The organism is Aminobacter sp. DSM 101952 (assembly GCF_001424795.1).
Taxonomy (GTDB): Bacteria; Pseudomonadota; Alphaproteobacteria; order Rhizobiales; family Rhizobiaceae; genus Aminobacter; species Aminobacter aganoensis.
Window position 1 is genome coordinate 1 of sequence record NZ_LMCL01000035.1, and the last position, 205,000, is coordinate 205,000.

Consider the following 205,000-nt stretch of genomic DNA (forward strand, 5'->3'; position numbering starts at 1 on the left):
CGGCGATGGTCTCGCGCACCTTGTCGGCGGTGCCGACCGGCACCGTCGACTTGGTAACGACGATCTTGGCCTCGGCCATCTCGCGGCCGATGGCATCGGCCACCGACAGCACGTATTTGAGGTCGGCCGAGCCGTCCTCGCCCTGCGGCGTGCCGACCGCGATCATCTGGATCTCGCCATGCTTCACCGCCATCGAGGCGTCGGTGGTGAAGACGATGCGGCCCGCCGCATGGTTGTCGCGCACCAAGGCCTCCAGCCCCGGTTCGAAGATCGGGATGAACCCCTGGTTCAGCCGCTCGACCTTGGCCGCGTCGACATCGACGCAGACAACGTCATGCCCGACCTCCGCCAGCACCGCAGCCTGCACAAGACCGACATAGCCGATCCCAAATACCGTAAGCTTCATCAGGTCCGTTCCTGTTCGCCGTCCGCCTCGCACGGCGTGCATACAGGAAATTAGGGCAGGCTGTGCCTTACGGCAGCGAGATNCCTCCAGCCCCGGTTCGAAGATCGGGATGAACCCCTGGTTCAGCCGCTCGACCTTGGCCGCATCGACATCGACGCAGACAACGTCATGCCCGACCTCCGCCAGCACCGCAGCCTGCACAAGACCGACATAGCCGATCCCAAATACCGTAAGCTTCATCAGGTCCGTTCCTGTTCGCCGTCCGCCTCGCACGGCGTGCATACAGGAAATTGACGCGACGCACCAATACCCCTGCGATCAGACGGCGACCGAGTGGCGCGCCGTTCCCCGCCCGAGATAGGCGTCGAAATGAGCGACGATGGAGCGGACGAAGGGTTTGCCGCGCTCGGTGACGACAAAGCGGTTGCCGGCACGGGTGAAGATGTCGCGGTCGTTGGCGGCCAGCAACTCGGCCTCGGCGATGACCGCGCGGGCCATCTCGCCGAAGCGGGCCAGCAGCTCGCAGCGCGAGACGGAAAAGTCGCACATCAGCCGTTCGATGACCCAGGAGCGCATCCGGTCGGCATCGGAAAGCGCCACGCCGCGCACCGTGGCCAGCCCGCCGGCCAGCACGCGGCGCTCATATTCGCCTGTCGCCGGCATGTTCTGGACGTAGCCTTGCGGCAAAAGCCCGATCGACGAGGCGCCGAGCCCGATCAGGGCGTCGGCCTGGTCGGTGGTGTAGCCCTGGAAGTTGCGCCGCAGCGTGCCTGAACGCGCGGCAACAGCAAGGCTGTCGTCGGGCAGTGCGAAATGGTCCATGCCAACGGCCTCGTAGCCGGCGGCCAGGATCAGCCGGGTGGCCACCTCCGCCTGCTCAAGTCGCGCCGCCGCATCGGGCAAAAGCGCCTCGTCGATCATGGTCTGATGCTTCTTCATCCACGGCACATGCGCATAGCCGAACAGCGCGATGCGATCCGGGCGAAGCGACAGCACCAGCCCGGTCGTTGCCTCGATGCTGTCGAGCGTCTGGTGCGGCAGTCCATAGAGCATGTCGAGATTGACCGAACCCACGCCGCGCGCCCGCACGGCATCGACGACCCATTTCGTCTGGTCGAAGGTCTGCTCGCGGTTGATCGTCCGCTGCACGCGTTCGTCGAAATCCTGAACGCCGAGGCTGGCGCGCGTCATGCCGATAGCGGCCAGCGCATCGAAACGCGCCTCGTCCATGTCGTTGGGGTCCATCTCGACGCTGATCTCGGCATCGGACGCGAAGGCGAAGCTGTCACGCAGTCTGCCGCCCAAGGCGAGGATGTCGGCGGCCTGGAGCAATGTCGGCGAGCCGCCGCCGAAATGCAGCGCCGTGACGTTGAGCCTGTTGCCGGTCAGCGCGGAAATGCTGCCGATCTCGGCGTCGAGCGCCTTGAGGTAGCGCGCCACGGGCTCATATTGCCGCGTCTGCTTGGTGTGGCAGGCGCAGAACCAGCACAGCCGGTCGCAATAGGGGATGTGGACATAGAGCGACGCGGACGCCCCCTTCGGCAGCGCCCGCAGCCAGTCGCCATAGGTTGCCGACGATATGTCCGCGCTGAAGTGCGGCGCTGTCGGGTAGCTGGTGTAGCGCGGCACAGGTGCGGCGTATTTTTCGACGAGGGTTTTGTCCATGGTCGTCTCCGTCAATGGCCAAGGTTGCGACGGACGCAGCGGCAACACCTTGACCTGGATCAACAAAGCCGCGGCGGGAGACACAATGACACGGTTCCTTTTACGCCCCGCGGTCCCTAGATTGATCAAATCAGACGCCGGACGACGCGATGACCATCCGCCAGGACATTCACAATTCTGAGATACCCGCGCTGTGCCGCTCCTGTGAGGCACGGCATCGCGGCGTTTGCGGTGCGTTGACCACCGACCAGCTGGTCGAGCTCAGCCGTCACACCACCAAGCGCAAGGTCGATCCGGGCACGGTGCTGGTGTCGGATGCCGACACCATCGACAGCTACGCCAATGTGCTCGCCGGCGTGGTCAAGCTGACCAAGACCTTGCCCGACGGCCGCCAGCAGATCGTCGGACTGCAGTTCGCGCCGGATTTCATCGGCCGCCCGTTCAAGCACGAGAGCTCGATCACCGCCGAGGCAGCGACCCCGGTGCGCGTCTGCGCCTTCCCCAAGAAGTCGCTCGACCGCATGATCGAGCTGTCGCCCGAGCTCGGCCACAGGCTGCACGTGCAGGCGCTCAACGAGCTCGACGAAGCGCGCGACTGGATGCTGACGCTCGGCCGCAAGACGGCGGCGGAACGGGTTGCGTCGTTCCTCCATCTCATCGCCCGCCATTCCGACCCGGAAAAGGAGCTCGGTGGCGAGGTCAGCTTCGACCTGCCGCTGACCCGCGCCGACATCGCCGACTTCCTCGGCCTGACCATCGAGACGGTCAGCCGGCAACTGACCAAGCTGCGCAAGGACGGTCTGATCGCGGTCGAGAACAACCGCCACATCACCGTCTTCGACGTGGCCAGGCTGGAACGTCGCGCCAACGTCTGACCCCTCGGCTCACGAGCCGGACGACAGCACCGCCAGCACATGGTCGCGCTCGAAGGCGATGTGCCGCCGCAACGCCCCGAAGAACCCGCGCAGCATGAAGCCCAGGGTCTCGGGATTTTCCGCCTTGCCGCTGCGTGCCGTCGCGCGCAGCGCATCGCGCAACTCGGCGGCATAACCTTCATCCTCGAAATGCTCGTTCTTGAGCCGCGCGACCGTCTCGCGCGCTTCGCCGCTATGCGCCAGTCGCGCGGCAAACTGCGGATGCAGCCGCTGCTCCTCGAAACGATGGACCTTGACCATCGCCGGTCCGAGCGCCCTTGCCGCCAGCACGCAGCTGCGCCGGTCGATCTCGTTGGGCAGTGAGTCGGCGATTTCCTCCAGCCTGTCGCACAGCGAAAGCATTTCGGCATGTGCGCTATGTATGGCTGCCACAGCGTCAAGTAGAGCCGCGTCCTCCGGTCCGGCCTGCATTTCCCAGCGCGCATTCATCTTGTTTCGAAACTTCCTCTTTGCCCCAAGGCTGGTCCGGCGGGCCGCGCTTGACCTTGATCCAGATCAAGGCAGTGTGGGCAATTGTCATGGATGTGTGCCGTCTGGTGCCGACGCGAGCTTTCGGCGCCCAGCTACCGTCGGGGATCGCTCATGAAATACGCTATGGAAACCATCCTGCTGGCATTGGCGGCCTTTGCCGCCTTGCTCGGCGCAGCCTTCGCCAAGGACAGCCAGTTCGGCGCCCATATGTGGGTGCTGTTCTTCGTGCTGACCGCGAGCGTCATCGTCCTGATGCGCACCAGCAGCTACGCGCCCGCCGGCGTTTCCGCCGAGGACAACTCGCCCTACATGGACGGGCCGGTCCGATACGGCGTCATCGCCACCGTCTTCTGGGGCGTGACCGGCTTCCTCGTCGGCGTCATCGTTGCGGCGCAGCTTGCCTTCCCCGACCTCAATATCGAGCCATGGCTGAACTTCGGGCGCCTGCGCCCGCTGCACACCTCGGCCGTGATCTTCGCCTTCGGCGGCAATGCGCTGATCGCCACGTCCTTCTACGTGGTCCAGCGCACGTCGCGTGCCCGCCTGTTCGGCGGCAATCTCGCCTGGTACGTGTTCTGGGGCTATCAGCTGTTCATCATCATGGCAGCCACCGGCTACCTCCTGGGCATCACCCAGAGCCGCGAATACGCCGAGCCGGAGTGGTATGTCGACATCTTCCTGACAGTCGTCTGGGTCGCCTACCTCATCGTCTTCCTCGGCACGATCCTGAACCGCAAGGAGCCGCATATCTATGTGGCCAACTGGTTCTACCTCGCCTTCATCGTCACCATCGCCATGCTGCACATCGTCAACAACCTGGCGGTGCCGGCGTCGTTCCTCGGTTCGAAGAGCTACTCGCTGTTCTCGGGCGTGCAGGATGCGCTGACGCAATGGTGGTACGGCCACAATGCCGTCGGCTTCTTCCTCACCGCCGGCTTCCTCGGCATGATGTACTACTTCGTGCCCAAGCAGGCCGAACGCCCGGTCTATTCCTACCGGCTGTCAATCATCCACTTCTGGTCGCTGATCTTCCTCTACATCTGGGCCGGCCCGCACCACCTGCACTACACCGCCCTGCCCGACTGGGCGCAGACGCTCGGCATGGTGTTCTCGATCATGCTGTGGATGCCGTCCTGGGGCGGCATGATCAACGGCCTGATGACGCTGTCCGGGGCCTGGGACAAGATCCGCACCGATCCGATCATCCGCATGATGGTGGTGGCCATCGCCTTCTACGGCATGTCGACCTTCGAGGGCCCGATGATGTCGATCAAGGCTGTCAACTCGCTCAGCCACTACACTGAATGGACCATCGGCCACGTCCATTCCGGCGCGCTCGGCTGGAACGGCATGATCACCTTCGGCGCCATCTACTTCCTGGTGCCGCGCCTGTGGGGTCGTGAACGCCTCTACTCGATGCGCATGGTCACCTGGCACTTCTGGCTCGCCACCCTCGGCATCGTCGTCTACGCCGCCGTCATGTGGGTCGCCGGCATCAGCCAGGGCCTGATGTGGCGCGAATACGACGAGCAGGGCTTCCTGGTCTATTCCTTCGCCGAAAGCGTCGCGGCCATGGTCCCCTACTACATCGTCCGCACCATTGGCGGCCTGATGTTCCTCGCCGGTGCGCTGGTCATGGCCTTCAACGTCTACATGACCATCCGCGGCCACGTGCGCCAGGAAGAGCCGCTGCCCGGCGCGGCCCCTGCAATCCAGCCTGCCCAGTAAGGAGCCCGACATGGCACTGCTCGACAAACACAAGACCATCGAGAAGAACGCGACGCTCCTGCTGGTCGGCACGCTGCTGGTCGTCAGCATCGGCGGCCTCGTCCAGATCACGCCGCTCTTCTACCTCGAAAACACCATCGAGAAGGTCGAGGGCATGCGTCCCTACTCGCCGCTGGAGCTGGCGGGACGCAACATCTACATCCGCGAGGGTTGCTACACCTGCCACAGCCAGATGATCCGGCCGTTCCGCGACGAGGTGGAGCGCTACGGCCACTACAGCCTGGCTGCCGAGTCGATGTACGATCACCCCTTCCAGTGGGGATCGAAGCGCACCGGCCCGGACCTCGCCCGCGTCGGCAACCGCTACTCCAACGAATGGCACGTCCAGCACCTGATCGAACCGCGTTCGGTGGTGCCGGAATCGGTGATGCCGAGCTACGCCTTCCTCAAGGAGACGCCGCTGGCTGTCGACACCATCAGCTACGACCTGACGGCCAACCGGCGTGTCGGCGTTCCCTACAGCGACGAGATGATCGCCAGCGCCGAGGCCGACATCAGGGCGCAGGCCGACCCCAATGCCGACACCTCGGGCGTGCTCGCCCGCTATCCCAAGGCCAAGCTCGGCGACTTCGACGGCAACCCGGCGGCGCTGACCGAAATGGATGCGCTGGTCGCCTACCTGCAGATGCTGGGCACGCTGGTCGACTTCTCGACCTACGATGCGTCCGCCGACTACCGCTAGGAGATTTGTCATGGACTACACCACGTTGAGACAATTCGCCGACAGCTGGGCGCTGCTGGCAATGACCGTCTTCTTCATCGGCGCCGTGATCTTCGCGCTTCGGCCGGGCAGCCGCGAGGCGGCCGAACAGGCCGCACAAATTCCGCTCAAGGAGGATTGATCTGTGAGCGAAAAGCAAATCGACGAACTGTCCGGCGTCGAGACCACCGGGCACGAATGGGACGGCATCCAGGAGCTCAACAATCCGATGCCGCGCTGGTGGCTGTGGACCTTCTACGCCACCATCGTCTGGGCGCTGGTCTACAGCATCGCCTATCCGGCATGGCCGCTGATCAGCACCACGACGACCGGCTTTCTGGGCTATTCCAGCCGCGCCGACGTCAAGAATGAACTCGCCGCCGCAGAGCAGGCCAAGAGCGCCTATGTCGAGGCGGTGAAGGCGAAGAGCGTCGGCGAGATCCTGGCCGACCAGAACCTCAGGCAGTTCGCCACCGCCGCCGGTTCGGCAGCCTTCAAGGTCAACTGCATCCAGTGCCATGGTTCGGGCGCGCAGGGCTCGCCCGGCTTCCCCAACCTGAACGACGACGAATGGCTGTGGGGCGGCAACATCGACCAGATCTACCAGACCATCGCGCACGGCGTCCGCTTTGACGGCGACGAGGACACGCACGTCTCGGAGATGCCGGCCTTCGCCGATGTCCTCGAGCCGCAGCAGATCAACGAGGTTGCAGCCTATGTCGCCAGCCTCGAGGGCCGGGCCGACACGCCCGACCTGGTGCCGGCCGGCGCTCAGGTCTTCGCCGACAACTGTGCCGCCTGCCATGGCGAAAACGCCAAGGGCAACAAGGAAATGGGCGCGCCAGACCTGACCGACGCCATCGCTCTCTATGCCTCCGGGCAAGCCGCGATCGCCCGGCAGGTGCGCCAGCCCAAGCACGGCGCCATGCCCGCCTGGGGCGACCGCCTGGGCGACGTGAAGGTCAAGGAGCTTGCCATCTTCGTCCATTCGCTCGGTGGCGGCGAATAACCCTCCATCGCCAATGGGCGATGGTCGAAGGGCGGGGGCAAGAGGCTCGGCAGCAATGCCGGGCCTCGACGCGCAAGAGACCCGGGGATTGACCTGGGTCAAGGCCGGCAGACAGCCGGCCGGGCATAACAGGCCAACCCCGGTGATGGGTTGCAGGAGAGGTAAATGCTTGACGAGACCGAAGTCGAGAGGCTCGAGGTAGAGGCGGTCAACTCCGCCAAGACCCGCCAGCCGCTGTACAGCGCGCGCAAGAAGGTCTTTCCCAAGCGCGCCTCCGGTCGATTCCGCCAGTTCAAATGGCTGATCATGCTGATCACGCTGGGCATCTACTACCTGACGCCGTGGATCCGCTGGGACCGTGGCCCCTATGCACCCGACCAGGCGGTGCTGCTCGACATCGCCAACCGCCGCTTCTACTTCTTCGCCATCGAGATCTGGCCGCAGGAATTCTTCTACGTCGCCGGCCTCTTGGTGATGGCCGGCATCGGCCTGTTCCTCGTCACCTCGACCGTCGGCCGCGCCTGGTGCGGCTACACCTGCCCGCAGACCGTGTGGGTCGACCTGTTCCTGGTGGTCGAACGCGGCATCGAGGGCGACCGCAACGCCCGCATCAAGCTCGACGGCGCCCCCTGGTCGTTCGACAAGCTTTGGAAGCGCGTTGCCAAGCACGCAACCTGGCTCGTCATCGCAGTCGCCACCGGCGGCGCGTGGATTTTCTATTTCGCCGACGCCCCGACGCTGCTGGGCGACTTCGTGACCGGCCAGGCGGCCCCCGTCGCCTACATGACCGTCGCCATCCTCACCGCCACGACCTACATCTTTGGCGGCCTGATGCGCGAGCAGGTCTGCACCTACATGTGCCCGTGGCCGCGTATCCAGGCAGCCATGCTCGACGAGAACTCGCTGACCGTCACCTATAACGACTGGCGTGGCGAACCGCGTTCGCGCCACGCCAAGAAGGCGGTGGCCGAAGGGCTTAGCGTCGGCGATTGCGTCGACTGCAACGCTTGCGTGGCGGTCTGCCCGATGGGCATCGACATCCGCGACGGCCAGCAGCTCGAATGCATCACCTGCGCGCTCTGCATCGACGCCTGCGACAGCGTCATGGACAAGATCGGCAAGGAACGCGGCCTGATTTCTTACGCCACGCTGGCCGACTACCAGTCGAACATGGCGATCGCCACCGATCCGGTCACCGCCAGGATCGATCCCAAGCGCGTCCGCAACTCCGAGGGCAAGCTCAATGCCGCCATCGCCCACTTCCGCCTTGGCCGCATCTTCCGCCTGCGCACCCTGGTCTATGCCGGCGCCTGGAGCATGATCGGCGTCGCCCTGCTCGTTGCCCTGCTCAGCCGCGACCGGCTCGAAGTCAATGTGCTGCAGGACCGCAACCCGCAATTCGTGCGCCTCGCCGACGGCTCGATCCGCAATGGCTACACCGTCAAGCTGCTCAACATGGTGCCTGAGCCGCGCACCATCGTGCTCAGCATGGAAGGGTTGCCGGAGGCGATGATGAGCGTCGTCGGCATGGACCAGCCCGAGAGCCGCTCGGTCACCGTCGAGGCCGAGCCGGACAGGCTCAAGACCATCAAGGTCTATGTCCGCCTGCCACGTGATAACCTCGCCGAGGGACAAAGCTTCACATTCGTCGTCGAAGACAAGGCAAGCGCCGAGTCGGATACATATGTCGCCAAGTTCAACGTTCCGGAGGCAGCCAGATGAACCCTCGCTCCGGTCAGCCCAGACAGTTCACCGGCTGGCACATGCTGACGATCATGGTCGTCTTCTTCGGCGTCATCATCTCGGTCAACCTGCTCATGGCGACCTTCGCCAACACCAGCTGGACCGGCCTTGTCGTGCAGAACACCTACGTCGCCAGCCAGGAGTTCAACGATCGCGTGGCTGAATCCCGCGCCCAGGCGGCTCTCGGCTGGAAAACGACGCTGAAGATCGCCGACGGCGAGATCCGCTACAGCCTGGACGATGCGTCCGGAACGCCTGTTCGGGCCGAAAGCGTCGTCGCGGCTTTCCGTCGCCCGGCCTACGAGGCCGAGGACTGGCAGGTGACGCTCACAGCCAAGGACACTGGAAACTTCGCCGCCCTTGCCGCCGTGCGTGACGGCATCTGGATCGTCAACACCAAGGCAAGGATGGCGGACGGCACCTCCTACAGGGAGACACGCCGGATCGTCGTCGCCGACGGAGCGCTGAAATGAACTGCTGTGGTCCCGACGCCGATACCGCCCTCAGCCTGCCCTCGGCTGTCGCCAAGGGCCCCGCCCGTGAAGAGCTGGCGCTGTCCAGCCGTGCCCTGCCAGGCGGCCTGCGCCAGGCCGACCTCTCCGTGCCCGGGGTGCATTGCGGCGCCTGCATGACCAACATCGAGGCCGCGCTTGGCCACCTTGACGGCGTCGACCATGCCCGGGTCAACCTGTCGACAAAGCGGGTCTCGGTGCGCTGGCGCGAGGATGCGGCCACTCCCGACATCGCCGAGGCGCTGGGGCGGCTGGGCTATGAAAGCCACCTGTTCGAGCAAGGCGCCGACGAGAAGGACGAGACGCTTGCCGAACTCATCCGGGGATTGGGCATCGCCGGCTTCGCCGCAGGCAACATCATGCTGCTGTCGGTGTCGGTATGGTCCGGCGCGACCGATGCGACCCGCGACCTGTTCCATTGGATCTCCGCGCTGATCGCCTTGCCGGCCCTTGCCTATGCCGGACGCATCTTCTTCCGTTCCGCCTGGGGTGCCCTGCGCAACGGCCGCACCAACATGGACGTACCGATTTCCATCGGCATCCTGCTTGCCTACAGCATGAGCCTCTACGACACCGCCAACAGCGGCCCGCACGCCTATTTCGATGCCTCGGCCTCGCTGCTGTTCTTCCTGCTGATCGGCCGCACGCTCGACCACGTCATGCGCGAGCGCGCCCGCGTCGCCGTCAAGGGCCTCGCCCGGCTCGCCGCCCGCGGCGCTACCGTGCTCAACACCGACGGCAGCAGCGCCTACCTGCCGGTCAGCGACATCAGGCCAGGCGCGCACATACTGCTGGCGGCGGGCGAACGCGTGCCTGTCGACGCCCGTGTGCTCAAGGGCCGCTCGGAACTGGACTGCGCCATCGTCTCGGGCGAAAGCGCTCCCGTTGTCGTCGAGGCCGGCGCCTCGCTGCGCGCAGGCACCCTCAACCTGACCGGTCCGCTGACCATCGAGGCAACCGCGGCGGCGCAGGATTCGTTCCTCGCCGAAATGATGCGGCTGATGGAGGCCGCTGAGAGCGGCCGCGGTGGCTATCGCCGCATCGCCGACCGGGCCGCCGCACTCTACGCCCCGATCCTGCACCTCACCGCCTTCCTGACCTTCCTCGGCTGGATGGTCGCCGACGGCAACTGGCATCAGGCGATCACCATCGCCATTGCCGTGCTGATCATCACCTGCCCCTGCGCGCTCGGCCTTGCCGTGCCGATCGTCCAGGTCGCAGCCGCGCGGCGCCTGTTCGAGAACGGCATCATGGTCAAGGACGGCTCGGCCATGGAGCGTCTGGCGGAGATCGACACCGTCGTCTTCGACAAGACCGGCACGCTGACGCTCGGCAGGCCGCGGCTGGTCAATGCCAACGAAACTGCGCCCGACGTGCTGGCGCTGGCAGCCGCGATCGGCCTGCATTCGCGCCATCCGATTTCCCGCGCTCTCGCCGAAACCCGCGCTGTAAAGCCGGCAAAGGAATGGGCGTTCGACGCCATCGACGAGATTCCCGGGTTCGGACTTGAGGCCAGGATCGGGACCGATACCTACCGGCTGGGCCGCGCCGCCTGGGCGTTGGATAGGGCGAACACCGCCGCCGGCACGGTGCTGTCGAAGAACGGTGCCCGCCTCGGCGAATTCGTCTTTGAGGACCGGCTGCGCGCCGGCGCTGGCGCAGCCATCGAGGCGCTGCGCGGCAGGGGCCTAGCAGTCGAGATCGTCTCCGGCGACCGGCCGGATGCGGTCGCATCCGTCGCCGCGGCGCTTGGCATCGACCAGACCTCTTCGGGCGCGCTACCCAGCGGCAAGGTCGAGCGGCTGGAAACACTCAAGGCAGAAGGACGCAAGGTGCTGATGGTCGGCGACGGGCTCAACGACGCGCCGGCCCTGGCTGCGGCGCACGTATCGATGGCCCCAGCGAGCGCTGCCGACATCGGCCGCAGCGCCGCCGATTTCGTCTTCCTGCGCGAAAGCCTCTCGGCCATCCCTCTGGCGCTTGCGACATCCAGGGAGGCCAGCCGCCTGATCCGGCAGAACCTGGTGCTGGCGATCGTCTACAATGCCGTCGCCGTGCCGATTGCCCTGCTCGGCTACGTCACGCCCTTGGTTGCAGCTTTGGCCATGTCGGGATCTTCGGTTATTGTCATTGCCAACGGATTGCGGCTCGGCACCGGCAAGACGAAGCTGTCGCGGCCCGCGACCGAGCCGGGGCAGCCCTTTCCGATCAAGGAGGCAATGGCATCATGACCGGACTGTTGTTCCTGCTTCCCGTAGCACTTCTCCTCGGCGGGCTTGGCCTTGCGGCGTTTCTCTGGTCGCTCAACAGCGGCCAGTATGACGACATGGATGGCGCAGCCGAACGTATCCTGGTCGACGACGACTAGGTCGCGGACAAAATTGCTGCGGCAGCCCGAGGGCCTGTGCTAACAGGACGGCATGGCGCAGAAGAAAGCTCACGAGGTCGATTCCTGGCTCGCACGCCCCGCTGCCGAAGCGGTGATCGTGCTGATCTACGGGCCTGACCGCGGCCTCGTCTCCGAACGCGCCGCCGCCTTTGCCGCCAAGACCGGCCTGCCACTCGATGATCCGTTTTCGGTGGTGAAGCTCGACGCCGCCGATGTCGAACGCGACAGCGGCCGCCTCGTCGACGAAGCGCGCACCGTGCCGATGTTCGCGCCGCGCCGCCTGATCTGGGTACGCAACGCAGCCGCCCAGAAGAGCCTCGCCGACGACGTCAAGACCCTGGTGGCCGAGCCGCCGCGCGATGCCATTGTCCTGATCGAGGCCCAGGACCTCAAGAAAGGCGCCCCGTTGCGCACCGTGGTCGAGGGGGCCTTTGCCGGGATGGCCCTGCCCTGCTACGGCGACGAAGCCCGTGACATCGAGACCGTCATCGACGACGAGCTGCGCGCCGCCGGCCTGACCATGGCGATCGACGCACGCAACGCGCTGCGCCGCAGCCTCGGTGGCGACCGCCTGGCAACGCGCGGCGAGGTCCAGAAACTGACGCTCTACGCCATGGGACGTGGCGAAATCAGCCTCGACGACGTCAAGGCGATGACCGGCGACGTCTCGGCTCTTTCGCTCGACGACGCCATCGATGCGGCACTCGGCGGCAACATCGCCGAGTTCGACGCGGCTTTTTCCAAGCAGTGCCAGACCGGCAGCCAGGCAGCACAGCTGCTGGCCACGGCAACACGCCACCTGCAGAACATCCATCTGATGCGCGGCGAGATGGAAGCAGGCGGCCGCAACGCAGCCGCTGTGGTCGCCGGCGCGCGGCCACCGGTGTTCTTTGCCCGCCGTCGCGCCGTCGAGCGCGCGCTGGCAGGCTGGAGTTCGGCGGCGCTGAACCGCGCGCTGGTGCGCTTGCAGTCGACGACGTTGCAGACGCGGCGGCGGCCGGATCTGGCCGTAGCGCTGGCCCGGCAAGCGATGCTCGGCATCGCCGTCGAAGGCGCGCGCCTCTCCGGTGGCCGGCGCTGAAAAGCAAAACGCCGGCTAAGAAGCCGGCGTTCGCAGAATAAGAATCAATCGAATCAATTACATACGTTCGCTCTTCAGGCGTCGGCAAAGGTCATCGAGCTGTTCCAGCGAGCGATAGCTGATGCGCAGCTCGCCGCCCTTTTCCTTGTGCGCGATCGAAATCTTCATGCCGACGACGTCGGTCAGCAGCTTTTCCAGCGCGATGGTGTCCGGGTCCTTCTCGACCGGTCGCGCCGGCTGCTTTTCGACGACGGCGTCAGCCGGCAACTGCGCAAGTGCCTCGGCCTGGCGCACCGACAGGCCTTCTTCGACGATGCGCTTGGCAAGTCCGGCCGGGTCCTGGGCCGTGATCAGCGCACGCGCATGGCCGGCGGACAATTCGCCGTTGATCAGCATGTCGCGAACGACGTCGGGCAGCTTCAGCAGGCGCAGCGTATTGGCGACATGGCTGCGGCTCTTGCCTATGACCTGGCCGAGATCGGCCTGGGTGTAGTTGTGGTCGTCGATCAGCTGCTGGTAGCCGAGCGCCTCTTCGATGGCGTTGAGGTCGCTGCGCTGCACGTTCTCGATGATGGCGAGCTCGAGCGCCGTTCGATCGTTGACGTCGCGGACGATGACCGGAATCTCGTTGACGCCCGCGCGCTGCGCCGCGCGCCAGCGGCGCTCGCCGGCGATGATTTCGTAGCGCCCCGACTGCGCGGCGGGCCGGACGACGACCGGCTGCACCAGCCCGTGTTCGCGGATCGACTGCGCCAGGTCAGCCAGCTCGGCTTCGCCGAAATGGCGCCGCGGGTTGCGCGGATTCGGGCTGACAAATTCGATCGGAACCCGTCCGTCGGCCAGGGCTGCGGGCTTTTCCGGCACGACAGGCTTGTCCATTTCGCCGATCAGTGCGGCAAGTCCTCGCCCAAGGCGCTTTCTGGAAAGGTCTTCGTTCATGTCTAATCCAGCTTGTTTCGAGTCCGAATCGATTACGCGGCCCGGAGTTTACGTTCGCGCCTGATGACTTCCGAGGCGAGCTGCAGATAGGCCTGGCTGCCGGAGCATTTGAGGTCGTAGAGGATCGCCGGCTTGCCATAGGACGGCGCTTCCGAAATCCGCACGTTGCGCGGTATCACCGTGTCGTAGACCTTCTCGCCCATATGCGCGCGCACGTCTTCGACCACCTGGTTCGCCAGGTTGTTGCGGCCGTCGAACATCGTCAGCACGATACCCTGGATGGTCAGGTCGGGATTGATCGACCGGCGCACCTGATCCACCGTCTCAAGCAACTGGCTCAAGCCCTCGAGGGCAAAGAACTCGCATTGCAGCGGCACCAGCACCGAGTCGGCCGCCGCCATCGAATTCAGCGTCAGGAGATTGAGCGACGGCGGGCAGTCGATCAGCACGTAGCTGTAGCCTGCCGCCCGCTCCGACGATGCGCGCAGGGCATTGCGCAGCTTCAGCACGCGGTCCGGCGCCGAGGCGATTTCCATTTCTATGCCGAGCAGGTCCATCGTCGACGGAATGAGGGAAAGACCGGGAACGGCCGTCTCCATGGCAGCCTGCTCGATCTCCAGCTCACCGGTCAGCACGTCATAGGACGAGACGGCGCGATCCTTGCGATCGATGCCGAGACCCGTGCTGGCATTGCCTTGCGGATCGAGGTCGATGATGAGCACGCGCTCACCGATGGCGGCCAGTGCCGTCGCCAGGTTGATGGCCGTCGTGGTCTTGCCGACGCCGCCCTTCTGATTGGCAACTGTAATGATTCTAGGTGTGATCTTCATGGCTCGACTGCTGTTTTCCGTCGTCACATGGCGCCGCAATCAAATGCGGCGCAGGTTCCGAATCTCGAGGATGACCCCCTGCGTGTCGGTCAGGCTTGGGTGTTCTACCAGATCGAATCCCCACTGGTGAGCGCTATCTTCGATCTCCTGGCGGTAATCCCGGCCTTTGTGGAAAAGGGCCGTGGTGCCGGCTTCGAGCCAGGGCGCCGAGAGTTCGAGCAGCAGGGGCAACGGCGCCAGCGCTCGCGCGCTGAGCACCTCCGGAGCACGAATCACGCTGTGCACGTCCTCGATTCGCTTGGCATGAATCCGCGCCGGCAGGCCCAGTTCACCCACAACCGCCTGCAGGAAACCGGCCTTCTTGCGATTGCTTTCGACCAGGTCGATCGATGCTCCGGCCCGCTCTGCGATCATGGTGGCGATGATCAGGCCCGGAAAACCGCCTCCCGAGCCGATGTCGAGCCAGCGCATCGCGCCGCCGCCGAGCCGCACGACTTGGGCGCTGTCGAGAATGTGGCGCTCCCAAGCGTCCTGGAGCGTCGATGGCGCCACGAGATTGATGCGCTGCGCCCATTTGCGGAACACGGTTTCGAAGGCAACCAGCTTGTCGAATGTTTCACGTGAAACGGGACCTGCGACGTCTTGCAACCTGTCATATGCGTGTTGTTTCAAGCGGCACCCTTGCGCATCTGCACCTCGGCATTCCGGACGCGGGAAAGAATGATCGCCAGCGCGGCCGGAGTCATGCCTTCGATTCGCTGCGCCTCGGCCAGGGAGCGCGGCCGCCTTGTCCGCATCTTCTGGCGCAGCTCGTTCGAAAGCCCGGGAACCGACTCAAAATCAAGAGTTTCGGGGATTACCCTCTCCTCTTCCTTCAGCATCAGCGCCGCGTCGGCCTTCTGCCTGTCGAGGTAGACGGCATATTTGGCTTCTGTTTCAATGGCTTCGGCCGTCTTGGCGTCAACCGACGCCAACTCTGGCAAGATCTTAACAAGATGCATGAAGTTGACATCGGGATACGCCAGAAGCTCATAGAGCGACCGCTTGATGCCATCGAGATTGACCTCGATGCCGTGGCGTCGCGCCTCGTTCGGCGACAACGTATGTGTCTTGGACAGCGCGCGAGCGACGTCGACACGCGCGGCCGTCTCGCCATAACGCCTGGCGCGCTCGGCAGAAGCGATGCCCAAGTCCATCGCCAGAGGCGTCAGTCGCTCGTCGGCATTGTCGGCGCGCAGCGACAAACGAAACTCCGCACGCGACGTGAACATCCGATACGGCTCGCTGATCCCGCGGCTCGTCAGATCGTCGATCATGACGCCGATATAAGCCTGGGACCGGCTGAGAATCAGCTGCTCGCTGCCGCCGGCCAGCCGTGCCGCATTGACACCGGCCAACAGCCCTTGCGCGCCGGCTTCTTCATAACCGGTCGTTCCATTGATCTGGCCGGCGAGGAAAAGCCCTCGAACGCGCCTCGTTTCGAGCGTGGTTTCGAGTTCGCGCGGATCGATGTGGTCATACTCGATCGCATAGCCGGGCTGCAGCATGACCGCACGCTCCAGCCCTGGTATCGATTTCAAGATATCGAGTTGCACGTCCTCGGGAAGCGAGGTCGATATGCCGTTGGGATAGACCGTGTCGTCGTCGAGGCCTTCCGGCTCGAGAAAGATCTGATGTCCCTCGCGATCACCGAACTTGACGATCTTGTCTTCGATCGACGGGCAATAACGCGGCCCCACGCCCTCGATCGAGCCGGAATACATGGCCGACCGGCCGAGATTCTCCCGGACAATCCGGTGCGTCGCCTCCGTCGTGCGCGTGATGCCGCATTCGATCTGCGGATTGCCGATCTTGTCCGTCAACAGCGAAAACGGCACCGGATCTGCATCCGCAGCTTGCGTGTCCAACGACGCCCAGTCGATCGTCCGGCCATCGAGACGCGGCGGCGTGCCGGTCTTCAAGCGCCCAAGCTGCAATCCGGCACGCTTCAGTGTTTCCGAAAGTCCCATCGAGGCCTGCTCGTTCATGCGACCGGCCGGGAACTTGCGTTCACCTATGTGGATAAGGCCGCGCAGGAACGTACCCGTCGTCAGGACCACAGCGGCACAGGCCAGCTCGCGCCCGTCACCCAGGACGACCGCTGTGACGTGGCCATTATCTATAATGAAATCAGAGACTTCAGCTTCAACAACAGACAGATTTGGTTGTGTTGCAATCGCCTCTTGCATCGCCAAGCGATAAAGCTTGCGATCAGCCTGGGTGCGTGGACCGCGGACTGCCGGACCCTTGCGCCTGTTGAGCAGGCGGAACTGGATGCCCGCCGCATCGGCAACCCGGCCCATGAGCCCATCCATGGCGTCGATCTCGCGGACAAGATGGCCCTTGCCCAATCCGCCGATGGCGGGATTGCACGACATGGTGCCAATGGTGTCGCGGCGAATGGTCACGAGTGCGGTGTTGGCGCCGGCGCGCGCGGCCGCTGACGCAGCTTCGCAGCCGGCATGGCCTCCGCCCACCACGACGACGTCGTAGCTTTCACGCATCAGGGTCTCCAGGAAACATTTGCCGAGACAGATGTCCCCATCTCCGCCCTATGTCAAGAGAATCGCTGGAGTGGTGGTTTCACGTGAAACAACCTGACCGCGCGAACGAGAGTCAACGTCGATGTTTCACGTGAATCAGCGCTGTCCACCGCTGAAATGTTCCACGTGAATCACTTGCCGATGCAGAATTGCGAGAAAATCACGTCCAGCAGGTCTTCCACGTCGACTGCACCGGACAATTTGCCGATTCGATCACTGGCCAGCCGCAGATTCTCGGCCTTCAGTTCCAGTAGCGAATCTTGCGTGGACAACGCCAACTCCAGGTACCCCGACGCTTGTTGCAGCAACTCGACATGCCTCAGGCGCGAGGGCAGAACATCGCCGCGTTGCCCGATGGCCTCGCCAGCCATGGCGCTGATCATATCGAGAAGCCTGTCGAGTCCTTCGCCGGATTTGGTGGAGATAGATGCCGCATACCGACCGTCTTCCAGGGAGGCCGACAAGTCCAGCTTGTTCCCTATTCTCAGATTGCGTATGCCCGCAGGTATGTCGAGCACGGCAACAGGCGACGTCATGTCCTCCAGCAATACGACAAGATCGGCACCTTTCGCCCGCTCCCTGGCCCGCTCGATACCTATCGCTTCGACCTTGCCGGCCGGCTCGCGCAGACCGGCAGTGTCGATGATGCGCACCTTCATGCCATCGAGATCGAGCACCGCCTCGACGAGATCGCGCGTGGTTCCCGGCTCATCGGTCACGATAGCCGCGTCGCGCCGCACCAGCGCATTGAGCAAGCTCGATTTGCCGGCGTTCGGCGCACCCAGGATGACGACGTCGAACCCGTCTCGGATCATCTCGGCCTTGCCGTAACCATCGGCATGACGGTTCATCTCTTCGATCAGCAACTTTACGTCGCGCCAGATCTGCGTCGATACCGATCCCGGCACGTCTCCCTCGTCGGCGAAATCCATTTCAGCCTCGATCATCGCCCGCGCATGGATCAGGCGCTGGCGCCAGCCGAGATAAAGCTCGCTCTGCGCCCCTCCGGAATTCATCACGGCGAACTGGCGTTGCGCCTCCGTCTCCGCGTTGACCAGGTCCGCGAGCGCTTCCGCCTCGAGCAGATCGATCTTGCCATTGAGAAAGGCACGTTTTGTGAATTCGCCCGCCTCCGCCTGCCGAAATCCCGGCAATCCGGAGATCTCCGCCAGCAACGTCGCCACGACCGCCCGGCCACCATGCACCTGGAATTCACCGCAGTCCTCGCCGGTGAAGCTGTTCGGCCCAGGGAAAAACAAGGTCAGGGCCTTGTCGATCACCCTGCCATCCGACGCATGCAGGGCGCCGTAATGGGCCAAGCGCGGTTGCGGCAGGGAACCCCAGATCGTTTCGAGAGCGAATCGAACATGAGGCCCTGAAATGCGAATGATCGCCACGCCAGACGGCAGGTGGCCGCTGGAAAGTGCGGCAATGGAATCGGTGAATAGCATTTGCCGGTCTCTCGGAAGCGCCCTAGGTTGAACCCCATTATCATTTTTCGGACCGATCGCGCATGCTTCCGCAAGACAATTTGCTACGAGACGAAGGCAGCCCCTATCTGCGCCAGCATGGCGACAATCCGGTGCACTGGCGTCCGTGGTCGCCGGCGGCCCTGGCAGAAGCAGTAGCGCTGGACCGGCCGATCCTGCTGTCGGTCGGTTATGCCGCCTGCCACTGGTGCCACGTCATGGCCCATGAAAGCTTCGAAAACGCCGAAGTTGCCGCTGTGATGAACCGCCTCTTCGTCAACATCAAGGTCGATCGCGAGGAGCGGCCCGACATTGACCAGATCTACATGGCAGCGCTCGCCAGCATGGGCGAACAGGGCGGCTGGCCGCTGACGATGTTTCTCACCCCCGACGCCAAGCCGTTCTGGGGTGGAACCTATTTCCCGCGCGAACCGCGTTACGGGCGGCCGGGCGTCATCCAGGTGCTCAACGCCGTCGATGCGGCGTGGCGCGGCAAACGCGCCAGTATCCTGCAGAGTGCCTCCGAGTTGGCCCAGCATGTCAGCAAGCGGCTCGGCGGCAGCAGCGCGCCGGGACAATTGTCGACCGACACCGCCCGCACGCTGGCATCCGGCATCTACGACATGATCGACCGCCAGCTCGGCGGGCTTCGCGGTGCGCCGAAGTTTCCCAATGCGCCGTTCATGCAGGCCCTGTGGCTGTCGTGGTTGCGTTCGGACAACCAGGAGCATCGCGATGCAGTCACGGAAAGCCTGGCGCGCATGCTCGCCGGCGGCATCTACGACCATGTCGGCGGCGGCTTGGCGCGATACTCCACGGACGCGCAATGGCTGGTGCCGCATTTCGAGAAGATGCTGTACGACAACGCCCAGATGATCCGCCAGGCAAACTGGGCCTACGCTGCCACCGGCGACGAACTGTTTCGGATACGAATCGAAGACACCATCGCCTGGCTGATGCGCGAAATGCGCTTGCCAGATGGCACTTTCGCTTCCAGCCTCGACGCCGACAGCGAAGGCGAAGAGGGCCTATTCTACACCTGGACGAAGAGCGAGGTGGATACCGTCCTGGGCGACGATTCCGCGTTATTTTTCAAATACTTCACACTCACCAAGCCGGGTGCCTGGGAAGGTGACCCCATTATCCACCAGACAGAGGCTCAGGCCATGGAGGCGGCCGGCGCGCGCCAGGCCGTTTTGAGTCTCACTTCTCGTCTGCTCGAGATACGCGAGAAGCGCGTTCGGCCCGGCCGCGACGACAAGGCGCTGACCGACTGGAACGGGCTGGCGATCGTCGCCCTCGCGGAAGCGGGACGAAGCCTCGGCCGCGAAGACTGGGTGACGGCAGCGACGAAGGCATTCGATGCCATCCTGGCGTCGGCGAACCCGGAGGGACGCCTTCCCCATTCCAGCCTCGGCGACAAGCGGCTCTATCCGGCGCTGTCGAGCGACTATGCGGCGATGATCAACGCTGCGATTTCCCTGTTCGAAGCCACGGGCGACACGCGATACCTCGAGCATGGGGCACGTTTCCTGAACCTGCTCGAAACCTGGCACGCCGATGCCGGCAATACGGGCCACTATCTCACGGCGTCGGACAGTACAGACGTGCCGATGCGCATCCGCGGCGACATCGACGAGGCGATCCCGTCCGCAACCAGCCAGATCATCGAAGCGGTGGTGCGGCTCGCTAACATCACCGGCGGCATCGACCTGCAGCAACGCGCCTGGACGATTGCCGAACATGCCGCCGGCCGCATACAGAACCAGCAATACGGCCAGGCCGGCATCGTCAACGCCACCGTGTTGGCGCTTGAGCCCTCAAAGCTAATCGTCGTCGACGACCCATCGGCGCCGAGGCTTGTTTCGGTGGCGAATCGGAACCCCGATCCGCGCCGCGTCGACATCCTCCTCGACGTTGGCGACGACACGACCAACGCCAGATTACCCGGCGACATCCTGCCGGACACAAAAAAGGCCGGCGCATATCTCTGCACCGGCCTCATCTGTCTGCCCGTCATCGACGATCCCGAAAAGCTCGAAGAAGCCCTTCGCCGTCGCTGAACAGGTCAGGTGTTCATCGAATCGAAGAAATCGGCGTTGGTCTTGGTCTGCTTGAGCTTGTCGATGAGAAACTCGATAGCATCGGTCGTGCCCATCGGCGCGAGAATACGACGCAGCACGAAGATCTTCTGCAGATCCTGGCGCTGGACGAGCAGGTCTTCCTTGCGGGTACCGGACTTGAGGATGTCCATCGCCGGGTAGATACGCTTGTCGGCAACCTTGCGGTCGAGCACGATTTCCGAGTTGCCGGTGCCCTTGAACTCTTCGAAAATGACTTCGTCCATGCGGCTTCCGGTATCGATCAGCGCGGTAGCGATGATCGTCAGGGAGCCGCCCTCTTCGATATTACGGGCGGCACCGAAGAAGCGCTTCGGGCGCTGCAGCGCGTTTGCGTCGACACCGCCGGTCAGCACCTTGCCGGATGACGGCACGACGGTGTTGTAGGCACGGCCGAGACGGGTGATCGAATCGAGCAGGATGACGACGTCGCGGCCGTGTTCGACCAGGCGCTTGGCCTTCTCGATGACCATTTCAGCAACCTGGACGTGGCGAACGGCCGGTTCGTCGAAGGTCGACGACACGACCTCGCCCTTCACCGAGCGCTGCATATCGGTCACTTCTTCCGGACGCTCGTCGATCAGGAGCACGATCAGGTAGCATTCGGGGTGGTTGGTGGTGATCGAGTGCGCGATGTTCTGCAGCAGCACGGTCTTGCCGGTACGCGGCTGTGCCACGATCAACGCGCGCTGGCCCTTGCCGAGTGGCGCCACCAGGTCGATGACGCGGGGCGAAATGTCCTTGGTCGTCGGGTTTTCGACTTCCATCTTGAGACGCGACGTCGGGTACAGCGGCGTCAGATTGTCGAAGTGGATCTTGTGACGGATCTTTTCGGGATCGTCGAAATTGATCGTGTTGACCTTCAGCAGCGCGAAATAGCGCTCGCCTTCCTTGGGGCTGCGGATCGGGCCCTCGACGGTATCGCCGGTCTTCAGCGAAAACCTACGGATCTGCGAAGGTGAAATGTAAATGTCGTCCGGACCCGGCAGATAATTGGCGTTGGCCGAGCGCAGGAAGCCGAAGCCATCCTGCAGCACTTCGACGACGCCGTCACCGATGATCTCGATGTCCTGGCCGGCCAGCTTCTTGAGGATCGCAAACATCAGCTCCTGCTTGCGCATGACGCTGGCGTTTTCGACCTCGAGCGATTCGGCGTAAGCGATCAGCTCCGGCGGCTTCTTGTTCTTGAATTCGGCGAGTTTGGTTTCCTGCATGGACGGACTCTGAGCGTGGAGAGGATTGGCTATCGGCATTTTGCGATAAGCGCCGAGCGCGGCCAGGGAATGAATATGGGGCGGCGCATGGCGGGAAGGAAGAACAGCCTTTTAGCCCTCCCGAAACGAAAGAGCAAGGCGCACTCCAGCAAATTTAAGGTCTTCAGAAGGGCTTTACAACCACCAGGATGACGATGACGACCATCAGCACCGTCGGGATCTCGTTGACGATGCGCCAATGGCGCGACGGCTTTTCGTTGCGGTCCTCGGCAAATCGCCGGACAGACGCCGAAAGATAGCCGTGGACACCTGAAAGCAGCAGCACGGCCGTCAGCTTGGCGTGCAGCCAGCCACCGCTGAAATCAAATCCCTTCCAGGCCAGCCACAGGCCGAACACCCAGGTGACGATCATCGCCGGATTGATGATGGCGCGCAGCAACCGGCGCTCCATCACCTTGAACGTTTCGGACTGCACCGAGCCCTTCTCGGCCTCGGCGTGATAGACGAACAGCCGCGGCAGATAGAGCATGCCGGCCATCCAGGAGATCACGGCAATGATGTGGATGGCCTTCGCCCAGAGGTAGAAACCGTCTGGCGCGGCCAGGAACAGCAGCGCCGTCAGCGCGGCCAGGACCACTATCGAGATCACGGCGCGCTTGGCCGCTGTCGCACCGCTCGATGCCTGTTGTGCATTGCTGCTCATTGCTGGGTTGCCTTTCGCACCTGGCGGACCATGGCCTCAACATGCGCTACCGGCGTTTCCGGGGTGATGCCGTGGCCGAGATTGAAGATCAGCGGACCGTTTCCAAGCGTCTTCAGGATGGCATCCACGCCGTCTTCGAGGGCCTTGCCGCCGACGACGAGCCTGAGCGGGTCGAGATTGCCCTGTACGGCTCCATTGGCCTGCAGACGCTGCGCCTGGGACAGCGGCACCGTCCAGTCGAGGCCGAGGCCGGTAACGCCTGTGCGCTGCCTGTAGCTGTCGAGCTGGGTGCCCGCTCCCTTGGGAAACCCGATGATCGGAACGTCGGGATGGACGGCACGAACCTTGCGCACGATCTCGGCGACCGGCTTGACGCAACAGGCCTCAAACGTCGCCTCGTCGAGCACGCCCGACCAGGAATCGAAAATCTGCACCACATCGGCACCCGCCTCGATCTGGCGGATGAGATAAGCAGCCGAATTGTCGGCGAGAATCGACAGCAGCTTCGCCATGGCTTCCGGCTCGCGATAGGCGAACAGCCGCGCCGGTGCCTGGTCCGGAGTGCCATGGCCGGCGATCATATAGGTGGCAACCGTCCAGGGCGCTCCGCAGAAGCCGATCAGCGTCGTCTTCTCGGGCAATTCGCGGCGCAGGCGACGCACGGTTTCATAGACCGGTTCGAGATTCACGTGAAACTTTTCGCCGTCCAGCGCAGCAACTTCGCCCGCCGTGATCGGCGTCATCAGCGGCCCCCGCCCCTCTTCGAAGCGAAGATCGCGGCCGAGCGCATGTGGAACCACCAGGATGTCGGAGAACAGGATCGAAGCGTCGAAGTCGAAACGCCGGATCGGCTGCAGCGTCACCTCGACGGCGAAGTCAGGATTGTAGCAGAGATCGAGGAAGCTCCCGGCCTTCTTTCTGGCTTCGCGATACTCAGGGAGATAGCGGCCGGCCTGTCGCATCATCCAGAGCGGCGGAACCGCCTGGCTCTGACCTTTCAGCACTTCGAGAACTGTGCGCTTTACGGGCATCAGGTCTGCCTTTCCTTGAGCCTTCTATAAACAAAAATTTATATCGAAGGATTCTTCTAATTCTTAGAGTCTGTTGGAATCGAGAATTCCGACCTGTCCATAGGCGGCCCGAGATATCCACTTGTCATAGTGACGCGCGGCCGTTTTCGCCAGCGTGGAAAACTCCGGGCAGCAAGCGGATTCATCGATTTGAATCAGGAATCTAGCCAACCGGATGGAACGGACTGATTCTGTGGACGGCCAGGGACCGAAAAACTATCCCCGCAATACTCCCCGCCACGAAAGCGAAACAGACAGCGAGGCGAATTGTGGACAAGTCGGCATCTGATACAGTCGCGCCGGCCGCTTCGAGCCGAACCGCCCGTTTATCCACATTTGACCACAGACCCAGGCGACCACTGTGAACAAACCGCAAAGCTTCTTCCATCTGCACCTGATCTCAGACGCCACCGGCGAGACGCTTCTGGCGGCGGGGCGCGCGGCTTCGGCGCAATACAAGGACGCGCGCGCGATCGAGCACATCTACCCGCTGATCCGCACAGAGAAGCAGCTGATGAAGGTCTTCGACGACATCGACGAGGAGCCGGGGATCGTGCTCTACACCGTCGTCGACCAGCACCTTGCCGGCATCATCGACAGCCGTTGCGCGGCTATGGGCCTGCCATGTGTCTCCGTCCTCGAACCGGTGCTGTCGGTGTTCCAGTCCTATCTCGGTGCGCCGGCCGGCCGACGTGTCGGCGCCCAGCACGTTCTCGACGCTGAATATTTCCGCCGCATCGACGCGCTCAACTTCACCATGGAACATGACGACGGCCAGCTGCCGACGGACATGGAACAGGCCGACGTGGTGCTGATCGGCATTTCGAGGACATCGAAGACGCCGACCAGCATCTATCTCGCCAACCGCGGCATCAAGACTGCCAACATCCCGATCGTGCTCGGCGTCCCGGTGCCCGACAGCCTGGTCAAGGCCGAAAAACCCCTGGTCGTCGGGCTGATCGCCACCGCCGAGCGCATTTCGCATGTGCGCCAGAACCGCATTCTCGGCACGACCATGGCCTTCGACGCCCAGGAATACATCGACCGCGCCTCGATCACTGAGGAACTGGCCTATGCCCGTAAGATCTGCACCAGGCACAATTGGCCGATGATCGACGTCAGCCGCCGCTCGATCGAGGAAACGGCAGCCGCAATCGTTGCCCTGCGCAACAAGAGCCGCTAGGACCCGGGCACCCATCATCTCCGCGAGCGCGGTTCGATTTCAGGCAAAGTACAGTGACCGAAAAACTCATCCTTGCTTCCGGAAGCCCGTTTCGCAAAGCCATGCTGGAACAAGCCGGCGTGGCTGTCGATGCCATCCCGGCCGATCTCGACGAGCGTGCCCTCGAGGCGCCACTGGCCGAAAGCGGCGCGACACCCGGGGAAGTGGCCCTGGTGCTCGCCGAAGCCAAGGCGGTCGCCGTCAGCGAGGAACACCCCGGTCGGCTGGTGCTTGGCTGCGACCAGACTTTGTCGCTGGGTGACGAGGTGTTCCACAAGCCGGCCGACATGGAAGGCGCGCGCCGCCACCTGCTCAGGCTTTCCGGCCGGACGCATCAGCTCAACAGTGCCGTGGTTCTGGTGCGCGACGGCGAAACGATCTGGCGTCATGTAGCGATCGCGTCGCTGACCATGCGCCAGCTCGACCCGGCCTTCATCGGCCGCCACCTCGCCCGCGTCGGCAGGAAGGCGCTGTCGAGCGTCGGCGCCTACCAGATCGAAGGTGAAGGCATCCAGCTGTTCGACAAGGTCGAAGGCGACCATTTCACCATCGTCGGCCTTCCGCTCTTGCCTGTCCTCAAGCAACTGCGCGAGCTCGGGGCCATCGATGGCTGAGCTGAAGGCATTCGTCTGCGGCCACCCGATCGCGCATTCGCGCTCGCCGCTGATCCATGGCCATTGGCTGAAGAGCTACGGCATCGACGGCAGCTACACGGCAATCGACGTGGCTCCGGCCGATTTCGCCGCCTTTCTGGGTGGGCTTGCCGCCGCTGGCCTGCGCGGCGGCAATGTCACGATCCCGCATAAGGAGGCCGCCTTCGCAGCCGTCCAGCGCCGCGACGAGGCCGCCGAACAGATAGGCGCCGTCAACACGCTGTGGTTCGAGGATGGCGTGCTGTGGGGCGGTAATACCGACGCCTATGGTTTTGCCGCCAATCTCGATCACCTTGCCCCGGGCTGGGCCGAGGGAGATGTCGCCGTCGTTCTGGGCGCCGGCGGTGCGTCGCGGGCGATCATCCATGCGCTCCAGCAGCGCGGCTTCAAGGATATCCGCATCGTCAACCGCACGGTTGCCCGCGCCGAACAGCTTGCCGGCCAGTTCGGCACCGGTGTGACTGCGCATCCACCGGCGGCGACGCCGGAACTGCTCGGCGATGCATCCTTGCTGGTCAACACCACGGCGCTTGGCATGCATGGCAATGAGGGCCTGCCTGCCGATCCCGCAACCCTGCCCGGCCATGCGATTGTCACCGACATTGTCTACGTCCCCCTCGAAACGCCGCTGCTCGCCGCTGCAAGGGCCCTTGGCCTCAAGACGGTCGATGGCCTCGGAATGCTGCTGCACCAGGCCGTGCCTGGCTTCGAACGCTGGTTCGGCCGCCGCCCGGAGGTCACCGCGGACCTTCGAAACCTGATCGTTGCCGACATGGACCGGAAGAAATGATCGTCCTCGGTCTGACAGGGTCGATCGGCATGGGCAAGTCGACGACAGCCAGGATGTTCGCCGAAGCCGGTGTCCCGGTCCATGATTCCGACGAGGCGGTGCATCGGCTTTATGCCGGCGACGCAGCCCCCCTGATCGAGGCGGCCTTTCCCGGAACGGTCAAGGACGGCATCGTCGATCGTACCGAGCTCGCCCGTCATGTCCTGGGCGACGGCGCGGCATTGAAGAAGCTCGAGGCCATCATACATCCCCTCGTCCGCGCCGATGCGAATGCGTTCCTGGAGCGCAGCCGTGCCGCAGCTGCGCCGATTGCCCTGCTCGACATTCCCCTGCTGTTTGAAACCAATGGCCGTGGCCGGGTCGACAAGGTTGTGGTGGTCACCGCATCGCCGCAGGTCCAGCGCGAACGCGTGCTGGCTCGCCCCGGCATGACCGAGCAGAAATTCGAGGCGATCCTCGCCAAGCAGGTCCCCGACGCCGAAAAGCGCAAGCTTGCCGACTACATCGTCGACACCGGCCACGGTCTCGACGCCGCGCGACAGGCCGTGCATGCCATCATCGCCGATTTGACGGTGGGAAAGCCCTAACCCCCGAATCGCCGCACTTGTCCGCCGGCTGCCTGTGCGGGCATGCTCGCGCCAAGGAGAATCACCACGTGCGCGAGATCATTTTCGATACGGAAACGACCGGCCTCGACAACCGCGAGGACCGCGTGATCGAGATCGGCGGAATCGAGATGATCAACCGCTTTCCGACCGGCCGGACCTTCCACAAATACATCAACCCCCAGGGGCGGCAGGTCCATCCCGATGCCCAGGCGGTGCACGGCATCTCCAACGCCGACCTCGAGGGCAAGCCGACCTTTTCCGAGATCCTCGACGAATTCGTCGATTTCATCGACGGCGCCAAGCTCGTCGCGCACAACGGCACCTTCGATCTGGGTTTCATCAATGCCGAGTTCGCGCGGCTCGACCAGGCGGCGATCGAAGCCGAGCGCCTGATCGATACGCTGGCGCTTGCCCGACGCAAGCATCCGATGGGCCCGAATTCGCTCGATGCGCTGTGCCGGCGCTACGGCATCGACAACAGCCGCCGCACCAAGCACGGCGCGTTGCTCGATTCCGAGCTCCTGGCCGAGGTCTATATCGAGTTGATCGGCGGCAAGCAGTCCGCGCTGGTGCTGGACAGTTTTTCGTCATCCGGCGCCAATGGCGGGTCGACGCGGCAGATCGAGATCGTCATCGCCACCCGGCCCGAGCCGCTGCCGTCCCGGCTGAGCGAGGCAGAACTTGCCGCGCACGAGAAGCTGGTCGGAACCCTCGGCGAAAAGGCGATCTGGGCCACGCTGCTTTCTCCCGCCGAGCCGAACTGAGCGCCGGATGCAAAAAAGCCCGGCGCTGAGGCCGGGCTTTCGAGAGTTGCGCGGGCAGCTGGTTAGCTGACCTTGACCTGCGAAGCGGCCTTTTCCTCGGCGATCTTCTGCTGGAACATCTGCGCGAAGTCGATCGGATCGAGCATCAGCGGCGGGAAGCCGCCGTTGCGGGTCGCTTCGGCGATGATCTGGCGGGCGAAGGGGAACAGCAGGCGCGGGCACTCGATGAAGAGCAGCGGCAGCATGTGTTCCTGCGGGAACCCGTCGATGCGGAAGACGCCGCCATAGACCAGCTCGACGTTGAACAGGACGTCCTTGTCGAAGGCGGCCTTGGCGCTCAGCGTCAGGTTGACGTCGAACTGCTTGTCCGTCATCGGGTTGGCGTTGACGTTGACGTTGATGTTGATGCCGGGAGCCTTGTCGCGGCCGCGCAGCGAATTCGGTGCGCCGGGGCTCTCGAAGGACAGGTCCTTCACATACTGCGCCAGCACGTTGAGCGTGGGCTGCTGTGCGTTACCGTTGCCGTTGGCGCCTTCCGGCGCTTCATTCGTGGCCATAAGCCCATGTCCTCTTGGCTCGGCCGCGGCGCGGCCCGTATTGAAATCGCGCGTTGGCTACCACGCTCGGCATGCCAAGACAAGGTTTTGCCGGCGTTGCAGGCTTCAGGCCTACTCGTCGCGGATCGAACGCCAGGGCGAATTCGGGTCTGGCTGGCGCGAAAAGTCGTCCGCGTCGAGGTCGATGGTCTTGCCGCCGGCCGGGCCGCCGCGACGGGCAAAGCCGCTGAACCCGGTGGTGAAGCGCACCCGCTTGCCGAGGAAGCGCCAGGCCAGGGCGCGGACCGGCGGCAGGAACAGGAGGATGCCGACGATGTCGGTGAGGAAGCCGGGGATCAGCAGCAGGATGCCGGCCAGCACGATCATCGCGCCGTTGGCCAGTTCCTTGGAAGGATCGCGGCCTGCGTCCATCTCGGTACGGATCCTGGTCATCACGCCAAAACCCTGCACCCGCAGCAGGATCGAGCCGACGATACCGCTGAGCAGGATCAGGCCGATGGTCGCCAGCACGCCGATCTCGCTGCCGACAACCACGAAGCCGGCAATTTCGAGCAAGGGCAAGGCAAGGATCAGGAGAGGCAGCATGAAGGGCGTCGATCCGGTCCGGTTTGAGTTGACGTGACATCGATATGCGGTCACAGGCATACCGCATACATCTTTAGATAGGGCGCTGCGCCTTTGATTTGAATGATCGGCGCATGCGTTCTATATGCAAAGGCTAAGGGGCGCCCCAAAAGCGCCGGCAATTGGCAGATAGTCAGGCTTCGGCCGTGAACAAGGGACGGATCGGCGGGAAGATATGGAATTCTTCGATTTCGGCACGATTTTCTTTCTGATCGCAGCGGTGGTGATCTTCTTCCAGCTGCGCAACGTGCTCGGCCGCCGCACCGGCAACGAACGCCCGCCTTTCGATCCCTACACGGCGGCCCGCAGCAAGCCGCAGGACGCCAACGGCAAGTCCGAGAACGTCGTGTCGCTGCCGCGCAAGCGTGCGGCCGGCGAAGCCGCCGAGGACGCCTATGTCGCCATCGACGCCTTTGCCAAGCCGGGCACCGATCTCAACAAGGGACTGCGCGCCATCAAGGATGCTGATGCGTCCTTTGAACCCAAGGGTTTTGTCGAAGGCGCCAAGATGGCCTACGAGATGATCGTCATGGCTTATGCCGACGGCGACCGCAAGACGCTCAAGAACCTGCTTTCGCGCGAGGTATTCGATGGCTTCGTCGCGGCAATCGCCGAGCGCGAGGGCCGTTCGGAGAAGATCCAGTCGTCGTTCGTCGGCATCGACAAGGCCGACATCGTTTCGGCCGAGATGAAGGGCGGCGAGGCCCATGTCACGCTGCGCATCGTCTCGGAGCTGATCTCGGCGACGCGCGACAAGGCTGGCGACGTCATCGACGGCGATCCGGAGACGGTGGCCGAGGTCAAGGATGTCTGGACCTTCGCCCGCGACACCCGCTCGCGCGACCCGAACTGGAAGCTCGTCGCCACCGAGGAAGAAGACTGATCGTGCGCGGCGGGCGAAGCCCGTGTCGCTCTCGCCCGCGCTTCGCCAGGTCACGTTCGCAGACCTCCCCGGCTGGCTGGAAGATGACCAGCTGGCCGCTTTCGAAGCCTTCCGGCGCTCCGCCTTTCATGTCCTGACCAAACCCTATCGCAGCGGCGCCCTCGGCGTCGCTTTCGATGCTTTCGGCCCATCCTATGCCGAGGCCCGCGAACAACCGGCAACGACCGGCGCTGCGGCCCGCGAATTCTTCGAACGCCATTTCCAGCCGGCCTTTGTCGTGCCGGATGGCCGCGATCAAGGTCTGGTCACGGGTTTCTACGAGCCGGAAGTCGAGGCATCGCCCGTCCGCACCGACATTTTCCGGGTGCCGTTGCTGTCGCGCCCGGCCGATCTCGTCGATGTCGACGACGACAACCGCCCGGCCGGCATGGACCCTTACCTCGCCTTCGCCCGGCAGACGCCAGACGGGCTCGTCGAATATTGCGACCGGCCGGCGATCGAACAGGGCGCCTTGTCGGGCAAGGATCTGGAGATCGCCTGGCTGGCCGACCCGGTCGATGCGTTTTTCGTCCATGTGCAGGGCGCTGCGCGGCTGTTGATGACCGACGGGTCGCTGCGGCGCGTCACCTATACCGCAAAATCCGGCCAGCGCTTCACGGGTCCGGGCGGAATTCTCGCAAAAATCGGCGAAATCCCGCTCGAAAAAGTGACGATGCAGTCGATCCGGGCGTGGTTCAAGGCCAATCCCCATCGCGTCGACGAGATCCTGTGGCAGAACCGATCTTATATTTTCTTCCGGCATGCGGAGGTCGATGACCCAGCCCTCGGGCCGATCGCCGCGGCAAAGGTGCCGCTGGCACCGGGCCGGTCGGTCGCCGTCGACCGCCTGTTGCACACCTTCGGCACGCCGTTCTTCATCGCCGCGCCGTCGCTGACCGCATTTGGCGGTACTCCTTTCGCCCGGCTGATGATCGCCCAGGACACCGGTTCGGCCATAACCGGCCAGGCGCGCGGCGATCTGTTCGCCGGATCGGGCTTTGCAGCCGGCGAGATTGCCGGCGTCGTCCGCAACGATGCCGATTTCTTCGCGCTTGTGCCGAAGTCCCTGTTTGCAGGGTCCGATTCATGAGCACCCGTCGCGAACGCAAGCTGAGCGACGAAGAGCGCGTGCTGTGGAACGTCATCGCCCGCACCACCTCGCCGCTCAAGGGCAAGAGGGCGGTCGAGGTTCCCGAGGTTGCCAAGGTCGAGGCACCGAAGACCGAGGCCATGCCGGCGAAAATCACCGCCGAGCAGCTTGCGCCGGCGCCCGCCAAGCCACCAAAGCGGCAGTATGTCGCCCATTCACTCGATGTTCCGACACGCGACAAACTCTCCAAGGGTCGCCTGCCGATCGAGGGCCGGGTCGATCTTCATGGCATGACGCAGGACGAGGCCTATTCGCTCTTGTATGCCTTCCTGAGCCGGGCGCATGCAGGTGGCCTGCGCTACGTACTGGTCATCACTGGCAAGGGCAATTCGAAGGGTGGCGACGGTGTGCTGAAGCGCATGGTTCCGGCCTGGCTCGACACTGCGCCCTTCCGCATGCTGATTTCCAGTCAGGACCATGCCGAGCGCCATCATGGCGGCTCCGGCGCGCTCTACATCAGGATCCGGCGGAGGCCTGGCGCATGACCCCGCTCGGCGAACGCATCCGCGAACTTCGGCGCGAGCGCGGCGTCAGCCAGAAGGACATGGCCGCCACCATCGGCGTCAGCGCCGCCTACCTCTCGGCCCTGGAGCACGGCCATCGCGGCGTGCCGACCTGGGCGATGATCCAGAAGATCATCGGCTACTTCAACGTCATCTGGGACGATGCCGAGGAATTGCAGAAACTGGCGGAGGGCTCGCATCCGCGCGTCGTCGTCGACACGGCGGGGCTTTCGCCTGCCGCCACCGAGCTCGCCAATCTGCTGGCCCAGGCCATCGGCGAATTGAACGAGACCGAACTGGCCGCCCTCAACGTTCACGTCCGCAACGCGATTGCGCGGAAGAAGCGCGGCTAAAACAGCGCCTTGAGCTCGTCGAGGCGGTCGTTGACCAGCCAGCCGTAGTAATTTTCCTCGGGCACCTTGGGTTCTTCGCCGGCGCCCTGGCGCCGGTCGTTCTCGGCCTTGAGCGCATAGGCCCGCGCCTCGGGACTACCGACATTGTAGAGCGTGGCGGTCAGCCCCGGATTGCCCGAAATATCGAAGCCGGCGATGCTTTTGTAGGCGTCGATCGAGGTCTTCAGCGTCGCGGCGACATAAGGCAGCGTCAGGTCGGGGTCCATGATGGTCTTGTAGACGGCATTCGGGTCGCTCTCGTCGAGCTTGGGCAGGCGCGACACCTTGTTCACCATGTCGCTCATCTGCAGTGCGGTCAGCGGGTTGAGCTGGCCGATGCCGAAGGTCTGGCCGGCATAGAAGGGCTGGAAGAAGGTGGCGCTGAACCGGTCGTTGGGAAAGCTGGTGCCGCCGACGCTCTTGCCGCGGAAGTCCTGGTTCCACACGCGCTCGCGGCATTCCCACAGGTCGTAACTGCCCGATTTGCCGGCGCATTCGGCGAATTCGGGCCGCTTGATGAAATCGGAGATGTCCTCGCCCTCATAGGCGAAACGCAGCTTGCTGGAGAGATAGGACACCGCCTTGACGTAATAGGTCTGCAGCCGGTCATAGGCGTCGACATTGTAGGTGTGCTCGCCGACGATGGCCCCGACGATGTGCATCGGGTCGATGCCGTAAGCGCGCGCCACCGACTTGATCTTGCCGCGCAATTCGTCGTCGTTCTGCAGCAGCGCGTAGACCTTGCGGTACTTGGCGTCGAACGTGGTCTTGCCCGCTCTCGTGCGCTTGGACGAGGCGCCGGGCACGTCGGGCTGTTCGGCATGCACGTTGCCGGCGGCAACCACCGTCGTGGCAGCCGATGCCTGCGGCGTGCTGAAGGCTGCCGCGAGGAGAAATGCAGTGAGAAATGCACGTTTCATATGCTGATGTATGCCCAAGCTTTGTCAGGGCAAATTAGAAAATGCCCCACGCTTAGTCGAGGGCGTTGTCGCCCGATGCTGCGAAACCTGGCGGGATGGTTCCATTCGGCCACAGGTCGGGCAGGGCGGCGACCTGCGCAAGGCAGGCCGCCGCTGAAGCTTTTAGAGAATGAAGCGCGACAGGTCGGTGTTGCGCGAGAGATCGCCGACATGCTTTTCGACATAGGCGGCGTCGATCTTGACCGACGTGCCGTTGCGGTCCGGTGCGTCGTAGGAGATCTCGTCGAGCACGCGTTCCATCACCGTCTGCAGGCGCCGCGCGCCGATGTTCTCGACCGAGGCGTTGAGGTCGACCGCGATGCCGGCGAGTGCATCGATGGCGTCGTCGGTGAATTCGAGGTCGACGCCTTCGGTGTTCATCAGGGCGATGTACTGCTTGATCAGGCTGGCTTCCGTCTCCGTCAGGATGCGGCGGAAGTCGTCCTTTTCCAGCGCGCGTAACTCGACGCGGATCGGCAGGCGGCCCTGCAGTTCCGGCAGCAGGTCCGACGGCTTGGAGACGTGGAACGCGCCCGAAGCGATGAACAGGATGTGGTCGGTCTTGATCTGCCCGTATTTGGTCGCAACCGTCGTGCCTTCGACGAGCGGCAACAGGTCCCGCTGCACGCCTTCGCGCGAGGGGCCGCCATGGACATCGCCACGGGCGATCTTGTCGATCTCGTCGAGGAAGACGATGCCTTCGTTCTCGGTGACCTCGAGCGCACGGCGGACGACCTCGTCCTGGTCGAGCAGCTTGTCGGACTCGTCGCTGATCAGCAGCGCGTAGGATTCCTTGACGGTGGTCTTGCGCGCCTTGGTGCGCTGGCCGCCCATCGCCTTTTGCAGCATGTCGTTGATGTTGAGCACGCCGACATTGCCGCCGGGCATGCCCGGGATGTCGAAGCTCGGCATGCCGCCGGTGCCGGTGTCGGCGACCTGGATCTCGATTTCCTTGTCGTCGAGCTCGCCGTCGCGCAGCTTTTTCCGGAACGAGTCGCGGGTCGCCGGGCTCGCGGTCTTGCCGACCAACGCCTCGAGCACGCGCTCCTCTGCGTTGACATGGGCGCGGGCCTTGACGTCTTCGCGCATCTTCTCGCGCACAAGGCCGATGGCGACCTCGACCAGGTCGCGGATGATCTGCTCGACGTCGCGGCCGACATAGCCGACCTCGGTGAACTTGGTCGCCTCGACCTTGACGAAGGGCGCACCCGCCAGCTTGGCCAGCCGGCGCGATATCTCGGTCTTGCCGACGCCGGTCGGCCCGATCATCAGGATGTTCTTGGGCATGACCTCTTCGCGCATCTGGCCTTCCAGCTGCTGCCGGCGCCAGCGGTTGCGCAGGGCAATCGCCACGGCGCGCTTGGCGTCCTTCTGGCCGATGATGAAGCGGTCGAGTTCTGAAACGATCTCACGGGGAGAGAATGTGGACATGGCGTTACTCTCGAATACTCAGTTGGGGCTTATGTATGGGCTGGAAGCCGTACCGCAAGGGCGCCGGGCAGCAGCGGCAGAAGGGTCCGTCGCAGCGCATGCCAGCCGGCGCTGAGCAACAGCACCAGGGCGCCGAGAACCAGCATGGTCAGCGGCACGACGCCGTCCGACAGTCCGGCCTTGACGACCAGCGAGCCGAAGGCAAAGCCGGCATAGGACAGGCCGGAAACAAGGATCGCGCGCCTGTCGACGACAAGGGCGACGATCGCCAGTGCGATGAAGATTGCCAGGATGCTCCACGCTGAAACCGCCTCGGAGCCGCCCTCGCCAACCAGCCCGCCGACCATCGGGTGGACGATCAGCGGTGCTGCCAGCATGTGCAGCCAGAATGCGATGTCGGTGCGCCGGGTCTGGCGTTGCGGATCGCTCAGGTCGAACCGCATGGCGAGCGTGAACACGGCAAGGCCGCAGGCCAGCAGCAGGGGCTTGGCCGCCTCGACGGCGAAATCCGGCCAGAGCATGAAAAGGACGCCCACGACCGAGGCGACAAGGGCAGCCACGCCGGCAGCAATCGTCACCGGTACCCGGAAACGCCGGTAGTGCAATGCGGCCGCAACGGCGGTGGCAAGGCCTGCGACGACGATCGGCAAGCCGCCGTGGTTGCCGAGACCCACGCCGAATCTGAGACTGGGGTTGAAGGCTTCCGCAACGGTCGAAAAGACCGCTCCCGCATAGACCAGGAGCAACACGATGCTGGGCAACGCCATGCGTTGCTGGCGGGTAAAATACTCGGCCAGAAGCCAGCTCGCCGCCGCGATGACGGCGAACATGCCGGTGTTGCCGACCATGTCGCGGGAGAAATAGCCCAGGGCGCCCAGGAACAGGCCGAGGCCGATGGTGACGAAGATGTCGCTGAAGCCGCTGATGAACCGGAACTTCTCGTCGTCATGCGGTTCCCGGTCGAGGACGGGCGCGTTGGCGCTTTCGAGATCGCGCAGCCCTTGCGCCTGCTCGGCGGTCAGCAACCCGCTCGCCACGGCGGCGAGCAGCGTATCGGGCGATATGTCGGAAGGCTTGGTCATTACATCATCCCCGCTTGCCATTGCTTGATCGCGTCCAGCGGATAGACCAGCATGATGACGTTGAGCGTCAGGTTGTCCCGGATGACGTAGCCGACGCCGATCTCGAAGATGATGGCCAGGGCGACGGTGCTCCAGACCGGGAGCCGCGCCGCCATCGCAAAGCCCAGCACCATGGCCAAAGTGTCGAACACCGAATTCAGGACGCTGTCGCCGTAATAGTCGAGCGAAATGGTCCCCTCGCGATAGCGGTTGATGATGAAGTCGCTGTTTTCGACCAGTTCCCACGCCACTTCGATGCCGATGGCGACCGCCAGCCGGAAGCCGAGCGAACTCTTGGGCGCAATCCAGCTCATCAGCGCATAGAAAAGGAAGCCGTGGATGATGTGCGAGAAGGTGTACCAGTCGGAGATGTGCTGGGAATTCTCCGAGCTTTGCACCACCCCGTGCCAGAGCTTGACGTAACCGCACTTGCAGATCGCCGGATGGCCCATCCAGTACAGCGCGACCGCCTGCCCGGCGATCATCAGGGCGGCGACCAGCAGCCACCAGCCCAGTTTTTCACGTCGCGCGGCGGCTTCACTGTCCTGCGATAGGCTCATGCGTCGAATTCCCCCTCCTCCGCGTCTCGCGCCATCATCAGCGCGGGACCGTAAATCGACAAGCGTGTGTCGAAGGCCGCGAAACCGGCCTTTTCATAGGCGCGGATAGCCCGCTTGTTGGCAGGATCCGGATCGATGATCACGCGCGGTACCCCTTCCTCGAACAGTTCGTCGACGAACTGCCTGAGGATCGCCGAACCGTGGCCCTTCCCCACCAGGTCGGCCACGCCGATTGTAAGGTCGAGGCCGAGCGTGCCGAAAGGCTGGTCCTGATAGGGATGATCGTCTTCCAGGTGGGGATCGTAGCTCTGGAGATAGCCGATCGGCTTGCCATCGAGTTCGACGATCAGCGGCTCGACCGAGATGCTGTCGATATGTTCCGCGATCGAGGCCAGCTCTTCGGCCGCATCGCCCCACCATTCCGCGACATGCGGCGCTGCCAGCCATCTGGCGAGCAGCGGCATGTCTTTTCGTTCGACAGGACGGAAGTCGTAGCGCGCGGCTGCCTCAGTCGGCATCGAGCGTCTCAACCACGAAGCTGTGGTTGGTGTAGACGCAGATGTCGGCGGCGATCTGCATCGCCTTGCGAGCGATCTCCTCGGCGTCCTTGTCCGTGTCCATCAGTGCGCGGGCCGCGGCCAGTGCATAGTTGCCGCCCGAACCGATGGCCATCACGCCGAATTCGGGCTCCAGCACGTCGCCTGTACCGGTCAGCGCCAGCGACACGTTCTTGTCGGCGACAAGCATCATCGCTTCGAGGCGGCGCAGGTAGCGGTCGGTGCGCCAGTCCTTAGCGAGTTCGACGCAGGCGCGCGTCAACTGGTCGGGATACTGCTCGAGCTTGGCTTCGAGCCTTTCGAGAAGGGTGAAGGCGTCGGCGGTGGCGCCGGCAAACCCGGCAATCACATTGCCCTTGCCGAGGCGGCGGACCTTGCGGGCATTGCCCTTCATGATGGTCTGGCCGAGGCTGACCTGGCCGTCGCCGGCGATGACCACCTTGTTGCCCTTGCGCACCGTCACGATGGTCGTGGCGTGCATGCTCTGTTCGTTGGACATATGTAGCTCCGATGGCGCACGGCCCCTTCGAGGCGGCTCGTGCGTTACGAGTGGAAGTTCGATCTTATGTATGACGCGGCGCAAGGAATGCAAATCCGCATGCCGCGTCACGAAATGCCCTTTCGCGGCGATTGGCAAGCGGTCGAACATGCTGTTATTAGCATCTCGTTTTTGAGGACAAGGATCCGCCAATGGCCCCCCGTTCCGCCGAAGTCAGCCGCAAGACCAAGGAAACCGAGATTTCGGTCTCGGTCCACGTCGATGGCACCGGCCGTTCGGAGATGGCGACCGGCGTCGGCTTCTTCGACCACATGCTCGACCAGCTCTCCAGGCATTCGCTGATCGACATGAAGGTCTCCGCCAGGGGCGACCTGCACATCGACGACCACCACACCGTCGAGGATTGCGGCATCGCGATCGGCCAGGCGCTGTCCAAGGCGCTGGGCGACCGCCGCGGCATCATGCGCTACGCCTCGATCGACCTCGCCATGGACGAGACGCTGACACGCGCGGCCATCGACGTATCGGGCCGGCCGTTCCTGGTCTGGAACGTCGCCTTCTCGGCGCCCAAGATCGGCACCTTCGACACCGAGCTGGTGCGCGAGTTCTTCCAGGCACTGGCCCAGAATGCCGGCATCACCCTGCACGTCACCAACCATTACGGCGCCAACAACCACCACATCGCCGAAACCTGCTTCAAGGCCGTGGCGCGCGCGCTGCGCATGGCCCTTGAAAGCGATCCGCGCCAGCCTGACGCAGTACCCTCGACCAAGGGCAGCCTGAAGGGATAGCCATGGCCATCCATGTCGTCATGGAGCCGCCCGCCAAGGCGGGACAAAACGCTTCGGAAGCGGCCGTCTTCATTCGCGATGGCTTCCATTTCTTCGGCTTCATTGCGCCGCTGCTGTGGCTGTTGTGGCATCGGCTCTGGCTCGAAGCGGCGATGACCCTCGCCGCCACCCTGGCGCTTGCCGCGGCCAGCGAATGGGCAGGACTGACGTTTGCGGCACCGCTGCTGCCCTTGCTCATCTCGCTCTATGTCGGGCTCGAAGGCGGCGCGCTGCGCATCGCAGCGCTTCGCCGTGCCGGCTGGCACCAGTGGGGTGTCGTCGAGGCGGATTCGGTGGAAGACGCCGAGATGCGCTACCTCTTCGCCGCTGAAGCCGACGATGAGCCCGCCCCGGCTCCTGTTGCCATCTCCCCTGCCACGCCCCGGCCCCAGCCTGCTGGCGGAGCGCTCGGCCTCCTGCACTATCCCGGAAGAAACTGACATGCGCGTTGCCATCATCGACTACGGCTCGGGCAATCTGCGCTCGGCGACCAAGGCCTTCGAGCGTGCTGCCCGCGAGGCCGGCATATCGGCCGAGATCGAGCTGACGGCGGATGCCTGCCGCGTGCTTTCGGCCGACCGCATCGTGCTGCCCGGCGTCGGCGCCTATGCCGACTGCGCCCGCGGCCTGCGCGCCGTCGACGGCATGTGGGACGCGGTCGAGGAAGTCGCCATCCGCAAGGCGCATCCCTTCCTCGGCATCTGCGTCGGCATGCAGCTGATGTCCGAGCGCGGACTGGAAAAGACGGTCACCGAGGGCTTTGGCTGGATCGCCGGCGATGTCAAGGAGATCACGCCGAGCGACCCGTCGCTGAAGATTCCGCAGATCGGCTGGAACACGATTCACGTGAAACATCCGCACCCGGTCTTCGAGGGAATCCCTACCGGACCCGGCGGCCTGCACGCCTATTTCGTGCATTCCTACCATCTCGACGCAACCGACGAGAAACAGGTCCTGGCCAGTGCCGACTATGGCGGCCGTGTCACGGCGGCCGTTGCGCGCGACAATCTGGTCGGCACGCAGTTTCATCCTGAAAAGAGCCAGGCCCTTGGCCTTGCCCTCATCGCCAATTTCCTGAGGTGGAAGCCATGATCCTCTTTCCGGCCATCGACCTCAAGGACGGCCAGTGCGTTCGCCTCAAGCTTGGCGACATGGACCAGGCGACCGTCTACAACGATGACCCCGGCGCCCAGGCGAAAGCCTTCGAGGACCAGGGCTTCGAATGGCTGCATGTCGTCGACCTCAACGGTGCGTTTGCCGGCGAGAGCGTCAATGGCGCGGCCGTCGAGGCGATCCTCAAGGCGACGAAGAATCCGGTCCAGCTCGGCGGCGGCATCCGGACGCTCGATCACATCGAGCGCTGGCTCTCCAAGGGCCTCGCCCGGGTCATCCTCGGCACCGTCGCCGTCCGTGACCCCGAACTCGTCAAGGAAGCCTGCAGGAAGTTCCCCGGCAAGGTTGCCGTCGGCATCGATGCCAAGGGCGGCAAGGTCGCCGTCGAGGGTTGGGCTGAAGCGTCGAGCCTCGGCGTTGTCGAACTGGCGAAGAAATTCGAGGGCGCCGGCGTCGCCGCCATCATCTACACCGACATCGACCGTGACGGGGTGCTGGCCGGCATCAACTGGGATTCGACCATCGACCTCGCCGAGGCGGTCTCGATCCCGGTCATTGCCTCAGGCGGCCTCGCCTCGCTGGCCGACATCGTCCGGATGACCATGCCCGACGCGAAGAAACTCGAAGGCGCCATCTCCGGCCGCGCGCTCTATGACGGCCGCATCGACCCTGCCCAGGCGCTGGCGATCCTGCGCGGCGAGCTGAAACCCGAGCCGGGATTGTTCGAGGAACGGAAATGACCCTCAAGGCCCGCGCCATCTCCTGCCTCGACGTCAAGGACAGCCCGCGTCGCCCGCAGCCGCGAAGCGGCGAGGACGCGCAAACAAAAGAGGAGGCCGTCCTTTGACCCTCAAAGCCCGTGTCATTCCGTGCCTCGACGTCAAGGACGGCCGTGTCGTCAAGGGCGTCCAGTTCGTCGATCTGATCGACGCCGGCGATCCGGTCGAAGCCGCCAAGGCCTATGACGCCGCCGGTGCCGACGAGCTCTGCTTTCTCGACATCACCGCCTCGTCCGACAATCGCGAGACCATCTTCGACGTGGTCGCCCGCACTGCCGAGCAGTGCTTCATGCCGCTGACCGTCGGCGGCGGCGTGCGCCAGGTTGCCGACATCCGCAGGCTGCTGCTCGCCGGTGCCGACAAGGTTGCCATCAACACGGCGGCCGTGAAGAACCCCGCCTTCGTCGCCGAGGCCGCCGACAAGTTCGGCAACCAGTGCATCGTCGTTGCCATCGACGCCAAGAAGGTGTCTCAGGCCAACGAAGCCGACCGCTGGGAGATCTTCACCCATGGCGGCCGCGAGCGCACCGGCATCGATGCGGTCGAGTTCGCCCGCAAGGTCGTCGACCTCGGCGCCGGCGAAATCCTGCTCACCTCGATGGACCGAGACGGCACCAAGATCGGCTACGACATCGCCTTGACCCGCGCGGTGGCGGACGCCGTGCGTGCGCCGGTCATCGCCTCGGGCGGCGTCGGCAACCTCGACCACATGGTCGACGGTATCCGTGAGGGACATGCGACGGCGGTGCTTGCCGCGTCGATTTTCCATTTTGGCACCTACACCGTTGCCGAGGCCAAGGCGCACATGGCAAAAGCAGGTTTGCCGATGCGGCTCGACCCGATTGGCTGACTGGAGCATGATCCCGAAAAGTGGGAACCGGTTTTCGGAAAAGATCATGCTCCAACAAGAAGATAGAGCCCCATTCCGATTCAATCGGAATGGAACAGGCTCTAAAGTATCGAGGCCAAGATGAGCGGATTTTCCCTTTCCGACCTGGAAAAAATCGTCACCGAGCGGGCGCGTTCGGGCGATGCCAATTCATGGACCGCCAAGCTCTACCAGGGCGGCATGGAACGCGCGGCCAAGAAGCTCGGCGAAGAGGCGGTCGAGACCGTCATCGCTGCGGTCAAGGGCGACGATCGCGCCCTCGTTTCGGAAAGTGCCGATCTCCTTTATCATTGGCTCGTCGTGCTGGCTGTTGCCGGCGTGCCGATGGCCGAGGTGATGGCCGAGCTCGAGCGCCGCACCGCCCAGTCGGGTGTCGCCGAGAAGGCCGCGCGCAAGAACGAGGGCTGACCGCTGGTCAGGTCCCGCAGGGGAGGTTCGATGGATCAACTCGCGCCGGCGGACAAATACTCGCCTTACTGGTTTTTCTCGGCCGAGCATTGGGCCGGCTTCGGCGCCGACATGTCGATGACCCTGACCGCGGACGAGGTCAGGCGGCTGAGCTCGATGTACGAGCCCATCGACCTGGTCGAGGTCCGGCGCATCTACCTGTCTTTGTCGCGGCTGCTTTCGGCCCATGTCGAAACCAGTCAGCAGCTGTTTCGCCAGCGCCAGCGCTTCTTCAATTCGGACAAGAAGGGCACCAAGACCCCCTTCATCATCGGCATGGCGGGGTCGGTCGCCGTCGGCAAGTCGACCACCGCGCGTATCCTCAAGGAGCTTCTCACCCGCTGGCCGTCGAGCCCGAAGGTCGATCTGGTTACCACCGACGGTTTCCTCTATCCCAACGACGTGCTGCGCCGCGACAGCCTGATGGAGCGCAAGGGTTTCCCTGACAGCTACGATGTCGGCGCGCTGCTGCGCTTCCTCTCGGCGATCAAGTCGGGCCAGCCCAACGTCCGCGCGCCGGTCTATTCGCATTTGACCTATGACGTCATGCCCGGCGAGTTCGTCACCGTCGACCGCCCCGACATCCTGATTTTCGAGGGCATCAACGTGCTGCAGCCGCGCGAGTTGCCGAAGGACGGCAACTTGGTGCCCTTCGTCTCCGACTTCTTCGACTTCTCGATCTACATCGACGCCGATGAGAGCATCATCCATGAGTGGTACATCGACCGCTTCATGCGGCTGCGCGAAACCGCCTTCCGCAATCCGCAGTCGTTCTTCCATCGCTACTCGCAGCTGTCGGAGGATGCGGCCCGCGCCATTGCCGAGGGGCTGTGGGCCAACATCAACCTGAAGAACTTGCGCGAGAACATCCTGCCGACGCGCCCGCGCGCCGATCTTATCCTCAAGAAGGGTGCTGGCCATCTCGTCGAGGAAGTGGCGATCCGCAAGCTTTAGGCCGGCTTCGTCACCCGCCTGAGCGTCAGGTTGATCCGGCCGCCCTGCTTTAGCAGCGCCGACGTCATCGGATAGATGCGGTCGACGCCATGGAAGGCGAGCCGCCCTTCCCCGCCCAGCACCACCACGTCGCCGCTTTCCAGCCTGAACGACACCGTCCGGTCGTCGCGCCGCATGCCGCCGACGCGGAACAGGCAGGCATCGCCCAGGGATACCGACACCACGGGAGCTTCGAACTCCTTTTCGTCGCGGTCCTGGTGCAGGCCCATCTTGGCGGTGTCGGTGTAGAAGTTTACCAGGCAGGCCTCCGGAGGATGCGGATAGCCTGCGACCTCGCGCCATAGGGAAAGCAGCGCTTCGGGGATCGGCGGCCACGGCGCCCCGGTGACCGGATGGGTCGGCTGGTAGCGATAACCGCCCTCCTTGTCGGTGACCCAGCCCAGAGTGCCGCAATTGGTCATCCGCACGCTCATTTCCTTGCCGGTCTTCGGCATGGCGGGCGTGTAGAGCGGTGCCGTCTTCACCACCTCGCGGATGCTGTCGACCAGGCTTTCCTGGGCATCGCGCGAGAGAAAGCCGGGCATGTGGCGGATGCCTTTGGGAAGCACGAGCACGTTAGGGACCTTTCGATTCCGCCCAGAATGCCACTCCACAAGCAAAACGGCGACCCGAAAGCCGCCGTTCCGCATGATATGATGGCTTGGCTTCAGGCCGTCGCGATGTCGGGGATGCGCAGCACCTGGCCGGGATAGATCTTGTCAGGGTGCGTCAGCATCGGCTTGTTGGCCTCGAAGATGACGGTGTATTTCGACGCCTTGCCCTTGCCGTACTGGGCTTCGGCGATCTTCGACAGGTTGTCGCCCTTCTTGACGGTGTAGAACACCGGCGCTTTGGCCGGGGTCGCCGCCTTGACCAGTTCGGTCATGTCGACCTTGCTGTCGAGCTTGAGGCCGGAATCGGGCGCCACCACCTTCAGTTCGTCGGCCTGCACCTTGGAGACGCCGAGCGTGTTGCCGACGGCGATTACCGCCTTCTCGAAGATCGACTGGTCCTTGACCACGCCCGTCAGCACGGCGGTGTCGCCCTTGACCACCACCTGCACGTTGTCGGTGCCGAGCTTGTGCGAATCGAGTTCCTTCTTCAGCGTGTCGGCGCTCGGTGCCTCGTCGTCGCCGAAGCCAAGCTTCTTGCCGACATTCTTGACGAAATCGAACATGCCCATTCGTGGTCTCCCTTGCTGTGGCATTCGCCGGAGCTTGGCACCTGCATTGCCGAAATGGAAGCGGTATTGATTCCCGAGGCTTAATCGCCGTCGACGCGTCCGCGCAGCTTCTTGACCGTCGCGCGCCCGGCCTTGCTTTTCAGCCGTCGCTCCACCGAGCCTTTTGTCGGCCTGGTCTTCTTGCGCGGCGGCGGTGGCGGTTCGGCAGCCTTGGCGACAAGTGCCGCAAGCCGCGCCCTGGCGTCGGCCCGGTTCTGCTCCTGGGTGCGGTAGCGCCCGGCCTCGATGACGATCACGCCCTCCTTGGTCGCCTTCTGGCCGGCAAGCTTGATGGTGCGCTCGCGCACGCGTTCGGGCAGGCCCGGCGCGTTCGCGGCGTCGAAGCGCAGTTGCACGGCGGTGGCGACCTTGTTGACGTTCTGGCCCCCCGGCCCCGACGAGCGGATGAAGTTCTCCTCGATGTCGTCGGGATGGATGACCACGTCATGGGCAATGATGATCTTGTCGTCGGCGCTCATGCGCCAAGTCATGCCGTGGCGCGGCGCAAAAGAAAAGGCCCGGCACTTGGCCGGGCCTTTTCGATGTCGTTTCGGCAGGCCGCGATTACTCGGCGGCTTCCTGGGTGCGGGGCGCCGCGCCGCGCACGGTGGCGTCGACATGGCTTTCGAACTTGCCGAAATTGTCGATGAACATCGACACCAGCTTGCTGGCCTGGCGGTCATAGGCAGCGCCGTCGGCCCAGGTCGAGCGCGGGTCGAGGATCTTGCCTTCGACGCCGGGAACCGAAACCGGCACGGCGAAGCCGAAATTGGCATCGGTGCGGAATTCGACCGCGTTGAGCGAGCCGTCGAGGGCCGCAGCAAGCAGTGCGCGCGTCGCCTTGATCGGCATGCGCGAACCCGTGCCATAGGCGCCGCCGGTCCAGCCGGTGTTGACCAGCCAGCAATTGACGCCGTGGTCGGAGATCAGCTGGCGCAGCAGGTTGCCGTATTCGCTGGGGTGCCTGGGCATGAACGGCGCGCCGAAGCAGGTCGAGAACGTCGCCTCGGGCTCGGTCACGCCGCGTTCGGTGCCGGCGACCTTGGCCGTGTAGCCCGACAGGAAGTGGTACATCGCCTGTGCCGGCGTCAGCTTGGCGATGGGCGGCATCACGCCGAAGGCATCGGCCGTCAGCATGATGATGTTCTTCGGGTGGCTGGCGAGGCCGGTGGCGCTGGCGTTCGGAATGAAGTCGAGCGGATAGGCGCAACGGGTGTTTTCCGTACGCGAGCCGTCGTTGAAGTCGGGCACGCGATTGTCGTCGAGAATGACGTTCTCGAGCACCGTGCCGAAGCGCTGGGTCGTCGCGAAGATTTCTGGCTCGGCCTCGGCCGAGAGCCTGATCGTCTTGGCGTAGCAGCCGCCTTCGAAGTTGAAGATGCCGCCCGGGCCCCAGCCATGCTCGTCGTCGCCGATCAGCGTGCGCGCAGGGTCGGCCGACAGCGTCGTCTTGCCGGTGCCGGAAAGGCCGAAGAAGATGGCGGCATCGCCGTCCGGGCCCTCATTGGCCGAGCAGTGCATCGGCATCACGCCGCCGGCGGGCAGGATGTAGTTGAGCGCGGTGAACACCGACTTCTTCATTTCGCCGGCATATTCGGTGCCGCCGATGAGCACGATCATGCGCGTCAGGTCGACGGCGATCAGCGTCTCGCTGCGGCCGCCATGGCGCGCATTGTCGGCCTGGAACGACGGCAGGTCGATGATCGTCATCTTCGGTGCGAAGCCGGCCAGCTCCGCCTCGTCCGGGCGGATCAGCAGGTTGCGGATGAACATCGAGTGCCAGGCATATTCGGTGATGACCCGCGTCGGCAGGCTCAGCGAGCGGTCGGCGCCGCCGATCAGGTCCTGGACGAACAGATCCTTGTCAGCCGCATGGGCGAGGAAATCGGCGTGCAGCGCGTCGAACTGCGACCGCGTCATGGCATTGTTGTTGTCCCACCAGACCTGGGCCTCGGTGTTTTCGTCGCGCACGACGAACTTGTCCTTGGGCGAGCGGCCGGTGTACTGGCCGGTGTCGGCGACGAGCGCGCCGTGCGCCGTCAGCTGGGCCTCGCCGCGGCGAACCGCCTCTTCGACCAGCAGTGCAGCGCCCAGGTTGTAATGCACGGTGCCCGACGTCTTGAGCCCTGCCGTTTCGATCCCGTTGGCGGGATTACGCTTACCGATTTCCGACATTCGGTGAACCCTCGTTCGATTTGACGCCAATGTCCGGTCTGCGGGCCGGACGCCGCTGTCCCCGAGGGACCGAGGCAGCCAGAAACAGAAAAGCCAAGCGATTTCAAATCATTAATCGATTTAAAAATTTTGAAATTTATCTAAATCGTTTAAATGGCGGGGATTGGCGGCACCTTGCCCGGGAGTCAGGCAGGTTTTTTGTTCGAGCTTTTTTCGTGCCGCCCCATATAGCAAGCGAACTGGTTGTGGTGGTTGCACTCCCCTTCATCGGGGGGTATGCCACATTTTGTACCTAATTTGTCCTGCAAAAGCCCTGCTCGGAAGCAGGAAGGGACACCCGCTCATGAGGGAGCCGCTGGAAATGGCAACGATCGCGCTTGTCGACGACGACCGCAACATTTTGACATCGGTTTCGATAGCGCTCGAGTCCGAAGGGTATCGTGTCGAGACCTACACCGACGGTGCCTCGGCACTGGAGGGGCTGGCCGCGCGGCCGCCGAACCTCGCCATCCTCGACATCAAGATGCCGCGCATGGACGGCATGGAGCTGTTGCGCCGTTTGCGCCAGAAGACCGACCTGCCGGTGATCTTCCTGACGTCGAAGGACGATGAGATCGATGAGCTGTTCGGCCTCAAGATGGGCGCCGACGATTTCATCCGCAAGCCGTTTTCCCAGCGTCTGCTGGTCGAGCGCGTACGCGCCGTGCTGCGCCGTGCCAGTGCCCGCGAGGCCGCGGCCAAGACGCCGAGCCCGCAGTCGCGTTCGCTGGAGCGCGGCCAGTTGGTGATGGACCAGGAGCGCCACACCTGCACCTGGAAGGGCGAGCCGGTCATCTTGACCGTCACCGAATTCCTGATCCTGCACTCGCTGGCCCAGCGCCCGGGTGTCGTCAAAAGCCGAGACGCCTTGATGGATTCGGCTTATGATGAGCAGGTCTATGTCGATGACCGTACCATCGACAGCCACATCAAGCGCCTGCGCAAGAAGTTCAAGGCCGTCGACGACGACTTCGAGATGATCGAAACGCTCTATGGTGTCGGCTACAGATTCCGCGAAGCGTGAGATCGGCGGGGGCTGAGATCACATGGCGATGGAAGCAGAGATCAGGAAACCCGTGGCCGCCACGAAGCGGTCGCGCGGTCGCCTGTCGCTGTTCCTCGACCGGGCAAGGATTCGGCTGAGCCGCTTCCTCGGCCACTATTTCTTCTCCAGCCTGACGCGCCGCATCCTGTTCCTCAACCTCGCCGGGTTGGCGGTGCTGGTCGCCGGCATCCTGTATCTCAACACGTTCCGCGACGGCCTGATCGGCGCTCGTGTCGAGAGCCTGATGACGCAGGGCGAGATCATTGCCGGCGCCATTGCCGCCTCGGCCACCGTCGAGACCGATTCGATCAGCATCGACCCGGAAAAGCTGCTCGAGCTGCAGGCCGGCGAAACGCTTGGCCCGGGCTCCGACCAGCTCGACAGCCTCGATTTTCCGATCAATCCCGAGCGCGTGGCGCCCGTCCTGCGCCGGCTGATCTCGCCGACCAGGACGCGCGCCCGCATCTACGACCGCGACGCCAATCTGCTGCTCGATTCGCGTCATCTCTATTCGCGCGGCCAGATCCTCCGCTACGACCTTCCGCCCGTCGAAGAAGACGAGCCGACCGTGTTCGAGCGGGCGCAGAAGTTCATCTTCGACTTTTTCCGCGACAGCGCGCTGCCGGTCTACAAGGAACAGCCCGGCGGCAATGGCGCTGCCTTCCCCGAGGTCGTCCAGGCATTGACCGGCGGCCCGGCGACGATCGTCCGGGTCAGCGAACAGGGCGAGCAGATCGTCTCCGTCGCCGTTCCGATCCAGCGCTTCCGCGCCGTGCTCGGCGTGCTGATGCTGTCGACCGAAGGCGGCGACATCGACAAGATCGTCGCTGCCGAGCAGAAGGCCATCCTGCGCGTCTTCGGCGTGGCTGCTTTGGTCACGGCCATTCTGTCGATGCTGCTGGCATCGACCATCGCCAACCCGCTGCGCCGGCTGTCCGCTGCCGCCAACCGGGTGCGCCGCGGCGGCAAGAGCCGCGAGGAAATCCCCGATTTCTCCGATCGCCAGGACGAGATCGGCAACCTGTCGGTTGCCGTGCGCGACATGACCAAGGCGCTTTACGCCCGCATCGAAGCGATCGAGAGTTTTGCCGCCGACGTCAGCCACGAGCTCAAGAACCCGCTGACCTCGCTGCGCAGCGCAGTCGAGACTTTGCCGCTCGCCAGGAACGAAAGCTCGCGCGAGCGGCTGATGGAGGTCATCCAGCACGACGTGAAGCGTCTCGACCGGTTGATCACCGACATCTCCGACGCCTCCCGTCTCGATGCCGAGCTGGCGCGCGAGGATGCCGGCAAGGTGGATCTCAAGAAGTTCATCGGCGACCTGGTTTCCGTGTCGCGCGAGGCCGGCCGCCACAAGAAGGCGGTTGAGATCGCGTTCACCGTCGCCAAGCTGCCTGCTGGCATGAAGAACTACAACGTCGTCGGCCACGACCTGCGCATCGGCCAGGTCATCACCAACCTGATCGAGAACGCCCGCTCCTTCGTGCCCGACGACCATGGCCACATTGCCATTTCGCTGGCCCGTGTCGGCAAGTTCAATGTCATCACGGTCGAGGACAACGGCCCCGGCATTCGTGCCGAAAACATCGACCGCATCTTTGAGCGCTTCTACACCGACCGCCCGGCGGGCGAGGCTTTCGGCCAGAATTCCGGCCTCGGCCTGTCGATCAGCCGCCAGATCGTCGAGGCCCATGGCGGCACGCTGAGTGCTGAAAACATCACAGGCACCAAGCCGGGCGAACTCAAGGGCGCGCGCTTCGTCGTTGCCCTGCCGGCCGACAGCTGACCCGTGGCGCCAGCCAACATGCATGCCACGGCGGTTGTGCTCGGCGATCGCTGCGTGCTGGTCGCCGGATCGTCGGGATCGGGCAAGACGGCGCTTGCTTTGGCGCTGGTCGAGAAATTCCGCGGCGCAGGCCGATTTGCTAGGCTGGTTTCCGACGATCAGGTCTTCCTGTCGGTGCACTATGGCAGGCTTTTGTGCCATGCTCCGCAAGCCATTTCCGGCCTGGCCGAAGTCCGCGGCGTCGGTCCGGTTCCGGTCGAGCATGAAGCCGCAGCTGCAGTCGACCTGCTGGTCAGGCTCGTTCCTGCGACCGAAGTGGAACGGTTGCCTGGACAGGACAGCGAGCCGATCCTTGGTTGCATGATAAAGCGTTTGCTGCTCGCTGAGCGGGAAAATTCCATGGCTACCCCGGCAATTCTGGCCCGGCTGGGCATCACCCTCTTCGCCTGACGCTGCACAAACTTTTTGCTGCATTGCGTCAAAATGGCGTGGCGAGCAGCAGATTGGGGCTTGTAAACGCTCTCGCCCTCGACAAGATAGCGCTCCCGCCCTCCGCGAAGGCGGCAAGAGTACTGCGCGGCTGTGAAGAGGCCATGACGGGAGCCAAATCAGAATGATCGGACTCGTGCTTGTGACGCACGGTCAGCTGGCCGAAGAGTTCCGCCATGCCGTGGAACACGTCGTCGGACCGCAGGACAATTTCGAGACAGTCTCCATCGGAGCCGACGATGACATGGCGCAGCGTCGCAGCGACATCATCGACGCCGTCGCCAGCGCCGACACCGGCAATGGCGTGGTCGTGCTCACCGACATGTTCGGCGGAACGCCGTCCAATCTGGCGATTTCGGTGATGGAAGCCGGCCGTGTCGAAGTCATCGCCGGCATGAACCTGCCGATGCTCATCAAGCTGACGAGCGTGCGCAAGGCCGACAACATGGCCGCTGCCCTCGACGAGGCACAGGCCGCCGGCCGCAAATACATCAATGTTGCAAGTCAGGTGTTGAGCGGCAAATGAGCGGCATGCCCTACTCGCCCGAGAAGGGCCACATCGTCCGCGATCTCACCATAGTCAACCAGCGCGGCCTGCATGCCCGCGCCTCGGCCAAGTTTGTCCAGATCGCCGGCGAGTTCCAGGCCAATGTCACCGTCGAGAAGGACGGCATTTCCGTCGGCGGCACCTCGATCATGGGCCTGATGATGCTCGCCGCCAGCCCCGGCTGCACCATCCGCGTCACAGCCAGCGGCCCGGAGGCCACCGAGGCGATGGAAGCGCTTTCGACGCTCGTCGCCGCCCGCTTCGGCGAGGAGTGCTGATCGCCGGACTGAGTCCTGCGTGACATGCACGAATAAAGATTTCTTTATGTCCCATTGTCGATAACGGCCTGATCTGGTAGTCAGGCCGATCTTTCGCGCGCCCCCGCATCCCTCCCGCGGCGGCGTGAAGCAAACAGGAATCGGAGCAAGCCATGACGGGTAGCAAGGATTATCTGGTCGCCGACATTTCGCTCGCCGGCTGGGGTCGCAAGGAAATCGAGATCGCCGAAACCGAGATGCCGGGCCTGATGGCCTGCCGCGAGGAGTTCGGTGAAGCAAAGCCGCTCAAGGGCGCGCGCATTTCCGGGTCGCTGCACATGACCATCCAGACGGCTGTGCTGATCGAGACGCTGAAGGAACTCGGTGCCGACATCCGCTGGGCCTCGTGCAATATCTTCTCGACCCAGGATCATGCCGCGGCAGCCATCGCGGACGCCGGCATCCCGGTCTTCGCCGTCAAGGGCGAGACGCTCGAGGAATACTGGCAGTACACCGACCAGATCTTCCAGTGGACCGATGGCGGTGCCACCAACATGATCCTCGACGATGGCGGCGACGCCACCATGTACATCCTGATCGGCGCCCGTGCCGAGGCCGGCGAGAACGTGCTGTCCAACCCGGGCAGCGAAGAGGAAGAGATCCTGTTCGCCCAGATCAAGAAGCGCATGGCTGAAACGCCGGGCTTCTTCGCCAAGCACAAGGCTGCCATCCGCGGCGTCACCGAAGAGACCACGACCGGCGTTAACCGTCTCTACCAGCTGCAGAAGAAGGGCCTGCTGCCCTTCCCGGCAATCAACGTCAATGACTCCGTCACCAAGTCGAAGTTCGACAACAAGTACGGCTGCAAGGAATCGCTGGTCGACGGCATCCGCCGCGGCACCGACGTCATGATGGCCGGCAAGGTCGCCGTCGTCTGCGGTTACGGCGACGTCGGCAAGGGCTCGGCCGCTTCGCTCCAGGGTGCCGGCGCCCGCGTCAAGGTCACGGAAGTCGACCCGATCTGCGCGCTCCAGGCCGCGATGGACGGCTTCGAGGTCGTCACGCTGGAAGACGCAGCACCGACCGCCGACATCGTCATCACCACGACCGGCAACAAGGACGTCATCACCCTCGACGACATGCGCCGGATGAAGGACATGGTCATCGTCGGCAACATCGGCCACTTCGACAACGAGATCCAGGTCGCCGCCCTGCGCAACCTCAAGTGGACCAACGTCAAGCCGCAGGTCGACATGATCACCTTCCCGGATGGCAAGCGCATGCTGCTCCTGTCGGAAGGTCGTCTGCTCAACCTCGGCAATGCCACCGGCCACCCCAGCTTCGTCATGTCGGCGTCGTTCACCAACCAGACGCTGGCCCAGATCGAGCTTTTCACCAAGCCCGGCCAGTACAAGAACGAAGTCTATGTCCTGCCCAAGCATCTCGACGAGAAGGTCGCCCGCCTGCACCTCGACAAGCTCGGTGCCAAGCTGACCACCCTGTCTGATGAACAGGCCACTTATATCGGCGTGACGCCGAAGGGCCCGTTCAAGCCGGAACACTACCGCTATTAACCATAGCGTAAATACATACAACATATTGAAACCGGGCGATTGACTTTCGCCCGGTTTCTTTTTTGCGCGCACGCCTTCTTCACGGCGATTCGCCTAACGGCTATTGTGGCGTGATTCGCCACGCGCCCGTTCTCGGCGGAACTTTTTGGGGCGCTTCAGGGCGGTCTTGCAGTCAGGCGGCGGAGAGGAACAAGACATGCCGGGGGAATACCCGCTTTCAGCGGGACAGGCCGTTTCCGGCGGCCGACAGGATTCGCAGATGCCTCTTCCAGGCGGTATGTGGCAGGCCGTGCGCCGGCTCGGCAGCCGTTCTGCCGTGGCTTTGCTTGGCGCCACTGCCCTGTGCGCGCCTGTCGGATATGCCCACGCCCAGCAGGCAACCATCGCCAGCCTGCCCACCGCCGAAGTCATCCAGCTCGCCGTGCTCGTCGGCGTCATGGGCGCGGCGCTCATTTCCGCCATCGCGCTGATCCGTGAAAAGGCCCGCATTGCCGCCGAAAACGTCGAACTGCGCGGCCGCGTCGCCGACCTCAATGCATCGCTGCAGCGGTCGGAGGCCCTGCTCAACCTGCGCGACCAGCGCGTCATCGTCTGGGCCAACGAGAACAAGAAGCCAGAGCTGATCGGCTCGCTGCCGATCGAAACCGGCGCGCCGGACGATCGCGCCGCCTTCCTCGGTTTTGGCCGCTGGCTGATGCCGCGTTCGGCCGCAGCGCTCGAAAATGCCATCGCCGCCTTGCGCGACAAGGGCACCGCTTTCGAGCTGGTGGCGGAGACCCATGCCGGTGCCGCACTCGAAGTCCATGGCCGCAAGAGCGGCGCCCACGCCATCGTCCGCTTTGTCTCGATCTCCGAGGCCCAGCGCGGCCAGGCGCGGTTGACGCTCGACAACCAGCGGCTCAGCGCCGAATACGAAACGCTCGTCGGCCTGGTCGATGCCATCGACATGCCGTTCTGGATGCGCGATGCCGACGGCCGGCTGAAATGGGTCAACAAGGCCTTCGCCAAGGCCGTCGAAGCAACCGATTCCGCCGCAGCCATCCGCGACGGCAAGGAGTTTCTGGGCACGCAGTCGCGCGAGGCGATCGCCCAGCAGCACCTGTCGCGTCCCGTCTTCCAGCAGACGCTGTCGACCGTTATCGACGGCGACCGCCGCATGTTTGCCGTCACCGACGTCGTCGGCAGGGAAGGTTCTGCAGGCATCGCCGCCGACATGAGCGCAGCCGATGCCATCCGCGAGGAATACAGCCAGGTCGTGCGCAGCCACGCCGACACGCTCGACCAGGTGGCCACCGCCGTCGCCACCTTCGATGCCGGCCAGAAGCTGCGGTTCCACAACAACGCCTTCCAGAAGCTCTGGGAGCTCGATGCCGGCTATCTCTCCAGCGCGCCCGACAATGCCCTCCTGCTCGATCGCCTGCGCAGCGAGCGCAAGCTCCCGGAACAGCCGGAATGGCGGCGCTGGAAGGAAAACCTGCTCGGTGCCTACCGCGCCGTCGAGCCGCAGGAGCATCTCTGGCACCTGCCCGACGGCCGCACCATCCGCGTCGTCGCCAACCCGCAGCCCAAGGGCGGCGTCACCTGGGTGTTCGAGAACCTGACCGAGAAGATCGATCTCGAAAGCCGCTACACCACGGCAGTGCGCGTCCAGGGTGAAACCCTCGACAATCTCGCCGAGGGCGTCGTCGTTTTCGGCCCCGACGGCCGCATCCGCCTGTTCAACCCCGCCTTCGGCCAGCTCTGGGGCGTCTCGCCCGAGGTCCTGCGGCAGACCACGCATATCTCGGCGATCCGCGCCGAATGCGACACGCGCGCCGAAAACAGCCCATGGGCCGATTTCGTCGCCGCCGTCACCGGCTTCGACGAGCGCAGCGATCGTCATGGCCAAACCGAGCTCAATAACGGCTCGGTGCTCCAGCACGCCGTCATCCACCTGCCCAACGGCCAGGTGATGCTGACCTTTGTCGACGTCACCGACGGCGTCAACATGGAGCGCGCGCTGAAGGACAAGAACGAGGCGCTGCAGCGCGCCGACCAGATCAAGAACGAGTTCGTCCAGCACGTTTCCTATGAGCTGCGCTCGCCGCTGACCAACATCATCGGCTTCACCGAACTTCTGTCGCTGCCGGGCACCGGCCCGCTGTCGCCGCGCCAGCGCGAATATGTCGAGCACATCGGCTCGTCGTCGGGCGTGCTCCTGACCATCGTCAACGACATTCTCGACCTCGCCACCGTCGACGCCGGCATCATGCAGCTCGAAATCGCCGAGGTCCGTGTCGACCGTGCCATCGAGGCTGCCGCCGAACTGGTCGCCGACCGCCTGGAAGAGCATTCCATCAGCCTCGCCATCGAAACCGCCAGCGCGCCGAAGAGCTTCAATGGCGACGAAACGCGCGTGCGCCAGATCCTCTACAACCTGCTCAGCAACGCGGTGAACTACGCGCCGTCTGCGAGCACCATCACGCTGGTTTGCCGCCAGCGCGCCGAGGGCGTGGAGTTCTCCGTCCATGACGACGGCCCGGGCATGCCGTCGGAGGTGCTCGACACGGTGTTCCAGCGCTTCGAATCCCGCGTCAACGGCGGTCGCCGCCGTGGCGCCGGCCTCGGCCTGTCCATCGTCAAGAGCTTCGTCGAACTGCATGGCGGCACCGTCCGCATCGACAGCGGCAAGGACCGTGGCACGACGGTGGTCTGCCTGTTCCCCGATGCGCCTGCCGGCGTGCGGGTGGCGGCGGAGTAGGCTTCATGGCGGCCAGATCGCTGGAGCGCTTCCTGCCCGACGAGGCCGCCACCACGCGGCTGGGCGAAGATCTCGCCATGGCGGTCAAGCCGGGTGACGTGCTCCTGCTCGATGGCGATCTCGGTGCCGGGAAGTCGACGCTGGCGCGCGGCCTGATCCGGGCGCTCGCCGGCGATCCTGCGCACGAAGTGCCGAGCCCGACCTTCACGCTGGTGCAGAGCTACGACACGCCTGTCCCCGTTCATCATTTCGACCTTTACCGGCTGTCTTCCTCGGAGGAACTCTTGGAGCTCGGCTTCGACGAAGCGGTCGCTTCTGGTGTCGCGCTGGTCGAGTGGCCCGAGCGAGCGGCGGAAGCGATGCCTGCTGCCAGCCTGCGGCTCGCCATCGAGCACGAGGGCGACGGCCGCCGCATCGTCATCTCGGGCGATGGCCCGACCTTCGACCGCATCGCCCGTTCGCTCGCCATGCGAGACTTCCTCGTTTCGGCCGATTTCGGCGACGCCCGCCGTGCCCGCTTCACCGGCGACGCTTCGGCCCGAGGCTACGAAACCGTCACGCCGGAAGGCCAGGCTCCGCTCGTGCTGATGAATTCGCCAAGGCTGGTCCTCGGACCGCCCGTCCGCGACGGCAAGCCTTATGCCGAGATCGCCCACACGGCCCAGACGGTCGCTGCCTTCGTAGCCATCGATCGTGCGCTCGCCGCAGGCGGCGTCACCGTGCCCGGCATCGTCGCCCACGATCTCGATCAGGGTTTCCTGTTGCTCGAGCATCTCGGCACCGGCGCTTTCCTCGACCCCGTGGGCAAGCCCATCGCCGAGCGCTACGCCGCCGCTGCCGAGCTGCTGGCGATGATTCACGGGAAACAGTGGGACGATCGCCTTGAGGCAGCGCCCGGCGTCGTCCACCAGGTCCCACCCTTCGACCGCGATGCGCTGATGATCGAGGTCGACCTCCTGGTCGACTGGTACGTACCCGCCGTCACCGGCGCGCCCGCCTCCGATGCGTTGCGCGACGGCTACCGAGCCGCCTGGAACGCCATTTTCGACCGTCTCGCCGACAAGCAATACGGTCTGGTGCTGCGCGACTATCACTCGCCCAACATCATCTGGCGCGGGGAGAAGAAAGGTTTCGACCGGCTCGGCACCGTCGACTTCCAGGATGCGCTGATCGGCCCGGTCGCCTATGACGTCGCGTCGCTCGCCATGGACGCGCGGGTCACTGTCTCGCCCGACATCGAGCGGACCACCGTCGATGCCTATGTCGCCGCACGCAATACCGCAGGCAGTTTCGACGAGACCGCTTTCCGCGAGGCCTACGCCATCATGGCGGCGCAACGGAACTCGAAGATCCTCGGCATCTTCGTCCGCCTCGACCGCCGCGACGGCAAGCCGCAATATCTCAAGCACCTGCCGCGCATCCGCGACTATCTGCACCGCGCTCTGGCGCATCCCGCCCTGGCCGACCTGCGCGACTTCTACCGCGACAACCGCCTGCTCGAGGAGTTTGACGCGTGAGTGCTAAGGTTCCGTCCGTCGCCATGGTTCTCGCCGCCGGGCTCGGCAAGCGAATGCGGCCGATCACCGACACGATCCCCAAGCCGCTGGTGAAAATTGCCGGCAAGACCCTGCTCGACTGGGGCCTCGACAGCCTTGCCGAGGCGGGTGTCGAAAAGGCCGTCGTCAATGTTCATTACCTGCCCGACCAGATTGTCGCGCATGTCGCTTCGCGCACCGCTCCGCGCATCGCCGTCTCCGACGAGCGCGACGGCCTGCTCGATTCCGCCGGAGGCATCGTCAAGGCGCTGCCCGGGCTCGGCGCCGAACCGTTCTACATCGTCAATGCCGACACCTTCTGGATCGACGAGGGTACGCCCAACCTCACCCGCCTCGCCCTTGCCTGGGACGATGAGCGGATGGATATTCTCATCATGCTCGCGGCTCTCGACCAGGCGACCGGCCATTCCGGCGGCACCGACTTTCTCGTCGCACGGGACGGCCGGCTGAGCCGTGCCAGGGGTGCGCCCGACGGCCTGATCTATGCCGGCGCCGCCATCATCCACCCTCGCATCTTCGCCGGAGCGACCGCCACTCCCGCCTCGCTCAACCGCTATTTCGACGAGGCGATATCGGCCGGCCGCCTCCATGGCATGCAGATGCAGGGCAGCTGGATCACCGTCGGCACGCCCGACGCCATCGCGCCGGCCGAGGCTGCGGTGAAAAGGGCCCTGGCAGGGGTGCAATGAGCGGCCGCGCGTCGCCACGCGTCTTTTCCATCCCGCCCGGCACACCCTTCCTGCCGACGCTGGCGGCATCCTTGCTCGACGGCCGCCTGATCCCCGACTTCCGCTTCGACGGCGACCCGCTGGCGCTGGCCGACGTCACCATCTACGTGCCGACGCGCCGCGCTGCGCGTGCCCTGCGCGGCGTCTTCGTCGATGCCGCCGGCGGCCGCTCGGCCATCTTGCCGGTCATCAAGCCGCTTGGCGAATTCGACGAGGACGAGGCCGCCTTCGAGACCGAAGGCGCTGGCGCTCTCGACCTTGCGCCGCCGATCTCGTCGGTCGATCGGCTGCTCATGTTGGCACCCCTGGTGCGCGCCTGGAAGCGCCGCTTGCCGGCCCATGTCGCCGCTTTGTTCGAGGAAGAAGTCGTGGTGCCGGCCTCCGCCGCCGACGCCATCTGGCTGGCGCGCGACCTTGCCGGGCTGATGGACGAGATCGAGACCGAAGGCTCCGATTGGGCCAAGCTCGGCGGCCTCGTCTCCGGCGAGCTGTCCAGCTGGTGGCAGGTCACGCTCGACTTCCTGTCCATCGTCACCTCGGTCTGGCCCGACCTGCTCGCCGAGCGCGATCAGTCCAATCCGGCCGCGCATCGCAGCGCCCTGATCCGGCTCGAGGCCGAGCGCCTCAGGCGCAGTCCACCCGCCGGACCGGTCATCGCCGCCGGGTCCACCGGTTCGATTCCTGCGACCGCCGAACTGTTGGCGGCCATCGCTCGCCTGCCGCGCGGCGCTGTCGTCCTGCCCGGGCTCGACGCGACGCTCGATGAGGTCGCCTTCGAGGCCATCACCGCGCCCGATCTCCGCGCCTCGGTCCTCGGCCATCCGCAATACGGCCTCGCCAAGCTGATCGGCAAGATCGGCATCCTGCGCGGCGACGTCGAGGAACTGGGCACGCCGTCTCCCGCCTTGGTCCGCCGTGCGACGATCGTCGGCGAGGCGCTGCGCCCGGCCGAGACCACCGACGCCTGGGCCGAAAAGCGCGGCAGCGTCAGCGACGCCGAAATTTCGGATGCCCTTGCCGGCATCACGCTGCTCGAAGCCGCCCATGAGCGTGACGAGGCAGCCGCCATCGCCATCGCCTTGCGCGAGGCGGTTGCCGCCGACGGCCATCGCGCCGCTCTTGTCACCTCCGATCGTAACCTTGCCCGCCGCGTCGCCGCCGAACTCCGCCGCTTCGGCATCCAGGCCGACGATTCCGGCGGCGTTCCGCTGGCCAACACCCCGCCCGCCGCCCTGCTGCGCACCATGGTCGAGGCGGCGATCCGCCCCGGCGATCCCGTTGCCGTGCTGTCGCTGCTCAAGCATCCGCTGCTTCGGCTCGGGCTCGATCGCCACATCGTCAGGCGCGCCGCCGAAACCATCGAGCTTGTGGTGCTGCGCGGCGGCGTTGGCCGGCCCGATGTCGCTCGGCTCGCCGAGGATTTCGACGCGCGCCTTGCCGGCATCGGCGACGCGTCGCGAAAACCCTTCTGGTTCGACCGCGTCAATGTCCGCCGCATCGAAGACGCGCGTGACGTCGCGGCCCGGCTGGTCGCTGCGGTGGCGCCGCTCGCCGCACTGCGTGGCGACGAGGCCGTCGACCTCGGCGCTATCGTCCGCGCGACGGTCGAAGCGCTGGAAAACCTCGGGCGCGACGAGCTTGGCGGGCTGGCTGTGCTTTATGACGGCGACGCCGGCGCCAAGTTGGCGGAAGCGCTCCGTGGGCTTGTCTCGGCCCAGGCATCGTTCGGTTTCGCCGCGGTCGAGTGGCCCGACGTGCTCGACGCGCTTGTCGCCCCCGAGGCGGTGAAGCCGTCGCAGGGCGCCGACCGCGCCATCTCCATCTGGGGCGCGCTCGAAGCGCGCCTGCTGACCGTCGACACGCTGGTCATCGGCGCCCTCAACGAAGGCAGCTGGCCGCGCAAGGCCGAGGCCGACCGTTTTATGTCGCGCGTCATGAAATCCGGCATCGACCTTGAGCCGCCGGAACGCCGCATCGGCCTCGCCGCCCATGATTTCCAGATGGCGATGGGCGCGAAAAACGTTGTCCTGTCGCGCTCGGCTCGTTCCGGTGATGCACCGGCCGTGCCGTCGCGCTGGTTGCAGCGCCTGCTGACTTATGTCGGTCCCGACCATGCCGCCGTGTTGCGCCAGCGCGGTGCAGCGCTGCTTGGCTGGGCTCGCCAGCTCGACGCCGGGGACAAGACAGATTTCGCTGCCCGACCGGAGCCAAAGCCGGCGGTCGCGGTGCGCCCCCGCCGCTTCTCCGTCACCGAGATCGAGACGCTGCGCCGCGACCCCTACGCCGTCTATGCCCGTCGCATCCTTGGGCTGATGCCCGTCGATCCGCTGGTGCGAGATCCCGGCGCAGCCGAGCGCGGCACGCTGTTTCACGACATCCTGCACCTCTTCTCGGCAACGGTCGGCGACCCGCGCGCGCCGCAGGCGCTCGACGTGCTCATCGCCGCCGGCAGGCACTGCTTCGCCGAGGCCGCCTTGCCCGCCGATGTCGAGGCGGTCTGGTGGCCGCGTTTCGAGCGCATGGCAGAAGGCATCCTCGAATGGGAGCGCAGCCGCGCCGCCGCCGTCGCCAGCCGCCATGCCGAGGAAGGTGCTGCCGCCACCGAAGTCGGCCGCACCGGTATCACGCTGTCCGGCCGCGCCGATCGCATCGACCTTCTCGCCGGCGGCATGGCCGACATCATCGACTACAAGACCGGTTCCTCTCCATCCAAGGCGCAGGCCCATACGCTGATCGCGCCGCAGCTGGCGCTTGAAGGCGCGCTGCTCCGTCGCGGCGCCTTCCGCGAGCTTGGCCAGCGCGAGCCGTCGCAACTGGCCTTCGTCAGGCTGAAGCCCAATGGAGAAGTGTTCGAAGAATCGATCCTCGAACACAACCGTAAGCCTAAGTCGGCGGCGGAGCTGTCGGAGGAGGCCTGGACGCGGCTGGAGCAGTTGCTCCAGCATTACGAAGATCCGGCGACGGGCTATCTCTCGCGCGCGCTGCCCTTCCGCGAGGGCGAAACCGATGGCGACTACGACCATCTCGCCCGCGTTCTCGAATGGTCGGCCGGTGGCGACGGCGGTTCGGAGGGCGAGGAATGAAGAAGAAGTTCTTCGTACCCACCGAAACAGCCGACCGCCAGGCACGGGCCTCCGATCCCGGCAACTCCGTCTGGGTGTCGGCCAATGCCGGCTCGGGCAAGACCCACGTGCTGTCGCAGCGCGTTATGCGGCTTTTGCTGCGCGGCACCGATCCGTCGAAGATCCTCTGCCTGACCTACACGCGCGCCGCCGCCGCCAACATGTCGAACCGCGTCTTCGCCAACCTGTCGGAATGGACCATGCTGCCGGATCTGGAGCTGGCAGAGCGCATCGCCGCCCTCGATGGCGCGCGGCCAGACCGGCCTATGCTGCGCCGTGCCCGCCGGCTCTTCGCCGAGGCGCTGGAGACGCCGGGCGGCCTCAAGATCCAGACCATCCACGCCTTCTGCGAGTCGGTGCTGCACCAGTTTCCGCTCGAGGCCAACATCGCCGCCCATTTCGAGATGCTCGACCCGCAGATGGAGGCGACGCTGTTTGCCACCGCGCGGCGCGAGATGGTGACCGGCGGTGCTGCCAATCCCGAACTGGCCGAGGCCTTCGCCATGGTGCTGGAGCGCGGCGGCGAGGCGGGGCTCGACGCCCTGCTCTCCGAGATCGTCGCCAAGCGCGACGGCCTGCGCGCCTTCATCGGCCAGGTCATGGATTTTGCCTGGCCGTTCGGCGCACTCTACGAGGAATTCGGCTTTTCCCAGGGCGACAGCGCCGAAGGCATCGCCGCCTTGATCTGGCCGCTGCCCGGCTTTGAACCCGATTTCTTCGACGCCTTCGCCGCCGCGGCCGACGCGACTGACGCGCGCAGCGTGCTCAACAACATCCTGCCCTTCGCCCGGCTTGCCTATGTCGAGCCGGACCCGATCCGGCGCCTCGGATTGCTCGCTGACGCCTTCCTCAAGGCCGACGGCGATCCCTATACGCAGAGCGCCTTCAAGAAGGCGCTGCTCGACCGCCTGCCCGACCTGCCCGAGCGGTACCAAACAACATCGGAGGCGATCATGCGCGCCGCCGACCGCCTCGCCCATTTCCGCATGCTCGAGGCGACACGCGCCGCCCTCACCATCGCCGACTGGCTGATCGCCCGCTACGAGCGGCTCAAGACCGGCCGCGGCTTCCTCGACTTCAACGACCTCATCACCCGCACGGTCAACCTGCTCGCCCGCCCCGACGCCGGGCCATGGGTGCAATACAAGCTCGACAAGGGCATCGACCACATCCTGCTCGACGAGGCACAGGACACCAGCCCCGACCAGTGGGAGGTGGTGAAGCGGTTGGCCGAAGAGTTCTTCTCCGGCTCAGGCGCCCGCGACCATGTCCATCGCACCGTCTTCGCCGTCGGCGACGAGAAGCAGTCGATCTATTCCTTCCAGGGGGCGGCGCCCGAATCCTTCGACGACAGCAAGCACGAATTCGCCGCCCGCATCCGCGCCGCCGAAGCGCGCTTCGAGGACGTCACGCTGACCTGGTCGTTCCGCTCGACCGACGACGTGCTGTCGGCCGTCGACCGCGTGTTCGAGGATCCGACGGTCCGTCGTGGCGTCACCCGTGCGCCCGAACCGCCCAGCCACAAGGCCATCCGCGCCGGGGCGCCGGGCTATGTCGAGGTCTGGCCTTCGGTCGGCACCGACGTGGTCGACGAGCCTGATGACTGGCGCAAGCCCATCGACCATGCCCATGCCCCGGCCGTCGTGGTAGCCGAACAGGTGGCCGCGACCATCCGCAAGTGGCTCGACGACGGCGAGATCATCGAGGGCACGGGAAAACGCCTGCGTGCCGGCGACGTCATGGTGCTGGTGCGCAAGCGCGACCGCTTCGTCCATGCGCTGTCACGCGCCCTCAAGCGCCGCGACATCCCGGTCGCCGGCGCCGACCGGCTCAGCCTTCCCGGCCACATCGCGGTCAAGGACCTGATCGCGCTTGGCCGCTTCCTCATCCAGCCCGAGGACGACCTGTCGCTGGCGGCCGTGCTGCGCAGCCCGATCTTTGGCTTCTCCGAGGAGGCGCTGTTTGCGCTCGCCTCCGGTCGTTCGCGCAGCCGCTCGCTGATTGCCTCGCTGCGTGATGCCGCCGAGACCGATGCTGCCCTGGAAGTGGTTGCCGAACAGCTCGACGCCTGGGCCACCGAAGCGGCCTTCCGGCCGGTCTTCGAATTCTATTCCGGCGTGCTCTCGGGCGGTCGCGCCCGCGACGGCGTGCGCAAGAAGATGATCTCCCGCCTCGGCCAGGAAGCCGGCGACATTCTCGACGAGTTCCTGAACTTCTGCCTGGCGGAGGAGCGCACCGACCTGCCCGGCCTCGAAGCCTTCCTGTCGACGCTGGAAAACGCCGGTCCCGAGATCAAGCGCGAGATGGACCAGACCCGCGACGAGGTCCGCATCATGACCGCGCACGCCGCCAAGGGCCTGGAGGCGACTGTGGTGTTCCTGGTCGACAGCGGCTCGGCGCCGTTCAGCGACCAGCATCTGCCACGCCTGATGCCGTTCATGCCGCGCGGAAGACATTGGCACGGCAAGGGTTACCTCTGGCGCGCCGGCGCCGACGTCGCCAATGCCTTCTCCAAGGGTGCGGCGCTTACTGCCCGCGAACTGGCCGACGACGAATACCGCCGCCTGCTCTATGTCGGCATGACCCGAGCCGAGGATCGCCTCATCGTCTGTGGCTACCATGGCAAGCGCGCGCCGGGCGGCAACACCTGGCACTCCATCGTCAGCCGGGCGCTGTCGGCCGCGCCGGAGAGCGAGCTGCGCGACCATCCCGTCGTCGCCGACCTCGAAGTGCATCGCTTCCGTGTCACGCCCTTGTCGGGCGCGGCGGAAATCGCGCCCGAGCGCGAGGCGGCCGAATTTGCCGCGCCGGCTCCGCTGCCCGAAAGCCTGTTCGACCGTCCGCCGCCCTTCGAGGACCTGCCGCGGCCGCTGTCACCGTCGGGTGCATCGGCGCTGATCGAGGAGGTCGAGGAGCCGGTGATTTCAGGTCGCTCGCCGGTGCTGGATGCCGATGCCGAGCCGGCCTTTGCCATCGCCCGCGGCTCGGCGCTGCACCGGCTGCTGCAGATGCTGCCGCGCCTCGACCCAGCGGAGCGGCGCCAGGCCGCCGAACGTTATCTCGCCCGCGCCGGCCGGCACTGGGATGATGCGCAGCGAAGCTCGGCTCTGGCCTCGGTTTTCTCCGTTCTCGACGACGATGATTTCGCACCGCTGTTTGCGCCGGCTTCCCGTGCCGAAGTTGCGGTCATGGGCAGCCTCGACATCCGGGGCAACCCGCGCTCGGTGTCGGGCAAGATCGACCGGCTGGCGGTCACGCATGACGAGGTCTTGATCGTCGACTACAAGACCAACGCTGCCCCGCCCGTCTCGCTCGACGAGGTGCCCAATGCCTATGTCGTCCAGCTTGCGCTCTACCGGGCACTGCTCCAGCCGCTCTATCCCGGCAAGGCGGTTACAGCCGCCCTGCTCTTCACCGAAGCGCCCCGGCTGATCGCTCTGCCTCCCGCGGCAATGGACGCCGCCCTTGCTCGACTCACCCAAGCGTGACACAAGAACTGCTTGAACGTCGGGCCTCCTACCACCACATATGGCACGACAGCTAACCCCTAGAGGATCGCATCATGGCCACCGTCAAGATCGACAACAGCAATTTCAAGACCGGCGTGCTCGAGGCCAAGGAGCCCGTCGTCGTCGATTTCTGGGCCGAGTGGTGCGGTCCCTGCAAGATGATCGGCCCGTCGCTGGAAGAGATTTCCAACGAGATGGCCGGCAAGGTGAAGATCACCAAGGTCAACATCGACGAGAATCCCGAGATCGCCGCCCAGTTCGGCGTGCGCTCGATCCCGACGCTGATGATCTTCAAGGATGGCGAAGTCGCCGACATCAAGGTTGGCGCCGCCCCCAAGACCGCCCTGTCCAGCTGGATCAACGGCAACGTTTGACCGATCCGACGCCTGAATACGAAAAAGCCCGGCAGTGCCGGGCTTTTTTATTGGCTTGTCGACGGCTCAGGTCGGCGGCGTGCCGTTCGCGGCCAGCACCTCGCCGACGAGATAGAGCGAGCCGCCGATCAGGATGCGCGGTGCCGGCTCGTTCTCGTTCCAGGTGTCGCGCAACAGCATCAAAGCGTTGGCGACCGAACTGACAGGTTCGGCAGACAGCCCGGCCTCGGTGGCGCGCACCGCCAGCTCTTCATTGGGCACGCCGCTTTCGCTCATCGTCACCGGAACGGTGTAGACATGCCGCGCCATGCCGTGGAACGGCTTGAAATAGCCGGTCTGGTCCTTGGTGTTGATCATGCCGGAGATCAGGAACAGCGGCCGCGGCGACTTCTCTTCCTGCTCGGCGAGCGCTTCGGAGATCACCGTGCCGGCACCGGGATTGTGGCCGCCGTCGATCCAGACCTCGGCCCCTTTCGGGGCGAGCTCGGTCAGCGCGCCTTGCGGCATGCGCTGCATCCGCCCCGGCCAGGCCACCGACGTCATCGCCTTGTCGATGGCGCGCTCGGTCAGGGGGAAGCCAGCCGCCTTGACCGCGGCAATGGCCGCCGCTGCGTTGGCAAACTGGTGGCGTCCCGGCAGGCGTGGCGGCGAAAGGTCCATCAGCCCGCTCTCGTCCTGGTAGACCATGCGGCCGTTTTCCTCGAAGGCGACGAAATCCTGGCCGTAGACCTCGAGCGGGCAATCGAGCCGCTCGGCGGTGTCGATCAGCACCTGCTGCGCCGCTTCGGTTTCCTGGGCGCCGACCACGACCGGGCAGCCGCGCTTGATGATGCCGGCCTTTTCGGCGGCGATCAGCTCGACCTTGTCGCCGAGATAGGCCTCGTGATCCATCGACACCGGCATGATGACCGAGCACGCCGGGCGCTTGATGACGTTGGTCGCGTCGAAGCGCCCGCCAAGCCCGACCTCGATGATGCAGACGTCGGCCGGATGTTCGGAAAACAGCACGAAGGTGACGGCGGTGAGGATCTCGAAGACGGTGATCTTTTCGCCGCGATTGGCTTCGCCGACGCGCCGGACCGCATCGGCCAGAACGTCGTCGGCGACCAGTCTGCCGCCGCCGGGTGCTGCCAGGCGGTAGCGCTCGTGCCAGTTCACCAGATGCGGCGAGGTGTGGACATGCACCAGCCGGCCGGAGGCCTCGAGCAACGCACGCGAGAAGGCGGCGGTCGAGCCCTTGCCGTTGGTGCCGGCGATGTGGATCACCGGCGGCATGTGGTCCTGCGGGTTGCCGAGGCGTTCGAGCAGCCGCGTGATGCGGTCGAGCGAAAGGTCGAAACCCTTCGGATGAAGCGCCAAAAGGCGCTCGATTTCGAGATCGGCTTCGAGCGTGGTCATGGCAATCCCCCGGGCCAAGGGCCGTGTCTGTGTGGTCAGGCCTGCGGGCGTCGTTCCGGCACCGGAACGACAGGCGGCAGGATCTCGGCCTCGGTGGTCTTGGCTTCCGCAGGCGTCCTGGTCAGGATCTTGAGCAGGCTGGCGATCGTCGACTTGAGCTCAAGCCGCGACACCACCATGTCCACCATGCCGTGGTCCATCAGGTATTCCGAGCGCTGGAAGCCGTCGGGCAGCTTCTCGCGGATCGTCTGTTCGATGACGCGCGGGCCGGCAAAGCCGATCAGCGCACCGGGTTCCGCGATATGCACGTCGCCCAGCATCGCATAGGAGGCGGTCACGCCGCCGGTCGTTGGATTGGTCAGCACCACGATGTAGGGCAGGCCGGCTTCCTTGAGCCGGTCCACCGCAACCGTCGTCCTGGGCAGCTGCATCAGGGACAGGATGCCTTCCTGCATGCGCGCGCCGCCTGAGGCGGCGAACAGGATCAGCGGGCGCTTCTTCTCGAGTGCGACCTCGAAGGCGCGGATGATCGCGTCGCCCGCCGCCATGCCGAGCGAGCCGCCCATGAAGGCAAAATCCTGCACGGTGACGACGACCGGAAGGCCCTCGATCTTGCCGGATCCCGACAGGATCGCGTCTTCCATGCTGGTCTTGGCCTTGGCGTCCTTCAGGCGGTCGACATAGCGTTTCTCGTCGCGGAACTTCAGCGGGTCGACCATCACCTTCGGATTTTCGATCGGCTCGTAGCGGCCGTCGTCGAAGAAGAAGCGCAGCCGCTCCTTGGCCGAGATCTTCATGTGATGTCCCGACGACGGGATCACATACTGGTTCTCTTCCAGGTCCTTGTGGAACACCATCTCGCCGCTCTCGGGATCCTTGATCCAGAGATTGTCGGGCATTTCCCGGCGCCCAAGCATCGAGTTGATCTTGGGGCGAACGTAGTTGGTGATCCAGTTCATGGCAGTGGTCCTCTTCGATCCCGGGACATGGGGTATTTATTGGGCGGTAGCAAGGCGTGCCGCGCGAATGCCCTGGGACAAGCCGTTGACCAGGGTCGCCACCGCTTCGGCCGGATCGGCGGTTTTCTCGCCCTTCGGCCCGATGACATTGGCAACTGCATTGACGATCGCGGTGCCGACAACGACGCCGTCGGCCGACGCGCCGATGGTCCTGGCCTGTTCGGCGGTCTTGACGCCGAAGCCGACGCAGACCGGCAGGTCGGTATGCGCCTTGATGCGCTGCACCGCCTCGGCCACCTTGCCCGTGTCGGCCAGCGCCGAACCGGTGATGCCGGTCATCGACACGTAGTAGACAAAGCCCGACGTGTTCTCGAGCACCTTCGGCAGGCGCTTGTCGTCGGTCGTCGGCGTCGCCAGGCGGATGAAGTTGACGCCGGCCTTGAGCGCGGGGATGCACAGCTCGTTGTCCATCTCCGGCGGCAGGTCGACGACGATCAGGCCGTCGATGCCTGAAGCGACTGCGTCAGCCAGGAAGCGGTCGACGCCGTAGATGTAGATCGGGTTGTAGTAGCCCATCAAGACGATCGGCGTGTCGTTGTCGTCAGCGCGGAATTCGCGCGCCATCTGAAGCGTCTTGGCCAGCGTCTGACCGGCCTTCAGCGCGCGCAGGCCGGCGGCCTGGATCGCCGGGCCATCGGCCATCGGGTCGGAAAACGGCATGCCGAGCTCGATGATGTCGCTGCCGGCCTTGGGCAGCGCCTTCATGATCGACAGCGACGTCTCGTAATCGGGGTCGCCGCCCATGAAATAGGTCACCAGCGCCGGGCGTCCATCGGCCTTCAGTTTCGCCATGCGGCGGTCGATGCGAGTGGTCATCGGCTTGGCATTCCTTCAATAGGCTCCTTGAGCCGGTCCGGATTACCGCGCCCGTCCCATAACCGCAATATCTCTATGCGATCGTCCGCGACGCGGTAGATGACGGAAAACGGGGTTCGGGTGATGGGATGTTCCCTCAGGACAGCTCCATGGACCGGATGTCCGATATGAGGCTGATCCTGCAGGATGGCAAGTGTCTTGGCCATTTGCTTGCGCGCATTGCCGCGTCCCTCTGGAAAGGTCGTCCGATAGTAGCGAAAAAACCAGAGTACATCGTTGCCGGCAGAAGGAAGGAAAACGACCTTCATTTAGAGCGCTGAACGAAGACGTCAGGCGCTGGCGCCAGTGCGCCGGCATCGTCTTCAAGACGCTCCATCCAGTCGAGCATGGCCTTCTCGGAAATGAAGATGCCCGTGTTGGCCTCGGCAATCCGTTCGTCCAGGACATCGCGTTCGATGGACTGGCTGTCCAGGTATGCTCGGATCGCGCGCTGGGCGACATCGTCTGCGGACAGGTTCTGGCGCTCGGCTTCCTGCTCCAGCTCCTGCTTCAGCTGTTTCGTCACATGCAGCGACAGAGGCACTTCGCCCATGCTTTCGCTCCTTCCGGCTGTCCAGGAAACTATCACGGTAGCTCTTGCCGGTCCAACGGGACGGGCGTCAGATCTCCATGCCCAACATTTGCGCGACCGTATGCACGTCCTTGTCGCCGCGGCCCGACAGGTTGACGATCATCACCTTGTCCTTGCCCATGGTCGGCGCGACCTTGACGGCATGCGCGATGGCATGGGCCGATTCCAGCGCCGGGATGATGCCTTCCACCTTGGTGGTGAGCTGGAACGCCTCCAGTGCCTCGTCGTCGAGGATCGGCACATATTCGACACGGCCGCTGTCGCGGAGCCAGCTGTGCTCCGGACCGACGCCGGGATAGTCGAGGCCGGCCGAGATCGAGTGGCCGTCGAGAATCTGGCCGTCGTCGTTCTGCAGGAGATAGGTGCGGTTGCCGTGCAGCACGCCGGGGCTGCCGGCGTTCATCGAGGCGCAGTGCTCGATGCCGTCGAGCCCGCGGCCGCCGGCTTCGATGCCGACGATCTTGACGCTGCGGTCGTCGAGGAACGGGTGGAACAGGCCGATCGCGTTCGAGCCGCCGCCGACAGCGGCCACGATCACGTCGGGCAGGCGCCCTTCCTGCTCGAGGATCTGCTGGCGCGCCTCGGTGCCGATCACCGACTGGAAATCGCGGACGAGCTCAGGATAGGGGTGCGGGCCGGCGGCCGTGCCGATCAGGTAATAGGTGTCGTGGACATTGGTGACCCAGTCGCGCAGCGCCTCGTTCATGGCGTCCTTGAGCGTGCCGTGGCCGGCGTTGACCGGGCGCACTTCGGCGCCGAGCAGCTTCATCCGGAAGACGTTGGGCTTCTGCCGCTCGACGTCGGTGGCGCCCATATAGACGAAGCACGGGAAGCCGAAACGGGCAGCAACGGTCGCCGACGCGACGCCGTGCTGGCCGGCGCCTGTTTCGGCGATGATGCGGGTCTTGCCCATGCGCTTGGCGAGCAGGATCTGGCCGAGGCAGTTGTTGATCTTGTGCGAGCCGGTGTGGTTCAGGTCTTCGCGCTTGAAGTAGATCTTCGCGCCGCCGAGATGCCTGGTCAGGCCTTCGGCGTAATAGAGCTTCGACGGCCGGCCGGCATAGTGGGTCGACAGATCGCGCAGCTCTTCCTTGAAGGCCGGATCGTTCTTTGCCTCGTCCCAGTGACGCTGCAGCTCGAGGATCAGCGGCATCAGCGTTTCGGCAACGAACCGGCCGCCAAAAATGCCGAACATGCCCTGCTCGTCGGGTCCGGTACGGAAAGAATTGGGCTCAGTCGGCTTGCTCACGGCCGATCTCCTTGCGGCTGGAGGCTCGATCAGGCAGCGCTGCGGTCGCTAGCTGCCCGGACGGCCCTGAAGAAATTCTCGATAAGCGCCGCATCCTTGACGCCCGGTGCGCTTTCCACGCCCGAGGAAATGTCGATGCCGGGCGGGTTTGCAAGCTGGATGGCGTCGCCGATGTTGTTGGCGTTCAGCCCACCGGAAAGCATGTAATCGACGGAGGCGTCAAGGCCCGCGAGCAGCCGCCAGTCGAAGGAAACGCCGTTGCCGCCGGGCAATTCGGAGCCGGCAGGCGGCTTGGCATCGAAAAGCAGGCGGTCGGCGACACCGGCATAAGGTATGATCGCCTCGAAATCGCCCGCCTCGCGAATGGAAAACGCCTTCATGACGGGCAGGCCGTAGCGCGCCTTGACCTCGGCCACCCGCGCCGGGCTTTCCTTGCCGTGCAGCTGGATCATGTCGGGCGCCATGGCGGCGACGATCTCGTCGAGGAAGGCATCGTCGGCATCGACGGTCACGGCGACCGCCTTGGCCCTACCGCGTGCTGCCTCGCGCAGCCGCCCGGCGTCTTCGGGCGAGACGTTGCGCGGGCTCTTGGCAAAGAAGATGAAACCGACATGGCTCGCGCCATTGCCGAGCGCCGCCTGAAGCGCCTCATCGGTCTTGAGGCCGCAAATCTTGATGTCGAAAGCCATGGGGTGGGAGTGGCACGAAAAGGCTGCGAAGTCGAGGAAAACAGCGAGTAGGGAGTAGGGAATAGTGAGTAGTGAGTAGTGGGATCGCGCGGCGGCGCCGTCGGTACTTTCAGGCCGCCCTGCGAGTTGGTGGCCTTCCCTACTCCCTACTCCCTACTCCCTACTCCCTACTCGCTATTCGCTCACTCGAACTGTATCGCCTGCAGCGCGCTGCCGTTGCGCTTGAGCCACGCTTTGCAGCGCTCGGTGTCGGGGCAGAGCTCCTCGCACAGCTTCCAGAATTTCGGCCCGTGGTTCATCTCGCGCAGATGCGCCACCTCGTGGGCGACGAGATAGTTGATGACCGGCGTCGGCGCCATCATGATCCGCCACGAGAACGACAGCACCCCGTCCGAGGTGCAGGAGCCCCAGCGGCTGGAGGTGTCGCGGAAGCGGATCGCCTTGGCGCGGCGGCCGGCTGCCTCGCAATGCTTCGCCACCATCGCCTCGATGTCGCGCTTGGCCTCGCGCTTGAGGAAGTCGGCGATGCGGCGCGGCAGGTGAACCCGGTCGCCGTGGACGACAAGGGTCGGTCCTGTTTCATCCTCGCCCAGCCGCACCGTTCCGCGCGCACCACCTTCGTGGACGATCAGATGCGGGGTGCCGCGGATCGGGATCTTGATGCCGGGGCGCACCAGCGGCCGGTCGGGCACCTTGGCGAGGCGCTGCTCCAGCCAGCCCTGATGGCGGTCGAGGAAGCGGTCGACCTCGCCCTGGCGCAGGCCGGGCGGCACGGTGATGCGCAGGCCGCGGCCGCCGGCATCGATGCGCAGCGTCAGCCGCCGGGCCCTGTCGTTCTCGACGATGCGCAGCGGCAGCGTGCGGCCCGCAACGATGTGATCCCGCTCCAGGACGGGCGAAGGCGCTTGCTTGGTCAGCTTGCGGAAGAAGCCAAAGGACATGGCGGCAGACTAGATGATTCGAGGGAAATCGGAGCCAAGGAAAACGGCGCCGCTTGCACGGCGCCGTTGGCGTTCAACGGATGGAGGCGACCTCAGTCGTCAAGCAGGCCCGCCTTGCCGCCCTTCTTGGGCGTGACCGTCGGCGCGGTCGGCTTGTTGCGGTTGGCCATGAAGCGATCGAAGTCGTCCTGGTCCTTGGCCCGGCGCAGTTCGCGGGCATAGGTGTCGAACTCGTCGCGCATCTCGTCCAGCTTGCGGCGCTCTTCGTTCAGGCGATCGAGTTCCTTCTCGCGCCAGTCGTCGAAGGCGACATTGCCGGTCTGGGCGCTGGCCCGGTAGGAAGCCTTGCGGCAGCCGGCGAAGACGCCGTCGGTCGCGCGGTTGACGTCGCGCTTGAAACCGTCAAGCCGGTCGCCCCAGATGATGTAGGCAAGCATGGCGAGGCCGAGCGGCCAGAACACCATGAAGCCGATCACCATCAACGCGATGGTTGCCGGCGTCCAGGCCGGGCGGATCAGTGCAGTCGTGTTCATAGTAGATTGCCGTTCCTTTGTTTGAGGCAGCCAGGGAAAAAGCTGCTCCAAACGACATGGGAAAGCAAAAATGGCGATTCAAGACGGTGCCGGCCAAAACCGGACAAGGGCCTGCGAATCCTAGCCTTTTTTCAGGTTTTCCAGGACCAGCACGATCAGGCCGGCAACCAGCCCCCAGAAAGCCGAACCGACGCCGAGCAACGTCAGCCCCGAGGCGGTGACGACGAAGGCCGTCGTCGCGGCCATGCGGTGGTGGTCGTCCTTGAGCGCGATCGCCAGCGCATTGGCGAGCGAAGCCATCAGGGCCAGCCCCGCCACCAGCACGATCAGGCTCGGCGGCAGCACCGCGAAGATCGCCACCAGCGACGCGCCGAAGGCGGCGAAGACGACATAGGCAAGCGCATAGAACGGCCCGGTCTTCCAGCGCTCCTTCATGTCGGGATGCACATCCGGGCCGGTGCAGATCGCCGCCGAAATCGCCGCAAGATTGGTGGTCGAGGCGCCGAACGGCGCCGACAACACCGAGAACAGCCCGGTCACTCCGATCAGCGGGCCGGGTTCGGGGTGGTAGCCGGCGGCGCGCAGCACGGCGAGGCCGGAAAGGTTCTGCGACGCCATGGTGACGAGATAGAGCGGCACGGCCAGGCCGATGATGGCGGTGGCGGTGAACTCGGGCGCGATCAGCGTCAGCGTCGAGAGTTCCGGCGTCGGCAAGCCGCCGACGCGACCGGTGAGAAACGCCGCCAGCCCGCCGCCGACCAGCACCACCAGCACCGAAAGCGCGGGATTGTAGAGCCGGATCAGGAAGAAGGCCGCGATCAGCGGCAGGATCAGCCACGGGTCGGAGGGCACCGTCTTGGCGGCGTTGATGGCGAAGGTCACGACGATGCCGCCGAGCATCGCCGAGGCCACCGAGGCCGGGATGCGCGAGATCAGCTGCGTCAGCGGCTTGATCAGGCCGGTGAGCACCAGAAGCACCCCGGTGACGAGGAAGGCGCCGACCGCCTCGCCGATGCTGAAGCCGCTGCTCGCTGCGATCAGTGCCGCGCCCGGTGTCGACCATGCGGTGATGACCGGCATCTTCGTCCGCCACGACAGCCACGCCGTCTCCATCGCCATGGCCAGGCAGATGGCGGTCACCCAGCTCGCCGTCTGCACCTGCGTCGCGCCGACCGCCACGGCTGCGGCGATGATGATGGCCAGCGTGCCGCCGAAGCCGACGATGGCTGCCACGAAGGCCGAGATCGGGATCGATATGCGCATGCGTTCAGCCCGCCCGTCCGATCATTTCGCCGACCGCGCGGGTCAGCAGGTCGAGATCCTCGGGCCGCGACAGCCGGTGATCGCCATTGGGCACCAGCGACAGCGTCGCGTCGTCGGCGGGCAGGAGGCTCATCAGCTTCAGCGCGTGGCTGTGCGGCACGTCAGGATCCACGAGGCCCTGGATGATGTGTACGGGGCAATGCGTGTGGATCGGCCCGGTCATGACCAGGTTCCGGCGCCCGTCCTCGATCAGCGCGCGGGTATAGATGTAGGGCTCCGGCGAATAGTCCGACGGCTCCTCGAAATAGCCCTTCTCGACGAGGTCCCTGCGCTGCGCCTCGGTCAGCGCCGGTTCGACCAGTTCGGCGGTGAAGTCGGGCGCCGGCGCCAGAAGCACCAGGCCGGCGATGCGGTCGCCCTCGCCTGCCTTGTTGAGCTCTTCGTTCATCCTGAGCGCGATCCAGGCGCCCATCGACGAGCCGACCAGCACCTGCGGGCCGTTCGTGAACTTTCGGAAGACGGCTAGGCTTTCGGCCAGCCATTTGGAAATCGTGCCGTCGGCAAAGGCGCCGCCGCTTTCGCCATGGCCGGAATAGTCGTGGCGCAGGAAGGCGCGTCCCTCGCCCGCCGCCCAGGCGGCCAGCGTCTCGGCCTTGGTTCCCAGCATGTCCGACTTGTAGCCGCCGAGCCAGACCACGCCGGGTGTCGCCCCCTCTGCATGACGGATGGCGATGCGGGTGTTGTCGACCTCGATGAAGTCCGGCGTGCTGGCAGTCATGTCAAATCCCCTCGGCACGGACTTGTGGCACAGCCGGCCCGATGCCGAAAGTGCCGTAAGAATCGTTCTTTTGGGGCAGTTCGCATGCGCGGAAGCAGGTGATTTGTTGCGAGTGCTGTGTTATTGACTTCGCCCGCGCGCTCCCCACATTGGCGCGTCCGCACACATGACAACGTCAATGGCTCGAGGAGACAACGACCATTCGCAGACCTTTTAAAGCAGCCGCACCCACCAAGGACGGCCCGCGCGCTAACCGTGACATCCGGGTTCCCCGGGTCCAGTTGATCGACGTCGACGGCTCCAACCGTGGCGATGTTTCCATCAACGACGCACTCCTGGCCGCCGAAGAGGCAGGCCTCGATCTCGTAGAAATTTCCCCCAACGCCCAGCCGCCCGTCGTCAAGATCCTTGACCTCGGCAAGCTGAAATACGCCAACCAGAAGAAGGCGGCCGAGGCGCGCAAGAACCAGAAGGTCATCGAGATCAAGGAGATCAAGATGCGCCCGAACATCGACGACCACGACTACGAAACCAAGATGAAGGCGGTCCGCCGCTTCTTCGAGGAAGGCGACAAGGTCAAGCTGACGCTCAGGTTCCGCGGCCGCGAAATGGCCCACATGGAACTCGGCATGCAGCTCCTCAACAAGGTTCGTGAGGAAACCGCCGCCATCGCCAAGGTCGAAGCCGAGCCCAAGCTCGAAGGCCGCCAGATGATGATGGTGCTGGCGCCGCGTTGATGCCTGGCTGCCCGAAAATCGACACAGATTTTCGGAATTCACGGCGCGACTGAAACTGCCCGAGCGTTTCTGCGCGTCCGAAAGGACGCGCGGCGCTCGGCGGGTTCCGGCAGTCCTGCCGGAACGGGACCATTTCTCCTGCAAGGCGCCAAGCGGCACACTCGCCACAAGCGAGCGGCTGGCGAGTGGAAAGCGATGAGCGAGCCGGAATACCAGGGTCTGGGCAATTACCAGCACAGGCGCCGCATCGTGCTTGCCGTGCTGATCGTGACGCTGTTTGCAGCACTGCTGTTCGGCCAGTCCTCTTTCCCGCCCGACACGACGATCCACGAGGTCGTCGAAATGGCCGGCATCCTGATGATCTTCCTCGGCATCGTTGGCAGGCTGTGGTGCACGCTCTACATCGGCGGGCGCAAGTCGGGCGAGATCGTCACCGGCGGGCCGTATTCGATGACCCGCAACCCGCTCTATGTCTTCTCGACGCTGGCCGCCGCCGGCGTCGGTGCGCAGATGGGCTCGATCGTCACCGCCATCGGCTTCGCGCTGATGTGCGCCGTGGCCTTTCACGTCGTCATCCTGCGCGAGGAAAAGCACCTCGGACACCTCTTCGGTCCCGAATACGCCGCCTACGTCAAGCGTGTTCCGCGCTTCGTTCCCAATCTCTCCCTCTATGAAGAGGGCGACACCGGCAGCTTCCGGCCGAAGCTTCTGCTCAACACCCTGCTCGATGGTCTCGTCTTCCTGGTGGCGCTGCCCGTCTTCGAACTGATCGACCACGCCCAGGTGACGGGCGTGTTGCCGGTGCTGTTCCGCCTCCCCTGAGGCCGCGGAATCATTGCCGTTGCGGCTCTTTCAGGGTGTTGCACTGCGCCAAAGTTCCGCGTATATAGCCGCGTCCAAGAACCGCCCGGCAGGGCATGCCGTGGCGGTTTCCTTTGCTTTTCGGGCTTTGGTCGGCCTGAAAACAACAACATGAAGGGGTTCGCAGCACTTTCGGGTGCAACGGAATCCTGAAGAACGGAGTAGCAAAATGCCCAAGATGAAGACCAAATCCGCTGCCAAGAAGCGGTTCAAGATCACCGCGACCGGCAAGGTCCTGGCGGCTGCCGCCGGCAAGCGCCATGGCATGATCAAGCGTTCCAACAAGTTCATTCGCGATGCCCGCGGCACGATGGTTCTGGCTGAACCGGACGGCAAGAAGGTCATCAAGAATTTTCTGCCGAACGGCCTCTGAGCACTCGGCCTGGATAGCGTTTTAAGGAGATCATGACATGGCACGTGTAAAAAGGGGCGTAACCGCCCACGCCAAGCACAAGAAGGTTCTGCAGGCTGCCAAGGGCTTCTACGGCCGCCGCAAGAACACCATCCGCATTGCCAAGCAGGCGGTGGAAAAGTCGAAGCAGTACGCTTACCGCGACCGCAAGAACCGCAAGCGCAACTTCCGCGCCCTGTGGGTCCAGCGCATCAACGCCGCGGTCCGCGAGCACGGCCTGACATATGGCCGCTTCATCGACGGACTGAACAAGGCCAACATCGAGATCGATCGCAAGATCCTGTCCGACATGGCCATCCATGAGCCGCAGGCATTCGCCGCGCTCGTGGCCAAGGCCAAGGTTGCTCTTGAGTACCTCAAGAACACCACCCCGAATGCTTTTGAAAGCGCTGTTGCTTAACCAGCGCCTTCCCAAGCATCACTGACTTGATTTGGGAAACCCGCGCTGGCACGGCTGGCGCGGGTTTTTCTTTGCAGCAACGAAGGGCCGTTAGGGCCGCAACGGAACTGGACCATGAGCGATCTTGAAACTCTCGAACAGTCGCTGCTGAGCGACATCGCTTCCGCCTCCGACGAGCAGGCGATCGAGGCGGTGCGCGTCGCCGCCCTCGGCAAGAAGGGCTCGGTCTCGGAGATGCTGAAGACCCTCGGCGGCATGAGTGCCGAAGAGCGCCAGACCAAGGGCCCGGCGATCAACGGCCTGAAGAATCGCGTCACCGATGCGCTCACCGCCCGCAAGTCCGAGCTGCGCGATGTCGCCATCAATGCGCGTCTGATCGCCGAAAAGGTCGATGTGACGCTGCCGGTGCGCCAGTCGCCGGCCGAGCGCGGCCGCATCCACCCGATCAGCCAGGTCATCGACGAGATCGCGGCGATCTTCGGCGACCTCGGCTTCGCCATCGCCGAAGGCCCCGATGTCGAGACCGACCACTATAATTTCACCGCGCTGAACTTCCCCGAGGGGCATCCGGCGCGCGAGATGCACGACACCTTCTTCTTCCCGCCGGATGCCAATGGCGAGCGCAAGCTCCTGCGCACCCACACCTCGCCGGTGCAGATACGCACCATGGAGACGCAGAAGCCGCCGATCCGCATCGTCATCCCGGGCAAGACCTATCGCCAGGATTCGGACGCCACCCACTCGCCGATGTTCCATCAGGTCGAGGGCCTGGTGATCGACAAGACCGCCAACATCGCCAACATGAAGTGGGTGCTGGAGGAGTTCTGCAAGGCATTCTTCGAGGTGCCCTCGGTCAAGATGCGCTTCCGCCCGTCCTTCTTCCCGTTCACCGAGCCGAGCCTCGAGGTCGACATCCAGTGCGACCGTTCGCGTCCCGGCGAGGTGCGCTTCGGCGAAGGCAACGACTGGATGGAGATTCTCGGCTGCGGCATGGTTCATCCGAACGTGCTGCGCCATGGCGGTCTCGATCCCGACGAGTACCAGGGGTTCGCCTGGGGCATGGGCATCGACCGCATCGCCATGCTGAAATACGGCATGCCCGACCTGCGCGCCTTCTTCGACGCCGATGTCCGCTGGCTCCAGCACTATGGCTTCCGTCCACTCGATATGCCGACCTTGTTCGGTGGCCTGAGCGCATGATCGACGCCGCCGACCGATATGCCGGTGCGGTGACCTTCGCCTTCGGCGACAGCCCGGAGCTCGCCGACGAGCTGCTGGCGCTGGTGCTGTCGGGCAAGAAGACAGCGACCTGCGGCGCCTTGCGTGACTACGGTGGCGACGAGCCGGTGCCCGAGGTCGGCCGACGCGACGTGGTGCTCGACGGCCAGGGCCGCAGGGCGGCCGTCATCGAGACCGTCGAGGCGATCCAGCGTCGCTTCGACGAGGTCGATGCCGAATTTGCTGCCGCGGAAGGCGAGGGCGACCTGTCCTATGAATACTGGCGTCAGGCCCACGAGGCCTATTTCGCCCGCAATGGCGGCTTCTCGCCGGACATGATTTTGGTTTGTGAGCGGTTCCGCGTGGTGGAAGTGCTCGACCGCAACGACACGAAACGAGTGAACCCATGAAATTCACGCTCTCCTGGCTCAAGGATCATCTCGACACCGACGCCACGCTCGACCAGATCGTCGAGCGCCTGACCTCGATCGGCCTCGAAGTCGAGTCCGTCGACGACAAGGCGGCCCTCAAGCCTTTCGTCATCGCCAAGGTGCTGACGGCAAGCAGGCACCCCGACGCCGACAAGCTGCAGGTCCTGATCGTCGACACCGGTGACGGCAAGCCGGTACAGGTCGTCTGCGGCGCGCCTAACGCCCGCGCGGGCCTGGTCGGTGCCTTCGCCGCGCCCGGCGCTTATGTGCCCGGCATCGACGTCACCCTGTCGGTCGGCAAGATCCGTGGCGTTGAAAGCCACGGCATGATGTGCTCCGAGCGCGAGCTGCAGCTGTCGGACGAGCACAACGGCATCATCGACCTGCCGGCCGATGCGCCCGTCGGCACGTCCTTCGCTGCCTATGCCCATCTCGACGATCCGATGATCGAGATCAACCTGACGCCGAACCGCCCCGACGCCACCAGCGTCCACGGCATCGCCCGCGACCTCGCGGCGTCCGGCATGGGCACGCTCAAGGGTGATGCGGTCGAAGCTATTGCCGGCGAAGGCGACTGCCCGGTCAAGGTCTCGATCGAGGCGCCCGAACTCTGCCCGGGCTTTGCCCTGCGCCTGGTGCGCGGCGTCAAGAACGGTCCCGCGCCCAAGTGGATGCAGCAGCGCCTGCTGGCCATTGGCCTGCGCCCCATCAGCGCACTGGTCGATATCACGAATTATCTCACCTTCGATCGCGGCCGGCCGCTGCACGTCTACGATTTGAAGAAGGTCGTGGGCAATCTGGTCGTCCGACGGGCTCTGGAGGGGGAGAAGGTGCTGGCACTCGACGGGCGCGAGTACACTCTGACTCCAGAGATGTGCACCATTGCCGATGCTGAAGGCGCCGATTCCATCGCTGGCGTCATGGGTGGCGAGCACACGGGCTGCGACGAGAACACGACCGACGTGCTGATCGAGTCGGCTCTGTGGGCGCCGCTCAACGTCGCCCGCACCGGCCGCACGCTCGGCATCATCACCGATGCGCGTTACCGCTTCGAGCGCGGTGTCGACCCCGAATTCATGGTTCCGGGTATCGAGCTGGCAACGAAGCTGGTGCTGGAGCTCTGCGGAGGCCAGCCGACGAAAACCGATGTCGTCGGCTATGCCGGCCATCAGGCCAAGGTCGTCTCCTTCCCGCTCAGCGAGGTCAAGCGCCTGACCGGCATCGAGGTTGCCAAGGCCGAGAGCCTCGACATCCTCACCCGCCTCGGTTTCGGCGTGAAGGGCAATGGCGACGTCGTCGACGTCTCCGTGCCGTCCTGGCGCCCCGATGTCGACGGCAAGGCCGACCTCGTCGAGGAGGTCATGCGCATCCACGGCGTCGACAACATCGCGCCGCAGCCGCTCGGCGCGCCTGATGCCGTCAACGGCAAGATATTGACCACGCTGCAGATCCGCACCCGCTCGGCGCGGCGCGCGCTCGCCGTGCGCGGCATGATGGAGGCCGTCACCTGGTCTTTCATTCCGGCAAAGCACGCCGAGCTGTTCGGCGGCGGCCAGGACAGCCTCAAGCTGTCGAACCCGATCGCAGCCGACATGTCGGACATGCGGCCTTCGCTGCTGCCCGGCCTGATCGCCGCGGCCCAGCGCAACGCCGACCGTGGCCTTGGCGACGTCGCCTTGTTCGAAGTCTCCGGCACCTATGAGAGCGACACCGCCGAAGGCCAGCGCCGTGTCGCCGCCGGCGTCCGCCGCGGCACCGCCAAGCTCGAAGGCTCGGGCCGCAACTGGTCCGGCAATGCAGGCAATGTCGGCGTCTTCGACGCCAAGGCCGATGCCATCGCCGCACTCGAAGCCTGCGGCGCACCGGTCGACCGGCTGCAGATCGAGACCGGTGCCCCGGCCTGGTACCACCCCGGCCGCTCGGGCGTGATCAAGCTCGGCCCCAAGGTCGTGCTCGGCACCTTCGGCGAGTTCCATCCGAGGACGCTCGAAGGCCTCGACGTGTCGGGCCCGCTCTGCGGCTTCGAGGTTTACGTCGATGCCATCCCCGAGCCCAAGGCCAAGCCGACCAAGACCAAGCCGAAGCTCGAACTGTCGGCCTTCCAGGCGGTCAAGCGCGACTTCGCCTTCGTCGTCGACAAGGCCGTCGAGGCAGGCACGCTGACTAAGGCAGCGCTTGCCGCCGACAAGAAGCTCATCACCGGCGTTTCGGTCTTCGACATCTTCGAAGGCGCGTCGCTCGGCGAGGGCAAGAAGTCGGTTGCCATCGAAGTGTCGATCCAGCCGCAGGAAAAGACGCTGACCGACCAGGACTTCGAGGCGCTCGCGGCCCGCATCGTCGAGAACGTCAAGAAGCAGACCGGCGGCGCGTTGCGCAGCTGATTGCCGGATAGCCGAATGCTGGAAAAGGCCGGGCCTCGAGCCTGGCCTTTTTCGTTGCCGGGAAACATTCGTCCTTCCCGCTCGTTGAAGCCAGCGATGCTGCGCAACACCGATACCCGTTATGGCTGGGCGTCGATCGGCCTCCACTGGCTGATCGCTCTCCTGTTCATCGGCCAGTTCGGGCTCGGGCTGGTGATGGTCCGCATCGCCAGCCAGCGCATCGCGTTCGAGCTGATCCAGCTGCACAAATCCTTCGGTTTCCTGCTGCTTGGGCTGGTGCTGGTCCGCATCGGCTGGCGGCTCGGCAATGCCAGTCCAGAACTGCCCGAGGAGGTTGGGCCGATGGAGCGGCGGGCGGCGCCTGCCGTGCATGTCCTGCTCTATGCCGTTCAGCTCGTCGTGCCGCTGTCGGGCTGGGTGCTGGTGTCGGTCTCGGTGCTCGAAATCCCGTCGATGCCGTTCAATCTGTTCGTCATGCCGCATCTGCCGCTGCAGGTGTCCGATGCGGCCGAGACATTCTGGATCTTCGGCCACAAATGGCTGGCCTACGCCGGCATCGCGCTGGTCGTGCTGCACGTGCTGGCGGCGCTGCGACATCATTTCTGGCTGCGCGATGTGGTGCTGGTGCGGATGATCTCGCCCTTTTTCCCAACGTCCGCGCGAAAGCCGGAATAGCCGCCGCCACCCGTTCGTTTGTCTCGGTGCGTGGCTCGTGTGAGCCGTGTCCTCAGGGAGTATGGTGACATGTCTTTGCGTGTTCTTGGCCTAGCAGCCCTCGTTGCGTTCGGCCTGGTCGACAGCACCGCTTCGGCGGTGGCGCTGTCGGATGCCGCCGGCCGGTATGCCATTTCCAACAACGGCTCGAGCATCCGCTTTGCCATCGGCAAGATCGGCGGCGGCGGGCTGAACGGCGCCTTCGGTCAGTTCAAGGGCACGATCCGCATCGATGGCGGCGACATCGGCCGCTCGCGTGTCGACCTCACCATCTTCCCAGACAGCGTCGGCACCGGCCAGGGCCGAGTCGACGCCTTCCTGAAGTCGGACGCCGTCTTCGATGTCGCCAATTCGCGCCAGATCACCTTCCGCTCGACAAGCGTCCAGCGCACTGGCGACAACTCGGCCGTCATCACCGGCCAGCTGACGGCGCGCGGTCACACCTTCACCGAAAAGTTCACCGCCGAACTGCAGGGCATGAAGGGCGGGCAGATCAGCTTCCATGTCAGCGGCAAGGTGTTCCGCTCGCGCTACCAGATGGATGTCGGCACGCCGATCTATTCCAACATCGTCGCCTTCGACATGCAGTTCAGCGGCCGCCGCGGCTGAGCGCCCTGCCCGAAACCTCTGGCGTTTCGCCGCTGCTTCCGCCAAGCTCGGCGACGCGCCGGGCTGGCGCGCAGTCCGTTTCGGGAGGGTCAGATGTTTCGCTGGGGTGTACTTTCGACAGCCAAGATCGGCCGCGAGCAGCTGCTGCCGGCGATTGCCGATTCCACCAACGGCGTGGTCGCCGCGATCGCCAGCCGCGACGTCGCCAAGGCCCGGGCGCTCGCCGACCGGTTCGGCGCGCGCCATGCCTTCGGCTCCTATGAAGAGCTGCTCGCCTCCGACACGGTCGACGGCGTCTACATTCCGCTGCCGACCTCGCAGCATCTCGAATGGGCGGCGAAGGCGGCCGAGGCGGGCAAGCACGTGCTGGTCGAAAAGCCGCTGGCGCTGAACGCCGCCGACATCGCCCCGCTGATCGAGATCCGCGACCGCAGGAAGGTCATCGTTTCCGAGGCCTTCATGGTCACCTACCACCCGCAATGGATCAAGGTGCGCGACCTGATTGCCGGCGGCGCCATCGGCAAGCTGCGCCATGTCCAGGGTGCTTTCTCCTATTTCAACGTCGACCCCAACAACATGCGCAACCAGCTCGACCTCGGCGGCGGCGCACTGCCCGACATCGGCGTCTATCCGACCGTGTCGACGCGGTTTTCGACCGGCAAGGAGCCGCAACGCGTCCAGGCCAGCATCGAGCGCGATCCGAAATTCGGCACCGACATTTATTCCAGCGTGCGCGCCGACTTCGGCGAGTTTGAGCTGTCCTTTTACCTCTCGACCCAGCTCGCCAACCGCCAGCTGATGGTCTTCCATGGCGACAAGGGCTTCATCGAGGTGCGCTCGCCCTTCAATGCCGGGCTCTACGAGCAGGAGCGCGTCGAGCTGCACAATGCCGGCCACAACGAAACGACGGTGTTCCATTTCTCCGGCGCCAAGCAGTACCGGCTCGAGGTCGAGGCCTTCGTCCGCGCCGCGCAAGGCGGGCCCGACCACGTCTTCTCGCTCGAAGAATCGGTGCTCAACCAGAAGGTCATCGACGCTATCTTCCGCGCCGGCGACCATGACGGCTGGGAGAAGGTCTAGGCATCCCAACCTTCGCGCCGGCTTGCCGCCGGTAGCGCGAAGGCTGTCGTTTGCGCCGTGCCGTGCTAGGGAGCGCCGCATGATGTCCGATATGGAAGGCGCGCGGCGATGATTCCCTGGATAGTGCTCGACACCGCGAAGATTCCGGGCGGCGGCGAACTGCGCCTCAAGCAGCGCGGCACCGAGTTTTCGATCATGCTCGGTTCCAACGAGCTGATGAACAGCCGCCTGAGCGGCTCCGAGGAGGCGCTGGCGAAGCTCGCCTGCGACCGCATCGGCGGCCGCAGCAAACCGACGATCCTGATCGGCGGCCTCGGCATGGGCTTTACGCTCCGCGCCGCCCTGGCGCTTCTTGGCAAGGATGCCCGCATCGTCGTCGCCGAACTGGTGCCCGAGGTGATCGCCTGGGCGCGCGGGCCGATGGCCGAGGTCTTCGGCGGTTGCCTCGACGATCCGCGCGTCGAGGTGGTGGAGGGCGATGTCGGCAGGCTCATCCGCGATGGTGCCGGCACCTATGATGCCATCCTGCTCGACGTCGACAACGGCCCCGAGGGCCTGTCGCGCGACGCCAATGACAGCCTTTACAACTATGCCGGCCTCCATGCCGCCAAGACCGCGTTGAAGCCGGGCGGCGTGCTGACCGTGTGGTCGCAAGGGCCCGACAAATCGTTCTCGCGCCGTCTGCACGAGAGTGGTTTCGTCACCGACGAGGTCAAGGTCCGCGCCAGCACCAAGGGCGGCGGCGCAAGGCATGTCGTCTGGGTGGCGGCGAGCGGCGGAGCGCCCAAGCCGAAGGGCCGGAGGTAGCGCGCTCTTGCCTTCTCCCCTTGTGGGCGAAGGTGCCCCGCCCCTCGACAAACTCGGGAGGGCGGATGAGGGGTGCATACGCTCGGATGTGTTCGCCATTCAGAGCCCCCTCCTGCAACCTCTCATTCCTTCCAACACCCCTCATCCGACCTCGCTTTGCTCGGCCACCTTCTCCCACAAGGGGAGAAGGCAAGTCCCTGCCTTGCCACGCTCGCTTTCGCGCCTGGCCATTGCTTGCGAAAAGGTTCGGGAAGCGGGGCGCGAGGCCGTGCCTTCCGATAGTGTCTTATGTGGCGCGACGTCCGCGCCCCGCCGGCGATTTCTGTTCCCGCCCGTTCCGCTTCCTGGAGCCTGGGCATTGGTGCCCTTGCCCACCCTAGCGCATCGTCCAGCGCACCCGGGCCGTAGTGCCCGGAGGGGAACCCTCGGACGGAACCTCCCCGGGCAACAGGCTACGTTGGCCCATTGCCGGAGGCGCCGGTTCCTCCCCACATGCCACCGTCGCGACCGGTGTTCCCGCGGGAGGAACTGCCGATGATTGTACGGGAGACTTCTGGGGGCGTGGAAAAGAGGGGCGCCGCTATCCGCGGAGGTTGGTGACAGATGGTGACAGGATGCACCGATGTCGTGATGCCGAAGCTGCACCGGTGGTCCGGGATTCCGGAAATGGCTCTACACCGTCGTTGCAACGCTCCATCAGGAAATCTCCACCCCCGTGGAAAATCTGTCCACGCCTCGACAGTCACCACCACACCCCGCCGCGCGTCACACGGATACGCGGGCGGCCTTTGTCGGGTGGGTTGAGCGGGGTTTCGCAGGCGGGCCGCGTGTCGTCGGCGAAGTCGCTGTTGGCGGCGTTGATGAAGCCGCGGGCGCCGCCCGGCAGGTAGGTTCCGGGATGGGAGCGGATCTTCGGGATCATCGAGGGCCGCGGCGCACGCGGCAGGTCCGGTGCGCCGGCGGCGGCAATCTCGTCGGCGACATCCCCCTTCAGCGCCCGGAGCCGAGCGACGCGGTCGGCGGTCAGCGGATGGCTGCGCAGCACCGAGGGGTCGGGAATGCGGCCGCTGGGCAAGAGGATGTTTTCCCACAGCTTGCCTTGCGCGCGTTCGAGCTTGGTCAGCGCCGAAGCCAGCCCGTCAGGATCGCCGGTCAAGGCTGCCGCGCCAAGATCGGCATCGAATTCGCGGGTGCGCGACAGCGCCATCTGCAAGAGCCCTCCGACGGTGGGCGCGGCCAGCAGGACCAGCACCGCCAGCCACGGCACCTGGGCGCGGAAGCCGCCGGCAAAGCCGAACAGGTTGAAGAACAGGGAAAACAGGCCGACCGTCGACATGAACGAGGTGAAGCGCGACACCATGTCGGCGAAGGCCATCACCTTCACGTCCTCATGGGCGATGTGGCTGATTTCGTGGGCGAGAACGCCGGCCAGCTCGCGCGGGGTGAGGCTGCGTGCGAGCGCGTCGGTGACGGCGATCGCTGCGTCTTCGCGGCGGCCGACGGCGAAGGCATTCATCATCTTGGACGGGATGACGTAGAGTTTGGGCACCGCCGGCAGCTCGGCGCGGCGGGCGAGTTCCTGGACGATGCGGAAGCCGGCGGGAAAGTCGGCCGCGCTGACCTCCCTTGCCTTGTACATCGACAGCACCATCTGTGGGCTGATGCGCCGCACCGCCCACATCGAGACGGCGCCGAAGATCAGTGCATAAAGCAGGCCGGTGCTGCCGGCGAAGGCCCAGGCGGTGATGCCGAGCAGCAACAGGCTGCCGGCCCCGAGCAGCCAGGTTTGCAGCATATTCAGTGTACGGTTGCGCCGATGCTCGAATAGGTTGATGGAATGCAGCTCGCTCATGCCTGGAATATGAGCTTGCCACAGGCTTTTGCCGAGTCCCGGTGCAGGAAATTTGCAGAACGCTTGCGCTGCCAGAAGCCTGTTCTTATATACGCCGCAACACCGCTTCGGCCCGGAAAACCGGTGTCCGGAGCGGCATTTCGAGTGAACAGGGGCTTTCATCGGAACGCCTTTATGGGTCCGGAAAGCCTGCTTAGCGGAGAGAAGACGTAAAAATGGCAAAAGTTATCGGCATCGACCTGGGAACGACCAATTCCTGCGTCGCCGTCATGGACGGCAAGGACGCGAAAGTCATCGAGAACGCGGAAGGCGCGCGCACGACCCCTTCCATCGTCGCCTTCAGCGGTGACGGCGAGCGTCTCGTCGGCCAGCCGGCCAAGCGCCAGGCGGTCACCAATCCTGAAAACACCGTCTTTGCGGTCAAGCGCCTGATCGGCCGCCGCTATGACGACCCGGTCACCGCCAAGGACAAGAAGCTTGTCCCCTACGAGATCGTCAATGGCGACAATGGCGACGCCTGGGTCGAGGCCGGCGGCAAGAAACAGTCGCCCAGCCAGATCTCGGCGATGATCCTGCAGAAGATGAAGGAAACGGCGGAAGCCTATCTCGGCGAGAAGGTCGAGAAGGCCGTCATCACCGTTCCGGCCTATTTCAACGACGCCCAGCGCCAGGCCACCAAGGATGCCGGCAAGATCGCCGGCCTCGAAGTGCTGCGCATCATCAACGAGCCGACCGCGGCAGCGCTGGCCTATGGCCTCGACAAGACCGAAGGCAAGACCATTGCGGTCTATGACCTTGGCGGCGGCACCTTCGACATTTCCGTGCTCGAGATCGGCGACGGCGTGTTCGAGGTCAAGTCGACCAACGGCGATACCTTCCTCGGCGGCGAAGACTTCGACATGCGCCTGGTCGAGTACCTGGCGGCCGAGTTCAAGAAGGAACAGGGCATCGACCTGAAGAACGACAAGCTTGCCCTGCAGCGCCTCAAGGAAGCTGCGGAAAAGGCCAAGATCGAGCTGTCGTCGACGACCCAGACCGAAATCAACCTGCCCTTCATCACCGCTGACGCCACCGGCCCGAAGCACCTGACGCTGAAACTGTCGCGCGCCAAGTTCGAGCAGCTGGTCGACGACCTCGTCCAGCGCACGATCGAGCCGTGCAAGGCAGCGCTCAAGGATGCCGGCCTCAGGGCTGGCGAGATCGACGAAGTGGTCCTGGTCGGCGGCATGACCCGCATGCCCAAGATCCAGGAGATCGTGAAGCAGTTCTTCGGCAAGGAGCCGCACAAGGGCGTCAACCCCGATGAGGTGGTTGCTCTCGGTGCCGCCATCCAGGCAGGCGTGCTGCAGGGCGACGTCAAGGACGTGCTGCTGCTCGACGTGACCCCGCTGTCCCTCGGCATCGAGACGCTGGGCGGCGTGTTCACCCGCCTGATCGAGCGCAACACCACGATCCCGACCAAGAAGAGCCAGGTCTTCTCGACGGCTGAGGATTCCCAGTCGGCCGTGACCATCCGCGTCTTCCAGGGCGAGCGTGAAATGGCTGCCGACAACAAGATGCTCGGCCAGTTCGACCTCGTCGGCATTCCGCCCGCACCGCGCGGCGTGCCGCAGATCGAAGTGACCTTCGACATCGACGCCAACGGCATCGTCAATGTCTCGGCCAAGGACAAGGGCACCGGCAAGGAGCACCAGATCCGCATCCAGGCTTCTGGCGGTCTCTCCGACGCCGACATCGACAAGATGGTCAAGGACGCCGAGGTCAATGCCGAGGCCGACAAGAAGCGCAAGGCGCTGGTCGAGGCACGCAACCAGGCCGAAAGCCTGCTGAACTCGTCGGAAAAGTCGCTGAAGGACTATGGCGATAAGGTCACCGAGGCCGACCGCACCGCGATTTCGGATGCGATCGCCGCGCTGAGGACCGCCACCGAGGGCGACGACGCAGAAGCGATCAATGCCAAGTCGCAGGCGCTCGCCGAAGCTTCGATGAAGCTCGGCCAGGCGATGTACGAGGCTTCGCAGAAGGAAGCGGCCGAATCCGACGCCGCGGCTGACGCGGCCAAGGACAGCGACGTCGTCGACGCCGATTTCGAGGAAATCGACGACAACGACGACAAGAAGAAGTCGGCCTAAGTGTCTATTTCGAGGCTCTGACAAGAAAGCCCGGCGGTTTGGCCGGGCTTTTTTGCAACCTGAAGCGAAAAAATGCGGCGAAAGCCGCGCAAACTCTGGCATCGCGGCCTCAGGCTCACTAAATCGAAGCCTGTCGCCAGGAAACCGGCAAACAATGCCACAAGACATTGGGCAACCGGCAGCGGGAAGATATGAAAGCTGATTTCTACGAAACGCTGGGCGTTCAGAAGGGCGCTGACGAGAAGGAGCTGAAGTCGGCCTTCCGCAAGCTCGCCATGCAGTTCCATCCCGACCGCAATCCCGGCGACGATGCCTGCGAGCACAAGTTCAAGGAAATCAACGAAGCCTACGAGACGCTGAAGGACCCGCAGAAGCGCGCCGCCTACGACCGCTTCGGCCACGCCGCCTTCGAGAATGGCGGCATGGGCAATGGCGGGGGCCAGGGTTTTGGCGCCGGCGGTTTCGCCGACATCTTCGAGGACATCTTCGGCGACATGATGGGCGGGCGGCAGCGCCGCTCGTCGGGCGGGCGCGAACGCGGCGCCGACCTGCGCTACAACATGGAAATCACGCTCGAGGAGGCCTTTGCCGGCAAGACCGCGCAGATCCGCGTGCCGACCTCGATCCTGTGCACCGAATGCGCCGGTTCCGGCGCCAAGCCCGGCACCCAGCCGGTGACCTGCTCGATGTGCGCCGGCCACGGCAAGGTGCGCGCCAGCCAGGGCTTCTTCTCGATCGAACGCACCTGCCCGCAGTGCCAGGGCCGCGGCCAGACCATCAAGGACCCGTGCGGCAAGTGCGCCGGCCAGGGCCGCGTCACCGAGGAGCGCTCGCTGTCGGTCAACATTCCCTCGGGCATCGAGGACGGCACCCGCATCCGCCTCGCCAATGAGGGCGAAGCCGGCCTGCGCGGCGGCCCGTCGGGCGACCTCTACATCTTCCTGTCGGTCAAGCCGCACGAGTTCTTCCAGCGCGATGGCGCCGACCTGTATTGCAAGGTGCCGATCTCGATGACCACCGCCGCCCTTGGCGGTTCGTTCGAGGTGGCGACGCTCGATGGTACCCAGACGCGGGTGAAAGTGCCCGAAGGCACCCAGAACGGCCGCCAGTTCCGGCTCAAGGGCAAGGGCATGCCGATCCTGCGCCAGCCGCAGGTCGGGGACCTCTACATCCAGACCGCGGTCGAGACGCCGCAGAGCCTGACGCGGCGCCAGCGCGAGCTGCTGGAGGAATTCGAGAAGCTGTCCTCGACCGAGAATTCGCCGCAGTCGAGCGGTTTCTTCTCGCGCATGAAGGACTTTTTCGAGTCCTTCGGCGAGAAGTGAGAATTGTTTCTGCCGTAACGTAAATTGAGCCAGCTTTCCGCTTGCCTTGAGCCACTTTGCTGGTATTTCTCCCGCAGCAGGGGTGAGGAGATCAAAGCGATGCCACGTGGTTCCGGATTGCGCAAAACCCTTGCGGCCAAGTTCGACGACGAGTTGAAGTTCTTCAAAGGCTGGATCGACAAGCCGAAAGCCGTGGGTTCGATCGTGCCGACGAGCTCGGTCACGGCAAAGCGCATGGCCTCGGTCATCGACACCAGGTCCGGCCTGCCGGTGCTCGAGGTCGGCCCCGGAACCGGCGTCATCACCAAGGCGATCCTGGCCCACGGCGTCAAGCCGGAAGACCTCTACACCGTTGAATATTCAGCCGATTTCGTCCAGCACCTGCGCCGGCTTTACCCGCGCGTCAACGTCATCGAGGGCGATGCCTTCGCACTCGACGCCACGCTCGGCGACAAGAAGGACCTGGTGTTCGATTCGGTCATCTCTGGTGTGCCGCTGCTCAACTTCCCCGTCGCCAGCCGCGTCGCCTATCTCGAGGGCCTGCTCAAGCGCATTCCCGCCGGTCGCCCGGTGATCCAGCTCACCTACGGGCCGAAGTCGCCGATTCCGCCGGGACTGGGCAACTACACGGTCGAGCACTTCGACTTCGTCATCCGCAACATCCCGCCGACCCAGCTCTGGGTCTATCGCCGCGGCAAGCACTGACCTTGCCGCTCGGGTGCGAATCCGGGCTGAAAACCGCTTCATGTTTTTCCGATTTGCTCTATACCCGCAGCCATGACACTGAGCGCGCGCCTGGACGCGCGCAGCAGGATGGTTGATGCCGATAATTCCCAGGATCCTCGTCTTTGCCGGTTCGACCAGGACCGGCGCCTATAGCGGCCGGACCGCCGATTGCGCCCAGAAGGAATTGGCGCTGCAGGGCGCCGACGTGACCCGCATCTCGCTGGCCGATTATGCGCTGCCGCTGATGAACGAGGACCTCGAAGACCAGGAAGGCGTGCCCGAAAACGCCGTGAAGCTCGCCCGCCTGATCGACATGCATGACGCGGTGCTGATCGCCACCCCCGAATACAACGGCTCGATGCCGCCGCTGCTCAAGAATGCCATCGACTGGGTCAGTCGCGTCAGCCGCGACGGTACCACGCGGCTTCGGCCCTACCCCGACAAGCTGGTGGCCATCTGCTCCTCCTCCGACGGGCATTTTGCCGGCATCCGCAGCGCCAACCATCTGCGTGCCGTGCTGTCGCATATCCAGATGGACGTAATCTCGCCGCAGGTTTCGGTGCCGCATGGCGGCCAGGCCTTCGACGACAACGGCGATTTCCGCGAAGAACGCCTGCGCAAGGGCATGGAGCGGCTGTGCCGCGAACTGATCCAGCGGGCGATATTGCTGTCAACGAGGACCGAGCCATGAACATTGAAGCAGTGCGCGACAGGCTGATCGTCGGACTGGACGTGCCCACGGTGAAGGACGCCGAGCGGGCGGTGCGCGATCTCGACGGCACCGCCACCTTCTTCAAGATCGGCTACCAGTTGGCCTTTGCCGGCGGGCTCGACTTCGCCCGCGAACTCGCCAGCGACGGCAAGAAGGTGTTCCTCGACATGAAGCTGCTGGACATCGACAACACGGTGGCCAAGGGCGTCGAGAACATCGTCAAGATGGGCATGACGATGCTGACCCTGCACGCCTATCCCAAGGCGATGAAGGCAGCCGTCGAAGCGGCCAGGGGCAGCGACCTCTGCCTGCTCGCCGTCACCGTGCTGACCTCGATGGACGAAAAGGACGTGATCGACGCGGGTTACGAATATGACCCCCACACGCTGGTGCTGCGCCGCGCCGAACAGGCGCTCAAGGCGGGCATGGGCGGCATCGTCTGCTCGGCCAGCGAAGCGTCCGCCGTGCGCCGCATCGTCGGCCCGAGCATGGCCGTGGTGACGCCGGGCATCCGTCCGGCGGGCAGCGACCACGGCGACCAGAAGCGCGTCGTCACGCCGGCCGATGCCATCCGCAACGGCTCGAGCCATCTCGTCGTCGCCCGGCCGATCGTCGGCGCGGTTGACAGGCGGGCCGCCGCCCAGGCTATCCTGGAAGAGATGGCGCAGGCCTGAGCATTTTTCGGGGAGGAATTCATGACCAAGGCTTACTGGATCGCACGCGTCGACGTGCGCGACCCCGAGGGCTACAAGGGCTATGTCGCGGCGGCCAAGCCGGCATTCGAGCGCTTCGGCGCCAAGTTCATCGCCCGCGGCGGTGCCCATGAGGCGGTGGAAGGCCCCGGCCGCGCCCGCAACGTCATCATCGAGTTCGCCTCGATGGACGACGCCCGCAACTGCTATTTCTCGCCGGAATACCAGCACGCCAAGTCGATCCGCCAGCAATTCGCCGACGGCGAGATCATGCTGGTCGAGGGCATCTGACTTTCGAGCTGCGGAGGCGCTGACGCAGTTCTCCTGGCAGGCTGCGCCGCGCTATTGCCGTCAGGCGGGCGGCATCCGCCCGGTGCTGACGGAATAGGCCACCGCATCGCGGCCGGCCTGCTCCGCCTGCCGTGCGGCGGCCTCGAAATCATAGGGAACGGCGCGCAGTTCCGCCGCCCATCCGCCGGCGAGCTTTTCAACGATTGCATAGCGCGCGTGCGGCGTGCCTGCCTCCATCACATGCGGGACGGGCGACGTGTCGCGATATCCCGGCATGCCGACGCTGCCGGGATTGACGATCAGCACGCCTCCTGATGTGGCGATTCGCGGGATGTGGGTGTGTCCGCACAGGACCACGCGTGCCCGGCCGATTCCGGCGAGCCTAGGCAGGATGGCCTCTTGCCTGTCCAGCATGGGCCGGCCGGAACTCACGTCCTCCAACAGATATTCGAGGTCGCCGCCGGCCGGGCTGCCGTGGCAGGCAAACACCTCGCCATCGGCCAATTCGAGCGTGGCCGGCAGGCCGGCGATCCACTGGAAATGCGCGTCGGTCAGGCGCGGCCTCGCGAAGGCATCCGAAAACCCCGTATCGCCTGCCAGCAACTGGCGTTCGTGATTGCCGGCAACAGTCGGGCAGTCGAGGGCAATCTGCATGTCCGCGCTGCGCGCCGGATCGAACGGGCCGGAGACCAGATCGCCGAGATTGACGACGAGATCGACCGAGGACGCCTGGATGTGGGCGATGACTGCCTCGAGCGCCAGCGCGTTTCCGTGAACATCAGCGATTGCAGCTATCCGCATGGGCCTTCCCGTCCGTATCCGCGCCAGGGGCGACGCTAGTGCAAGCTGCCGTCGGCTGCAAACAGGGCCTCCCGCCTTGCTGGCCGGCGTGTTCCGGTTCGCACCTGCGATGTCTGCGCCTGCCTGTTCGTGCGTCAGATTTCGGCACTGCACAATGTCAAGGCATGCCATTTGTAAGCCGGCGGGCGCATTGGAAACGCTTTTTCAACAGCTTGGACTAAAGGATGACCCTGTTTCGCACCAAGTCGGATATTGCATCGCAGCAGATGTTTGCTACCTTTCGCTGCATTGCATGACGGGCCTCCGGCCGGCTCGCCTCCCGAATGGCCGTATGAGGACATCATGTTTTACCAGCTCTATGAATCGACCCATGCCGCGCTGCAGCCGGCGCGCGCGTACGCGGATGCGGTCAAGCTGTTCTATTCCAACCCGCTGAATCCCTTCTCGCACATGCCGCTCGGCCGCTCCGTGGCGGCGATGGCCGAGCTGTTCGAGCGCACCACCCGCCGCTATGGCAAGCCGGCCTTCGGCCTCGACAAGACGGTGGTCGACTGGCAGCCGGTGGCGGTGACCGAGAAGGTCGCCTGGTCGCGGCCGTTCTGCAACCTGATCCGTTTCGAGCGCGACCTGCCCGCTGGCCGCCGTCCCGATCCCAAGCTTCTGATCGTCGCGCCGATGTCGGGCCACTATGCCACGCTGCTGCGCGGCACGGTCGAGGCCATGCTGCCCCATGCCGACGTCTACATCACCGACTGGGCCGATGCCCGCATGGTGCCGGTGACCGAGGGCAAGTTCGATCTCGACGACTACATCGACTATGTCATCGACATGTTCCACGCGCTGGGACCCGACACCCATGTGATGGCGGTGTGCCAGCCCTCGGTGCCGGTGCTGGCCGCCGTCGCCGTCATGGAAGCCCGAGGCGACCGCTTCGCGCCATCGACCATGACGCTGATGGGCGGGCCGATCGACACGAGGCGCAACCCGACCGCGGTCAACGAGCTCGCCGAGAAGAAGAGCATCGACTGGTTCCGCGACAACGTCATCATGCAGGTGCCGTGGCCGGCGCCGGGCTTCACCCGCGACGTCTATCCGGGCTTCCTGCAGCTGTCGGGTTTCATGACAATGAACCTCGACCGCCACATCATCGCCCACAAGGACTTCTTCATGCACCTGGTGAAGAACGACGGCGACAGCGCGGAGAAGCACCGCGACTTCTACGACGAATATCTGGCGGTGATGGACCTGACCGCCGAGTTCTACCTGCAGACGGTCGACACCGTGTTCGTGCGCCACGCGCTGCCCAAGGGCGAGATGACCCATCGCGGCCAGCCGGTCGACACGTCGGCGATCCGCAACGTCGCGCTGTTCACCGTCGAGGGCGAGAACGACGACATTTCCGGCCTCGGCCAGACGCAGGCCGCGCATGACCTGTGCCGCAACATCCCCGGGGAGATGAAGGCGCATTACATGCAGCCGTCCGTCGGCCACTACGGCGTCTTCAACGGCTCGCGCTTCCGCGCCGAGATCGTGCCGCGCATCGTCGACTTCATGGCCAGCTATGGCGCGTCGGTGCGCAAGCCGGCCAAGCCACGGCTGGTGCGCAAGGCCTGATCTCAGGCCTCCGCAGGCGACGTCCGTCTTATCCACAGCAGGGCCCGGCGCCAACCGCCGGGCCCTTCTGCTTTGTGGGGGCCGAGCGGAGCGCAGGCGACGGCCTAAGCCCTTGAATCCATGCTGTGCGCCGTGCCGAAAGCCGTTCGTCGCTTGCCAGCTGACGCGATGCATCCTGTTGCACAATAGTCGCGTCGCATCACGCGCGGTAACCATGTCTGCAATCTGCCGCGAGCTTCGATTGACTCCGGGCCACCCTCGACCTTAACGTTTTGTTAACGATGTAAAGGGGCGAGCGGGGCAGATGATTTCCGCAGCAGGCGTGCGGTGCGCGGCGGGGCGTACCGGTGTGTTTCTTGGGCTGTTGGCAGGCGCCTTTTTGTCTGCCGGCGCGGCCTTTGCGGCGTCAGAGCCGATGGTCACGGGCGGGCTGACCTCGCAACCGATCGGCCATTACGACTTCTGCCGCCTCAACCCGAGGGAGTGCTCGATCAAGCAGCGCGACACCGGTCCCGAGCAGATGACCGGTGCCCTGTGGCGCAAGATGGTGGCGGTCAACGTCGCCACCAACGCCGCGATCAAGCCGATGAACGACATCGACATCTATGGCCGCGACGAGGTCTGGACCTATCCGGCCAATGGCGAGGGCGACTGCGAGGACTACGTCCTGGAGAAGCGCCGCACGCTGAGCCAGGAAGGCGTCTCGCTGGCGAACCTGCTGATCACCGTCGTGCGCAAGCCCGACGGCGAGGGCCACGCCGTGCTGACCGTGCGCACTTCCAAGGGCGACTTCGTGCTCGACAACCTGACGGACACCGTGCGCCAGTGGGACGAGACCGGCTATCGCTATCTCAAGCGCCAGTCGAGCGAGAACACCGGCCGCTGGGTTTCGATCCGCGAAGGCCAGGAATCGATGGTCGGTTCGGTCAAGTAGCCGGTCAGGCAAGCCCTTCAGCCGCGGCGTCGCAAACCCGACGCTGTCTGCGCGATCCAGCCGGGCGTGTTCCAACGTGGCCGATGTCGAGTAAAGACACCTGCTATCGTGGCATGCGGATGCGTTGGCGAAGGAGCAATCTGGATTGTCCGCCTCGGATCATAAGATCCGCATTGTCCCAGGCTCACCGGAATTGCTGCGGCAATTGGAAGAGCGCGACTACTCGTTTCAGGTGGCGCCACCCTTGGCCAGCGCGGATGCGGTCCAGGCTCACGAGCCATCTGAGCAGCCTTACGGTTTCGACGCGCGTTCGATCAGCGGTCTTTTGAGTGGAGCCGACGGCGCCGTGTTCGTGGCCTTGCTGGATGGAAGGGCTGTCGGTTTCATCGCGGTCAAGAAATCCTGGAACAGGCTGGCCACAGTCGCGGATCTGGCGGTCGATCGCAGCGCTCGCCGCCGCAACGTTGGGCGCCGCCTGATGGATGCGGCGGTTGCCTGGGTGCGGGACAAACAACTGCTCGGGATTCGCCTAGAAACGCAGGGCAACAATCTTCCGGCTTGCAGGTTCTATGCAGCCTGTGGCTTCCAACTCGGCGGAATCGACTGGTTGCTCTACGTGGCGACGGAAGGCAACGACGCTGCACCGGCGTTGTTCTGGTATCTATTTCTCGATCAGCCTGGTGCCGGGACAGGTTAAGGCAGCCCGTGACAGGGACCGCTCGTTCTTTTAGATGAACGACGAAACGGGGGCCGAAATCGCTGCCGGCCGCGCTGCCTATGCCGCCTGGGCCATGCGCTCTGAACCGATGCGGTAGGAGATCGCCTCGGCGAGATGGATGCGGCCGACGGCCTCGCTGGCGTCGAGATCGGCGAGCGTGCGCGCCACCTTGAGGACCCGGTGATAGGCGCGGGCGGAAAAGCCGAGCTTTTCGCTGGCATCGCGCAGCAGCGCCAGCCCGGCGGCATCGGGGATGGCGATGTCCTCGATCAGGCCGGCAGAGCATTGCGCATTGGTGGTGGCACCGGTGACGCCGTGGCGATCCAACCGCTCGCGCTGGATCGTGCGGGCCCGGGCGACACGCGCCGCGACATCCGCGCTCGCCTCCGACCTAGCCGTCCGGATCAGGTCGGTGGCGGAGACCGAGGGCACCTCGATGCGCAGGTCGATGCGGTCGAGCAGCGGACCGGAGATGCGCGCCTGATAGTCGGACTGGCAGCGTGTGCCGCGCAGGCAGCGGTAGCCGGGTTCGCCGGCCATGCCGCAGCGGCACGGGTTCATCGCCGCGACCAACTGGATCCGGGCCGGATAGGTGATGCGGTGGTTGACGCGCGCGATCATGCATTCACCGGTTTCGAGCGGCTGGCGCAGCGAATCGAGCACCTGCGGCGAAAACTCGGGGAACTCATCGAGGAACAGCACGCCGTGATGGGCGAGCGACACTTCGCCCGGCCGCGCCCGCAGGCCGCCGCCGACCATCGCCGCCATCGAGGCCGAGTGGTGCGGTGCGCGGAACGGCCGCCGGTCGGTGAGCTTGCCCTCGGCCAGTTCGCCGGCGACCGAGGCGATCATCGAGACTTCGAGCAGTTCCTTGGGCGACAGCGGCGGCAGGATGGAGGGCAGGCGCGCCGCCAGCATCGACTTGCCGGCGCCGGGCGGGCCGACGAACAGCAGGTTGTGGCCGCCGGCGGCCGCCACTTCGAGCGCCCGCCTGGCGCTTTCCTGGCCCTTGATGTCGGCAAGATCGGCGATGCCGGTGGCCGGCGCGTGGATGCCGGCTTCGGGCCGCGACAGCACCTGTGTGCCGCGGAAATGGTTGGCGATCGCAATCAGGCTGCGCGGCGCCAGGATGTCGATTTCGGGGCCGGCCCAGGCGGCTTCCGGCCCGCTGGCGGCCGGGCAGATCAGCCCCTTGCCCTCGGCATTGGCGCCGATGGCGGCTGGCAGCGCGCCGGCGACCGCCGCGATCGTGCCGTCGAGCGACAGTTCGCCGAGCACGACATAGGCTGCGAGCGCGTCGCCCGGCAACGCGCCCAGCGCCGCCATCAGGCCGAGAGCGATGGGCAGGTCGTAGTGGCTGCCCTCCTTGGGCAGGTCGGCGGGGGCGAGATTGACGGTGACCTTCTTGGCCGGCATCGACAGGCCCGAGGCATGCAGCGCCGCCTGCACCCGCTCGCGGCTCTCGGCCACTGCCTTGTCGGGCAGGCCGACGATCTGCATGCCGACCTTGCCCGGCGCGACCATCACCTGCACGTCGACGGGAACCGCCTCGATGCCCTGGAACGCAACAGTGCGCACGCGCGAAACCATGCCGCCCCTCCGCCCGGCCTCCCCGCGCCTGCGCGAGCAGGTCGTGGAAGAAGTTGGGCAAGACAAGCATAGATTGCATGGGAACGCAAGAACATTTAGGGAACATATCCGGCGATGCTAGCGCCACAAATCGACCCGGCAAAGCAGCTGGATCGTGCCGGCTGGATAGGGAATATTAAATGCTTGCGCGCGAATATAAGGCGCATCACACGAACAAGGCGATCGACGCTCACCATGCGCCAGGGGCTGTCTAAGCGAAAGGTCGGACGGCAGCCGCTTCGCGGCGCGGCCAGGATCGCGCGCCTCGAGGCGCAGCTCGCGGCGCAGGCTGCGCTGATCGAGCAGCAGGCTGCCTCGCTGGCGCACAGCCAGAAGATCTTCGACAGGTCCTCGGCCGCCGCCCGCATCGGCGTCTGGCAATGCAACCTCGCCGATCAGGCGCTGGACTGGACTGACGTCGTCTACGACATCTTCGACCTGCCGCGCGGCTCGGTGCTGGAGCGCAGGGAGATCGTCAAGTGTTATGCGCCGGAGTCGGCGGCGGAGCTGCATGTCAGGCGCAGCAAGGCGATCGAGGACCGCACCGGCTTCGGCCTCGACGCCGAGATCGTCACCGTCAAGGGCAACCGCCGCTGGATCCGCATCACCGCCTGCGTCGAGAGCGAGAACGGCGTCGCCGTGCGCATCTTCGGTCTCAAGCAGGACATCACCGAAGAGAAGATCCTCGCCGACCGGATGCGCTATCTCGCCGAGTTCGACGTCATGACCGGGCTCGCCAACCGGGGCCGGTTCCAGTCGACCCTGCAGGAACTGACTGCGTCCGACGCCGGCAAGCCCGCCGTCGGCGCGCTGCTGCTGATCGATCTCGACGGCTTCAAGCAGATCAACGACACCTTCGGCCACATGGTCGGCGACGAGTGTCTCAAGCAGGTGGCGCGGCGGCTCGAAGCCGCCTGCTGCGGCGCGGAACTCGTATCGCGCATCGGCGGTGACGAGTTCGCCGTGCTGACCGGGCCGCAACACGGCCTGTCCGCGGTGTCCGAACTGGCGCGCGCGATCATCGAAAGGCTCGGCGAGCCGATCGATCACGGCAGTGCGCTGCTCCGGCTCGGCGCCTCCGTCGGCATCGCCCTGTTCGAGGCCGGCACGTCATCGGAGCTGCTGGTCAGGGCCGATACCGCGCTCTACCAGGCCAAGGCGGCGGGCCGCAACACCTTCCGCATCTTCAAGCCGAGCGATACGGCCGGCATGCCCGGCCATCGCGCCGCCTGAGGCCCGATCCGTCTCCGCACAGGCTTGTTGCGCGCAAACCCTGCTGATATGGCTGCCCTGGAGATCAAGGCGAGCAGTCGCGACATGAACATGGGCACAGCCAAGTCCGCAGACAGATAGGCCGCAACAACCCCGAGACGTTGCTGCGGCGCCCTGCCCTCTCATCCCTTAGACAAGCGAAGTAGCAGTTCGCCGCCAGATGAAATTCATTTGAGCGGATGCCTTGTCATGCCCAATCGAAACTGTTCCACCTGGGGCCATTCCCTGCCGGCGGCGCTGCTGCTGATGGCGCCCTTCGACATCCTGGCCTCGCTGGCCATGGACATCTACCTGCCCGTCGTGCCGCAGATGCCTGCCATCCTCGGCACGACGCCCGGCATCGTCCAGCTGACGCTGAGCCTCTACATGATCGTGCTCGGCCTCGGCCAGGTCGTCTTCGGCCCCGTCTCCGACCGCATCGGCCGCCGCCCCGTGCTGCTCGGCGGCGCGGTGCTGTTCGCCATGGCCTCGTTCCTGCTCGCCGTCACATCGTCTGCGGCGGTCTTCTTAGCCCTGCGCGTGGTCCAGGCGCTGGGCGCGTCGGCGGCCCTCGTCGCCACCTTCGCCACGGTGCGCGACGTCTATGCCGAGCGGGCGGAAGGTACCGTCATCTATGGCCTGTTCAGTTCCATGCTGGCCTGCGTGCCGGCGCTCGGCCCGATCGCCGGCGCGCTGGTCGCCGAAAGCCTCGGCTGGCGGGCGATCTTCACGGCGCTGGGCATCCTTGCCCTCGCTGCCGCGCTGAACGCCCTGCCGCGCTGGCACGAGACGCGGCCCAAGGGGGCAACGCAGCCGCGCCCGGCCTTCCGGCAAATCCTGAAGAGTCCCGCTTTTTGGGTCTACACGCTGGGCTTCAGCGCGGCGATGGGCGCGTTCTTCGTCTTCTTCTCGACGGCGCCGCGCGTGCTCATCGACAAGGCCGGCTATTCGCAGCTCGGTTTCAGCCTGGCCTTTGCCACGGCGGCGCTGGCGATGATCGTCACCACGCGCTTCGCCAAATCGTTCGTCGCGCGCTGGGGCATCGCGGGCAGCCTGGCGCGAGGCATGGCGATGCTGATCTTCGGTGCCGCGCTGCTGGCCCTCGGCCAGCTGTTCGCCGAACCGTCGTTCTGGACTTTCGTCGTGCCGATGTGGCTGATTTCGGTCGGCATCGTCTTCGCCGGCTCGGTGACGGCAACGGCGCGCTCGAAGCGTTCGGCAATGCTGCGGGCGCAGCCGTCGCGCTCTATTTCTGTGTCCAGAGCCTGATCGTCGGCATCGTCGGCACGCTGGTCGTCGTCATGCTCGGCGGCGACACGGCCTGGCCGCTGGCGGCCTATTGCGCGGTCATGGCGCTGGTGACGTTGGGCGGCCTCAGGCTGCTACAATGAACATGCTGAGCACGTAAGCGGGCACTCTGATGCTAAACCCAACTGGTTGGCTTGGTGATGGAGATTCCATCAGAAAGGTTGATTGTTGCAGGAAACTGGGATCGAGCCAAATGACCAGGCCGAATCCGAAGATAGAAAGAGGCGACGCCCATCAGGCTTTGGTTTGGGTATTTCACCGGCACTAGGAGGCCTACTCTTTTACCTGCCTCCTGCACTGCAATTCGAATAGGCTCTACGAGATCGGAATCGTTTGTAATTACCACTGCTACATCGAAAGCGTTGGTGAATGCGTCACGCACCAAATGTGAACCAAGGTTTACGTCACTACCCTTTTCTTCGCTCTTGACTACCTTCACCACCGAAGGCGGGGGCATATTCCAGTTGTAGCCATTCGGCTTCGACTGAGGAGGAAGGGCAAGCGGCATCCACGGCTCCGTGATCATGAAGCTCCCCTCGTGGACAGCTATCTGGGGGACTGTTGCGAGCGCGTTCAGGTAGGTTGCTTGCCTGGCGGGAGCTTGCGGATCGTGAGCACGCGCCGAAACCCTCGCAATATAGTAGTTCACTCGAGTTATGACATGCCCAGCTTGCAGGACATTTTCCGCGAGCAGAAGCGGGTTCACCCACTTCACAGCCGGGCGATCCTTGAGCATCCTATAATATAGGTTGAATCCATCGATGTAGACGATGGTACGCATAGTCACCCTCCACCCCTTAAAAAAGCAAAGGCCGCTAAGAAGTTTCCTCCTTTACGGCCTTTGAGCCCACAGCAAGCTGTGGGTGGGTGATGGCACATATATAGCTATTGACCGCCAAAAGTCAACGTGATACCGCCGAACGAGCGGTATCACGCAGTGCCGATTCGTCTCCAAGAATATACAGAAGTATCAGTGACTTCGCTTCACGTTTGAGTAGCAAGCCAGCGGGTCGCTCAGGCCCGCTTCTTCTCCACTGCGTCCCAGAACAGTGCGGCGATGTCGGCGCCGCCGAACTTCTTGACCTCGCGGATGCCGGTCGGCGAGGTCACGTTGATTTCGGTCATGTAGTCGCCGATGACGTCGATGCCGACGAGGATGAAGCCGCGTTCGCGCAGCGACGGGCCGATGCGGGCGCAGATTTCGCGTTCGCGGGTGGTGAGTTCGGTCTTCTCGGCGCGGCCGCCGGCATGCATGTTGGAGCGGGCGTCATGCTCGGCCGGCACCCGGTTGATGGCGCCGGCGGGTTCGCCGTCGATCAGGATGATGCGCTTGTCGCCCTTGCGCACGTCCTTGAGGTAGCGCTGGACGATGTAGGGCTCACGGAACATCTGGCCGAACATTTCGAGCAGCGACGACAGGTTCCTGTCGGCCTCGTGCAGGTGGAAGATGCCGGCGCCGCCATTGCCGTAGAGCGGCTTGACGATGATGTCGCCGAACTCCTTGCGGAAGGCGGTCACTTCTGCCGGGTCCTTGGTGATCAGCGTTTCCGGCATCAGGTCGGCGAATTCGGTGACGAAAATCTTTTCAGGGCTGTTGCGCACCCAGGCCGGGTCGTTGACGACCAGCGTCTTCGGATGGATGCGTTCGAGGATGTGGGTGGTGGTGATGTAGTTCATGTCGAAGGGCGGATCCTGGCGCAACAGGATCACGTCCATCTCCGACAGGTCGGTGCGGATGGGCTCGCCGAGGGTGAAATGGTCGCCCTTGACGTCGCGCACTTCCAGCGTCTCGATGCGGGCGAAGACCTTGCCGTCGCGCATCGACAGCCGGTCGGGCGTGTAGTGGTAGAGCTCGTGGCCGCGGCGCTGGGCCTCCAGCGACAGCGCGAACGACGTGTCGCCGGCGATGTTGACGGTGGAGATATGGTCCATCTGGACGGCGATCTTGAGCGGCATGGAGGTCTCCGGCGCGGCTGGTCGATGGTGATGGCGCGGACAAGCGGAACCGGCCGCACGCCTGGGTGACGAGGATGTAGCAATTTGGCCGCCTTATGCAATGGCAGGACAACGTCTTGGCGCTGCGCAATCGCCTGACGCGGCTTTGCAGGCGTACCGCGAAGCGCCGACGAACCGGGGCCAGGGGCAGGGATTGAAACCGGTTTCGTAAATGACGGATTGAATACAATTCCTAAACGCTTTGCTGCCAGTGTCCTGCAACGATTGCAATCAATGGAAGAACAGAGACCAGGCATGTCACTCGGCGCGAGCTTTTCGGACAGGGACACGGCGGATCTGGCCTTCACCGACGCCTTGACCGGGCTCGGCAACCAGCGCCGGTTCTTCGACAAGGTCGAACGGCTGATCGACGACCGCGCCGAGGACCCGGCACCGTTCACCGTCGGCATCCTCGATCTCGACGGCTTCAAGCCGATCAACGACCTGTTCGGCCATCGGGCTGGCGACGATATCCTGATCCAGGTGGCGATGCGCCTGCGTGCCGCCTGCGACGGCTATTCGGCCGTGGCGCGCATCGGCGCCGACGAATTCGCCTTCCTCTATCCGCTGGTGTTCTCCGAGGATGCGGCGGCCGAAAAGGCCCGTATGCTGATCGAGATCCTGTCGGCGCCCTACGATGTCGGCGAGCGCACCGCGCGCCTCTCGGCCTCGGTCGGCTGCTCGCTGTTCCATTCCAGCGACGACACCACCGAGACACTGGTGCGCAAGGCCGAGACCGCGCTCTACCACGCCAAGCGCTCGGGCCGCGGCCGCGTCGTCGTCTACACCCGCGAGATGGAGGAGGCGGCCAAGCGCGTCACCCGCATCGAGCAGGCGCTGCGCCGCGCCGTCGCCGCCGGCGAGGTCGCGCCGCATTTCCAGCCGATCGTCGACCTCAACAGCCGCCGCACCATCGGTTTCGAGGCGCTGGCCCGCTGGACCGACCGCGATCTCGGCCCGGTGTCGCCGGCCGTGTTCATTCCCATCGCCGAGGAACGCGGCATCATCGGCCCGCTGTCGCAGCTGGTGCTGCGCAAGGCGGCGGAAGCGGCGCGCAGCTGGCCGCAGGACATGTTCCTGTCGTTCAACCTGTCGCCGTCGCAGCTCGTCGACCAGAACACCGGCCTGCACATCCTGTCGATCCTCGAACGCACCGGCTTCGACCCGCGCCGCCTCGAGATCGAGATCACCGAAACCGGCCTGATGACCGATCCGGCTTCGGCCGAAAAGATCGTCGAGGACCTGCGCCGCGTCGGCATCCGCGTGTCGCTCGACGATTTCGGCACCGGCCAGTCGTCGCTCGGCCGCCTGCGCGAATTCCGCTTCGACAAGCTCAAGATCGACCGCGCCTTCGTCGCCTCGATCCTCGAGGACCGGCCGTCCGAGCACATCATCCGCGCCATCCTGGCGATGTGCGAGGGCCTCGGCATGGATGTCGTTGCCGAAGGCATCGAGATGGAAGCCCAGGCCGAGCGGCTGGTGCAGTTCGGCTGTGCCGGCGGGCAGGGCTATCTGTTCGGCCGCCCGGCCGATGCCGACGCGACGCTCGGCTATCTCCGCGAGGCCCATCGCGGCGCGGCCTACGCACGGGCGATCTGAGCAAGGGCAGGGGCTTCGGCGCCCGCTCTGCCGCTCCCGGTTGCAACGTTTCATCGCTTCTTCAATCGTTTGAAAAAGACGTCTCCGGCGGCCGAAAAGCGTTTCCGCTTTGCAGGTCGATGGGCTAATACAGGCGCGCTGCGCGGCCAGCCTTGCCCGGGGGAAAGATCATGATGCCATCGGCACGATTTCCTGATCTCGAAGGTCAGTCGGTGCTCATCACCGGCGGCGGCAGCGGCATTGGCGCCGCGCTGACCGAGGCCTTCGCCCGCCAGGGCGCCAAGGTCGCCTTCATCGACATCGCCCTGAAGCCGAGCCAGGACCTGTGCGACGAGATCGAGCAGGCGACGGGCAACCGGCCGCTCTATCTGCGCGCCGACCTCACCGACATCGCCGAGCTGCGCCGGGCCGTCGGCCGCGCGGAGGAGGAGCATGGGCCGGTGACGGTGCTGGTCAACAACGCCGCCAACGACGTGCGCCACGAGGTGGCGGACGTCACGCCGGAAAGCTGGGACGACAACCAGGCGGTCAACCTCAGGCCGCACTTCTTCACCATCCAGGCGGTGGCGCCGGGCATGGTCAAGGCCGGCGGCGGCTCGATCGTCAATTTCAGCTCGACCTCCTACATGCTCAACATCGGCGCCATGCCGGCCTATACCGCGGCAAAGGCCGCGATCGTCGGCCTGACCAAGGGCCTTGCCGGCCGCTACGGCCCCGACAACATCAGGGTCAATGCGGTGGCGCCGGGCTGGGTCATCACCGAGCGGCAGCGCGAATTGTGGGTCAGCGAGAAGGCGCTCGATGCGCACATATCGCGGCAGTGCATCAAGCGCACGATGCTGCCCGAAGACATGGTGGGCACCGTGCTGTTCCTGGCGTCGGACGCATCGAGGATGCTGACGGCGCAAACGCTGATCGTCGATGGAGGTATCCTGTGAGTCCGAAGCCAACAATCGCCGCCGTCGACTGGGGCACCACGCGGATGCGCGTCTGGCTGCTCGACGCGACGGGCGCTGTCGTCGACGAGCGCCGCAGCGACGAAGGCTTGCTCACCGCCCAGCACAAGGGTTTTGCGCCGGTCCTCGACGGTCATCTCGCCAGCATGGGGGCGCCCGCCGACCTGCCGGCCATCGTCTGCGGCATGGCCGGCGCCCGTCAGGGCTGGATCGAGGCGCCCTATGTCGAGGTGCCGGCGTCGCTCGGCGACATCCTGGGCGCCGCGGTGCCGGTCCCCGGTGCCGGCCGTGACGTGCGCATCGTGCCGGGGCTTGCCCAGCGCAAGGAAGGCGCGCCCGACGTGATGCGCGGCGAGGAGACCCAGCTGGCCGGCGTCGCCGCCGAGGTCGGCTCCGGCAGCCATCTCGTCTGCATGCCCGGCACCCACTGCAAATGGGTCGGCGTCGACGACGGCACCGTCGCCGGCTTCGGCACCTGGCCGACCGGCGAGATGTTTTCGGTCTTTGCCCAGCATTCGATCCTGCGCCACTCGCTCGGCGAGAAGCCGGCACCGGTGGCGCCCGACAATGCCGTCTTCCGGGACTGGTGCAATGAGGCGCTGAGCGATGGCGATATCGGCGCCCGCCTGTTCGGTATCCGCGCTGCCGGCCTGTTGTCCGGCCTCGGACAGGCCGATGCCGCAGCCGCCCTGTCGGGCCTACTGATCGGCGCCGAGATCGCCTCGGCGACGCGCCGCTTCGGCAAGCGCGAAACGCCGGTGGTGCTCGTCGGTTCGGGACCGCTCGGCGCGCTTTATGCCGAGGCGCTGACGCTCGGCGGGCTGGCGGTGCGCATCGCCGATGCCGACAAGGCGGTGCTTTCGGGACTGGTGGCCGCGGCGCGGCGCAATGGAATGCTTGCTGAGGGATGACGACATGACTGTAACGGCTCCATTTCCGGAACTTGGCCGCGGCCTCGTCGCCATCCTGCGCGGCCTGAAACCCGAGGAGGCGCTCGACGTCGGCCGCGCCGTCTTCGACGCCGGCATCGAGGCGATCGAGGTGCCGCTCAATTCGCCCGATCCGTTCCGTTCCATCGAGATGTTGGCCAAGGCGCTGCCCACGGCGCTGGTCGGCGGCGGCACGGTGGTGTGGGCCAAGGATGTCGACCGGCTCCACGACGCCGGCGGGCGCCTGCTGGTCAGTCCCAACATCGATGCCGAGGTGATGGGCCGCGCCGGCGTGCACAAGATGGTGACGATGCCAGGCGTCTTTACGCCGACCGACGCTTTCCTCGCCCTCAAGCTCGGCGCTTCGGCGCTGAAGTTCTTCCCCGCAAGCGTGCTCGGAACGGGTGGCATTTCGGCCATTCGCGCCGTGCTGCCCAAGGAGACGCAGGTTGGCGTCGTCGGCGGCGTTTCGGAAGCCGATTTCGACGCCTATGCCAAGGTCGGCGTGCAACTGTTCGGCCTCGGCTCGAGCCTCTACAAGCCGGGCATGGCCGCAGCCGAAGTCGGCGAGCGCGCCCGTGCCGCCGTCGCCGGCTGGGACGCCATCGGCAAGGGAGCCTGACCATGGCCGCCGTGATCCTGTCCGACGAAGCCTGCAGCCTGGGCGAGGGGCCGACCTACGATCCGGCCACCGACACGCTCTATTGGTTCGATATTCTGGCCAGCCGGATGCTGGAAAGGAAGCTGTCGGGCGGAGCGACGCGCACCCATCAGCTTGGCGAGATGGCGAGTGCCATCGCCACGATCGACGGCGAGCGCCAACTGCTGTTGACCGAGACCGGGCTCCATATCCGCGACGCCGCGACCGGCAAGCTGACGCCGCACATGTCGGTGGAGGCCGCCAACACCGGCACGCGCTCCAACGATGCCCGCGTGCACCCTTGCGGTGCGCTGTGGTTCGGCACCATGGGCAAGAACGCAGAGGCCGGCGCGGGCGCCATCTACTGGTATTTCCGCGGCGAGCTCCGGCTGCTGTTTCCCGCGATCAGCATTCCCAACTCGATCTGCTTCAGTGCCGACGGCAAGACCGCCTATTACGTCGATACCGCCGTCAACCTGCTCTACCGACTCGACTGCGATGCCGACACTGGCCTGCCGATCGGCGAGCCGAAGCTGTTCGTCGACCGCCGCGGCGACAAGGGCGGCATCGACGGCTCGGTGGTCGACCGCGACGGCGTGCTGTGGAATGCCTGCTGGGGCGGCGGTCGCCTCGACGCCTATGCGCCCGATGGCAGCCTGCTGCGCAGCCTGCCGGTGCCGGCAGGCCAGGCCACCTGCCCGGCCTTTGTCGGCGCCGCGGCGGACCGCCTGGCGGTGACGAGTGCGACTGAAGGTTTGAGCGCCGAGGCACTGCGGGCCGACCCGCATGCCGGCAAGACCTTCCTGCTCGACGTCGTCGTCAATGGGCGGCACGAGCCGAACGTCCTGATCTGAGGGTCTGTTTGCAAACTCTACCCTGCCGGTCTCGGCAGGCGAGTTATCAAACGGGCCCTGCGCTTTCGTGGCTCGCGCTCCGCCTGTCGCCCGAGCGGTGGCAACAGGTCGGTTTTCCGGCATGACGGGTGGATCGGGGATGCCATTGTCGGCTGATGGCGCTGCACCCTTGCGTCGCCACGACAGCTGGAAGCGTGCCCGATGACTGGACAAGGCCCGACGCTCGTTCTCGTCCACGAACCGGAGCGCGCCTGCTTCGACCGGCTGCTGGCCGACGGGTTTTCGGCCCAGGCGGCGACGGAGATTTCGTCCTATCTGGCGCAGTCGACCGACCTGGCGCCGGAGTTCGATGCGCTCGCCGGAGCCTGCGCGACGCGTGGCCTCGGTTTTCGTGCCGTCGAGCTCGACGACGTTGCCGAGGTCCTGGCGGCATGCGACCGCCGCAGCAGCCTGGTGTGGACGCTGACCGACGGCATCGCCTATTTCCGCGGTGGCGCGGCCCCGGCGCTGGCAAGGCTGAATGGCCTGCGAACCATCGGCGCCGACGACAGCCTGTTTGCACTATGCCAGGACAAGTTCAGGGCAGGCGCGGTTCTTGCCGCGCTCGACCTGCCCGTGCCGCAGGCAGGCCTTGTGCGCGGCGGCACCTGGCTGGTCGAACCGCCGGCGTCTTCGACCGGCTATTTCGTCAAGCCGAACCGGCTCGGCGCCAAGATCGGCATCTGGTCGGATTCGCGCATCCGCGTTACGGACCAAGCGCTGGCGCTCGGGCGCAGGGTGTTCGATGCCTATCGCGACGATGTCGTCGTCCAGCCCTATGTCGCCGGGCGCAACGTGCGCGCCAGCTTTCTGGCCATCGATCCCGATGCCGGGCCCGAGGCGCTGGGCATCGTCTTTGTCGATTCAGGCGGCGACTTCCAGACCATGGCAGACAGCATGGCGCTGTACGGCGACACCGGCACCGCGACCAGGGCCGCCGGGCGCTACAGCGAGCCGGAACTCGTTCATGTCGATGCGGTGCAGCCGCTCGCTGCCGAAAAGATCAGGCGGATCGCGGCGCGGCTGATGGCCGGACTCGGCCTGCGCGATGTCTTTTCGCTCGATTTCCGCGTCGAGGCCGACGACACCGTCCACCTCATCGAGTTCGAGGTTTGCCCCGGGCTGCCATGCTTCGATTTCCGGGCCTATTGCCGGGCCGAATGGCACCTCGGCCTCGTCGAGGCGATGGCCGAGACGGCGGCGCGGCGTATCGGCTAGCTTCGTCGGTGCCGCATCGCCGCGCAGGCGTCAGGTGCGCTGCATGCAGACGGAGGTGTGGCCGGACTTGATGAAGCCGATCTGCTGGGCTGCACCCTTGGACAGGTCGAGCACGCGTCCCTTGATGAACGGGCCGCGGTCGTTGATGCGAACCACCACGCTCTTGCCGTTCTTCTGGTTGGTCACCCGGATCTTGGTGCCGAAGGGAAGCGAGCGGTGCGCTGCGGTCATGGCCGATGGATTCATGCGTTCGCCCGAAGCGGTCTTCGAGGTCAGCGCGTACCAGGAAGCCTTGCCGCACTGGGCCGAGGCGGTACTGGTGAAAGCAATCATCATGCCGGCGGCAAGGGTGGCCGCCGCGATCGCGGGCTTGGCGCTCTTCTTCATCTTCTGGTTAATGCTCCGTTGATGCACACACGGAGCGGTTTCACCTCAAATGTGGCAGCGAATGGGGCAAGCTTCGGGCGGTTCCGTGGCGGCCGCACACGTTTGGAGTCTCAAGGTAACAGTTTGTCAGCCAGATTCCGTGATTCTGTAAGGAATTTATTCACAAAATTCGACCTCTTGCCGAGGTGAGCCTCAGATGTCCGTGAATCACGGTGCATGTAACGTGCAGCGATTATTACTTGTGTATACTTTGCCATGCGCCGATCACCGAAGGAAATATCGGTAACGTCCAGAAAATGGTTCGGTTGAATCAATAAGCATTGCCCTGGCGGCGGCACCGCCAAAACGGGCGGTTTGCCCCATGTTGCGGAAACCGGTTCCGGCGGGTGTCGACCGTGATCTATGTCGTGCGCCGTGCCTCGTCTTTGCCGCGCATCGCCCGGATGCCCCGCCGCAGGAAAGAGCCCCATCCGCCCGACATGCCAGGCACCGCATGGAAGAATTCCGGGTCGGAGAACAGGCTGGGGTCGTATTCGACCGTCTCAAGTGTTTCGAGCTTTTCCCAGGCCGTAGACCGGTCGCCGGCGACGAGCGTGCGCAGATTGGCGGTCGTCTTGCGGTCGTGGACAAAGGACAATCCCGCATGCTCGGCCATGCGCCGGCGCTCCTCGGCATCGAAGAGCTTGACCAGCTTGTAATGGCGCATCGGCAGCAGCAGCGGGCCGCGCCAGTCGTCGGGCTGGACGTTCGGCTGGTCGGAGTAGCCGAGATCGTGGAAGCCGTGATGGATCCTGATATCCTGGCGGTACTTCACCAGCGGTACCTTGCGCAGCACGTCGACCGTGCCGGCGATGCGGTAGCGCGCATCGATGCAATAGCTGGCGCGCCATCGGTCGCCGAAGGCCCAGCGAACCGACTTGTTGCAGCGGTAGGCGGTGCTGTCGCCCTTGCCATCGAGCAGATGGCGATCGAACGCGCGCAGGAAGGATGCTTGCGCCGGGCCGCTCGACAGCTCCAATGCTGCCGGCAACATGTCGACGAGCATTCCCGGCAGCCAGGACCGGCCGGCGGCTGACGCCGCCATGGTCACGTCCGCCATGATGGTGCCGAGCGCAGGCGGAACGTCGACGAATTCGTCGGCATCGACGGTCAGCGCCCATCGACCTTCAGGCAGCACGGCCTTCATCGCGGCCATCAGCCAGGCGCTCTTGCAGGTTCGGTAGTGGCCAACCCTGGGCGTCAGCGTCAGGACATCGCGATAGGGCAGGGTCTCGGCCACCGGCACGGCCGAGTGGTCGTCGATGATGTAGAACGGTCCGCAGCCGATGCCGCGGTAATGCCTGTACCACTCCTCCAGCACGAAGGTGTCGTCCTTGACGCAGGCGAAGACCGGCACCTTGCCGTCGACGAGTTGCGGAAGCGGCCGGCCCGGTTCGCCGAAAAAGCACTGCAGCGTCTCTGCCGGTCCCTGTGCGGCTATGGCATCGCGCACCGCCTGCATGGCTTCGGCGAAATAGCGCTCCTTGCTGTCGGCCTTGCCGGCATTCTTGGCGAAGCTCGATGCGCGGTTGAAGCGCTGCATGGCGCCGAGAAGGCCACAGTCATCGGCATAACCCTTGTTCCTCGGGTTGAGCGGCTTGGTGGCGCGCAGGTCGTCGACAACCAGGTTCTTCACCGCCATGCCTTCGCCGTGCAGGAATCCTGCCGTGGCCTTCGACTTCTGCAGCGCGCCGCCCGGGAGGTGCGAGACGTAGGTGAGATCGGGGTCGGCCCTGAGCGCGGAAAGGATCAGGTCGATCTCGTCGAACTGGCGCGGCAAGGCCCGCTCGTCATACCCGACGGATCGATAGAGATTTGCCGGCAGCGTGACCCTGCCGCAGGTTCCGTCGCCCCAGTGGCCGCTGAAATGATGGATCAGCATCTTGCCGCCATGCTCGGCATGCAGGTCGAGGATCTGCCGTGTCTCGTGCGGCGACACGAAATTGTCGGCGTCGAGGCTGGAATAGATCGCGCCCTCGAGATGGTCGCGGAACACGTTTTTTGCCCGGCCGAAATGCCATGGATCCAGGTGGCCGGCGCGCCTCGGCTTGAGGTATCCGGACGCGATGTCCGCGGCAAAGCTCTCGCGCATCCAGCGGTCCAGCTCATCGTCCCGGTCGAAACTGACGACGACGAACTCCACCAGCGTCTGGAACGGGCGGTTCTGGTCGAGATTTGTCCGCAGGGTCAGCCTGAGGTCATCCGCCCGGTCCTGAACCGGGATGCAGTACGACAGGATCGGTCTCATTGAAAAACTCACGCGCTTGCTTCGGCCGCTCGGGGCCGGTTCGATTCTGCGGTTGTATCGCATAAAAATTTCTACTTGCAATAGGTGTTCAATTGTGGGAAACGGAGCCGCCCCCGCACTTGAGACCTGTTGCCGCTGCCCTGGCGACGCAAACCTGCGGAGCAAGGGCAATGTCCTCGAAATCGATGCCGCGTCTGCGGCTGTGCGTTGCTGCGATCACGCGGCAGCGGCCGATCATGCTCGGCGAGCTTCTCGCCTCATGGACCGCCTGCGAGATGCCACCGTTCACCGATGTCAGCTTCATCGTGGTCGAGAATTCCGCGCAGCCCGATTGTCGCGACATCGTGCTTGGCGCGGCCAAGGGTCTGGAACTCGACTATCGTCTCGAGCCCTGCATCGGCATTCCTTTCGCGCGCAATCGCGCGGTCGAGCATGCGCTGGAATCCGGGGCCGATCTTGTCGCCTTCGTCGATGACGACGAACGCGTCGCCGCGGATTGGCTCGTCGAGCTCGTCGCCGAGTATCGCCGCAGCCGGGCGCTGCTGATCGGCGGTCCGGTGGAGGCGCAGCCGCCGGCGGTTCCGCTGTCGCGGTGGCGCAGGGCGATCTTGCGCGGGGTGCAGCAGCGGTTCCGCCACAAGGCAGCCGTGGCCCGGCGCCAGAGCGCGGCGGGCAGGCCGGAGCGGATCACCATCGTCACCAACAACTGGCTCGCGCAGCGCGATCTGTTCGTGGTCCACCGGCTGCGGTTCGACGAGCGCGATCCGATGTCGGGTGGCAGCGACTCGGCATTCGATCACGAGGTCACGCGCCGTGGACTGGCCAAAGCATGGGCCGACCGGGCCATGGTGTACGAGACGATGCCGCCGTCGCGCCTGACCTTTTCCTACCAGTTCAGGCGCGCCCGCGATCAATCCCTGGCGTCGTTCACCCGCAAGGGAAGGGGCGGCGACCGCAGGGCCGCGTCGATTGCGGTGCTGCTCGCCTTCCGGCTGCTTGCCACAGCCGTCACCGCGCTTACGGTGCCGGTCCGCGGCGGTCCTGGCGTGCTTGCCCTTGCGCGTGCGTCGGGTTGGTCGGCAGGCCGGATACTCGGCCTGCTCGGCTCGCGCTCACGGCTCTATGCGGAGGTCACCGGCGAGTAGCCCGGTAGCGTTGGTGTGATCGTCCGCCGCAACCGGATCCATTGAACTTGTTGCTCTTTTTTGAGATAATGGCGCCAGTGCGAAGAACGCCCGACTGAGGAGTTCGACAGCCACGCACTTGGTCCTCACGGGCGTTTGAGCAGAGAACTCAAATGTAGCCTGAGAGGATTTTGATCATGGCAACGCTCAACGTAATGGGTCCCCTGGGACTGTCGCAACACCGGCGCTGGGAGGACATCGCTTCGATGATCCTCGGCGCCGCGATCATCGTGTCGCCGATGTGGTTCGGCGAAACCGGCATGCCGACCATGATGGCGGTGACGGCGCTCGTCGGCGCCGCGATCGTCGTGCTTTCCGGACTGGAGCAGATCTTCCTGCGGCGCTGGGAGGAAATCCTGGTGCTGTTCTGCGGTGTCTGGATGGTCGTGCAGCCCTTCGTCTTCGAATATGGCGGCGTGCTGCGCAACTGGCATGTCGGCCTCGGCATCGCCGTGGCGGTGCTGGCCGTCCTGGAACTCTGGCAGGACCGCAACCGCAACCTCGAGGCGTGAGCAAGGCGGCCTGGCTGGGGTCCCTCATTCGGCGGGATGGGACCCTTGCCGTAGCCTCACATGCAAAGGGCGCCGACCGGCGCCCTTTGCATGTCTTCGCGCGGCTGACGCCGTGCTGTTCAGCGCCAGCCGATATAGGTGGTGAATTCGGCCATCAGCGTGTCGAAGCGCTCGAGGTTCTGCGACAGGTTGCCGGACGAGACGCCGCCGCCGCAATCGACCAGATAGTCGAAATAGGTGTTGTCCTTTTCGTTGGAGGCACGGCCGGCGACCTTCTTGTTGTTCCAGTCGAGCGCCTTGTCCTGCATCGTCTTGTCGGTCTTGAAACTGCTCTGGAACTGCACGCGCCGGCATTTCTGCGGTTCGCCGTCGCAATTGTAGAAATAGACCCAGAAGTTCATGCCCGAGGCCTTGGAATCGATGACCGGCAGGTTGTCGCTGTCGGTGCCGACCTTGGCCTGGTATCCGGCCTTGGTCATGATGTCCTGGAATTCCGCGACGGTCACGCCTTCGACCACGGTCGGCGCGGCCTGCGGTTTGTCTTCGGCCCTGGCTGCAGTACCGGCAGCGAGGGCCAGGGCACCGGCGAAAAGGGCAAAGCGCAGCATCGGCGTGCTCCTCAAGAGGTTGTGCGAAAAATATTAGCGCAACCTGATATTACCACCGGCATGGGGCCTGCCGGAAGCCGGCCTTTCGGTCGATGATGAAGGGTGTGGCAGGCGCCAAGCGAGGACGAATTGAAGTTGTCGTCGGGGTCAATCGAATTGCGACGCGAACCTCGGGGGAACGGCGCAGATCGAGGTGCCGGTCGCCAGGAATCAAGCATTCCGCAGAAACGAAAAAGCCCGGCTCGTGAGAGCCGGGCTTTGATGTCCTTGGAATTCAAGGGGTCAAGTCGAGGCTTGACCTTGGAAACTGGTGCCCAGAAGAGGACTCGAACCTCCACGCCTCGCGGCACACGGACCTGAACCGTGCGCGTCTACCAATTCCGCCATCTGGGCTGGTGGGCGCTGATGTAAGCGGGCGAAGCGACTGTGTCAACGCGCATTTTCAGCTTTTGCCGACGAATGCCGCGACAGGACCGATTTGTCGCGTTCCGGCATGCCGCATGACGTTGCGGCATGTCTCGCGGCATAGCCGGCGAAGAGGTTGGGAGCCGCGAATCGGAGGCTCCCGTGGCGGCTCAGGCCAGCACATCCTTCGAAGCGACAGTCGAATCGGCGTTGAGCTTGTAGACGATCGGCACGCCGGTCCCGAGCTCGAGCTTGACGATGTCCGGGCCCGAAATGCCTTCGAGCGCCATGATCAGCGCGCGCAGCGAATTGCCGTGCGCAGCGACCAGCACCGTGCCGCCGGCAAGCACATGCTTCTGCATATCGTGCATGTAATAGGGCCAGACGCGGGCGCCGGTGTCCTTCAGGCTCTCGCCGCCGGGCGGCGGGGTATCGTAGGAGCGGCGCCAGATATGGACCTGCTCCTCGCCCCACTTTGCGCGGGCGTCGTCCTTGTTGAGGCCGTTGAGGTCGCCATAGTCGCGCTCGTTGAGCGCTGCATTGCGAATGGTCTTGAGGTCGCTCTGGCCGAGCGCGTCGAGGATGTGCTGGCAGGTGGTCTGGGCGCGCGACAGCGCCGAGGTGAAGGCGATGTCGAACTTCAGTCCGCGCGCCTTGAGCTTCTCGCCGGCGGCCTTGGCCTCGGCGTGGCCCTGCTCGGTCAGGCCGGGATCGCGCCAGCCGGTGAACAGGTTCTTCAGGTTCCATTCGCTCTGGCCGTGGCGGACGAGCACGAGAGTACCGGACATTTTAGCTCCCTTGTGGGTGAGGACGGTGGATTGATCTAGAGGCCGAGCACGTCGCGCATCGAATAAAGGCCGGGCTTGCGGCCATGCGCCCACAGCGCCGCCTTGACCGCGCCGCGGGCGAAGATCGTGCGATCCTCGGCCTGATGCGACAGGGTGATGCGTTCGCCGGTGCCGGCGAGGATGACGGAATGGTCGCCGACCACCGAGCCGCCGCGCAGCGTGGCGAAGCCGATGGTGCCCGCCTCGCGCACGCCGGTGTGGCCGTCACGGACGCGGACGCTCCTGTCTGCCAGCGCGATCTTGCGGCCTTCGGCTGCCGCCTCGCCGAGCAGCAGGGCGGTGCCCGACGGCGCGTCGACCTTGTGGCGGTGGTGCATTTCCAGCACCTCGATGTCGAAGTCGCTGGGGCCGAGCGCTTGCGCCGCCTTCTCGACGAGGATGGCGAGCAGGTTGACGCCGAGGCTCATATTGCCCGACTTGACGATGGTGGCATGGCGCGCCGCGGCGGCGATCCTGGCATCGTCCTCGGCCGCGCAGCCGGTGGTGCCGATGACATGGGCGATGCGCGCCTGGGCCGCATAGCCGGCGAATTCGACGGTCGCGGCGGGCGCGGTGAAATCGAGCACGCCGTCGGCCTTGGCGAAGGCCGCAAGCGGGTCGTCGGAAATTGCGACATTGATGGTGCCGATGCCGGCAAGTTCGCCCGCATCCTTGCCGAGATAGGGCGAGCCGCTGCGCTCGATGGCACCGACGACACGGACGCCCTCCATCGTATGGACGGTGCGCAGCAGCACCTGACCCATTCGGCCGGCGGCGCCGACCACAACCAGACCCATGTCGCTCATCGCAAGCTCCCTGCGGCAGCGCCTGCGCGCCGCGCCTCTTCTTTCGTCGTCTCGCCGGTATCGTCCACCAGTCCGAGACTGGCTTCGTCATGCAGGTTGTGGAACCGGGCATAGACGCTGTTGGGGTCGGCCATCAAGCCCGCATGCGTGCCCTGTTCGACCAGCCGGCCCTGCTCGAGCACGACGATATGGTCGGCGCTGACCACGGTCGACAGGCGGTGGGCGATGACGATGGTTGTGCGCCCTTGCGTGGCGGCGGCAAGCGCCTGCTGGACCCGCGCCTCCGACTCGTTGTCGAGCGCCGAGGTCGCTTCGTCGAGCAGGAGGATCGGTGCACTGCGCACGAGGGCACGGGCGATCGAGATGCGCTGGCGCTGGCCGCCCGAAAGCGTTGCGCCGCCTTCGCCGACCGGCGTGTCGTAGCCGTCGGGTTGCTGACGGATGAACTCGTCGGCGAAGGCCTGTTCGGCAGCCAACTGGATCTCGTCGTTCGTGGCGTCGGCGCGGCCATAGCGGATGTTGTCGCGGATCGTGCCTTCGAACAGATAGGGATGCTGCGAGACGTAGGCGATCGACTGGCGCAGCGAGCGCTTGGTGACGTGGGCGATGTCCTGCCCGTCGATTTCGATGCGGCCGCCATCGACGTCGTAGAAGCGCTGCAGCAGTGCGACCAGCGTCGACTTGCCGGCACCCGAGGCGCCGACGATGGCCGTCGTCTTGCCACCCGGAGCAGTAAAGCTCAGATCGTGCAGGACCGGTACGTCCGGCCCGTAGGAGAAGGAGACGGCCTCGAAGCGGATATCGCCCTTGCCGACCTTGATGGCGCCGGCATCGCTCGCGTCTTCCTGGCGCGGTTCGGTGTCGAGGATCTCGTAGATCATGCGGGCGTTGACCAGCGCGCGCTCGAGCCCCACCTGGGTGCGGGCGAGGCGGCGTGCCGGGTCGTAGGCGAGCAGCAGCGCGGTGATGAAGGAAAAGACCGCGCCGGGCGGCTGGGCCCCCATGGTCGAGCGGTAGCCGGCATAGGCGATGACCGCGGCAACGACGACGCCTGCCAGCGTTTCGGAGATCGGCGACAGGCGTTCCGAAACCCGGGCGATCTTGTTGGAGCGCGCCTCGACGTCGTTGACCAGGGTATCCATCTGCTTTGACAGCTGGTCTTCCATGGTGAAGGCCTTGACGATGGCAATGCCCTGGACGGCTTCCTGCACCGCGCCGAACAGCCTCGAATTGACCAGGATGGCGTCGCGGTTGAGCCTGCGCAGCCGCCGCATCAGATGACTGACGAGCAGCACCAGCGGTGGGCCGATCAGGAAGGCGATCATCGACAGCACCGGATCCTGGTAGACCATGACGCCGACCAGCGCGACCAGCGAGACCGCATCGCGGGCGATCGAAGTGACGGTGATGTTGAGCAGGTCGCGCACGCCGCCGACGTTCTGGTTGATCTGCGCGACAAGCTGGGACGACCGCTGGGCCGAGAAGAAGTCCATGCCGAGCTTCATCAGGTGGTCGAAGATGCGGCGCTGGTAGCGGGCGACGAGATTGTTGCCGATCTTGGCGAGTATGACCGCCTGGCCATAGGTGGCGACACCGCGCAGCGCGAAGGACGCGAGGATCGCCAGTGAGATCAGGGCGATGAGGTCGGCGCGCTGGCGGTAGAAGATCTCGTCGATGACGTCGCGCATGATCCAGGCGGTAAAGGCGGTGCTGCCGGCGATGATGAGCAGGAACAGCGCGGCGAGCCCGTATTGCCAGGCGTAGGCGCGGCCATTCTCGGCGGCGACTCGCCGGATCACGCCGACGATCTCGCTGCGCGAGGCCTTGGCCTTTTCCATCTGGGCTGTGGTCAAACAGGTAGTCCTGTCGCTACGCAAAAACTGCGCCCCTCATAGAGCATGACGCCCGCGGGGGAAACCGCCTTTCGGCCGCGGTCAGAGGCGCCAGCGCCGGTCCCCGGTCTCGATGCCGAACAGGGATGGCGTGCGGGCATAGGCGGCGAGGCCGGCAAGGGCTGCGAGCGGATGGGTGATGACATAGACCGGCATCGAGGCCATCAGTTCGCGATGCGGCGCCTTGTCCTCGAAGGCCTCACGGAAATTGCCCCGCTTCAGCGCCGGCACGATCTTCTGGGCGATGCCGCCGGTCAGGAAGACGCCGCCCTTGCTCTTGAACACCAGCGCCAAGTCGCCGGCGGTGCGGCCGAGGCAGGTGACGAACAGTTCCAGCGCCTCCTCGGCGATCGGGTCGGTGCCGGCGAGGGCCGCCGCCGTGACCTGTGCCGGCAGGGTCAGCGTCGGCGTCTTGCCATCGGCGAGGGCGACGGCGCGGTAAGTGTTGACCAGCCCGCGGCCGCACAGGATCTGCTCGCCCGAGATGCGGCCTTCGAGTTTTTCGAGATGCGGGAAGACTTCGAAGTCGCGCGCGGAGCGTGGGCCGATGTCCATGTGTCCGCCTTCGCCGGGGACCGGGATCCAGCGCCCCAGCGCATGGATCAGGCCAGCGACGCCAAGGCCGGTGCCGGGCCCGAGCACGACGCGCCCGGCACCCTCTTCCGGCTCGCCGGGGCCGATCTTTTCCATGTGTCCGTCGCCGAGCGCCACGACCGCAAGCGCCTGGGCCTCGAAATCGTTGAGCACCAGGATGTCGGTGAGCCCGATGGTCGCAAACATCTCCTTGGGCCGCACCACCCATGGGCAATTGGTCAGCGCGATTTCGTCGCCCTCGACCGGGCCGGCGACCGCGAGCACCGCCGAGCGCGGCCGCACCGGCGCGCCGTCGAGCACGGCGAGAATGGCGTCGTCGATATTGGCATAGCTGGCGGTCTGGACGATGCGCGGCTCGCCGGCATCCGTGTCGGCGCTTTCGACGATGGCGAAGCGCGCATTGGTGCCGCCGATGTCGCCGATCAGGATCGGGAACGGGAGAGCCTGCGCCTGGTCGCTCTGATGTGACATTCCCGGTTCCGTCCCTGCGTCGGCGTTCAGCCGTTCTCTTGGTTCTCGAGCATGATCTCGGCCGTCGCCCGGTTCAACGCCATGGGAATGTCGTAGACGATGGCAAGCCGCATCAATGCCTTCACGTCGACGTCATGCGGCATCGGCGTCAGCGGATCAACGAAGAAAATCAACTGGTCGATCCTGCCTTCGCTGATCAGGGCGCCGATCTGCTGGTCGCCGCCGAGCGGTCCGCTCTTCAGCGGCGTCAGGTTGAGGCCCGGACAGGCAGCCAGGATGCGTTGCCCGGTGGTGCCGGTGGCGACGATGTGGCAGGTCTTCAGGAACTCGATGTGATCGCTTGCGAAAGCGACCAGGTCGTCCTTCTTCTCGTCATGGGCGATCAGGGCGAGACGCAATGCAGGTGTCACTCGGGCTCATCCAGAAGAACTAAATCGGTTGAAATCCATAGACCGATTTCCGCCTCTTTGGAAGCGCCAAGGCATCGGCGCCGCGATCGGCCCGCAGTTTCGGCGTTACTGCGTTTTCGGGCGTGGACGCGGCAGCGGAATGTCGACAGAAGGCCGGGGCGCAAAAGCGTTCGCGGCAGCCGGTGTGCCGCCATCGGTGATGATGGGCGTATCCGCGACCTCCGGTTCTTCAGGCGAGGGTGCCGCGACGACCGCGGTCGGTGCGCCGCCCTTGCCATGGTAGGTCACGGCCGCTTCATTGACGGGCGAGGGCGCATCGAGAACAGCGCGGCATTCCTTGGGCAGGCTCGCCATCGTCATGATGTCGCGTGCCTTGGGCTTGGCCGGGCCGGTGGCGGGGCGCCATGGTTCCTCGGTGAACCACCAGGCCAGTGACTTGTCGCAGCCGTCGCCGCGCGGCGTCGGATCCTGCTCCTTGCAGCCCTTCGAACCGGCCTGGCAGCCGATGCGGACGTGGAAATGGTAGTCGTGGCCCCAGAACGGCCGGACCTTGCGCAGCCACGAGCGGTCGCCGGTGACGGTTTCGCAGAGCTTCTTCTTGATGCCCGGATTGACCAGGATGCGCTCGACTTCGGGATAGCTGGCGGCGCGCTCGATCAGGCGCGCATGCGCCGGCGTCCAGCGCTTGTCGATGACCAGGTGGGTCTTCTCGTTGACCATCGAGATCGCGCTCATGTTCTCGCGCTCGGTCGGCGACAGCCTGCGGTCGGGCATCGGCGTCAGCCAGATGTCGGCGTCGAGGCCGATCTGGTGCGAGGCGTGGCCAGTCAGCATCGGGCCGCCGCGCGGCTGCGAGATGTCGCCGATGAGCAGGCCGGGCCAGCCGTCGGCGGTGGCCTCGCGCGACAGCTTTTCGATCAGCGCGATCATCTTGGGATGACCCCAGCGCCGGTTGCGCGACAGGCGCATGGCCTGCCAGGTCGGCCCGTCGGTGGCGATCGCCATCCCACCCGAGAAGCAGCCCTTGGAGTAGAAGCCATAGGAGCGCGCGGCAACCGCCGCCGGCAGCCTCTTGTTGCCGAACAGGTCCTTGGCGAGTTCCGCCGCGCTTGCCGCCTGCATGTCGAGACCGACAAGGCCGAGGGTGGCGATCGCCATGGCGAGCCGCGCCGCCTTGCCCAGAATTCCGCTGAAAAATGCCGTCATGGAGTTTTGTCCTCTCCGCCAGCTTGGGCCGCCACGGTTACTGAATGGTAAATTCCGGGGCCTGCAACCCGGTCAATTCGCTGCGCGACCGTCCCCGCTCAGCCTTGCCTGATCGGGCTGCGCCTGTCGTTTTCCCCTTCGCCGCGCCAGCTGCCTTCGGCCCACATCCGATCGAATGCGGTCCGGTAGTTCGGGAAGCGGAACTCATACCCCGTGGCCCGAATCTCGGTGTTGGCGACACGCTTGTTCTCGCCATAGAAGGATCGGGCCATGGGCGAAAGTTGGGCGGTCTCGAAGGCAATTTCGGGGGGTGGGGCAACGCCCATCAGCGCGGCGGCATAGCTCACCACGTCCTGCGGCGGTGCCGGCTCGTCGTCGGTGACGTTGTAGATGCCGCCACGGTCCGCCTCGAGCAGATGCCAGAGCGCACCCGAGATGTCGTCGACATGGATGCGGTTGAACACCTGGTCCTTCTTGATCAGGCGCTTGGCGGTGCCGTTTTCGAGGTTGACGAAGGCGTTGCGTCCCGGGCCGTAGATGCCCGACAGGCGCAGGATCGCGACCGGGCGCCCGACCTCTTCGCCAAGGTCGTGCCAGGCCTGTTCGGCGTCGAGCCGGGCCTGCGAACGGCCTGGCTTGGGCCGGCAGGCGGCGGTCTCGTCGATCCATTGGCCGCCATAGTCGCCATAGACGCCGACGGTCGAGAGATATCCGATCCAGCGCAGTGCCGGCATGTGGTGGAGGATGGCGTCGCGGGCGACGTCGAGCACCGGGTCGCCGCCGTCACCGGGCGCTGCCGACACCACCAGCTGCGTGGTTTCGGCGAGCCTTGCTCGGATTTCGGGCGTCAGGTGCCCGTCGAACAGCAGCGGCTCGATGCCTGCGGCTTGGAGCTCGGCAAATTTTCCGGCGGATCGGGTCGTGCCGGCGACACGGGTGCCCTGCGGACGATCGCGCCCGAATGCCTTGCCGGAATAGCCGGCGCCGAAGATGAAGATGTTCTGCTGGGTCATGCCTGCGTCCGTGCGGGTTCAGCCTGCGTGAGCGCCGCCTGCCATTCGGCAATCACGTCTTGTTCGGTTTCGGCTTTCAGCGCTTCAAGCGCAAGGGCCGAAAACGCTTCCGGCGTAACGAGCCGCGACAGCGCCCAGACGGCAGCTCCCCTGACCAGTGGCGCGGCGTCGGACAGCAGCGCCCGGCATGGCCAGCCCAGCGCGCTGTCGGCCGAGTTGCCGGCTGCGATCAGCACGTTGCGGATGAAGCGTTCGCGGCCGATGCGCTTGACCGGGGAACCGGAAAAGAAGCTGCGGAAGGCTGCGTCGTCGAGTTGGAGCAGGTCGGCGAGGCGCGGCTGGCGCAGGTCGTCGCGGGCCGCAAGCTTCGCTTCCGAGGCCGACTGGGCAAACTTGTTCCACGGGCAGGCGGCAAGGCAGTCGTCGCAGCCATAGATGCGGTTACCGATCCGCTCGCGGAACTCGATCGGGATCGGCCCCTTGTTCTCGATGGTCAGGTAGGAGATGCAGCGCCGCGCATCGATCCGGTAGGGCGCGGGGAAGGCGTCCGTTGGGCAGGCGTCGAGGCAGGCGCGGCACGAGCCGCAATGATCGGCCTCGGCCTCGTCGGGGACGAGCTCGGCGGTGGTGAAGATCGTGCCCAGGAACAGCCAGGAGCCGAACTCGCGGCTGACGAGATTGGTGTGCTTGCCCTGCCAGCCGAGCCCGGCGGCCTCGGCCAGCGGCTTTTCCATCACCGGGGCGGTGTCGACGAACACCTTCACGTCGCCGCCTGCGCGGGCGACGATCTTGCCGGCGATCTCCTTGAGCCGGCCTTTCATGACGTCATGATAGTCGCGGTTGCGGGCATAGACCGAGATCGCGGCACGGTCGGGCATGGCCTGCAGGTCGCGCGGATCGGTGTCGGGCCCGTAGTTCATGGCGAGCACGATGATCGAGCGCACCTCGGGCCACAGCACGGAGGGTTCGGCGCGGCGCTCCAGCGTCTCGGCCATCCAGCCCATCGAGCCGTGCAGGCCTTCCTCGACGAACTGGGCAAGGCGGGCGGGGGCGAGCGGGATCGCGTCCGGTCGCGTCACCGCAACTGCGGCAAAGCCGGCGCGTTTCGCTTCGCGCTCGATCAGCTGGCGCAGCGCCGTATCAGAAATCGAGGTCCGCATAATGCGATGCCGGGCCCAGGCCGCGCACCCGGTCTCCGAGCAGCGGCCGGAAGGACGGCCGCGACTTGACCCGGGTGTACCATTCGCGCGCCGAGGCGTGTTCGCGCCAGTCGATTTCGCCGAGATAGTCGAGCACCGACAGCGCGGCTGCGGCGGCAAGGTCGGCATAGGTGATGCGCGTGCCGGCGAGCCAGTGGCGGGTGCCGGCCAGCCAGTTGGTGTATTTCATGTGCTGGCGGATATTGGCGCGTGCCGCACGGATCGCCGCCGAATCGGGCGAGCCGCCGCCGGCGGCCTCGGGCATATGCGGCTTCAGCACGCGTTCGCGCACCAGATGCCGGGTCACTTCGCTCTCGGTCTTGGTCAGGTACCAGTCGGTGAGGCGGCGGATCTCGGCGCGTTCCATCGGGTCTTCGGCAAACAGCCGGCGCTCGCGCTTCAGCACGCCGCGGGTCTCGTCGATATATTCCGAGATGATCATCGCGCCGACGATCGGCACGTCGCCCTCGGCCAGCAGCACTGGCAGCGTGCCGGCCGGATTGAGCGACAGGAATTCCTTGCGCCGCGCCCACGGCTTTTCCTCGATCAGGGCCAGCTCCTCGCCATATTCGCCGAACGCCAGGCGGACGAAGCGGCATGTGGCGAACATCGGGTGGTGGAAAAGAGTCAGCATGGTCCTGCGAAATTCGTGATCGATGGCGCTCTGGCGAATCGCCGGCCGCGCCGCTAGAGCTTCTGGGCCCGGCGCACCGGGCTCTCGGGCGACCCGACCTATAGGGTGAGTTCTGCCCCATGACAAGCAATCGCGAATGAACGATCCCGCGGGGACTGGAATGGAAAGCCAGACTATCATCGACGCGCTGCTGCTCGGCCTGCTCGAGGGGCTCACCGAATTCATCCCGGTCTCCTCGACTGGCCATATCCTGCTTGCCGGGCATTTCCTCGGCTTCAACTCGACCGGCAAGACCTTCGAGATCCTGATCCAGCTCGGCGCCATCCTGGCCATCCTGTCGGTCTACTGGGCCCGGCTGTGGCGAATGCTGGTCGACCTGCCGCGCGACCCTCAGACGCAGCGTTTCGTTGCCGGCATCCTGATTGCATTCCTGCCGGCCGCATTGATCGGCGCGTTTGCGCATGGCTTCATCAAGACGGTGCTGTTCGAATCGCCGCGGCTGATCTGCGTCATGCTGATCCTCGGCGGCTTCGTGCTGCTGCTGCTCGACAAGCTCGACCTCAAGCCGCGCTATGGCGACGTCACCAACTTTCCGTTCTCGGTCTATCTCAAGATCGGCCTGTTCCAGTGCCTGGCGATGATCCCCGGCACTTCGCGCTCGGGCGCGACCATCGTCGGTTCGCTGCTGATGGGGGTGGAGAAGCGCGCGGCCGCCGAATTCTCCTTCTTCCTCGCCATGCCGACCATGGCGGGCGCCTTTGCCTATGACCTCTACAAGAACCGCGACATCCTTTCAGTGGCCGACCTGCCCGTCATCGGCGTCGGTTTCATCGCGGCCTTCGTCATGGCGCTGCTGGTGGTGCGCCACCTGCTCGATTACGTCTCGCGCAACGGCTATTCGCTGTTCGGCTGGTGGCGCCTGATCGTCGGTGGCATTGGCCTGATCGCGCTGACGGTCTGGGGCTGAGAACCGGTCGCCGACTCCACTTTGCCGGCCACCTGATGCGCTATTACGCGCCTCTGGCGCTCATTCGAGCGGGCTCACGCTTGGAGAAGCCATCGTGGCGGGTATTCGGCCGCGGCCACTCACCCCGTGACTCAACGGGCCGTGCGCTGCGACCGATGAGGCGCTTGCTGAAATTTCTGGTGAGGGCGCCTGTGCGCCCTCGGCCGGTCAGGCTTCCGTGCGGCGGGTGAACTGGCCGGCGGCGCGGTAGCGCCAGAGGTAGCTCGGCAGGATCGACGCCGTGGTCTTGGGCGCGATGCCGATGGCCGCGATGGTGCGGCCTTCGTCCTGCGCCGCCTTCGACACGACATTGTCGGAGCGCAGCAGCGTGACCTGGTCCTTGGTCAGCAGCGGGTTAGGCAGCAGGCCGAGGATCGAGGCCTGCAGGTTGGCAGCCCACCACGGCACCGCCACCAGGCTGCGCTTGCGGTCGATGACCTCGAGCATCTGCTCCATGCACTGCTTGAAGCTCAGCACCTGCGGGCCGCCGAGCTCATAGATGGTGCCGCCCTTGACCTTGCCGTCGACGGCGCGCGCGATGGCCTCGGCGACGTCGCCGACATAGATCGGCTGGAAGCGGGTTTCGCCGCCGCCGATCAGCGGCAGGAACGGCGAGAAGCGCGCCATGTTGGCGAAGCGGTTGAAGAACTGGTCCTCGGGGCCGAAGACGATCGACGGGCGGTAGATCACCGCCTCGGGAACGGTCGCCAGAACGGCCTTTTCGCCGCGCGCCTTGGTCTGGGCGTAGGTTGCATGCGAGGTTTCGCCGGCGCCAAGCGCCGAGACATGGGTCAGCGAAGCGCCGACCGCGCGTGCGGCCTCGGCCACGGCCCGAGCACCGAATTCCTGGACCGTGGAGAAACGCTGGCGGCCGCCTTCATGCAGGATGCCGACGAGATTGACGACGTGCGATGCGCCCTGGACGGCCCGGTCGACCGACCAGCGCACGCGCAGATTGGCCTGCACCGGCTGGATCTGGCCGACATTGCCGAGCGGCTGCAGGTGGAAGGCGAGGTCGGGGCGGCGGCAGGCGACCCGCACCAGGTACCCGCGCTTGGCCAGCGCCCGCACGACATGGCGGCCGAGGAAGCCGGAGCCGCCGAATACGGTCACGAGTTGCGGGGTCTGCAGAATTTCGGTCATCGCTGGCTCCGGTCGCCAAAAGGGGCAGGGATGTCGCCGTTCTTAGCCCGTTTCGCGGAAAAGGCAATCATCGAGGCTGCATGCGGAGCGGCCCGCGCCGATCTGGCGCGGGCTTGTGGCTTGCCTTGGGAGGCAGGTTCTAGAATTCGCGGCCGATGCGGGCGTCGACCGAGTGGCGGTTGCCGCCGCGAATGGCGAAGAACAGGCAGACCGCGGCCCAGATGATCGCCTTCTCGGCCATCAGGTAGCCCTGGCCCAGGGTGACCCAGTGGTACCAGGCGGCGACCGCCAGCACGACCGTCGCGGCAAGCGCGGCAGGCCGGGTGAACAGGCCGATGGCGATCAGGATGCCGCCGAAGAACTCGGTGCAGGACAAAAGCAGCGACCAGAAGGCGCCGGGGTAGAAGCCGAGGCTCTGGACCATTTCCGCCGCGCCGAACGGGTCGGCAATCTTGCCGGCGCCATGGGCGACAAGCGCAAGGCCGGCGACGATGCGCACGATCGTTTCGGCGGAGTCATGCAGGCTCGAATAAATTCCGCGAAGCGCGGGAATGAAAAGTCGGCGGCCGGATGTTTCGGTCGTCAGGGTCAAGGACATGTCTCCGTTTGCGGGGCTCTGCTCAAAAAATGTTGCGATGCACCAACGCCGCAAAGGCGCCGTCACGGTCAAGTCAACAAGGTTTGAATGAAAGATGATTGACCTACTCATGTTTGACAAAATTTGGGAACTCGACCGGCGGAAGGGCGTTGATCCCCCAGTGCGGCGGACCTGTCGTGCCAATCCCGAGAAGGAGATCGCGATGAATTGGAACCAGATCGAAGGCAATTGGGAGCAGTTCAAGGGCAAGGTTCAGGCCCAGTGGGGCAAGCTGACCGACGATGACCTCGACGTCATCAAGGGCAAGCGCAAGGAGCTCGCCGGCAGGCTGCAAGCCCGTTACGGCCAGGCGCAGGACGAGGCCGAAAAGGATATCGACACCTGGCTTTCGCGCCACTGAACCGTCTTTGAGCAACATGGCCGCATTGGCGCGGCAGACGGGAGCCCCGCAAGCCTGCGGGGCTTTTTCATTGTCGAGCCCAGCGCAGAAAACCCCGCAAACTGCGGGGTTTTCCGGATGGCAGAATGCAGGCGACCGACGCTCGAGCGAGGCCAACGCCTTCTCGCTGGGCATGATCTTGTCCGAAAACCGGCTACCACTTTTCGGGATCATGCCCTTGGCATCAGGAGGGTTCCCGGCAAGTCTTGCCACCCCAACCCTGCTGGCCCGACATGTTGCCACCTGCGGCCTTGCAGTCCTGGATGAACTTGGTGTTGCAATCCGGGAACTTGCTCGAGCCGTTCTTGCAGTACTTGTCTTCCGTGGCGCCGCCATTGCCCGACGAAGCCTTGCCGCTCGGGCCTGAAGGCTTGTCGTTGTCGGGGGCATCCGAGAAGTCGCCGGGGCCCGACGGGCCTTTGCCGCCCGGTGCGTCGGAGATGTCGCTCGGACCCGACGGACGGTCGCCGCCGCCCGGCCCGGCCGAGAAGCTGGCGGCATTGGCGCTGCCGATGGCGCCGGCAAGCAGCAGAACGGCGGTCAGGATGGTGATCTTGGCTTTCATGGTCATTTCCCTTTCGAGGCTGCGTTTCGGGGCCGCGGAAACGCTCTGGCTTCCACGTCGGAACGATCTTCGGTGTGGGTTCCCCCCGGTTGATCTGGCGAGCTCACCTCGCCCTGGACATGACTGGGTCGCAGCGGCGGCGGGAAAGGTTCACAGGGAGTTCGAATTATTTTCGAAGGAGTTTCGCGGGGTGTTCCGAGGCGTGGTTCGGAACCACCGGAGCACCGGAGAAATCACGGCATGAACACAGTTGCCATGCCGTGACGGTGACACCGCTGCTGCGGTCCAGGCTTCGCGTTCCCAACGGTCAAGCGGAACCGAGAACGCTCCCGCTCACCCTGCCTGCCGCGCCGAAAACTCGGCGATGCGGGCGTGCAGGGCCATGGGGATCGCTATGCCGCCGGCCTCCGCACGGGCGCGCGCCGCAGCCTTTGCCGGGCCGGGGATGTGGACGTGGTATTGGCTCGACAGCCGGTCGAGCTGCGCCCGCATGCGCGCCTCGAAGCCGGGATCGAACAGCTTGGGGTCGAGGGCGACGATGAACAGGCCGGTGCCGGGTGTCTGGTCGCCCGCCGTGATCGACGGCGCGTCGATCGACCAGTTGGCACCCGAAATGCCGGCGGCAAGCACTTCGACCATCAGCGCGATGTTGGCCCCGCGCGCCCCGCCGAAGGCCAGCAACACGCCTTTCATGGCCTTCTTGGCGTCGGTGGTGGGCTTGCCCCTGGCGTCGAGCGCCCAACCCTCGGGGATTTCGTCCCCGGCCTCGGCCGCTCTGCGCACATTGACGAAGGCGGTGGCGCTGGAGGACTGGTCGATGATCAGCGGCGGGCCGTCGGCCGTGGGAGCCGCGAGCGAGATCGGATTGGTGCAGTAGACCGGCTTGGTCGAGCCGGAGCCGGCAACGAGTGCCGGTCCGTTGGTGGCGGCGAGGGCGACAAGGCCGGCCTCGGCGAGGCGGCCGGTGAAATAGCCGAGCGAACCGCAGGTATAGGCGTTCTTCTGCGCAAAGACGGTGACGCCGAACAGCCGCGCCGCCTTGGCGATCTCGTCGAAGTTGCGGTCGAAGCCGGTATGGGCCGCGCCCCCTTGTCCGTCGGACAGGTAGATCGCCAGCGCCGGCCGGGCGATGACCGGTTCGGCCTTGCCGTCGATGCGCCCGGCCTCGAGCGCCTCGAGATAGTCGACATAGTGGGACAGGCCGACGCTTGCCTGGCCGTCGGCTTCGGCGGCGACTGCGGCGAGCGCGATCGACTGCGCCGTCTCCTCGCTGGCGCCGGCGCCGATGGCGGCCGAAATGCAGAGCGCGCGGGCTTCGTCGAGGCTGAGCGTGACCGTTTCTGTTGTTGTCTGCGGCATAGGCTTACCCCAGTCTGGCCGGGATCTTCGCCTCCAGCTTGCGGAAGGCGAAGACCAGGATGCCGGTGATGATCAGATAAATGAGGGCGAGCAGCAACAGCGGCTCGTAGACGATGAAGGTGTCCTGTCGGACGCGCGAAGCGACTGCATAGATGTCGATGACGGTGATGGTGGCGACGAGCGGCGTCGCCTTGAGCTGCAGCACGGTCTCGCCGGCGAGCGTCGGCAGCGCCCGGTGGATCGCCTGCGGCAGCCAGATGCGGCGGAAGCGTTTCCACGGGCTCATGCCGAAGGCGCGGGCGGCCTCGAGCTGCCCCCTCGGCACGCCGGCGAAGGCGCCGCGCATCACCTCGCCTTCATAGGCGGCGTAGGACAGGGTCAGCGCAACCACGGCATAGGGCCATGCCTGCCTCAGGATCGGCCACAGCTCGGACTGCCGGATCCAGGGGAATTGCGGGAACAGCGAGCCGAGGCCGTAATAGAGCAGCCAGAGCTGCAGCAGCAGCGGCGTGCCGCGGATGACCGTGCAGAAGGCCTTGGCCGGCCAGGCCAGCCAGAACGGCCCGGCGGCCTGGGCGAGGCCGAGCGGCCCGGCGAGCATGAAGCCGAGCACCACGGTGACGGCGAGGATCCAGATGGTACGCCAGATGCCGAGCAGGGCCAGGTCGTAGTAATTGGGCAGCCAGTCCCAGCGCATGAAGACGGCTGCCGAAAACACCAGGGCTGCGCCAATGCCAATCAGCACGATGCGGTGCGGCTGCAGCCATTCCGAACGGCTGGTGGAGGTCGTCGATGCGGGCGCGGCAGCACTCATCGGCCGGACTCCGCAATCGGCGGCATGCCGCGCCGCGCCCAGCGCTCGATGCGGCCGATGATGACGTTGGAGAACAGCGTGAGCAGCAGGTAGAGCACGCCGGCGGCGACGAAGAAGGTGAAATAGGCCTTGGTGGTGGCGCCGGCCTGGCGGGTTTCCTGGGTCAGCTCGTTGAAGCCGACGACGGCCAGCAGTGCCGTGTCCTTGGTGGCGATCAGCCAGAGGTTGGCGAGGCCGGGAATGGCGAAGGGCAGCATCGCCGGCAGGGTGATGCGGCGCAGCATCTTGCCGGGCGGCATGCCATAGGCGCGCGCAGCCTCGATCTGGCCCTGCGGTATGGCGAGGATGGCGCCGCGAATGACCTCGGTGGCGTAGGCGCCCTGGACGATGCCAAGCACGCCGATGCCGGCGACGAGCCCCGATATGTCGATGGGGGCGTAGCCGAAGCTGTCGAGCGCCCGGTTGATCAGGTCGGTGCCGGCATAATAGAGCAGCAGGATCAGCACCAGCTCCGGCACGGCGCGCACGACCGTGGTGTAGATCTCCATCAGGTCGCGCACGATGGGGCTGCCATAGAGCTTGCCCCAGGCGCCGGCGACGCCGATGGCGAGGCCGAGTCCAAAGGCGCCCAGCGCGATCTGGACGGAGTTCGCCAGCCCGCGCAGCAGGTTGCCGCCCCAGCCGGGCGGTGAAATCGCCAGCAACTCGACGGCGCTCGTTTGCAGCAGCGGGTTCAGCAGATGCTCGATATCAGTGGTCCTCTTGAGAGCTGAAGAAGACGGAATTCCTCTCCCCCTTGTGGGGAGGGGTCAGGGGTGGGGGTGACTGCCCGCGCAATCGGTGCCCGAAGGACCCTCACCCTTTATCCCTCCCCACAAGGGGGAGGGATGGCGTCGGCGTCGCGCCTCGTCTCGGAGGGTGGCACTAATGCCCAGCTCTCGCTCACTTCCCGTAGATGTCGAAGTCGAAGTATTTCTTGGTGATCTCGGCGTATTTGCCGTTGTCGCGGATGCCCTTGATCGCGGCGTTGAACTTGTCCTTCAGCTCGGTGTCGCCCTGGCGCAGGCCGACGCCGACGCCCGGTCCGAGCACTTCGAGATCTTCGGCGACATCGCCCTTCATGTCGCAGCAGGCCTTGCCCGCATCGGTGGCGAGGTAGGTGTTGAGCGACAGCGAATCCGCCTGCACCGCGTCGATGCGGCCGGCGGCGAGGTCGGCCTGGGCCTCGTCCTGGGTCTGGTAGATCTTGATCTCGGCAGCGGTGGGACCGAAGTGCTTCTTGGCGTAGGCCTCATGCACGGTCGACACCTGCACGCCGATGATCTTGCCTTTCAGCCCCTCCGGCGTGGCGTCGAACTTGGCGTCCTTGGAGCCGATGATGCCGGTCGGTGTGTTGTAGTACTTGTCGGAGAAGTCGATCGACTTCTTGCGCTCGTCGGTGATCGACATCGAGTTGATGATGGCGTCGATCTTCTTGGAGTTGAGCGCCGGGATCAGGCCGTCCCAGGCGGTCATGGTGACCTCGCACTGGAGCTTCGCCTCGGCGCAGAGAGCGTCGATCATGTCCATTTCCCAGCCGCCCCATTTGCCCGATGCGTCGGGCGAGGCGAAGGGCGGATAGGGTTCGGGTGCCATGCCGACCTTGATCGCCTGGGCGCTGGCGGCTCCCGCGCTCTGGCCAAGGACCAGTGCCAAGGCCGCAGTTGCAAGCAGTGCTTTCATGCTGTCACTCCCGTTTGTCGTTGTTCTTGATGTTCCCGATTTCTTGCAGGCTAGCCGATGTTGCGGATGAACTGCTTGAGCCGCTCCGACCTGGGCGACCCGAACAGCTGTTCCGGCGGGCCTTCCTCCTCGACCTGCCCGTTCCAGAGATAGATCACATGGGTCGCCACCTCGCGGGCGAACTTCATCTCGTGCGTCACCAGCACCATGGTGCGGCCTTCGCGGGCGAGGTCGCCGATCACCTTCAGCACCTCGCCGACCAGTTCGGGATCGAGCGCCGAGGTAGGTTCGTCGAACAGCATGACCCGCGGCTGGACGGCGAGCGCGCGCGCGATCGCCGCGCGCTGCTGCTGGCCGCCGGAGAGATAGGCCGGGTAGACGTCGCGCTTTTCGGCAAGGCCGACGCGGGCCAGCAGCCGTTCGGCCTCGGCAATGGCATCGCTGCGCTTGACGCCAAGCACATGCACCGGCACCTCGATGACGTTTTCCAGGAGCGTCATGTGGCTCCACAGGTTGAAGCTCTGGAACACCATGCCGAGGCGCGAGCGAATGCGCTCGATCTGGCGCCGGTCGGCCGGCACGCTGTCGCCCAGGCTGTTCGGCTTGAGGCGGATTTCCTCGCCATTGACGCGGATGATGCCGCTGGTCGGGTTTTCCAGGCAGTTGATGCAGCGCAGCAGCGTCGACTTGCCCGAGCCCGAGCCGCCGATGATCGCCACCACCTCGCCGTCGCGCGCCGACAGCGACACGCCCTTCAGCACATGCAACTGGCCGAATTTCTTGTGCAGGTTCTCGACATGGATGGCTTCGGCGGCTTGGCCGTCTGATTGGACAGGGTGCTGGGCTGCATGACCCGCAGCCATCAGCGATGGCCCCGGCGCGTGAACGTCTTCCCGTCAGCTTGCATCAGGCTGCTCATGGTCGCGTCGCGATGTTCCCCTGGGCGGTGAAGATGGACCTTTCCGCCTTGCGGCGTCAACGGCACCAGTTCCCGCTTCTTTTATGCTCCCATTACGGCACTTGCAGCGTTGTTATGCAAGTGTATAAATATTTGCCGGAGCCGGGGTCGGCCGTTTTTTCCAGATGAAGCGAAGGTGGACATGGCAGTCGCCGCGCGGAGAAAATTCCGCCGAGAAGGCGAGGAGCGTCGGCGGCAGGACCTGATCGAGGCGACGCTCGACTGTGTCGCCGAACACGGCCTGCAGGGCGCGACTGTGCGGGCGATAGCCTTGCGCGCCGGCGTCACGGCGGGCCTGATCCGCCACTATTTTCCGGGCAAGGAAGAGCTTCTGCAGGCAGCCTACGTCACCGTCATGGAGCGCATGACGGAGTTGGCCAAGACAGCGCTTGCGACCGTCGAGCATGAACCCGGGCGGCGGCTCGCCGCCTTCGTCGCGGCGAACCTTGCACCACCGGTGGTCGACACCGGGACATTCTCGATCTGGGCGAGCTTCATCGGCCGGGCCGGTTCCGACCCGGCGCTGGGCATTGCCCACCGGGCCGGCTACCTCGGCTTTCGCGACGAGGTCGAGACGCTTGTCGCGGACGCCCTTGCAAGCTCCGGACGGCATGCGAGCCCGGCGGAATTGCGCCGCCTGGCGATTGCCGTCAACGCCGTCATCGACGGGCTTTGGCTCGAGGGTTGCCTCGCCGGCGACATGTTCGAGACAGGCGAACTGGCCGAGATCGGCATCGGCTCGGTGGAAGCGATGCTCGGCCTGCGATTGCGCGGTGAAAGGGAGGTGGCATGACGACGGTCGGCGAAGCTCTGATCGAGCTGCTCGAGGCGCATGGCGTCGATACCGTGTTCGGCATTCCGGGCGTGCACACCATCGAGCTCTATCGCGGGCTGGCGCGGTCGAACATCCGCCACGTCACGCCGCGCCACGAGCAGGGTGCCGGTTTCATGGCCGACGGTTATGCCCGCGCCTCGGGCCGACCGGGTGTTGCCTTTGTCATCACCGGGCCGGGGCTCACCAATACCATCACCGCCATGGCCCAGGCGCGCGCCGATTCGGTGCCGATGCTTGTGATTTCGGGCGTCAATGGCCTGCCGTCCCTGGGCAAGGGGCTGGGCTACCTGCACGAGCTGCCTGACCAGCGCGGCATGATGGAGAAGGTGGCGCTGTCGTCGCGGCGGGTAAGCGAGGCAGCCGAACTGCCCGGCGCCATTGCCAGGGCATTCGAGATGTTTGCGTCGCGGCGGCCGGGGCCGGTGCACATCGAGGTTCCGCTCGACGTCATGGGCAAGTCGGCGGAAGGGCTGGTGCCTTTGCCCAAGCGCGCGACGGCACCCGTTCCGGGCGAGCGCGCGCTCGCCGAAGCAAGGCCCCTGGTCAACGCCGCGAACCGGCCGCTGATCCTCGCCGGCGGCGGGGCGCGACGGGCCGAGGCCGAACTCGCGGTGCTGGCCGAAAGGCTCGATGCGCCGGTCGTCACCACCGCCAACGGCCGCGGGCTGATGCACGGGCATCGGCTCGCTGTGCCGGCGAGCCCGAGCCTCAAGGCGGTGCGGGCGCTGATGGCGGATGCCGACCTGGTGATCGCCGTCGGCACCGAGTTCGGCCCGACCGACTACGACATGTATGGCGATGGCGGCTTCGTGCTGCCGAAGACCATGATCCGCATCGACATCGACGAGATGCAGCTTGGCCGACGTCCGGCGGCGGTTTCGATCCTTGCCGATGCCGGCGCCGCGCTTGCGCGTCTGGGTGGCGACATTGGCAACGCGCGCCAGGCTGGCGGCGCAGTACGCGCCAAGGCGACGCGGGAAGGCGCCTGGACTGAAATCGGCCCGGCGATGCAGGCGCAGGTTCGTGCGGTGGAGGTTATTCGCGACGCCCTGCCGGGCGCGATCATCGTCGGCGATTCGACCCAGCCGGTCTATGCTGCCAATCTCTGTTATGACCACGACCGGCCGGGCGGCTGGTTCAATGCGGCGACCGGCTACGGTGCGCTCGGCTATGGCCCGGCGGCGGCGATCGGGGCTGCATTGGCGGTGCCAGATGCGCCGGTGGTGTGCCTGAGCGGCGACGGCGGGTTCCAGTTCACCTTGCCGGAACTGGGCGCGGCGCTCGATGCGAATGCGCCCGTCATCTTCGTCGTCTGGAACAACCGCGGCTATCGCGAGATCGAAACCTCGATGCTCGATGCCGGCGTGGAGCCCGTGGGCGTTTCGCCGGTGCCGCCGGACTTCCTGCTGATCGCCCAGGCCTATGGGCTTCGGGCCGAGCGCCTGCGGGATGTCGGCGCGCTCGGCAGCGCATTGAAAAAGGCGCGCTCGACGGGAAGGCCCTGTCTGATAGAAGTTTCCGTCGAATAGGGTCGCGCGTCGCGGCCTGTCGCGGGAGTTGACCATGACCAAGAGTTTCGAAGGCCGCCATGTCGTTGTGTCGGGCGCCACCGGTGCGCTGGGCGCAGCGGTGGCAAGCTACCTGCTTGGCGAAGGCGCCATCTGCCATTTGCCGATCAGCCGGCCCGAAGCGCCCGCCGGTTTCGAATTCGCCGGCAAGGATCGCGTCCACATCGCCACCGGCGTGGACCTGACCGATGCAAAGGCCGTCGATGCCTTCTACGGCGCCATTCCCGGCCTCTGGGCCTCGATCCATTCTGCCGGTGGTTTCGACATGGGATCGATCGAAACCGTCGATGCCGACCAGTTCGGCAAGATGATGGACATAAACGCCAGGACCGCCTTCCTCTGCTGCCGCGCGGCGGCCCGCGCGATGCTCGCCGGCAAGGCCGGCGGCCGCATCGTCAACGTCTCGGCGCGGGCAGGCATCGAGCCGCGCAAGGGCGGCGGCATGGCGGCCTATGCGGCCAGCAAGGCAGCCGTCGCGGCGCTGACCGTGGCCTTGGCCGAAGAACTGAAGGGCGCCGACATCCTGGTCAATGCGGTTGCGCCTTCGACCCTCGACACCAGGGCCAACCGCGACGCCATGCCCAAGGCGGATTTCGCCAAGTGGGTCAGCCTCGAAGCAGCGGCGACCGCGATTGCGCAGCTTGCCTCGCCGGCCAATCTGGTCACCAGTGGCACGGTGGCCGCGATCTACGGGCGCGCATAAGGGCTCGCCTGGGCGCCGCCCTGCGTCGCCGTCGAGCGGTTCCTAGCGCGTCAGGCCGCCATTCGGCACGCCGAGCAATTTTGCCGGCAGGTAGATGACCAGCGAGGCGGCGCCCTGGATGACCGAAGTGCCGTCGGCCAGGATGGTCTCGGCCGGCGCGCCTTCGCCCCTTTCGGTGACGTCGTTCATCAGTCCGCCCTTCGCCGTTAGCGCCATCAGCGTCGGCGAGCTGGCGAAAACACCGTGGCTGCCGCCGTCGAGATTGGACGTGTCGAGCACGGTGATGTTCGCGGCCTGGAGGGTGGCGACATCGGCGCCGGAGCCGACGCGCGGATGGCCGCCGGTCAGTCCGCCCGACAGGTTGAGCGCCTTGTCGCGGGTCGACACGAGAATGGTGAACGGGCTCGGCAGGTCGTCGATGTCGCGCAACTGGCTCTGGAAGACGTCCATGTCGATGTCGGGTGCTGCCAACACGAGCCCATTGATGCGGCCGATATATTTGTCGCGGCCGCTGAGCGACAGGCTGCGCAACGCCTCCATCACGACATAGCTGCCCATCGAATGCCCGACCAGCACGATGCGCTTGGCCCTGGTGCGCGCGGCGATCTCGATGGTGTCGGCAAGCCCGTCGCGGCTGTAGGCGGCGCTGTCGCGATCGTAGACATAGAGCGGCAGCGACCCGGCCGACGGCCAGGCATAGTGCAGCGCCACCGCCTTGACCTTGTAGTCGTGGACGATCTGGGCGTTGCGGAAGATGCTGTCGGCGAAATTGTTGTTGTAGCCGTGCACGAAGATGAAGATCTCGCGCTCGGCCTCGGGGCGCCGCATCAGGTCGGCATCGAGCGCGGCGACGAACTCAGCCTTCTCGTCATAGGGCTGGAAGGTGCGGGCGACGAAATTGCGAGCCGGGCTGGGCGCGCGGCTGGCGCTCTCCACCTCGCCGGCTGCGTGCGTCTTGGGAATGCCGATCTCGAACTTGGCGAAGTTGAGCTGCTTGGCGCGCTCGGCCGAATAGGGCAGCGACAGGTCTTTCGAGCGGGCCCGCATGGTCGAGACATAGATCGGCACGACAGCGGCCGAATCGCCTTCCTTGCCGTCGCCGAGGCCGAGAACGGCGCGCCCGCCGCAACCGGATAGCACCACGAGCACAAGAAAGAAGGTCAGAAAACGCAACTTGGTCATGGGCCGGGCTCGGGACGCGGGACAGGGCTTCGCGGACTTAAGAGCAGCAAATCCCGGCCGCGGCAACCTCGGAGGCGCCGAACGCAGGCGGCCCGGAAGCATTCGGAGGCGCCGTGAAGCATTCCGGCATCACTTCGGGCCCAACTGCTTCCGGCTGCAAAGAAAAACCCCGCCGGATCGCTCCGGCGGGGTTCTTCAGTTCACGACAATGAGCGAATGGCTCAGTTGTTGCGGTTCTTCAGGGCTGCGCCCAGGATGTCGCCGAGCGAAGCGCCGGAGTCGGTCGAGCCGTACTGAGCGACTGCTTCCTTCTCTTCGGCGATTTCCAGCGCCTTGATCGAGACCTGCAGCTTGCGGGTCTTCTTGTCGAAGGCGATGATGCGGGCGTCCACCTTCTGGCCGACGACGAAGCGCTCGGGGCGCTGCTCGTCACGGTCACGCGACAGGTCGGAACGCTTGATGAAGGTCTCGATGCCGCTCTCGACGAGACGGACTTCGAGGCCACCATCCTTGATCGCGATCACTTCGCAGGTGACGACGGCGTTCTTGCGCAGTTCGCCCGAGGTCGCGGCTTCGGTGACGGTGTCACGGCCGAGCTGCTTGATGCCGAGCGAGATGCGCTCCTTGTCGATGTCGACGTCGAGGACCTGAGCCTTGACCATGTCGCCACGGTTGTACTCTTCGATGACCTGCTCGCCCGGACGGTTCCAGTCGAGGTCGGAGAGGTGCACCATGCCGTCCACGTCGCCGTCGAGGCCGATGAAAAGGCCGAATTCGGTCTTGTTCTTGACCTCGCCTTCGACCTGCGAACCAGCCGGGTGGTTGCGGGCGAAAGCCTCCCACGGGTTCTCAAGCGTCTGTTTGAGGCCGAGCGAGATGCGGCGCTTGGCCGGATCGACTTCGAGCACGACGACGTCGACCTGCTGGGTGGTCGACAGGATCTTGCCGGGGTGCACGTTCTTCTTGGTCCACGACATTTCCGAAACGTGGATGAGGCCTTCGATGCCCGGCTCGAGCTCGACGAACGCACCGTAGTCGGTGATGTTCGTGACGGTGCCGGTGATCTTCTTGCCGATCGGGAACTTGGTGCCGATGTCCGACCACGGATCCGACTCGAGCTGCTTCATGCCGAGCGAGATGCGGTGGGTTTCCTGGTTGATGCGGATGATCTGCACCTTGACCGACTGACCGATGTTGAGGATTTCGGTCGGGTGGTTGACGCGGCGCCATGCCATGTCGGTGACATGCAGCAGGCCGTCGATGCCGCCGAGGTCGACGAACGCACCGTAGTCGGTGATGTTCTTGACCACGCCCTCGACAACCTGGCCCTCTTCGAGGTTCTGCACGATCTCGGAGCGCTGCTCTGCACGGCTCTCTTCGAGAACGGTGCGGCGCGAAACGACGATGTTGCCGCGACGGCGATCCATCTTGAGGATCTCGAAGGGCTGCGGGTTGTGCATGAGCGGGGTGACGTCGCGGATCGGACGGATGTCGACCTGCGAACGCGGCAGGAAGGCAACGGCGCCGTCGAGATCGACGGTGAAGCCGCCCTTGACCTGGTTGAAGATGACGCCTTCGACGCGCTCACCCTTGGTGAACTTCTCTTCGAGCTTGACCCAGCTCTCTTCGCGGCGAGCCTTGTCGCGCGACAGCATGGCTTCGCCAAGTGCGTTTTCGATGCGCTCGACATAGACCTCGACGGTGTCGCCGACCTTGAGCGAGCCGTCCTTGGCCTTGGCGCCGAATTCCTTCAGCGGAACGCGACCCTCGACCTTCAGGCCGACGTCGATGATGGCCATGTCTTTTTCGATGGCCGTGACGATACCCTTGACGACCTGGCCTTCGCCCGAATGACCGTCCGAGAAGGACTCTTCGAGCAGGCTCGCGAAATCGTCGCGGGAGGGATTAGCTTGTGACATTGGATCTCCTGGTGCGTCCCGCCTTGCGGGAGCGGCGCCGTGGGTTAGCGTTGCGTTGGCCTGCCTGCATTCCGGGCTGAAAGCCCTTGGCCGCCTGAAGCGGCAAATCGGCGCAAGAAGAATGCTGGCAGGTCGGTTAAGTGGCGAAACCCCTGGGGGCTCAGCCTGTTCTCAGCTTCCGAGGACCCGATCGACGATGTCCCTGGCTGCAGAAAACGCGGCTTCTATATCCATTTCCGACGTATCGAGCAAGTGCGCGTCGTCGGCGGGCCTCAAAGGCGAGTCGGCGCGGCCGGTATCGCGCTCGTCGCGGCGCTCGATATCGGCCAGGATGCCGGCGAAATCGGCGGTGCCGCCATTGGCCTCGATCTCGGCCAGCCGGCGCTGGGCCCGCACCTCGGCGCTGGCCGTGACATAGAGCTTCACGTCCGCGTCGGGACAGACCACGGTGCCGATGTCGCGGCCGTCGAGCACCGCCCCTTGCGGCGAGCGCGCGAACTGGCGCTGCTTTTCGACCAGGATCTTCCGCACGTCGGGGATCACGGCGACCTTCGACGCCGCTTCGCCGACGGCGTGCGCCGACAGCACCTTGCGGTCGAGATGGCCGAGATCGACGAGCTTCGCCGCCTCGATGGCGTGCGCGACGTCGTCGAGCGGCCAGCCCTTGTCGATCAGCATGTGGGCGACGGCGCGGTAGGTCAGCCCGGTGTCGAGCAGCGCGAGGTGGTAATAATCCGCCAGGCGCCGCGCCAGCGTGCCCTTGCCGGCGCCGGCAGGGCCGTCGATGGCGATGGTGATGGTGTCGGGCATTTCTCGCGCGCTCTGCATTCAGATGCCGCGCATCAGGCCGCCGTCGACCCGCAGGCTCTGGCCGGTAATGTAGCCGGCACCATCCGAAGCCAGGAACGCGATGGTGGCGGCGATCTCTTCCGACGTGCCGTAGCGCTGCATGGGCACGCCGTCGCGGCGCTCGTCGGTCTGCGGCAGGCTGTCGATCCAACCCGGCAGCACGTTGTTCATGCGCACATTGTGCGGGGCATACTGGTCGGCGAAGAGCTTGGTGTAGGCGCTGAGCGCTGCACGCGCGACCGCCGAGGTCGGGAACATCGCCGCCGGTTCGCTTACCCAGGCGGTCGAGATGTTGACGATGGCGCCGCCCTTCTGGGCGACCATGATCGGCGCCACCAGGCGCGTCGCGCGCACGACATTCATGAAATAGACGTCGATGCCGGTGTGCCACTGCTCGTCGGTGATCTCCAGCAGCGGCGCACGCGGGCCATGCCCGGCGCCGTTGACCAAAGCGTCGATGCGGCCCCACTTGTCCATGGTCAGGTCGACGAAGCGCTTGAGGTCGTCATTCGACTGGTTGGAGCCGGTGAAGCCCAGCCCGCCGAGTTCCTTGGCCAGCGCCTCGCCCTTGCCCGACGAGGACAGGACGGCGACCGAATAGCCGTCGGCCGCCAGCTTCTTCGCCGCCGCAGCGCCCATGCCGCTGCCGCCGCCGACGATCATCGCTACCTTGGTGGTCATGCCGTTCTCCTTTCGGGGTGTCAGCTCAGGCCGGGGACTGGTCGATCTCCGCGCCCAGATCGGCCATCAGGCCCATGAATTCGGGGAAGCTGGTGGCGATCATCGCCTGGTCGTCGACGGTGACGGGCTTTTCCGAGGCCAGCCCCATGACCAGGAAGCTCATGGCGATGCGGTGGTCGAGATGGGTCTTGACCGTGCCGCCGCCGAGGCCCTTGCCGCCGGGGACGCCGCGCACCGAAAGGGTGATTTCGCCTTCGGTGCAATCGACGCCATTGGCTTCGAGCCCGCGGGCCACCGCCGCCAGCCGGTCTGATTCCTTGACGCGCAATTCTTCCAGCCCCTGCATCAGGGTTTCGCCCTCGGCGAAGCAGGCGGCGACCGCGAGCACCGGATATTCGTCGATCATCGACGGCGCGCGGTCGGCCGGCACCTTGACGCCCTTGAGCTCCGAGCCGCGCACGCGCAGGTCGGCCACGTCCTCGCCGCCGGCATTGCGCGGGTTGAGGATGTCGATCTTGCCGCCCATTTCGATCAGCGTGGTGATCAGCCCGGTACGCGTCGGGTTCATCAGCACGTTTTCGATGATGATGTCGGAACCGGGAACGATCAGCGCCGCGACCAGCGGGAAGCCGGCCGAGGACGGATCGCCCGGAACGGCGATGACCTGGCCGGTCAGCTTGCCCTGGCCTTCGATGAAGATGTGGCGCACGCCCTGCTCGTCGGTCTCGACCTCGATGTTGGCGCCAAAGCCCTTCAGCATCTTCTCGGTGTGGTCGCGCGTCATCACCGGCTCGATGACGGTGGTGATTCCCGGCGTGTTGAGGCCGGCGAGCAGCACCGCCGACTTCACCTGCGCCGAGGCCATCGGCACGCGATAGGTGATGGGGGCGGCCTGGCGCGGGCCGCGCAGCGTCAGCGGCATGCGGTCGCCGGGCGCGGCGTCGATCACCTGCACGCCCATCTGGCGCAGCGGGTCGAGCACGCGGCCCATCGGCCGGCCCGACAGCGAGGCGTCGCCGATGAAGGTAGTTGCCATGTCGTAGGTGCCGACCAAGCCCATGGTCAGGCGCGAACCGGTGCCGGCATTGCCGAAGTCGAGCGGCGCTTCGGCCTGCAGCAGCGCGCCGTTGCCGGTGCCGGTGATGATCCATTCCGCGCTGCGCTTTTCGATATGCGCGCCCATCGCCTTCATGGCGTCGCCGGTGCGCATCACGTCTTCGCCCTCGAGCAGGCCGGTGATGCGGGTTTCGCCCGAGGCGAGGCCGCCGAACATGAAGGAGCGGTGCGAAATCGACTTGTCGCCCGGAACGCGGGCGGTTCCAGACAGAGATTTCGACTTCCGGGCGACGGCCGGCTGTGGCACAGCTTGATGCGACATGGTGGTTCCTCATGCGGGATGACCACGAAACCGGGCTTTTCCCAAGATTGCGGCGGTGTCGTAGCATCGATTGCAGCAGCGGTCATCCCCATTTGCCCGGCTTGGGGATTTGGCTTTGACAGCGCCACAAACTGCGGTTAAGGGGACCAAAATCGAGAAAAAGAGGCCTGACGTGGCAAAATCCGAGCTTGGCACAAAGCGTATCGACCCGGAGACGGGTCGCAAATTCTACGACCTGAACAAAGACCCGATCGTTTCGCCGTATACCGGCAAGAGCTATCCGCGCTCCTACTTCGATGATGGCAAGGCCTCGGCCATGCAGGAAGAGGATGAGGAAGTCGAAGCCAAGGAGCTCGACTCCGAGGAAGAAGGCGCCGAAGTCGTGTCCCTGGAGGACGCCGACGAAGAGGCCAAGGGCGGCGGCGACGATCTGCCGGATCTCGACGACGACGACGATGTCGACCTCGGTGACGACGATGACGATACCTTCCTCGCCGACGAGGAAGAGGAAGACGACGACGTTTCCGACATGATCGGCGTCGGCGACGACGAAGACGAGATCTGACACGCCTTTTCGGGAAACCGAAAAAAGGTTTCGATCAAGGCTTGCCAAGGGTCGAATGCGGCGCTAGAAGCCGCCAACAAATGCGGCGCGGATGACAAATTCGCGCCGGCATTCGCCGGAAACGGCACCGGTCTAGGCCGGGTGTGGGGCCATAGCTCAGCTGGGAGAGCGCCTGCATGGCATGCAGGAGGTCAGCGGTTCGATCCCGCTTGGCTCCACCAAATCACCTTCATGAAGATGTCCACCGAAAGCGGCCCGCAAGGCCGCTTTGTTGTTTGCGGCTCTCGGTTGAAGATAGGTCTGCCACGGCGCCCTGCCAGCCTGCCCGGCTACCAGGTGATGTTGGACAACTGCAGCCACGGCGGGTTGTCGGCGTACATTTCCCGGATCAGTTCCTTGATCGCGTCGATGCGGCCCGAGCGGTCGTTGCGCCGGTAGCTCATGATCACCGGCGACGTTGCCTTTTCGTCGGACAGGATGCGGTAGCAGACATCGTCGGGGCGCTGGCGCTGCGAGGCCGCCGGAACGATGCACAGGCCCGCCGCCGCGGCCACCAGGCCGAGCGCGGTCTGTATCTCGCGCACCTCCTCGACGATGCCGGGCTCGACATTGAGCTCCGCGAACAGCCCGAGCACCTCGTCGGCGAAGCTCGGTCGCGGCTTCGAGGGATAGATCACCAGGGTCTCGCCCTCGATGTCCTTGAGGGCGATCGGCGCGGTCGAGAGTGATTTCGGGTGGTTCTTCGGGAAGGCGACGACCAGTCGCTCCTCGCGCAGCGTGATCCGCTCGACATCGGGGTCGCTGAGCCGGACGCGGCCGAAGCCGAGATCGATGCGCCCGTCCTTCAGCGCGGCGATCTGCTCGACCGACATCATCTCGCGAAACTCGATGCCGAGCTCCGGCCAGCGCACCCGCATGCGGCGGACAAGGTCGGGGATGCCGCTGTAGAGCGTCGAGCCGACGCAGCCGATGATGAAGATCTCGCGCCGCGACAGCGCGATACGACGCGTCTGCTCGCGGATATGCTCCATCCGGGTGATCATCTGGCTCGCCTGCTCATAAAAGAACCGGCCTGCCTCGGTCAGCGCCAGCGGCCGACTTGACCGGTCGATCAGCACGGCGCCCAGGCTCTCCTCGAGCTGCTGGATCTGTCGGCTGAGCGGCGGTTGCGCGATGTGCAGGACCTCGGCGGCCCTGGAAAAATTGCGCTCGCGTGCGACGGCGACGAAGTAGCGAAGCTGGCGCATGTCCATGACACTATACCTTCCAGGTATCGAAATCGACCGAGATAGTCTTGGACTGTTTGTCGGCTCAAAGCTAGCGTTTGCCTAGGAAGTTCGGAGGAAAGTTCCGTGAATTCTGGCATTCGCATCATCGAAATCGATACCATCCTGCTCGATGTGCCGACCATTCGGCCGCACGCGCTGTCGATGGTGACGATGAGCGGTCAGACGATGATGATCGTCAGGCTGCGCTGCTCCGACGAGGTTTCGGGGCTCGGCGAAGGCACCACGATCGGCGGTCTCGCCTATGGCGCCGAAAGCCCCGAAAGCATGAAGCTCGCCATCGATCAGTACATCGCGCCCCTGCTCATCGGCGCCGACGCGACCCGCGTCGGGCTTGCCATGGACAAGGTCAACGCGGCGGTGAAGGGCAACCACTTCGCCAAATGCGCGGTCGAGACGGCGCTTCTGGATGCGCAGGCACGCCGCCTTGGCCTGCCGCTGTCGGAACTGCTCGGGGGGTCCAGGCGCGACAGCCTGCCGGTGGCCTGGACGCTGGCGTCGGGTGATACGGCCAAGGACATCGAAGAGGCTCAGCGCATGCTGGAGGCCCGCCGCCACAAGGATTTCAAGCTCAAGATCGGCAAGCGCCCGGTCGACCAGGATGTCGCCCATGTCGCGGCCATCCGCAAGGCGCTGCCGGACTTCGCCAGCGTCCGCGTCGACGTCAACATGGCCTGGCGCGAACGTGAAGCCGCCCACGGCATTGCCGCACTTGCGGATGCAGGTTGCGTGCTGGTCGAGCAACCCGTCGCGGGTGTCGAGCCGCTGGCCCGGCTGCAGGCGAAGTCGCGCATCGCGCTGATGGCCGACGAGATCCTGACTGGGCCCGAAAGTGCCCTGGCGGCGGCGTCGAAGCACGCCGGCGACGTGTTCTCCATCAAGATCGAGCAGGCGGGCGGCCTGTTTGCGGCATCGAAGGTGATCTCGGTCGCCGAAGCGGCAGGCATCGCCGTCTATGGCGGCACCATGCTCGAGGGACCGATCGGCACGATCGCTGCGGCGCATCTGTTTGCCGGCGTTCGCAGCCTCGAATGGGGTACCGAATTGTTCGGACCGCTGCTGCTGACCGAGGAACTGCTGACCGAGCCGCTCGGCTACGCCGATTTCGAACTCAAGGTTCCCACCGGGCCCGGCCTGGGAATCGAACTGGACGACGCGGCTGTGAGCCGCTTCCGCCGCGACCGGACCGCTGCGTCCGCGTCCCTGCGCGTGGTGAGGTGACGTCATGCTGTTTCATGTCGAGATGACCGTCGAGCTGCCGCATGACCTGCCTGCCGGAGTGGCGGACAGGCTGAAGGCGACGGAGAAGGCACGGGCAGAGGAACTGCAGCGAAACGGTAAGTGGCGCCATCTCTGGCGCGTTGCCGGGCGCTACGCCAATGTCAGCATTTTCGATGTCAGCGGGCCGGGCGAACTGCACGAAATCCTGTCCGGGCTGCCGCTGTTCCCGTTCATGAAGATCGAAGTGAAGGCGCTCTGCCGCCACGGGTCGGCGATCGCCGACGACGGCGCCTAGGCGCCGGCAAATGCTCCCTTCCGCGCAGGCAGAGCGGGAGCAAGGGAGCGGGTTCTAGTCAACGCGCAGAAATGCGAGCCAGAAAGGGAGGTTCCCATGTCCAGCAAGCTCATTGAAAAGTCCGTCATCGCCGATCTCGCCAGCCGCGCCAGCGGTCTCGACCAGCCGGGTGGCGACCAGCGCCTGAAGACCGTTGCCAACCGGTTGCTCGGCGACCTGTTCACCGCCATCGACGATCTCGACATCAGCATGAACGAGGTCTGGTCTGCGGTCGCCTATCTCGGCCAGGCCGCGCGCAACAACGAACTCGGCCTGATCGCCCCGGGCATCGGCCTAGAGCATTTCCTCGACCTGCGCCTGGACGAGGCCGAGCGCCGCGCCGGTCTTGCCGGCGGCACCGCGCGCACCATCGAGGGACCGCTCTACATCGCCGGCGCGCCGCTTTCCAAGGGCACCGCGCGTCTCGATGACGGTTCCGACAAGGGCGAGGTCGTGTTCATGCAGGGCCAGGTCCGCGACCAGAACGGCAAGCCCGTCGCCGATGCCATCGTCGACGTCTGGCATGCCAACACGCGCGGCAACTATTCGCATTTCGACCCCCAGCAGGCCGCCTACAATCTGCGCCGCCGCATCCAGACCGACGCCGAAGGGCGCTACAGCTTCCGCTCGATCATGCCGAGCGGCTATGCCACGCCTCCGGGCGGCTCGACCGAACAGCTGATGTTCGCTTTCGGCCGCCACGGCCATCGTCCGGCGCACATCCACTTCTTCGTTTCGGCGCCCGGCTACCGCCACCTGACGACGCAGATCAACATCGAAGGCGACGAATACCTGTTCGAGGATTTCGCCTTCGGCACGCGCAACGACCTGATCCCGCCGGTTGCCCGCGTCAGCGACCCCAAGGTGCTGGCCGAGCGCCAGGTGCAGGAGCCTTTCGCCTCCATCGATTTCGACTTCGTGCTGATGCCTGAAGTGGAAGGCGTGACGGACACCGTGGTCGAGCGCGAGCGCGTTTCGGCCTGACGGCAGCAACCGGCGCGCCGTGCGGGAGGCGGCGCGCGAAGCCCTTGTGGAGGATTTCAAGATGCTGGATTCAAACGCCAATCGGCACATCGAGGAAACGCTCGAGGCTGCCGTGGTCGACGACCCCGCCACCGGCGCCTACCGCTGCCGGCGGGACATCTTCACCGATCCCGAGCTGTTCGAGCTCGAGATGCGGCACATCTGGGAAGGCAACTGGGTCTATCTCGCCCATGAAAGCCAGATCCCGAACGCCAACGACTTCCTGACCGGCCACATCGGCCGCCAGCCCATCGTCATCTCGCGCGACCGCAAGGGCGAGCTTCACTGCTTCCTCAACGCCTGCTCGCATCGCGGCGCCATGGTGTGCCGCCACAAGCGCGGCAACAAGAGCACCTACACCTGCCCGTTCCACGGCTGGACCTTCTCCAACAGCGGCAAGCTGCTCAAGGCCAAGGACCCCGACGGCGCCGGCTATCCCGAGCAGTTCAACAAGAACGGCTCGCACGACCTGACCAAGGTGGCCCGCTTCGAGAATTATCGCGGCTTCCTGTTCGGCAGCCTGAATGCCGACGTGCTGCCGCTCGAACAGCATCTCGGCGAAGCCGCCAGGATCATCGACATGATCGTCGACCAGTCGCCCGACGGGCTGGAAGTGCTGCGCGGTGGCTCGACCTATGTCTATGACGGCAACTGGAAGCTGCAGACCGAGAACGGCGCCGACGGCTATCACGTCTCGTCCGTGCACTGGAACTATGCGGCGACAACAAACCATCGCAAGGACGCGCTGGCGGCGGCGGCCGGCGTCGACGTCACCCGCGCCATGGACGCCTCGTCCTGGGCCAAGCAGGGCGGCGGCTTCTACTCCTTCGAGCACGGCCATCTGCTGCTCTGGACCCGCTGGAGCAACCCGGAGGACCGGCCGCTGGCCGAGAAGCGCGGCGAGCTGACCGAGAAGTTCGGCCAGTCCTGGGCCGACTGGATGATCGACCGCTCGCGCAACCTGTGCCTCTACCCCAACGTCTACCTGATGGATCAGTTCTCGTCGCAGATCCGCATGTACCGGCCCATTTCCGTCGACAAGACTGAGGTCACCATCTACTGCATCGCGCCCAAGGGCGAGGGGGTCGAGGCGCGCGCCCGCCGCATCCGCCAGTACGAGGATTTCTTCAACGCGTCGGGCATGGCGACGCCCGACGATCTCGAGGAGTTCCGCTCCTGCCAGATCGGCTACCAGGCGCGGCAGGCGGCGTGGAACGACCTCAGCCGCGGTGCCACCCACTGGATCGAGGGCGCCGACGAAGGCGCCAAGGCGATCGGCCTCAAGCCGCTGCTCTCCGGCGCCAAGACCGAGGACGAAGGCCTGTTCGTGATCCAGCACAAATACTGGAAGGAAACGCTGGAGAAGGCGGTCGGCAAGGATCCGACCGGCTGACCCGCGACTGATCCTGGCGAGCCCGGCTCGCCGCCTTTCAAGCATCAAGCCCGCACGGCGCGGACCGAACCCGGTCCGCGGAAGGAGACGTCATGACCATTTCACGCCAAGAGGTGGAAGAGTTCCTCTATCGCGAGGCCCGTTTTCTCGACGACAGGCAGTGGGACGAGTGGCTCGCGCTCTACGCTCCGCATGCCGAATTCTGGATGCCGTCCTGGGACGACGACGAAACGCTCATCGAGGACCCGCAGACCGAAATCTCGCTGATGTACTACCCGACAAGGCAGGGGCTGGAGGACCGCATCTTCCGCATCCGCACCGAGCGCTCCAGCGCCACCAGCCTGCCGGAGCCGCGTACCATCCATCACATCTCCAATGTCGAGATACTGGAGCAGGACGCGGAGAAGCTTGAGGTTCGCTTCAACTGGCTGACCTTCAACTTCCGCTACAAGACCACCGATTCCTACTACGGAGCGTCGTTCTACACGCTGGAGACCGGCGACGACGGGCTGAAGATCGCCCGCAAGAAGGTCGTGCTGACCAACGACTACATCCACCACGTCATCGACATCTACCACGTCTGACAGGCCAGGAGGATCGAGCCATGGCACACAGGATCGCTTTGAATTTCGAAGACGGCGTCACCCGCTTCATCGAATGCGACGGCAATGAGGTCGTGGCCGATGCAGCCTATCGCGCCCGCCTCAACATCCCGATGGACTGCCGCGACGGCGCCTGCGGCACCTGCAAGAGCAAGTGCGAATCGGGCCGTTTCAGGATGGGCGGCTACATCGAGGACGCGCTGACCGAGGACGAGGCGTCGGAAGGCTTCGTGCTGACCTGCCAGCTGCGGCCCGACAGCGACTGCGTCATCAGCATTCCGGCGACATCGGCGCTGTGCAAGAGCGGGCCGGCGGTGTTCGAGGCCGAACTCGCCGACGTGCGCCAGCTCTCCGAAACGACCATCGGCTTCACCGTCGCGCTCGAGCAGCCCGACGCGCTGAGCTTCCTGCCCGGCCAGTACATGCAGGTCTCTGTCCCGGGCACGGCCGAGAGCCGCGCCTATTCGTTCTCCACCTGCGTCTCCGGCGGCCGCGCCGGCTTCCTGGTCCGCAACATCCCCGGCGGGCTGATGTCAACCTACCTGTCCAGCCAGGCGGCATCGGGCGACCGGCTGACGCTGCGTGGACCGGTCGGCGCCTTCTACCTGCGCGAGATCCGCCGGCCGACGCTGTTTCTCGCCGGCGGCACCGGCCTCGCGCCCTTCCTCGCCATGCTCGAACATCTGGAAGAGCAGGGCGGCCCCGCCCACCCAGTCAGGCTCGTCTACGGCGTCACCCGCGACGTCGACATGGTCGAGGTCGAAAAGCTCGAGCGCTTCGCCGGGGCGATGGAGGATTTCACCTTCGACGTCTGCGTTTCCGACAAGGCGAGCACGCATAGCCTGACCGGTTTCGTTACCGACCACTTCGGCGCCGCCGACCTCAACGACGGCGAGGCCGACGTCTATCTCTGCGGCCCGCCGCCGATGGTCGACGCCGTCAAGGCGCATTTCGACAAGATCGGCGTGAAGCCGGCCGCCTTCTACCACGAGAAATTCGTAGCCGCGGAGGCCGCATCGTGACGGATCGAACGAAACGCTTCGCCGGCAAGGCGATGGTTGTCACCGGGGCCGCGCAAGGCATCGGTCGCCAGGTGGCGATCGAGGCCGCGGCCGAGGGCGCCGCTGTAGCGCTGGTCGACCGCTCGGACCTGGTCAGGGAAGCCGCGGCCGAGATCGTCGCCAGCGGTGGCAAGGCAATTGCGATCCTGGCCGACCTCGAAAGCTGGCAAGGCGCGTCAGGCGCGATCGAAGAGGCGCGCGCAGCCCTCGGGCGGGTCGACGTGCTGGTCAACAATGTCGGCGGCGCGATCTGGATGCGGCCGTTCGAATATTTCGACGAGACGCAGATCGAGGCGGAGGTCCGCCGCTCGCTGTTTCCGACCATGTGGTGCTGTCGCGCCGTGCTGCCGCTGATGATCGAGGCCGGCGGCGGCGCCATCGTCAACGTCTCGTCGATCGCCACGCGCGGCATCAACCGCGTGCCCTATTCGGCTTCGAAAGGCGCGGTCAACGCGCTGACGGTGGCGCTTGCCATGGAGAACGCCGAGCGCGGCATCCGCGTCAATGCGGTGGCGCCGGGCGGCACCGAGGCACCGGTGCGCCGCATCCCGCGCAACACCTCGGCCCAGGACGAACGTGACGCGGCCTGGATGCAGGAGGTGGTCGACCAGACCAAGGCCACCAGCTTCATGAAGCGCTACGGAACGCTCGCCGAACAGACCAGCGCCATCCTGTTCATGGCCTCGGACGAGGCCTCCTACCTCACCGGCACCATCCTGCCGGTGGGCGGCGGCGACAGCGGCTGAAGCTGCGCCGCGGGGGGCAAGCGTGCCCCTGCCCGGACAAACCAACGGAGTGCGGCGGGAACTCGCCGGACCAAACAGCAAGTTCCCACAGGAGGAATAGACGTGCGAACCACGACACTGGATATCCGGCAAGTGCTGGACGAGCGGCCGGTGAGCAGCCTGCAATTGCGGGTCTTCTTCCTGTGCTTTCTCGTCGCGCTGCTTGACGGCTTCGACACCCAGGCCATCGCCTACACCGGCCCGGCCATAGCCAAGGCGTTCGGCATGTCGCCCGGCGACATGACCTACATCTTCATTTCCGGCACGCTGGGCATGGCGCTGGGCGCCATGGGCCTCGGCATGATCGGCGACCGCATCGGCCGCCGCGTCGCCATCCTCGGCTCGATCGTGCTGTTCGGCGTCTTTTCGCTGGCCATCGCCTTTGCCCAGTCGCCGACCCAGATCGTGGCGCTGCGCTTCCTGACCGGCCTCGGCATGGGCGGCGCGACGCCGGTCCTGCTGGCGATGGCTGCGGAATACAGCCCTTCGCGCCTGCGCGGCGCGGTGCTCACCGGCGTGCTTCTCGGCCTGCCGGCCGGGGCCATGGTCGGCGGCGTGCTCGCCGCCGGCTGGATGCCGGTCATCGGCTGGCAGGGCATCTACATCGTCGGCGGCGCGATCCCACTGGTCGTGCTGCTGATCTGCCTCGTCTTCCTGCCGGAATCGGCGCAGTTCCTCGCCTCGCGCGGCCGGCCTGAAGACCTCTCCCGGGCCCGCAGGCTGGTCGCCCGCATCGCCGGCAAGCCGATCGCCGATGGCACGGTCTTCATGGTTCCGCCGGTGGCCGGCAAGGGTTCGGTCGCGGCCCTGTTCACGCCGGAGTACCGCACCAGCACAATCGCCATCTGGTCCATCTACCTGCTCAACTGGATCGCCTGGTTCATGTTCCTGCTGTGGCTGCCGACGGCGCTGACCAGCATGGGCCTCGACCAGCCGACCGCCGCGCTCGGAACGGTGATCGTCAACGCCGCCTTCATCGTCTTCGCCATTCCGCTGTCGATCTTCCTGCCGCGCATCGACGTGCGCCGCACGCTGACGGTGATGTTCATGATCGGCATCGCGGTCTGCGCCGGGCTGGCCCTGGTGAACACCAGCTGGACCGTGGTCTTTGCGCTCGTCGCCCTGGCCGGGTTCGGCATCGGCGGCCAGCAGATCGCGCTGAACTACCTCATCTCCAGCACCTATCCGACCGAGCTGCGCGCCACCGGCACCGGCTGGGCAATCGGCATCGGCCGCACCGGCGCCATCGTCGGCTCGGCGGCGGGAGGCTGGCTGCTGCAGGCAGGCGGAACCAGCGGCTACTTCGCCGGTCTCGCCGTGCCGCTGGTCCTCGCCGCCGTCGCCGTGGTGCTGGTGCGCACGCGCCGGCAGGCACCGGTCGAGGCGTTTGCCGCGGGCCATTGAACCTTTTGGCCGGGGTTGGGCGCTGCCCGGCCCCGGTCGACAGCGGCTTCGGCCGCCGCGGGGAGGAGGCCTCGCGCAACTGAACAATGACGACAAAACGGAGGAGAAACGACATGACCATCATCAAGCCGACGACACGGACCCTCGCCATGACGCGCCGGAGCTTTCTGGGCGCAACCGCAGCCGGTGCCACCGGCCTCGCCCTTGGCTTCCCCAGGCCGGCCATCGCCCAGGGCGCGCCGCTCAAGGTCGGGCTGATGCTGCCCTTCAGCGGCACCTACGCCAAGCTCGGGCAGTTCATCGAAAACGGCTTCAACCTCTATGTCGAGCAGAAGTCGGGCGTGCTCGGCGGCCGCAAGGTGGAGTTCATCCGCCTCGACGACGAGTCCAAGCCCGAGACCGCGACCGACAACATGAACAGGCTGGTCAGCCGCGACAAGGCCGACGTGGTCATCGGCACGGTGCATTCCGGGGTCGCCATGGCGATGGTCAAGGTGGCGCGCGACAGCGGCGTGCCGCTCATCATCCCGAATGCCGGCGCCGACGAGGCGACGGGCCCGCTCTGCGCGCCCAACATCTTCCGCACGTCCTTCTCCAACTGGCAGCCGGCGCATCCGATGGGCAAGGTCGTGTTCGACGAGGGCCATCGCAACGTCGTCACCATCACCTGGCGCTACACCGCCGGGCAGCAGATGGTGGGCGCCTTCGCCGAGGGCTTCGAGGCTGCCGGGGGCACGGTCGTCGATGCCCTGACGGTGCCGTTTCCGGAAGTCGAGTTCCAGGCGCTGATCACCCGCATCGCCACGCTGAAGCCCGACGCGGTGTTCGCCTTCTTCGCCGGCGGCGGGGCGGTGAAGTTCGTCACCGACTATGCTGCCGCGGGCCTCAAGGGCAAGATCCCGCTCTACGGCACCGGCTTCCTGACCGACGGCACGCTGAAGGCGCAGGGCGACGCCGCCACCGGCATCCGCACCACGCTGCACTATGCCGACGATCTCGACACGCCCGCCAACAAGTCCTTCCTGTCGGCCTTCCAGGCCAAGACCGGCGAGACCGGCGACATTTACGCCGTCCAGGGTTTTGATGCCGCAGCCTTGCTGGAGGCGGGCCTCGTCGCCACCGGTGGCGATGCTTCGGCGCGCGAGGCGCTGTTCGCGGCCATGGCGGGTGCGAAGATCGACAGCCCGCGCGGGCCGCTCAGCTTCTCGGCTGCGCACAATCCGATCCAGAACATCTACCTCCGCGAGGTCCGCGACGGGCGCAATGCCCTGGTCTCGGTTGCCGGCGAGGCGGTGCAGGATCCGGCGCGCGGCTGCCGCATGGCCTGAACGGCGGGCGCATAAGCGCCCGCTCCCCTCTCGGACACGGAGACAGTCATGGATATCGGCACCTTCGCCATCCAGCTCCTCAATGCCGTCCAGTACGGGCTCGTGCTGTTCCTCGTCGCCAGCGGCCTGACCCTGGTCTTCGGCATCCTCGGAGTGATCAACCTCGCGCACGGCGTCTTCTACATGCTGGGCGCCTATCTCGCCTGGTGGCTGACGGTCGCCACCGGCAATTTCGCCGTCGGCATCCTCGGCGCCTTCGCCATCAGCTTCGTCGTCGGGCTGGCACTGGAGAGCGTGTTCATCCGCAGGCTCTATGGCCGCGACCACCTCTCGCAGGTGCTGCTCAGCTTCGGCCTGATCCTCGTCGTCGACGAATTGCGCCAGATGCTGTTTGGTCGCGACGTACAGTCCGTGCCGCTGCCGGAATGGCTGTCGGGCTCGCTGCCGCTGACCGACGTGCTGAACTACCCGGTCTATCGGCTCGTCGTCAGCCTGCTGTGCCTGGCGGTGGCGGTAGCCATCTTCATGGTCATCCGCCGGACCCGAATCGGCATGATGGTGCGCGCCGGCGCCGAAAACCGGGAAATGACCCGCGCGCTCGGTATCCCGTTCGACAGCGTCAACCGCTACGTCTTTGCCGTCGGCATTGCGCTCGCCGCACTCGCCGGCGCCGTCATCGCGCCGATCTCGACGGTGTTCCCCGGCATGGGCGACGGCATGCTCATCCTGTCCTTCGTGGTGGTGGTGCTGGGCGGCATCGGCTCGGTGCCGGGCGCTGCCATCGGCGCGCTGCTGATCGGCCTGATCGACACCTTCGGCAAGGTGTTCATGCCGGAACTCGCCGGCATCCTCGTCTACGTGCTGATGGCCGTTGTCCTGGTGGTTCGCCCCACCGGCATCCTCGGCAAGCGGGAGGTCTGAGATGCAACCCCTGTCTACACGCACCCACATTGCGCTGCTGGCGGCCGTCGTTGCGGCGGCAATACTTCCGGCGCTGGTGCCCGACTACTACGTCCAGTTCGCGGCCAAGGTGCTGATCCTCGGCACGCTGGCCATGGCGCTGAACCTTGCCGTCGGCTTCGGCGGGCTCGTCAGTCTCTGCCATGCCGCTTTCTTCGGCCTGGCCGGCTATGCGCTGGTGCTGGCCGCACCCGAATACGATGCGCCGTCGCTGTTGCTGACGCTGCCGCTTGCCGTTGGTGCCACCGTGCTCGTCGCGCTGGTCGTCGGCGTGCTGTCGCTGAGGACCCGCGGCGTCTACTTCATCATGGTGACGCTCGCCTTCGGCGAAATGCTGTTCTTCCTGTTCCATGACACCCCCATCGGCGGTGGCTCGGACGGGCTGTTCCTCTACGTCAAGCCGGTGCTGGCGTTCGGCGAGACGATCCTGCTCGACCTCGGCAATCCGGTGACATTCTACCTTGTCTCGCTGGCCGCGGCGGCAGGGACCTGGTGGCTGATCCGGCATCTGCTGTCGACGCCGTTCGGCGATGCCCTGACGGCCGCGCGCGACAACGAGCGGCGGGCGCTGGCGCTCGGCATCCCGGTGTTCCGGGTGCGCCTGATTGCCTTCGTGCTGTCCGCGGCCCTGGCGGGCCTTGCCGGCTATCTCTCGGCCGCCCAGTTCGGCTTTGTCGCGCCGCAGATGCTCGGCTGGCATCTCTCCGCCACTGCCCTGGTGATGGTCGTGCTCGGCGGCACGCGCCGCGTCGCCGGACCGCTTGCAGGCGCCCTGGTCGTGACCGGGCTCGAGGAGGTGCTGAAATATTTCATCGACGATTGGAAGCTCGTCTACGGCCTGATCGTCATCGCGCTCGTCCTGCTCGCGCCCGGCGGCCTGCAGGACGTCGCACGACTGACGGGCCTCGGCAGGCGTGCGGGCACCCCGGCGCTCAAGCTGAAGGAGGCGAACAATGTCGGCTGACGTTCTCGAAGCCCGTGGCCTGGGCAAACGTTTCGGCGGGCTTGCCGCCTGCTCGGGTGTTTCCCTCAGCGTCCGCGAAGGCGAGGTCCATGCCGTCATCGGCCCCAACGGCGCCGGCAAGTCGACGCTCATCAACCTGCTTTCGGGCGACCTGCGGCCGACCGACGGTACCATCCTGCTCGATGGCCGCGACGTCACCGTCAGCGGCCCCGACCGGCGCTGCCGGGGCGGCATCGGCCGTTCCTACCAGAAGACGACGATCTTTCCCGAACGCACGGTGTTCGACAACGCCAGGCTGGCTGCCCAGGCGACACGGCCCGGCGCCCTTGCCATGCGCTGCGACGGCAAGCGCCGGGCCGACGTGCGCGAGGCGGCGCTTGCTGCGCTGGCCGAGGTCGGCCTCGAAGGCCGCGCCGACACCCCGGCCAGATCGATGAGCCATGGCGAACAGCGCCAGCTCGAAGTCGCCATGGTGCTGGCGACCGCGCCGCGGCTGGTCTTGCTTGACGAGCCGCTCGCCGGCATGGGGCACGCCGAGGCGCGCCGCATGACGGGGCTGATCGCGTCGCTGAAGGCGGGCCGGGGCATCCTGCTGGTCGAGCACGACATGGACGCGGTCTTTGCCATCGCCGACCGGCTCACCGTCATGGCCGACGGCAAGGTCATTGCCTCGGGCACTGTCGATGCCGTCCGGCGCGACCCGGTGGTGCGGGCCGCCTATCTCGGAGAAGCGGAGGACGTCGCATGAACATGCTTCTGACAGTCGACCGGCTGGAGAGCTTCTACGGGCCGAGCCAGATCCTGCATGGCGTCAGCCTCGCCGTGCGCCCGGGCGAGCAGGTGGCGCTCATCGGCCGCAATGGCATGGGCAAGACCACATTGCTGCGCTCGCTGATGGGGCTGGTGCCGCGTGTCCAAGGCACGATCGACCTGAATGGCAGCTCGATCCGCGGCAGCAAGCCGGAAGCCATCTCGCTGGCCGGTGTCGCCTTCGTGCCCGAGGGGCGCGGCGTCTTCGGCTCGCTCTCGGTGATCGAAAATCTCGTCATGGCGTCGCGCGCCGGTCGCAACGGCAAGCGTGGCTGGACGCTGGACCGTGTGCTGTCGGTGTTTCCGCGCCTCGCCCAGCGTCGTGGCAATGGCGGCCACCAGCTCTCGGGCGGCGAGCAGCAGATGCTGACCATCGGGCGGGCGCTGATGACCAATCCGGAGATCATCCTCATCGACGAGGCGACCGAGGGACTGGCGCCCCTGGTGGCAGACGAGATCTGGAAGACGCTCGCAGTCATCCGCGGCGAAGGCATCGCCACCATCGTCGTCGACAAGGACATCAAGAACCTGTCGAAGGTCGCCGACCGCATGGTGGTGATGTCGAAGGGCGGCATCGAGTTCGACGGCACGCCCGCCGACCTGCTGGCCCAGCCCGAGCTGCTCGAACGCCATCTCGGCCTGCACTGAGGCACCCATCATGTCCTTCGCCAGAACCAACGGTGTCGTCCTCCACTATCGTCGCCTTGGCCGCAGCGCCGGACCGAGGATGGTCTTCGCCAATTCGCTCGGCTCCGACCTGGCGATCTGGGACGATGTCGCCGACGAACTCGGCCGTGATTTCGACCTGCTCTTCTACGACAAGCGCGGTCACGGGCTGAGCGAGGTCGCGCCCGCGCCTCGCGGCATTGCCGACCACGCAGACGACCTTGCCGGCCTGCTCGACCATGTCGGCTGGGGCAGCGCGGCCGTCTGCGGGCTTTCCGTAGGCGGGCTGATCGCCATGGACATGGCGGTCCGCGCGCCGGAACGGGTGACCAGGCTGGTGCTGCTGGATACGGCGGCCAGGATCGGCACGCCGGAGGCATGGAACGCCCGCATCGAGGCGGTGCTGCACCAAGGCGTGGCGGCCATCGGCGACCAGATCATGGAGCGCTGGTTTTCTCCCGCCTACCGCGACGCCGAGCCCGATGCCTTTGCCGGCTGGCAGCGGATGCTGGAGCGCACCCCGGCCAAAGGATACGCCGACACCTGCAGGGCGCTGCGCGACGCCGACCTGACCGGCGCGATCGCAGGGATTGTTGCCCCGACGCTGGTCATCGCCGGCGACGAGGACCTGTCGACGCCGCCTGAACTGGTCGCCGACACGGCGCGGCGAATACCCGCAGCGGCCTTCCGCACCATTGCGGGTGCCGGCCATCTGCCGTGCATTGAGCGTCCGGGCGACGTGGCCGGCCTGCTGCGCGATTTTCTTTCCCAGCGGCTCCCCGCCGCCGAACAGGGCGGCCCAAGGCCGCGTGCATATGACAAGGAGCGACAAGATGGACGGCACAGTCTCTTCCGGTGAGCCCAGGCTGATCGGGCGCGAGCACCTCGACGGGATCGTCTATTCCGGCGGCTGGCAGCACGCCTCGCAGGCAGCCGACGTCATCGAGCCCGCGACCGGCTCCGTGCTCGGCCGCATCGGCATGGCATCCCCGGCCGATGTCGCTCAGGCATCGGCAACAGCGGCCAAGGCACAGCGCGACTGGGCTGCCGCGAGCTATGACACGCGATCGGCGGTGATCCGCAAGGCGGCCGGCCTGCTCGAAGCGCACTTCGCCGACGTGGTGGGATGGCTGGTCCGGGAGAGCGGTTCGGCCCGCGGCAAGGCCGAATTCGAGACGCAGCTCAGTATCAAGGCGCTGAACGAGGCGGCAGCGCTCGCCTCGCAGCCACAGGGTCTCGTGCTGCCGTCGGAAGCCGGCCGGATGAACCTCGCACGCCGCCGTCCGCTCGGCGTCGTCGGCGTCATCTCGCCGTTCAACTTCCCGCTCTATCTCGCCATGCGCGCGGTGGCGCCGGCCCTCGCCGTCGGCAATGCGGTGGTGCTGAAGCCCGATCCGCGCACGGCGGTATGCGGCGGACTGGTGTTCGCCGCGCTGTTCGAAAAGGCCGGCCTGCCCGAGGGGCTCATCCACGTCCTGCCCGGTGCCGGCGATGCGGGCGCCGCGCTCGTCGCCGACCCGAACATCGCCATGATCCAGTTCACCGGCTCGACCAAGGCTGGCCGCATCGTCGGCGAGAACGCCAGCCGCCATCTCAAGAAGGTGTCGCTCGAGCTTGGCGGCAAGAACACGCTTGTCATCCTCAGGGATGCCGACCTCGACCTGGCGGTGAAGAACGCCGCCTGGGGCGCCTGGCTGCACCAGGGCCAGATCTGCATGTCGTCGGGCCGCATTCTCGTCGAGGCACCGATCTTCGAGGCGTTCATCGACGCACTGGCGAAGAAGGCAAAGAGCCTGCCCGTCGGCAACCCGGCGACCGACAATGTCGCGCTCGGTCCGATCATCAACAAGGCCCAGCTCGATCACATCGACAGGGTGGTGAAGACATCTGTCGAGCAGGGCGCGCAGCTCCTCGCAGGCGGCACCTATGAGAACCTGTTCTACGCACCGTCGGTGCTCGCTGGCGTCAAGCCGGGCATGGCCGCCTTCGAGGAGGAAATCTTCGGGCCCGTCGCCTGCGTCACCTCCTTCAGCGGCGACGACGAGGCGGTGGAACTCGCCAACCGCACCGAATACGGGCTGTCGGCCGCGGTGATCTCGCCCGACATCGGCCGTGCCATGGCGATCGGCGACAGGCTGCGCGCCGGCCTGCTGCACATCAACGACCAGACGGTCAACGACGAGGTGATCAACCCGTTCGGCGGCGTCGGCGCGTCGGGCAACGGCACCAGCATTGGCGGCCCGATCAACATCGACGAGTTCACCCAGTGGCAGTGGCTGACCATTCGCAACGCGCCGCCGGCCTATCCCTTCTGAGACGGCAGCGCGTTGGGGCCGCTCGCCGGCCCCTTCCACTGCGCAGCATCGATGGAATCAGCGGTGGTGCAGTACCAGCGGCGCACCGCCGACCTCGATGACGTCCATCTCGTAGCCGAAGACCTGGGCCAGCACGTCGGGCTGCAGCACTTCCGCCGGTGGCCCGTCGGCGACGATGCGGCCGTCCTTCATCGCCACGATCCGGTCGGCATAGACGGCGGCGTGGTTGATGTCGTGCAGCACAACGATGACGGTGCGCCTGTCCTTGTCGGCGGCGGCGCGCAGGTCGCGCATCAGCTGGCGGGCAAACATCATGTCGAGATTGTTCAGCGGCTCGTCGAGCAGCATGTAGTCGGTGCCCTGGCAGAAGGCCATGGCGACCATGGCGCGCTGGCGCTGGCCGCCCGACAGATGGTCGAGGAAACGGTCGGCGAGGTCGGTCAGGCCGAACTGCTGCAGTGCCGCCTCGATCAGCCTCAGATCATTGTCGTCGATGCGGCCGCGCTGGTGCGGAAAGCGGCCGAAGCCGACGAGTTCGCGCACCTTGAGCCGGCTCGCCACGGCAGGGTCTTGGCGCAGGATGGCGAGTGTCTTCGCCAGCCGGCGGCTCGGCGTCGTGTCCACCGCCAGGCCATCGACCGAAATGGACCCGCTTTGCAGCGGCTGCAGCCGGGCGATCAGCGACAACAGGCTCGACTTGCCGGCGCCGTTCGGCCCGACCAGCGCCGTCAGCCCCCCCTTGGGCATCGTCAGCGACACATCTTCCAGGATTTGCGTGTCGCCGAGGCGCAGCGAAACATTCTTGATCTCGATCATCGCTTGCTCGTTGTGATCAGCATGGCCAGGAACACGAGGCCGCCCACGAATTCGATGACGACGCCGAGGGTGGCCGCACCCCCCAGCACGTGCTGCAGAACCATCTGGCCGCCGAGCAGCACGATGATCGCCGTCAGCATCGCGGCGGGCAGCAGCAGCTGATGCCGCCGGCTGTCGACGATGCGCTCGGCCAGCGCCACCACCAGCAGCCCGAAGAACGTCACCGGCCCGACCAGTGCCGTCGACACAGCCACCAGCGCCGCGACCAGCAGCAACAGGCCGGCCAGCGCCCGGGTCCAGTCGACGCCGAGGCCGGTGGCGCTGTCGGCGCCCAGCGCGACGATGTCGAGCGTGTGGCGCAGCCGCCAGATGATGGCACCGGCGACGAGCGTCACGATCAGGCCGATGACCACCAGGTCCGGCCGCACGGTGTTGAAATCGGCGAAGCTCGACCCCTGGACCACGGCGAATTCGTTCGGGTCGATCACCCGCGCCACCAGGCTGGCGAGGCTGCGGAACAGCACGCCGAGCACCACGCCGGTCAGAAGCAGCAGCCCGATGTCGAAGCGCCGTCGCAGCATCGGCAGGAACAGCATCAGCGCCATCGCCATCATCAGCACCGACTCGCCGGCGAATTTCAGCCGTGGGTCGAGCGCGACGAAACCGACGCTGCCGAGCGCCAGCACAAGCGCCATCTGGCCGAACAGGTAGAGCGCGTCGAGCCCCATGATCTGCGGCGTCAGCACCCGGTTGGCCGTCACGGTCTGGAACACCACCGTCGAGATCGCGATCGCCACCCCGACCTGTACCAGCGTCAGCAGGCGCACCGCGCGCAGTTCGAGCGCAAAGCCGATATTGCCGCGCAGGCCGACGGTCATGAAGGCCGCCGCCACGGCCAGCGCCACGGCGGCGAGGATCAGAAGCCGCTTGTCAGGCACGTTGCGTCCGCCCGAACAGGATCCACAGGAACAGCCCCGAGCCGACCACGCCGAGCACGGTGCCGACGGGAATTTCATAGGGGTAGCGGATGACGCGGCCGATGATGTCGCAGGCCAGCAGCAGGGTTGCGCCGGTGACGGCCACCCAGGGCAGGGCGCTTTTCAGATTGTCGCCCATCAGCCGGGAGACGAGGTTCGGCACCACCAGGCCGACGAACGGGATCATGCCGACCACGACCACCGCCAGCGACGAGATCACCGCCACCATGACGAGGCCGAGCTGCACGATGCGCCGGTAGTCGAGGCCGAGCCCGACGCTGACCTCGCGGCCCATCGAGGCGATGGTCAGCCGGTCGGCCACCCACCACGCCAGCGCCACCATGGCAGCGAGGATCCACAGAAGCTCGTAGCGGCCGCGCAGCACGCCGGAAAATTCGCCATTGGTCCAGACGTCGACATATTGCAGCAGGTCGGTCTGCCAGGCGATGAAGGTCACCGCCGCGCCGATGACGCCGCCATAGACGAGGCCGAACAGCGGGATGAGGAAAGGTTGCGTCGGCGGCAGCTTGTGCGCGATGGCGAGGAAGATCGACGTGCCGGCAAGCGCGGTCGCGCTGGCGGCGAGGGTCTTCGCCCCGATCGACGCGGTTGGAAACAGCAGCGTCACGGCGAGCACGCCCAATGCGGCGCTCTGGCCCGTGCCGGTGGTGATCGGCTCGACGAAGCGGTTGCGCACCAGTATCTGCAGCACGAGCCCGGCAATCGCCAGGCCCGCGCCGGTGAGCACCACCGCCACCGTTCTCGGCAGGCGGCTGACGAGCAGGAGCTGCAACGCCCCCGCATCGGTCGCGATCCTGTCCAGCGACATGTCGTCGACGCCGATGCACAGGCTCAGCGCAAACAGCCCGACGAGGCCGGTGGCGACCACCAGCCGGGCGTTTGGCACTGCCGCAGGCATCACTTCGCCTTGGCGAAGGCTTGTTCGATGGTCGAGAGCACGCGGTGCGTCGACTGCACGCCGCCGGCGGCGATGTAGAAGTCCTGTGACGGCAGGAACACCACCTGGCCCTTCTTCCACGCGGTCGTCTGCGCCACCAGTTCGTTGTCGAGCGTGGCCTTGGCGCCCTGGTCGCCCGAGCCGATGGCTGCGGCGCGGTCGAGCACGAGCAGCCAGTCCGGGTTGGCCTTGCTGATGAACTCGAACGAGATCGCCTCGCCATGGGTCGCGCTCTCGACATCGGCGACGGCGGGTTCGAGGTCGAGCGTCTTGTGCACCCAGCCGAAGCGTGATCCCGGGCCATAGGCGGTGATCTTCGGGCCGTTGGTCATCAGGATCAGCGCCTTGCCCTTGCCCTTCACGGCCTGCCTGGCGGCTTCGACGGCGGCGTCCAGTTCTTTCGCCGCGGCGGCGGCTTCGTCGGGCTTGGCGAAGAGGTCGCCATAGGCGGCCAGGCGTGCCTTGGCCTGGGCCACGAGATCGTCGCCAGCCATCGTCATGTCGATGGTGGGGGCGACGCGCGACGTTGCCTCGACTTGCGTCGACGAGCGGCCGCCGACGATCACCAGATCGGGCGCGAGTGCGTTCAGCGCTTCAAGGTCCGGTTCGAACAGCGTGCCGACGACGGTGGCGTTCTTGGCGACATCGGCCAGTTCAGGAACGAACAGCTTGTCGGGGACACCTGCCGGCTGCACGCCGATGCGGGTCAGCGTGTCGATTGCGGCGATGTCGTAGACGGCGATCCTGGCCGGCACCTTGTCGATGGTCTTCGGACCGGTCGCGGTGGTGATTTCCACGGCCATGGCAGGTGCGGTGGCGATCGCCAGCGCCGCTGCAAGGTTGGCCAGCAGCCGAACATACTTCATCTCGTGTCTCCGTCTCGTGCCATCGGCGTTGGATTGATAAATCCTTCGCCAAATACTCTTCTTTGGCACATATCAGAAGCTGCCCGTGCGCAACAAGACTTCATCGCGACTCTTAAGTCGCTTTATTGCCTGCCGGTCGCTGCGCAGGACATTGAAGCAATCATTGCCGAACCATTCGAGCGAGGCTTCGGCCGTCGCGTCGTCGCGCAGCTCGGCGAGGAAGCGCCGGTAGTCGACCTTGCCGTCGAACAGCGGCGTCATGCCTTCGCGGCTGCCGGCGGCGGCGTAGACATTGGCCGGCTCGAACACGCGCAGATCGGCGCGCGAGCGCACGTTCTTGAGGTGGTAGTGGCGGATATGCGGCCGCATCGCGGCATGGGCGGCGACGGGATCATCCCCGCCCTCCCAGACATGCAGCGTGTCGAAATTGAGCTTGAACGCCGGATGGTCGACCTCGGCGATCAGCCTCAGCGTCGACGAGCCGCAGTCGGCAAGCGTCCCCGGATGCGTCTCGGCCAGCAGTTCCAGGCCGAAATCGGCGGCGATCGCGGACATGTCGCGCAGCCTTGCTGTGATGATGCGCCTGACCTCGGCGGGCGTGTCCCGGCTGCCGCGGCTGCCGGCGAAGGTGCGGATCTTGCCCGCCCGCCAGTTCCGGGCGAGCCGGCACAGGTCGACGGTCTTGGCGCGCAGCGCCTCGGCATCGCCGTCGAGCGGCAGGTAGTCGCTGACCATCGGCACGTAGAGCCCGAGCCCGGCGAGCCAGTCGGCATCGCGATGCGGCTGATAGGCGAGGTTGCGGGCATGCACGCCCCACAGCTCGATGCCCTGGAAGTCATTGGCGCGGGCCCATCTGGCGATGTCCTCGAGCGAGGCGAGGTGGTGGCGAAAGGTGATGGTGCAGAGCGAGATCTTCATTCGGCTGCTCCCAGCAGGTCGACGGGAATTGTGTGCGGGATGCCGTTCGTCGCGCACCAGGCTTCGAAGGCCTCGCCGAGCCTGCGCTTGATCCGCTTCTCCAGCCCGTCCAGCGTGTCCAAGCGGCGGAAGACGTCGTCGGCCAGGCTGCGGTCGCCGGTCTGGGCCAGCTTCATGACCGCGTAGTGCAGCGCCTTGAACTCCTGGATCACGCGCTCGATCTCGTCGCACCAATGGTCGAAATCGGCATTGGCGAGCTTCATTTCGCGCCAGAAGAAGGCGAAGCCGTGCTCGTAGGCGTATTTGCGGATCGAGATCACCGGCACCTCGCGCAACGCTGCGCCGAGATCGGCGAGCTTGACGCCGTCGCGTCCTTCGAGATGGGCCGAGACGATGCTGTGCACGCCGTCGACCAGGGGATTGTGATCGGGCCGGTAGCAGGCGAGGAAGAAGTCGCGCAGGTCGCTGGCTGCGGGTTTTCGCGCCTCCAGCCGGTCGAAGATGTAGCCGCCGCCGACGGTCGGCTGGCGGATGGCATGGATGACCTTGTCGCGCGCGATCCGGCCTTCCCAGCGGAAGTCGGGATCGTTGACCTGCCATATCTTCGGATCGTCGGTCTTTTCGATCATCAGATAGTGCGGGAAGGGGTTCTGGTTGAACTTGTTCTCCCGCTCCGGCAGGTGGAACAGGTCGAGCATCACCATCAGGTATTCGCTGTCGCGCTTGCGTTCGAGCAGGTCGAGCATGGTGACCAGGTTCTGGTCCTTCGACCGCGCCGGGTCATACCATTCATGCATGGCCACGCCGTAGAGCCGTTCGTACCAGGCGCGGAAGAAGCCGTGGGTGATCGACTTGTCGTGATAGGCGAGCTGCCATTTGTCGGTGATGGCGAAGCCGGCGTCCCAGACGCTGAAATAGAACGGCCGCTGGTCGATGCCTGAGCGCTTCAGCGCGTCGCAGACGCTGCTGACGAAGCAGTGCACCTTGATGTCGATGTAGTCCTCGCCATGCACGCCTTCGCCGGCCGGCTCGGGACGCGCCGCAGCGACGCTGGCTTCGCCGGTGAACAGTTGCGCAAGATCCCGCACCGTCTCGATGTCCTGGCGGTTGATCGCCTCCTCCGGCGCCGGCAGGCCAAACTCCAGTTCCAGGGTGAGGAAGATCTCGAGGATCAGCACCGAGTCGAGATAGAGGTCCTCGTTGAGCCGCGCCTCGGGGCCGAACCGGTCGAGATGGGCATGGTTCATGTGGTCGCGCAGGACCGTGTGGATCGCCTCGATCGCTTGTTCGGTATTCATCACGCGACCTCCCTCACCAAGGCCGTGAACTGTCCCGCTGCATGCTGCGCCGCCACCTCGCGGCGGCTGATCTTGCCGTTGGCCTGGCGCGGGATCGCGTCGACCTGGACGATTTCCATCGGCAGCTGGTGGCTGGCGAGGTTGCCGGCGCACCACTGCCGCACGGCCGGGCCGTCCAGCCGTTCGCTGGCGCTGAACAGCAGGCCGACCCGTTCGCCCGCCAGCGTGTCCGCCTTGCGGAAGGCGACGGCGTCGGTGACCGAAGGCATCGACATCACCACGTCCTCGACCTCGCGCGGATAGACGTTGAGGCCGGACACGTTGATGGTGTCGTCGAGGCGGGAGACGAACACCAGCATGCCGTCGGGCCGGAAATAGCCGAGGTCTCGGGTCGCGACCTCGCCGGCCGGTCCGCTGACGATCATCTCGGACGGCGCGACCGCGCTGTTGCTGCAGGTAACAACGTGGTGCGGCAGCACGAAACCCATGTCGGCCGCGTCGGTGACGTCGGGATTGACCGCGATGCAGCCGGTTTCCGAGCAGCCATATTGCTGGAACAGATGCGTCGTGCGGGCCCGGATGCGCGCGAACCACGGTTCGGGCAGAACCGTGCCCGAGGTCATGGCCGCGTGCAGCGTCTCGCCTTCGGGCATCAGCCGCGCCAGCGTGTGCAGCACCGCCGGCGACGAGTAGAGCAGAGGCCGCTCGATGTCGCGCAAGGTCCGCAGCAGGTATTTCGGATTGCCGGCATCGACGACGACGGGCGTGCGGCCGCGCTTGAGCGCCACCAGTATGCCGCAGATCAGGCCGTAGGAATGCGTCGTCGGGCAGGCGATGACCGGCGTCATCTCCTCGGGCTGGCGGAAGGTCGCGACATAGCTCGCCACCTCAGCGTCGATATCGGCCCAGCTTCGCGCGATGCATTTCGGCGCACCCGTGGTGCCGGAGCTCATCTGCAAGAGCTGGCCCTGCGAGGCCGGCTCGATCTCGGCCGACAGGCTCTCCGCTTCGAGGCTGTTGAAATACAGCGCGTGGCAGCCTGCTGCGACAGCCAGCCGGCGGGCCGCGGCGTGCGGCGTTGCGGGATGGATCGGGAACACGCTGGCGCCGATTTCGCGGATGGCGAAGAACAGTGCCAGCCAGCCGGCGGTATCAGTGAAGCAGACGGCATAGCGCGCATTCGCGTCGAGGCCGGCCCTGTCGGCATTCTCCGCCACCATCTGCTCGAATTTCTGTCGGTCGTAATACCTGTCGTCGATCTGGATCATCGATTTTCCCTTCAGGCGTGGGCGGTGGAGAGGGGGTTGGAAACGGCGTGGCTCGAACGGCCGGTGTTGAGCTTGCGGGCAAGCAGCGCCTCGGCAGCGATCTCGGGTCGGGCGAGGCCGAGCTGGGCCTGGCGCGCGGCCACGCCGTGGCCGGCGGCATAGTCGGACAGCATGTGCCGGACCGTTTTCCAGAAATCGGCCTCGCGCAGTCCGTAATGGGTCTGCAGCAGATGCGAGATCTCGGCCATGTTGAAGACGAACAGCGCGTCCGTCACCAGTTCGCCGAGCGTCTCGACGTCCTCCATCCAGTAGTACTGGTCGGGAAGGGCCTCGCGATAGGCCGGGTCGAGCGCCAGGAAGTCGGGCACCTTGCCGGGGTCGCGCAGGAAGTGGGGCACGTATTCGACGCTGTCGTGGAAGTCGCGCAGCACCAGCCGGACCGGCCAGCCGTCGCGGTGGACGAGCACCATGTTCTGGCCATGCGCCTCGGTGGCGATGCCGTGCCCGACCAGCAGGTGCCAGACCGGCAGGATGGCGACCTGCAGCAGCTGACCGAGCCAGGCACGGAAGCCGTGGCGGCGGACCCACTCGTCGATGAACGGCTTGCCGTCATGCTCGATCGCCATCAGCGCGTTGAACGGCACCGCCTGTTCGCCTTCGCCGAGCACCGAGGTGACGCTGCGGCGCCAGATCGCGGCGAGCTGGCCGGCGAGCGGGCCGTTGCGGCCGGCGATGATGCCGGCATATTCGTCGAGCACCGTCAGCGGGTAGGCGGTCCGGAACAGCGGGTCGCCGGCGACGACGTCGCCCAGCCAGCATGAGATCACCGGCGCCGTGCACACCGAATGCGGCTCGATCGTCCGCAGCGACGACGAGTTGCTCATGTTCATCGACAGCTTGACGTTCGCCGCCTCGGGCCGGTCGGCATTGAGCAATGTCCGGATCGACTGGCTCGCCGTGTAGCGGTCGCCCGAAATGCCGGCGAAATGGGCCGTTCCGTCCGCCAGCCATGGCGCCAGCAACGTGTCCTTCAGCGCCGTCCACTGCCAGGGATGCAGCGGCAGCAGCGCGAACTCGTCCAAGCTCAAGCCAAGCTCGGCACGCCGCAGGTCGATCGTGGCAAAGGTCTCGGCGCCGAGCTCTGCCGTCCAGAACGCCGCTTCATCCACCGGCAGCCGTTGGCTTACTTCTGAACGCCGCACCAGCAGCCAGGCGAGCTGGAAGCTGTTGCCGGCTTCGGGTCCGAAGTCGCGATGGTCGCTTTCGCTGAACCCCGTCCGCGCCTTGAAGCAGGGATGGTAGGCATGGCCTTCGTCCAGCGCGCCTTCGAGCGCGGCGAAGCCGAGGTTGCGGCGCGGGCCCTGTGGCAGGTTGCGGTCGTTCCAGCTGCAATGGGCAAGTGTGCTCTGCAATTCGCCGAGCAACCGCTGCCTGTCGTCCGCGGATGCCGGCAGGCTCCCGACCATCTCGTCCAGCGCAGCCGGGCGCCAGGTGCCGTCGCATCCTTCGCTCTCGACCGAACCCGGCGCGATGCGGATGCGGCTGAACGCGCCTTCGACGCCGGCGCAGCGAAAGCGCTTGCCCTCATGCGACCATGAGAAGGCAAGCTGGCCGCCGTCCTCGGCAATCGTTGCCGCGACGAGCTTTTCGAACAGCACGGCCTCGACAAGTTGCCTGACGATGCGCTCGTCCGGGCGCCCCGGCAAGTCAAGAGGCAAGGGCACTGCCGTCTCCGTGATAGAGGCCGGCGATGGCGGCGAAGAGCGGGTTGGGCTGGCGGGCGTAGAGCGAACGCTCGTTGCTGGTCTGCAATTCGTCGACGTCGAACAGCCGCGTCATCAGATTGGCCTTGAAGGCCACCGTCGGGCGGTCGAGCACGCCGCGGACGAATTCGCGGCCGACGGCACTGGTCGTGCGCGACAACACCTCCAGGCGGTCGCGCAGCAGGCGCAGCAGCACCTCTTCGTCGATCAGGCCGTCATGCCCCATGCGGGCGATGACCGAGAAGATCTGGTTGACGACAAGGTAGTAGGCGAAGCGGTCCTGGATGTCGCGGTCGTCATAATAGAGCGAGGCGATCTCGGCAGCTTCCGGCACATGCAGGCTGAAGCGGGCGCGGTATCGCTTGGAGAGGTAGAAACCCTGGTTGTCGCGGTAGTAGCTGGCGCTCGGATAGCCCTGGCTGACGTCGAGCAGGCTGTTCTGCTGGTGCGCCTCCAGTGCCAGCCCGAAGTCGTCGTAGAGCGACACCAACGGGTCGAGCGCGCAGTCGAGATAGCGCTGGAACCAGTGCTTGCAGACCAGTTCCGGATGCGTTCCGTCGCGCAGGCACAGCGCCCTGATGATCCGCTCCAGCCGCGACTGTTGGCCCGGCAGCGGCTCGGCGGTGAGTGCGGCGATGGTGATCTTGCCGCGCCCCCCGCAGGCGACGAACGGGTTCTCGCGCAGGATCACCTCGAAGCCGCTTTCGCAGCGGCCGGGAAGGTCGAGGGTGATGTAGGCCGGGTCGGCGATCACCTTGAAACGGCTGTCGCCGCTGCCGATGCCCGTCCGCCCGAGCAGCTTGGCCACGGCGACACCCGCTTCCAGCTCCTTGCGGCTGTTGACCCTGAGCGAATTGGTGATGCGCACCGGCAGCGAGAACTTGAGCATCCACGGCAGGTCTTCGTTGTAGACCGTGCGCACCGAAGACGTCGCCGTGAAGGCAGGGCCGGCGGCACCGGCGAGCCTGAGCTTGCCGGCGGCCACCAGATCGCGCACGCCGTCATCGAGCAGCAGCGCTTCGGCCTGCAGCGGGTGCATCGGCAACAGCATCTCGCCGGGCCGCGTTTCGATATCGCCGGCGCCTGCCAGCGCAGCGACGATCTCCGGCGCGGTCTCGGCGGCTGCCGACTTGTGGCTCACGACAGAGGCATCCGCGGCGAAATAGACGAGCTGGAATCTGCCGTGCAGCTCGGGGGCGTAGCTTGGTTCCTGCCACGACGTCATGCCTTGCCGGCTCTTCGGCGTCGGGTGCAGCGAGTGCCCGAACACCAGCGACTGTTCGGCAGCGATGAAGCTGTCGTCCTCCGTAACGTCACCATGCGCTTCGATGTAGCGCAGCGTCTGCTGGTAGCTCTGCAGTGCCCGGCCGAGCAGTTCGAGTTCGCAGCCGCGCATGGCATCGCTGCGCTCGTCGTGCAACTGCCTGTAGGCTTCGTGCAGCAACAGTTGCAGTGCCGCGAACGGCTCGCTGTGGCGCCAGCCGGCGTCGGTCGCCCGGCGGACCCAGGTCTGGCCGAAGCGGTGCGGCCCGCAGCGGGAATGCGACACAAGCTCGGCGCGGAGCACAAGTTGCTGGGCCGCCAGCACCCACTCGATGCAATCGACGGGATCCTCGGCTCCGCCTCTGTGCTGGGTCACCCTGCCGGGCGAGATTTCACGGACATAGCAGTTCGCGAAATTCTGGAACGTCGCATGTTCGGCAACCTGCCGCGGCGTGAGCTTCATCTGTCGTCACCATGTGGTTGGACCGACCGAATGCCTTGCAGCAGCTAGGTATCTGACGGATTTTATCGGAGAACGAAGGCTGGCCTCAGGCACTCCACTGGATGGCACGCCCGGGCTCGCGGAAGGCGAAGCGGGCGAGATGGTCGTCGATCACCGACTTGGTTCGAGCCAGCTGGTCGGCATCGGGTGCGTCCAACCGGATGGTCAGCGCAGTGTCGTCGGCTTCCAGCACGGCATGGCCGAACGGGAAATGGCATTCGCCGCGCCGATCGGCATGGGACACCTCGATCTTGTGCGCGAAGTGCTTGCAGAGCTGGGTCAGGTACTTGGCGCCATGTTCGGTTTCGAACCTGCCCGACGATTGAACCATGGTTTCGTTCCCTGTCCGTCGTTGATGCCAAAAGGGGCACCACGGGCAAGGCCCGTGGCCACCGGGTTCAGAACTTTGCGGTTGCGCTCAGGCGGAACGACCGGCCGGGTTCCAGCAGCGGTTTGACGTCGCCGAACTCCTGTCCGTAGGTTGCCCTGCTGGCATAGTCCTCGTCGAACAGGTTCTTCACCTCGCCGCGGAAGGTCAGGTTAGGGTTCGACGGCGGCTGGTACTCGACGAAGACGTTGACCACCTCATGCCCCTCGATCTTCTTCGATCCGGCTGGAACCTTGTCGTAGTCGAGGGCGATCTCGACGTCGCCGCCGACAGTCACGCCCCAGTCGTCGAACCGATGCACAGCCGCCAGCGTGAAGATTTGGCCCACCGGGGTCGCCAGGTAATTGCCGAGGTAGGAATCGGCCGGGGCGCCATCGATCGTCACGTCGATGTTGGCATATTTGACGCTGACATTGCCTGCGCCCCAGTCGTAACCGCCGCCGAGCGTGAAGCCCTGGGAACGGACATCATGAGCCTCGATGGCTCGCCCGGGAGCCCAATAGGCGGTGCGGCCGTCATAGATGTCGGTGCGGAAGATGCCGGCTTCGAGCGTGAAGCCCTGATAGGTGGCGACCAGTCCGGCGGTGAGGTTGTCCGAGGTCACCGGCTTCGGCCCGTCGCCGTAGTTCCAGTTCGGATTGAAGTTGAAGTTTTCCGCCAGCGGCACGCCGGCCCAGACATGCGAATAGCCTGCCTTGGCGGTCAGGAAATCGGGCACGAGATCGTATTCGCCGGAGATGTTGCCGCTCAGTCCGGCATTGGTCCATTTCTCGCCGGTGGTTCCCTCGAACCACTGGTTGTCGCCACGTGCGCCGAAGGAAAGCCGCGTTCGATCCCAAGGCTCCAGCCGGGCCTGGGCGTAGAGGCCAACATTGCTGGCATACTCCGTGGATGAATCCTCCCTCGCATCCAGGTCGGCGCTATCCTTGTAGAAGTCGAGGCCGGCGGTGATGCTGCCCATGTCGAGGGCGAAACGATTTTCCGCCTTGCCGTTGAAGCTCTCGGTCTTGCCGACACCAGGATAGGTGTCCGACTCGGTGCTCGGGGGCACGGGCCTCGGATAGATCAGCGTTTCCACCCGGGCGCTCGTATAGGCGATCACCACTTTCGGGTCCCACCATCCTTCAGGCGTCTCGTCGGTATAGGTGAAGACCGTGCTGCTGCGGTCCAGCTTGTAATCGCGGATCGGCGGCTCCCAGTACTTGGGCGGATCGAGTTCGCTCATATTGGCACGGAACGGTCGTGGCGCGTCGTCGCGCAGCTGCTCGTGGCTCAACTCGAAGCGGTGGCCGTCTTCGGCCTGGTAGGCGACCTTGCCGATGCCGCTCAGCAGGTTGGCGCTGGTGCCGTCGATGGTGGCTCCGTTGCCGGCGGTGTAGTTGTCGCCCTTGGCGAAGTTCAGGTAGCCGAAATATTCGAATCCGCCTTCGATGCCATAGGCCGACAGGCCGACCGTATGGGTCTTGCTGTTGAAGTCGTAGGTTCCGGTGACAAGCCCGCCGATGCTCTTGCCCGGCTCCAGCAGGTCGCGCGCGTCCTTGGTCTCGTAGGCGATCGCGCCGCCCAGCGCGCCTGGTCCGGCATCGGCCGGCGCCACGCCGGCGTCGACGCTGACGGCCTTGAGCAGCGACGGATCGATCAGGTTGGTCGCGTTGTGGTGGAACACCTTGTTGTTCTGCCGCGCGCCGTCGACGGTCACCGCAAGGTTGGTCTCCTCGATGCCCTGGACATAGACCTTCTGCGACATCGGCAGGGAGCTGCCGACGGCAATCTTCGGCTCGTCGGCGAAAACTTCCTGCAGGTCGGCCGGGTTCTTCCGCGCCAGGTCCTCCGCCGTGATCTGGACGTGGTTGACCCCGCCTTCGCCGCCTTGGGCGTTGATGTCGATCGTGTTCAGGACGACCGCGCCATTGGCCGCGACGTTGAGGCCACCGCTGGCAGCACTCGCCGTTGCCGACTGGATCGACACCGTGTTGGGGCCGGTGAAGCGGTAGTTCAGGCCGCTGCCGGAAAGCACGCTGCCGAGCGCCTGCTCGGCCGAGATGTTGCCGGAGACCGCAGGCGCGCGGGCCGAGCCGATGTCGGCCGTGCCGAAGGCGATCTGCAGGCCGGTCTGCGCGGCGAGCTGCTTCAGTGACTGCGCCAGCGGCTGCGCCGGCAAGTTGATGCTGTGCATCTGCGCCGACTGCGCCTGGGCAGGAGCGTATGGCACGGTGGCCACGAGCATGCCCGCGCCGAGCGCCGTTCCCATCAGAAGCCGCCGCAGCAGGCGCCCCGACGCCGTGCCGCCAAAATCCCTGTTGCTCTTGCCCGTCATGCTGGTCCCCAAAAAGCGTGGCGCACCCATCCACCGAGCGCCTTCGATGGTGTGACGCGCGACGGGGCCCGTCGCCTAAAGAGCTGTCTGCATTTTTTCTGAAATAAGTTGGCGCGAGTTCGTGAGGGTCAGGAAATGACGATGACGACGCCCGGAACCCGGCGCACCGAAAGCCCCTGTGTATGCGCCAGCGCCTCGATCGCCGCATGGGCGTCGCGTGTCAGGAACACCGCCGTGATCGGGCTCGCATCATGCGCATGGGTGGTGAACACCAGCCGTTCGGAAACGTAGCGGCCGAGCTCGGCGACCGCACTGCTGAACGGCCGGGCGTCGAACACCACGCGACCGGCGCGCCAGGCGAGTTCGGTGTCGAGGTCGACGTCCGAAGCCGACCTTGGTGCGCCGCCGCTCAGGTAGCGGGTCTGCTGTCCGGGGGCGAGCGACACCATGTTGGCGGCAGCGCCCGCCTCTCCGCCGGTCACCGAGACGGTTCCTGTCGATGCGGTGACAGTGACCTCGCCGGCGATCGAGCGCACGGCATAGGCACCGCCATTTGCGTCGCTGCTTCCGCCAAGCGCCGAGACGCTGAACGGCGCGCCTGCGGCCGGCTTGACCGCGAACTCCGCCTCGCCGGCGAGCAGGCTCACGAGCCGCCGGCCGGCCCGGAAATCGATGGCAACGGAACTGTTGGTGTTGAGCAACATCGTCGAGCCGTCGGGCAAGGTGGCCGTCGCCTGCTCGCCCGAGCCGGTGGTGAAGTCCGAACGCATCCATGTGATGACACGCGGCGCAGCGACAGCCGCCGCCGAGGCGGCAAGCGCCCCGCCGACGAGGAGCGAGCGCCGGCTGACCGGTCGACGCAGCGTTGGCACCGCAACGGGCGCGGCAGGCGGGTTGCCGTCGTTCACGCCTTGCAGCAGCTGCCAGAATTGCTTCTCGCGGGCGAATGCGCGGGCATGTTCCGGCGACTGCGCCTGCCAGGCGCGGAATCGCTCGAGCTCCTGCCGGCTGAGATTGCCGGCTGTCAGCCGAACGATCCAGTCACGCGCATCGAGTGCGACGCCTCGGTCGATCTCGGATCGTTCTTGCCCTTTGCCCATGCCCGTCACGCAGCACGTGCCCGCTTGCTACGGGCACCCCAACCATCTTGCTATCATAGACGAGCGAGACGGCACCACGCCTAAGCGTCATGGCAAAATAAATGTTGTCGCAGGCCTAAGCCTGACTGTCGCGCAGTTCGGCCAGGCGTTCGACGACACGTCGGATGTGGTAGTAGACCGCCTCTTCGCTGATGCCGATCTGGCGCGCGATCTCGCGATGGGAAACACCATTGATCCGGTTCATCAGGAAGATGCGCCGGCTCCGTTCGGGCATGTCCTGCAATGCCGCGTCGACGGCGCGCAGCATGTCGCGGCCCATCACGATCCGCTCGGGCGAAATCTCGTCGACCGATTGCCACAGCAGGTCGTTGACCTCGGCGTCGATCTCGTTGCGTCGCTGCTGCTTGCGGAAATGGCCGATGGCGGCGTTCTTGGCGGCCCGCATGGCGAAGGCGGCGTGATTGTCGATGGCATCGTCATGCCTGACGTTGGACAGCCTGACCCAGGTATCCTGGAGGATGTCTTCCGCCGTTGCGCTGCAGCCGACACGGCCGCGCGTCAAAGCCTCGATGCGCGGGCGCAGCGAGGCAAAGCTCTGTAGTAGCCTGGTGAGTTCCATCTTGCTCACTCTTCTTCACGCCAGTTCGCGCTGGCAGGCCGGTTCCGTTTGGAAACGACGGCAACGCAGGCTCACTAGGCGTTCAAAAAATGTCGTGCAACCCCAATGTCTTAGCGAAACGGGGCGGGTCGCACGAAAACCTTCCTATTTTTATCATGTTTAGTGTTTGATTCTGCTGCGCTAACTGCGGCGCGACGTCTCGCTCCGGCACGAATTGTCGCAGCACTATGTTGGGAGGGTGTGGCGAATTGGGCACAGCGCGGGCCGCAACCAAAAGGTGAGCACGCCACGCCGCCGCTCGCGGACGCTGCCGCGAACGGTCGGTGCAAGCCTGGAAGACCGCCGCCCGTCCCGTTTTCACGGCAATGGCAGGCCCAGCGTCAGCGCTTGAAGTCGATCGGCACGATGATGCTCGTCGGCACCGAAGGCGGCGGCGCCGGGATCGGCGACGAGCGGCGCACCAGGTTGACCGCGGCCTCGTCGAGGGCCTGGTCGCCGGAGGAACTCACCAGCCTGACCGACAGCACGTCGCCATTGGTGTTGAAGGAGAACCGGACGGCGACCGAACCGCGGCTGCGCACGTTCCTGGGCTTGTGCCGGTTGAGGTGGGAGTAGACGCGCGACTGCCAGCGCGCCGGCGACATCGCCTTGCCGCCACCCTGTCCCGGCGCGGGCGCGCGGGTGCTGTCGGAATTCTGGGCCGATTTCTGCGAGGCCTGGCTGTTGGTCGCCGCCGGCTTTTTCTCGACCTTGGCCTGCTTCACCGGCTCCGGCTTCTTTTGCACCGGCTTCTTTTCGCGCACCGGCTTTTCGACCGGCTTCGGCTTCTTGATCTCCGGGCGCGGTTCGGGGATGGCCATTGCCACTTCCGGCAGCGGCGCCTCCACGATGTCGGGCACAACCTCTTCGACGGGCTCCGCCTCGGTCACCTCTTCCAGCGGCTCGGGCGTATCTTCGGCGACGTCCTCCACGGGCTGGGTCACCGGCTCGACGGGATCCGGCGTGATGGTCTCGGTCGGCTCCTCGACGGTTTCGGCAGCCTGGCTGTCGACGAGGTCGGTCGTATCCTGCGGCACTGCTTCCGGCGCCATCGCCATCGGCGCGAGGTCGATCATCACGGCGGATTGCGCCTGCATCTCGTCCAGCATCATCGGCGGCTGCCGCTGGAGGTACCAGGCACCGGCGAGATGGACGCTGACGATGACCATGGCCGCGCCCGACCACAGCGCCAGTTCGCGGCGGCTCATGCCGCCGAGGCCGAAGCCGAGATGCGCCGCCGCCGTCATTGCGGCTGGCCGTCGGTGGCTGCGGCCGGCGTGGCCTGGACCTGTTCCAGCCCGACCAGCGCGATCTTGAGATAGCCCGCGCCGCGCATCAGGTTCATCACCTCCATCAGCTCGCCATAATCGACGCCGCGGTCGGCGCGCAGGAAGATGCGGCTTTCCTTGTCGCTCTTGGCGGCCACATCCAGCTCTTGCTGGAATGCGGTGCGGGCCACCGTGTTCTGGCCGATCGAGATGCTGAGGTCTTCCTTCAGCGTGACGTAGAGCGGCTCGTCCGGGCGCGGCTGGGCGGTCGCGGTCGAGGCGGGCAGGTCGACATTGACGTCGACGGTCGCCAGCGGCGCGGCGACCATGAAGATGATCAGCAGCACCAGCATGACGTCGATGAACGGCGTCACGTTGATCTCATGGTTTTCCTGGAGGTCGTCGTCGTCGGCCGATTGTCTGATTCCGCCTGCCATCGGACCCTCTCCTAGACCGCGACCGCAGGCGCGTGGCGGCCATTGGCCGGTGCGGCCACGGTGACCGCATGCGGACGCTCGTGCTGGCTGCGCTGCGGCTGGCGGTCGAGATCGCGGCTGACCAGTCGCTGCACGCCGGCCGCGGCGTCGGCCAGGCCCTGGCGGTAGCCGGTGATCGAGCGGGCAAAGACGTTGTAGACGACAACGGCCGGAATGGCGGCGATCAGGCCGACGGCGGTGGCCAAAAGCGCCTCGGCGATGCCCGGCGCGACGACCGCAAGGTTGGTGGTCTGCGATTCCGAGATGCCGATGAACGAGTTCATGATGCCCCAGACGGTACCGAACAGGCCGACGAACGGTGCCGTCGAGCCGATGGTGGCGAGCACGCCGGTGCCGCGGCTGAGCCGGCGGCCGGCCTGCGCCTGGATTCGGATCAGGCGGGATTCGACACGCTCCTTGATGCCTGCGGGATCGCCGTGGCCGAGGTCGTGGCCCGACATCTCCATCTCTTCGACCGCTGCCCGTACCAGCACGCCGCCGATGCCGGCATGGTCGCCAAGCGCCTGCGAAGCGTCCTCGAGACGGCGCGCGCCGAGGATGCCGCGCAGCGCCTTGGCAAGGCGGGCCTTGCTGCCGGCAATCTCCAGTGACTTGGCAAGCCAGACGGTCCAGGTGATCAGCGAGGCGAAAGCGAGGCCGATCATCACCGCCTTCACCACCCAGTCGGCAGCCATGAACATGCCCCATGGCGACAGGTCGTGCGGCAGCGTGCTGGCCGGGACCTCGGCGGCGGGCGCTGCGCCGGTCATGTTGTCGAGCGGCGCTTCGATGCCCATGGGCACGGCACCGGGCAAACGGTCGCCAGTTGCGGCCCCGCCACCTGCCGGAGCAGGCGATGTCGTGGGCGCTGCGTTCGGCGCGGCTGCAGCAGGTGCTGGCTGCGGCACCGCCGGTGCACCTGAGGCTTCTCCGGCGGCGGCCGGGGCCTGCGCGGCAGGAGCCTGGGACGTGGGGACAGCCGGCGCCTGGGCGGCGGGTGCCGGCTGGACGGGCGCATTGCCCGGAGCGGCGTCTTGGGAGAACGCTGCTGTTGTTGATGCGACGAGACACATGACGGCGAGGATCTGCGCGGATCGGCGGATCGGCCCGGATCGGCCGGCCTTGCCTTCACTTGCGATGAGCCCACTGCCTAGCATCTCGAATCTCCGACTTCGAACCATTTGACCGGTGGCTTGAGCGCCTCTTGCCCGGCCGGGTCGGGAGCCCACTAACATTCTTGACTTCTTTTATCAAGAAATCATCGGAAGGCCACGCCCGTTTTGTTCGCAAACGTCTCGTGCATGGCGGCGTCAGTGGCCGGGAGCGTCGTCATCTTCGGTTTCCGTTGCGGATTGCTCGAAGGCCGCTTGCCAGTCCGCAACCAGCCGGGCGAGCGCGGTATCGCCAAAATGCGCAGCGAGATGGGCCTTCTGGCGCAACGCGACCCGCATCGCCGACCGGGCAAAGCGGCCGGAGGGCGCTTCGGTTTCGATCGGCGACAGTCCGGCAGCGAGCGCGCCGTCGACATGTATCCGTCCGGCCAGGGCTTCGGCCGTGCCGAAGCGGGTCATCATCTCCTGGAATGCGCCATGCAGGATCGGCTCGAACGGCCGGTCGCGTCCGAGCGGATCGATGACGGGGTTGCCGGGGTGAAGCGCGCCGAGCGGCAGCAGGCCGTCGGGGATCGGCGCGTTGGCCGAATGGGTACGCCCGCCCTTCAGCAGCTTCGGCAGCACATGCGTATGTGGCCCCTCCGGCGACACGCCGCCGGTGTCCGGTCCGCCGATCTTCTGGTAGACCTCGACGCGGCCGATATTGGTCAGCGCGACGCGATGCGGGTGCGTTCGCAGGATCGCCGGCATGGCGCCGCTGGCAGGGTCGAACACCGACCGGCCAAGATTGGCGCGCAGCTCGACCAGGAGCTTCGGCTCGCTGGTGCGAATGCAGAAATCGCATTGCGGCAGGGACAGGCCCATGTCGAACAGGATGCCGGTCCGGTCGATGCCGCGGATCGCGTGGTCGTCCGGTCCGATCTCGGTCAGCACCGATCGGCCGCTGCGCCGGGCCTTGGCATCGGGCAGGCACAGCGCCAGCGCCTGGCTCCAGCGATGCCGCCTCGGGCTCAGCGTCTCGTAGGCGACGGGCACCAACCCGGCCATTATGCTGCGTTCCAGGCGGATGCCGCCGCGCCGCGTTGCCCGGGTCAGGAGTTGGCGGTCGTCGATCACCGCGATCTCGCCGTCATCCTGATGGAACTCGGCGATGGCGCCGAACGTGCCCATGCTCCATCCGCTTCGCCAGTCAAGCAGGTGATGGCGCAGCAGCTGCTCCAGGTGGGTCATGGCAAAACTCCGGTTTCGGCGACGAGATCGAGTGGCTGCACCACCAGCCCGCCCGCGCTCTCGCCGAAAAAGGCCTCGACACCGTAGACGGTGCGCAGCGCCTCGGCGGTGAGCACGTCGGCAGGTGGTCCGTCGGCGACGATCCGGCCGCCGTCGATGAGCAGCAGGCGGGTGCACCAGCGCGCTGCAAGTCCGAGATCGTGCAGCGAGGCGACGACGCTGCGTTCGCTCGCCGCAAGCTCGGCGAACAGGCGCATCAGCGTGATCTGGTGCGACGGGTCGAGGCCTGCCGTCGGCTCGTCTGCAATCAGCAGCGGCGTTTCCTGGGCCAGCGCCCGGGCGATCAGGACGCGCGCCTTCTCTCCGCCCGACAGTTCGGTCGCCGCCCGCTCGCGGAACCCGTCCACCTCCATCCGCTGCATCGCCCGTTCGACGGCGGCGCGGTCGGTGGCGGTGAGCGCCGCAAACTCCGGCCGGTGTGGCGAGCGGCCGAGCGACACCAGTATCTCGACCGGAACCGCCCAGGCGATCTCGCGCTCCTGCGCGACATAGGCCATATGGAGTGCGCGCTCCCTGGCGCCGACATGGGTGGCGTCGAGCGTCCCCAGGGCCACGGCTCCTTGCGAGGGAATGAGCCCCAGCAGTGCCCGCAGCAAGGTCGACTTGCCAGCGCCGTTGGGCCCGATCAGGCCGATGAACTCGCCCGGCATCACGGAGAAGGAAATGCCGTTGAGCACCTGCCGCTTGCCCAGCGATGCCTTGAGATTTTGAACGTCGAGCAGCATCACGCGAGCTTCCTTCTCGTGCGGTAGACCAGCCAGAGGAAGAACGGCGCACCGACGATGGCGGTCAGCACGCCGAGCTTGAGGTCGCGCTCGGGTGCGATGACCCGAACCAGGATGTCGGCGGCCAGCAGCATGCAGGCGCCGCCGAGAGCGCTTGCCGGCAGGAGTCGCGACGGCCGTGCCCCGACCAGGGGACGAAGCATGTGCGGCACGACGAGGCCGACAAAGCCGATGGCGCCGGCCACGGCCGTCGCCGCGCCGACCGCCGATGCCGTGCCGAAGACGGCAAGAAACTGCACCCTCCGCATGTCGATCCCCATGCTTGCCGCCGTCTCGTTGCCGAGGGTCAGCGCATCCAGCGCCCGGCCCAGCATCGCCAGCATCAGCCAGCCCGCGAGCATGAACGGCAGGGCCAGCCAGACATGCGCCATCGACCGGTCGGTCAGCGATCCGAGCATCCAGAACATGATTTCGAGCGCGGCGAACGGATTGGGCGACAGGTTGAGCGCCAGCGAGGTCATCGCGCCGGCAAAGCTCGACACCGCCACGCCGGCCAGGATGATGGTCAGGGTGCTGCCGCGCAGGCCGGCGAGAGCTTGAACGACGACGACGGCCAGCACCGCGGCGGCCAGCGCCGACAGCGGCAAGGCGAGCGGGAAGATCGCCGCCAGCCCGGAATAGATGGCGATGACCGCGCCCAGCGAGGCCGAGGCGCTGACGCCGATCAGCCCCGGCTCGGCCAGCGGATTGCGCAAATAGCCCTGCAGCGCGGCACCGGAGAGGCCGAGCGTCGCCCCGACCATCAGGCCGAGCAGCGCGCGCGGCAGGCGGATCTCGCCCATGATCAGTTCGATGGCGCCGGCCTTGTCGGAAAACAGTGCGGCGATGCTGTCGCTGAAACCAAGCGCTGCCGGACCGACGGTCAGCGAAAGCAGGAACAGGATCGTGGTGAGCGCGGCAAGCGCCCCCAGCACCAGGCCGTAGCGAGAGGTGTCGCTCATTGGACGCCACCCTTGCCGTCGGCGGCGTCGCGCATCAGGCGCGCGGCCTCGAGCGTGAATGGCGCGCCGCAGATGGTGTAGCGCGCCGGAACCGGCACGGTGCTGCCTTGCGCAGCAATCGCCCGGTATGCCGGGTGAACGAAATTCTCCTGTGCCAGCGCCGGTGCATCGTAGCTTTCGCCGCCGCCGGCGACGAGATCGGGCTGGGCCAGCACCAGCATCTCGAGCGGCAGACGGGCCGTGCCGCTCAGGCCCAACTCGTCGGCGACATTGACGAGGCCCGAGAGCCTGACGATGTCGCCGACCAGGGTGCCCGCGCCCGACGTGTAGCTGTTGGCATAGTAGGTCGCGACCGTCTTTCCCGAGGCCGGCCGGGCGGCCAGTTCAGCCACCCCATTGTCCAGTTCCGCGACCAGGTCCGCCGCCCGCTCACGCCGCTCCAGCACCTCGCCCATGCGGACGATGTTCGCCCTGATCTCGGCGATGGAATTGTCGGGTGCGAATTCCTCGACGCGCGTGCCGAGGCGCCGCAACAGGGCAACGGTCGACCGCGTCGTGTAGGCACCCGCAAGCACAAGGTCGGGCTGCATCAGGAAGACCTCCTCGGCGAGGCCATGGTTGACGACGAGGCCCTTGGCGCGCCCGGCGAGCACCGACGTCTCGGGGTCTCGCGCCAGATATGAGACGGAGTGCAATTGGCCCTCCGCCGCCACCAGCATGGCCAGCTGATCGGTGCAGACATTCATCGAGACGACGCGTTTCGGCGGCGCGGCGATGGCCGGGGCAGCGGTGCTGGATATGGCCCCCGCCAGCACGAGCAGCCACGCTCGACGGCGGGGGATGCGGAAGCGATCGGTCGGCATGCTGGCTCCCATCAGAACACGCGCGTGAAGCTCAGGCTGAAGGTCCGGCCCGGCGCGCGATAGTTGGTGACGGTCGAATACTGCTCGTCGAACAGGTTCTCGACCGAGAATTTCAGGCTCGACTGCGCATCAAATGTGTAGTTGGCGGCAAAATCCACCGTCACGTAGTCGGGCAGTTTTACTGTGTTCGCAGCGTCGGCGTAGCGCGCTGCGCCGTAGAGCAGCCTGGCGGTCAGGTCCAGGCTGTCGGTCGCGGCAAAACCCAGCTCGGCAGTCGCCTTGAAGCGGTCGCGATAGGGAATGTAGCGGCCGTTGTCCTCGTTCCTGGGCGAGCGGTAGTCGATCGATGCCTTGCCGCTCCAGCGGTCGCCGAACTCGTGCGACAGCGATGCCTCGACGCCCGTCACCTTGGCGCGCGCAACGTTGAAGGGGACGTAGGTGGGCGGGTTGGAGGCGATCGCGTCGCTCAGCCACGTCTGGTAGAAGGCGACGTCGAGCGTCGTGCTGTCGGTAGGCCGCCAGTTGACGCCAAGTTCGTAGGACCGGGATGTCTCCGGCTTCAAATTCGGGTTCGAATAGCCGGGATAATAGAGGTCGTTGAAGGTCGGGGCGCGGAAGCCGGTGCCGTAGGAGGCCCGGGCGACGAGATCGGGCACGATCTCGAAGCTGGCACCGATATTGTAGGTGGTGGCACCGCCGAACTGCTCGTTGTGATCGTAGCGCAGCCCGCTGTCGATGGTCAGCGCGCCATATTCGACCGAATATTGTCCGAACACCGCCCCGAGACCGCGCGAGGTGACGTCGAAATCGACGGTGGTATCGACCTGTTCGCGATAGGCCTCGGCCCCGCCGGTCACGACATGGCGGGCATCGCCGGTCTCGAAGGTCTTTTCGGTCGAGGCGAAGATGCCGTAGCGCTTGGTGTCGAACCTGCTGTCGCCCGGAACCCCGTCACGGAAGTTGGTCGAACTGTCCAGGCTGCTGGACAGCTCGACAGTCGAGGACCAACTGTCGGAGTGCTTCAGCCGCGCACCTGCCTTGCCGGCAAACGTGTCGGTGTCGACTTCATTGCTGGACGGGAAGGTGTCGTCATATTGCGAACGGCCGCGTGCGAACAGGCCGTCGGCATAAAGCCTGCCCCAGTCGAATTCCTTGGCCAGCGAAAAATTCAGCGAGCCCTGCAGGAAGCCGTCATCGTCGGGCTCGTGGCCCCAGGCCAGCGGCGTGGTGAAGTCGTAGCCGCGCGTGCCGAGAATGCTGCCGCCGACGGAGTAGTCGACGCCTCCTTCGCTGCGGCCGCGCACATCGCCCGAGACATAGCCGCCCCATGGGTATGTGACGCCGGTGGTGATGCTGGCGCAGGCACTGCGGCCGTCGGCGCACTGGCCACCTTGCCTGGTGATGATGTTGACGACGCCGCCGATCGCGTCGGCGCCATACTGGGCCGAGTGCGGCCCCTTGGCGATCTCGATTCGTTCGATCGAGGCAAGGGGAATGTTGAAGATCGAGCTGGTGCCGCTGGTTGCCGAGGCGGTGCGGATGCCGTTGACCAGCACCAGAGTCTGCCCGGCCGACATACCGCGCAGGGAGACGTTCGAGGCCGAGCCCTGGCCGCCATAGCCGATGATCGACACGCCGGCGTAGCGCTTGAGCAGCGACGGCAGGTCGGCGGCCGCCGATGTCCGGAGCTCCTCCTCGTCGATGACGGTGACCGACGACGTCGAGCGGACGAGCGCCGTCTCGCGCCGCAGCGGCGTCGACACCACCAGCGGTCGAAGCACGGTCACGTCGTCGCGCGACGGCGACTGCTGCGCGTGGGTTTGCGTCGGAATGACCAGCGCGACGGCGCTGGTGGCGAGGATGAGTCTCTGCAATTCTGCCCCCAAATGGTTCGGTGGGCGCGACAGGCATCGCACCCGGTTCCAAACCGCAGGCAAGACAGGTCGGCAGGCAGACATTGGGACAAGATCGACCCGGCGGCCTTCCGCATGCGGCAACACTTTTCAATGTCACCGCCACGGGCGACCGCGCCTGACCACACCCCGTGGACAAGCATGGGTGACCGGAACGGGCAGGTCTCCTGACTTCCGTGTCATAGCCTTCTTCCGCCTTCCCGAACGCACGAATGCGTTCAGTGGCATGATGGAAGAGGCTCAACGGTTACAGTTGCGGGGGCAGTCGCGGATTTGGCCTTCGGCCTCACCGTGTTCCCTTTTCATCCACCTTTCGGTGGAACCGATTCCGGGGTCGAGACTAGACAGCCGGCGGAAGCCTTGTCAATTGATCTGTTGCTGTCGGACGTCTCGTCGGTTGCGATTGTCGCAAACCGCCCGGTCCGTTGTCGCGATCCCTACATTGTCACGAAGCTTGACCAATACTTGCCGACGCTCAGGGACGGCATGCCGATCAAAGGCGTTGGCCGCGGTGCCAGCGCAGCGACATGCACGACAGGCCGGCGTCGATCTTGCCGATCTCGGTGGTCTTGAGCGCGACCACCTGGTAGCCGAGCTTGTCAAGCATCGCGATGGTCCGGGGGTAATCCGCCCCGACCATCACCACGTCGTTGACGCGCAGCGCGTTGGCCGCCGGCTCCTCGCCCTCGGGGATGAGCACCTCGCGGAAACCCTTGAACACGCCCGAGCGCGCAAGCCGCTTCGTCGACAGCATGGTCTCGCCGTCGAGCAGTGAACAGTCGCTCTTGAAATGCAGCACGCCTTCCGGCGTCTGCACGATCTCGCCCTTGCGCCCGAGCCGGTCGAGGCTGGCGATCAGCCCTTCGGCACCAGCCCGGTCGGTGCGGGCCGACAGCCCGATCATCACGCTTCTCGGCGTCGTCAGCACGTCGCCGCCATCGGCATAGCCGGGCGTGGGCAGGTCGACCACGGTGCCGAACATGGCCTTCAGCGTGGGTGCGATCTCGACGGTTTCCCTGACGCGCGTCTCGGCGCCGGGCCGAAGCAGGATCGCCCCTTCGGGAAACACCAGCGCCGGGTCCTCGACGAAGATCGAATCGGGAAACGCCTCAAGCGCCGGCAGCGCCGTCACCTCCACGCCTGCGGCGCGCATCGTCGCGACATAGGCCGCATGCTCGGCCTTGACGCCGTCATAGGTCGGGTTGCCGCGGTCGTCGGCGCGCAGGCCGTTGACAACCGACCGAGCCGGCTCGCGCACGATGGCCGCGTTGAATTCGTAGACCGCTGGCTTGGACGTCATGTCGGTGCGCTCGTGCTGGTGGGGCGAGGTCCGCAGCCTGCCCGAAACGAAGTGGCATGTCGACGGGGCAGGCACTGGGCCAGCGATCGTCGTCGAGCCGCTATTGCCCCTGCGCCCGCCTGAACTCGCTTGGCGACTGGCCGGCGATGCGGCGGAAGTCGCGGCTGAAATGATAGGGATCGGCATAGCCGCAGCTTAGCGCTACGGCAGCGATCTTGATGTCGGCTGCGATCAGCAGGCGCTTGGCCAGGTTCATGCGCTCGTGGCGGATCCAGTCCATCGGCGTCGTGCCGGTCTTTTGCTTGAACTGCCGGTGCAGTTGCGAGGCGCTGAGGTTGGAGATCGCGGCCAGTTCCTCGATGGGCCAGTTGCGCGCGATGTCGGCGCGCACCTCGCGCATCACCCGCAGCACGCGTTCGCCGCGATCTTCCGAGCTGTCCTGCTCGCCGCGTTCGGCGACGAGCGTTTCGACAAGCCGGGCGACGACGGCGCTCGAAATGGCGTCGGTCGTCTGCCCGCGCCGGGCGAGGTTCTGGATGGCACGCTCGAAGCCGGCAGCGACGCCCTCGCCTTGTGTCGCAAACAGCGGGTTGCCGGCAACACGGAGGAACGAGAACACGGCGTCGAGCCCATGGCCCTCGATGCTCATCCAGAGATAGCGCCAGTGGTCGGCATCGGGGTAGCAGCCATGGGCATATGACATCGACGTGTCGAGCCAGGCGATGGTGCGGGGCCCGGCCGCCGCCCGGCTGCCGCCGGTCTCGATCAGGCCCTGGCCGGACAGCGTGCAGATCAGCGTATGGTGGTGGAAGCGCCTGGTGACGAGGCCGTCGCGATGGCCGAAATGCGTGCGGCCGGCGACAAGGATCTTGTAGGGAAAGGCATCCGCATGCCGGCCCGGCGTGTGGAAGAAGATCGAATTGCTTTCGTCTGTCCCGTTGGTCATTTTTGCGCAGGCGTCGCCGTCGGAGGGTTTCGCCTACTGTACCTGTTTGCAAATCGCGATGCGAGTTTTATCCAGCATCGTGCGAGTGGCATGCATTCATCTCGCCGCCATTGCCGTTAGACTGGATGGTGGCGGCCTCCATGCTGCCGAAAATCCATGACTGGAGCGTCGGATGACCGCTACCCCGAAGGCAAGCGAACACGGCACGGCTTTCGAGCCCTTGTCGGCCACCTTCGCCCAGAACCCCTATCCCGCCTATGCCGCGCTGCGCGACAAGGGCGAGCCGCAGTTCTTCGCCGATTTCGACATGTGGCTGGTGACGCGCTTCGACGATGTTGCTGGCATCGCCCGCGACATCTCGATGGTGCGCTCGCCCGAATTCTTCATGTCCGAGGAAGAGATCACCGAGCAGAAGCGCCTGCAGAACTGGCTCGACATGCCGCATCACCAGCGCTTCGTCCAGTTCTCCATGCTCGACAGCGACGGCCCGGTGCATGACCGGCTGCGCAGGCAGGTGTTCCGCGAGTTCACGCCGGCCTTCATCGCCCGCCAGCGCACGATGATCCAGAGTTTCGTCGACAGGCTCGTCGACAGCCTGATCGACAAGGGCGAGATCGACTTCGTCGAAGACCTCGCCGCCCAGGTGCCGGGCCATATCATCGGTCGTGTGCTCGGCGTGCCCGACGAGGACTGCCCGCAGTTGCGCGTCTGGTCGGAACGCGTGGTGCAGTTCTTCGACATCGACCGTTCCGACGCGCGCAAGGCGTTGGCGGAGCAGGCGACGACCGAGTTCTACCACTATCTGCTCAAGCTGATGGCCGAGCGCCGCGCTGCGCCGCAGGAGGACCTGATCACTCGCCTGATCGCGGCGCAGGACGCCGGCCACCTCAACGAGGATGAGCTGGTCTCGACCTGCATGCTGATCCTGATGGCCGGCCACGGCTCGACCATCGACGTGCTCGGTTCGGGCATGCACGCGCTGTTGCGCTTTCCTGACCAGATGGCGCGGCTGCGCCACGACCCCGCCCTGATCCACACCGCGATCCAGGAGATGTTCCGTTTCGAATCGCCGCTGCCCTTCTTCCACCGCTACGCCACCACCGACTGCGTGGTCGGCGGCAAGTCGTTCCCGCGCGGCACCAAGTTCGGCCTGCTCTATGGCGCGGCCAACCGCGATCCGGCCGCCTTCGGCGGCGATGCCGATGTCTTCGACGCCGGCCGCAACCCAAACCGTCACCTCGCCTTTGGCGGCGGCGCCCATTTCTGCCTCGGCAACCACCTCGCCCGCCTCGACATGGAGGTGATCTTCACCACCTTGCTCACGCGCCTGTCGTCGATCGCGCTTGCCGAGGCCGAGCCGCAATACAAGCGCGGCCTGTCCGTGCGCGGCCCCAAGGCGCTGCGCCTGGCTCTCACGCCTGCCTGATCCCGGAGTATTCCTGATGTACCGCGTAACCTTCATCGACGCCGACGGACAGGCGACCGAACTCACCGCCCAGCAGGGCCAGAGCGTCATGTCCGTGGCGGTCGCCAACGGCATCGACCAGATCCTCGCCGAATGCGGCGGTTCCTGTGCCTGCGGCACCTGCCATTGCTATGTCGACCAGAGCTGGACCGAACGCCTGCCGGCACCCGACGAATCCGAGCAGGGCATGATCGAGTGCCTGATGAACCCGACCGAGCGCAGCAGGCTGACCTGCCAGCTCAAGATGTCGGAGGCGCTCGACGGGCTGGTCGTTCACCTGCCGCGCGAGCAGTACTGAGGCCGGGCTTCCCCGAGCCTCACACGCCACCTGGGCCTTCAGTCGCGCGCGGCGATCCAGTTGCCGACGATCTCGGCATCGGCCGCCTCGAAGGCATGGCCCGAGGCGATCGTGCGGGCGTCGACCTTGGCACCGGCGTCGCGCAGCAGCGCGGCGAGATCGGGGCCGAAATTGCTGAACACGTCGACGTTCCCGGCGACGAGCAGCGCATCCACGTCCGAGAGATCGGCGGCCGGCGGCTGCTCCAGCACCATCGCCGGCCTGAGCAGCGCCGCGCGGCGGATCACATGCGGGTGCAGCAGCATGGTCGCCGCGATCATGTTGGCGCCGTTGGAGTGGCCGAGGAAGACGAGCTTTTCGGGATCGATGCGGTAAGCCTCGATGGCGTCCTCGATGAAAGCGGCGAGCGCTTCCGCCTCCGACTTGATGTCGGCCTGGTCGAACGTGTTGGCCGAATGCCGGCGGAACCAGCGTGGCGTGCCTTCGTCGGTGGCGCGGCCGCGCAGGGCGAGCAATGTCGCGCGCGGCGCGGCCTTGGCGGCAAACGGCAAAAGGCTGGTCTCGTTGCCGCCGGAGCCGTGCAGCAGGACGATGACGCGGCCGTCGGCATCTTTCGGCGTGTAGAAGCGGTGGACGAAGGGCAGGTCGCGATAGATCACCCGCTCCTCTCCCGGCCAGGAGAATTGCGGCAGCATCGTCACCAGCTCGTCGATCTTGTCGGCGCGTTCCGGCGGCACGAAGAGCTGCGTGCCCATCGTTTCGGCCGGCTCGTCGATCGCCATGCCGGGTCCGTCGGTCGCCAGCTCGAACAGTGTGCCGCCCGGTTCGCGGACATAGAGCGAGTAGAAATACTTGCGGTCGTGCACATTGGTGATGGTCGAATTGCTGGATCCGAGTTCGCCATGGACCCGTTCGACCTCGTCGATGTCGCCGGCACGGAAGGCGATGTGGTCGATGGTGCCGGTGCCCGGCGCGCTCGTCCAGAAACCCTTGGCATCCCTGATGTCGATGACGTCGCCGCTGTCGGAGACGAGACGCCGGATGAACTCGGTGCTTTCCGTCGGCTGATAGCCGAAATGCCGGGCAACGAAGCTTTCCGTCATCTCCGGCACTTCGCTCATGATGGTGGCGCCGCGGATGCGCCGGATCGCGTGATCGGCAGGCACCCCGCTGCCCTCCCAGACATCGGTCGCGGCAAAGCCGCCGATGCCGACGAGCTTGACGATCACCCCGTCGGGATCCTTGAGCCTGAGCGTCGGCTCGCCCATCTCGTCGACCGGGCCTGATATCTCGACATGGTGGGACAGCGCCCGGGTCAACCAGAAGCCGATGCTCGACGGCTCGATGGCGAGCGAGATCTCGCTCGGCTGGCCATGGCCGACGCGCCCCCGGGCGCCATCCTCCCAGACCAGGAAGGTGATCAGCGTGCCCGGATTGGCCGCGCCGTCGCCATAGAACAAGTGAAGCTGGGTCGCGTCCTCATAGCCGCCGGTCTGCTTGACCAGCCTCAGCCCGAGAAAGCCGACATAGAAGTCGACATTGGCCTGCACCTTGCGGGTGATGAGCGTGATGTGGTGGATTCCGGTGCCCATGGTGCACTCCCGGCCGATTTGCTTCTCGCTCGACATTCCATCAGCCGGGCAGGCCACGCAAGCCGTGGGCATGTCGCACCACGCAAAAAGGCCCCGCTCGTCGCGGGGCCTTTGGCAATGCCAGGTAGATCGTTCAGGCGGATAGCGCCTTGGCTTCGCGGCGGCGGGCATGCAGCACATGCTCGGTGTAGCCGCTGGGCTGGGTCCGGCCGGTGAACACCAGGTCTTCGGCCGCCTTGAAGGCCGGGCTGTCGAAGCGGGGCGCCAGCGGCTTGTAGCCTTCCGTGTCCGCATTCTGCCTGTCGACCACGGCTGCCATGCGCTGCATCGTCTCGCGCACCCCGGCTTCGCCGACGATGCCGTGGCGCAGCCAGTTGGCGACGTGCTGCGAGGCGATCCGCAGCGTCGCGCGGTCTTCCATCAGGCGCACATTGTCGAGATCGGGCACCGTCGAGACGCCGACGCCCTGGCCGACCCAGCGCACGACATAACCGAGCAGGCCCTGCAGGTTGTTTTCGAGCTCGGTCTGGATCTCCTCGGCCGTGTAGCTGCGCGTTGCCAGCGGAATGGTCAGCAGGTCGGTCAGCGAGGTCTGCTCCTTGCCGCGCAACTGGTCTTGTACGGATGCCACGTCGACGAGGTGATAGTGCAGGGCATGCAATGCTGCTGCCGTCGGGGTCGGCACCCAGGCGGTGCTGGCGCCGGCGCCGGGGTGGGCGACCTTCTTCTCGAGCAGCGCCGCCATCTGGTCGGGTGCCGCCCACATGCCCTTGCCGATCTGGGCGCGGCCCGGCAGGTTGCGGGCGATGCCGACATCGACATTGTTCGCCTCATAGGCCGTGAGCCAAGTCGCCGATGCCATCTCGGACTTGCGCATCATCGGGCCGGCTTCCATCGAGGTGTGGATCTCGTCGCCGGTGCGGTCGAGGAAGCCGGTGTTGATGAACACCGTGCGGTCGCGCACCTTGGACAGGCAGGCGGCAAGGTTGGCCGAGGTGCGGCGCTCCTCGTCCATGACGCCGATCTTCATGGTGTATTTCGGCAGGCCGACGAGTTCTTCGATGCGCTTGAACAGCGCATCCGACAGGCCGACCTCGTCTGGACCGTGCATCTTGGGCTTGACGACATAGACCGAGCCGGTGCGGCTGTTGCGCACCGCGTTTTCGCCGCGGATGTCCTGGGCAGCACTGGCCACGGTGATCGCCGCGTCGAGGATCGCCTCGGGCACCGGATTGCCGGCCTCGTCGAGCACGGCGTCGGTGAACATGTGGTGGCCGACATTGCGCACCAGCATCGTCGAGCGGCCGTTGAGCGTCAGCTTGCCGCCGCCGGGCGCGGTGAAGACGCGGTCCTCGACCAGCTTGCGGGTGATGGTCTTGCCGTCCCTGGTGAATTCCGAGCTCAGGCTGCCGTCCATCAGGCGCTGCCAGTTGCGGTAGACGGTGACCTTGTCCTCGGCATCGACGGCCGAAACCGCGTCCTCAAGGTCCATGATGATCGAGATCGCCGCCTCGATGACGACATCCGATATGCCGGCGGAATCGAGCGCGCCGACCTGGTGCTCACGGTCGAACACCAGCTCGATGTGCAGGCCGTTGTTGACCAGGAGCACGCTCCCGGGTTCATGGCGCGGACCGGTGAAGCCGGCAAGCTGGCCAGCCGACCTGAGCCCGGTCTTGCTGCCGTCGGCGAGGCTCGCCTGCAGCTTGCCACGCTCGATGATGTAGGCGGTGGCCTCGGCATGGCTGCCCTGTGCCAGCGGCACGGCCTGGTCGAGGAATTCGCGGACGCGGGCGATGACGCGGCCTGCGCGAACCGGATTGAAGGTCTTGCTGCGTTCGGCGCCGTCGCTCTCGGCGATGGCGTCGGTGCCGTAGAACGCGTCGTAGAGCGAACCCCAGCGCGCATTGGCGGCGTTCAGTGCGTAGCGCGCATTGGACAGCGGCACCACCAGCTGCGGGCCGGCGATGGTGCCGATCTCGGCGTCGACGTTCTTGGTCGCGACCTGATAGGCGTCGGCCGCGGGTGCCGGCACCAGATAGCCGATGTCGCGCAGGAACTGCTCGTAGCCGGCTGCGTCATGCGGCTTGCCCTTGCGCTCCAGATGCCAGGCGTCGATCTTGGCCTGGAGGTCGCCGCGGATGGCGAGCAGCTCGTGATGCCTGGGCGCGAGGTCGCGGATGATCTCCGAGAGGCCGGTCCAGAACGCTGCTGGCTCAAGGCGCGCCGACGGCAGCACCTCCTGCTCGACGAAGGCGCGCAGCGCCGGGTGGACCGAAAGGCCGGCCACGCTTTCATAGGTCTTGGTCATGGGATGCTCCTTCGATACGCGCGAGGCGCGGGCAATTCTGTACGATGCTGATGACAGTGATTGTATCCATTGACAAGCATTTTTTATACAGGATAGTATCCAAGTGTCTGGCCTGCCGGCGCGTCGGTCATGTGCGGCGCCGGGGTGGTGGCCGGCGCCCCTCTGTCGCAGGTTTGCCCCATGATCGGCATCATCAAGAGTTCGTTGCCGGACGGCCGCAAGCTGTCCGCGCTCCAGGCGCTGGAGGCCGCAAGGCAACTGGGCCTCCAGGGGCTGCTGTTCAACTCGCTGCTCGACGTCAGCCCGACGCTGGAACCGACCGAACTGGCGGCCGCACGTGCCGAGGCTGATCGCCTCGGCCTCGAAATCTCGTCGATGCTCGGCATCGTCAATCCGGCGCTGCCGGCCCGCAGTCAGCCGATTATCGATGCCGGCGGCGGCGACCTGGAGACCGGTGTCGGGCGGTTGGTCGAGCTGGCGGCCGGCATCGGCATCCACGACATGTTCTTCATCATCGGCATGATCGAGGATCGCTTCGAGGCGCCGGTCTCCTGGCAGGCGCAGGTCGACGGCATCTCCGGCCTGCTCGCGCGTTGCGCGCCGCTGCTGCGCCGGAACGGCTCGAAGCTTCTGCTCAAGACCCATGAGGAGATCACCACTGCCGAGGTCGCGGCCCTGGTCGAAAAGGTCGGGCCTGACGTGGTTGGCGTCGCCTTCGATCCGGTCAACGTGCTGTGCCGCCTCGAGGATCCGGTCGCGGCGGCAAGGCGCATCGCGCCTCATGCCACCCAGATCTATGTCGACGACGCCGTGCTTCGGTTCCAGGAAAACGGCATCCGCCGCTTCCTCGCGCCGCTTGGCGAGGGTTTCGTCGACTGGGACGCGATCATGCCGCAGATCCCCGACGCGAAGGTCTGGATCGAGATGCATGCCGGCCAGTTCGCCATGCCGGTGTTCGATGCGGAGTGGCTGCGCGTGCAGCCCGAGGTCGCGCTGGCCGAATTCGCGGCGGTGCTGGCCATGGCGGCGAAATTCGGCGCGCGGGACGTGCCTTGGGACCAGGCTGCGCCCGTCGCCCGATTGCCTCAGGCCCTGCAGAAGCTGCTGCCGCGGTGACGTCAGTGCGTCCATATTGGATACAATTCTTTATGGCCCACCCTTGAGGCGTCGGGCTGTCCGCGCCCAGGCCTCCACACTCAATCATGCGCGGGAAGCCGCGCAGCCCCAAGCTCAGGAGACACTCATGCGATACCCCAGGGACATGCGCGGCTACGGCGCCAATCCGCCCCACGCCAACTGGCCCGGCGGCGCAAATGTCGCTGTCCAGTTCGTGCTCAACTACGAGGAGGGCGGCGAAAACAACATCCTCCACGGCGATGCCGCCAGCGAAGCCTTCCTGTCGGAAATCCCCGGTGCTGCGCAATGGCCGGGGCAGCGCCACTGGAACATGGAGTCGGTCTACGAGTACGGCGCCCGCGCCGGCTTCTGGCGCCTGCATAGGCTGTTCACCGACCTCGACGTGCCGGTGACGGTCTATGGCGTCGCGACCGCGCTGATGCGCGCCCCCGAACAGCTGCGCGCCATGCAGCAGGCCGACTGGGAGATCGCCAGCCATGGCTACAAATGGGTCGAGCACAAGGACATGCCGGCCGACGAGGAGCGCGTCCAGATCCAGGAGGCGATCCGCCTGCATACCCTGGCGACAGGCGAACGCCCGACCGGCTGGTACACCGGCCGCTGCTCGGTCAACACCGTAGACCTCGTCTCCGAGGAAGGCGGTTTCGCCTATGTCTCCGACACCTATGACGACGACCTGCCCTACTGGCGCGAGCACGAGGGCCGCGAGCAGCTGATCATCCCCTATACGCTCGAGGCCAACGACATGCGCTTCGGCACGCCCAACGGCTTCAATTCGGGCGACCAGTTCTTCGCCTATCTCAAGGACACCTTCGACTATCTCTATGCCGAGGGTGCCGCCGGCCGTCCCAAGATGTTCTCCATCGGCCTGCATTGCCGCCTCGTCGGCCGCGCCGGCCGCATCGCGGCCCTCAAGCGCTTCATCGAATACGTGCAGGGCCACGACAAGGTCTGGATCGCCAAGCGCATCGATATCGCGCATCACTGGGCCAGGGAACATCCCTACGCCAGGCCCGCGCTGGTGCCGTCGCGGATGGACAGGGCCGGCTTCGTCGAAAAATTCGGCGGCTGCTTCCGCAACGGTGCCCTGCTTGCCGAGCGCGCCTTCGACGGTGAACTGGGCCCGGTGAACGACAGCGCCTATGGCCTGTTCTTTGCCTTGCGGACACAGTTCCGCGCGGCAAGCGCTGCCGAGAAGTTCGAGGTGCTGAAGGGCTATACCCCGCTTGACCCGCGCATCCAGGCGGCCAGGATCGTCGCCGACGAGAGCCAATCGGTCAGCCTCGATGTCATGACCGCCGGCCAGAAACGACGGCTGCTGGAACTGCTCGGCGTCTATGAAGAAAAGTTTGGCTTCGGCGCCATCTTCGTCGTCCGCAACTACACCACCGCGTCGCTTCTGTCGTCGCTGGAAGCGCGGCTGGAGACGGACGGCGAGACCGAACTGGCTGTCACCTATGGCGAGGTCGAGCGCCTGGCCGAAATCCAGGTCGAGGCGCGCTTTTCCGAATAGCGCCGGATTGCAACTGCGTCCTTAGGGGCTCGCGAAGCGGGCCTCGAAGGGCGCACCGACCTCGACCTCAGGCGTAGCGCGACAGGATCTCGCTGAGATTGCGCTTGGTGCGCTTGGTCTGGCCGATATTGGCCTGCTCGAACACCTGCTGCAGGTGCTCGATGATCGCATCGGCGCTTGCCTTGGGATCGCGCGCTCGCAGCGCCTGCAGGATCGCGGCGTGCTCGTCGACGCTGCAGTCGGTTTCCTGGTGGGTGCTGTGCTGGGCCAGGATCAGCGAGGTCCGCGAAATCAGCGACTTGAGGAAGCCGGCAAGCACCTCGTTGCCGGCCATGTGCGCGGCGAGCAGGTGGAACTCCCCCGACGCCACGATGGCTGCGGTGTGGTCGCCGGCGTGGCGGATGGCGTGCTCATGGTGCAGATGCTGTTCCAGGGCGGCTATCTGCTTGTCGGTGACGACGGTGGCGAGCTTTGAGAATATCTCGCGTTCGATCGCATTGCGCGCCTCGAACACCTGGCGGGCCTCGTCGGGCGTCGTGCTGGCGACGAAGGCACCTCGGTTCTGCCGGAACTCGACGAGCGATTCGGTATGCAGGCGGTTGAGCGCCGCGCGCACGATGGTGCGGCTGACCGAAAACAGCGAGCCGATCGATTCTTCGCTGAGCTTTGTGCCGGGCGTCAGCTCGCGTGCCAGAATGGCCCTGAACAGCGCCTGGTAGATCGCATCGATCTTCGATCCGGCTTTCTCGTCGAAATCAGTATTCGCAGCTTTAGCCATTCCCTCACCAGCCGGTTTTGCACGGGCAGCATGCAACTATGCTACGTCTCAGATGCATCGCCACCGGGCGGAAGACAAGAAAAATGCGAGCCTTGCTTCGTTGTTCGTTATGTATTAGCCGGTGTCATGCGATGCAGCCGGCATGCCGCTGCCTGCCGTGCCTCCTCCACTGCAAGCCGGCGTGGCGCCAGTTTGCATTGCGGCCACTCTAGCACATGTTTTCTAATACAATAGCGAAATCCATTGCGCGCAATCGTAAGGTGTTTTGAATACGATTTGAAAATGCGCTCCCGCCCGGCTTGGCGGGGCATGGATCTAACGGTCGGCGCGGCCGCGGAAAATGGATCAGGCGCTGCGGCGCAAGGGGGCGATGGCGGCGCCCCTGTTCAGGGCATCTGAAAGAAAGCGCGACAGGCCGAGCGTTTCGGTGGGATGATGGCCGGGCGCCGGGTTCGCCCGCGGCGTCGCTGCCATATTCAGTGCCTTGCCGATCGCAGCACGATGCGGGTCCAGGATCGGCACGCGTGACGATGCGACGATGCCGGGGAGGCCCGGGATCAGGCCGGCGCCCCCGAGCACGACACGGTCGGCGCCCAGGGCCGTCGCTTCATGGGTGAGGAAATCGGCAATGGCCTGCGTGTCGTCGGCGACTGTCTCGATGGAGCGGATGCCGGCAACCTTGTCGCCAAGGCCAAGCTTCAGCACCAGTTCGCCCAGCATTTCGCACCAGACGCTGCCATTGGTCGACACCAGCGATGTTCCCGGCAGGGCCGCCGCGGCCAGCAGGCCCGCTTCGGCAAAGCCGATGACCGGCAGCCCGGTCATCTCGGCAAGCGCCTCGCGGCCAGGGTCGCCGAAACAGGCAAGCAGGATCGCGTCGGGTTCGGCGCCTTCGGCCATCGCCTTGGCGGCGGCGTCGAGCACGGCGTGCGCGGCGATCGAAACCGCAACACGGGTCGAGATGTAGCTGAAGCCGAAGCCTGCGGTCACGGTCTGTACCTTGGCGGCACCCGCCGTCTCCTCGCGCACCAGCGCGTCGATGACCTTGCTGACGTCGGCGGACGTGTTTGGATTGATGACGAGCAGGCGAGGCAGGCGATGCATCGGGTTCCTCTGGGCACAACGGGCTTTGCTGCGGACCCGGCCTTTGCCCCATGGTGAAGTGAGGCGCTTGGCTGGGCTGCGACCACGCCCATTTGCAGGGCATGGTCGAGCTGCAGTGCCATCCTGATATCATTGTATCAGATCATGTGTAAAGTTTGTATCCAAAAATTGCGAACATTTTCGCCGTCACTGCGCGACAATCGCCTACTCTTTGGATCGTCCGGAATCGTCAAGAATGCCTACCAGTCGCGCCATTGGATCGTGTTCGCTGCCATAAAATTTTTGCCGTTTGGCGATGAACTTGGGCATCGGGATCGATTATCTAACTGATTTACAACAATATTATCCAGACGGGCCGGCGGATGAGCGATTTGCATCCGTCGGGCAACATTTGTGTATCCATTGAGAAAAAAATCGGATACAAAAAGACAGGGAGCGCCTTTGCAAAAAGGCAGAGTCAATTCAGCATATGGGAGCGACAATCATGCATGCATTTTTCTCGGCCTTTTCGGCGCTGTCGCATGGCCGGCGGCAGTTTCTGGCGACCGTCGGTGGTGCTGCCCTTGCGGTTGCCGTCGGCTTCGGCGGTTCGGTGGCTTCCGCGGCCGACCGCGAGCACACCATCATCGTGGGCCTCGGCGGCCAGATCAACACGCTCGATCCGCTGCGCGCCGACTACAACCAGACCAACACCATCATCAGCGCCGTCTACGATACGCTGGTGACCTATGACGACACCAAGCTGGTCGGCAGCCTGGCCACCGAATACGCCTATTCGGATGACGCCAAGTCGATCACCTTCACGCTGCGTCCCGACGTCAAGTTCCACGACGGCACGGCGCTGACGGCCAAGGATGTCGCCTATACGCTCGACCGCCTGAAGCGCCTTGGCGCCGGCGTCGCCTCGCTGATCGACGGCTACGACTCGACCACCGTCACCGACGACACCCATCTCACCATCAACCTGAGCAAGCCCAACACGCTGTTCCTGCCGTCGCTGAGCAAGATCTACATCCTCAATTCCGCGCTGGTCGAAACCAACAAGGGCGGCGACGACGGCCAGGGCTGGCTGCAGGCGCATGATGCCGGCTCGGGCCCCTACGTGCTGGGCGACCAGTCGCAGGCCGTGGTCATCGACCTCTTCCCGGGATACTGGGCCGCCGAAGCCGGCCGTCCCGAATCCATCGTCTTCCGCCGCATCGACGAAAGCTCGACGCGCCGCGACGAGCTCCGTGCCGGCAACATCGACGTCGCCTTCGGCTTCGCCGACCGCGATGCCGCCGCCATGGCCACCGATCCGGCGCTGAAGGTGGTGCCGATCAACACCAGCTACCAGACCGAAGTCGTCTTCAACACCAAGGTCGGCCCGACCGCCGATCCCAAGGTGCGCAAGGCACTGCGCATGGTCTACGACTATGCCGGCGGCCTGCGTGGCGTCCGCGGCGGCAACGGCAAGGTGGCCAATGGCCCGCTGCCGGCGCGTCTCGACTGCCGTCCCGAGCTGCCGGAGGTCAAGCGCGACCTCGAAGCTGCCAAGGCGATGCTCGCCGAGGCCGGTGCGTCCAGCCTGAAGCTCAAGATGAACTTCCAGCCGGTGTTCGAGCTGCAGAAGCAGGAAGCGACGCTGTTCCAGTCCAACCTGCGCGAGATCGGCATCGACCTCGAACTCGAGCCGATTGCCTATCCGAACTATCTCGCCAGCCTGAAGGACCCGAACTCGATCCCGCAGATGATGCTGCTCGAGGACTTCGCCCAGTTCCCGGATGCCGGCATCATGCTGGTCAAGGGCTACAAGTCGGACGCCATCGGCACCAACCGAACCGGCTATGCCAATCCGGAAGTCGACAAGCTGCTCGACACCGCTCTCGCCACCGCCGACGACGCCAAGCGCTGCGACCTCTACAAGCAGGTCCAGACCATCCTCGACAATGACTCCGTGATGGTCGACATGTATGGTGTCTACAAGCCGGCCGCCTATCGCGTCGGCACGCTCGCCGACCTCAAGGCCAGCATGCTTGCCACGCCCGCCGAGCCGGCGGACTTCCGGCTTGCCAAGCCGTAAGCGAGGTCTGTGATGCTCGCGTTCCGCGCCTATTCCTGGTTTCTGTCCCGCCGTCTGGGCCTTGCACTTCTGACCCTTTGGGGACTGGCTTCGCTGGTCTTCCTGATGATCAAGCTCATGCCCGGCGACGAGGCCCAGATGGCCGCCGGCGCGGACGCTTCCGCCGCTCAGATCGAGGCGGTGCGTGAACGGCTGGGGCTCGATGCCCCGGTCATCATGCAGTATTTCAGCTTCCTGGGTCGCCTCCTGCGCGGCGACCTGGGCACGTCCATCGTCACGCTCCAGCCGGTCCTGGCCGACCTCGAAAAGGTCCTGCCCAGCACGCTGGAACTCGTCTTTATCGCCATGCTGCTCAACCTTGCGGTGGCCATCCCGGCCGGCATCGTTGCCGCCTACCGCCAGGGTGGCGTCTTTGACGCGACCAGCCGCGTCACCGCCGTCATGCTCGGCGGCATGCCCGCCTTCTGGCTGGCGCTGGTGCTGCAATATGTGCTGGGCAGCGTCTGGCGCGTGGTGCCGATCTCGGGCCAGCAGAGCTACGGCATGGCGTCGCCGATCGTCACCGGCGCGCCCACCCTCGATGCCCTGATGGCCCTGAATGTCGGTGCCTTCTTTGATGCCCTGCATCACATCATCCTGCCGGCGGCCGTGCTTGCGGCACTCTTTGCCACCCAGATCTTCCGCACCTTGCGTGCGTCGCTGCTTGGCGTCCTGCGTTCCGACTTCATCATGGCCGTGCGCGCCAAGGGAGCGACGGCCCGCCACATGCTGGTGCGCCACGCCTTGCCAAACAGCCTCAACCCGGTGCTGACGCTGTCGGGCACCCAGGCCGGCGCCATGATCGGCTCGGCCGTGCTGGTCGAGACCGTCTTCGCCCGCCAGGGCATCGGCGCCTACATGTTCAACGCCGTCGCCCAGAAGGACGCCTTCGCCGTGCTCGGCTCGGTCATGTTCATCGGCACCGTCGTCTGCCTCGTCAACCTGATCGTCGACATCCTCCAGCTTCTGGTCGACCCGCGCATCCGCGCCGCACAACTGGGGAGCCAAGGCCAATGACCGCCCCTGCCATCGCCCAGCCTGCCGCCCGCCGCAAGGAAGGCTTCTCGGCCTTCGAGATGTTCGTCTTTGCCCTCGTCGTGGCGTTGCTCGCCATCGCCGTCTTCGGGCCGTTTTTCGCACCCGACAGCATCTACAGCTCCGACATCGCTAACTCGCTGATGCCGCCGAGCGCTGCCAACTGGTTCGGTACCGACGACCAGGGTCGCGACGTGTTCTGGCGCCTCATCGTCGGCGCCCAGACGACGCTGCTGTCGGCCTTCCTGGTGGTGACGCTCTATTCGCTGATCGGCGTCACCATCGCCACCGTCGCCGCCGCCGGCCCGCGCTGGCTCGACGAGGGGCTGATGCGCATCACCGACATCGGCCTGGCGCTGCCCGGCATGATCGTGGCGCTCGGCTTCGCCGCCGCCATGGGCGCCAGCCTGCGTTCGGCCGTCATCGCCATGGCCATCACCGGCTGGCCGATCACCGCCCGCATGCTGCGCGGCATCATGCGCCAGACCATGGAACAGCCCTTCGTCGCCGGCGCCCAGGTGCTGGGCGTGTCGAAGTGGCGGCTGATGACCAAGCACGTGCTGCCCAATTCGCTCGACGTGCTGATCGTCAAATGGGCCGGCGACATCGGCACCACAGTGCTGGTGCTGGCCAGCCTGTCCTTCATCGGCGTCGGAGCCCAGCCGCCGAGCGCCGAATGGGGCGCCACCATTGCCAGCGCACGCGGCTATGTCTCGACCGCCTGGTGGACCGTCGTCGCCCCCGGTGCCGCCGTCGCCATAACTTCGATCGCCTTCGGCCTTCTGGGCGACATCATCCAGGTCCGCCGCGATCCGTCCTTGAGGGGCAACTGAGATGAAGACAGTACATCCCTTGCCTGACGAAGCGTCCGTGGTTCCGGTTCGCCAGCCGCTCATCACCGTCGAAAAGCTCACCGTCGACATGCCGCTCGGCCGCAGCGGCTCGAGCGTCCGCATCGTCGATGGCGTCGACTTCACCATTGGCGTCGGCGAGCGTGTCGCGCTTGTCGGCGAGTCCGGCTCGGGCAAATCGCTGACGGCGCGCGCCCTGATGCGGCTCGACCGCCTGGCCAAACTGTCCGGCCGGGTCGATTTCGACGGCACTGACCTGCTCAAGCTGTCCGACCGCGACATGGGCAAGCTGCGCGGCAGCTCCATCGCCATGGTCTTCCAGGACCCGATGAGCTTCCTCGATCCGCTGATGACCATCGGCGACCAGGTCGCCGAAACGCTGCGCATTCGTGGCATCGGCAAGGCCGAGGCGCGCAAGCGGGCGCTGGCCGTGCTCGACGAGCTCGGCGTTGACCGCGCTGCCGAACGGCTCGATGCCTATCCGCATGAATTCTCCGGCGGCATGCGGCAGCGCGTCGTGCTTGCCATGGCGCTGGTCGGCGAGCCGCGCCTGCTGATCGCCGACGAGCCGACAACCGCGCTCGACGTGCGCGTCCAGGACCAGGTGCTCGATTTGCTCGACGACGTCTCGACGCGCCGTGGCCTTGCCGTGCTGTTCATCACCCACGATCTCGGCGTCGTCGCCGGCTTCGCCGAGCGCGTCATGGTCATGTATTCGGGTCGCATCGTCGAGGATGGCGAGGTCGCCAGTGTCTTCGCCAAGCCGAGCCATCCCTACACGCAGGGGCTGATCAAGGCGGTGCCGCGCATCGACCAGGATCTCAACACGCTTTACGCTATCCCCGGCGCGCCGCCGCCGCCGCTGGCGCGGCCGAGCGGCTGCCCGTTCCACCCGCGCTGCGACCAGCGTTTCGACCGCTGCGGCGTCGATCTGCCGGCGCTGCAGCCGGTCGGCATGTCGCGTGTCGCCTGCCACCTGCTCGACGGAAAAGGTGCCTGACCATGCTCATGTCCATCGACAGCATCAGCAAGTCGTACAACGCCTTTCCAAACCCGCCGGCCAAGGTGCTGCACGACGTGACCCTCAACGTCGACACCGGCGAAGCCATCGGCCTGGTCGGCGAATCCGGTTCCGGCAAGTCGACAATCGCCAAATGCATGCTAGCGCTGATCAAGCCGGAAGAAGGCAAGATCACCTATGACGGCATCGACGTCATCCACGCCAAAGGCGACGACCTCAGGCGCTTCCGCCGCGAAGTGCAGATGGTGTTCCAGGACCCTTACGGCAGCCTCAATCCACGCATGACGGTGGAGGAGCTGATCGGCGAGGGCCTGTTGATCCACAAGCTCGAACCGACCGCTGCGGCACGCCGCGCCCGCGTCGCCGAGATGATGGAGATGGTCGGTCTCAACCCCAACGACATGGACCGCTACACGCGCTCCTTCTCCGGCGGCCAGCGCCAGCGCATCGCCATTGCTCGCGCGCTGGTCATCCGCCCGCGCATCCTCGTCTGCGACGAGCCGGTGGCGGCCCTCGACGTGTCGGTGCAGGCGCAGGTCATCAACCTGCTGCAGGACATGCAGAAGAAGCTCAACCTCGCCATCGTCTTCGTGGCGCATGACCTCGCCGTCGTCCGTCATCTCTGCGAAAAGATCGTCGTGCTGCACAAGGGCAAGGTCGTCGAGCAGGGTTCGCGCGACGAAATCTTCGGCGCTCCCAAGATGCCCTACACCCAGTCGCTGCTGGCGGCCGTGCCGGTGCCCGATCCCGTCGTCGGCCGCGCCCGCCGTGCGGCGCGCCGCCTCGAAACCGCAAACTGACAAGACTAAGGAGACTGCCGATGCGCATCGGTGTCGATGGCCGCAAGATCCCCGAAGCCGCCAAGCGCGGTCCCGTGGCCAGCTTCGCTCATGCCCGGGAATTGGGCATGGAGGGCCTGTTCTTCCGCACCGTGCTCGACATGAGCCCGACGCTCGATGCCGGCTATCTCGGCGAGATCAAGCAGCGCGCCAACGAGCTCGGCATGTATCTCGAAACCGGTCTCGGCAAGGTCAATCCCTTTGCCACGCCCGAAGCGCCCGAACTGCGCCTGATCGGCGATGGCGACATCGTGCTCGGCTTCCGCCGCATGATGGAGGCGTGTGCGGCCATTGACTGCCGCGAGCTGTGGGTGGCGACCGCCAACTACAAGCCGGCCTTCACCGGCCGTTTCGCCTACGACCGCTTCCGCACCGACGTGACCTGGCGCGAGCAGCTCGACGCCACCGCGCGCTTCCTGAAGAAGCTGGCGCCGATCGCCCGCGACCTCGGGATCCACATGAACCTCGAAACGCACGAGGAGATCACCTCGTTCGAACTGGTGCGGCTGGTCGAGGAGGTCGGGCCGGATACGACCGGCATCGTCTTCGACACGGCCAACGTCCTGCAGCGTGGGGAGCACCCCGTCTGGGCGGCCAAGCGCGTCGCGCCTTATGTCCGTCAGACCCACATCAAGGATGCGCTGATCGCCTATGACGGCGAGGTGCTCGACTTCCAGATGCGTCCCTGCGGCGGCGGCGTGGTCGACTTCCGCGCCGTCATGCCGATCCTGGCCGAGGCCAACCCGCACCTCAACCTGTCGATCGAGAACTACGAATCCTTCTCCGACCGGCCGCGCAATCCGCCCAAGATGATCATCGAGATCGCCGATCCGAAATGGCTCGAAGGCCACCCCGACCTGAGCGTCGAGGAATATGCCGCCTACATGAAGATGGTGCAGGACTATGCCGCCCGCATCGCCAGCGGCGAGGTCATGGACCGCGAGAGCTTCGCCGCCTGGGCGGTGAAGAACTACCACTATGACGAGACGGTCGCCTACATCAAGGACAGCGCCGCCCATGTCCGCGGTATCTGTGAAGAACTCGGCCTGCCGCTGAGCAAGGCTGCATAGGGACGGCTTATCGGTTCGAACACCAACCCGCGGAAGGCAGCTTCCGTGGGTTTTGTGTTTCTGTGGTGCTGAGAGCCCCTCTCCGCCTCGCTGTGCTCGGCACCTCTCCCCACTTCGTGGGGCGAGGAACCCAGGTCCTGCTAGCTTCTGCGATCGGGGTCGCAGCTTCTGCGATTGGCGGTTCCTCGCCCCCACAAAGTGGGGGAAAGGTGGCTCGGGCGTAGCCCGAGACGGAGAGGGGCCTTTCCGCAACAGCAGTCCAGCCACGCCGGGATGACCCGAAACAAAAAAGGCCGCGCTTTTGGCGCGGCCTTTACATTCAATTGTGTCCCCGAAACCCTACCACTCCAGCACGATCTTTCCCGCCTCGCCGTTGGCGGCGTTGTGGAACGCGGCCTGGTAGTCGTCGGCCTTCATGCGGCTGGTGATGACCTTGCGGATGTCGAGGCCGCTTTCCAGCATCGCCAGCATCTTGTGCCAGGTCTCGAACATCTCGCGGCCGTAGATGCCCTTGAGCGTGATCATCTTGAACACGATCTTGGCGAGATCGATGGGGAAGGGCTTGGCCGGCACGCCGAGCAGGGCGATGCGGCCGCCCATCAGCGTGTGCTCGATCAGCTGGTCGAAGGCGGCGGGCGAGCCGCTCATCTCGAAGCCGACGTCGAAGCCCTCGCGCATGCCGAGGCGACCCATGGCGTCGCGCAGCTCTTCCTCGGCGACGTTGACGGGTGTGACATCCGCCACCTGGGTGGCGAGCTCCAGGCGCTTCGGGTTGACGTCGGTGATGACGACATGGCGCGCGCCGCAGTGGCGGGCGACCGCCGCTCCCATGATGCCGATGGGCCCGGCGCCGGTGATCAGCACGTCCTCGCCGGCGACGTCGAAGGAAAGTGCCGTGTGCACGGCGTTGCCGAGCGGGTCGAGGATGGCGCCGAGCTCGTCGTCGATCGAATCGGGCAGCGGCACCACGTTGAAGGCGGGGATGCGTACATATTCGGCGAAGGCGCCCGGCAGGTTGACGCCGATGCCTTGCGTCTCGGGATCGAGGTGGAAGCGTCCGGCGCGGCTGGCGCGGCTGCGCATGCCGATGACGTGGCCTTCACCCGAAACGCGCTGGCCGACCTTGAAACCGCGTACATGCGAGCCGAGCTCGACGATCTCGCCGGCATATTCATGGCCGGTGACCATCGGCACCGGCACCGTCTTCGCCGCCCATTCGTCCCACTTGTAGATGTGGATGTCGGTGCCGCAGATGCCAGTCTTGTTGACCTTGATCAGCACGTCGTCGAGGCCGACCTCCGGCACGGGCCGGTCTTCCATCCAGATGCCGGGTTCAGCCTTGGCCTTGACCAGTGCGCGCATGGGAAAACTCCTGAAAATCAGATGATACCGAGCGACTTGCCGGCGTCGGCAAATGCGTCGATGGCGAAGGTGATGTCCTGGTCGTCGAGGGCTGCCGACATCTGGGTGCGGATGCGGGCCTTGCCCTGGGGGACGACGGGAAAGAAGAAACCGGCGACATAGACGCCGCGCTCGTCGAGCGCCTTGGCCATTCGCTGCGCCAGCACCGCATCGCCCAGCATGACCGGGATGATCGGCGTTTCGCCCGGAAGCAGCGTGAAGCCGGCCCGGGTCAGCCCGTCGCGGAACCGCGTCGTGTGGCGGCCGAGTTTTGCGCGCAGGTCGTCTGCGCCGCGTGCGATCTCGATCGCCTTCAGCGAGCCGGCGGCAACTGCCGGTGCCAGGGAGTTGGAGAACAGATAGGGCCGCGCGCGCTGGCGCAGCAGGTCGATGATCGGCTGCGACGCGGCGATGAAGCCGCCCATGGCGCCGCCCAGCGTCTTGCCCAGCGTGCCGGTGACGATGTCGACGCGGTTGCCTGTGCCCGTCAGCGCCGGCGTGCCACGGCCCTGCTCGCCGATATGGCCGGTCGCATGGCAGTCGTCGACGGCGACGATGGCACCGTAGCGCTCGGCGAGATCGCAGATCTGCTTCAGCTTGGCGACGTGGCCGTCCATCGAGAACACCCCGTCGGTGACGACCAGCTTGAAGCGGGCACCATCGGCGGCGGCCTGCTTGAGCTGGTTCTCCAGGTCGTCCATGTCGCCCTGGGCATAGCGGAAGCGCTTGGCCTTGGAGAGGCGCACGCCGTCGATGATCGAGGCGTGGTTGAGGCTGTCGGAGATGATCGCGTCCTCGGCGCCGAGCAGCGGCTCGAACAGCGCCCCATTTGCGTCGAAGCAGGCGGCAAATAGGATCGCATCGTCCTTGCCGAGATAGTCGGCGATGGCGTGTTCCATCTCGCGATGCAGCGTCTGGGTGCCGCAGATGAAGCGCACCGAGGCCATGCCGAAGCCGAACTCGTCGAGCGCTGCCGCTGCTGCCTTGCGGATGTCGGCATTGTCGGCGAGGCCGAGATAGTTGTTGGCGCAGAGATTGACCATCTGGCGCTCGCCCGCCGCACCTTTCACCTTGATGCGGCCGGCCTGCATGCCGGAGATCAGGCGCTCGCGCTTGTAGAGGCCGTCGGCCTCGATGCCCTGGAGAACGTTCGAGATATGGGAAAGGAAATCTTGGCTCATCGGTCTCGCCATCCGTTAAGATAGAAATTCCGATATAATGGATACAATGTTAAGTCTAGCGGAATCCGCTTGGGCCAGCATGCCAGACGCAAATGCCTCGCAGGACGTGAGGCGCGGTGCTATCAGTGTGCAACCTTTGGGGGAGGCCACATGGAAGTGAACAATGCGCCGAAGATCGGTCCGGTGCTCCAGAAGGAACGCAAGGAGCGCCACCTGACGCTCGACCGGCTGGCCGCACTTTCGGGCGTCTCGCGCTCGATGCTGTCGCAGATCGAGCGCGGCGAGGCCAACCCGACCTTTGCCGTGCTGTGGTCGCTGACCCAGGCGCTCGGCATCGACTTTTCCCAGCTCATCGCCGGCGGCATCACCCACCAGCGCAAGGCCGACGCCATCGAACTGGTGACGCTGGCGCTGACCCCGGAGATCAAGAGCCCCGACGGTGCCTGGCGCCTGCGCATCCTGAGTTCGCCCGCGCTGGCCGGCCGCATCGAATGGTACGAGGTTGAGATCGCGCCGGCCTGCAAGCTGCAGAGCGCGCCGCATGCGCCCGGCACCTTCGAGCACCTCACCGCCTATACCGACGGCCTGCTGGTCGAGACCGAGCTTGGCCGTCAGCCGCTCAAATCGGGCGAGACCGCCCGTTATCGTGCCGACATCGCCCACGAAATCACCAACGACGGCGCCAGCACGGCCAGGGCGCTGATGGTCGTGCTCTACGATCAGGACGCCTGACCCTGCCGCCACAGCACAGGACGGCTTTCTGCTCTTGACGGGGCGGCAACCCTGACGCTTCCTCCTCGCAAGCGGTATCGTGTTCGAGCGATAGCGCGACAGCAGATCGGGAGAGCGTCATGTCGGGCAAGTGGGATTTCTGGGTCGACCGTGGCGGCACCTTCACCGATGTCATCGGCCGCGACCCCCAGGGCAATCTCCATCCGCGCAAGCTGTTGTCGGAAAACCCCGAAGCCTATCGCGATGCCGCGATCCAGGGCGTCCGCGACCTGCTTGGCCTGGCGCCGGGCGCCGAAATCCCGGCGGGGGCCATCGGCGACATCCGCATGGGCACCACGGTCGCCACCAACGCCCTGCTCGAGCGCAAGGGCGATCGCGTCCTGCTTCTCATCACCAAGGGTTTTCGCGATGCGCTGCGCATCGCCTACCAGGCCCGGCCGGACATCTTCGCCAAGGAGATCATTCTGCCCGAGCAGCTCTATGAGCGTGTCGTCGAGGTCGACGAGCGGGTCCGGGTCGACGGCTGCGTCGAGCGGCTGCTCGATATCGCCGAGATCAAGCCGATCCTGATGCAGGCCAGGGCCGACGGCATCGATGCCGTCGCCATCGTCTTCATGCATGCGTGGAAATATCCCGAGCACGAGCGAGCGGTCGCTGCCGTCTGCCGTAAATGCGGTTTTGCCCAGGTCTCCGTCAGCCATGAGGTCTCGCCGCTGGTCAAGCTGGTGGGGCGCGGCGACACGACCGTAGTCGACGCCTATCTGTCGCCGATCCTGTCGCGTTATGTCCGGCAGGTGGCGGGCGAGTTGGGGGCAGTTGGCCCCTCATCCCCTGCCGGACCTTCTCCCCGTAATGACGGGGAGAAGGAGGCTGGCCTCGAGGTCGACGCCCCCCTCTCCCCGTCATTACGGGGAGAGGGTAAGGGTGAGGGGCAATCTTCACCCCGCCTCATGTTCATGATGTCGTCCGGCGGCCTCACCGCCGCCGACCTGTTCCAGGGCAAGGACGCACTGTTGTCTGGCCCCGCCGGCGGCGTAGTTGGCATGGTCGAGACGGCAAAACTCGCCGGCTTCGGCAAGGTCATCGGCTTCGACATGGGCGGCACCTCCACCGACGTCGCCCATTATGATGGCGAATATGAGCGCAGCTTCGACACCGAGGTTGCCGGCGTTCGCGTCCGCGCGCCGATGATGCGCATCCACACGGTTGCCGCCGGCGGCGGCTCGGTGCTGCATTTCGAGGCCGGCCGCTTCCGCGCCGGGCCCGATTCCGCCGGCGCCAATCCCGGCCCCGCCTGCTACCGCCGCGGCGGCCCGCTCACTGTCACCGATGCCAATGTCATGCTCGGCAAGCTGCAGCCCGGGTTCTTCCCGGCCATTTTCGGCCCCGGCCAGGACCAGCCGCTCGACGCTCAGGTCGTGCGCGCAAAATTCACGGCACTCGCTGGAGAAATCGGCGACGGCCGCACCCCCGAGGGGGTGGCCGAGGGCTTCGTCACCATCGCCGTCGAGAACATGGCCAACGCCATCAAGAAGATCTCCGTCCAGCGCGGCTACGACGTCACAGAATATCTGCTCAACTGCTTCGGCGGCGCTGGAGGCCAGCATGCCTGCCTGGTCGCCGATGCACTCGGTATGGAGGCGGTGCTGATCCACCCCTTCTCCGGCCTGCTCTCAGCCTATGGCATAGGCCTGTCTTCGGTCTTCGCCGCGCGCCAGCAGGCGCTGCTCAAGCCATTGGCCGACGATTCGCTGGCCGCCGTCGAGGCTTTGATAAAGGACCTGCGCGCCGAGGTTCTGGCCGAGCTCGCCGGCCAGGCGATAGCCGAAGCAGAAATCGTCATCAGGCCGATCCTGCATGTCCGCTATGACGGCACCGACACGGCCCTGCCGGTCGGTTTCGAACACGGCTCGATCGCCCGGGCCAAGGCTGCCTTCGAGGCGGCCCACAAGGCGCAATTCGGCTTTATATATAGAGACAAGCCGATCGTGGTCGAAGCGGTGGCGCTGGAAGGCCGCGACGGCAGCGCCCGCGGGCTCTCCGAACGCGAGGCCGAGCTTGAGCAAAAGCCGGCCGCCCCATCCGAGGTGAGACAAATCTTCACCGAGGGCGCCTGGCACGATGCCGGCGTCTTCCACCGCGCCGCAATGAAGCCCGGCCACAGGGTGTCGGGTCCCGCTCTTATTATAGAGAGCCACCAGACCATCGTCGTCGAGCCGGGCTGGCAGGCCGAGATCACCGCCCGCAATCACGTGCTGATGCGGCGCACGGAAAAGAAGGCGCGCAATGCGGCCATCGGCACCGCCGCCGATCCCGTCATGCTCGAGGTGTTCAACAACCTGTTCATGTCGATTGCCGAGCAGATGGGCGTGACGCTGCAGAACACCGCTTATTCCGTCAACATCAAGGAGCGCCTCGACTTCTCCTGCGCCGTCTTCGACAGGTCCGGCGCGCTCGTCGCCAATGCGCCGCACATGCCGGTGCATCTCGGCTCCATGGACCGCTCGGTCGAGACCATCATCCGGCTGAACCAGGGCGACATCCATCCCGGCGACGTCTTTGCGCTCAACGCTCCTTACAATGGCGGCACCCATTTGCCCGACATCACCGTCGTCACGCCGGTGTTCGAAGACCTGGATTCCTCTCCCCGTTCACGGGGAGAGGATGGCGGCAGCCAGGTGAGGGGCAGCGCTGACGGGGCAGCCGGCAGCGCCCGGGCCACCTTCTCCCCGCATGCGGGGAGAAGGAAGGGCGCCCCCGCATCCTTTTCTGGGTCGCGGCGCGCGGCCATCACGCCGATGTCGGCGGCACCGCGCCCGGCTCGATGACGCCGCTGGCAACGACCGTCGACGAGGAGGGCGTGCTGTTCGACAATTTCCGCCTCGTCGAGCGCGGCAGCTTCCGCGAGGATGAACTGCATCGGCTGCTGACCGACCATCCCTACCCGGCGCGCAACCCGGTCCAGAACGTCGCCGACCTCAAGGCCCAGATCGCCGCCAACGAAAAGGGCGTGGCGGAACTGAAGAAGATGGTCGGCCATTTCGGCCTCGATGTCGTCGAAGCCTATATGGGCCATGTCCAGGACAACGCCGCCGAAAGCGTGCGCCGCGTGCTCGACCGCCTGCCCGATCACGCCGAATACGAATATCCCACCGACACCGGACAGGTGATCAAGGTCCAGATCTCGGTCGACCGCGCCGCGCGCAAGGCGACGGTCGATTTCACCGGCACGTCGCCTGTCATGAAGAACAACTTCAATGCGCCCGAGCCCGTCGCCCGCGCCGCCGTGCTTTATGCCTTCCGCGTCATGGTCGAGGACAACATCCCGATGAATGCCGGCTGCCTCCGGCCGATCGATATTATCATCCCGGAGGGTTCGA

At 65.6% G+C, this 205,000-nt stretch carries 193 protein-coding genes, 2 tRNA genes, 4 pseudogenes and 1 riboswitch (1 of these 200 cut by a window edge); of the genes and pseudogenes, 103 read left to right on the top strand and 96 right to left on the bottom strand.

What is annotated here, in order from left to right; all coding sequences use genetic code 11:
* The 3 genes and pseudogenes from ASC75_RS25760 to hemN form a co-directional block, all read right to left on the bottom strand.
* Nucleotides 1–406: pseudogene (locus tag ASC75_RS25760) on the bottom strand (UDP-glucose/GDP-mannose dehydrogenase family protein); the annotation flags it as partial.
* A gap of 83 nt (nt 407–489) precedes the next feature.
* A pseudogene (locus ASC75_RS25765) lies at nt 490–646 on the bottom strand (3-hydroxyacyl-CoA dehydrogenase NAD-binding domain-containing protein); the annotation flags it as partial.
* Between the two features lie 78 nt (nt 647–724).
* Nucleotides 725–2,071, bottom strand: coding sequence for an oxygen-independent coproporphyrinogen III oxidase (gene hemN, locus ASC75_RS24020; RefSeq protein ID WP_055982324.1), 1,347 nt, complete (start codon nt 2,069–2,071; stop codon nt 725–727).
* A 149-nt stretch (nt 2,072–2,220) separates the two neighbouring features.
* Here hemN and ASC75_RS24025 point away from each other — a divergent pair, with 149 nt between their 5' ends.
* Nucleotides 2,221–2,946: a Crp/Fnr family transcriptional regulator gene (locus ASC75_RS24025; RefSeq protein WP_055981753.1), complete on the top strand. Its 726-nt coding sequence runs from the start codon at nt 2,221–2,223 to the stop codon at nt 2,944–2,946.
* Between the two features lie 9 nt (nt 2,947–2,955).
* Here the strand turns inward: ASC75_RS24025 and ASC75_RS24030 are convergent, their stop codons facing one another.
* Entirely contained in the window at nt 2,956–3,435 is a 480-nt protein-coding gene (locus ASC75_RS24030; RefSeq protein ID WP_082496740.1) for a hemerythrin domain-containing protein, read from the bottom strand.
* A gap of 153 nt (nt 3,436–3,588) precedes the next feature.
* Between ASC75_RS24030 and ccoN the strand changes: the two genes are divergently transcribed.
* The 9 genes from ccoN to holA all read left to right on the top strand — a co-directional run bounded on the left by ccoN (nt 3,589) and on the right by holA (nt 12,699).
* A complete protein-coding gene (gene ccoN, locus ASC75_RS24035; protein WP_055981760.1) occupies nt 3,589–5,205 on the top strand; it encodes a cytochrome-c oxidase, cbb3-type subunit I in 1,617 nt (538 codons plus the stop codon).
* A 10-nt stretch (nt 5,206–5,215) separates the two neighbouring features.
* Nucleotides 5,216–5,947, top strand: coding sequence for a cytochrome-c oxidase, cbb3-type subunit II (gene ccoO / locus ASC75_RS24040; protein ID WP_055981761.1), 732 nt, complete (start codon nt 5,216–5,218; stop codon nt 5,945–5,947).
* Nucleotides 5,948–5,957: 10 nt separating this feature from the next.
* Nucleotides 5,958–6,107: a CcoQ/FixQ family Cbb3-type cytochrome c oxidase assembly chaperone gene (locus tag ASC75_RS24045; RefSeq protein ID WP_055981764.1), complete on the top strand. Its 150-nt coding sequence runs from the start codon at nt 5,958–5,960 to the stop codon at nt 6,105–6,107.
* 3 nt (nt 6,108–6,110) lie between these two features.
* Nucleotides 6,111–6,974 carry a cytochrome-c oxidase, cbb3-type subunit III gene (gene ccoP, locus ASC75_RS24050; protein ID WP_055981766.1) on the top strand — a complete coding sequence of 288 codons (864 nt, stop codon included), beginning with the start codon at nt 6,111–6,113 and terminating at the stop codon, nt 6,972–6,974.
* Nucleotides 6,975–7,139: 165 nt separating this feature from the next.
* Complete coding sequence (gene ccoG, locus ASC75_RS24055) at nt 7,140–8,696, top strand: cytochrome c oxidase accessory protein CcoG (RefSeq protein WP_055981769.1); 1,557 nt, start codon at nt 7,140–7,142, stop codon at nt 8,694–8,696.
* Entirely contained in the window at nt 8,693–9,190 is a 498-nt protein-coding gene (locus tag ASC75_RS24060) for a FixH family protein (protein ID WP_055981772.1), read from the top strand. The genes ccoG and ASC75_RS24060 overlap by 4 nt, the downstream gene beginning before the upstream one ends.
* The gene (locus ASC75_RS24065; protein WP_055981775.1) at nt 9,187–11,460 is read left to right on the top strand and encodes a cation-translocating P-type ATPase; all 2,274 of its coding nucleotides are present in this window, start codon (nt 9,187–9,189) and stop codon (nt 11,458–11,460) included. The genes ASC75_RS24060 and ASC75_RS24065 overlap by 4 nt, the downstream gene beginning before the upstream one ends.
* Nucleotides 11,457–11,597: a cbb3-type cytochrome oxidase assembly protein CcoS gene (gene ccoS / locus ASC75_RS24070; RefSeq protein WP_055981778.1), complete on the top strand. Its 141-nt coding sequence runs from the start codon at nt 11,457–11,459 to the stop codon at nt 11,595–11,597. The genes ASC75_RS24065 and ccoS overlap by 4 nt, the downstream gene beginning before the upstream one ends.
* A 52-nt stretch (nt 11,598–11,649) precedes the next feature.
* Nucleotides 11,650–12,699, top strand: coding sequence for a DNA polymerase III subunit delta (gene holA / locus ASC75_RS24075; protein WP_055981781.1), 1,050 nt, complete (start codon nt 11,650–11,652; stop codon nt 12,697–12,699).
* A gap of 57 nt (nt 12,700–12,756) precedes the next feature.
* Here the strand turns inward: holA and ASC75_RS24080 are convergent, their stop codons facing one another.
* The 5 genes from ASC75_RS24080 to mnmE form a co-directional block, all read right to left on the bottom strand.
* Nucleotides 12,757–13,638 (bottom strand): ParB/RepB/Spo0J family partition protein, encoded by an 882-nt coding sequence (locus ASC75_RS24080; RefSeq protein ID WP_055981784.1) that lies wholly within the window; start codon nt 13,636–13,638, stop codon nt 12,757–12,759.
* Between the two features lie 32 nt (nt 13,639–13,670).
* Complete coding sequence (locus ASC75_RS24085) at nt 13,671–14,468, bottom strand: ParA family protein (protein WP_055981786.1); 798 nt, start codon at nt 14,466–14,468, stop codon at nt 13,671–13,673.
* Between the two features lie 39 nt (nt 14,469–14,507).
* Entirely contained in the window at nt 14,508–15,140 is a 633-nt protein-coding gene (gene rsmG, locus ASC75_RS24090) for a 16S rRNA (guanine(527)-N(7))-methyltransferase RsmG (protein ID WP_055981789.1), read from the bottom strand.
* Complete coding sequence (mnmG, locus tag ASC75_RS24095; protein ID WP_055981794.1) at nt 15,137–17,011, bottom strand: tRNA uridine-5-carboxymethylaminomethyl(34) synthesis enzyme MnmG; 1,875 nt, start codon at nt 17,009–17,011, stop codon at nt 15,137–15,139. Before mnmG ends, rsmG begins: the two co-directional genes overlap by 4 nt.
* Before the next feature lie 170 nt (nt 17,012–17,181).
* Nucleotides 17,182–18,501 (bottom strand): tRNA uridine-5-carboxymethylaminomethyl(34) synthesis GTPase MnmE, encoded by a 1,320-nt coding sequence (gene mnmE / locus ASC75_RS24100; RefSeq protein ID WP_055981796.1) that lies wholly within the window; start codon nt 18,499–18,501, stop codon nt 17,182–17,184.
* Between the two features lie 62 nt (nt 18,502–18,563).
* Between mnmE and ASC75_RS24105 the strand changes: the two genes are divergently transcribed.
* Nucleotides 18,564–20,582 (top strand): thioredoxin domain-containing protein, encoded by a 2,019-nt coding sequence (locus ASC75_RS24105; RefSeq protein WP_055981800.1) that lies wholly within the window; start codon nt 18,564–18,566, stop codon nt 20,580–20,582.
* 5 nt (nt 20,583–20,587) lie between these two features.
* Here the strand turns inward: ASC75_RS24105 and rho are convergent, their stop codons facing one another.
* The 3 genes from rho to hemE all read right to left on the bottom strand — a co-directional run bounded on the left by rho (nt 20,588) and on the right by hemE (nt 23,587).
* Nucleotides 20,588–21,853 carry a transcription termination factor Rho gene (rho, locus tag ASC75_RS24110; RefSeq protein ID WP_055981803.1) on the bottom strand — a complete coding sequence of 422 codons (1,266 nt, stop codon included), beginning with the start codon at nt 21,851–21,853 and terminating at the stop codon, nt 20,588–20,590.
* A 163-nt stretch (nt 21,854–22,016) separates the two neighbouring features.
* The gene (gene hemJ, locus ASC75_RS24115; RefSeq protein WP_055981805.1) at nt 22,017–22,556 is read right to left on the bottom strand and encodes a protoporphyrinogen oxidase HemJ; all 540 of its coding nucleotides are present in this window, start codon (nt 22,554–22,556) and stop codon (nt 22,017–22,019) included.
* Nucleotides 22,553–23,587: a uroporphyrinogen decarboxylase gene (gene hemE / locus ASC75_RS24120; RefSeq protein WP_055981807.1), complete on the bottom strand. Its 1,035-nt coding sequence runs from the start codon at nt 23,585–23,587 to the stop codon at nt 22,553–22,555. Before hemE ends, hemJ begins: the two co-directional genes overlap by 4 nt.
* A 400-nt stretch (nt 23,588–23,987) precedes the next feature.
* Here hemE and ASC75_RS24125 point away from each other — a divergent pair, with 400 nt between their 5' ends.
* The 5 genes from ASC75_RS24125 (at nt 23,988) to dnaQ (ending at nt 27,663) form a co-directional block, all read left to right on the top strand.
* Nucleotides 23,988–24,809: a pyruvate, water dikinase regulatory protein gene (locus tag ASC75_RS24125; protein ID WP_055981813.1), complete on the top strand. Its 822-nt coding sequence runs from the start codon at nt 23,988–23,990 to the stop codon at nt 24,807–24,809.
* Between the two features lie 53 nt (nt 24,810–24,862).
* Nucleotides 24,863–25,462: a Maf-like protein gene (locus tag ASC75_RS24130; protein ID WP_055981816.1), complete on the top strand. Its 600-nt coding sequence runs from the start codon at nt 24,863–24,865 to the stop codon at nt 25,460–25,462.
* On the top strand, nt 25,455–26,291 hold the full coding sequence (locus tag ASC75_RS24135) for a shikimate dehydrogenase (protein ID WP_055981819.1): 837 nt from the start codon (nt 25,455–25,457) through the stop codon (nt 26,289–26,291). Before ASC75_RS24130 ends, ASC75_RS24135 begins: the two co-directional genes overlap by 8 nt.
* Nucleotides 26,288–26,878, top strand: a complete 591-nt coding sequence (gene coaE / locus ASC75_RS24140; protein ID WP_055981822.1) for a dephospho-CoA kinase — start codon at nt 26,288–26,290, stop codon at nt 26,876–26,878. Before ASC75_RS24135 ends, coaE begins: the two co-directional genes overlap by 4 nt.
* Before the next feature lie 68 nt (nt 26,879–26,946).
* Nucleotides 26,947–27,663 carry a DNA polymerase III subunit epsilon gene (dnaQ, locus tag ASC75_RS24145; RefSeq protein ID WP_055981825.1) on the top strand — a complete coding sequence of 239 codons (717 nt, stop codon included), beginning with the start codon at nt 26,947–26,949 and terminating at the stop codon, nt 27,661–27,663.
* A gap of 62 nt (nt 27,664–27,725) precedes the next feature.
* On the opposite strand, the gene secB is transcribed toward dnaQ, so the two are convergent.
* Together secB and ASC75_RS24155 are read right to left on the bottom strand one after the other, a co-directional pair.
* On the bottom strand, nt 27,726–28,220 hold the full coding sequence (gene secB, locus ASC75_RS24150) for a protein-export chaperone SecB (RefSeq protein WP_055981830.1): 495 nt from the start codon (nt 28,218–28,220) through the stop codon (nt 27,726–27,728).
* Nucleotides 28,221–28,331: 111 nt separating this feature from the next.
* Nucleotides 28,332–28,805 carry an FxsA family protein gene (locus ASC75_RS24155; protein WP_055981833.1) on the bottom strand — a complete coding sequence of 158 codons (474 nt, stop codon included), beginning with the start codon at nt 28,803–28,805 and terminating at the stop codon, nt 28,332–28,334.
* A 214-nt stretch (nt 28,806–29,019) separates the two neighbouring features.
* On the opposite strand from ASC75_RS24155, the gene ASC75_RS24160 reads away from it, so the two are divergent.
* Genes ASC75_RS24160 through ASC75_RS24175 form a run of 4 tightly spaced genes read left to right on the top strand, consistent with a single transcriptional unit; the run spans nt 29,020 to nt 31,772 of the window.
* Nucleotides 29,020–29,727 carry a Tim44/TimA family putative adaptor protein gene (locus tag ASC75_RS24160; protein WP_055981835.1) on the top strand — a complete coding sequence of 236 codons (708 nt, stop codon included), beginning with the start codon at nt 29,020–29,022 and terminating at the stop codon, nt 29,725–29,727.
* Between the two features lie 22 nt (nt 29,728–29,749).
* Nucleotides 29,750–30,856 carry a murein transglycosylase A gene (locus ASC75_RS24165; RefSeq protein ID WP_055981838.1) on the top strand — a complete coding sequence of 369 codons (1,107 nt, stop codon included), beginning with the start codon at nt 29,750–29,752 and terminating at the stop codon, nt 30,854–30,856.
* Nucleotides 30,853–31,401, top strand: a complete 549-nt coding sequence (locus tag ASC75_RS24170) for a Smr/MutS family protein (RefSeq protein ID WP_055981842.1) — start codon at nt 30,853–30,855, stop codon at nt 31,399–31,401. Before ASC75_RS24165 ends, ASC75_RS24170 begins: the two co-directional genes overlap by 4 nt.
* Nucleotides 31,398–31,772, top strand: a complete 375-nt coding sequence (locus tag ASC75_RS24175; protein WP_055981845.1) for a helix-turn-helix domain-containing protein — start codon at nt 31,398–31,400, stop codon at nt 31,770–31,772. Before ASC75_RS24170 ends, ASC75_RS24175 begins: the two co-directional genes overlap by 4 nt.
* Here the strand turns inward: ASC75_RS24175 and ASC75_RS24180 are convergent.
* The 6 genes from ASC75_RS24180 to hslV all read right to left on the bottom strand — a co-directional run bounded on the left by ASC75_RS24180 (nt 31,769) and on the right by hslV (nt 36,938).
* Complete coding sequence (locus ASC75_RS24180; protein WP_055981849.1) at nt 31,769–32,731, bottom strand: DUF1402 family protein; 963 nt, start codon at nt 32,729–32,731, stop codon at nt 31,769–31,771. The two genes, ASC75_RS24175 and ASC75_RS24180, sit on opposite strands and share 4 nt — an antisense overlap.
* Before the next feature lie 162 nt (nt 32,732–32,893).
* Complete coding sequence (hslU, locus tag ASC75_RS24185; RefSeq protein WP_055981852.1) at nt 32,894–34,201, bottom strand: ATP-dependent protease ATPase subunit HslU; 1,308 nt, start codon at nt 34,199–34,201, stop codon at nt 32,894–32,896.
* A 29-nt stretch (nt 34,202–34,230) separates the two neighbouring features.
* A complete protein-coding gene (locus tag ASC75_RS24190) occupies nt 34,231–35,283 on the bottom strand; it encodes a hypothetical protein (RefSeq protein WP_055981855.1) in 1,053 nt (350 codons plus the stop codon).
* Nucleotides 35,283–35,882: a DUF2585 domain-containing protein gene (locus tag ASC75_RS24195; RefSeq protein ID WP_055981864.1), complete on the bottom strand. Its 600-nt coding sequence runs from the start codon at nt 35,880–35,882 to the stop codon at nt 35,283–35,285. Before ASC75_RS24195 ends, ASC75_RS24190 begins: the two co-directional genes overlap by 1 nt.
* Entirely contained in the window at nt 35,879–36,400 is a 522-nt protein-coding gene (locus tag ASC75_RS24200) for a GNAT family N-acetyltransferase (RefSeq protein ID WP_055981866.1), read from the bottom strand. Before ASC75_RS24200 ends, ASC75_RS24195 begins: the two co-directional genes overlap by 4 nt.
* A complete protein-coding gene (gene hslV / locus ASC75_RS24205; protein WP_055981869.1) occupies nt 36,390–36,938 on the bottom strand; it encodes an ATP-dependent protease subunit HslV in 549 nt (182 codons plus the stop codon). Before hslV ends, ASC75_RS24200 begins: the two co-directional genes overlap by 11 nt.
* 191 nt (nt 36,939–37,129) lie before the next feature.
* Between hslV and hisB the strand changes: the two genes are divergently transcribed.
* The 7 genes from hisB (at nt 37,130) to coaA (ending at nt 41,950) form a co-directional block, all read left to right on the top strand.
* The gene (gene hisB / locus ASC75_RS24210; RefSeq protein ID WP_055981872.1) at nt 37,130–37,729 is read left to right on the top strand and encodes an imidazoleglycerol-phosphate dehydratase HisB; all 600 of its coding nucleotides are present in this window, start codon (nt 37,130–37,132) and stop codon (nt 37,727–37,729) included.
* Between the two features lie 2 nt (nt 37,730–37,731).
* Nucleotides 37,732–38,208 (top strand): DUF2628 domain-containing protein, encoded by a 477-nt coding sequence (locus ASC75_RS24215; protein ID WP_055981875.1) that lies wholly within the window; start codon nt 37,732–37,734, stop codon nt 38,206–38,208.
* 1 nt (nt 38,209) lies between these two features.
* A complete protein-coding gene (gene hisH / locus ASC75_RS24220; protein ID WP_055981878.1) occupies nt 38,210–38,860 on the top strand; it encodes an imidazole glycerol phosphate synthase subunit HisH in 651 nt (216 codons plus the stop codon).
* The gene (gene hisA, locus ASC75_RS24225; protein ID WP_055981881.1) at nt 38,857–39,621 is read left to right on the top strand and encodes a 1-(5-phosphoribosyl)-5-[(5-phosphoribosylamino)methylideneamino]imidazole-4-carboxamide isomerase; all 765 of its coding nucleotides are present in this window, start codon (nt 38,857–38,859) and stop codon (nt 39,619–39,621) included. The genes hisH and hisA overlap by 4 nt, the downstream gene beginning before the upstream one ends.
* A gap of 103 nt (nt 39,622–39,724) precedes the next feature.
* The gene (gene hisF, locus ASC75_RS24230) at nt 39,725–40,510 is read left to right on the top strand and encodes an imidazole glycerol phosphate synthase subunit HisF (protein WP_055981885.1); all 786 of its coding nucleotides are present in this window, start codon (nt 39,725–39,727) and stop codon (nt 40,508–40,510) included.
* A 120-nt stretch (nt 40,511–40,630) separates the two neighbouring features.
* The gene (locus tag ASC75_RS24235) at nt 40,631–40,957 is read left to right on the top strand and encodes a phosphoribosyl-ATP diphosphatase (RefSeq protein ID WP_055981887.1); all 327 of its coding nucleotides are present in this window, start codon (nt 40,631–40,633) and stop codon (nt 40,955–40,957) included.
* A 30-nt stretch (nt 40,958–40,987) separates the two neighbouring features.
* Entirely contained in the window at nt 40,988–41,950 is a 963-nt protein-coding gene (gene coaA, locus ASC75_RS24240) for a type I pantothenate kinase (protein WP_055981890.1), read from the top strand.
* Here the strand turns inward: coaA and ASC75_RS24245 are convergent.
* The 4 genes from ASC75_RS24245 to ASC75_RS24260 form a co-directional block, all read right to left on the bottom strand.
* On the bottom strand, nt 41,947–42,564 hold the full coding sequence (locus ASC75_RS24245; protein WP_055981892.1) for an alpha-ketoglutarate-dependent dioxygenase AlkB: 618 nt from the start codon (nt 42,562–42,564) through the stop codon (nt 41,947–41,949). The two genes, coaA and ASC75_RS24245, sit on opposite strands and share 4 nt — an antisense overlap.
* A gap of 92 nt (nt 42,565–42,656) precedes the next feature.
* On the bottom strand, nt 42,657–43,172 hold the full coding sequence (gene lysM / locus ASC75_RS24250) for a peptidoglycan-binding protein LysM (protein ID WP_055981896.1): 516 nt from the start codon (nt 43,170–43,172) through the stop codon (nt 42,657–42,659).
* 80 nt (nt 43,173–43,252) lie between these two features.
* On the bottom strand, nt 43,253–43,690 hold the full coding sequence (gene arfB, locus ASC75_RS24255; protein ID WP_055981899.1) for an alternative ribosome rescue aminoacyl-tRNA hydrolase ArfB: 438 nt from the start codon (nt 43,688–43,690) through the stop codon (nt 43,253–43,255).
* A gap of 85 nt (nt 43,691–43,775) precedes the next feature.
* Nucleotides 43,776–45,386 carry a phosphoenolpyruvate carboxykinase gene (locus ASC75_RS24260; RefSeq protein ID WP_055981903.1) on the bottom strand — a complete coding sequence of 537 codons (1,611 nt, stop codon included), beginning with the start codon at nt 45,384–45,386 and terminating at the stop codon, nt 43,776–43,778.
* Between the two features lie 361 nt (nt 45,387–45,747).
* Here ASC75_RS24260 and ASC75_RS24265 point away from each other — a divergent pair, with 361 nt between their 5' ends.
* From ASC75_RS24265 to trxA, 12 genes are all read left to right on the top strand, one after another.
* Nucleotides 45,748–46,449, top strand: a complete 702-nt coding sequence (locus tag ASC75_RS24265) for a response regulator transcription factor (RefSeq protein ID WP_055982326.1) — start codon at nt 45,748–45,750, stop codon at nt 46,447–46,449.
* 22 nt (nt 46,450–46,471) lie between these two features.
* Nucleotides 46,472–48,256, top strand: a complete 1,785-nt coding sequence (locus ASC75_RS24270) for a sensor histidine kinase (protein ID WP_055981906.1) — start codon at nt 46,472–46,474, stop codon at nt 48,254–48,256.
* A gap of 18 nt (nt 48,257–48,274) precedes the next feature.
* Nucleotides 48,275–48,706 (top strand): serine kinase, encoded by a 432-nt coding sequence (locus ASC75_RS24275; RefSeq protein ID WP_055982329.1) that lies wholly within the window; start codon nt 48,275–48,277, stop codon nt 48,704–48,706.
* 163 nt (nt 48,707–48,869) lie between these two features.
* Nucleotides 48,870–49,271 carry a PTS sugar transporter subunit IIA gene (locus ASC75_RS24280; protein WP_055981908.1) on the top strand — a complete coding sequence of 134 codons (402 nt, stop codon included), beginning with the start codon at nt 48,870–48,872 and terminating at the stop codon, nt 49,269–49,271.
* Nucleotides 49,268–49,570 (top strand): HPr family phosphocarrier protein, encoded by a 303-nt coding sequence (locus tag ASC75_RS24285; protein WP_055981911.1) that lies wholly within the window; start codon nt 49,268–49,270, stop codon nt 49,568–49,570. Before ASC75_RS24280 ends, ASC75_RS24285 begins: the two co-directional genes overlap by 4 nt.
* A gap of 152 nt (nt 49,571–49,722) precedes the next feature.
* Nucleotides 49,723–51,123: an adenosylhomocysteinase gene (gene ahcY / locus ASC75_RS24290; RefSeq protein WP_055981916.1), complete on the top strand. Its 1,401-nt coding sequence runs from the start codon at nt 49,723–49,725 to the stop codon at nt 51,121–51,123.
* 196 nt (nt 51,124–51,319) lie between these two features.
* The gene (locus ASC75_RS24295) at nt 51,320–53,863 is read left to right on the top strand and encodes a PAS domain-containing sensor histidine kinase (protein ID WP_055981920.1); all 2,544 of its coding nucleotides are present in this window, start codon (nt 51,320–51,322) and stop codon (nt 53,861–53,863) included.
* A gap of 5 nt (nt 53,864–53,868) precedes the next feature.
* The gene (tsaE, locus tag ASC75_RS24300) at nt 53,869–55,380 is read left to right on the top strand and encodes a tRNA (adenosine(37)-N6)-threonylcarbamoyltransferase complex ATPase subunit type 1 TsaE (RefSeq protein ID WP_055981924.1); all 1,512 of its coding nucleotides are present in this window, start codon (nt 53,869–53,871) and stop codon (nt 55,378–55,380) included.
* Entirely contained in the window at nt 55,377–56,108 is a 732-nt protein-coding gene (locus tag ASC75_RS24305) for a nucleotidyltransferase family protein (protein WP_244487926.1), read from the top strand. Before tsaE ends, ASC75_RS24305 begins: the two co-directional genes overlap by 4 nt.
* A complete protein-coding gene (addB, locus tag ASC75_RS24310) occupies nt 56,105–59,230 on the top strand; it encodes a double-strand break repair protein AddB (protein ID WP_055981931.1) in 3,126 nt (1,041 codons plus the stop codon). Before ASC75_RS24305 ends, addB begins: the two co-directional genes overlap by 4 nt.
* Complete coding sequence (gene addA / locus ASC75_RS24315; RefSeq protein ID WP_055981935.1) at nt 59,227–62,757, top strand: double-strand break repair helicase AddA; 3,531 nt, start codon at nt 59,227–59,229, stop codon at nt 62,755–62,757. Before addB ends, addA begins: the two co-directional genes overlap by 4 nt.
* Nucleotides 62,758–62,831: 74 nt before the next feature.
* Nucleotides 62,832–63,152, top strand: coding sequence for a thioredoxin (gene trxA, locus ASC75_RS24320; protein WP_055981937.1), 321 nt, complete (start codon nt 62,832–62,834; stop codon nt 63,150–63,152).
* A gap of 66 nt (nt 63,153–63,218) precedes the next feature.
* Here trxA and ASC75_RS24325 read toward each other — a convergent pair whose 3' ends face one another.
* The 11 genes from ASC75_RS24325 to ASC75_RS24375 form a co-directional block, all read right to left on the bottom strand.
* Nucleotides 63,219–64,550: a folylpolyglutamate synthase/dihydrofolate synthase family protein gene (locus ASC75_RS24325; RefSeq protein ID WP_055981940.1), complete on the bottom strand. Its 1,332-nt coding sequence runs from the start codon at nt 64,548–64,550 to the stop codon at nt 63,219–63,221.
* Nucleotides 64,551–64,585: 35 nt separating this feature from the next.
* Entirely contained in the window at nt 64,586–65,509 is a 924-nt protein-coding gene (accD, locus tag ASC75_RS24330; protein ID WP_055981943.1) for an acetyl-CoA carboxylase, carboxyltransferase subunit beta, read from the bottom strand.
* A gap of 36 nt (nt 65,510–65,545) precedes the next feature.
* Nucleotides 65,546–66,385, bottom strand: a complete 840-nt coding sequence (gene trpA / locus ASC75_RS24335; RefSeq protein WP_055981946.1) for a tryptophan synthase subunit alpha — start codon at nt 66,383–66,385, stop codon at nt 65,546–65,548.
* Entirely contained in the window at nt 66,382–66,693 is a 312-nt protein-coding gene (locus ASC75_RS24340) for a type II toxin-antitoxin system RelE/ParE family toxin (RefSeq protein WP_055981949.1), read from the bottom strand. Before ASC75_RS24340 ends, trpA begins: the two co-directional genes overlap by 4 nt.
* Nucleotides 66,690–66,977, bottom strand: coding sequence for a hypothetical protein (locus tag ASC75_RS24345; protein ID WP_055981952.1), 288 nt, complete (start codon nt 66,975–66,977; stop codon nt 66,690–66,692). The genes ASC75_RS24340 and ASC75_RS24345 overlap by 4 nt, the downstream gene beginning before the upstream one ends.
* A gap of 67 nt (nt 66,978–67,044) precedes the next feature.
* Entirely contained in the window at nt 67,045–68,265 is a 1,221-nt protein-coding gene (gene trpB, locus ASC75_RS24350) for a tryptophan synthase subunit beta (protein ID WP_055981955.1), read from the bottom strand.
* A gap of 29 nt (nt 68,266–68,294) precedes the next feature.
* Entirely contained in the window at nt 68,295–68,954 is a 660-nt protein-coding gene (locus ASC75_RS24355; RefSeq protein ID WP_055981958.1) for a phosphoribosylanthranilate isomerase, read from the bottom strand.
* Between the two features lie 182 nt (nt 68,955–69,136).
* Complete coding sequence (locus ASC75_RS24360; RefSeq protein ID WP_055981961.1) at nt 69,137–69,895, bottom strand: M48 family metallopeptidase; 759 nt, start codon at nt 69,893–69,895, stop codon at nt 69,137–69,139.
* Nucleotides 69,896–69,987: 92 nt separating this feature from the next.
* Complete coding sequence (locus ASC75_RS24365; RefSeq protein ID WP_055981963.1) at nt 69,988–70,428, bottom strand: DUF2852 domain-containing protein; 441 nt, start codon at nt 70,426–70,428, stop codon at nt 69,988–69,990.
* A 120-nt stretch (nt 70,429–70,548) separates the two neighbouring features.
* Nucleotides 70,549–71,691, bottom strand: a complete 1,143-nt coding sequence (locus ASC75_RS24370; RefSeq protein ID WP_055981966.1) for a benzoate/H(+) symporter BenE family transporter — start codon at nt 71,689–71,691, stop codon at nt 70,549–70,551.
* A 4-nt stretch (nt 71,692–71,695) separates the two neighbouring features.
* On the bottom strand, nt 71,696–72,469 hold the full coding sequence (locus ASC75_RS24375) for an alpha/beta hydrolase (RefSeq protein ID WP_055981969.1): 774 nt from the start codon (nt 72,467–72,469) through the stop codon (nt 71,696–71,698).
* A 200-nt stretch (nt 72,470–72,669) separates the two neighbouring features.
* On the opposite strand from ASC75_RS24375, the gene infC reads away from it, so the two are divergent.
* From infC to ASC75_RS24430, 11 genes are all read left to right on the top strand, one after another.
* Entirely contained in the window at nt 72,670–73,206 is a 537-nt protein-coding gene (gene infC / locus ASC75_RS24380; protein ID WP_082496743.1) for a translation initiation factor IF-3, read from the top strand.
* 195 nt (nt 73,207–73,401) lie between these two features.
* Nucleotides 73,402–74,028 (top strand): isoprenylcysteine carboxylmethyltransferase family protein, encoded by a 627-nt coding sequence (locus tag ASC75_RS24385; RefSeq protein WP_055981972.1) that lies wholly within the window; start codon nt 73,402–73,404, stop codon nt 74,026–74,028.
* Between the two features lie 208 nt (nt 74,029–74,236).
* Nucleotides 74,237–74,440, top strand: a complete 204-nt coding sequence (gene rpmI, locus ASC75_RS24390; RefSeq protein WP_055981974.1) for a 50S ribosomal protein L35 — start codon at nt 74,237–74,239, stop codon at nt 74,438–74,440.
* Nucleotides 74,441–74,477: 37 nt separating this feature from the next.
* Nucleotides 74,478–74,879, top strand: a complete 402-nt coding sequence (gene rplT / locus ASC75_RS24395; RefSeq protein WP_055981977.1) for a 50S ribosomal protein L20 — start codon at nt 74,478–74,480, stop codon at nt 74,877–74,879.
* Between the two features lie 114 nt (nt 74,880–74,993).
* On the top strand, nt 74,994–76,079 hold the full coding sequence (gene pheS / locus ASC75_RS24400) for a phenylalanine--tRNA ligase subunit alpha (protein WP_055981979.1): 1,086 nt from the start codon (nt 74,994–74,996) through the stop codon (nt 76,077–76,079).
* Nucleotides 76,076–76,507, top strand: coding sequence for an ASCH domain-containing protein (locus tag ASC75_RS24405; RefSeq protein ID WP_055981984.1), 432 nt, complete (start codon nt 76,076–76,078; stop codon nt 76,505–76,507). Before pheS ends, ASC75_RS24405 begins: the two co-directional genes overlap by 4 nt.
* On the top strand, nt 76,504–78,909 hold the full coding sequence (gene pheT, locus ASC75_RS24410; RefSeq protein ID WP_055981987.1) for a phenylalanine--tRNA ligase subunit beta: 2,406 nt from the start codon (nt 76,504–76,506) through the stop codon (nt 78,907–78,909). Before ASC75_RS24405 ends, pheT begins: the two co-directional genes overlap by 4 nt.
* Before the next feature lie 96 nt (nt 78,910–79,005).
* On the top strand, nt 79,006–79,584 hold the full coding sequence (locus tag ASC75_RS24415; protein ID WP_055981989.1) for a cytochrome b: 579 nt from the start codon (nt 79,006–79,008) through the stop codon (nt 79,582–79,584).
* Nucleotides 79,585–79,653: 69 nt separating this feature from the next.
* Nucleotides 79,654–80,232 (top strand): YceI family protein, encoded by a 579-nt coding sequence (locus ASC75_RS24420; RefSeq protein WP_055981993.1) that lies wholly within the window; start codon nt 79,654–79,656, stop codon nt 80,230–80,232.
* Between the two features lie 93 nt (nt 80,233–80,325).
* Entirely contained in the window at nt 80,326–81,312 is a 987-nt protein-coding gene (locus tag ASC75_RS24425; RefSeq protein WP_055981996.1) for a Gfo/Idh/MocA family oxidoreductase, read from the top strand.
* A gap of 108 nt (nt 81,313–81,420) precedes the next feature.
* On the top strand, nt 81,421–82,119 hold the full coding sequence (locus ASC75_RS24430; protein ID WP_055982006.1) for a spermidine synthase: 699 nt from the start codon (nt 81,421–81,423) through the stop codon (nt 82,117–82,119).
* Nucleotides 82,120–82,861: 742 nt separating this feature from the next.
* Here ASC75_RS24430 and ASC75_RS24435 read toward each other — a convergent pair.
* A complete protein-coding gene (locus ASC75_RS24435) occupies nt 82,862–83,914 on the bottom strand; it encodes a zinc metalloprotease HtpX (protein WP_244487927.1) in 1,053 nt (350 codons plus the stop codon).
* A 272-nt stretch (nt 83,915–84,186) separates the two neighbouring features.
* Here ASC75_RS24435 and dnaK point away from each other — a divergent pair, with 272 nt between their 5' ends.
* From dnaK to ASC75_RS24465, 6 genes are all read left to right on the top strand, one after another.
* Nucleotides 84,187–86,103, top strand: a complete 1,917-nt coding sequence (gene dnaK, locus ASC75_RS24440; RefSeq protein ID WP_055982012.1) for a molecular chaperone DnaK — start codon at nt 84,187–84,189, stop codon at nt 86,101–86,103.
* A 191-nt stretch (nt 86,104–86,294) separates the two neighbouring features.
* The gene (dnaJ, locus tag ASC75_RS24445; protein ID WP_055982014.1) at nt 86,295–87,428 is read left to right on the top strand and encodes a molecular chaperone DnaJ; all 1,134 of its coding nucleotides are present in this window, start codon (nt 86,295–86,297) and stop codon (nt 87,426–87,428) included.
* Between the two features lie 99 nt (nt 87,429–87,527).
* The gene (gene pmtA, locus ASC75_RS24450) at nt 87,528–88,133 is read left to right on the top strand and encodes a phospholipid N-methyltransferase PmtA (protein WP_055982018.1); all 606 of its coding nucleotides are present in this window, start codon (nt 87,528–87,530) and stop codon (nt 88,131–88,133) included.
* Between the two features lie 115 nt (nt 88,134–88,248).
* Nucleotides 88,249–88,845, top strand: coding sequence for an NAD(P)H-dependent oxidoreductase (locus ASC75_RS24455; RefSeq protein ID WP_055982021.1), 597 nt, complete (start codon nt 88,249–88,251; stop codon nt 88,843–88,845).
* Nucleotides 88,842–89,540 carry an orotidine-5'-phosphate decarboxylase gene (pyrF, locus tag ASC75_RS24460; protein ID WP_055982023.1) on the top strand — a complete coding sequence of 233 codons (699 nt, stop codon included), beginning with the start codon at nt 88,842–88,844 and terminating at the stop codon, nt 89,538–89,540. The genes ASC75_RS24455 and pyrF overlap by 4 nt, the downstream gene beginning before the upstream one ends.
* Before the next feature lie 21 nt (nt 89,541–89,561).
* Nucleotides 89,562–89,849: a DUF1330 domain-containing protein gene (locus ASC75_RS24465; RefSeq protein WP_055982026.1), complete on the top strand. Its 288-nt coding sequence runs from the start codon at nt 89,562–89,564 to the stop codon at nt 89,847–89,849.
* Between the two features lie 60 nt (nt 89,850–89,909).
* Here ASC75_RS24465 and ASC75_RS24470 read toward each other — a convergent pair whose 3' ends face one another.
* Nucleotides 89,910–90,650 (bottom strand): metallophosphoesterase family protein, encoded by a 741-nt coding sequence (locus ASC75_RS24470; RefSeq protein ID WP_055982028.1) that lies wholly within the window; start codon nt 90,648–90,650, stop codon nt 89,910–89,912.
* Between the two features lie 342 nt (nt 90,651–90,992).
* On the opposite strand from ASC75_RS24470, the gene ASC75_RS24475 reads away from it, so the two are divergent.
* From ASC75_RS24475 to ASC75_RS24485, 3 genes are all read left to right on the top strand, one after another.
* Nucleotides 90,993–92,264: a polyhydroxyalkanoate depolymerase gene (locus ASC75_RS24475; protein ID WP_055982335.1), complete on the top strand. Its 1,272-nt coding sequence runs from the start codon at nt 90,993–90,995 to the stop codon at nt 92,262–92,264.
* A gap of 304 nt (nt 92,265–92,568) precedes the next feature.
* Nucleotides 92,569–93,198 carry a transglutaminase-like cysteine peptidase gene (locus tag ASC75_RS24480; protein ID WP_055982031.1) on the top strand — a complete coding sequence of 210 codons (630 nt, stop codon included), beginning with the start codon at nt 92,569–92,571 and terminating at the stop codon, nt 93,196–93,198.
* 145 nt (nt 93,199–93,343) lie between these two features.
* Entirely contained in the window at nt 93,344–93,895 is a 552-nt protein-coding gene (locus tag ASC75_RS24485) for a GNAT family N-acetyltransferase (RefSeq protein WP_162244958.1), read from the top strand.
* Nucleotides 93,896–93,973: 78 nt separating this feature from the next.
* On the opposite strand, the gene ASC75_RS24490 is transcribed toward ASC75_RS24485, so the two are convergent.
* On the bottom strand, nt 93,974–95,506 hold the full coding sequence (locus tag ASC75_RS24490; protein WP_055982037.1) for a YifB family Mg chelatase-like AAA ATPase: 1,533 nt from the start codon (nt 95,504–95,506) through the stop codon (nt 93,974–93,976).
* A 234-nt stretch (nt 95,507–95,740) separates the two neighbouring features.
* Here ASC75_RS24490 and ASC75_RS24495 point away from each other — a divergent pair, with 234 nt between their 5' ends.
* Both ASC75_RS24495 and cml read left to right on the top strand, forming a co-directional pair.
* On the top strand, nt 95,741–96,778 hold the full coding sequence (locus ASC75_RS24495) for a diguanylate cyclase (RefSeq protein WP_055982040.1): 1,038 nt from the start codon (nt 95,741–95,743) through the stop codon (nt 96,776–96,778).
* Nucleotides 96,779–97,006: 228 nt separating this feature from the next.
* Nucleotides 97,007–98,187: pseudogene (gene cml / locus ASC75_RS24500) on the top strand (CmlA/FloR family chloramphenicol efflux MFS transporter).
* Between the two features lie 32 nt (nt 98,188–98,219).
* Here cml and ASC75_RS24505 read toward each other — a convergent pair.
* Nucleotides 98,220–98,885, bottom strand: a complete 666-nt coding sequence (locus ASC75_RS24505; RefSeq protein WP_055982043.1) for an NYN domain-containing protein — start codon at nt 98,883–98,885, stop codon at nt 98,220–98,222.
* 233 nt (nt 98,886–99,118) lie between these two features.
* On the bottom strand, nt 99,119–100,060 hold the full coding sequence (gene gshB, locus ASC75_RS24510; RefSeq protein WP_055982046.1) for a glutathione synthase: 942 nt from the start codon (nt 100,058–100,060) through the stop codon (nt 99,119–99,121).
* A gap of 294 nt (nt 100,061–100,354) precedes the next feature.
* Here gshB and ASC75_RS24515 point away from each other — a divergent pair, with 294 nt between their 5' ends.
* The 6 genes from ASC75_RS24515 (at nt 100,355) to ASC75_RS24540 (ending at nt 106,334) form a co-directional block, all read left to right on the top strand.
* Nucleotides 100,355–101,698, top strand: a complete 1,344-nt coding sequence (locus ASC75_RS24515; RefSeq protein WP_055982049.1) for an EAL domain-containing protein — start codon at nt 100,355–100,357, stop codon at nt 101,696–101,698.
* Nucleotides 101,699–101,868: 170 nt separating this feature from the next.
* Nucleotides 101,869–102,636 (top strand): SDR family oxidoreductase, encoded by a 768-nt coding sequence (locus ASC75_RS24520; RefSeq protein WP_055982052.1) that lies wholly within the window; start codon nt 101,869–101,871, stop codon nt 102,634–102,636.
* Nucleotides 102,633–103,565, top strand: coding sequence for a 2-dehydro-3-deoxygalactonokinase (locus tag ASC75_RS24525; protein ID WP_082496745.1), 933 nt, complete (start codon nt 102,633–102,635; stop codon nt 103,563–103,565). Before ASC75_RS24520 ends, ASC75_RS24525 begins: the two co-directional genes overlap by 4 nt.
* A 4-nt stretch (nt 103,566–103,569) precedes the next feature.
* Complete coding sequence (locus ASC75_RS24530; RefSeq protein WP_055982338.1) at nt 103,570–104,205, top strand: 2-dehydro-3-deoxy-6-phosphogalactonate aldolase; 636 nt, start codon at nt 103,570–103,572, stop codon at nt 104,203–104,205.
* A gap of 2 nt (nt 104,206–104,207) precedes the next feature.
* Nucleotides 104,208–105,077 (top strand): SMP-30/gluconolactonase/LRE family protein, encoded by an 870-nt coding sequence (locus tag ASC75_RS24535; RefSeq protein WP_055982057.1) that lies wholly within the window; start codon nt 104,208–104,210, stop codon nt 105,075–105,077.
* Nucleotides 105,078–105,278: 201 nt separating this feature from the next.
* Nucleotides 105,279–106,334 (top strand): D-alanine:D-lactate ligase-like protein, encoded by a 1,056-nt coding sequence (locus tag ASC75_RS24540; RefSeq protein ID WP_055982063.1) that lies wholly within the window; start codon nt 105,279–105,281, stop codon nt 106,332–106,334.
* A 30-nt stretch (nt 106,335–106,364) separates the two neighbouring features.
* Here ASC75_RS24540 and ASC75_RS24545 read toward each other — a convergent pair whose 3' ends face one another.
* Both ASC75_RS24545 and ASC75_RS24550 read right to left on the bottom strand, forming a co-directional pair.
* The gene (locus ASC75_RS24545; protein WP_055982066.1) at nt 106,365–106,721 is read right to left on the bottom strand and encodes a septal ring lytic transglycosylase RlpA family protein; all 357 of its coding nucleotides are present in this window, start codon (nt 106,719–106,721) and stop codon (nt 106,365–106,367) included.
* A 400-nt stretch (nt 106,722–107,121) separates the two neighbouring features.
* Nucleotides 107,122–109,008, bottom strand: a complete 1,887-nt coding sequence (locus ASC75_RS24550; RefSeq protein WP_055982069.1) for a glycosyltransferase family 2 protein — start codon at nt 109,006–109,008, stop codon at nt 107,122–107,124.
* A 170-nt stretch (nt 109,009–109,178) separates the two neighbouring features.
* Here ASC75_RS24550 and ASC75_RS24555 point away from each other — a divergent pair, with 170 nt between their 5' ends.
* Together ASC75_RS24555 and ASC75_RS24560 are read left to right on the top strand one after the other, a co-directional pair.
* Nucleotides 109,179–110,153 carry a glycosyltransferase family A protein gene (locus ASC75_RS24555; protein WP_082496747.1) on the top strand — a complete coding sequence of 325 codons (975 nt, stop codon included), beginning with the start codon at nt 109,179–109,181 and terminating at the stop codon, nt 110,151–110,153.
* A gap of 176 nt (nt 110,154–110,329) precedes the next feature.
* Nucleotides 110,330–110,704: a hypothetical protein gene (locus tag ASC75_RS24560; protein WP_055982075.1), complete on the top strand. Its 375-nt coding sequence runs from the start codon at nt 110,330–110,332 to the stop codon at nt 110,702–110,704.
* A gap of 119 nt (nt 110,705–110,823) precedes the next feature.
* Here ASC75_RS24560 and ASC75_RS24565 read toward each other — a convergent pair whose 3' ends face one another.
* The 11 genes from ASC75_RS24565 to ASC75_RS24615 form a co-directional block, all read right to left on the bottom strand.
* The gene (locus ASC75_RS24565; protein ID WP_055982078.1) at nt 110,824–111,312 is read right to left on the bottom strand and encodes a YbjN domain-containing protein; all 489 of its coding nucleotides are present in this window, start codon (nt 111,310–111,312) and stop codon (nt 110,824–110,826) included.
* Between the two features lie 308 nt (nt 111,313–111,620).
* Nucleotides 111,621–111,705 (bottom strand) — tRNA-Leu (locus ASC75_RS24570).
* Between the two features lie 182 nt (nt 111,706–111,887).
* Nucleotides 111,888–112,505, bottom strand: coding sequence for a 2,3-bisphosphoglycerate-dependent phosphoglycerate mutase (locus ASC75_RS24575; protein ID WP_055982081.1), 618 nt, complete (start codon nt 112,503–112,505; stop codon nt 111,888–111,890).
* A gap of 35 nt (nt 112,506–112,540) precedes the next feature.
* Nucleotides 112,541–113,350, bottom strand: a complete 810-nt coding sequence (gene dapB / locus ASC75_RS24580; RefSeq protein ID WP_055982083.1) for a 4-hydroxy-tetrahydrodipicolinate reductase — start codon at nt 113,348–113,350, stop codon at nt 112,541–112,543.
* On the bottom strand, nt 113,347–115,188 hold the full coding sequence (locus tag ASC75_RS24585) for an ABC transporter ATP-binding protein (RefSeq protein ID WP_055982086.1): 1,842 nt from the start codon (nt 115,186–115,188) through the stop codon (nt 113,347–113,349). The genes dapB and ASC75_RS24585 overlap by 4 nt, the downstream gene beginning before the upstream one ends.
* 96 nt (nt 115,189–115,284) lie before the next feature.
* Nucleotides 115,285–116,307 (bottom strand): glucokinase, encoded by a 1,023-nt coding sequence (locus ASC75_RS24590; protein WP_055982089.1) that lies wholly within the window; start codon nt 116,305–116,307, stop codon nt 115,285–115,287.
* Nucleotides 116,308–116,333: 26 nt separating this feature from the next.
* Nucleotides 116,334–116,717, bottom strand: a complete 384-nt coding sequence (locus ASC75_RS24595; protein ID WP_055982092.1) for a methylglyoxal synthase — start codon at nt 116,715–116,717, stop codon at nt 116,334–116,336.
* Between the two features lie 105 nt (nt 116,718–116,822).
* Nucleotides 116,823–117,923, bottom strand: a complete 1,101-nt coding sequence (gene mepA, locus ASC75_RS24600; RefSeq protein WP_055982094.1) for a penicillin-insensitive murein endopeptidase — start codon at nt 117,921–117,923, stop codon at nt 116,823–116,825.
* Between the two features lie 98 nt (nt 117,924–118,021).
* Complete coding sequence (locus ASC75_RS24605; protein WP_055982097.1) at nt 118,022–118,936, bottom strand: SDR family oxidoreductase; 915 nt, start codon at nt 118,934–118,936, stop codon at nt 118,022–118,024.
* Entirely contained in the window at nt 118,933–120,096 is a 1,164-nt protein-coding gene (queG, locus tag ASC75_RS24610; RefSeq protein WP_055982100.1) for a tRNA epoxyqueuosine(34) reductase QueG, read from the bottom strand. Before queG ends, ASC75_RS24605 begins: the two co-directional genes overlap by 4 nt.
* Nucleotides 120,077–120,769: a glutathione S-transferase family protein gene (locus ASC75_RS24615; RefSeq protein ID WP_055982103.1), complete on the bottom strand. Its 693-nt coding sequence runs from the start codon at nt 120,767–120,769 to the stop codon at nt 120,077–120,079. The genes queG and ASC75_RS24615 overlap by 20 nt, the downstream gene beginning before the upstream one ends.
* Nucleotides 120,770–120,929: 160 nt before the next feature.
* On the opposite strand from ASC75_RS24615, the gene ASC75_RS24620 reads away from it, so the two are divergent.
* Nucleotides 120,930–121,736 (top strand): undecaprenyl-diphosphate phosphatase, encoded by an 807-nt coding sequence (locus ASC75_RS24620; protein ID WP_055982106.1) that lies wholly within the window; start codon nt 120,930–120,932, stop codon nt 121,734–121,736.
* A 207-nt stretch (nt 121,737–121,943) separates the two neighbouring features.
* Here ASC75_RS24620 and ASC75_RS24625 read toward each other — a convergent pair whose 3' ends face one another.
* Complete coding sequence (locus tag ASC75_RS24625) at nt 121,944–122,918, bottom strand: complex I NDUFA9 subunit family protein (protein WP_055982109.1); 975 nt, start codon at nt 122,916–122,918, stop codon at nt 121,944–121,946.
* 139 nt (nt 122,919–123,057) lie between these two features.
* Nucleotides 123,058–123,516 carry a DoxX family protein gene (locus ASC75_RS24630; RefSeq protein WP_156381380.1) on the bottom strand — a complete coding sequence of 153 codons (459 nt, stop codon included), beginning with the start codon at nt 123,514–123,516 and terminating at the stop codon, nt 123,058–123,060.
* 202 nt (nt 123,517–123,718) lie between these two features.
* Here ASC75_RS24630 and ASC75_RS24635 point away from each other — a divergent pair, with 202 nt between their 5' ends.
* The gene (locus ASC75_RS24635; protein ID WP_055982117.1) at nt 123,719–123,916 is read left to right on the top strand and encodes a CsbD family protein; all 198 of its coding nucleotides are present in this window, start codon (nt 123,719–123,721) and stop codon (nt 123,914–123,916) included.
* Nucleotides 123,917–124,139: 223 nt separating this feature from the next.
* On the opposite strand, the gene ASC75_RS24640 is transcribed toward ASC75_RS24635, so the two are convergent.
* The 6 genes from ASC75_RS24640 to ASC75_RS24665 all read right to left on the bottom strand — a co-directional run bounded on the left by ASC75_RS24640 (nt 124,140) and on the right by ASC75_RS24665 (nt 129,278).
* Nucleotides 124,140–124,520, bottom strand: a complete 381-nt coding sequence (locus ASC75_RS24640; protein WP_156381381.1) for a hypothetical protein — start codon at nt 124,518–124,520, stop codon at nt 124,140–124,142.
* Between the two features lie 333 nt (nt 124,521–124,853).
* Complete coding sequence (locus tag ASC75_RS24645; RefSeq protein WP_055982124.1) at nt 124,854–125,879, bottom strand: Ldh family oxidoreductase; 1,026 nt, start codon at nt 125,877–125,879, stop codon at nt 124,854–124,856.
* 4 nt (nt 125,880–125,883) lie between these two features.
* Nucleotides 125,884–126,693, bottom strand: a complete 810-nt coding sequence (locus ASC75_RS24650; RefSeq protein ID WP_055982127.1) for an ABC transporter permease subunit — start codon at nt 126,691–126,693, stop codon at nt 125,884–125,886.
* Nucleotides 126,690–127,397, bottom strand: coding sequence for an ABC transporter permease (locus tag ASC75_RS24655; protein ID WP_343065563.1), 708 nt, complete (start codon nt 127,395–127,397; stop codon nt 126,690–126,692). The genes ASC75_RS24650 and ASC75_RS24655 overlap by 4 nt, the downstream gene beginning before the upstream one ends.
* Before the next feature lie 238 nt (nt 127,398–127,635).
* Nucleotides 127,636–128,415: a transporter substrate-binding domain-containing protein gene (locus ASC75_RS24660; RefSeq protein WP_055982134.1), complete on the bottom strand. Its 780-nt coding sequence runs from the start codon at nt 128,413–128,415 to the stop codon at nt 127,636–127,638.
* 50 nt (nt 128,416–128,465) lie between these two features.
* Nucleotides 128,466–129,278: an ABC transporter ATP-binding protein gene (locus ASC75_RS24665; protein ID WP_055982137.1), complete on the bottom strand. Its 813-nt coding sequence runs from the start codon at nt 129,276–129,278 to the stop codon at nt 128,466–128,468.
* A gap of 237 nt (nt 129,279–129,515) precedes the next feature.
* Here ASC75_RS24665 and ASC75_RS24670 point away from each other — a divergent pair, with 237 nt between their 5' ends.
* The 3 genes from ASC75_RS24670 to ASC75_RS24680 are packed head-to-tail and all read left to right on the top strand — an operon-like array spanning nt 129,516 to nt 132,479.
* Nucleotides 129,516–130,166, top strand: coding sequence for a TetR family transcriptional regulator C-terminal domain-containing protein (locus ASC75_RS24670; protein ID WP_055982139.1), 651 nt, complete (start codon nt 129,516–129,518; stop codon nt 130,164–130,166).
* Complete coding sequence (locus ASC75_RS24675; RefSeq protein WP_055982143.1) at nt 130,163–131,737, top strand: 5-guanidino-2-oxopentanoate decarboxylase; 1,575 nt, start codon at nt 130,163–130,165, stop codon at nt 131,735–131,737. Before ASC75_RS24670 ends, ASC75_RS24675 begins: the two co-directional genes overlap by 4 nt.
* Before the next feature lie 34 nt (nt 131,738–131,771).
* Nucleotides 131,772–132,479 (top strand): SDR family NAD(P)-dependent oxidoreductase, encoded by a 708-nt coding sequence (locus ASC75_RS24680; protein WP_055982146.1) that lies wholly within the window; start codon nt 131,772–131,774, stop codon nt 132,477–132,479.
* 42 nt (nt 132,480–132,521) lie between these two features.
* On the opposite strand, the gene ASC75_RS24685 is transcribed toward ASC75_RS24680, so the two are convergent.
* The 5 genes from ASC75_RS24685 to aroA form a co-directional block, all read right to left on the bottom strand.
* Entirely contained in the window at nt 132,522–133,661 is a 1,140-nt protein-coding gene (locus tag ASC75_RS24685; protein WP_055982149.1) for an alpha/beta fold hydrolase, read from the bottom strand.
* Nucleotides 133,662–133,882: 221 nt separating this feature from the next.
* A complete protein-coding gene (rpsA, locus tag ASC75_RS24690) occupies nt 133,883–135,580 on the bottom strand; it encodes a 30S ribosomal protein S1 (RefSeq protein ID WP_055982150.1) in 1,698 nt (565 codons plus the stop codon).
* A 171-nt stretch (nt 135,581–135,751) separates the two neighbouring features.
* A complete protein-coding gene (gene cmk, locus ASC75_RS24695; protein WP_055982154.1) occupies nt 135,752–136,390 on the bottom strand; it encodes a (d)CMP kinase in 639 nt (212 codons plus the stop codon).
* A gap of 18 nt (nt 136,391–136,408) precedes the next feature.
* Complete coding sequence (locus ASC75_RS24700) at nt 136,409–137,110, bottom strand: SDR family oxidoreductase (protein WP_055982156.1); 702 nt, start codon at nt 137,108–137,110, stop codon at nt 136,409–136,411.
* A gap of 25 nt (nt 137,111–137,135) precedes the next feature.
* Complete coding sequence (gene aroA / locus ASC75_RS24705) at nt 137,136–138,488, bottom strand: 3-phosphoshikimate 1-carboxyvinyltransferase (RefSeq protein WP_055982159.1); 1,353 nt, start codon at nt 138,486–138,488, stop codon at nt 137,136–137,138.
* 172 nt (nt 138,489–138,660) lie between these two features.
* Here aroA and ASC75_RS24710 point away from each other — a divergent pair, with 172 nt between their 5' ends.
* Both ASC75_RS24710 and ASC75_RS24715 read left to right on the top strand, forming a co-directional pair.
* Nucleotides 138,661–139,053: a TIGR02300 family protein gene (locus tag ASC75_RS24710; RefSeq protein WP_055982162.1), complete on the top strand. Its 393-nt coding sequence runs from the start codon at nt 138,661–138,663 to the stop codon at nt 139,051–139,053.
* A gap of 145 nt (nt 139,054–139,198) precedes the next feature.
* Nucleotides 139,199–139,274: transfer RNA gene (locus ASC75_RS24715), tRNA-Ala, on the top strand.
* 108 nt (nt 139,275–139,382) lie between these two features.
* Here ASC75_RS24715 and ASC75_RS24720 read toward each other — a convergent pair.
* A complete protein-coding gene (locus ASC75_RS24720) occupies nt 139,383–140,306 on the bottom strand; it encodes a LysR family transcriptional regulator (RefSeq protein WP_055982165.1) in 924 nt (307 codons plus the stop codon).
* A 99-nt stretch (nt 140,307–140,405) separates the two neighbouring features.
* Between ASC75_RS24720 and ASC75_RS24725 the strand changes: the two genes are divergently transcribed.
* The 15 genes from ASC75_RS24725 (at nt 140,406) to ASC75_RS24795 (ending at nt 155,205) form a co-directional block, all read left to right on the top strand.
* On the top strand, nt 140,406–141,560 hold the full coding sequence (locus tag ASC75_RS24725) for a muconate/chloromuconate family cycloisomerase (protein WP_055982168.1): 1,155 nt from the start codon (nt 140,406–140,408) through the stop codon (nt 141,558–141,560).
* Between the two features lie 4 nt (nt 141,561–141,564).
* A complete protein-coding gene (gene catC, locus ASC75_RS24730) occupies nt 141,565–141,855 on the top strand; it encodes a muconolactone Delta-isomerase (protein WP_055982171.1) in 291 nt (96 codons plus the stop codon).
* 96 nt (nt 141,856–141,951) lie between these two features.
* Entirely contained in the window at nt 141,952–142,878 is a 927-nt protein-coding gene (gene catA, locus ASC75_RS24735; protein WP_055982174.1) for a catechol 1,2-dioxygenase, read from the top strand.
* A 61-nt stretch (nt 142,879–142,939) separates the two neighbouring features.
* Nucleotides 142,940–144,310: a benzoate 1,2-dioxygenase large subunit gene (gene benA, locus ASC75_RS24740; RefSeq protein ID WP_055982344.1), complete on the top strand. Its 1,371-nt coding sequence runs from the start codon at nt 142,940–142,942 to the stop codon at nt 144,308–144,310.
* Nucleotides 144,311–144,402: 92 nt separating this feature from the next.
* A complete protein-coding gene (gene benB, locus ASC75_RS24745) occupies nt 144,403–144,894 on the top strand; it encodes a benzoate 1,2-dioxygenase small subunit (RefSeq protein ID WP_055982177.1) in 492 nt (163 codons plus the stop codon).
* Nucleotides 144,895–144,914: 20 nt separating this feature from the next.
* Nucleotides 144,915–145,934 carry a benzoate 1,2-dioxygenase electron transfer component BenC gene (gene benC / locus ASC75_RS24750; protein WP_055982180.1) on the top strand — a complete coding sequence of 340 codons (1,020 nt, stop codon included), beginning with the start codon at nt 144,915–144,917 and terminating at the stop codon, nt 145,932–145,934.
* The gene (benD, locus tag ASC75_RS24755) at nt 145,928–146,719 is read left to right on the top strand and encodes a benzoate diol dehydrogenase BenD (protein WP_200943475.1); all 792 of its coding nucleotides are present in this window, start codon (nt 145,928–145,930) and stop codon (nt 146,717–146,719) included. Before benC ends, benD begins: the two co-directional genes overlap by 7 nt.
* 102 nt (nt 146,720–146,821) lie before the next feature.
* Nucleotides 146,822–148,162: an MFS transporter gene (locus tag ASC75_RS24760; RefSeq protein WP_055982183.1), complete on the top strand. Its 1,341-nt coding sequence runs from the start codon at nt 146,822–146,824 to the stop codon at nt 148,160–148,162.
* Nucleotides 148,163–148,275: 113 nt separating this feature from the next.
* Nucleotides 148,276–149,490, top strand: a complete 1,215-nt coding sequence (locus ASC75_RS24765) for an ABC transporter substrate-binding protein (protein ID WP_055982187.1) — start codon at nt 148,276–148,278, stop codon at nt 149,488–149,490.
* 48 nt (nt 149,491–149,538) lie between these two features.
* Nucleotides 149,539–150,411, top strand: coding sequence for a branched-chain amino acid ABC transporter permease (locus ASC75_RS24770; protein WP_055982189.1), 873 nt, complete (start codon nt 149,539–149,541; stop codon nt 150,409–150,411).
* A gap of 1 nt (nt 150,412) precedes the next feature.
* Entirely contained in the window at nt 150,413–151,414 is a 1,002-nt protein-coding gene (locus tag ASC75_RS24775) for a branched-chain amino acid ABC transporter permease (RefSeq protein ID WP_082496748.1), read from the top strand.
* The gene (locus ASC75_RS24780; protein ID WP_055982192.1) at nt 151,404–152,162 is read left to right on the top strand and encodes an ABC transporter ATP-binding protein; all 759 of its coding nucleotides are present in this window, start codon (nt 151,404–151,406) and stop codon (nt 152,160–152,162) included. The genes ASC75_RS24775 and ASC75_RS24780 overlap by 11 nt, the downstream gene beginning before the upstream one ends.
* Nucleotides 152,159–152,872 carry an ABC transporter ATP-binding protein gene (locus tag ASC75_RS24785; protein WP_055982197.1) on the top strand — a complete coding sequence of 238 codons (714 nt, stop codon included), beginning with the start codon at nt 152,159–152,161 and terminating at the stop codon, nt 152,870–152,872. The genes ASC75_RS24780 and ASC75_RS24785 overlap by 4 nt, the downstream gene beginning before the upstream one ends.
* Nucleotides 152,873–152,882: 10 nt before the next feature.
* Complete coding sequence (gene pcaD / locus ASC75_RS24790) at nt 152,883–153,749, top strand: 3-oxoadipate enol-lactonase (protein ID WP_082496749.1); 867 nt, start codon at nt 152,883–152,885, stop codon at nt 153,747–153,749.
* A complete protein-coding gene (locus ASC75_RS24795) occupies nt 153,724–155,205 on the top strand; it encodes a benzaldehyde dehydrogenase (RefSeq protein WP_055982199.1) in 1,482 nt (493 codons plus the stop codon). Before pcaD ends, ASC75_RS24795 begins: the two co-directional genes overlap by 26 nt.
* A gap of 57 nt (nt 155,206–155,262) precedes the next feature.
* Here ASC75_RS24795 and ASC75_RS24800 read toward each other — a convergent pair whose 3' ends face one another.
* The 23 genes from ASC75_RS24800 to ASC75_RS24910 form a co-directional block, all read right to left on the bottom strand.
* Nucleotides 155,263–156,021 (bottom strand): ATP-binding cassette domain-containing protein, encoded by a 759-nt coding sequence (locus ASC75_RS24800; RefSeq protein ID WP_055982202.1) that lies wholly within the window; start codon nt 156,019–156,021, stop codon nt 155,263–155,265.
* A complete protein-coding gene (locus ASC75_RS24805) occupies nt 156,018–156,959 on the bottom strand; it encodes an iron chelate uptake ABC transporter family permease subunit (protein WP_055982205.1) in 942 nt (313 codons plus the stop codon). The genes ASC75_RS24800 and ASC75_RS24805 overlap by 4 nt, the downstream gene beginning before the upstream one ends.
* Nucleotides 156,952–157,917, bottom strand: coding sequence for an iron chelate uptake ABC transporter family permease subunit (locus ASC75_RS24810; RefSeq protein WP_055982208.1), 966 nt, complete (start codon nt 157,915–157,917; stop codon nt 156,952–156,954). Before ASC75_RS24810 ends, ASC75_RS24805 begins: the two co-directional genes overlap by 8 nt.
* Nucleotides 157,917–158,822 (bottom strand): siderophore ABC transporter substrate-binding protein, encoded by a 906-nt coding sequence (locus ASC75_RS24815; protein WP_055982216.1) that lies wholly within the window; start codon nt 158,820–158,822, stop codon nt 157,917–157,919. Before ASC75_RS24815 ends, ASC75_RS24810 begins: the two co-directional genes overlap by 1 nt.
* Nucleotides 158,823–158,894: 72 nt before the next feature.
* The gene (locus ASC75_RS24820) at nt 158,895–159,740 is read right to left on the bottom strand and encodes a sugar phosphate isomerase/epimerase family protein (RefSeq protein ID WP_055982219.1); all 846 of its coding nucleotides are present in this window, start codon (nt 159,738–159,740) and stop codon (nt 158,895–158,897) included.
* Complete coding sequence (locus ASC75_RS24825; protein WP_055982223.1) at nt 159,737–161,038, bottom strand: DUF6005 family protein; 1,302 nt, start codon at nt 161,036–161,038, stop codon at nt 159,737–159,739. Before ASC75_RS24825 ends, ASC75_RS24820 begins: the two co-directional genes overlap by 4 nt.
* Entirely contained in the window at nt 161,038–162,306 is a 1,269-nt protein-coding gene (locus ASC75_RS26545; protein WP_055982225.1) for an AMP-binding protein, read from the bottom strand. Before ASC75_RS26545 ends, ASC75_RS24825 begins: the two co-directional genes overlap by 1 nt.
* 11 nt (nt 162,307–162,317) lie before the next feature.
* Entirely contained in the window at nt 162,318–164,030 is a 1,713-nt protein-coding gene (locus ASC75_RS26550) for an IucA/IucC family protein (RefSeq protein WP_055982228.1), read from the bottom strand.
* Entirely contained in the window at nt 164,014–165,795 is a 1,782-nt protein-coding gene (locus ASC75_RS24840; protein ID WP_055982231.1) for an IucA/IucC family protein, read from the bottom strand. The genes ASC75_RS26550 and ASC75_RS24840 overlap by 17 nt, the downstream gene beginning before the upstream one ends.
* Nucleotides 165,796–165,880: 85 nt before the next feature.
* On the bottom strand, nt 165,881–166,165 hold the full coding sequence (locus ASC75_RS24845; RefSeq protein WP_055982235.1) for a DUF2218 domain-containing protein: 285 nt from the start codon (nt 166,163–166,165) through the stop codon (nt 165,881–165,883).
* A 67-nt stretch (nt 166,166–166,232) separates the two neighbouring features.
* The gene (locus tag ASC75_RS24850) at nt 166,233–168,539 is read right to left on the bottom strand and encodes a TonB-dependent receptor (protein WP_055982238.1); all 2,307 of its coding nucleotides are present in this window, start codon (nt 168,537–168,539) and stop codon (nt 166,233–166,235) included.
* Between the two features lie 128 nt (nt 168,540–168,667).
* On the bottom strand, nt 168,668–169,639 hold the full coding sequence (locus tag ASC75_RS24855; protein WP_055982241.1) for a FecR domain-containing protein: 972 nt from the start codon (nt 169,637–169,639) through the stop codon (nt 168,668–168,670).
* Nucleotides 169,640–169,754: 115 nt separating this feature from the next.
* A complete protein-coding gene (locus tag ASC75_RS24860) occupies nt 169,755–170,258 on the bottom strand; it encodes a sigma-70 family RNA polymerase sigma factor (RefSeq protein WP_055982244.1) in 504 nt (167 codons plus the stop codon).
* Between the two features lie 380 nt (nt 170,259–170,638).
* Nucleotides 170,639–171,544 (bottom strand): energy transducer TonB, encoded by a 906-nt coding sequence (locus ASC75_RS24865; RefSeq protein WP_055982247.1) that lies wholly within the window; start codon nt 171,542–171,544, stop codon nt 170,639–170,641.
* Nucleotides 171,541–172,002, bottom strand: a complete 462-nt coding sequence (gene exbD / locus ASC75_RS24870) for a TonB system transport protein ExbD (protein ID WP_055982250.1) — start codon at nt 172,000–172,002, stop codon at nt 171,541–171,543. The genes ASC75_RS24865 and exbD overlap by 4 nt, the downstream gene beginning before the upstream one ends.
* Nucleotides 172,003–172,013: 11 nt before the next feature.
* A complete protein-coding gene (gene exbB, locus ASC75_RS24875; protein WP_156381383.1) occupies nt 172,014–173,114 on the bottom strand; it encodes a tonB-system energizer ExbB in 1,101 nt (366 codons plus the stop codon).
* Between the two features lie 237 nt (nt 173,115–173,351).
* Complete coding sequence (locus ASC75_RS24880) at nt 173,352–174,383, bottom strand: hypothetical protein (RefSeq protein ID WP_055982253.1); 1,032 nt, start codon at nt 174,381–174,383, stop codon at nt 173,352–173,354.
* Entirely contained in the window at nt 174,380–175,171 is a 792-nt protein-coding gene (locus tag ASC75_RS24885) for an ABC transporter ATP-binding protein (protein ID WP_162244959.1), read from the bottom strand. Before ASC75_RS24885 ends, ASC75_RS24880 begins: the two co-directional genes overlap by 4 nt.
* Nucleotides 175,168–176,169 carry an iron ABC transporter permease gene (locus tag ASC75_RS24890; protein WP_055982259.1) on the bottom strand — a complete coding sequence of 334 codons (1,002 nt, stop codon included), beginning with the start codon at nt 176,167–176,169 and terminating at the stop codon, nt 175,168–175,170. Before ASC75_RS24890 ends, ASC75_RS24885 begins: the two co-directional genes overlap by 4 nt.
* Nucleotides 176,166–177,032, bottom strand: a complete 867-nt coding sequence (locus tag ASC75_RS24895; RefSeq protein ID WP_082496753.1) for an ABC transporter substrate-binding protein — start codon at nt 177,030–177,032, stop codon at nt 176,166–176,168. The genes ASC75_RS24890 and ASC75_RS24895 overlap by 4 nt, the downstream gene beginning before the upstream one ends.
* 11 nt (nt 177,033–177,043) lie before the next feature.
* On the bottom strand, nt 177,044–178,819 hold the full coding sequence (locus ASC75_RS24900) for a TonB-dependent receptor (protein WP_244487928.1): 1,776 nt from the start codon (nt 178,817–178,819) through the stop codon (nt 177,044–177,046).
* 265 nt (nt 178,820–179,084) lie between these two features.
* A riboswitch (cobalamin riboswitch) is annotated at nt 179,085–179,287 on the bottom strand.
* A gap of 151 nt (nt 179,288–179,438) precedes the next feature.
* Nucleotides 179,439–180,245, bottom strand: a complete 807-nt coding sequence (locus ASC75_RS24905) for an arginine deiminase family protein (protein WP_055982360.1) — start codon at nt 180,243–180,245, stop codon at nt 179,439–179,441.
* A 100-nt stretch (nt 180,246–180,345) separates the two neighbouring features.
* On the bottom strand, nt 180,346–181,191 hold the full coding sequence (locus ASC75_RS24910; protein ID WP_055982263.1) for an AraC family transcriptional regulator: 846 nt from the start codon (nt 181,189–181,191) through the stop codon (nt 180,346–180,348).
* 172 nt (nt 181,192–181,363) lie between these two features.
* Here ASC75_RS24910 and ASC75_RS24915 point away from each other — a divergent pair, with 172 nt between their 5' ends.
* A complete protein-coding gene (locus ASC75_RS24915) occupies nt 181,364–182,617 on the top strand; it encodes a cytochrome P450 (protein ID WP_055982266.1) in 1,254 nt (417 codons plus the stop codon).
* Nucleotides 182,618–182,633: 16 nt separating this feature from the next.
* Nucleotides 182,634–182,954, top strand: coding sequence for a 2Fe-2S iron-sulfur cluster-binding protein (locus tag ASC75_RS24920; protein WP_055982269.1), 321 nt, complete (start codon nt 182,634–182,636; stop codon nt 182,952–182,954).
* A gap of 38 nt (nt 182,955–182,992) precedes the next feature.
* Here the strand turns inward: ASC75_RS24920 and ASC75_RS24925 are convergent, their stop codons facing one another.
* Together ASC75_RS24925 and ASC75_RS24930 are read right to left on the bottom strand one after the other, a co-directional pair.
* A complete protein-coding gene (locus ASC75_RS24925) occupies nt 182,993–184,546 on the bottom strand; it encodes a VOC family protein (RefSeq protein WP_055982272.1) in 1,554 nt (517 codons plus the stop codon).
* Between the two features lie 133 nt (nt 184,547–184,679).
* Nucleotides 184,680–186,857: a malate synthase G gene (locus ASC75_RS24930; protein ID WP_055982276.1), complete on the bottom strand. Its 2,178-nt coding sequence runs from the start codon at nt 186,855–186,857 to the stop codon at nt 184,680–184,682.
* A gap of 180 nt (nt 186,858–187,037) precedes the next feature.
* Here ASC75_RS24930 and ASC75_RS24935 point away from each other — a divergent pair, with 180 nt between their 5' ends.
* Nucleotides 187,038–187,973 carry a TIM barrel protein gene (locus tag ASC75_RS24935; protein ID WP_055982279.1) on the top strand — a complete coding sequence of 312 codons (936 nt, stop codon included), beginning with the start codon at nt 187,038–187,040 and terminating at the stop codon, nt 187,971–187,973.
* Between the two features lie 127 nt (nt 187,974–188,100).
* Nucleotides 188,101–189,507, top strand: a complete 1,407-nt coding sequence (gene puuE, locus ASC75_RS24940) for an allantoinase PuuE (RefSeq protein WP_055982282.1) — start codon at nt 188,101–188,103, stop codon at nt 189,505–189,507.
* A gap of 67 nt (nt 189,508–189,574) precedes the next feature.
* Here puuE and ASC75_RS24945 read toward each other — a convergent pair whose 3' ends face one another.
* Nucleotides 189,575–190,285: a GntR family transcriptional regulator gene (locus ASC75_RS24945; protein ID WP_055982286.1), complete on the bottom strand. Its 711-nt coding sequence runs from the start codon at nt 190,283–190,285 to the stop codon at nt 189,575–189,577.
* Between the two features lie 345 nt (nt 190,286–190,630).
* Nucleotides 190,631–191,389, bottom strand: coding sequence for an aspartate/glutamate racemase family protein (locus ASC75_RS24950; RefSeq protein ID WP_055982289.1), 759 nt, complete (start codon nt 191,387–191,389; stop codon nt 190,631–190,633).
* A gap of 484 nt (nt 191,390–191,873) precedes the next feature.
* Here ASC75_RS24950 and ASC75_RS24955 point away from each other — a divergent pair, with 484 nt between their 5' ends.
* Genes ASC75_RS24955 through ASC75_RS24980 form a run of 6 tightly spaced genes read left to right on the top strand, consistent with a single transcriptional unit; the run spans nt 191,874 to nt 198,306 of the window.
* The gene (locus ASC75_RS24955) at nt 191,874–193,451 is read left to right on the top strand and encodes an ABC transporter substrate-binding protein (RefSeq protein ID WP_055982291.1); all 1,578 of its coding nucleotides are present in this window, start codon (nt 191,874–191,876) and stop codon (nt 193,449–193,451) included.
* A 12-nt stretch (nt 193,452–193,463) separates the two neighbouring features.
* Nucleotides 193,464–194,507: an ABC transporter permease gene (locus ASC75_RS24960; protein WP_055982294.1), complete on the top strand. Its 1,044-nt coding sequence runs from the start codon at nt 193,464–193,466 to the stop codon at nt 194,505–194,507.
* Entirely contained in the window at nt 194,504–195,358 is an 855-nt protein-coding gene (locus ASC75_RS24965) for an ABC transporter permease (RefSeq protein ID WP_055982297.1), read from the top strand. The genes ASC75_RS24960 and ASC75_RS24965 overlap by 4 nt, the downstream gene beginning before the upstream one ends.
* Before the next feature lies 1 nt (nt 195,359).
* The gene (locus ASC75_RS24970) at nt 195,360–196,376 is read left to right on the top strand and encodes an ABC transporter ATP-binding protein (RefSeq protein WP_055982300.1); all 1,017 of its coding nucleotides are present in this window, start codon (nt 195,360–195,362) and stop codon (nt 196,374–196,376) included.
* Nucleotides 196,377–196,378: 2 nt separating this feature from the next.
* Complete coding sequence (locus ASC75_RS24975; protein ID WP_055982304.1) at nt 196,379–197,197, top strand: ATP-binding cassette domain-containing protein; 819 nt, start codon at nt 196,379–196,381, stop codon at nt 197,195–197,197.
* Nucleotides 197,198–197,217: 20 nt separating this feature from the next.
* A complete protein-coding gene (locus tag ASC75_RS24980; protein WP_055982306.1) occupies nt 197,218–198,306 on the top strand; it encodes a sugar phosphate isomerase/epimerase family protein in 1,089 nt (362 codons plus the stop codon).
* Between the two features lie 339 nt (nt 198,307–198,645).
* On the opposite strand, the gene tdh is transcribed toward ASC75_RS24980, so the two are convergent.
* Nucleotides 198,646–199,668, bottom strand: a complete 1,023-nt coding sequence (gene tdh, locus ASC75_RS24985) for an L-threonine 3-dehydrogenase (protein WP_055982309.1) — start codon at nt 199,666–199,668, stop codon at nt 198,646–198,648.
* Nucleotides 199,669–199,685: 17 nt separating this feature from the next.
* Nucleotides 199,686–200,888 (bottom strand): glycine C-acetyltransferase, encoded by a 1,203-nt coding sequence (locus ASC75_RS24990; RefSeq protein ID WP_055982317.1) that lies wholly within the window; start codon nt 200,886–200,888, stop codon nt 199,686–199,688.
* A 150-nt stretch (nt 200,889–201,038) separates the two neighbouring features.
* Here ASC75_RS24990 and ASC75_RS24995 point away from each other — a divergent pair, with 150 nt between their 5' ends.
* Together ASC75_RS24995 and ASC75_RS25000 are read left to right on the top strand one after the other, a co-directional pair.
* A complete protein-coding gene (locus ASC75_RS24995) occupies nt 201,039–201,620 on the top strand; it encodes an XRE family transcriptional regulator (protein ID WP_055982320.1) in 582 nt (193 codons plus the stop codon).
* 119 nt (nt 201,621–201,739) lie between these two features.
* Nucleotides 201,740–205,000 (top strand): annotated as a pseudogene (locus tag ASC75_RS25000) (hydantoinase B/oxoprolinase family protein); it runs 590 nt beyond the window's last position.

Coding starts and splice junctions, on each gene's coding strand:
- hemN (WP_055982324.1), bottom strand. CDS start 2,071: ATGGACAAAACCCTCGTCGAAAAATACGCCGCACCTGTGCCGCGCTAC.
- ASC75_RS24025 (WP_055981753.1), top strand. CDS start 2,221: ATGACCATCCGCCAGGACATTCACAATTCTGAGATACCCGCGCTGTGC.
- ASC75_RS24030 (WP_082496740.1), bottom strand. CDS start 3,435: ATGAATGCGCGCTGGGAAATGCAGGCCGGACCGGAGGACGCGGCTCTA.
- ccoN (WP_055981760.1), top strand. CDS start 3,589: ATGAAATACGCTATGGAAACCATCCTGCTGGCATTGGCGGCCTTTGCC.
- ccoO (WP_055981761.1), top strand. CDS start 5,216: ATGGCACTGCTCGACAAACACAAGACCATCGAGAAGAACGCGACGCTC.
- ASC75_RS24045 (WP_055981764.1), top strand. CDS start 5,958: ATGGACTACACCACGTTGAGACAATTCGCCGACAGCTGGGCGCTGCTG.
- ccoG (WP_055981769.1), top strand. CDS start 7,140: ATGCTTGACGAGACCGAAGTCGAGAGGCTCGAGGTAGAGGCGGTCAAC.
- ASC75_RS24060 (WP_055981772.1), top strand. CDS start 8,693: ATGAACCCTCGCTCCGGTCAGCCCAGACAGTTCACCGGCTGGCACATG.
- ASC75_RS24065 (WP_055981775.1), top strand. CDS start 9,187: ATGAACTGCTGTGGTCCCGACGCCGATACCGCCCTCAGCCTGCCCTCG.
- ccoS (WP_055981778.1), top strand. CDS start 11,457: ATGACCGGACTGTTGTTCCTGCTTCCCGTAGCACTTCTCCTCGGCGGG.
- holA (WP_055981781.1), top strand. CDS start 11,650: ATGGCGCAGAAGAAAGCTCACGAGGTCGATTCCTGGCTCGCACGCCCC.
- ASC75_RS24080 (WP_055981784.1), bottom strand. CDS start 13,638: ATGAACGAAGACCTTTCCAGAAAGCGCCTTGGGCGAGGACTTGCCGCA.
- ASC75_RS24085 (WP_055981786.1), bottom strand. CDS start 14,468: ATGAAGATCACACCTAGAATCATTACAGTTGCCAATCAGAAGGGCGGC.
- mnmG (WP_055981794.1), bottom strand. CDS start 17,011: ATGCGTGAAAGCTACGACGTCGTCGTGGTGGGCGGAGGCCATGCCGGC.
- mnmE (WP_055981796.1), bottom strand. CDS start 18,501: ATGCTATTCACCGATTCCATTGCCGCACTTTCCAGCGGCCACCTGCCG.
- ASC75_RS24105 (WP_055981800.1), top strand. CDS start 18,564: ATGCTTCCGCAAGACAATTTGCTACGAGACGAAGGCAGCCCCTATCTG.
- rho (WP_055981803.1), bottom strand. CDS start 21,853: ATGCAGGAAACCAAACTCGCCGAATTCAAGAACAAGAAGCCGCCGGAG.
- hemJ (WP_055981805.1), bottom strand. CDS start 22,556: ATGAGCAGCAATGCACAACAGGCATCGAGCGGTGCGACAGCGGCCAAG.
- hemE (WP_055981807.1), bottom strand. CDS start 23,587: ATGCCCGTAAAGCGCACAGTTCTCGAAGTGCTGAAAGGTCAGAGCCAG.
- ASC75_RS24135 (WP_055981819.1), top strand. CDS start 25,455: ATGGCTGAGCTGAAGGCATTCGTCTGCGGCCACCCGATCGCGCATTCG.
- coaE (WP_055981822.1), top strand. CDS start 26,288: ATGATCGTCCTCGGTCTGACAGGGTCGATCGGCATGGGCAAGTCGACG.
- secB (WP_055981830.1), bottom strand. CDS start 28,220: ATGGCCACGAATGAAGCGCCGGAAGGCGCCAACGGCAACGGTAACGCA.
- ASC75_RS24155 (WP_055981833.1), bottom strand. CDS start 28,805: ATGCTGCCTCTCCTGATCCTTGCCTTGCCCTTGCTCGAAATTGCCGGC.
- ASC75_RS24160 (WP_055981835.1), top strand. CDS start 29,020: ATGGAATTCTTCGATTTCGGCACGATTTTCTTTCTGATCGCAGCGGTG.
- ASC75_RS24170 (WP_055981842.1), top strand. CDS start 30,853: ATGAGCACCCGTCGCGAACGCAAGCTGAGCGACGAAGAGCGCGTGCTG.
- ASC75_RS24175 (WP_055981845.1), top strand. CDS start 31,398: ATGACCCCGCTCGGCGAACGCATCCGCGAACTTCGGCGCGAGCGCGGC.
- ASC75_RS24180 (WP_055981849.1), bottom strand. CDS start 32,731: ATGAAACGTGCATTTCTCACTGCATTTCTCCTCGCGGCAGCCTTCAGC.
- hslU (WP_055981852.1), bottom strand. CDS start 34,201: ATGTCCACATTCTCTCCCCGTGAGATCGTTTCAGAACTCGACCGCTTC.
- ASC75_RS24190 (WP_055981855.1), bottom strand. CDS start 35,283: ATGACCAAGCCTTCCGACATATCGCCCGATACGCTGCTCGCCGCCGTG.
- ASC75_RS24195 (WP_055981864.1), bottom strand. CDS start 35,882: ATGAGCCTATCGCAGGACAGTGAAGCCGCCGCGCGACGTGAAAAACTG.
- ASC75_RS24200 (WP_055981866.1), bottom strand. CDS start 36,400: ATGCCGACTGAGGCAGCCGCGCGCTACGACTTCCGTCCTGTCGAACGA.
- hslV (WP_055981869.1), bottom strand. CDS start 36,938: ATGTCCAACGAACAGAGCATGCACGCCACGACCATCGTGACGGTGCGC.
- hisB (WP_055981872.1), top strand. CDS start 37,130: ATGGCCCCCCGTTCCGCCGAAGTCAGCCGCAAGACCAAGGAAACCGAG.
- ASC75_RS24215 (WP_055981875.1), top strand. CDS start 37,732: ATGGCCATCCATGTCGTCATGGAGCCGCCCGCCAAGGCGGGACAAAAC.
- hisH (WP_055981878.1), top strand. CDS start 38,210: ATGCGCGTTGCCATCATCGACTACGGCTCGGGCAATCTGCGCTCGGCG.
- hisA (WP_055981881.1), top strand. CDS start 38,857: ATGATCCTCTTTCCGGCCATCGACCTCAAGGACGGCCAGTGCGTTCGC.
- ASC75_RS24235 (WP_055981887.1), top strand. CDS start 40,631: ATGAGCGGATTTTCCCTTTCCGACCTGGAAAAAATCGTCACCGAGCGG.
- coaA (WP_055981890.1), top strand. CDS start 40,988: ATGGATCAACTCGCGCCGGCGGACAAATACTCGCCTTACTGGTTTTTC.
- lysM (WP_055981896.1), bottom strand. CDS start 43,172: ATGGGCATGTTCGATTTCGTCAAGAATGTCGGCAAGAAGCTTGGCTTC.
- arfB (WP_055981899.1), bottom strand. CDS start 43,690: ATGAGCGCCGACGACAAGATCATCATTGCCCATGACGTGGTCATCCAT.
- ASC75_RS24260 (WP_055981903.1), bottom strand. CDS start 45,386: ATGTCGGAAATCGGTAAGCGTAATCCCGCCAACGGGATCGAAACGGCA.
- ASC75_RS24265 (WP_055982326.1), top strand. CDS start 45,748: ATGGCAACGATCGCGCTTGTCGACGACGACCGCAACATTTTGACATCG.
- ASC75_RS24270 (WP_055981906.1), top strand. CDS start 46,472: ATGGCGATGGAAGCAGAGATCAGGAAACCCGTGGCCGCCACGAAGCGG.
- ASC75_RS24275 (WP_055982329.1), top strand. CDS start 48,275: ATGCATGCCACGGCGGTTGTGCTCGGCGATCGCTGCGTGCTGGTCGCC.
- ASC75_RS24280 (WP_055981908.1), top strand. CDS start 48,870: ATGATCGGACTCGTGCTTGTGACGCACGGTCAGCTGGCCGAAGAGTTC.
- ASC75_RS24285 (WP_055981911.1), top strand. CDS start 49,268: ATGAGCGGCATGCCCTACTCGCCCGAGAAGGGCCACATCGTCCGCGAT.
- ahcY (WP_055981916.1), top strand. CDS start 49,723: ATGACGGGTAGCAAGGATTATCTGGTCGCCGACATTTCGCTCGCCGGC.
- ASC75_RS24295 (WP_055981920.1), top strand. CDS start 51,320: ATGCCGGGGGAATACCCGCTTTCAGCGGGACAGGCCGTTTCCGGCGGC.
- tsaE (WP_055981924.1), top strand. CDS start 53,869: ATGGCGGCCAGATCGCTGGAGCGCTTCCTGCCCGACGAGGCCGCCACC.
- addB (WP_055981931.1), top strand. CDS start 56,105: ATGAGCGGCCGCGCGTCGCCACGCGTCTTTTCCATCCCGCCCGGCACA.
- addA (WP_055981935.1), top strand. CDS start 59,227: ATGAAGAAGAAGTTCTTCGTACCCACCGAAACAGCCGACCGCCAGGCA.
- trxA (WP_055981937.1), top strand. CDS start 62,832: ATGGCCACCGTCAAGATCGACAACAGCAATTTCAAGACCGGCGTGCTC.
- ASC75_RS24325 (WP_055981940.1), bottom strand. CDS start 64,550: ATGACCACGCTCGAAGCCGATCTCGAAATCGAGCGCCTTTTGGCGCTT.
- accD (WP_055981943.1), bottom strand. CDS start 65,509: ATGAACTGGATCACCAACTACGTTCGCCCCAAGATCAACTCGATGCTT.
- trpA (WP_055981946.1), bottom strand. CDS start 66,385: ATGACCACTCGCATCGACCGCCGCATGGCGAAACTGAAGGCCGATGGA.
- ASC75_RS24340 (WP_055981949.1), bottom strand. CDS start 66,693: ATGAAGGTCGTTTTCCTTCCTTCTGCCGGCAACGATGTACTCTGGTTT.
- ASC75_RS24345 (WP_055981952.1), bottom strand. CDS start 66,977: ATGGGCGAAGTGCCTCTGTCGCTGCATGTGACGAAACAGCTGAAGCAG.
- ASC75_RS24355 (WP_055981958.1), bottom strand. CDS start 68,954: ATGGCTTTCGACATCAAGATTTGCGGCCTCAAGACCGATGAGGCGCTT.
- ASC75_RS24360 (WP_055981961.1), bottom strand. CDS start 69,895: ATGTCCTTTGGCTTCTTCCGCAAGCTGACCAAGCAAGCGCCTTCGCCC.
- ASC75_RS24365 (WP_055981963.1), bottom strand. CDS start 70,428: ATGAACACGACTGCACTGATCCGCCCGGCCTGGACGCCGGCAACCATC.
- ASC75_RS24370 (WP_055981966.1), bottom strand. CDS start 71,691: ATGCGCATATCGATCCCGATCTCGGCCTTCGTGGCAGCCATCGTCGGC.
- ASC75_RS24375 (WP_055981969.1), bottom strand. CDS start 72,469: ATGACTGCCAGCACGCCGGACTTCATCGAGGTCGACAACACCCGCATC.
- ASC75_RS24385 (WP_055981972.1), top strand. CDS start 73,402: ATGAGCGAGCCGGAATACCAGGGTCTGGGCAATTACCAGCACAGGCGC.
- rpmI (WP_055981974.1), top strand. CDS start 74,237: ATGCCCAAGATGAAGACCAAATCCGCTGCCAAGAAGCGGTTCAAGATC.
- rplT (WP_055981977.1), top strand. CDS start 74,478: ATGGCACGTGTAAAAAGGGGCGTAACCGCCCACGCCAAGCACAAGAAG.
- pheS (WP_055981979.1), top strand. CDS start 74,994: ATGAGCGATCTTGAAACTCTCGAACAGTCGCTGCTGAGCGACATCGCT.
- ASC75_RS24405 (WP_055981984.1), top strand. CDS start 76,076: ATGATCGACGCCGCCGACCGATATGCCGGTGCGGTGACCTTCGCCTTC.
- pheT (WP_055981987.1), top strand. CDS start 76,504: ATGAAATTCACGCTCTCCTGGCTCAAGGATCATCTCGACACCGACGCC.
- ASC75_RS24415 (WP_055981989.1), top strand. CDS start 79,006: ATGCTGCGCAACACCGATACCCGTTATGGCTGGGCGTCGATCGGCCTC.
- ASC75_RS24420 (WP_055981993.1), top strand. CDS start 79,654: ATGTCTTTGCGTGTTCTTGGCCTAGCAGCCCTCGTTGCGTTCGGCCTG.
- ASC75_RS24425 (WP_055981996.1), top strand. CDS start 80,326: ATGTTTCGCTGGGGTGTACTTTCGACAGCCAAGATCGGCCGCGAGCAG.
- ASC75_RS24430 (WP_055982006.1), top strand. CDS start 81,421: ATGATTCCCTGGATAGTGCTCGACACCGCGAAGATTCCGGGCGGCGGC.
- ASC75_RS24435 (WP_244487927.1), bottom strand. CDS start 83,914: ATGCTGCAAACCTGGCTGCTCGGGGCCGGCAGCCTGTTGCTGCTCGGC.
- dnaK (WP_055982012.1), top strand. CDS start 84,187: ATGGCAAAAGTTATCGGCATCGACCTGGGAACGACCAATTCCTGCGTC.
- dnaJ (WP_055982014.1), top strand. CDS start 86,295: ATGAAAGCTGATTTCTACGAAACGCTGGGCGTTCAGAAGGGCGCTGAC.
- pmtA (WP_055982018.1), top strand. CDS start 87,528: ATGCCACGTGGTTCCGGATTGCGCAAAACCCTTGCGGCCAAGTTCGAC.
- ASC75_RS24455 (WP_055982021.1), top strand. CDS start 88,249: ATGCCGATAATTCCCAGGATCCTCGTCTTTGCCGGTTCGACCAGGACC.
- pyrF (WP_055982023.1), top strand. CDS start 88,842: ATGAACATTGAAGCAGTGCGCGACAGGCTGATCGTCGGACTGGACGTG.
- ASC75_RS24465 (WP_055982026.1), top strand. CDS start 89,562: ATGACCAAGGCTTACTGGATCGCACGCGTCGACGTGCGCGACCCCGAG.
- ASC75_RS24470 (WP_055982028.1), bottom strand. CDS start 90,650: ATGCGGATAGCTGCAATCGCTGATGTTCACGGAAACGCGCTGGCGCTC.
- ASC75_RS24475 (WP_055982335.1), top strand. CDS start 90,993: ATGTTTTACCAGCTCTATGAATCGACCCATGCCGCGCTGCAGCCGGCG.
- ASC75_RS24480 (WP_055982031.1), top strand. CDS start 92,569: ATGATTTCCGCAGCAGGCGTGCGGTGCGCGGCGGGGCGTACCGGTGTG.
- ASC75_RS24490 (WP_055982037.1), bottom strand. CDS start 95,506: ATGGTTTCGCGCGTGCGCACTGTTGCGTTCCAGGGCATCGAGGCGGTT.
- ASC75_RS24495 (WP_055982040.1), top strand. CDS start 95,741: ATGCGCCAGGGGCTGTCTAAGCGAAAGGTCGGACGGCAGCCGCTTCGC.
- ASC75_RS24505 (WP_055982043.1), bottom strand. CDS start 98,885: ATGCGTACCATCGTCTACATCGATGGATTCAACCTATATTATAGGATG.
- gshB (WP_055982046.1), bottom strand. CDS start 100,060: ATGCCGCTCAAGATCGCCGTCCAGATGGACCATATCTCCACCGTCAAC.
- ASC75_RS24515 (WP_055982049.1), top strand. CDS start 100,355: ATGTCACTCGGCGCGAGCTTTTCGGACAGGGACACGGCGGATCTGGCC.
- ASC75_RS24520 (WP_055982052.1), top strand. CDS start 101,869: ATGATGCCATCGGCACGATTTCCTGATCTCGAAGGTCAGTCGGTGCTC.
- ASC75_RS24530 (WP_055982338.1), top strand. CDS start 103,570: ATGACTGTAACGGCTCCATTTCCGGAACTTGGCCGCGGCCTCGTCGCC.
- ASC75_RS24535 (WP_055982057.1), top strand. CDS start 104,208: ATGGCCGCCGTGATCCTGTCCGACGAAGCCTGCAGCCTGGGCGAGGGG.
- ASC75_RS24540 (WP_055982063.1), top strand. CDS start 105,279: ATGACTGGACAAGGCCCGACGCTCGTTCTCGTCCACGAACCGGAGCGC.
- ASC75_RS24545 (WP_055982066.1), bottom strand. CDS start 106,721: ATGAAGAAGAGCGCCAAGCCCGCGATCGCGGCGGCCACCCTTGCCGCC.
- ASC75_RS24550 (WP_055982069.1), bottom strand. CDS start 109,008: ATGAGACCGATCCTGTCGTACTGCATCCCGGTTCAGGACCGGGCGGAT.
- ASC75_RS24555 (WP_082496747.1), top strand. CDS start 109,179: ATGTCCTCGAAATCGATGCCGCGTCTGCGGCTGTGCGTTGCTGCGATC.
- ASC75_RS24560 (WP_055982075.1), top strand. CDS start 110,330: ATGGCAACGCTCAACGTAATGGGTCCCCTGGGACTGTCGCAACACCGG.
- ASC75_RS24565 (WP_055982078.1), bottom strand. CDS start 111,312: ATGCTGCGCTTTGCCCTTTTCGCCGGTGCCCTGGCCCTCGCTGCCGGT.
- ASC75_RS24575 (WP_055982081.1), bottom strand. CDS start 112,505: ATGTCCGGTACTCTCGTGCTCGTCCGCCACGGCCAGAGCGAATGGAAC.
- dapB (WP_055982083.1), bottom strand. CDS start 113,350: ATGAGCGACATGGGTCTGGTTGTGGTCGGCGCCGCCGGCCGAATGGGT.
- ASC75_RS24585 (WP_055982086.1), bottom strand. CDS start 115,188: ATGGAAAAGGCCAAGGCCTCGCGCAGCGAGATCGTCGGCGTGATCCGG.
- ASC75_RS24590 (WP_055982089.1), bottom strand. CDS start 116,307: ATGTCACATCAGAGCGACCAGGCGCAGGCTCTCCCGTTCCCGATCCTG.
- mepA (WP_055982094.1), bottom strand. CDS start 117,923: ATGACGGCATTTTTCAGCGGAATTCTGGGCAAGGCGGCGCGGCTCGCC.
- ASC75_RS24605 (WP_055982097.1), bottom strand. CDS start 118,936: ATGACCCAGCAGAACATCTTCATCTTCGGCGCCGGCTATTCCGGCAAG.
- queG (WP_055982100.1), bottom strand. CDS start 120,096: ATGCGGACCTCGATTTCTGATACGGCGCTGCGCCAGCTGATCGAGCGC.
- ASC75_RS24615 (WP_055982103.1), bottom strand. CDS start 120,769: ATGCTGACTCTTTTCCACCACCCGATGTTCGCCACATGCCGCTTCGTC.
- ASC75_RS24620 (WP_055982106.1), top strand. CDS start 120,930: ATGGAAAGCCAGACTATCATCGACGCGCTGCTGCTCGGCCTGCTCGAG.
- ASC75_RS24625 (WP_055982109.1), bottom strand. CDS start 122,918: ATGACCGAAATTCTGCAGACCCCGCAACTCGTGACCGTATTCGGCGGC.
- ASC75_RS24630 (WP_156381380.1), bottom strand. CDS start 123,516: ATGTCCTTGACCCTGACGACCGAAACATCCGGCCGCCGACTTTTCATT.
- ASC75_RS24635 (WP_055982117.1), top strand. CDS start 123,719: ATGAATTGGAACCAGATCGAAGGCAATTGGGAGCAGTTCAAGGGCAAG.
- ASC75_RS24640 (WP_156381381.1), bottom strand. CDS start 124,520: ATGAAAGCCAAGATCACCATCCTGACCGCCGTTCTGCTGCTTGCCGGC.
- ASC75_RS24645 (WP_055982124.1), bottom strand. CDS start 125,879: ATGCCGCAGACAACAACAGAAACGGTCACGCTCAGCCTCGACGAAGCC.
- ASC75_RS24650 (WP_055982127.1), bottom strand. CDS start 126,693: ATGAGTGCTGCCGCGCCCGCATCGACGACCTCCACCAGCCGTTCGGAA.
- ASC75_RS24660 (WP_055982134.1), bottom strand. CDS start 128,415: ATGAAAGCACTGCTTGCAACTGCGGCCTTGGCACTGGTCCTTGGCCAG.
- ASC75_RS24665 (WP_055982137.1), bottom strand. CDS start 129,278: ATGGCTGCGGGTCATGCAGCCCAGCACCCTGTCCAATCAGACGGCCAA.
- ASC75_RS24670 (WP_055982139.1), top strand. CDS start 129,516: ATGGCAGTCGCCGCGCGGAGAAAATTCCGCCGAGAAGGCGAGGAGCGT.
- ASC75_RS24675 (WP_055982143.1), top strand. CDS start 130,163: ATGACGACGGTCGGCGAAGCTCTGATCGAGCTGCTCGAGGCGCATGGC.
- ASC75_RS24680 (WP_055982146.1), top strand. CDS start 131,772: ATGACCAAGAGTTTCGAAGGCCGCCATGTCGTTGTGTCGGGCGCCACC.
- ASC75_RS24685 (WP_055982149.1), bottom strand. CDS start 133,661: ATGACCAAGTTGCGTTTTCTGACCTTCTTTCTTGTGCTCGTGGTGCTA.
- rpsA (WP_055982150.1), bottom strand. CDS start 135,580: ATGTCACAAGCTAATCCCTCCCGCGACGATTTCGCGAGCCTGCTCGAA.
- cmk (WP_055982154.1), bottom strand. CDS start 136,390: ATGCCCGACACCATCACCATCGCCATCGACGGCCCTGCCGGCGCCGGC.
- ASC75_RS24700 (WP_055982156.1), bottom strand. CDS start 137,110: ATGACCACCAAGGTAGCGATGATCGTCGGCGGCGGCAGCGGCATGGGC.
- aroA (WP_055982159.1), bottom strand. CDS start 138,488: ATGTCGCATCAAGCTGTGCCACAGCCGGCCGTCGCCCGGAAGTCGAAA.
- ASC75_RS24720 (WP_055982165.1), bottom strand. CDS start 140,306: ATGGACATGCGCCAGCTTCGCTACTTCGTCGCCGTCGCACGCGAGCGC.
- catC (WP_055982171.1), top strand. CDS start 141,565: ATGCTGTTTCATGTCGAGATGACCGTCGAGCTGCCGCATGACCTGCCT.
- catA (WP_055982174.1), top strand. CDS start 141,952: ATGTCCAGCAAGCTCATTGAAAAGTCCGTCATCGCCGATCTCGCCAGC.
- benA (WP_055982344.1), top strand. CDS start 142,940: ATGCTGGATTCAAACGCCAATCGGCACATCGAGGAAACGCTCGAGGCT.
- benB (WP_055982177.1), top strand. CDS start 144,403: ATGACCATTTCACGCCAAGAGGTGGAAGAGTTCCTCTATCGCGAGGCC.
- benC (WP_055982180.1), top strand. CDS start 144,915: ATGGCACACAGGATCGCTTTGAATTTCGAAGACGGCGTCACCCGCTTC.
- ASC75_RS24765 (WP_055982187.1), top strand. CDS start 148,276: ATGACCATCATCAAGCCGACGACACGGACCCTCGCCATGACGCGCCGG.
- ASC75_RS24770 (WP_055982189.1), top strand. CDS start 149,539: ATGGATATCGGCACCTTCGCCATCCAGCTCCTCAATGCCGTCCAGTAC.
- ASC75_RS24775 (WP_082496748.1), top strand. CDS start 150,413: ATGCAACCCCTGTCTACACGCACCCACATTGCGCTGCTGGCGGCCGTC.
- ASC75_RS24780 (WP_055982192.1), top strand. CDS start 151,404: ATGTCGGCTGACGTTCTCGAAGCCCGTGGCCTGGGCAAACGTTTCGGC.
- ASC75_RS24785 (WP_055982197.1), top strand. CDS start 152,159: ATGAACATGCTTCTGACAGTCGACCGGCTGGAGAGCTTCTACGGGCCG.
- pcaD (WP_082496749.1), top strand. CDS start 152,883: ATGTCCTTCGCCAGAACCAACGGTGTCGTCCTCCACTATCGTCGCCTT.
- ASC75_RS24795 (WP_055982199.1), top strand. CDS start 153,724: ATGGACGGCACAGTCTCTTCCGGTGAGCCCAGGCTGATCGGGCGCGAG.
- ASC75_RS24800 (WP_055982202.1), bottom strand. CDS start 156,021: ATGATCGAGATCAAGAATGTTTCGCTGCGCCTCGGCGACACGCAAATC.
- ASC75_RS24810 (WP_055982208.1), bottom strand. CDS start 157,917: ATGCCTGCGGCAGTGCCAAACGCCCGGCTGGTGGTCGCCACCGGCCTC.
- ASC75_RS24815 (WP_055982216.1), bottom strand. CDS start 158,822: ATGAAGTATGTTCGGCTGCTGGCCAACCTTGCAGCGGCGCTGGCGATC.
- ASC75_RS24820 (WP_055982219.1), bottom strand. CDS start 159,740: ATGAAGATCTCGCTCTGCACCATCACCTTTCGCCACCACCTCGCCTCG.
- ASC75_RS24825 (WP_055982223.1), bottom strand. CDS start 161,038: ATGAATACCGAACAAGCGATCGAGGCGATCCACACGGTCCTGCGCGAC.
- ASC75_RS26545 (WP_055982225.1), bottom strand. CDS start 162,306: ATGATCCAGATCGACGACAGGTATTACGACCGACAGAAATTCGAGCAG.
- ASC75_RS24840 (WP_055982231.1), bottom strand. CDS start 165,795: ATGAAGCTCACGCCGCGGCAGGTTGCCGAACATGCGACGTTCCAGAAT.
- ASC75_RS24845 (WP_055982235.1), bottom strand. CDS start 166,165: ATGGTTCAATCGTCGGGCAGGTTCGAAACCGAACATGGCGCCAAGTAC.
- ASC75_RS24850 (WP_055982238.1), bottom strand. CDS start 168,539: ATGACGGGCAAGAGCAACAGGGATTTTGGCGGCACGGCGTCGGGGCGC.
- ASC75_RS24855 (WP_055982241.1), bottom strand. CDS start 169,639: ATGGGCAAAGGGCAAGAACGATCCGAGATCGACCGAGGCGTCGCACTC.
- ASC75_RS24860 (WP_055982244.1), bottom strand. CDS start 170,258: ATGGAACTCACCAGGCTACTACAGAGCTTTGCCTCGCTGCGCCCGCGC.
- ASC75_RS24865 (WP_055982247.1), bottom strand. CDS start 171,544: ATGACGGCGGCGGCGCATCTCGGCTTCGGCCTCGGCGGCATGAGCCGC.
- exbD (WP_055982250.1), bottom strand. CDS start 172,002: ATGGCAGGCGGAATCAGACAATCGGCCGACGACGACGACCTCCAGGAA.
- exbB (WP_156381383.1), bottom strand. CDS start 173,114: ATGTGTCTCGTCGCATCAACAACAGCAGCGTTCTCCCAAGACGCCGCT.
- ASC75_RS24880 (WP_055982253.1), bottom strand. CDS start 174,383: ATGACCCACCTGGAGCAGCTGCTGCGCCATCACCTGCTTGACTGGCGA.
- ASC75_RS24890 (WP_055982259.1), bottom strand. CDS start 176,169: ATGAGCGACACCTCTCGCTACGGCCTGGTGCTGGGGGCGCTTGCCGCG.
- ASC75_RS24895 (WP_082496753.1), bottom strand. CDS start 177,032: ATGCCGACCGATCGCTTCCGCATCCCCCGCCGTCGAGCGTGGCTGCTC.
- ASC75_RS24905 (WP_055982360.1), bottom strand. CDS start 180,245: ATGACGTCCAAGCCAGCGGTCTACGAATTCAACGCGGCCATCGTGCGC.
- ASC75_RS24910 (WP_055982263.1), bottom strand. CDS start 181,191: ATGACCAACGGGACAGACGAAAGCAATTCGATCTTCTTCCACACGCCG.
- ASC75_RS24915 (WP_055982266.1), top strand. CDS start 181,364: ATGACCGCTACCCCGAAGGCAAGCGAACACGGCACGGCTTTCGAGCCC.
- ASC75_RS24920 (WP_055982269.1), top strand. CDS start 182,634: ATGTACCGCGTAACCTTCATCGACGCCGACGGACAGGCGACCGAACTC.
- ASC75_RS24925 (WP_055982272.1), bottom strand. CDS start 184,546: ATGGGCACCGGAATCCACCACATCACGCTCATCACCCGCAAGGTGCAG.
- ASC75_RS24930 (WP_055982276.1), bottom strand. CDS start 186,857: ATGACCAAGACCTATGAAAGCGTGGCCGGCCTTTCGGTCCACCCGGCG.
- ASC75_RS24935 (WP_055982279.1), top strand. CDS start 187,038: ATGATCGGCATCATCAAGAGTTCGTTGCCGGACGGCCGCAAGCTGTCC.
- puuE (WP_055982282.1), top strand. CDS start 188,101: ATGCGATACCCCAGGGACATGCGCGGCTACGGCGCCAATCCGCCCCAC.
- ASC75_RS24945 (WP_055982286.1), bottom strand. CDS start 190,285: ATGGCTAAAGCTGCGAATACTGATTTCGACGAGAAAGCCGGATCGAAG.
- ASC75_RS24950 (WP_055982289.1), bottom strand. CDS start 191,389: ATGCATCGCCTGCCTCGCCTGCTCGTCATCAATCCAAACACGTCCGCC.
- ASC75_RS24955 (WP_055982291.1), top strand. CDS start 191,874: ATGCATGCATTTTTCTCGGCCTTTTCGGCGCTGTCGCATGGCCGGCGG.
- ASC75_RS24960 (WP_055982294.1), top strand. CDS start 193,464: ATGCTCGCGTTCCGCGCCTATTCCTGGTTTCTGTCCCGCCGTCTGGGC.
- ASC75_RS24965 (WP_055982297.1), top strand. CDS start 194,504: ATGACCGCCCCTGCCATCGCCCAGCCTGCCGCCCGCCGCAAGGAAGGC.
- ASC75_RS24970 (WP_055982300.1), top strand. CDS start 195,360: ATGAAGACAGTACATCCCTTGCCTGACGAAGCGTCCGTGGTTCCGGTT.
- ASC75_RS24975 (WP_055982304.1), top strand. CDS start 196,379: ATGCTCATGTCCATCGACAGCATCAGCAAGTCGTACAACGCCTTTCCA.
- ASC75_RS24980 (WP_055982306.1), top strand. CDS start 197,218: ATGCGCATCGGTGTCGATGGCCGCAAGATCCCCGAAGCCGCCAAGCGC.
- tdh (WP_055982309.1), bottom strand. CDS start 199,668: ATGCGCGCACTGGTCAAGGCCAAGGCTGAACCCGGCATCTGGATGGAA.
- ASC75_RS24990 (WP_055982317.1), bottom strand. CDS start 200,888: ATGAGCCAAGATTTCCTTTCCCATATCTCGAACGTTCTCCAGGGCATC.
- ASC75_RS24995 (WP_055982320.1), top strand. CDS start 201,039: ATGGAAGTGAACAATGCGCCGAAGATCGGTCCGGTGCTCCAGAAGGAA.